General features: G+C 71.3%; 191 protein-coding genes and 10 pseudogenes (1 of these 201 only partly in view). 97 read left to right on the top strand and 104 right to left on the bottom strand.

Going from position 1 to position 228108, the window contains the following annotated elements; genetic code table 11:
- Positions 1–255: the 5' portion of a hypothetical protein gene (locus ACZ7OO_RS05080; protein WP_471501621.1), read on the bottom strand. The gene continues 12 nt to the left of window position 1, outside the view; 255 of the gene's 267 nt are visible here — the first part of the coding sequence; it begins with the start codon at positions 253–255; its stop codon lies off the left edge, out of view.
- A gap of 243 nt (positions 256–498) precedes the next feature.
- Entirely contained in the window at positions 499–1107 is a 609-nt protein-coding gene (locus tag ACZ7OO_RS05075; RefSeq protein WP_471501619.1) for an ATP-binding protein, read from the bottom strand.
- Positions 1108–1435: 328 nt separating this feature from the next.
- On the opposite strand from ACZ7OO_RS05075, the gene ACZ7OO_RS05070 reads away from it, so the two are divergent.
- From ACZ7OO_RS05070 to ACZ7OO_RS05055, 4 genes are all read left to right on the top strand, one after another.
- Positions 1436–2311 carry a helix-turn-helix domain-containing protein gene (locus ACZ7OO_RS05070; RefSeq protein ID WP_471501617.1) on the top strand — a complete coding sequence of 292 codons (876 nt, stop codon included), beginning with the start codon at positions 1436–1438 and terminating at the stop codon, positions 2309–2311.
- A 1-nt stretch (position 2312) separates the two neighbouring features.
- The gene (locus tag ACZ7OO_RS05065) at positions 2313–2549 is read left to right on the top strand and encodes a DUF397 domain-containing protein (RefSeq protein ID WP_406431475.1); all 237 of its coding nucleotides are present in this window, start codon (positions 2313–2315) and stop codon (positions 2547–2549) included.
- A 112-nt stretch (positions 2550–2661) separates the two neighbouring features.
- A complete protein-coding gene (locus tag ACZ7OO_RS05060; protein ID WP_471501615.1) occupies positions 2662–3477 on the top strand; it encodes an SAM-dependent methyltransferase in 816 nt (271 codons plus the stop codon).
- 73 nt (positions 3478–3550) lie between these two features.
- Positions 3551–4012, top strand: a complete 462-nt coding sequence (locus ACZ7OO_RS05055; protein WP_471501613.1) for an SRPBCC family protein — start codon at positions 3551–3553, stop codon at positions 4010–4012.
- A 1-nt stretch (position 4013) separates the two neighbouring features.
- Here the strand turns inward: ACZ7OO_RS05055 and ACZ7OO_RS05050 are convergent, their stop codons facing one another.
- Positions 4014–4799, bottom strand: a complete 786-nt coding sequence (locus ACZ7OO_RS05050; RefSeq protein ID WP_471501612.1) for an NPP1 family protein — start codon at positions 4797–4799, stop codon at positions 4014–4016.
- 228 nt (positions 4800–5027) lie between these two features.
- On the opposite strand from ACZ7OO_RS05050, the gene ACZ7OO_RS05045 reads away from it, so the two are divergent.
- The gene (locus ACZ7OO_RS05045; RefSeq protein WP_471501610.1) at positions 5028–6686 is read left to right on the top strand and encodes a carboxylesterase/lipase family protein; all 1659 of its coding nucleotides are present in this window, start codon (positions 5028–5030) and stop codon (positions 6684–6686) included.
- 50 nt (positions 6687–6736) lie between these two features.
- Here ACZ7OO_RS05045 and ACZ7OO_RS05040 read toward each other — a convergent pair whose 3' ends face one another.
- Both ACZ7OO_RS05040 and ACZ7OO_RS05035 read right to left on the bottom strand, forming a co-directional pair.
- The gene (locus ACZ7OO_RS05040; protein ID WP_471501608.1) at positions 6737–7897 is read right to left on the bottom strand and encodes a PP2C family protein-serine/threonine phosphatase; all 1161 of its coding nucleotides are present in this window, start codon (positions 7895–7897) and stop codon (positions 6737–6739) included.
- 186 nt (positions 7898–8083) lie between these two features.
- On the bottom strand, positions 8084–9073 hold the full coding sequence (locus ACZ7OO_RS05035) for an aldo/keto reductase (RefSeq protein ID WP_471501606.1): 990 nt from the start codon (positions 9071–9073) through the stop codon (positions 8084–8086).
- A gap of 220 nt (positions 9074–9293) precedes the next feature.
- On the opposite strand from ACZ7OO_RS05035, the gene ACZ7OO_RS05030 reads away from it, so the two are divergent.
- Together ACZ7OO_RS05030 and ACZ7OO_RS05025 are read left to right on the top strand one after the other, a co-directional pair.
- Positions 9294–10226 carry a LysR family transcriptional regulator gene (locus ACZ7OO_RS05030; RefSeq protein WP_471501604.1) on the top strand — a complete coding sequence of 311 codons (933 nt, stop codon included), beginning with the start codon at positions 9294–9296 and terminating at the stop codon, positions 10224–10226.
- Between the two features lie 105 nt (positions 10227–10331).
- Positions 10332–11495, top strand: coding sequence for an NAD-dependent formate dehydrogenase (locus ACZ7OO_RS05025; protein WP_471501602.1), 1164 nt, complete (start codon positions 10332–10334; stop codon positions 11493–11495).
- On the opposite strand, the gene ACZ7OO_RS05020 is transcribed toward ACZ7OO_RS05025, so the two are convergent.
- The 7 genes from ACZ7OO_RS05020 to bla all read right to left on the bottom strand — a co-directional run bounded on the left by ACZ7OO_RS05020 (position 11492) and on the right by bla (position 18026).
- Entirely contained in the window at positions 11492–12718 is a 1227-nt protein-coding gene (locus ACZ7OO_RS05020; protein ID WP_471501600.1) for a cytochrome P450 family protein, read from the bottom strand. The genes ACZ7OO_RS05025 and ACZ7OO_RS05020 overlap by 4 nt on opposite strands.
- A gap of 70 nt (positions 12719–12788) precedes the next feature.
- On the bottom strand, positions 12789–13997 hold the full coding sequence (locus ACZ7OO_RS05015; RefSeq protein ID WP_471501598.1) for a cytochrome P450: 1209 nt from the start codon (positions 13995–13997) through the stop codon (positions 12789–12791).
- Positions 13994–14620, bottom strand: a complete 627-nt coding sequence (locus tag ACZ7OO_RS05010) for a GTP-binding protein (protein ID WP_471501596.1) — start codon at positions 14618–14620, stop codon at positions 13994–13996. Before ACZ7OO_RS05010 ends, ACZ7OO_RS05015 begins: the two co-directional genes overlap by 4 nt.
- Positions 14601–14948 (bottom strand): DUF742 domain-containing protein, encoded by a 348-nt coding sequence (locus tag ACZ7OO_RS05005; RefSeq protein ID WP_471501594.1) that lies wholly within the window; start codon positions 14946–14948, stop codon positions 14601–14603. Before ACZ7OO_RS05005 ends, ACZ7OO_RS05010 begins: the two co-directional genes overlap by 20 nt.
- A complete protein-coding gene (locus tag ACZ7OO_RS05000; RefSeq protein ID WP_471501592.1) occupies positions 14945–15352 on the bottom strand; it encodes a roadblock/LC7 domain-containing protein in 408 nt (135 codons plus the stop codon). Before ACZ7OO_RS05000 ends, ACZ7OO_RS05005 begins: the two co-directional genes overlap by 4 nt.
- Positions 15349–16971, bottom strand: a complete 1623-nt coding sequence (locus ACZ7OO_RS04995; protein WP_471501590.1) for a sensor histidine kinase — start codon at positions 16969–16971, stop codon at positions 15349–15351. The genes ACZ7OO_RS05000 and ACZ7OO_RS04995 overlap by 4 nt, the downstream gene beginning before the upstream one ends.
- Before the next feature lie 179 nt (positions 16972–17150).
- The gene (bla, locus tag ACZ7OO_RS04990) at positions 17151–18026 is read right to left on the bottom strand and encodes a class A beta-lactamase (protein WP_471501588.1); all 876 of its coding nucleotides are present in this window, start codon (positions 18024–18026) and stop codon (positions 17151–17153) included.
- A gap of 230 nt (positions 18027–18256) precedes the next feature.
- On the opposite strand from bla, the gene ACZ7OO_RS04985 reads away from it, so the two are divergent.
- Together ACZ7OO_RS04985 and ACZ7OO_RS04980 are read left to right on the top strand one after the other, a co-directional pair.
- Positions 18257–19207 carry a hypothetical protein gene (locus ACZ7OO_RS04985; protein WP_471501586.1) on the top strand — a complete coding sequence of 317 codons (951 nt, stop codon included), beginning with the start codon at positions 18257–18259 and terminating at the stop codon, positions 19205–19207.
- A 109-nt stretch (positions 19208–19316) separates the two neighbouring features.
- Positions 19317–22691 (top strand): pyruvate carboxylase, encoded by a 3375-nt coding sequence (locus ACZ7OO_RS04980; protein ID WP_471501584.1) that lies wholly within the window; start codon positions 19317–19319, stop codon positions 22689–22691.
- Between the two features lie 54 nt (positions 22692–22745).
- Here the strand turns inward: ACZ7OO_RS04980 and ACZ7OO_RS04975 are convergent, their stop codons facing one another.
- The 7 genes from ACZ7OO_RS04975 to ACZ7OO_RS04945 all read right to left on the bottom strand — a co-directional run bounded on the left by ACZ7OO_RS04975 (position 22746) and on the right by ACZ7OO_RS04945 (position 28441).
- Positions 22746–23723 (bottom strand): SMP-30/gluconolactonase/LRE family protein, encoded by a 978-nt coding sequence (locus ACZ7OO_RS04975; protein ID WP_471501582.1) that lies wholly within the window; start codon positions 23721–23723, stop codon positions 22746–22748.
- 154 nt (positions 23724–23877) lie between these two features.
- Complete coding sequence (locus ACZ7OO_RS04970; RefSeq protein ID WP_471501580.1) at positions 23878–24330, bottom strand: hypothetical protein; 453 nt, start codon at positions 24328–24330, stop codon at positions 23878–23880.
- 42 nt (positions 24331–24372) lie between these two features.
- The gene (locus ACZ7OO_RS04965; RefSeq protein ID WP_471501578.1) at positions 24373–25029 is read right to left on the bottom strand and encodes a DUF4389 domain-containing protein; all 657 of its coding nucleotides are present in this window, start codon (positions 25027–25029) and stop codon (positions 24373–24375) included.
- 108 nt (positions 25030–25137) lie between these two features.
- Complete coding sequence (locus ACZ7OO_RS04960; RefSeq protein WP_471501576.1) at positions 25138–25914, bottom strand: polysaccharide lyase family 7 protein; 777 nt, start codon at positions 25912–25914, stop codon at positions 25138–25140.
- Positions 25915–26039: 125 nt separating this feature from the next.
- Positions 26040–27254, bottom strand: coding sequence for a carbohydrate-binding protein (locus ACZ7OO_RS04955; protein WP_471501574.1), 1215 nt, complete (start codon positions 27252–27254; stop codon positions 26040–26042).
- A gap of 112 nt (positions 27255–27366) precedes the next feature.
- Positions 27367–28101 carry a YqjF family protein gene (locus tag ACZ7OO_RS04950; RefSeq protein ID WP_471501572.1) on the bottom strand — a complete coding sequence of 245 codons (735 nt, stop codon included), beginning with the start codon at positions 28099–28101 and terminating at the stop codon, positions 27367–27369.
- Between the two features lie 133 nt (positions 28102–28234).
- Positions 28235–28441, bottom strand: a complete 207-nt coding sequence (locus tag ACZ7OO_RS04945) for a hypothetical protein (RefSeq protein WP_471501570.1) — start codon at positions 28439–28441, stop codon at positions 28235–28237.
- Between the two features lie 351 nt (positions 28442–28792).
- Between ACZ7OO_RS04945 and ACZ7OO_RS04940 the strand changes: the two genes are divergently transcribed.
- From ACZ7OO_RS04940 to ACZ7OO_RS04930, 3 genes are all read left to right on the top strand, one after another.
- Entirely contained in the window at positions 28793–29896 is a 1104-nt protein-coding gene (locus ACZ7OO_RS04940; RefSeq protein ID WP_471501568.1) for a GNAT family N-acetyltransferase, read from the top strand.
- Positions 29897–30026: 130 nt separating this feature from the next.
- Entirely contained in the window at positions 30027–30854 is an 828-nt protein-coding gene (locus ACZ7OO_RS04935; protein WP_471501566.1) for a PP2C family protein-serine/threonine phosphatase, read from the top strand.
- 319 nt (positions 30855–31173) lie between these two features.
- The gene (locus ACZ7OO_RS04930) at positions 31174–32187 is read left to right on the top strand and encodes an MASE1 domain-containing protein (RefSeq protein WP_471501564.1); all 1014 of its coding nucleotides are present in this window, start codon (positions 31174–31176) and stop codon (positions 32185–32187) included.
- 43 nt (positions 32188–32230) lie between these two features.
- Here the strand turns inward: ACZ7OO_RS04930 and ACZ7OO_RS04925 are convergent, their stop codons facing one another.
- From ACZ7OO_RS04925 to ACZ7OO_RS04915, 3 genes are all read right to left on the bottom strand, one after another.
- The gene (locus ACZ7OO_RS04925; protein WP_471501562.1) at positions 32231–32722 is read right to left on the bottom strand and encodes a peptidylprolyl isomerase; all 492 of its coding nucleotides are present in this window, start codon (positions 32720–32722) and stop codon (positions 32231–32233) included.
- An 80-nt stretch (positions 32723–32802) separates the two neighbouring features.
- A complete protein-coding gene (locus tag ACZ7OO_RS04920) occupies positions 32803–33348 on the bottom strand; it encodes an RBBP9/YdeN family alpha/beta hydrolase (RefSeq protein WP_471501560.1) in 546 nt (181 codons plus the stop codon).
- A 170-nt stretch (positions 33349–33518) separates the two neighbouring features.
- On the bottom strand, positions 33519–34439 hold the full coding sequence (locus ACZ7OO_RS04915; protein ID WP_471501558.1) for an SGNH/GDSL hydrolase family protein: 921 nt from the start codon (positions 34437–34439) through the stop codon (positions 33519–33521).
- A gap of 284 nt (positions 34440–34723) precedes the next feature.
- On the opposite strand from ACZ7OO_RS04915, the gene ACZ7OO_RS04910 reads away from it, so the two are divergent.
- Entirely contained in the window at positions 34724–35425 is a 702-nt protein-coding gene (locus tag ACZ7OO_RS04910; RefSeq protein ID WP_471501556.1) for an SDR family oxidoreductase, read from the top strand.
- 252 nt (positions 35426–35677) lie between these two features.
- Positions 35678–37810, top strand: a complete 2133-nt coding sequence (locus ACZ7OO_RS04905) for a discoidin domain-containing protein (RefSeq protein ID WP_471501554.1) — start codon at positions 35678–35680, stop codon at positions 37808–37810.
- A gap of 37 nt (positions 37811–37847) precedes the next feature.
- On the opposite strand, the gene ACZ7OO_RS04900 is transcribed toward ACZ7OO_RS04905, so the two are convergent.
- The 5 genes from ACZ7OO_RS04900 to ACZ7OO_RS04880 all read right to left on the bottom strand — a co-directional run bounded on the left by ACZ7OO_RS04900 (position 37848) and on the right by ACZ7OO_RS04880 (position 41282).
- Entirely contained in the window at positions 37848–38969 is a 1122-nt protein-coding gene (locus tag ACZ7OO_RS04900; RefSeq protein ID WP_471501552.1) for an acyltransferase family protein, read from the bottom strand.
- A gap of 298 nt (positions 38970–39267) precedes the next feature.
- Entirely contained in the window at positions 39268–39726 is a 459-nt protein-coding gene (locus ACZ7OO_RS04895) for a hypothetical protein (RefSeq protein WP_471501550.1), read from the bottom strand.
- On the bottom strand, positions 39710–40201 hold the full coding sequence (locus ACZ7OO_RS04890; protein ID WP_471501548.1) for an RNA polymerase sigma factor: 492 nt from the start codon (positions 40199–40201) through the stop codon (positions 39710–39712). The genes ACZ7OO_RS04895 and ACZ7OO_RS04890 overlap by 17 nt, the downstream gene beginning before the upstream one ends.
- A gap of 95 nt (positions 40202–40296) precedes the next feature.
- Positions 40297–40905, bottom strand: coding sequence for a class F sortase (locus ACZ7OO_RS04885; RefSeq protein ID WP_471501546.1), 609 nt, complete (start codon positions 40903–40905; stop codon positions 40297–40299).
- Positions 40902–41282, bottom strand: a complete 381-nt coding sequence (locus ACZ7OO_RS04880; RefSeq protein WP_471501544.1) for a sortase-dependent protein — start codon at positions 41280–41282, stop codon at positions 40902–40904. The genes ACZ7OO_RS04885 and ACZ7OO_RS04880 overlap by 4 nt, the downstream gene beginning before the upstream one ends.
- Before the next feature lie 211 nt (positions 41283–41493).
- On the opposite strand from ACZ7OO_RS04880, the gene ACZ7OO_RS04875 reads away from it, so the two are divergent.
- The 6 genes from ACZ7OO_RS04875 to ACZ7OO_RS04850 all read left to right on the top strand — a co-directional run bounded on the left by ACZ7OO_RS04875 (position 41494) and on the right by ACZ7OO_RS04850 (position 49677).
- A complete protein-coding gene (locus ACZ7OO_RS04875) occupies positions 41494–41931 on the top strand; it encodes a Fur family transcriptional regulator (RefSeq protein WP_471501542.1) in 438 nt (145 codons plus the stop codon).
- Between the two features lie 36 nt (positions 41932–41967).
- On the top strand, positions 41968–44160 hold the full coding sequence (gene katG, locus ACZ7OO_RS04870; protein WP_471501540.1) for a catalase/peroxidase HPI: 2193 nt from the start codon (positions 41968–41970) through the stop codon (positions 44158–44160).
- A 223-nt stretch (positions 44161–44383) separates the two neighbouring features.
- Complete coding sequence (locus tag ACZ7OO_RS04865) at positions 44384–46084, top strand: PHP domain-containing protein (RefSeq protein ID WP_471501539.1); 1701 nt, start codon at positions 44384–44386, stop codon at positions 46082–46084.
- A complete protein-coding gene (locus ACZ7OO_RS04860) occupies positions 46081–46680 on the top strand; it encodes a hypothetical protein (RefSeq protein WP_471501537.1) in 600 nt (199 codons plus the stop codon). Before ACZ7OO_RS04865 ends, ACZ7OO_RS04860 begins: the two co-directional genes overlap by 4 nt.
- A gap of 341 nt (positions 46681–47021) precedes the next feature.
- Complete coding sequence (locus tag ACZ7OO_RS04855; RefSeq protein ID WP_471501535.1) at positions 47022–48866, top strand: M1 family metallopeptidase; 1845 nt, start codon at positions 47022–47024, stop codon at positions 48864–48866.
- Positions 48867–49011: 145 nt separating this feature from the next.
- Positions 49012–49677 (top strand): TMEM175 family protein, encoded by a 666-nt coding sequence (locus ACZ7OO_RS04850; RefSeq protein ID WP_471501533.1) that lies wholly within the window; start codon positions 49012–49014, stop codon positions 49675–49677.
- Between the two features lie 119 nt (positions 49678–49796).
- On the opposite strand, the gene ACZ7OO_RS04845 is transcribed toward ACZ7OO_RS04850, so the two are convergent.
- Positions 49797–50801 carry a helix-turn-helix domain-containing protein gene (locus tag ACZ7OO_RS04845; protein WP_471501531.1) on the bottom strand — a complete coding sequence of 335 codons (1005 nt, stop codon included), beginning with the start codon at positions 50799–50801 and terminating at the stop codon, positions 49797–49799.
- Positions 50802–51018: 217 nt separating this feature from the next.
- On the opposite strand from ACZ7OO_RS04845, the gene ACZ7OO_RS04840 reads away from it, so the two are divergent.
- From ACZ7OO_RS04840 to ACZ7OO_RS04830, 3 genes are read left to right on the top strand one after another with little or no spacing between them, the layout of a single operon-like run.
- The gene (locus ACZ7OO_RS04840; RefSeq protein WP_471501529.1) at positions 51019–51642 is read left to right on the top strand and encodes a DUF6230 family protein; all 624 of its coding nucleotides are present in this window, start codon (positions 51019–51021) and stop codon (positions 51640–51642) included.
- A gap of 38 nt (positions 51643–51680) precedes the next feature.
- Positions 51681–52166, top strand: coding sequence for a DUF6114 domain-containing protein (locus ACZ7OO_RS04835; RefSeq protein ID WP_471501527.1), 486 nt, complete (start codon positions 51681–51683; stop codon positions 52164–52166).
- Entirely contained in the window at positions 52153–52866 is a 714-nt protein-coding gene (locus ACZ7OO_RS04830; protein ID WP_471501525.1) for a hypothetical protein, read from the top strand. The genes ACZ7OO_RS04835 and ACZ7OO_RS04830 overlap by 14 nt, the downstream gene beginning before the upstream one ends.
- A gap of 318 nt (positions 52867–53184) precedes the next feature.
- On the opposite strand, the gene ACZ7OO_RS04825 is transcribed toward ACZ7OO_RS04830, so the two are convergent.
- The 4 genes from ACZ7OO_RS04825 to ACZ7OO_RS04810 form a co-directional block, all read right to left on the bottom strand.
- On the bottom strand, positions 53185–55017 hold the full coding sequence (locus ACZ7OO_RS04825; protein WP_471501523.1) for a phospholipase C: 1833 nt from the start codon (positions 55015–55017) through the stop codon (positions 53185–53187).
- Between the two features lie 193 nt (positions 55018–55210).
- Complete coding sequence (efeB, locus tag ACZ7OO_RS04820) at positions 55211–56446, bottom strand: iron uptake transporter deferrochelatase/peroxidase subunit (protein WP_471501521.1); 1236 nt, start codon at positions 56444–56446, stop codon at positions 55211–55213.
- Positions 56443–57639: an EfeM/EfeO family lipoprotein gene (locus tag ACZ7OO_RS04815; protein WP_471501519.1), complete on the bottom strand. Its 1197-nt coding sequence runs from the start codon at positions 57637–57639 to the stop codon at positions 56443–56445. Before ACZ7OO_RS04815 ends, efeB begins: the two co-directional genes overlap by 4 nt.
- 627 nt (positions 57640–58266) lie before the next feature.
- The gene (locus ACZ7OO_RS04810; protein ID WP_471501517.1) at positions 58267–58980 is read right to left on the bottom strand and encodes an SDR family NAD(P)-dependent oxidoreductase; all 714 of its coding nucleotides are present in this window, start codon (positions 58978–58980) and stop codon (positions 58267–58269) included.
- Between the two features lie 116 nt (positions 58981–59096).
- Between ACZ7OO_RS04810 and ACZ7OO_RS04805 the strand changes: the two genes are divergently transcribed.
- Entirely contained in the window at positions 59097–59711 is a 615-nt protein-coding gene (locus ACZ7OO_RS04805) for a TetR/AcrR family transcriptional regulator (protein WP_471501515.1), read from the top strand.
- Between the two features lie 34 nt (positions 59712–59745).
- Here ACZ7OO_RS04805 and ACZ7OO_RS04800 read toward each other — a convergent pair.
- Positions 59746–60507, bottom strand: a pseudogene (locus ACZ7OO_RS04800) (IS630 family transposase); the annotation flags it as partial.
- 69 nt (positions 60508–60576) lie between these two features.
- Here ACZ7OO_RS04800 and ACZ7OO_RS04795 point away from each other — a divergent pair.
- The gene (locus ACZ7OO_RS04795; protein ID WP_471501513.1) at positions 60577–60963 is read left to right on the top strand and encodes a barstar family protein; all 387 of its coding nucleotides are present in this window, start codon (positions 60577–60579) and stop codon (positions 60961–60963) included.
- Positions 60964–61083: 120 nt separating this feature from the next.
- Positions 61084–62724 (top strand): phosphoglucomutase (alpha-D-glucose-1,6-bisphosphate-dependent), encoded by a 1641-nt coding sequence (pgm, locus tag ACZ7OO_RS04790; protein WP_471501511.1) that lies wholly within the window; start codon positions 61084–61086, stop codon positions 62722–62724.
- Here the strand turns inward: pgm and ACZ7OO_RS04785 are convergent.
- The 5 genes from ACZ7OO_RS04785 to ACZ7OO_RS04765 form a co-directional block, all read right to left on the bottom strand.
- Positions 62651–63016, bottom strand: coding sequence for an AAA family ATPase (locus ACZ7OO_RS04785; protein ID WP_471502328.1), 366 nt, complete (start codon positions 63014–63016; stop codon positions 62651–62653). The two genes, pgm and ACZ7OO_RS04785, sit on opposite strands and share 74 nt — an antisense overlap.
- A gap of 123 nt (positions 63017–63139) precedes the next feature.
- The gene (locus ACZ7OO_RS04780) at positions 63140–64399 is read right to left on the bottom strand and encodes an RNA polymerase sigma factor (protein ID WP_471501509.1); all 1260 of its coding nucleotides are present in this window, start codon (positions 64397–64399) and stop codon (positions 63140–63142) included.
- Positions 64396–64737: a YciI family protein gene (locus tag ACZ7OO_RS04775; protein ID WP_471501507.1), complete on the bottom strand. Its 342-nt coding sequence runs from the start codon at positions 64735–64737 to the stop codon at positions 64396–64398. The genes ACZ7OO_RS04780 and ACZ7OO_RS04775 overlap by 4 nt, the downstream gene beginning before the upstream one ends.
- Positions 64734–65480, bottom strand: a complete 747-nt coding sequence (locus tag ACZ7OO_RS04770) for a nuclear transport factor 2 family protein (RefSeq protein WP_471501505.1) — start codon at positions 65478–65480, stop codon at positions 64734–64736. Before ACZ7OO_RS04770 ends, ACZ7OO_RS04775 begins: the two co-directional genes overlap by 4 nt.
- A gap of 84 nt (positions 65481–65564) precedes the next feature.
- Positions 65565–66911 carry an FAD-binding protein gene (locus ACZ7OO_RS04765; protein ID WP_471501503.1) on the bottom strand — a complete coding sequence of 449 codons (1347 nt, stop codon included), beginning with the start codon at positions 66909–66911 and terminating at the stop codon, positions 65565–65567.
- 179 nt (positions 66912–67090) lie between these two features.
- Between ACZ7OO_RS04765 and ACZ7OO_RS04760 the strand changes: the two genes are divergently transcribed.
- The 8 genes from ACZ7OO_RS04760 (at position 67091) to hypE (ending at position 76178) form a co-directional block, all read left to right on the top strand.
- On the top strand, positions 67091–68242 hold the full coding sequence (locus ACZ7OO_RS04760) for an acyltransferase family protein (RefSeq protein ID WP_471501501.1): 1152 nt from the start codon (positions 67091–67093) through the stop codon (positions 68240–68242).
- 65 nt (positions 68243–68307) lie between these two features.
- Positions 68308–69978 (top strand): hydrogenase maturation protein, encoded by a 1671-nt coding sequence (locus ACZ7OO_RS04755; protein WP_471501499.1) that lies wholly within the window; start codon positions 68308–68310, stop codon positions 69976–69978.
- A complete protein-coding gene (locus tag ACZ7OO_RS04750; protein WP_471501497.1) occupies positions 69975–70556 on the top strand; it encodes a hydrogenase maturation protease in 582 nt (193 codons plus the stop codon). Before ACZ7OO_RS04755 ends, ACZ7OO_RS04750 begins: the two co-directional genes overlap by 4 nt.
- A 64-nt stretch (positions 70557–70620) precedes the next feature.
- On the top strand, positions 70621–71343 hold the full coding sequence (hypB, locus tag ACZ7OO_RS04745) for a hydrogenase nickel incorporation protein HypB (protein WP_471501495.1): 723 nt from the start codon (positions 70621–70623) through the stop codon (positions 71341–71343).
- Positions 71340–73703: a carbamoyltransferase HypF gene (gene hypF, locus ACZ7OO_RS04740; RefSeq protein ID WP_471501493.1), complete on the top strand. Its 2364-nt coding sequence runs from the start codon at positions 71340–71342 to the stop codon at positions 73701–73703. The genes hypB and hypF overlap by 4 nt, the downstream gene beginning before the upstream one ends.
- A 3-nt stretch (positions 73704–73706) precedes the next feature.
- Positions 73707–73997, top strand: coding sequence for a HypC/HybG/HupF family hydrogenase formation chaperone (locus ACZ7OO_RS04735; protein WP_471501491.1), 291 nt, complete (start codon positions 73707–73709; stop codon positions 73995–73997).
- Complete coding sequence (gene hypD / locus ACZ7OO_RS04730) at positions 73994–75121, top strand: hydrogenase formation protein HypD (RefSeq protein WP_471501489.1); 1128 nt, start codon at positions 73994–73996, stop codon at positions 75119–75121. Before ACZ7OO_RS04735 ends, hypD begins: the two co-directional genes overlap by 4 nt.
- A 67-nt stretch (positions 75122–75188) precedes the next feature.
- On the top strand, positions 75189–76178 hold the full coding sequence (gene hypE, locus ACZ7OO_RS04725; RefSeq protein WP_471502326.1) for a hydrogenase expression/formation protein HypE: 990 nt from the start codon (positions 75189–75191) through the stop codon (positions 76176–76178).
- Positions 76179–76243: 65 nt separating this feature from the next.
- Here hypE and hypA read toward each other — a convergent pair whose 3' ends face one another.
- The 9 genes from hypA to ACZ7OO_RS04680 form a co-directional block, all read right to left on the bottom strand.
- Positions 76244–76582, bottom strand: a complete 339-nt coding sequence (gene hypA, locus ACZ7OO_RS04720; RefSeq protein WP_471501487.1) for a hydrogenase maturation nickel metallochaperone HypA — start codon at positions 76580–76582, stop codon at positions 76244–76246.
- 7 nt (positions 76583–76589) lie between these two features.
- Positions 76590–76760, bottom strand: coding sequence for a hypothetical protein (locus ACZ7OO_RS04715; protein ID WP_471501485.1), 171 nt, complete (start codon positions 76758–76760; stop codon positions 76590–76592).
- 31 nt (positions 76761–76791) lie between these two features.
- Positions 76792–76998, bottom strand: a complete 207-nt coding sequence (locus tag ACZ7OO_RS04710; RefSeq protein WP_352218985.1) for a hypothetical protein — start codon at positions 76996–76998, stop codon at positions 76792–76794.
- 29 nt (positions 76999–77027) lie between these two features.
- A complete protein-coding gene (locus tag ACZ7OO_RS04705) occupies positions 77028–77624 on the bottom strand; it encodes a DUF5947 family protein (RefSeq protein WP_471501483.1) in 597 nt (198 codons plus the stop codon).
- A complete protein-coding gene (locus ACZ7OO_RS04700; protein WP_471501481.1) occupies positions 77621–78169 on the bottom strand; it encodes a NifU family protein in 549 nt (182 codons plus the stop codon). The genes ACZ7OO_RS04705 and ACZ7OO_RS04700 overlap by 4 nt, the downstream gene beginning before the upstream one ends.
- Positions 78162–79955: a nickel-dependent hydrogenase large subunit gene (locus ACZ7OO_RS04695; RefSeq protein WP_471501479.1), complete on the bottom strand. Its 1794-nt coding sequence runs from the start codon at positions 79953–79955 to the stop codon at positions 78162–78164. Before ACZ7OO_RS04695 ends, ACZ7OO_RS04700 begins: the two co-directional genes overlap by 8 nt.
- A 62-nt stretch (positions 79956–80017) precedes the next feature.
- Positions 80018–81109 (bottom strand): NADH-quinone oxidoreductase subunit B family protein, encoded by a 1092-nt coding sequence (locus ACZ7OO_RS04690; RefSeq protein WP_471501477.1) that lies wholly within the window; start codon positions 81107–81109, stop codon positions 80018–80020.
- Positions 81106–82602, bottom strand: coding sequence for a hypothetical protein (locus ACZ7OO_RS04685; RefSeq protein ID WP_471501475.1), 1497 nt, complete (start codon positions 82600–82602; stop codon positions 81106–81108). The genes ACZ7OO_RS04690 and ACZ7OO_RS04685 overlap by 4 nt, the downstream gene beginning before the upstream one ends.
- A 293-nt stretch (positions 82603–82895) precedes the next feature.
- Positions 82896–83720, bottom strand: coding sequence for a maleylpyruvate isomerase family mycothiol-dependent enzyme (locus ACZ7OO_RS04680; RefSeq protein ID WP_471501473.1), 825 nt, complete (start codon positions 83718–83720; stop codon positions 82896–82898).
- Positions 83721–83899: 179 nt separating this feature from the next.
- Here ACZ7OO_RS04680 and ACZ7OO_RS04675 point away from each other — a divergent pair, with 179 nt between their 5' ends.
- Positions 83900–84043 carry a hypothetical protein gene (locus ACZ7OO_RS04675; RefSeq protein ID WP_471501471.1) on the top strand — a complete coding sequence of 48 codons (144 nt, stop codon included), beginning with the start codon at positions 83900–83902 and terminating at the stop codon, positions 84041–84043.
- A gap of 159 nt (positions 84044–84202) precedes the next feature.
- Here ACZ7OO_RS04675 and ACZ7OO_RS04670 read toward each other — a convergent pair whose 3' ends face one another.
- Together ACZ7OO_RS04670 and ACZ7OO_RS04665 are read right to left on the bottom strand one after the other, a co-directional pair.
- A complete protein-coding gene (locus ACZ7OO_RS04670) occupies positions 84203–86500 on the bottom strand; it encodes an FUSC family protein (RefSeq protein WP_471501469.1) in 2298 nt (765 codons plus the stop codon).
- Positions 86501–86609: 109 nt separating this feature from the next.
- Positions 86610–87392, bottom strand: a complete 783-nt coding sequence (locus ACZ7OO_RS04665) for a polysaccharide deacetylase family protein (RefSeq protein WP_471501467.1) — start codon at positions 87390–87392, stop codon at positions 86610–86612.
- A gap of 238 nt (positions 87393–87630) precedes the next feature.
- Between ACZ7OO_RS04665 and ACZ7OO_RS04660 the strand changes: the two genes are divergently transcribed.
- Complete coding sequence (locus ACZ7OO_RS04660; protein WP_471501465.1) at positions 87631–88326, top strand: TetR/AcrR family transcriptional regulator; 696 nt, start codon at positions 87631–87633, stop codon at positions 88324–88326.
- 385 nt (positions 88327–88711) lie between these two features.
- Here ACZ7OO_RS04660 and ACZ7OO_RS04655 read toward each other — a convergent pair whose 3' ends face one another.
- From ACZ7OO_RS04655 to ACZ7OO_RS04645, 3 genes are all read right to left on the bottom strand, one after another.
- Entirely contained in the window at positions 88712–89770 is a 1059-nt protein-coding gene (locus ACZ7OO_RS04655) for an LLM class flavin-dependent oxidoreductase (protein WP_471501463.1), read from the bottom strand.
- A complete protein-coding gene (locus ACZ7OO_RS04650) occupies positions 89770–90276 on the bottom strand; it encodes an SRPBCC family protein (protein WP_471501461.1) in 507 nt (168 codons plus the stop codon). Before ACZ7OO_RS04650 ends, ACZ7OO_RS04655 begins: the two co-directional genes overlap by 1 nt.
- A gap of 76 nt (positions 90277–90352) precedes the next feature.
- Positions 90353–90853, bottom strand: coding sequence for a winged helix-turn-helix transcriptional regulator (locus tag ACZ7OO_RS04645; protein WP_471501459.1), 501 nt, complete (start codon positions 90851–90853; stop codon positions 90353–90355).
- Positions 90854–91074: 221 nt separating this feature from the next.
- Between ACZ7OO_RS04645 and ACZ7OO_RS04640 the strand changes: the two genes are divergently transcribed.
- The gene (locus tag ACZ7OO_RS04640) at positions 91075–91773 is read left to right on the top strand and encodes an SDR family oxidoreductase (RefSeq protein ID WP_471501457.1); all 699 of its coding nucleotides are present in this window, start codon (positions 91075–91077) and stop codon (positions 91771–91773) included.
- Between the two features lie 53 nt (positions 91774–91826).
- Complete coding sequence (gene lpdA, locus ACZ7OO_RS04635) at positions 91827–93224, top strand: dihydrolipoyl dehydrogenase (protein ID WP_471501455.1); 1398 nt, start codon at positions 91827–91829, stop codon at positions 93222–93224.
- A 70-nt stretch (positions 93225–93294) separates the two neighbouring features.
- Here the strand turns inward: lpdA and ACZ7OO_RS04630 are convergent, their stop codons facing one another.
- The 5 genes from ACZ7OO_RS04630 to ACZ7OO_RS04610 all read right to left on the bottom strand — a co-directional run bounded on the left by ACZ7OO_RS04630 (position 93295) and on the right by ACZ7OO_RS04610 (position 101484).
- A complete protein-coding gene (locus tag ACZ7OO_RS04630; protein WP_471502324.1) occupies positions 93295–93669 on the bottom strand; it encodes a VOC family protein in 375 nt (124 codons plus the stop codon).
- Between the two features lie 177 nt (positions 93670–93846).
- On the bottom strand, positions 93847–94974 hold the full coding sequence (locus tag ACZ7OO_RS04625) for an FAD-dependent monooxygenase (RefSeq protein ID WP_471502322.1): 1128 nt from the start codon (positions 94972–94974) through the stop codon (positions 93847–93849).
- A 211-nt stretch (positions 94975–95185) separates the two neighbouring features.
- Complete coding sequence (locus ACZ7OO_RS04620; RefSeq protein ID WP_471501453.1) at positions 95186–99268, bottom strand: discoidin domain-containing protein; 4083 nt, start codon at positions 99266–99268, stop codon at positions 95186–95188.
- A 234-nt stretch (positions 99269–99502) separates the two neighbouring features.
- Positions 99503–100735, bottom strand: a complete 1233-nt coding sequence (locus ACZ7OO_RS04615) for an acyltransferase family protein (RefSeq protein WP_471501451.1) — start codon at positions 100733–100735, stop codon at positions 99503–99505.
- Positions 100736–100896: 161 nt separating this feature from the next.
- Complete coding sequence (locus tag ACZ7OO_RS04610; protein ID WP_471501449.1) at positions 100897–101484, bottom strand: hypothetical protein; 588 nt, start codon at positions 101482–101484, stop codon at positions 100897–100899.
- Positions 101485–101563: 79 nt separating this feature from the next.
- Here ACZ7OO_RS04610 and ACZ7OO_RS04605 point away from each other — a divergent pair.
- Both ACZ7OO_RS04605 and ACZ7OO_RS04600 read left to right on the top strand, forming a co-directional pair.
- Positions 101564–102277, top strand: a pseudogene (locus ACZ7OO_RS04605) (PAS domain-containing protein); the annotation flags it as partial.
- 56 nt (positions 102278–102333) lie between these two features.
- Positions 102334–102741, top strand: a pseudogene (locus ACZ7OO_RS04600) (ATP-binding protein); the annotation flags it as partial.
- A gap of 65 nt (positions 102742–102806) precedes the next feature.
- On the opposite strand, the gene ACZ7OO_RS04595 reads toward ACZ7OO_RS04600, so the two are convergent.
- Positions 102807–103772 carry a GlxA family transcriptional regulator gene (locus tag ACZ7OO_RS04595; RefSeq protein ID WP_471501447.1) on the bottom strand — a complete coding sequence of 322 codons (966 nt, stop codon included), beginning with the start codon at positions 103770–103772 and terminating at the stop codon, positions 102807–102809.
- A 102-nt stretch (positions 103773–103874) separates the two neighbouring features.
- On the opposite strand from ACZ7OO_RS04595, the gene ACZ7OO_RS04590 reads away from it, so the two are divergent.
- Entirely contained in the window at positions 103875–104513 is a 639-nt protein-coding gene (locus ACZ7OO_RS04590) for an HD domain-containing protein (RefSeq protein WP_471501445.1), read from the top strand.
- A gap of 18 nt (positions 104514–104531) precedes the next feature.
- Here ACZ7OO_RS04590 and ACZ7OO_RS04585 read toward each other — a convergent pair whose 3' ends face one another.
- Together ACZ7OO_RS04585 and ACZ7OO_RS04580 are read right to left on the bottom strand one after the other, a co-directional pair.
- A complete protein-coding gene (locus ACZ7OO_RS04585) occupies positions 104532–107054 on the bottom strand; it encodes a right-handed parallel beta-helix repeat-containing protein (RefSeq protein WP_471501443.1) in 2523 nt (840 codons plus the stop codon).
- Between the two features lie 38 nt (positions 107055–107092).
- Positions 107093–120730, bottom strand: coding sequence for a hypothetical protein (locus ACZ7OO_RS04580; protein WP_471501441.1), 13638 nt, complete (start codon positions 120728–120730; stop codon positions 107093–107095).
- Between the two features lie 171 nt (positions 120731–120901).
- On the opposite strand from ACZ7OO_RS04580, the gene ACZ7OO_RS04575 reads away from it, so the two are divergent.
- Entirely contained in the window at positions 120902–121756 is an 855-nt protein-coding gene (locus ACZ7OO_RS04575; protein ID WP_471501439.1) for a hypothetical protein, read from the top strand.
- 46 nt (positions 121757–121802) lie between these two features.
- Positions 121803–122114 carry a hypothetical protein gene (locus tag ACZ7OO_RS04570; protein WP_046730425.1) on the top strand — a complete coding sequence of 104 codons (312 nt, stop codon included), beginning with the start codon at positions 121803–121805 and terminating at the stop codon, positions 122112–122114.
- Positions 122115–122177: 63 nt separating this feature from the next.
- On the opposite strand, the gene ACZ7OO_RS04565 is transcribed toward ACZ7OO_RS04570, so the two are convergent.
- The 3 genes from ACZ7OO_RS04565 to ACZ7OO_RS04555 are packed head-to-tail and all read right to left on the bottom strand — an operon-like array spanning position 122178 to position 128509.
- Complete coding sequence (locus ACZ7OO_RS04565; protein WP_471501437.1) at positions 122178–126716, bottom strand: FtsK/SpoIIIE domain-containing protein; 4539 nt, start codon at positions 126714–126716, stop codon at positions 122178–122180.
- A 51-nt stretch (positions 126717–126767) separates the two neighbouring features.
- Positions 126768–127940, bottom strand: a complete 1173-nt coding sequence (locus ACZ7OO_RS04560; protein ID WP_471501435.1) for a hypothetical protein — start codon at positions 127938–127940, stop codon at positions 126768–126770.
- The gene (locus ACZ7OO_RS04555; RefSeq protein ID WP_471501433.1) at positions 127937–128509 is read right to left on the bottom strand and encodes a sigma-70 family RNA polymerase sigma factor; all 573 of its coding nucleotides are present in this window, start codon (positions 128507–128509) and stop codon (positions 127937–127939) included. The genes ACZ7OO_RS04560 and ACZ7OO_RS04555 overlap by 4 nt, the downstream gene beginning before the upstream one ends.
- Before the next feature lie 388 nt (positions 128510–128897).
- Between ACZ7OO_RS04555 and ACZ7OO_RS04550 the strand changes: the two genes are divergently transcribed.
- From ACZ7OO_RS04550 to ACZ7OO_RS04535, 4 genes and pseudogenes are all read left to right on the top strand, one after another.
- Positions 128898–129740, top strand: coding sequence for a ricin-type beta-trefoil lectin domain protein (locus ACZ7OO_RS04550; protein ID WP_471501431.1), 843 nt, complete (start codon positions 128898–128900; stop codon positions 129738–129740).
- A 278-nt stretch (positions 129741–130018) separates the two neighbouring features.
- Complete coding sequence (locus ACZ7OO_RS04545) at positions 130019–130543, top strand: hypothetical protein (RefSeq protein ID WP_471501429.1); 525 nt, start codon at positions 130019–130021, stop codon at positions 130541–130543.
- A gap of 112 nt (positions 130544–130655) precedes the next feature.
- Positions 130656–132965 (top strand): glycosyl hydrolase family 95 catalytic domain-containing protein, encoded by a 2310-nt coding sequence (locus ACZ7OO_RS04540; RefSeq protein WP_471501427.1) that lies wholly within the window; start codon positions 130656–130658, stop codon positions 132963–132965.
- A gap of 133 nt (positions 132966–133098) precedes the next feature.
- Positions 133099–133530, top strand: a pseudogene (locus ACZ7OO_RS04535) (glycoside hydrolase family 97 C-terminal domain-containing protein); the annotation flags it as partial.
- Here ACZ7OO_RS04535 and ACZ7OO_RS04530 read toward each other — a convergent pair.
- Both ACZ7OO_RS04530 and ACZ7OO_RS04525 read right to left on the bottom strand, forming a co-directional pair.
- On the bottom strand, positions 133521–134435 hold the full coding sequence (locus ACZ7OO_RS04530) for a phytoene/squalene synthase family protein (RefSeq protein ID WP_471501424.1): 915 nt from the start codon (positions 134433–134435) through the stop codon (positions 133521–133523). The pseudogene ACZ7OO_RS04535 and the gene ACZ7OO_RS04530 overlap by 10 nt on opposite strands.
- A gap of 270 nt (positions 134436–134705) precedes the next feature.
- Positions 134706–135662, bottom strand: a complete 957-nt coding sequence (locus ACZ7OO_RS04525) for an alpha/beta fold hydrolase (protein ID WP_471501422.1) — start codon at positions 135660–135662, stop codon at positions 134706–134708.
- Between the two features lie 261 nt (positions 135663–135923).
- Between ACZ7OO_RS04525 and ACZ7OO_RS04520 the strand changes: the two genes are divergently transcribed.
- On the top strand, positions 135924–136859 hold the full coding sequence (locus tag ACZ7OO_RS04520; RefSeq protein ID WP_471501420.1) for a LysR family transcriptional regulator: 936 nt from the start codon (positions 135924–135926) through the stop codon (positions 136857–136859).
- A gap of 112 nt (positions 136860–136971) precedes the next feature.
- A complete protein-coding gene (locus tag ACZ7OO_RS04515; protein ID WP_471501418.1) occupies positions 136972–137724 on the top strand; it encodes a YoaK family protein in 753 nt (250 codons plus the stop codon).
- Positions 137725–137781: 57 nt separating this feature from the next.
- Here ACZ7OO_RS04515 and ACZ7OO_RS04510 read toward each other — a convergent pair whose 3' ends face one another.
- The 5 genes from ACZ7OO_RS04510 to ACZ7OO_RS04490 form a co-directional block, all read right to left on the bottom strand.
- Positions 137782–139308 (bottom strand): APC family permease, encoded by a 1527-nt coding sequence (locus tag ACZ7OO_RS04510; RefSeq protein WP_471501416.1) that lies wholly within the window; start codon positions 139306–139308, stop codon positions 137782–137784.
- A 163-nt stretch (positions 139309–139471) separates the two neighbouring features.
- The gene (locus tag ACZ7OO_RS04505; RefSeq protein ID WP_471501414.1) at positions 139472–140485 is read right to left on the bottom strand and encodes an SDR family oxidoreductase; all 1014 of its coding nucleotides are present in this window, start codon (positions 140483–140485) and stop codon (positions 139472–139474) included.
- A gap of 62 nt (positions 140486–140547) precedes the next feature.
- Complete coding sequence (locus ACZ7OO_RS04500; RefSeq protein ID WP_471501412.1) at positions 140548–142350, bottom strand: thiamine pyrophosphate-requiring protein; 1803 nt, start codon at positions 142348–142350, stop codon at positions 140548–140550.
- Positions 142351–142381: 31 nt separating this feature from the next.
- The gene (locus tag ACZ7OO_RS04495; RefSeq protein WP_471501410.1) at positions 142382–145435 is read right to left on the bottom strand and encodes an FAD-binding and (Fe-S)-binding domain-containing protein; all 3054 of its coding nucleotides are present in this window, start codon (positions 145433–145435) and stop codon (positions 142382–142384) included.
- Positions 145432–145992, bottom strand: coding sequence for a cysteine hydrolase family protein (locus ACZ7OO_RS04490; RefSeq protein ID WP_471502320.1), 561 nt, complete (start codon positions 145990–145992; stop codon positions 145432–145434). Before ACZ7OO_RS04490 ends, ACZ7OO_RS04495 begins: the two co-directional genes overlap by 4 nt.
- Positions 145993–146182: 190 nt before the next feature.
- Here ACZ7OO_RS04490 and ACZ7OO_RS04485 point away from each other — a divergent pair, with 190 nt between their 5' ends.
- The 6 genes from ACZ7OO_RS04485 to qcrB all read left to right on the top strand — a co-directional run bounded on the left by ACZ7OO_RS04485 (position 146183) and on the right by qcrB (position 150586).
- Positions 146183–146827 (top strand): diguanylate cyclase, encoded by a 645-nt coding sequence (locus tag ACZ7OO_RS04485; RefSeq protein ID WP_471501408.1) that lies wholly within the window; start codon positions 146183–146185, stop codon positions 146825–146827.
- Positions 146824–147471: a nucleotidyltransferase family protein gene (locus ACZ7OO_RS04480; RefSeq protein ID WP_471501406.1), complete on the top strand. Its 648-nt coding sequence runs from the start codon at positions 146824–146826 to the stop codon at positions 147469–147471. Before ACZ7OO_RS04485 ends, ACZ7OO_RS04480 begins: the two co-directional genes overlap by 4 nt.
- Positions 147471–147713, top strand: a complete 243-nt coding sequence (locus ACZ7OO_RS04475; RefSeq protein ID WP_471501404.1) for a BON domain-containing protein — start codon at positions 147471–147473, stop codon at positions 147711–147713. The genes ACZ7OO_RS04480 and ACZ7OO_RS04475 overlap by 1 nt, the downstream gene beginning before the upstream one ends.
- Positions 147710–148447 carry a metallophosphoesterase family protein gene (locus tag ACZ7OO_RS04470; protein ID WP_471501402.1) on the top strand — a complete coding sequence of 246 codons (738 nt, stop codon included), beginning with the start codon at positions 147710–147712 and terminating at the stop codon, positions 148445–148447. Before ACZ7OO_RS04475 ends, ACZ7OO_RS04470 begins: the two co-directional genes overlap by 4 nt.
- A gap of 62 nt (positions 148448–148509) precedes the next feature.
- Positions 148510–148929 (top strand): CBS domain-containing protein, encoded by a 420-nt coding sequence (locus ACZ7OO_RS04465; protein WP_471501400.1) that lies wholly within the window; start codon positions 148510–148512, stop codon positions 148927–148929.
- Positions 148930–149068: 139 nt separating this feature from the next.
- Positions 149069–150586: a cytochrome bc1 complex cytochrome b subunit gene (gene qcrB / locus ACZ7OO_RS04460; protein WP_471501398.1), complete on the top strand. Its 1518-nt coding sequence runs from the start codon at positions 149069–149071 to the stop codon at positions 150584–150586.
- On the opposite strand, the gene ACZ7OO_RS04455 is transcribed toward qcrB, so the two are convergent.
- Complete coding sequence (locus tag ACZ7OO_RS04455; RefSeq protein ID WP_471501396.1) at positions 150504–150908, bottom strand: cytochrome c oxidase subunit 4; 405 nt, start codon at positions 150906–150908, stop codon at positions 150504–150506. The two genes, qcrB and ACZ7OO_RS04455, sit on opposite strands and share 83 nt — an antisense overlap.
- Positions 150905–152578 (bottom strand): aa3-type cytochrome oxidase subunit I, encoded by a 1674-nt coding sequence (gene ctaD / locus ACZ7OO_RS04450; protein WP_471501394.1) that lies wholly within the window; start codon positions 152576–152578, stop codon positions 150905–150907. Before ctaD ends, ACZ7OO_RS04455 begins: the two co-directional genes overlap by 4 nt.
- A 203-nt stretch (positions 152579–152781) precedes the next feature.
- Here ctaD and ACZ7OO_RS04445 point away from each other — a divergent pair, with 203 nt between their 5' ends.
- A complete protein-coding gene (locus tag ACZ7OO_RS04445; RefSeq protein ID WP_471501392.1) occupies positions 152782–153045 on the top strand; it encodes a DUF6479 family protein in 264 nt (87 codons plus the stop codon).
- Positions 153046–153153: 108 nt separating this feature from the next.
- Here the strand turns inward: ACZ7OO_RS04445 and ACZ7OO_RS04440 are convergent, their stop codons facing one another.
- On the bottom strand, positions 153154–153618 hold the full coding sequence (locus ACZ7OO_RS04440; RefSeq protein WP_471501390.1) for an SRPBCC family protein: 465 nt from the start codon (positions 153616–153618) through the stop codon (positions 153154–153156).
- A 197-nt stretch (positions 153619–153815) separates the two neighbouring features.
- Between ACZ7OO_RS04440 and ACZ7OO_RS04435 the strand changes: the two genes are divergently transcribed.
- The 3 genes from ACZ7OO_RS04435 to ACZ7OO_RS04425 all read left to right on the top strand — a co-directional run bounded on the left by ACZ7OO_RS04435 (position 153816) and on the right by ACZ7OO_RS04425 (position 156242).
- Positions 153816–154469: a dienelactone hydrolase family protein gene (locus ACZ7OO_RS04435; protein WP_471501388.1), complete on the top strand. Its 654-nt coding sequence runs from the start codon at positions 153816–153818 to the stop codon at positions 154467–154469.
- A gap of 167 nt (positions 154470–154636) precedes the next feature.
- A complete protein-coding gene (locus ACZ7OO_RS04430; RefSeq protein WP_471501386.1) occupies positions 154637–154984 on the top strand; it encodes a CGNR zinc finger domain-containing protein in 348 nt (115 codons plus the stop codon).
- Positions 154985–155240: 256 nt separating this feature from the next.
- Positions 155241–156242, top strand: coding sequence for an acyl-CoA desaturase (locus tag ACZ7OO_RS04425; protein ID WP_471502318.1), 1002 nt, complete (start codon positions 155241–155243; stop codon positions 156240–156242).
- Here the strand turns inward: ACZ7OO_RS04425 and ACZ7OO_RS04420 are convergent.
- A pseudogene (locus ACZ7OO_RS04420) lies at positions 156221–156838 on the bottom strand (MFS transporter); the annotation flags it as partial. The gene ACZ7OO_RS04425 and the pseudogene ACZ7OO_RS04420 overlap by 22 nt on opposite strands.
- A 293-nt stretch (positions 156839–157131) precedes the next feature.
- On the opposite strand from ACZ7OO_RS04420, the gene ACZ7OO_RS04415 reads away from it, so the two are divergent.
- The 3 genes from ACZ7OO_RS04415 (at position 157132) to ACZ7OO_RS04405 (ending at position 161767) form a co-directional block, all read left to right on the top strand.
- On the top strand, positions 157132–157914 hold the full coding sequence (locus ACZ7OO_RS04415; protein WP_471501384.1) for an alpha/beta fold hydrolase: 783 nt from the start codon (positions 157132–157134) through the stop codon (positions 157912–157914).
- Positions 157915–158124: 210 nt separating this feature from the next.
- Entirely contained in the window at positions 158125–160377 is a 2253-nt protein-coding gene (locus tag ACZ7OO_RS04410) for a carbohydrate-binding protein (protein WP_471501382.1), read from the top strand.
- A gap of 157 nt (positions 160378–160534) precedes the next feature.
- A complete protein-coding gene (locus ACZ7OO_RS04405; protein ID WP_471501380.1) occupies positions 160535–161767 on the top strand; it encodes an alpha/beta hydrolase family protein in 1233 nt (410 codons plus the stop codon).
- A 56-nt stretch (positions 161768–161823) separates the two neighbouring features.
- Here ACZ7OO_RS04405 and ACZ7OO_RS04400 read toward each other — a convergent pair whose 3' ends face one another.
- On the bottom strand, positions 161824–163029 hold the full coding sequence (locus tag ACZ7OO_RS04400) for a cytochrome P450 family protein (RefSeq protein WP_471501378.1): 1206 nt from the start codon (positions 163027–163029) through the stop codon (positions 161824–161826).
- A 519-nt stretch (positions 163030–163548) separates the two neighbouring features.
- Here ACZ7OO_RS04400 and ACZ7OO_RS04395 point away from each other — a divergent pair.
- Entirely contained in the window at positions 163549–164700 is a 1152-nt protein-coding gene (locus tag ACZ7OO_RS04395; RefSeq protein ID WP_471501376.1) for a glutathione-independent formaldehyde dehydrogenase, read from the top strand.
- Positions 164701–164763: 63 nt separating this feature from the next.
- Here the strand turns inward: ACZ7OO_RS04395 and ACZ7OO_RS04390 are convergent, their stop codons facing one another.
- Complete coding sequence (locus ACZ7OO_RS04390; protein WP_471501374.1) at positions 164764–164988, bottom strand: hypothetical protein; 225 nt, start codon at positions 164986–164988, stop codon at positions 164764–164766.
- Positions 164989–165377: 389 nt separating this feature from the next.
- On the opposite strand from ACZ7OO_RS04390, the gene ACZ7OO_RS04385 reads away from it, so the two are divergent.
- The gene (locus ACZ7OO_RS04385) at positions 165378–165818 is read left to right on the top strand and encodes a fumarylacetoacetate hydrolase family protein (protein WP_471501372.1); all 441 of its coding nucleotides are present in this window, start codon (positions 165378–165380) and stop codon (positions 165816–165818) included.
- 136 nt (positions 165819–165954) lie between these two features.
- On the opposite strand, the gene ACZ7OO_RS04380 is transcribed toward ACZ7OO_RS04385, so the two are convergent.
- The gene (locus ACZ7OO_RS04380; protein WP_471501370.1) at positions 165955–168114 is read right to left on the bottom strand and encodes an MMPL family transporter; all 2160 of its coding nucleotides are present in this window, start codon (positions 168112–168114) and stop codon (positions 165955–165957) included.
- A gap of 268 nt (positions 168115–168382) precedes the next feature.
- Between ACZ7OO_RS04380 and hglS the strand changes: the two genes are divergently transcribed.
- Together hglS and amaB are read left to right on the top strand one after the other, a co-directional pair.
- Positions 168383–169807 carry a 2-oxoadipate dioxygenase/decarboxylase gene (hglS, locus tag ACZ7OO_RS04375; protein ID WP_471501368.1) on the top strand — a complete coding sequence of 475 codons (1425 nt, stop codon included), beginning with the start codon at positions 168383–168385 and terminating at the stop codon, positions 169805–169807.
- Positions 169804–171333: an L-piperidine-6-carboxylate dehydrogenase gene (gene amaB / locus ACZ7OO_RS04370; protein WP_471501366.1), complete on the top strand. Its 1530-nt coding sequence runs from the start codon at positions 169804–169806 to the stop codon at positions 171331–171333. The genes hglS and amaB overlap by 4 nt, the downstream gene beginning before the upstream one ends.
- On the opposite strand, the gene ACZ7OO_RS04365 is transcribed toward amaB, so the two are convergent.
- Both ACZ7OO_RS04365 and ACZ7OO_RS04360 read right to left on the bottom strand, forming a co-directional pair.
- Complete coding sequence (locus tag ACZ7OO_RS04365; RefSeq protein WP_471501364.1) at positions 171288–171731, bottom strand: hypothetical protein; 444 nt, start codon at positions 171729–171731, stop codon at positions 171288–171290. The genes amaB and ACZ7OO_RS04365 overlap by 46 nt on opposite strands.
- Before the next feature lie 131 nt (positions 171732–171862).
- Complete coding sequence (locus ACZ7OO_RS04360; protein WP_471501362.1) at positions 171863–173047, bottom strand: PP2C family protein-serine/threonine phosphatase; 1185 nt, start codon at positions 173045–173047, stop codon at positions 171863–171865.
- 345 nt (positions 173048–173392) lie between these two features.
- Between ACZ7OO_RS04360 and ACZ7OO_RS04355 the strand changes: the two genes are divergently transcribed.
- From ACZ7OO_RS04355 to ACZ7OO_RS04345, 3 genes and pseudogenes are all read left to right on the top strand, one after another.
- Entirely contained in the window at positions 173393–174061 is a 669-nt protein-coding gene (locus tag ACZ7OO_RS04355) for a glycoside hydrolase family 11 protein (protein WP_352218900.1), read from the top strand.
- A pseudogene (locus tag ACZ7OO_RS04350) lies at positions 174061–174747 on the top strand (polysaccharide deacetylase family protein); the annotation flags it as partial. The gene ACZ7OO_RS04355 and the pseudogene ACZ7OO_RS04350, both read left to right, overlap by 1 nt.
- A gap of 109 nt (positions 174748–174856) precedes the next feature.
- Complete coding sequence (locus ACZ7OO_RS04345) at positions 174857–176518, top strand: hypothetical protein (protein ID WP_471501360.1); 1662 nt, start codon at positions 174857–174859, stop codon at positions 176516–176518.
- On the opposite strand, the gene ACZ7OO_RS04340 is transcribed toward ACZ7OO_RS04345, so the two are convergent.
- Positions 176515–178599 carry a SpoIIE family protein phosphatase gene (locus ACZ7OO_RS04340; protein WP_471501358.1) on the bottom strand — a complete coding sequence of 695 codons (2085 nt, stop codon included), beginning with the start codon at positions 178597–178599 and terminating at the stop codon, positions 176515–176517. The two genes, ACZ7OO_RS04345 and ACZ7OO_RS04340, sit on opposite strands and share 4 nt — an antisense overlap.
- Positions 178600–178792: 193 nt before the next feature.
- On the opposite strand from ACZ7OO_RS04340, the gene ACZ7OO_RS04335 reads away from it, so the two are divergent.
- Positions 178793–181345: a SpoIIE family protein phosphatase gene (locus tag ACZ7OO_RS04335; protein ID WP_471501356.1), complete on the top strand. Its 2553-nt coding sequence runs from the start codon at positions 178793–178795 to the stop codon at positions 181343–181345.
- Here the strand turns inward: ACZ7OO_RS04335 and gap are convergent.
- Positions 181266–182261, bottom strand: coding sequence for a type I glyceraldehyde-3-phosphate dehydrogenase (gap, locus tag ACZ7OO_RS04330; RefSeq protein WP_471501354.1), 996 nt, complete (start codon positions 182259–182261; stop codon positions 181266–181268). The two genes, ACZ7OO_RS04335 and gap, sit on opposite strands and share 80 nt — an antisense overlap.
- Before the next feature lie 348 nt (positions 182262–182609).
- Here gap and ACZ7OO_RS04325 point away from each other — a divergent pair, with 348 nt between their 5' ends.
- Positions 182610–182927, top strand: a complete 318-nt coding sequence (locus ACZ7OO_RS04325; protein WP_471501352.1) for a hypothetical protein — start codon at positions 182610–182612, stop codon at positions 182925–182927.
- A 159-nt stretch (positions 182928–183086) separates the two neighbouring features.
- On the opposite strand, the gene ACZ7OO_RS04320 is transcribed toward ACZ7OO_RS04325, so the two are convergent.
- From ACZ7OO_RS04320 to ACZ7OO_RS04310, 3 genes are all read right to left on the bottom strand, one after another.
- A complete protein-coding gene (locus ACZ7OO_RS04320) occupies positions 183087–184043 on the bottom strand; it encodes a GlxA family transcriptional regulator (RefSeq protein WP_471501350.1) in 957 nt (318 codons plus the stop codon).
- 63 nt (positions 184044–184106) lie between these two features.
- The gene (locus tag ACZ7OO_RS04315; protein ID WP_471501348.1) at positions 184107–184478 is read right to left on the bottom strand and encodes a low affinity iron permease family protein; all 372 of its coding nucleotides are present in this window, start codon (positions 184476–184478) and stop codon (positions 184107–184109) included.
- Between the two features lie 80 nt (positions 184479–184558).
- Positions 184559–184903 (bottom strand): winged helix-turn-helix transcriptional regulator, encoded by a 345-nt coding sequence (locus ACZ7OO_RS04310; protein WP_471501346.1) that lies wholly within the window; start codon positions 184901–184903, stop codon positions 184559–184561.
- A gap of 74 nt (positions 184904–184977) precedes the next feature.
- On the opposite strand from ACZ7OO_RS04310, the gene ACZ7OO_RS04305 reads away from it, so the two are divergent.
- The 3 genes from ACZ7OO_RS04305 (at position 184978) to ACZ7OO_RS04295 (ending at position 186892) form a co-directional block, all read left to right on the top strand.
- Positions 184978–185628 carry an NADPH-dependent F420 reductase gene (locus ACZ7OO_RS04305; RefSeq protein ID WP_471501344.1) on the top strand — a complete coding sequence of 217 codons (651 nt, stop codon included), beginning with the start codon at positions 184978–184980 and terminating at the stop codon, positions 185626–185628.
- A gap of 102 nt (positions 185629–185730) precedes the next feature.
- On the top strand, positions 185731–186057 hold the full coding sequence (locus ACZ7OO_RS04300) for an FAD-dependent monooxygenase (RefSeq protein ID WP_471502316.1): 327 nt from the start codon (positions 185731–185733) through the stop codon (positions 186055–186057).
- Positions 186058–186562: 505 nt separating this feature from the next.
- Positions 186563–186892 (top strand): DUF6417 family protein, encoded by a 330-nt coding sequence (locus ACZ7OO_RS04295; protein ID WP_471501342.1) that lies wholly within the window; start codon positions 186563–186565, stop codon positions 186890–186892.
- Here ACZ7OO_RS04295 and ACZ7OO_RS04290 read toward each other — a convergent pair.
- A complete protein-coding gene (locus ACZ7OO_RS04290; protein ID WP_471501340.1) occupies positions 186875–187981 on the bottom strand; it encodes a LacI family DNA-binding transcriptional regulator in 1107 nt (368 codons plus the stop codon). The genes ACZ7OO_RS04295 and ACZ7OO_RS04290 overlap by 18 nt on opposite strands.
- Positions 187982–188237: 256 nt before the next feature.
- On the opposite strand from ACZ7OO_RS04290, the gene ACZ7OO_RS04285 reads away from it, so the two are divergent.
- Positions 188238–189296: a glycoside hydrolase family 5 protein gene (locus ACZ7OO_RS04285; protein WP_471501338.1), complete on the top strand. Its 1059-nt coding sequence runs from the start codon at positions 188238–188240 to the stop codon at positions 189294–189296.
- A gap of 54 nt (positions 189297–189350) precedes the next feature.
- On the opposite strand, the pseudogene ACZ7OO_RS04280 reads toward ACZ7OO_RS04285, so the two are convergent.
- From ACZ7OO_RS04280 to paaI, 4 genes and pseudogenes are all read right to left on the bottom strand, one after another.
- A pseudogene (locus ACZ7OO_RS04280) lies at positions 189351–190012 on the bottom strand (DUF5701 family protein).
- A 93-nt stretch (positions 190013–190105) separates the two neighbouring features.
- Positions 190106–190585: a GNAT family N-acetyltransferase gene (locus tag ACZ7OO_RS04275; protein WP_471501336.1), complete on the bottom strand. Its 480-nt coding sequence runs from the start codon at positions 190583–190585 to the stop codon at positions 190106–190108.
- A 26-nt stretch (positions 190586–190611) separates the two neighbouring features.
- Positions 190612–191973, bottom strand: a complete 1362-nt coding sequence (gene paaK / locus ACZ7OO_RS04270; RefSeq protein WP_471501334.1) for a phenylacetate--CoA ligase PaaK — start codon at positions 191971–191973, stop codon at positions 190612–190614.
- Entirely contained in the window at positions 191973–192401 is a 429-nt protein-coding gene (gene paaI / locus ACZ7OO_RS04265) for a hydroxyphenylacetyl-CoA thioesterase PaaI (protein WP_471501332.1), read from the bottom strand. The genes paaK and paaI overlap by 1 nt, the downstream gene beginning before the upstream one ends.
- Before the next feature lie 92 nt (positions 192402–192493).
- Here paaI and ACZ7OO_RS04260 point away from each other — a divergent pair, with 92 nt between their 5' ends.
- The 10 genes from ACZ7OO_RS04260 to ACZ7OO_RS04215 all read left to right on the top strand — a co-directional run bounded on the left by ACZ7OO_RS04260 (position 192494) and on the right by ACZ7OO_RS04215 (position 200432).
- Complete coding sequence (locus ACZ7OO_RS04260) at positions 192494–192688, top strand: hypothetical protein (RefSeq protein WP_471502384.1); 195 nt, start codon at positions 192494–192496, stop codon at positions 192686–192688.
- Positions 192688–193908 (top strand): thiolase family protein, encoded by a 1221-nt coding sequence (locus ACZ7OO_RS04255; RefSeq protein WP_471501330.1) that lies wholly within the window; start codon positions 192688–192690, stop codon positions 193906–193908. The genes ACZ7OO_RS04260 and ACZ7OO_RS04255 overlap by 1 nt, the downstream gene beginning before the upstream one ends.
- On the top strand, positions 193905–194657 hold the full coding sequence (locus ACZ7OO_RS04250) for an enoyl-CoA hydratase/isomerase family protein (RefSeq protein ID WP_471501328.1): 753 nt from the start codon (positions 193905–193907) through the stop codon (positions 194655–194657). Before ACZ7OO_RS04255 ends, ACZ7OO_RS04250 begins: the two co-directional genes overlap by 4 nt.
- Complete coding sequence (locus tag ACZ7OO_RS04245) at positions 194654–195505, top strand: 3-hydroxyacyl-CoA dehydrogenase family protein (RefSeq protein WP_471501326.1); 852 nt, start codon at positions 194654–194656, stop codon at positions 195503–195505. The genes ACZ7OO_RS04250 and ACZ7OO_RS04245 overlap by 4 nt, the downstream gene beginning before the upstream one ends.
- A gap of 139 nt (positions 195506–195644) precedes the next feature.
- On the top strand, positions 195645–196616 hold the full coding sequence (gene paaA, locus ACZ7OO_RS04240; RefSeq protein WP_471501324.1) for a 1,2-phenylacetyl-CoA epoxidase subunit PaaA: 972 nt from the start codon (positions 195645–195647) through the stop codon (positions 196614–196616).
- Positions 196613–196903: a 1,2-phenylacetyl-CoA epoxidase subunit PaaB gene (gene paaB / locus ACZ7OO_RS04235; RefSeq protein WP_471501322.1), complete on the top strand. Its 291-nt coding sequence runs from the start codon at positions 196613–196615 to the stop codon at positions 196901–196903. The genes paaA and paaB overlap by 4 nt, the downstream gene beginning before the upstream one ends.
- Positions 196904–197167: 264 nt before the next feature.
- Positions 197168–197998 carry a 1,2-phenylacetyl-CoA epoxidase subunit PaaC gene (gene paaC / locus ACZ7OO_RS04230; RefSeq protein ID WP_471501320.1) on the top strand — a complete coding sequence of 277 codons (831 nt, stop codon included), beginning with the start codon at positions 197168–197170 and terminating at the stop codon, positions 197996–197998.
- Positions 197992–198507, top strand: coding sequence for a 1,2-phenylacetyl-CoA epoxidase subunit PaaD (gene paaD, locus ACZ7OO_RS04225; RefSeq protein WP_471501318.1), 516 nt, complete (start codon positions 197992–197994; stop codon positions 198505–198507). Before paaC ends, paaD begins: the two co-directional genes overlap by 7 nt.
- An 11-nt stretch (positions 198508–198518) precedes the next feature.
- Complete coding sequence (paaE, locus tag ACZ7OO_RS04220) at positions 198519–199619, top strand: 1,2-phenylacetyl-CoA epoxidase subunit PaaE (RefSeq protein WP_471502314.1); 1101 nt, start codon at positions 198519–198521, stop codon at positions 199617–199619.
- A gap of 108 nt (positions 199620–199727) precedes the next feature.
- The gene (locus ACZ7OO_RS04215) at positions 199728–200432 is read left to right on the top strand and encodes a DinB family protein (RefSeq protein WP_471501316.1); all 705 of its coding nucleotides are present in this window, start codon (positions 199728–199730) and stop codon (positions 200430–200432) included.
- Positions 200433–200518: 86 nt separating this feature from the next.
- Here ACZ7OO_RS04215 and ACZ7OO_RS04210 read toward each other — a convergent pair whose 3' ends face one another.
- Positions 200519–200773 (bottom strand): hypothetical protein, encoded by a 255-nt coding sequence (locus tag ACZ7OO_RS04210; protein ID WP_471501314.1) that lies wholly within the window; start codon positions 200771–200773, stop codon positions 200519–200521.
- Positions 200774–200938: 165 nt separating this feature from the next.
- On the opposite strand from ACZ7OO_RS04210, the gene ACZ7OO_RS04205 reads away from it, so the two are divergent.
- Positions 200939–201280, top strand: a complete 342-nt coding sequence (locus ACZ7OO_RS04205; RefSeq protein WP_471501312.1) for a hypothetical protein — start codon at positions 200939–200941, stop codon at positions 201278–201280.
- Positions 201281–201589: 309 nt separating this feature from the next.
- On the opposite strand, the gene ACZ7OO_RS04200 is transcribed toward ACZ7OO_RS04205, so the two are convergent.
- Both ACZ7OO_RS04200 and ACZ7OO_RS04195 read right to left on the bottom strand, forming a co-directional pair.
- On the bottom strand, positions 201590–202336 hold the full coding sequence (locus ACZ7OO_RS04200) for an SDR family oxidoreductase (RefSeq protein WP_471501310.1): 747 nt from the start codon (positions 202334–202336) through the stop codon (positions 201590–201592).
- Between the two features lie 140 nt (positions 202337–202476).
- The gene (locus ACZ7OO_RS04195; protein ID WP_471501308.1) at positions 202477–203379 is read right to left on the bottom strand and encodes an RNA polymerase sigma-70 factor; all 903 of its coding nucleotides are present in this window, start codon (positions 203377–203379) and stop codon (positions 202477–202479) included.
- A gap of 158 nt (positions 203380–203537) precedes the next feature.
- Between ACZ7OO_RS04195 and ACZ7OO_RS04190 the strand changes: the two are divergent.
- Positions 203538–203984: pseudogene (locus ACZ7OO_RS04190) on the top strand (cupin domain-containing protein).
- Positions 203985–204050: 66 nt separating this feature from the next.
- Here the strand turns inward: ACZ7OO_RS04190 and ACZ7OO_RS04185 are convergent.
- The gene (locus tag ACZ7OO_RS04185; RefSeq protein ID WP_471501306.1) at positions 204051–204524 is read right to left on the bottom strand and encodes a carboxymuconolactone decarboxylase family protein; all 474 of its coding nucleotides are present in this window, start codon (positions 204522–204524) and stop codon (positions 204051–204053) included.
- 288 nt (positions 204525–204812) lie between these two features.
- Here ACZ7OO_RS04185 and ACZ7OO_RS04180 point away from each other — a divergent pair, with 288 nt between their 5' ends.
- Entirely contained in the window at positions 204813–206426 is a 1614-nt protein-coding gene (locus ACZ7OO_RS04180; RefSeq protein ID WP_471501304.1) for a purple acid phosphatase family protein, read from the top strand.
- A 281-nt stretch (positions 206427–206707) separates the two neighbouring features.
- Positions 206708–208615 (top strand): FHA domain-containing protein, encoded by a 1908-nt coding sequence (locus ACZ7OO_RS04175; protein ID WP_471501302.1) that lies wholly within the window; start codon positions 206708–206710, stop codon positions 208613–208615.
- 246 nt (positions 208616–208861) lie between these two features.
- Here ACZ7OO_RS04175 and ACZ7OO_RS04170 read toward each other — a convergent pair whose 3' ends face one another.
- Entirely contained in the window at positions 208862–209236 is a 375-nt protein-coding gene (locus ACZ7OO_RS04170) for a PfkB family carbohydrate kinase (RefSeq protein WP_471502312.1), read from the bottom strand.
- A 167-nt stretch (positions 209237–209403) separates the two neighbouring features.
- On the opposite strand from ACZ7OO_RS04170, the pseudogene ACZ7OO_RS04165 reads away from it, so the two are divergent.
- From ACZ7OO_RS04165 to ACZ7OO_RS04155, 3 genes and pseudogenes are all read left to right on the top strand, one after another.
- Positions 209404–210327: pseudogene (locus ACZ7OO_RS04165) on the top strand (UbiD family decarboxylase); the annotation flags it as partial.
- A gap of 78 nt (positions 210328–210405) precedes the next feature.
- Positions 210406–210639 carry a non-oxidative hydroxyarylic acid decarboxylases subunit D gene (locus ACZ7OO_RS04160; RefSeq protein ID WP_471501300.1) on the top strand — a complete coding sequence of 78 codons (234 nt, stop codon included), beginning with the start codon at positions 210406–210408 and terminating at the stop codon, positions 210637–210639.
- Between the two features lie 221 nt (positions 210640–210860).
- A complete protein-coding gene (locus tag ACZ7OO_RS04155) occupies positions 210861–212135 on the top strand; it encodes an MFS transporter (RefSeq protein ID WP_471501298.1) in 1275 nt (424 codons plus the stop codon).
- A 282-nt stretch (positions 212136–212417) separates the two neighbouring features.
- Here the strand turns inward: ACZ7OO_RS04155 and ACZ7OO_RS04150 are convergent, their stop codons facing one another.
- The 4 genes from ACZ7OO_RS04150 to ACZ7OO_RS04135 all read right to left on the bottom strand — a co-directional run bounded on the left by ACZ7OO_RS04150 (position 212418) and on the right by ACZ7OO_RS04135 (position 216487).
- Positions 212418–214139, bottom strand: coding sequence for an MFS transporter (locus tag ACZ7OO_RS04150; protein ID WP_471501296.1), 1722 nt, complete (start codon positions 214137–214139; stop codon positions 212418–212420).
- Between the two features lie 57 nt (positions 214140–214196).
- Complete coding sequence (locus tag ACZ7OO_RS04145; protein WP_471502310.1) at positions 214197–214601, bottom strand: MarR family winged helix-turn-helix transcriptional regulator; 405 nt, start codon at positions 214599–214601, stop codon at positions 214197–214199.
- 171 nt (positions 214602–214772) lie between these two features.
- The gene (locus ACZ7OO_RS04140) at positions 214773–215729 is read right to left on the bottom strand and encodes an ornithine cyclodeaminase family protein (RefSeq protein WP_471501294.1); all 957 of its coding nucleotides are present in this window, start codon (positions 215727–215729) and stop codon (positions 214773–214775) included.
- Positions 215726–216487: an IclR family transcriptional regulator gene (locus ACZ7OO_RS04135; protein WP_471501292.1), complete on the bottom strand. Its 762-nt coding sequence runs from the start codon at positions 216485–216487 to the stop codon at positions 215726–215728. The genes ACZ7OO_RS04140 and ACZ7OO_RS04135 overlap by 4 nt, the downstream gene beginning before the upstream one ends.
- Before the next feature lie 202 nt (positions 216488–216689).
- Between ACZ7OO_RS04135 and ACZ7OO_RS04130 the strand changes: the two genes are divergently transcribed.
- Positions 216690–218003, top strand: a complete 1314-nt coding sequence (locus ACZ7OO_RS04130) for an amidohydrolase family protein (RefSeq protein ID WP_471501290.1) — start codon at positions 216690–216692, stop codon at positions 218001–218003.
- Positions 218000–219088 (top strand): dipeptidase, encoded by a 1089-nt coding sequence (locus ACZ7OO_RS04125; RefSeq protein ID WP_471501288.1) that lies wholly within the window; start codon positions 218000–218002, stop codon positions 219086–219088. The genes ACZ7OO_RS04130 and ACZ7OO_RS04125 overlap by 4 nt, the downstream gene beginning before the upstream one ends.
- A gap of 405 nt (positions 219089–219493) precedes the next feature.
- Here ACZ7OO_RS04125 and ACZ7OO_RS04120 read toward each other — a convergent pair whose 3' ends face one another.
- On the bottom strand, positions 219494–220693 hold the full coding sequence (locus ACZ7OO_RS04120) for an MFS transporter (protein ID WP_471501286.1): 1200 nt from the start codon (positions 220691–220693) through the stop codon (positions 219494–219496).
- A gap of 115 nt (positions 220694–220808) precedes the next feature.
- Here ACZ7OO_RS04120 and ACZ7OO_RS04115 point away from each other — a divergent pair, with 115 nt between their 5' ends.
- Positions 220809–221390, top strand: coding sequence for a TetR/AcrR family transcriptional regulator (locus ACZ7OO_RS04115; protein ID WP_471501284.1), 582 nt, complete (start codon positions 220809–220811; stop codon positions 221388–221390).
- Between the two features lie 10 nt (positions 221391–221400).
- Here ACZ7OO_RS04115 and ACZ7OO_RS04110 read toward each other — a convergent pair whose 3' ends face one another.
- On the bottom strand, positions 221401–222258 hold the full coding sequence (locus ACZ7OO_RS04110) for a DMT family transporter (protein WP_471501282.1): 858 nt from the start codon (positions 222256–222258) through the stop codon (positions 221401–221403).
- A gap of 177 nt (positions 222259–222435) precedes the next feature.
- Positions 222436–224208, bottom strand: a complete 1773-nt coding sequence (locus ACZ7OO_RS04105) for an ABC transporter ATP-binding protein (protein WP_471501280.1) — start codon at positions 224206–224208, stop codon at positions 222436–222438.
- Between the two features lie 244 nt (positions 224209–224452).
- On the opposite strand from ACZ7OO_RS04105, the gene ACZ7OO_RS04100 reads away from it, so the two are divergent.
- Complete coding sequence (locus ACZ7OO_RS04100) at positions 224453–224716, top strand: DUF2630 family protein (protein ID WP_471501278.1); 264 nt, start codon at positions 224453–224455, stop codon at positions 224714–224716.
- A 183-nt stretch (positions 224717–224899) separates the two neighbouring features.
- Positions 224900–225826: an amidohydrolase family protein gene (locus ACZ7OO_RS04095; RefSeq protein ID WP_471501276.1), complete on the top strand. Its 927-nt coding sequence runs from the start codon at positions 224900–224902 to the stop codon at positions 225824–225826.
- Positions 225827–225989: 163 nt separating this feature from the next.
- Here ACZ7OO_RS04095 and ACZ7OO_RS04090 read toward each other — a convergent pair whose 3' ends face one another.
- From ACZ7OO_RS04090 to ACZ7OO_RS04080, 3 genes and pseudogenes are all read right to left on the bottom strand, one after another.
- Entirely contained in the window at positions 225990–226265 is a 276-nt protein-coding gene (locus ACZ7OO_RS04090) for a flavin reductase (RefSeq protein ID WP_471502308.1), read from the bottom strand.
- A 109-nt stretch (positions 226266–226374) separates the two neighbouring features.
- Positions 226375–226814, bottom strand: a pseudogene (locus ACZ7OO_RS04085) (VOC family protein).
- A 560-nt stretch (positions 226815–227374) separates the two neighbouring features.
- Positions 227375–228004 (bottom strand): TetR/AcrR family transcriptional regulator, encoded by a 630-nt coding sequence (locus tag ACZ7OO_RS04080; RefSeq protein ID WP_471501274.1) that lies wholly within the window; start codon positions 228002–228004, stop codon positions 227375–227377.
- Positions 228005–228108 lie beyond the last annotated feature (104 nt).

The raw sequence follows: 228108 nt of genomic DNA, 5'->3' as shown, positions 1-228108 counted from the left end.
CGCGGCCTCCAGGGCCGGCAGGCACAGTCCAGGGCCCTGACGGTGGCCGCGCGCCCGGTGCGGGAGAGGGCGGTGACCGCCGCAGTCCTGGACGTCGACGTGACGGCTCGGCACGGGGGCCGGGCCGACGGGTTCGCCGTCCGTTGACAGCACCAGGACGCGACGGCCGCCCCAGGCCGCGGCGTGCAGCAGACCGTTCTCGGGGTCACGGGCGATGAGGTGCCGCCTTCCGTCGCGGGCCCTTTCCCCGATCATGCGGCGCCACCCCGGCGACCGCATCCCGTGCCGGGCGCCCCGCCCTGGGCACGCCGCGGCCCGGACCTCGCAAGAGGCCCGGGCCGCGGGGCGGGACAGGGAGCGGGGTCAGCCGGCCGGGGTGGTGTGGGGTTGTTCCGGACCGGGCTTGGGACGGGTGCGGGTCCAGGACGGGTCGGCCGCGAGTTCAGGCGTGGGGGGATGGTTCATGAGACGACGGGCTTTCTGAGTGTGTGGCGGAAGTCAGTCCGGTGCCGTCGACAGCTCGGCCCAGACGACGCGTGCGGAGGATCCCTCCGGTGCGACCATGACGCCCCAGTCGAGGCTGAGCGCGTCGACCAGGAACAGCCCGCGCCCGTTCTGCTCGTCGGGTCTGGCCTGCCGGGGCACCGGGACTGTGAAGCTCCCGCTCTGGTCCTCGACCTCGATACGGATCCGGTCAGGGGCGGCGTGCACCCGGCATATGATCCGCCGGCCGGCCGAGTGGACGATCGAGTTGGTGACCAGTTCGGAGGTCACCAGGACCGCGTTGTCGCAGGCCTCCTCGCACACGCCCCACGAGGCCAGCAGCTCGCCCACGCTGCGGCGGGCGTTGCCCACCGCCCGCGGTGTCGGCGCCAGGTCGAACGCCAGGCTGTGCGGGAGGGGCCGGTCCCCGGAGGCGAACCGGTCGAGGCCTTGCGGCCCAGGGAGTCGACCGAGGCGTTCGCCTCCGGGTGGTCGGGGAATGCCCGTCGCGTCAGACGGGCGGTGCGGTCCCTCGGCACCGGCCGCGAGAGCCGGTCGGGGCAGACCGGGTATCCGGTCGTCGGGCAGCCGGTCGAGCGGCTGGGGGAGAGAGGGCGGGGCCATCGCCGTACGCCTTTCGTCCGGCTTCGCAGCGTGGGGGGCTGGGCGGTCGCATCCGCCCCGGGCCGCCCGGGGGCAGACGACGACCCGCGCCTGGACGGCACCGGATCGCAGCTCAGTCTCCCCCAACTGGACCGCTTCGCCTGCTCCTTGGTCGGTCGGAGCAGTAGGTCCACTCTGGCATCTGCCAACATCGCCTCGCAACCGGCAAGTTGAAAATTGCAAGAAGTGAAGTGCATGCTGCTCCCGACAAGAAGTGATCGAATGAGTCCGTGACCGATCACGAGCGCGTGAGACGGTGTCCCTGAAACCCGCTGTGAGGGGGTAGGGCGTGACCTCGGAGACCGACTGGGGCGGTGCCCCTTCCGTCCTGCGCATGATCCTCGGCCGGCAGCTGGAGGAGATGCGGACCCGGGCGGGCCTGACCTACGAGCAGGCGGGCGCCGCGATCGGGGTCAGCCACTCCACGATCCGCCGGATGGAGGCCGCCAAGGTGGCCCGCCTCCGGCTGGCCGACGCCGAGAAACTCCTGCAGATCTACGGCGTGACGGACCGCCAGGAGCTCGACACCTTCCTGCAGTCGGTGCGCGAGGCCAACAAGCGCGGCTGGTGGCACTCCTACCGCGATGTGATGCCGGACTGGTTCGCCGCGTATCTGAGCCTGGAGCAGGCCGCGTTGCAGATCCGCGCCTACGAGAACCAGTTCGTGCACGGCCTGTTGCAGACCCGGGAGTACGCGGCCGCCCTGCTCGGCGCGGGCAACCCGCACGCCCCGGCCGAGGCCACCGAGCGCCGGGTGGCCCTGCGTATGCGCCGGCAGGAACTGCTCACCCGCGAGGCGCCGCCCAGGCTCTGGGTCGTGATGGACGAGACGGTGCTGCGCTGGCCGGTCGGCGGCGCCGGGGTCATGCGCGCCCAGATCGACCATCTCATCGAGATCAACGGGCTGCCCAACGTCACCTTGCAGATCATGCCGTTCGCCAACGGCCCGCACCCGGCCATGCGCGCGGGTGCGTACCACCTCTTCCGGTTCCGGGCCCGCGAACTGCCCGACATCGTCTATCTCAACGGCCTGGTGGGCGCCGTCTACCTGGACAAGAGCGAGGATGTCGTGGTCTATCGCGAGGCCCTGGACCGGTTGGGCGCCCAGGCGGCGCCCGCCAGGAAGACCGAGGTCATCCTCGGTGCGATTCGCGAGGAGCTCTGACGTGCACCACCCCGTACACAACGGCATCCCGTCCCGGCAGCTCGGCGCGCGCGGCTGGTCCAAGCCGTGGAGCGACGACGCCGGCGGAGCCTGCGTGGAAGTGAAGAAGCTCGCCGACGGCCGGGTCGCGGTACGCCAGTCGACCGACCCCGACGGCCCGGCGCTGGTCTTCACGCCCCGCGAGATGACCAGTTTCCTGTCCGGTGTGAAGGCGGGTGACGCCGACTTCCTGATGTGAACCGTGTTCCTGGAACTTCCTTGCTATAGCTGATCGTTCAACAACGGCCCACACCTGTACCCCCCGAAGTCCCCCCGCACCCCCTCACCTCACCCGAATGGGAGACACGGCGTTGCCCGACAACGGATGGCCGGCCGACCGCATCGACACCGAGAACGCGCACTCCGCCCGGATCTACGACTACATCCTGGGCGGCAAGGACTACTACCCCGCCGACCAGGAGGCGGGCGACGCCATGTCCCGGGAGTGGCCCGCACTCCCGATCCACATGCGCGCCAACCGCGACTGGATGAACCGCGCCGTGCGCTGGCTCGCCGAGGAGGCGGGGATGCGCCAGTTCCTGGACGTGGGGACCGGCATCCCCACCTCCCCGAACCTCCACGAGATAGCCCAGGCGGTCTCCCCCGACTCCCGGGTCGTCTACGTGGACAACGACCCCATCGTCCTCACCCTGTCCCAGGGCCTGCTCTCCAGCACGCCCGAGGGCAGGACGGCCTACATCGAGGCGGACTTCCGCGACCCGGCGGCCATCCTGGACGCCCCCGAGCTGCGTGACACCCTCGACCTCGGCCGGCCGGTGGCGCTCACGGTGATCGCCATCGTGCACTTCATGCTCGACGCGGACGACGCGGTCGGTGTCGTACGACGGCTGCTGGAACCGCTGCCCTCCGGCAGCTATCTGGCGATGTCCATCGGCACCGCCGAGTTCGCGCCCGAGGAGGTGGGCCGGGTCGCCCGCGAGTACGCGGCCCGCAACATGCCGATGCGGCTGCGGACCATCGACGAGGCCCACGAGTTCTTCGAGGGCCTCGAGCTGGTCGAGCCCGGCATCGTCCAGGTGCACAAGTGGCACCCGGACGGCACCGGCGAGGAAGGCATCCGCGACGAGGACATCGCGATGTACGGGGCGGTCGCCCGCAAGCCGTGACCCCGGGTTCCGTGCCGGGGCCCGGCTCACCTTCCAGGCCCCGGCACGGTCGTCCGACGGGTACCGTGAGGGCATGAACAGCACGCGCGTCACCCGGCGGATGCAGGCGCCCCCGGCCGCCGTCTACCGGGCGCTGCTCGACCCGGAGGCGGTCGCCGCCTGGCGGGCACCGGACGGCATGACCGCCCGGGTCCACGCCTTCGACGCCCGGGAGGGCGGCGAGTTCCGGGTGTCCCTCGACTACGACGACCCCGGCCGCGCCGGGAAGTCCGGCGGCCACACCGACACCTACCGGGGGCACTTCGCCCGGCTGGTCCCGGACCGCCTCGTCGTCGAGGTCATCGACTTCGAGACCGACGACGACGCCGTGCACGGCACCATGACGATGACGACAGCCCTCACCGAGGCCGGTGGCGGCACGGACGTCGAGGTCCTGCACGAGGGCATCCCCGAAGGCGTCCGCCCCGAGGACAACGAACTGGGCACCCGGATGGCCCTCGACAACCTGGCCCGGCTCGTCGAGGGCCGGGAGTGACTCAGGCGTACGGGTCGAAGGCGATCCCGGACGGCATCGAGTAGGACAGGTTCGACTCGAAGGAGCCGTCCTTGATCTTGATCGTGGCGTCGCCGAAGTCGGCGTTCATCAGCTTGTCGCGGTAGCCCGCCGGATAGCCGTTCCAGCCCACCAGACGCGGGAAGAACCAGCCGCCGGTCACGTTCTCCGGCGGGTCGTCGTTGGAGTTGGCGAAGCGGAAGTCGTGGGTGGACAGGCCGTCCTTGTGGTACACGATCTTCGGGTGGGTGCCGTCGAACCGGATCGCCGAGGCTGCCGCCACTTGGTAGCTGCTGTGCTGCGACACCGAGACGTACTGCACCTGGTTGTTCTGGATCCACACGATGACGTGTTCCCAGTCGTGCCGGTGCCCGATGGCCGCGGGCCCGTAGGTCGCCTGGTCCTTCTCGAAGTAGCTGGCGTACATCACCGCGCACCAGCCGTTGTTGCACTTCTCGCGGGAGTAGGTGTTGGCGTTGGCCAGCTGCGCGTAGTCGTGGCAGTGGCCGTTGACGTCACCACCGAGCGCCAGACCGGGGTTGAGGGTGCCGTCGGCGCCGATCGCGGCGGTGGTGTAGCAGCCGTCGCCGTCGTAGTCGTAGGCCGGGGAGAAGGTCTGTTCCAGTCCGTCGGCGTTCTGCGGCAGCAGCGTCAGGACATCGGCGTGCGCGGTGGCGGGCACGGCGACGACCAGCGCGAGCGCGCCGAGAGCGGCGGCGATGGCCTTGCGTAGCGTCCGTCTGCGGGTGGGGGACTGCAGGTCGGGCATGTCGACTCCCTGTCTCTGAAAGGCGATGCGGAGTCTGGCATTCGAGCAATGGTCGAGACCACCCTCACGACTTAACTTTGACCCAAAGATAATTGAACAGCAGACTCAACTCCCTTGCTGTCAAACACTGTTGACCCGCTGTGAGTCGTCCGGGCGCGCTTGCCGTGCGGGTCGGCCCGACGCCAGGCTTCTCGTCGGCTCGCCCCCCACGACCCGAAAGGGAGCCCGGTGAACGACAGAGACATGCCTTCGCCCGCGCTGAACCGGCGCGGCTTCCTCGGCGCCGCCGCCGCGGCCGGGCTGCTCGGCACGCTGCCCACGACGGCCGAGGCGGCACGGAACACGGCCGACGACGGCCCGGTCACCACGGAGTCCGGCCGGGTCACCGGAGTCCAGGGCGGCCTGCGGGGCGTCACCGTCTACAAGGGCATCCCGTACGCCGCCTCCACCGCTGGAGCCAACCGCTGGCGCCCGCCGCAGCCGGCCCCGTCCTGGGACGGGGTACGCACCGCCGACTCCTGGGGGCCGGCCTGCCCGCAGCCGGTCACGGGCATCCCGGACGACCAGGTGCCCGAACTCGGCGAAGACTGCCTGAACCTCAACATCTGGACGGCGGCGACCGGTTCGGGGGACGGCCGCCCCGTCCTCGTCTGGCTCTACGGCGGCGAGCGGGCCCTGTGGTCCGGCCAGGAGATGTACGACGGCTCCCTGCTCGCGGCCAAGGGCGTGGTCGTCGTGACGATCGACTACCGTGTCGGCCCGCTCGGCGGTCTTGCCCACCCCGAGCTGACCGCCGAGTCCGCGTACGGCGGCTCGGGCAACTGGGGGATCCTGGACGCCGTGGCCGCGCTGGAGTGGGTCCGGCGGAACATCGCCGCGTTCGGCGGCGACCCGGACCGGGTGACCCTGGCCGGCTGGGCGCAGGGCGCGTCCTTCGTCAACATCCTGCTCGCGTCCCGGCTCGCCGAGGGGCGCTACCACCGCGCCCTGCTCTCCTCCGGCGTCCGGTACACCAAGGACCCGGCGCTGGCCAGGGGGGCCGGCCGCTACCGGACGCTCGCCGACGCCGAGGCCAACGGCACCGACTTCGCAGCCCTGCTGGGGGCCGACAGCCTCGCCGAACTGCGCGCGCTGGACGCCGGCGACCTCGTCGCCCGGGCCGCCGCCGACGCCTCCGCCGACTTCGGCCATGTGCTCGACGGACACGTCCTGCCGGACACCTACACGGCTGTGCTCGAGGCCCGAGCCGAGACCGACGTGCCCGTCCTCACCGGCGTCTGCAGGGACGCGAACGGCGCCTCGCCCGGCCTGAAGACGTCCCTCGACGCGTTCCAGGCGTACGCCCGCTCCGAGTTCGGCACGCTGGGGCTGGCCGACACCTTCCTGGAGCTGTACCCGGCGGACGGCGACGCGGCGGCGGCGGCCCAGCAGTACAGCGCCTACGCCCGTGACGAGGAACGCGTCTCCGCCTTCCTGTGGGCGACCCAGTTCAAGGACACCGCGGGCAACTCCGGCCCCGTCCACACCTACTTCTGGACCCGTGTCCCGCCCGGCCACGACGCCACCAACCCGGTCATCGGCCCCGAGGTGACCGGAGCCTTCCAGGGCTCCGACGTCTACTACCTGCTCGGCTACCTCTACGGCACCGACCGCCCCTGGACCTCCCAGGACTACGACATCGCCGACACCACCGCCTCCTACGTCGCCCGCTTCGCCGCCACCGGCGACCCGAACGGCAGCTCCCTGACCGACTGGCCCGCCCTCGCCACCGACACCCCGCGGACGATGGAACTCGGCGCCGACTTCGGCACGGTCGCGGCGGCGGACAGCGACGCCAAGTTCACCTTCCTGAAGTCAAACCTGGAGTCACAGAGCAAGGAGTTCTGAGGACCGGGGTTCTGAGGCCGGGGTTCCGAGGGCCGGGGTGCCGGGGCCGCTCACGGCCGGGCGGCGCCGTGGCCGAGGATGCCGTGGTGGCGGCGGTGCTCGGTCGTCGGAGTGAGGTGCAGGGCGATCAGGGCCGCGTCGTCGCCCAGGCGTCCGCCCACATGCGCCAGCAGATCGCGCCGCACGTGGTGCATCAGTGCCTCGGGAGCGGCGTCCGTCCACTGCGCGACCCGCTCCACCAGCGGGTAGAAACGGCCCTGCGCGTCCCGCGCCTCGACGACACCGTCGGTGTAGAGCAGCAGGGTGTCGCCCGGCTCGAAGGAGAACACGTCCAGGGTGTGCTCGGTGCCGCCCGTGCCGTGCACCCCCAGCGGCGGCGACGGATGCAGGCTCGGGACGGTGACCGCGTGCCCCGGGCTCAGCAGCAGGGGCGGCGGATGGCCGCAACTGGTCATCCTGGTGACCGGGTCCTCGTCGGGGATCTCGACCAGCAGCGCGGTCACGAACCGCTCGCCCGCCTCCTCCACGGGCTCCAGGTCCGCCGCGTAGCGCTGCACGCTCTGCTCCAGGGCGGCCGCCAGCTCCGGCAGGGTGACATCCCGGTGGGCGGACTCCCGGAAGGCGCCGAGCAGCAGCGCCGCCTCCCCGATCGCCGACAGCCCCTTGCCCCGGACGTCACCGATCAGGACCCGGACCCCGCCGTCGCGACGGGTGGCCGCGTACAGATCGCCGCCGATCTGCGCCTCGTCCTCGGCGGCCAGATACAGCGAGGCGATCCGCAGCGGGCCGATGTGCTCGGGCAGCGGCCACATCAGCACGTGCTGCGCGGCCTCGGCGACCGTGCGGACCTGGGCCAGCTGGACGCGGCGCCGCTCGCGGACCGCGCTGTAGATCACCACGATCACCGAGAGCAGGACGAGGGTGATGATCTGCACGATGTGGTTGGCGGTGGTCAGCCCGCCGTGGAACACGGCGATCACCACCTGGGCGGCCACCGCGAGCGCCCCGACCAGCGCGGTCGTGCGAGGACCGGCGAAGGACGGGGTGAGCGCGGGGGCGATGACCAGGGTGGGGCCCAGATGGATGTCCTCGGGCGAGCGCAGGTCCACCACCATGATCACCAGGATGAGCAGCACCGGGAGCACCAGCAGCGCGTGGGACGACTGCCATGACTGCCGAAGCCCCGCCGCACTGCTCTGCCGGCTCCCCATGCCCCCAGCGTGCGCCACGCCGGATCGAGCGGCCACCCCGAGCGGTCCTCGGCCCTGTCGTCACGTTCCCGTCCGCCCCGCGACGCCATGCACGCTCCCCCAGCCTCCGGCCGGGGGACCCCCAGAGCACGCACCTGACGCCGCGAGGCCGCCTCCGGGCCACGACGGGAATGTGACGACAGGACCCTAGAGGTTCACGCTCCGCATCCCGGACTCGTCGTAGCGCTCGCCCGCCGCCTTCGGTATCTCGGCGTCGATGCGGGCCAGGTCCTCCTTGGTCAGTTCGACGTCGACGGCGCCGGCGTTCTGCTCCAGGTAGGTACGGCGCTTCGTGCCCGGGATCGGGACGATGTCGTCGCCCTGGGCCAGCACCCAGGCGAGGGCCAGCTGGGCCGGGGTCACGTCCTTCTCAGCGGCGATCTCCTTCACCTTGTCGGCGAGCCGCAGGTTCGCCTCCAGGTTGTCGCCGGTGAAGCGGGGACCGGTGCGGCGCCAGTCGTTCGCGTCGAGGTCGTCGGGGGAGGAGAACCGGCCGGCCAGGAAGCCACGGCCCAGCGGGGAGTACGGCACGAACCCGATGCCCAGCTCACGGCAGGTCGGGATCACCTCGTCCTCCGGGTCACGCGTCCACAGCGAGTACTCGGTCTGCACGGCCGCGATCGGGTGGACCGCGTGGGCCCGCCGGATCGTCTCGGGGCTCGCCTCGCTCAGCCCGATGTGCCGCACCTTGCCCTCGGCGACCAGCTCGGCCATGGCGCCGACGGTCTCCTCGATCGGCACGTTCGGGTCGACGCGGTGCTGGTAGTAGAGGTCTATGTGGTCGGTGCCGAGACGCTGGAGCGAGCCGTGCACCGAACTGCGGACATGTTCGGCCGAGCCGTCCTGGCGGCCGACGGTGCTCATGTCACCGGGGACGGCGTTGTCCATCCGGAGGTTGAACTTCGTGGCGATCACGTACTCGTCCCGGTGCCCCCGGATCGCCTCGCCGACCAGCGTCTCGTTGGTCAGCGGCCCGTAGAGCTGCGCGGTGTCGAGGAAGGTGATCCCGAGGTCCAGCGCGCGGCGGATGGTCCGCGCGCCCTCTTCCTGGTCCGTGGTGCCGTAGAAGGCGGACATTCCCATGCAGCCGAGGCCGATGGCGGAAACCCGTAGATCTCCCAGATGGCGCTGTCGCATGTGACTCCCAGCCCTTCCTGCTCATTCGTTCCTGGTTCCGGTCGGCTCGGGCCCCCACTCCATGGAGCGGCGGTTTCCGGCCGTCGGCATCCCGGGGCGACGCCCGGCGCAGTGGACGCTACGACTTCAAGAGCACTCGAAGTCAAACGGGCGGCGCCGCCGATCCGGTACATGTAGACCCCAGGACCGTGATCGCCGCCCAGCCTTCCGGGGAGCCCGCATGTTGCTGCGCCAGCTCGAATACCTCGTCGCGCTCGCCCGGGAGCGCCACTTCGCCCGGGCGGCGGCCGCCTGCCATGTCTCCCAGCCCTCGCTGTCCGCCGCGATCCGGCGGCTGGAGCACGAACTCGGTGTGCCGATCGTGCGCCGGGGCCGCCGCTACGAGGGCCTGACCCCCGAGGGCGAGCTGGTGCTGGCGTGGGCGCACCGCATCCTCGCCGAGCGGGACGCGCTGCGCCAGGAGCTGTCGGCGCTGCGGGACGGCCTGACGGGCACCCTGCGTCTCGGGATCATCCCCACCGTGGTCCCCGTCGCCTCGCTGCTCACCGGCCCCTTCTGCGACCGGCATCCGCACGCCCGGGTGGCGATGGAGTCCCTGTCGTCCGCCGACATCCGGCGTGGCCTCACGGACTTCGAGCTGGACGCGGCCATGACCTACCTGGACGACGACGAGCTGCGACAGGTCCGCCGTTTCCCGCTCTACGAGGAGCGCTACGTCCTGCTCACCCCGGTCGGCGGCCCCTTTGGCGACATGGTCACCGCCACCTGGTCCCAGGCCGCCGCCCTCCCGCTGTGCCTGCTCGGACCGCGGATGCGCAACCGACGGATCATCGACGAGTGCTTCGCCGCCGAGGGCGCCGCACCGGTCCCGGCGATCGAGTCCGACAGTGTGGCAGGGCTCTACGCCCACCTCCCCGGCGGCCGTTGGTCCAGTGTGATCTCCCACGCCTGGCTGCACATGTTCGGTGTGCCGGCGGGCATGCGCGTGGTCCCCCTGGCGGGCCCGGCCCACGGTCCGCGGGTGGGCCTCGTGGTCGCCCGCAGCGAACCCCAGTCCATGCTCGCCGAGGCCCTGGTGAAGGTCGCCCGTCAGGCGCGGCTGCGGGACGCGCTCGATAGCCTGCTGACCGCCCACCTGGACGGCCGCGACTGATAGGCGCGGGCTATGACCACATAACAAAGTTCGCTTTGACCTGCGCAGTTGCCCCCGAGGATCGTGAAGGCAAGCCATCCGCAACGGAGTTGAGGAGCCGCCACCATGGCCAAGGTGCTCTGCGTCCTGTACGACGACCCGACCGACGGATACCCGAAGACCTACGCCCGCGACGACATCCCCGTCATCGACCAATACCCGGGCGGCCAGACCACCCCCACCCCCGAGGCGATCGACTTCACCCCGGGCCACCTGCTCGGCAGCGTATCCGGCGAACTCGGCCTGCGCTCCTTCCTGGAGAAGGCCGGCCACACCCTCGTCGTCACCTCCGACAAGGACGGGACGGGCTCCGTCTTCGACCGTGAGCTGGCCGACGCCGACGTCGTCATCTCGCAGCCCTTCTGGCCGGCGTACCTCACCCCGGAGCGGATCGCCGCCGCCAGGAACCTCAAGCTGGCGATCACCGCCGGCATCGGCTCCGACCACGTCGACCTCGACGCCGCGATCGCCCACGGAGTGACGGTCACCGAGGTGACGTACTCCAACAGCATCAGCGTCGCCGAACACGTGGTGATGATGATCCTGGGGCTCGTCCGCAACTACCTGCCCTCGCACCAGGTGGTGCTCGACGGCGGCTGGAACATCGCCGATTGCGTGAGCCGTTCGTACGACCTGGAGGGTATGCACGTCGGCACGGTCGCCGCCGGCCGGATCGGTCTCGCGGTGCTGCGCCGCCTCGCGCCCTTCGACGTGCAGCTGCACTACACCGACCGCGCCCGGCTGCCCGAGTCCGTCGAGCGCGAGCTGAACCTGACGTTCCACGAGAGCGCGGCCGCCATGGTCCCGCACTGCGACGTCGTCACCGTCAACGCGCCCCTCCACCCGGAGACCGAGGGCCTGTTCGGCGACGAACTGATCGGCACGATGAAGCGCGGCGCGTATCTCATCAACACCGCGCGGGCCCGGATCGCCGACCGGGACGCCGTCGACCGGGCGCTGCGCAACGGGCAGCTGGCCGGGTACGCGGGCGACGTCTGGTTCCCGCAGCCCGCGCCCGCCGACCACCCGTGGCGCACCATGCCGCACCAGGGCATGACCCCGCACATCTCGGGCTCCAGCCTCTCCGCGCAGGCCCGCTACGCGGCCGGCACCCGGGAGATCCTGGAGTCCTGGCTCGCCGGCCGGCCGATCCGCGACGAGTACCTGATCGCCGACGGCGGTGGGCTGGCCGGCACGGGAGCCAAGTCGTACTCCGTCAGGACCAGTTAGGAGTCGAGCCGGACCGGCAGCTCGAAGAGGTCGTTCTGGGTGACCACCGGCTTGTTGCGCAGCTCCGACGCCGGAACCGCGAGGTCCAGGCCGGGGAAGCGGTCGTAGAGGGCGGGCAGCGCGACGCCCGCCTCCAGCCGGGACAGGGCCGCGCCGGGGCAGACATGCGGGCCGTGCCCGAAGGAGATGTGCCGGTTCTTCGACTCCCGGGTGATGTCGAACTCCCCGGCACTCGGCCCGTGCGCCTGTTCGTCGCGGCCGATCGCGGCGTACGACACGATCAGCGCGTCGCCCGCCGGGATCACCCTGTCGCCGACCGGCACGTCCTCGGTGGCGAAGCGGATCAGCACATGCGAGGTGGGGGTTGACCAGCGCAGGGTCTCCTCGACCACCGCCGACCAGTCCACCTCGCCCGAGAGCACCTTGGCGCGCTGGCCGGGGTGGGTGGAGAGGTTGACCACGGCGTTGACGATCAGGGAGATCGTCGTCTCGTGCCCCGCCGCCACCATCAGCTGCAGGGTGGAGACGATCTCCTCGTCCGTGAGGTGGTCGCCGTCCTCGGAGGCCAGGATCAGCGCGCTGGTCAGGTCGTCGCCGGGCTCGGCCCGCTTGGCGGCCACCGTCTCCGCCATGATCTGCGCCAGCTCCGTGAGGGTCGCGACGACCTCCGCGGGCGGGGTCTGGGTGGAGAAGAACTTCTCGAACAGCACCTTCAGACGGGGGAGCCTGGCCTCGTCGATGCCCATCAGGTCGGCGACCACGTACATGGGCAGCGGATAGGCGAAGGCCGCTTTGAGGTCGACGGTCTCCTGGTCCGCCGGGAGCGCGTCCAGGAGATCCTGGGTGAGCTTCTCGATCCGCTCCCGCATCTGCTCCACCCGGCGCGGGGTGAGCGCCTGCGCGACCAGCGCGCGCATCCGGCGGTGGTCGGCGCCGTCCACGGTCAGCATCGAACGGCCCGGGTTGGCGAGCCCGATCAGCGGCCAGTCCGGCGGGATCTCCCCGCGCTGCCAGGCACCCCATACATTGATGTCCTTGACCAGACGCGGGTCGGTGAGCAGTGCCTTGGCCTCGGCATGACGGGTGACCGCCCACACGGGCACCCCGCCGGGCAGTTCCACGGCGGCGAGCGGACCGGCGGCGCGCAGCCGCGCGCTCTCACCGTCCAGGTCGGTGACGAAGGGGTCGAGGGCGATCCGGGCGTGTTCGGTACCGGTCGTCATCGTGACGTGCCTCCCAGGGCAGGGTCGGAGTACTGCGCCAATCGGTGCTGTGCCTGACCGTCGGTGTGGATTACAGGGTGGGTACGGGCGTGAACCGGACGGGAAGCTCGGTCAGCCCCCGCAGCCAGGGCGAGGGCCGGCGGGTGAGGGAGTCGGCGGGCACGGCCAGGTCGATGTCCGGCAGCCGGTCGAGGACGACCTCGATGCCGGTCCGGGCGATCACCTCGGCGACCTCCTGCGCCGGGAACGGGCAACGGTGATCGCCGTGCCCGAAGGAGAAGTGCGCGTTGTTGCCGCCGGTCAGCGCGGAGGCGTCGGTGCGGACCTGCGGATCGGAGTTGGCACCCTGCAGCCCGAGCAGCAGCAGGTCACCGGCGCGGATGCGGCGGCCGCCCAGCTGGGTGTCGCGGGACGCCCAGCGGCCGGCCACGTTCTGGGTGGGGGTGTCCTCCCACAGCACTTCGTTCATCGCCTCGGCGACGCTGTTGCGGCCGCCGAACAGGGAGGCCGCGAACCGGTCGTCGGTGAGCATCAGGCGCAGCGAGTTGCCGATCCAGTCGGCGGTCGGCTGGTGCCCCGCCGCCATCATCACCATCAAATCCTGGGCGATCTCCTCCTCGCTGAACCCGCTCTTGTCCTGGAGCATCCGCGACACCACGTCGTCGGCCGGGTCCGCCTTCCGGTCGGCCAGCAACTGCGCCATGGAAGTGGCCAGATGGGTCTGCCCGGCGATCGCCCGCTCACGCCCGTCGATCATGTCGTTGAGCGCGGTGACCAGGCCGGGGCCCTCCTCGTCGGAGAAGCCGTACAACTGCGCGAGCACCCGTACCGGCAGCAGCATCGCGTACTGGCCGACCAGGTCCGCCTCGCCGCTGGTGCACAGCCCGTCGATCAGCTCGTCCGCGAACCGCTCGGCATGACCCCGCAGTTCGAAGGGGTCGACGGCCTCCAGCGCGTCGCTGATCATCCCGGCGCGCTCGCGGTGCCGCTCGCCGACGGTGTAGAGGATCGACGGCTGCTTGCGGCCGATCATCGGCAGCAGCGGCCAGTCGGCGGGGATGATGTCCCACTGGTTCCACAGGTCGGAGTCCCGGCTGAACAGCACCGGATCACCGGTCACCTGGTGCAGCTCGCGGTAGCCGAGCACCAGCCAGGCCGGCACGTCCCCGTCGAGCATGACGGGGACCACGGCGCCGTGCTCGCGCCGCATCTCCCGGTACAGACGCGCGGGTTCGGTCTGGAACCGGGGGCCGCTGAGCGGCACGGCTTCGGGGGTCACACGAACTCCTGTCGGGGCAGGTCCGCCGGTGCCGAGGGGCCGGCGTACCGGTTCTTGACGTGCTGGACCAGCGTGATCAGCACCTGCTTGCCGGACTCCCGGGACCGGGCGTCGCAGTTGACCAGCGGGATGTGCGGGTCCAGGTCCAGCGCGTGCCGGACGTCCTCGGGTGTGTGCACGGGGCCGCCGAAGTCGTTGCAGGCGACGACGAACGGGGTGCCGTGCTTCTCCAGCCGGTCGATGGCGTACCAGGAGTCGTCGATCCGCCGGGTGTCGACGAGCACGACCGCCCCGAGGGTGCCGGAGAACAGCCGGTCCCACAGGAACCAGAACCGCTCCTGGCCGGGCGCCCCGAACAGGTACAGCACATTGCGGGCGTCCAGCGTGATCCGGCCGAAGTCGAAGGCGACGGTGGTGGCGGACTTGCCGCGCACCTCGCGGATGTCGTCGATCTCCTCGCCGGCCTGGGTCATCGTCTCCTCGGTGTTGAGGGGACGTATCTCGCTGACGGAACGGACCAGGGTGGTCTTGCCGACGCCGAAGCCGCCCACGACCACGATCTTGAAACCGTTGTCGGCGGAGGCACCCAACGGGGTGCGCGCGTCAGAGGTTGCGGAGTCCAACGAGCACCTGCTCCAGGATGTCGGGGTCGGTGATGGCCGGCCGGTGGGGATGGCGGGCGCTGACCCGGCCGGCCGCCTGCAGGTCGCACAGCAGGACCTTGGTGATGCTCACGGGCAGCTTCAGCTCCGCGGCGATCTCCACCACCGAGGTCGGGAACTCGGCAAGCCGTAGGATCGCCGCGTACTCCGACTGCATGCCGGGGGCCGGCTCCGACTCGGCGACGACCAGCGTGACCAGGTCGAAGGGGCTGTCGGGTCCGGTGCTGCTGCGGCCGCCGGTGATGGTGTACAGGCGGTCGGGAGCGTCGTCCCTGCCGGGCCTGCTCATGACGTGCGGGGTGGCGCGGTCAGGTGTTCGCCGAGCTGCTCGACCAGTTCGCTCATGTTGTGCCCGACCAGCCCCGGGTCCGCGTCCTCGCTGGTCACCACGGCCAGATGGGCGCCCTCGCCGGCCTCCACGATGAACAGCACGCCTCCGTAGAACTCGGTCATCGCCGACCGCACGCCGCCGCTGCCGTCGCCGAACTCGACGGACGCCCCGTGCGACAGCGACTGGATGCCGGCGGCGATCGCCGCGAGCTGGTCGGCCTGGTCGACGGAGAGCTCCGGAGTACGGCAGAGTTTCAGCCCGTCGCGGGAGAGCACCAGGGCGTGCCGCGCGCCGGGGGTGCGCTCCAGGAGGCCCTCGATGAGCCAGGTGAGCTTGTCGTCGGCGGTGGTCGGGCCGGTCATGGAGTGGTGTCGCCTTCCGGGTGCGCGTGTGGGTGGGACGTGGGCTCGGGGCCGGACTCCGGGTGGGGCGCGGGGGCCGGGTCGTGCGCCGGAGTGGGGGTGTACGGGGCTGTGGCGGCGTCCGCCGCGCCCGGGACCTCGACGGAGTCCGGTGCGCGGAAGGCCTCGGCGGGGTTGTCGGGTGCTCCGGGGACCTCGGCGGAGCCGGTCGCGGCCGGGCGGACGGCCTGCCGGAAGCTGTTGAAGCGGGAGGCGCGGAGCCGGGCGTCCTCGGCGGCCGGCGCCGGCCGCGGCTCGGCCGGCTGGGGCGCCGACCTGCGCTCGGCCTCGGCGAGGGTCCGGCCGCGGCGCCGCCTGGGCAGTCCGGTGGATCCGTCCTCGTCCTCGTCGGGCTCCGCGGACTCGTGGACGGGTGTCGGGTCCGGCGCGGCAGGCACCGGTTCGGGAGACTCCGGCTGCTTCGGCAGCGCGGGTTCGTCGGCGACCGGGCGGGTCAGCAGGTCCTGCGGGACCAGCATCAGAACCCCGGTGCCACCGCGGGCCGACGGCCGGAACGACACCTTCAGACCGTGCTTGCCGGCCAGCCGGCCGACCACCGCGAGGCCGAGCCGGGTGCCGGTGAGACCGCCCAGCCCGGAGGTGTCACCCGCGACCGCCCGCTCGGCCCGGCGTAGCTGCACATCGCCCATCACCAGCCCGCTGTCCTCCACGGACACGATGACCCCGGCCGGCACCTCCTCCACATAGACGTGGACCTCGGCCGTCGGGGGCGAGAAGTTGGCCGCGTTGTCGAGGAGTTCGGCGAGCGCATGCATGACACCCTCGGCCGCGTGGCCGGTGACGGCCGTCTCGCTCACCGAGTGCACCCGCACCCGGCGGTAGCCGCTGATGCGTCCCATCGCACCGCGCAGGATGGACTCCATGCTGATCGGACGCGCCCAGCGGCGGCCCGAACGCGACCCGGTCAGTACGGCGATGGAGTCGGCGATCCGGCCCGCCTGGGCCGTGCGGTGGTCGAGGTGCAGCAGGTCGGCGAGCACGTCCTCGTCGGTGTGCCGCTCCTCCATGGCCCGCAGGTCGGCGAGGGTGGCGGTGGCCAGGGCCTGCATCCGGCCGGCCGCGTTGCCTGCCGCGGCGATCGCCGCGGCCCGCTCCCGCGAGGCCTGTTCCAGCTCGGCGGTGAGCCGGGCGTTCTCCTGCCGGTACCGGTCCAGCTCCTGGCTGCTGCCCTCCTGGATCCGCGCCCGCTCCTGCTCCAAGGAGTCCGCGAACTCGTTGCGCTGCTGGGCCAGTTCGTCGATCAGCCGCTGGTGCTCCTGGCGCGCCTCCTCGGTCGTGCGGGCCTGCTGCTGGAGCAGCCGGCCGAAGTCCTGGCTCACCGTCTCCAGCCGGCGCCGGGCGCGCCGGGCGGCCCGCGCCGAGTGGACGGCCCAGGTCACCGCCGCGCACAGCACCACGGCGGCCGCACTGGCCCCCAGGGCGAGGGGCGTGCGGACCGAGGCCGGCGCGGCGGTCACCGTGGCGACGACCACGAGGGCCGACACCACCGCGGTCAGCGCGAGGGTGGGAACGAGCGTACGAAGGGCAGGTCGATCGCCGGGGTGCGTGGGCGCGGTCATCGGTCCGGTCTGGTCCTCGGAGAGGGTAGGGATGTTGTTCCGGTGAAGGAGAAGTGACGCTCGGTGCTGAACTGGCCGTCACTATACGAGAGTTCGTGATCGAAACAGAACAGTTCAGGTCTCCTTGCAGGAAAGCGCTGCCACGCAGGCGACTTGCTGTGTCCCGACTGTGAACGAACCTACGAATCGCCTCGCGTGAGCGCGTCCGCCACCACGGCGGCCGCCTCCTTCACCAGCGCCGAGTCGGCCTGGGCGGCGGCGTCGGTGTGGGTGGAGAGGACGGCGACGACGACCGGGGCACGGCCCGGGGGCCAGGCGATCGCGACATCGTTGGCGGTGCCATAGGCGCCCGTTCCGGTTTTGTCGCCGACGGTCCAGTCCGCGGGGAGCCCCGCACGGATCCGCTCCCCTCCGGTGGTGTTGGCGAGCAGCCAGCCGGTGAGCCGCCGCCGGTCCGCGCCGTCCAGGGCACCCCCGACGACCAGCCGCGCATAGCTGGTGCCGATGGCCAGGGGAGAGGTGCTGTCCGTGACCCGGCCGGGCTCCGCGGAGTTGAGCTCCGGCTCCCACCGGTCGAGCCGCGTCACCCGGTCCCCGATCGAACGGCACAGCCGCGTGACCGCCACCGGCCCGCCCAGTTGCTCCAGCAACAGGTTCGCCGCAGTGTTGTCGCTGTAAGAGATCGCCGCTCCGCACAACTCCGCGACGGTCATTCCGGCGGCGAGATTCTCGGGTTTGCCCGTGATGGGCGCGCCGCCCGACTTCTGGACATCGCTCTCGTCGTAGTGGACGACCTCGCTCAGCACGTCCTCGTCCAGGTCCCGCAGCACGGCGGAGACCGCGAGCGTCTTGAACACCGAGCAGATCGGGAAGAGTTCGCCGGGGCGGTGCTGGACCCGGGCCCCCGAGCCGGTGTCCCAGGCGAACACCCCCAGCCGGGCCCGGCCTTCGCGCTCCAGTGCCCGGAATCTGCTCGCGGTGTCCGGAGTCGTGCGGGCGGGCAGCGCGGCTCCCAGGGCCGCGGTCAGCACAATTCGCCGCGATGGCTGCTGCATTACCACTCCTTTACCGAGGTTTCGGAGGGGGGGACGCGGTCACTCCCCTGGAGGTTGCGTCGTGGGCGGGTGATAAACCCGACGCCGGTATCCAACCGGCAGTAGCTCCCGCATCGTCGCAAATGATCCGAACGTCTCTACGATGCGCGTGGAACGGCCGGGAAGAGGAGAGCCTCTTGAGGGGCGCAGGTCCGACGGCAGGGGCCGGTATCGAGGGGGCGATGCCTTTCATGACGGGGAACGGAAGCTGGGGGACGGCGGCCGCGCGTGCGGCCCGGTTCGTGCGGCGCACGCTGCGCGACGAATGGCACAGCATCGTGGTTGAGCCGGTACGGCAGCTCGTACGGCGTGGTCTCTCCGGGGGCGTGCTGGCGTTCGTGGCCGCGTTCGGTGTCATCTTCTTCCACGACATCGCCCAGCACCCCTTCGGCAGAAGGCTGGTATGGCACCTCGGCGGTGTCACCGCCGACCTTCCCCTGTGGCTGTCCCTGCTGCGCACCCCGATCTCGCTCTACGTCCCCGCGCTCGACCTCCCCGTCTGGGCCGGCATCACCCAGCTCTTCCTCGCCTTCGCCCTCGCCGAACTCAGCCTGGGCCGCGCCCGGACCCTCGCCGTCGCGTACCTCACCACCCTGGCCGGCACCATGACCGCCCGTGTGATGGTCGCGCTGGGCCCCGGCTGGTGGGGCTTCGGCCTGCCCCCGGAGGCCGGCCGGATCCTCGACACGGGGCCGTCCGCCGCAGTGGTGGGCCTGTTCACCTATCTGGCCGTGGTCCGCCGTGCTCCCGTCGTCTTCGCGTTGACCGGCGGTTCGATGGTGTGGGAGTCCATCGCCGTACCGAACCTCGCCGGCCGCGAGCACCTGATCGCTGTGGCCTCGGCGATCGTCCTCGGCCTGCTGAACGGCCGCCGGCTCCGGGTCCCCGCCCGGCTCGCCGAGCGCCTCGGCACCCGTCCGGCCCCGCCCCGGCCCGACCCGCCCGTCCACCGGCCCGACCCGCCCGTCCACCGGCCCGACCCGCCCGTCCACCGGCCCGACCCGCCCGTGCCCCATCCGGGTTACCCCACCACCGCGTACCGTCGCTCCGGGTCCCCTGAGACTCCCCAACCCTCCCGTCTTCCCCGAAACCCCGTAAGTCACGCGGCCGACCCGCCGAACTGCTCAACGACGTCAATGTGATGGTTTTCGCACTTCAGCCGGTCCGGGCAACCCCTAATGTTGCGCGGGCTACGGCAGGGCGCGGCTGACACCATGGTGTTTGTCGCCGGCAGGCTGAAGGGATCCAGGGATGTTCCGCAAGGTGCTGGTCGCCAACCGTGGAGAGATCGCCATCCGCGCATTCCGCGCGGGCTATGAACTGGGCGCGCGCACGGTCGCCGTGTTCCCCCATGAGGACCGCAACTCGCTGCACAGGCTGAAGGCCGACGAGGCCTACGAGATCGGGGAACCCGGCCATCCGGTACGGGCCTATCTCTCCGTCGAGGAGATCGTGGGCGCCGCCCGCCGGGCCGGGGCCGACGCCGTCTACCCGGGCTACGGCTTCCTCTCCGAGAACCCGGAACTGGCCCGCGCCTGCGAGGAGGCGGGCATCACGTTCGTCGGGCCGAGCGCCCAGACGCTGGAGCTGACCGGCAACAAGGCCCGCGCGGTCGCCGCCGCCCGCGCCGCCGGAGTACCGGTGCTCGGCTCCTCCCAGCCCTCCAACGACATCGACGAACTGGTCCGCGCCGCCGACGAGATCGGCTTCCCGGTGTTCGTGAAGGCCGTCGCCGGTGGCGGTGGCCGCGGAATGCGCCGGGTCGAGGACCCGGCCGCGCTGCGCGAGTCCATCGAACAGGCCTCCCGGGAGGCGGCCTCCGCGTTCGGCGACCCGACCGTCTTCCTGGAGAAGGCCGTCGTCGACCCGCGCCACATCGAGGTGCAGATCCTCGCCGACGGCGAGGGCAACGTCATTCACCTCTTCGAGCGCGACTGCTCGCTCCAACGCCGCCACCAGAAGGTCATCGAGCTGGCCCCGGCGCCCAACCTCGACCCGGAGCTGCGCGACCGCATCTGCGCCGACGCCGTCCGCTTCGCCCGCGAGATCGGCTACCGCAACGCCGGCACCGTGGAGTTCCTCCTCGACCGCGCGGGCAACCACGTCTTCATCGAGATGAACCCCCGCATCCAGGTCGAGCACACGGTCACCGAGGAGGTCACCGACGTCGACCTGGTCCAGGCCCAGATGCGTATCGCCTCCGGCGAGACCCTGGCCGACCTCGGCCTGTCGCAGGACACGGTGAAGCTGCACGGCGCCGCCCTCCAGTGCCGAATCACCACCGAGGACCCAGCCAACGGCTTCCGCCCCGACACCGGCCGTATCAGCGCCTACCGCTCTCCGGGCGGCTCCGGCATCCGGCTGGACGGCGGTACCACCCACGCGGGTACGGAGATCAGCGCGCACTTCGACTCGATGCTGGTGAAGCTCACCTGCCGGGGCCGGGACTTCAAGGCCGCCATCGGACGTGCCCGGCGTGCCGTCGCCGAGTTCCGCATCCGCGGTGTGGCCACCAACATCCCCTTCCTCCAGGCGGTCCTGGACGACCCGGACTTCCAGGCCGGGCGGATCACCACCTCGTTCATCGAGCAGCGCCCGTACCTGCTCACCGCCCGCTCCTCCGCCGACCGCGGCACCAAGCTGCTCACCTATCTGGCCGACGTCACCGTCAACAAGCCGCACGGCGAGCGCCCCCACCTGGTCGAGTCGACCACCAAGCTGCCCCCGCTGCCGGCCGGAGAGCCGCCCGCGGGCTCCCGCCAGCGCCTGGTCGAGCTCGGCCCGGAGGGCTTCGCCCGCTGGCTGCGCGAGTCGCCGACCATCGGCATCACCGACACCACCTTCCGCGACGCCCACCAGTCCCTGCTCGCCACCCGGGTGCGCACCAGGGACCTCCTCGCCGTCGCCCCGGTCGTCGCCCGCACCCTGCCCGAACTGCTCTCCCTGGAGTGCTGGGGCGGTGCCACCTACGACGTCGCGCTGCGCTTCCTCGCCGAGGACCCCTGGGAGCGCCTGGCCGCTCTGCGCGAGGCCGTCCCCAACATCTGCCTCCAGATGCTGCTGCGCGGCCGCAACACCGTGGGCTACACCCCGTACCCGACCGAGGTGACCGACGCCTTCGTCCAGGAGGCCGCCGCCACCGGCATCGACATCTTCCGCATCTTCGACGCCCTCAACGACGTCGGCCAGATGCGCCCCGCCATCGAGGCCGTGCGGGAGACGGGCACCGCGATCGCCGAGGTCGCCCTCTGCTACACGGCAGACCTGTCCAACCCGGACGAGCGCCTCTACACCCTCGACTACTACCTGCGGCTCGCCGAGCAGATCGTCGAGGCCGGTGCGCACATCCTCGCCGTCAAGGACATGGCGGGTCTGTTGCGCGCCCCGGCTGCCGCGAAGCTCGTCTCGGCACTGCGCCGGGAGTTCGGCCTGCCCGTCCACCTGCACACCCACGACACGGCGGGCGGCCAGCTGGCCACCTACCTGGCCGCGATCCAGGCGGGCGCGGACGCGGTGGACGGCGCGGTGGCCTCCATGGCCGGTACCACCTCGCAGCCCTCCCTGTCGGCGATCGTGGCCGCGACCGACTACTCGGAGCGTCCCACGGGGCTCGACCTGCGGTCGATCGAGGACCTGGAGCCGTACTGGGAGAGCGTCCGCAAGGTCTACGCCCCCTTCGAGGCGGGCCTCGCCTCCCCGACCGGCCGCGTCTACCACCACGAGATCCCCGGTGGCCAGCTCTCCAACCTGCGCACCCAGGCCGTCGCGCTCGGCCTCGGCGACCGCTTCGAGGACATCGAGGCGATGTACGAGGCCGCCGACCGTATCCTCGGCCGGCTGGTGAAGGTCACCCCGTCCTCGAAGGTGGTCGGCGACCTCGCCCTGCACCTGGTCGGCGCCGGGGTGAGCCCGGAGGACTTCGAGGCCACGCCCGACAGGTTCGACATCCCCGACTCGGTCATCGGCTTCCTGCGCGGCGAGCTGGGCACCCCGCCCGGCGGCTGGCCCGAGCCGTTCCGCACCAAGGCCCTCCAGGGCCGCGGCGCCGCCAAGCCGGTACCGGAGCTGAGCACCGAGGACCGCGAGGGCCTCGCCAAGGACCGCCGCGCGACCCTGAACCGGCTGTTGTTCCCGGCCCCGACCCGCGAGTTCGAGACCCACCGCCAGACCTACGGCGACACCAGCGTCCTCGACAGCAAGGACTTCTTCTACGGCCTGCGCCCGGCCAAGGAGTACGCAGTCGACCTGGAGCCCGGCGTCCGGCTGCTCATCGAACTCCAGGCCATCGGCGAGGCCGACGAGCGCGGTATGCGCACGGTGATGTCCACCCTCAACGGCCAGCTGCGGCCCATCCAGATCCGCGACCGGGCGGCCGCGTCCGACATCCCGGCCACCGAGAAGGCCGACCGCGCCAACCCAGGCCATGTCGCGGCCCCCTTCGCGGGAGTCGTCACCCTCGCCGTGAACGAGGGTGCGGAGGTCGAGGCGGGCGCCACGGTGGCCACGATCGAGGCCATGAAGATGGAGGCCACCATCACCGCCCCGAAGGCCGGCCGGATCTCCCGGCTCGCCATCAACCGCATCCAGCAGGTGGAGGGCGGCGACCTGCTGGTCGAGATCGCCTGAGCCGGCGCCGAGGTGAGGGGAGGGCCGGGTCCGTGCCGGCCCTCCCCTCCGCGGCTACGAGCGGGCGAAGTGCGCGCGCAGATGCGCCTTCAGCAGGTTCGGGTCGCGCTGGGTGGAGTAGGCGCCGCCCGCCACGAACACGTCGCGGCCGTTCACGGCCAGCGAGGTCGGGTTGGACAGGCCGTCCTGCACGGTGAGGACAGTGTCGCGGGCGCCGTCCGGGTGGACCAGGACGACCTCGTTGGACGGGTTCAGCGCGGCGAGCACGACGTCCGAGTGCCCGGGGAAGACGAAGTCGTCGACGCCGGTGAGGCCGGTCGCCCGCGTCTCGATCGTCCCTGCCGAGCCGTCGGCGCCGACCGGGATGCGCAGCAGTGTCCCGCGGTCGCTGTTGGTCACCCAGACCGCGTCCTGGTGCACCTTGATCCCGTTGGCGCCGAAGCCGGTAGCCGGGGCCGGCAGCCCCCTGAGCGTCGTGCCGGTGGCCCAGGCCGTCGGCGTGCCGCCGGTCTGCGGGATGCGCCACACCGTGCCCAGTACCGAGTCGGCGGCGTAGAGCACGCCGTGCCGCTCGTCGAGGGCGAGCCCGTTGGGCAGGCCGCCCGGGGGCAGCTGGGCGATCTGCTCGGGTGTGCCGCCGCCCGCCGGGATGCGCCAGACGCCGGTCTTGCCGGTGCCGGTGGCGTAGTTGACATACAGCGTGCCGTCGTGGGCGCGGGCCAGGCCCAGCGTGACGGCGCCGTCCATAAGGGACGTGCGGGCGTTGTTCTCGGCGGGCAGGGTCGCGAGCACCCGGACCCGGCGCTCCCGGGTGACCTTGGCGACCTGCCGGGCGAACGCGAAGGTCACGTCGACCGAGCCGCCCCGCTCGGTGACGACGTTCTCGGGCGTCTGCCCGTTGGCCAGATCGAAGTGCGCGATGACGTGGGCGTTCGAGACGACCGGCTCGTCGCTCGCGGCCGGAGCCGCCGCGAGCAGGCCGATCATGACAGCGGCCGGGACGACGGCGGCCGGGCGGAGAAATCGGGGCATGTGACCTCTTTCGACGGGAGCGCAAGGCTCCGGCGTACCGGTCACACAAACATGACGGTTGGTCGGCCCCGGCCCGTGTCAGCCCCGGCCGGGACGTCGCCCGCCCGGCGCACGGCGTGGCCCCGCTTGCCGCGCAGCCGGGTGACGGTCCCGCTCAGTTCCACAGCGGGTAGTTCATGACCTGCGTGTATCCCTCCGGCTTGGCGCCGGCGTAGCTCAGGCTCATCCGCGTGAACTGCTGGACGTTCGGATGCTTGGTCCAGGCGGTCGGACGGTCGAGCCGTACGGTCACCTTGTACTCGCGGAAGGTGCCGGCGGCGCAGTACGGCTTGCAGTCGTTCACCGCGTTCACGCCCTGGGCCACCGCCGTGTTGTCGTTCCACTGGGTCCAGTGCATGCCGGTGAGGCGGCTGTTGCCGTCGCCGCAGGCCAGGATGAAGTCGGTCGGCCGGAACAGCTGGTGCCAGACGCAGTCGACGAGCACGGGGTGCTGGGTCGCCCGCGGCGCGGCCGGTGTCGGCGGGGTCGCGGAGGCTGTCGTCATGGCCGCCGTGAGCAGCAGGGCCGCCCCGAGTCCGATCGCCGTTCCCACCACTGGTCTGCGCATGGTCGCTCCCACCAGTTCCGCCGTGCATCTTTCTCTTCGACGCTACGACCGTCCCGCGAGATGTACCACTTGCGCCGGGTTCGCGAGCCCGTTGTCGTCGTGGCCGTCGTAGTCGGCGGTGGTGCGGGAGAAGACCTGGGTGAGCAGGCCGATGACCAGGAAGACCCGGATGAGGACCTTCACGCCGGTGGCCAGGAGCAGCGGCCGGGTCGCGGAGCGGGCCTCCTGCGCCTTGGCGGCCGGCTGGTCGCCGAACAGCCCCTTCGGGTAGACGGGCGTCAGCATGCCGGTGTAGGCGCCGAACCGCATCCGGTAGCGGGCGACCGCGGCCGTCGCCCCGAAGACCGGCCCGGGTAGCCGCCCCAGCACGATCGCGATGATCCAGAAGATCCAGCCGATCGCGAACCAGCCGGCCGCCGCGAAGTTCACGATGATCGCCGCCGGGATCATCAGGATCAGCCGGAACAGCACCGCGAACCGGTTCAGGGTGGTGGGCCGCAGCTCGATCTGCACCGGGTGGTCCGGCGCGGCCAGGGCGAACGGCGGGTAGCGGTCCACCAGAAGCATGGAGCTGGCCGCGACCCGTGTCTCGTACGCCAGGTACGTGGCGAGGAACGAGGCGATCGCGTCGGCCAGCCGGCCCAGGACGAGACCGCGGCCGGACGACGGGAGGACCGATGAGTCGGAGCTGGGGACCACGTCCTCCCGTCACGACGGACGGCCGAGTGGCGGCCCGCCCTGGACATGCGGACGGCATGACCATCGTGCGGCGGAACCCCGGCCCCCGCCAGGCCCGTGCGGCCGAACTCAGCCGTGTTTGACGGTCAGACCGTAGAACGCGACCCGGGCGCCGTTGGTCGTGCTGTCGGAGGACGACTGGTTGTACGAGCCCGCCTTGAAGTACTGCTTGTACGGATTGAAGGAGGACGGAATGGCGTAGTGGGTCGTAGTGCCGTTGACGGTCAGGTCGATGGTGTTCCCGCCGGAGACGGCGATGGTGTAGGTCCAGGTCTTGCCGATCGACACATGGCCCACATTGTGCGTCGTCTGGCCGCCGGACGGGGAGTTCTCGGTGCCGAGGACGATGTCGCCGTTGGAGTGGTAGTACAGCTCCAGCAGGGGCTTGGTGGAGGAGCCGCCGGTGCCGAGGTGGATCTGGCCCACGCACACGTTCGTGGTCACCGAGACCACCCGCAGGGTCGCGCTCATCTTGTGGCTGCCGCTCAGCGACCAGTTGGCGGCGCTGCCGTCGCGGTTCATCTCGCGCAGCTCGGAGCGGGCGTAGTTGGAGTTCGGGGTGGTGACGCCCTTCTCGGGCGCCCAGAAGGTCATCGCGCCGTCGCGGGTGTCGGTGTAGAAGTACGCGTCCTGGTAGCCGCCCGCACCCTGCAGCCGGGAGGAGGGGATGGTGGTCGGTGAGCCGGGGGAGCCGACCGGCTCCTGGAGCTGCCATATGGACAGGTCGAAGTTGCCGCCGGGCGCGACGTTCGGGTCCGCAGCCCCCGCGCTGCCACCGGTGAGCACGGTGAGGGCGAGGGCGAGGCCCGCGGCGGCCGGAGCCGCGAGCAGCCGGGAACGGTTCATGTGGGGGGTCCTTCCGGGAGAGGGCTGCGTCCAGAGCTCGCTGTTCATGTTCGTGAACTTTGGACGCATCCATAACCGTCGATGACCCCTGAAGCTAAAGGTCCGAACCAACCCCGTCAAGGGTTTCAGCAGGCGCCCTCGTCCTGCCAGGGGCCCCACTCAGAGGCGCCGGGCACCTCGTTCTGGGTCCACCACTTGGCCTTCCAGTTGTGGCTGTTGTACGAGACCTCGTTGCCGACCGTGTACACCGCCGTCGAGCTCCACGGGGTCTTGCAGGAGGTGGGCGTCGGGGTCGGCGTCGGGGTGGGCGTGGGCGTGCCGGTCGGCGGGGTCACCCCGGCGAACTTCACCGAGTACTTGGCGAAGTCCCAGTCGCCCTGCGCCACGCTGGAGCAGGTCCCGGACGTGGTGCCGTTGTTGTCGACCGGAGTGCACTGACGGTCGCGGTTCAGGGACCAGAACGTGAAGCGGTCCATGTTGTGGCTCGTGGCGTAGTCGAGCACCGTCTGGAAGTCGGCCTGCGCGAAGTACTCACCGGTGTCGCTGCGGCCGTTCATCCCGGAGAAGCCCTCGTGGGCATAGGCGGTCGCCTGGTCCCAGCCGAAGGTGGACTGCAGGATCGCGTTGAAGTTGGTGAGCGCGCTGGTCTGCGAGGCCGCCCCGCTGAAGCCGCCGTCGAACGGCATGATGGAGAAGTTGTTCGGCGTGAACCCCTGGGACTTCGCCTCCAGCAGCATCTGCTTGCCGAACCAGCCGGTCCCGTCCGCCGTACCGGCCGTGGTGACCGAGACGTACAGGCCCGGGTTGTTCTGCTGGAGGATCTTCGCGGCGCCGATCTCGTTCTTGATCGCCGCGGTGTTCTCGTACTCCGGCTCCTCCAGGTCGAAGTCGATCGCGTGCAGCCCGTACTCCGTGATGACCTGCTGGTAGGCCGCCGCGGTGGAGGCGGCGTCCGCGCAGGTCTGCCCCAGCTTGGTGCCGCCGTAGCCGCCTATCGAGACGGAGACGTCGCCGCCCTTGGCGCGGATGGTGTTGATGACCGACTGGACGGCGGTGTCCGAGGAGACCGCCGCCGTACCGCCCCAGGTGGGGGAGCAGCCGCCGCCGTTGGGGGCCAGGACGAACGCCAGCTGGAAGGCCTTGAGGCCGGTGGCGTCCATGATGGCGGACGCGTTCGGCGGGTTGTTGTCCAGCGGCATCAGATAGGGGGCGGCCGCGTACCACCGGTTGCTGAGCGCGGTGGTCGCGCCCGAGGCGTCGCTCGCGACGAGGGCGGTCGTGCCGGCGGCGGCGAGGGTGACGGCGGCCGCCGCGCCCAGGCATGCGCGAAGGGTTCTCACTGGTGCCTCCAGGGGGTGGGGAGTGGGGGTGCCCAGCTTCCGGAGGTGTCGCGATCACGTCAATAGATTGGACTGGACCAAAGTGCACTTTGGACTAGACCATACGAGTTCTTTACCCGGAGCGCCCGAGTAGTGTCGGCCGCCCGAACCGCACCTTCACGCCGGGGGACCAGAGCATGCTGACCGGCGGCCCGGCAGGTGCGGGCAGACCTGCCGCCTCCACCAACTCGTCATCGAGATCCAGGAGTTCGGCCCGGTGGAGCGGCCATGGCGCATGCTCGTTCGGCAGGTGTGCGGTGCGCCCGTGCCAGGTGACGTGCAGCCCCCAGCGCGCGGTCAGGAAGTGCTCCAGCGGCGACGGCGCGGTGATCGGCGGACCGATCCGTACGACCGCCCGGCTGCCGGCGGCCGGGCTGCGCCGCCGGCAGGTGTAGGAGATCACCTCGCCGTCGCGGCGCAGCCGCATCGTGGACCAGAGGTACGGCAGACGGACCCCGAGCCGGCCCGCCAGTACCGGGAGCAGCCGGGCCGCGTCCAACGACCTGAAGACCACCCCGCGCCGGCCCTGCCCGTCCACCGAGTACAGCCGAACGTTCGTCTCGCAGAAGGTCCCCAGATACGGCAGCCCGGGCCCCGGGCCCAGACCGACGCCCCGCATCAGGAACGGGACGAGGCCGACGTAGCTGACCCCGTCCAGCGTGTCCGGCCGGGTGCCGGCGGGCAGCAGCCCCGCCACCCGCTCCGGCTCCACCGGCCAGTGCAGGAAGGTGAGTTCGTGCCAGCCCTGCACCAGCGTAGGCCGCCGCACGGGCCGTGGGGTGGACGGCGTGATCGGCTCCGGTTCCATGGACAAGGTCTTAGCACGCCAGTGCGAGGCGAGGCTGATGAGGGTACGCGGCCCGGATGCCGTCCCCACCATTCAGGTGATCAGGACTCTCGGACCCCTCACCCCGCCCACCTGGGTGAACTGTGGGCGACCTTCAGGCCTTGGGGGCACCCCCGGGCGCGAGGGCGACCTCGGTCCGGAAACCGTCCGCCAACTCGGCACCGCCGCCTGTCCGTTGGGCCGCCGTGGCCTGACCTTCGGCGGGGCCGGGGGCGTTGCGGTAGGTGCAGGCCGCTGTCCCCGCGGCGAGCAAGGCCGCTGTGAGAACCCCGGGCAGGACGGATCTGGTCGGTAAGCGCATCACCCACCCCTGAGGAAATGGCCGAGGTGGCGGCGACCTGACGGAAAGGACCGGGAAAGTCCGAGTCACCCCACCCCCAGCCCGCCCCGACAGTGGCACTCTTGACAGCGTGCGTACTGTTTCGCGACGTTTGAGCGACACCTCCGGACCGGCGACCCGGTCGTCGGCCGCGGACGGCAGGTGTACGGCGGGAAACAGGAGCTGTTCTTAGCAACGGCAGAACGCGGAAATCCGCGTTATGGGGGGAGGGGTCGCCCATGCGATCCAGAGGTCAGTGCAGAGGTCCGTCCGGCAGTCGGTCCCGGAGTCATGCGCCACACACCTCGTCAACCGAAGGGCGGTTGGTCTGAGGTGGACATCACGATCCACAGACCCGGCGAGCTGACCCAGTCGCTCCGCCGGGCCTGGCACCACGCGATGGACGAGTCACCGGAGTACGCCAATCCCTTTCTGGCCCCGGAGTTCACGATCGGCGTCGGCAGACACCGCGGGGGCGTAAGGGTGGCGGTCCTTCGCGACGCCGGCGAACCCGTCGGCTTCTTCCCGTACGAGCGCAACGCCCTCGGCGTGGGCCGGGCCATCGGCCTCGGCCTCTCCGACTGCCAGGCACTGGTGCACCGGCCCGGAGTCACCTGGGACGCCCAGGAGCTGCTGAGCGCGTGCGGGATGTCCATCTTCGAGTTCGACCATCTGGTCGCCGAGCAGAGGCCGTTCGCCGGTCATGTCACCGGTACCTTCGCGTCACCGGTGATCGACGTCAAACCCGGCGACGGCGGCTACCCCGAGTGGCTGCGCGCCACCTATCCCGGCCTGGCGAAGACCACGCTGAAGAAGGAACGGCGCCTCGGCCGCGACGTCGGCGACCTTCGCTTCGAGTTCGACGAGCGCGACCCGGCGGCCCTGCGCACCCTGATGCGCTGGAAGTCCGCCCAGTACCGGCGGACCGGACGCATGGACCGCTTCGCCCGCCCCTGGATCGTCGACCTCGTGGACCATCTCTTCCACGTCCGCGAGGAACACTTCACCGGCGTGCTGTCCGTGCTCTACGCGGGCGACCGCCCGGTGGCCGCGCACTTCGGGCCGCGGTCGGGCACCGTGCTCGCCGCCTGGTTCACCGCCTACGACCCCGAACTGCACTACTACTCGCCCGGGTTGATGATGCATCTGCGCACCGCCGAAGGCGCGGCGCGCGGCGGTGTGACCCTCGTCGACCTCGGGCGCGGCGACAAGGAGTACAAGGACTGGCTCAAGACCCGCGAACTGCGGGTGAGCGAGGGATTCGTCACCCGCACCCACCCGGTGGCCGCGGCGCACCGCCTGTGGCGCCGCCCGGTCCGCGGGTTGCGCAACACCGTCCTCGCCCACCCTCGCCTGCGCGACCCGGCGGACCGGCTGCTCAAGACGGTCGGCACCCTGCGCGCCTCACGCCGCGCCGACGGGCTGCGCAAGGGGTGAAACCCACCGTCCTGACCACGAGCCCGCCCCGCCCGCCGGTCCGTCCCGTGGTCAGGACGCACTATGATCCTGTAAGGGTGGAAATCCAGGGGTTTGCCCTGGGAGGCTGCCGCCACGGCCGGAGTGATCCATGCGCCGTAAGCTCTCCATGGACGACGACGAGCTGCTGGTCAGACTGAGGTCGCTCACGGCCCAGGCACGCGAGCGGGCCGAGTACCAGCGCTCGCAGGTCGAGCTGGCCATCGCCCTCCAGCGCGGCATGCTGCCCCGGGACCTGCCCGACGCCCCCCGCTTCCATCTGGCCGTCCGGTACGCGCCCGCCTGCTACGGACTCAACGTGGGCGGTGACTGGTACGACGCCTTCACGCTGCCCGAGGGCCGTGTAGCCCTGTCCATCGGTGATGTCCAGGGCCACAACATCGAGGCGGCCGCCTTCATGGGCCAGGTCAGGGCGGGGCTGCGGGCGCTGGCCTCGGTGACCAGCGAGCCGGGCGAACTGCTCGCCCGGACCAACGACCTGCTGGTCTCCCTGGGCAGCGACCTCTTCGCCACCTGCACGTTCATGCGGCTCGACCCGGAGACCGGTGTCCTGGAGAGCGCCCGGGCCGGCCATATCCCGTTCGTCTGGGCCACCGCCGACGGAAAGTCCGGGGTCGGCGAGGACGAGGGCGGTCCGCCGCTGGGCATCGATCCGGGCATCGGGTACCCGGTCTCCCGGTTCCGGCTCACCACCGGAGGCATGTTCGTGCTGCTCACGGACGGGGTGGTGGAAGGACCGTCGATGAACATCGAAGAGGGACTCGACCAGGTGGCTCGGCTCGCCGGTATCGCCGCCGTCGCCGGTCTTGAGGCGCAGTCCCTGGCCGCCGCCGTGATCAAGGGCGCGGAACAGGTGGGCCACGAGGACGACGCGGCGGTCCTGGTCGTGGGCCACGACGGCCCCGGCCTCACGCCGTAGCGACACGGCCACCGGCGGGGGACGCAAACCATGGGGTCGTCGGCGGTGGCCCATCATGTTCGTCCCGGGACGACCGGCGACCGCCGTCGGCGGGGCACGCCAGCCGGCCCGGGCCTCGGCGGCGTCCTTCAGGTCGGCCGCAGGTTCACCGGCGGCCGGCACCGCCGGGGTGTACGAATCACGGCACCGGCCGGGTATCCAAACCAGGAGCCGTGGGCAGGGCCATTTCCGTCGCTACGGGCCGCCGGCGGCCGGCGTCGGCCCGGGTCGTCAGCCGGGGGTGTCTCCCGCCTCGCCGACCTGGGTGGCTCGGTGTCTGATGGCTGCTGTGGTGGGTATCCAGGAACTGCGCCGACCGGCCGTCTTCGCCCTCCGGACGCTGGCCGTCGCCGCCTGCTACTACGCGTCCGGGCAGCTCGGCCTGCTGCGCCGGCTCGCCGTCGAGGACGCCGTCGTCACCCCCATCTATCCGCCGACCGGTGTGGCGCTGGCCTGTCTGCTGGTTTTCGGCCTGGGCTGCTGGCCGGGCATCACGCTCGGCTCCTTCTTCCTCGTCCTGTCGCTCACCGTGCCCGGTCCCCAGGTGGTCGTTCTTCTCCTCGCCAACACGGCTGCCCCCGTGTGGGCGTACCTCATGCTGCGCCGGGTCGGCTTCCGCACCGAGCTGAGTCGGCTGCGGGACGGCCTCGCCCTGGTGCTCCTGGGGGCGCTCACCGCCATGCTGCTCAGCGCCACCGTCGACGCGGCCCTGCTGGTGGCCGTCGGCCAGCTCGCCGCGGACAGTTTCTGGCCGGTCTGGCTGGCGTGGTGGGTCGGCGACGCGATGGGCGTCCTGATCGTCACCCCGGTCCTGCTGGTGCTGCTCGGCGCTCGCTGGCCCCCGCCGCTCGCCCGCTGGAAGGAGGCACTGGCCCTCGCGGTCGTCACCGCCGTCCTGGTCCCGGCGGCCACGTACAGCACCGTGAGCGTGCTCTTCCTCGTCTACCCCCTGCTGATCTGGGCCGCCCTGCGGTTCCGGCTCCTGGGGAGCATGCTGTGCGCCCTGTTCACGTCGGTCGTGGCCACGATCGCCGCGACGGATCACGCCGGTGCCTTCGCCGGCCTCACGCGTGTCGAGGTGATGCTGAAACTGCAGTCCTTCAACGGCTCCATGGCGCTGACCGCGCTGCTGCTGTCGGCCTTGATCACCGAGCAGCGCAACACCCGGCTCTCCGTCGAGGAGGCCTGCCAGGAACTGGCCGAGGCCCTGGAACACCTCACCGCACACGATGCCCCGGCCGGGCGCTCCGGGCCGGAGGCGGAGGAACCGCGGCCCGAACGAGACGAACGGTGACCGGGCGGTCGCCCGGTCACCGTTCGCATGCGGGGGTCCGTGGTCAGACGGTGCCGCTGGCCGTGATCTCGATCTTGGCCTTCGGCGCACCGCTGCGGGTGCCGTAGCCCTCGATCCTGTCGACGATGTCCGAGCCCTCGACGACCTCACCGAAGACCACGTGCTTGCCGTCCAGCCACGGCGTCAGCACGGTGGTGACGAAGAACTGCGAGCCGTTGGTGTTCGGGCCGGCGTTGGCCATGCTCAGCAGGTACTTGCGGTCGTGCTTGAGCTGGAAGTTCTCGTCCGCGAACTTCTCGCCGTAGATGCTCTTGCCGCCGGTGCCGTCACCGCGGGTGAAGTCACCGCCCTGGAGCATGAACTCGGGGATGACCCGGTGGAAACCCGAACCGGCGTAGCCGAAGCCGTTCTGTCCGGTGGCGAGCTCACGGAAGTTGCGGGCCGTCTTCGGTACGACGTCGTCGAACAGGTTGAACACGATCCGGCCGGCCGGCTCGTTGTTGATCGAAATGTCGAAGTAAACGTTGTCGCTCATGCAGGTCAACCTATCGCGAACCGTCCCCCGGTCCCTCCCACGGGGCCGGAGAAGCCGGGGTGTCGGGTCACCGGAGCCGCTCAGGCGCCCGTGAGCGTCCGCAGGAGTGCCCGGCCGGCCGGCCAGTCGCCGAGCCCGCTCGCGGAGTTGAGGTGCCCGTGCGCGCCGACGGAATGCCAGGGTGCCCGCCAGCCGGAGGCCAGCGCGGCGGCGGCCGTGGCGTCGCCGTACGGGTCGTCGTCGCTCGCCACCACCAGTGCGGGGCACGGCAGCGGGCGGGCGGACAGCTCAACGAACGTCGGCGCGGCCGAACCCGGGAACATCGGTCCCCGCGGATCGGGCGGCGCGGCCAGGAAGGCCAGGACCCCCTCGGGCCGCGCCGACCCGAGCCACTCGGCGGCCGCCCAGCAGCCGAGGCTGTGCGCCACCAGCGCCACCCGGCCGTCCCGCGCCACCGCACTGTCGTAGGCGGCCCGCACCGCGGCCACCCACTGAGGCAGGTCGGGCCGCGTCCATGAGCCGGGGGCGATCCGAACCGCCGACTCGCCCCACTCCGCCTCCCACCGGCTCTGCCAGTGCTTGTCGTCCGATCCGTCGATCCCGGGGATGATGACGTACGCGACCATCGCCGACCGCCCCTTCCGTCGTGGCCCGGCCCTTCCCGGGCCCACCCTGAGGGCGAGTGCACACACGCCGAACGCCTCGAAGAAGTCGTGGACTCCCTCGCCCGCTGCGGCCCGGTCACCACATCCCTCGTACTACGCGGTTATCCGCCCAAGCCCCTGCCCACCAGTTCTCAGTACCGCTTGCCCAGCCGCTCCAGCACGGCCTGGGCCATGGCCGCCTCCCCCTTGGCGTTGGGGTGGGCCGGGGCCGCCGGTGAGGTCGGCTGGAGGGGCTCGATCCAGCGGTCGGCGGGCGCCTTGCACATGTCGTGGCCGATGGTCGGACCGTAGGTGTCCACGTACCGGGCGCCGTTCCAGGCGGCGACCACGCGCAGCATGAGGTTCAGCCGTTTCCCCACGTCCCGCAGGTAGGGGAAGTCCTTGGCGGCGAACGGCACCGTCGGATAGCAGCCGCTGCCGTCGTCGGGGAGCAGGTCGGGGTAGCCGACGACCAGGATCTGGGCGTGCGGGGCCCGGGCGTGGACGGCCCGCAGCACCTTGTCGACCTTGGGCGCGGTCTGCGCGATGTTGAGCGTCAACTGGTCGCTGCCGGAGGCGTTGTAGTACCGCTGGCAGGGGTTGCCCGTCAGATCCGTGGCACCGAGGGTCGCGCAGGTGCCGATGATGGGGCCGAACCCGATGTCGTTGCCGCCGATCTGGACCGTCACCAGATCGGTGTCCCGCCGAAGGGCGTCGAGCTGAGGCCCGTTGGTGCCCTGCGCCTTCCACATCTCCGCGGTCGTCGCACCGCCACAGCTCACGTCCTTGAACGCGCTGACGTGCCGCGCCGCCGCCACCAGCGAGGGGTAGTTGTGGTCCGAGCGGGCGCAGTTCGCGTCGGCCTGCGTCGGGATGACGGGGCCCGAGGTGTAGGAGTCGCCGAGCGCCACATAGCTCGTGCCACGGTCGTGGCCGCCGTGGTGCCCGCCGCCGTGGGCCGCGGCCGGTGTCGTGGACGCGGCCACCAGGGCGCAGCCGCCCAGCGCCGCCGCCACGGTGGCCTTCCGCCGGTGCCGTCTCGCCGAACCGTCGGACGGGGTGCCGTACGCCATGGAGATCCCCCTGGAACCAGGACGCGCACGGAACCGGTCCCGACGGGCGGCCCGCACGCGTGTGTCGGGGGTCTGTATACCGCCCGGTAGGAGTCCGTAGCCAGAGGCTGGACGCAATGAACTGGATCGAGTAACTCGCCTGGCCCACACGGGGATCGGGTCCGGACGGCGGCCGGGTGTCACCCTCCGCGATTGAAGTGGGAAACCGATCGGTTTACGATGGTCGCAGTCGTCGGAAACCGATCGGTTTCCGGGCTCTGTCCCATGTCTGGAGTGTGGATGTCATGACCGCGATCAAGGACTCCGTCGTCCTCGTCACCGGCGGTAGCCGCGGTATCGGAAAGGCGCTGGTGGAAGAGCTGTACGCACGCGGCGCCGGCAAGGTCTACGCCACCGCTCGCGACCCGCGCACCGTCACCCACCCCGACGCGGTGGCGCTGGCGCTGGAGGTGACCGACCCCGACTCCGTGGCCGCGGTCGCCGAACGGGCCCAGGACGTCACCCTCCTGGTCAACAACGCGGGGGTGGCCACCGGAACCCGCTTCCTGACTTCCTCGCTCGACGACATCCGCCGCGAGTTCGAGATCAACTTCTACGGACCGCTACTGCTCACCCGCGCCTTCGTCCCGGTCATCGAGCGCAACGGCGGCGGCCACATCCTGAACGTCCACTCGGTGCTCTCCTGGGTCGCCGAAGGCGGTGCCTACAGCGCCTCCAAGTCGGCCCTCTGGTCGCAGACCAACAGCCTGCGCCTGGCGCTCCAGTCGCGTGGCATCGGCGTCACGGGCCTGCACATGGGCTATGTCGACACCGACATGGCGGCCCAGGCCGACGGCCCGAAGGCGAAGCCGCAGGACATCGCCGCGGCCGCTCTCGACGGTGTCGAGTCGGACGCCTACGAGGTACTCGCCGACGACATCACCCGCTGGGCCAAGGGTGCCCTGTCCGGCGACCTCGCCGCCATGTACCAGCAACTCGCCCAGTGACCTGGGTTCCCTGTTGGGGCCTGCCTGCCCGGCGGATCGTGCCAGGCATCGTTCATTTCCCGCGACCTGGTCCGCCGGGCAGCACGCCTGGGCCGCCGACCTCCCTCCGTCCGGTCGCGGAGGGGTGACCGTTGAAATTTCCGGTGCCGAAGGGTTGCCGGGAAGTTGCCTCATCACTTAAATCAAAACCTGAACTAAGCCGCGGGGTGCGCCGTTTGCGCGTGCCCCGAGCATCACTTCAGGGAGCCGCTGATGAGACTGAGATCCCTGGGCGTAGCGCTCGCCGCCATGGCGGCGCTGCTCGCCCTGCCCACCGTGCACGCGCCGGCGGCCCAGGCCGCCGACACCCTGTTGTCCCAGGGGAAGACGGCCACCGCCTCCTCCGAGGAAAACGGCGGGACCGCCGCGGGGAACGCGGTCGACGGCAACACCGGCACCCGCTGGTCGTCCGCCTTCACCGACGACCAGTGGCTCCAGGTCGACCTCGGCGCCACCGCCACGGTCAACCAGGTGGTCCTCAACTGGGAGACCGCCTACGGCAAGGACTACAAGCTCCAGATCTCCGCGAACGGCAGCAACTGGACCGACCTCACGTCGGTCACCGGCGGGGACGGCGGCACCGACACCCTCGCCGTCTCGGGCCAGGGCCGTTACGTCCGGATGCAGGGCGTGCACCGTGCCACCCAGTACGGCTACTCGCTCTGGGAGTTCCAGGTCTTCGGCACCACCACCGGCACGCCCCCGGTCCAGGGCGGCGGCGACCTCGGCCCGAACGTGATCGTCGTGGACCCGTCCACGCCGAACCTCCAGCAGAAGTTCGACTCCGTCTTCGCCCAGCAGGAGTCCGCCCAGTTCGGCACCGGCCGCTACCAGTTCCTGCTCAAGCCGGGCACCTACAACGGCATCAACGCCCAGATCGGCTTCTACACCTCGATCTCCGGCCTCGGCCTCAACCCCGACGACACGCAGATCAACGGCGATGTCACGGTCGACGCCGGCTGGTTCAACGGCAACGCCACGCAGAACTTCTGGCGTTCGGCGGAGAACCTCGCCATCACGCCGTCGAACGGGACGGACCGATGGGCCGTGGCTCAGGCGGCCCCCTTCCGTCGTATCCACGTCAAGGGCGGTCTCAACCTCGCCCCGAACGGCTACGGCTGGGCCTCCGGCGGTTACATCGCCGACTCGAAGATCGACGGCACGGTCGGCCCGTACTCCCAGCAGCAGTGGTACACCAGGGACAGCTCGGTCGGCGGCTGGACCAACGGCGTCTGGAACATGACCTTCTCCGGCGTCCAGGGCGCGCCCGCGACCAACTTCGACTCCGGCCCGTACACCACGCTCGACACCACCCCCGTCTCGCGTGAGAAGCCGTTCCTGTACCTGGACGGCAGCGCCTACAAGGTCTTCGTCCCGGCCAAGCGCACCAACGCCCGGGGCGTCTCCTGGCCGGCGAACGCGGGTACCTCGCTCCCGCTGGACCAGTTCTACGTCGTCAAGCCCGGCGCCACCGCGGCCACCATCAACGCGGCCCTCGCCCAGGGCCTCAACCTCCTCTTCACGCCGGGCATCTACCACCTCGACCAGACCATCAACGTCAACCGCGCCAACACCGTGGTCCTCGGCCTCGGTCTGGCCACCCTGGTCCCGGACAACGGCGTAGACGCCATGCACGTCGCCGACGTCGACGGGGTGAAGCTCGCCGGGTTCCTCATCGACGCGGGCTCGGTCAACTCCGACACACTGCTGCGGATCGGCGACCCCGGTTCCAGCGCCGACCACTCCGCCAACCCGACCAGCATGCAGGACGTGTTCGTCCGCATCGGCGGTGCCGGACCCGGCCTCGCCACCAACTCCGTGGTCGTCAACAGCAACAACGTCATCATCGACCACACCTGGCTCTGGCGCGCCGACCACGGCAGCGGAGTCGGCTGGGACACCAACCGCGCCGACTACGGCCTCCGGGTCAACGGCAACGACGTCCTGGCCACCGGCCTGTTCGTCGAGCACTTCAACAAGTACGACGTCTACTGGAACGGAGAGAGAGGGCGCACGATCTTCTTCCAGAACGAGAAGGCCTATGACGCCCCGAACGCCGCCGCCATCACCCACGACGGCGTCGTCGGCTACGCGGCCTACAAGGTCGCCGACACCGTGACCACCCATGAGGCATGGGGGCTGGGCAGCTACTGCAACTACACGGCCGATCCCACGATCGTGCAGTCCAACGGCTTCCAGGTGCCGACCGGCTCGGGCATCAAGATGCACGACCTGCTGGTGATCTCCCTCGGCGGCATGGGTCAGTACGCCCACGTCGTCAACACCACGGGAGCACCGACCTCGGGGACCAGCACCGTGCCCTCCAAGGTGACGCAGTTCCCCTAGGCCCTGTCGTCTCCGGGCGACGACAGGACCAAGCCGGCTAGGCCGTCGGCCGCCGGGCCGGGCGCCGCAGCAGCAGCCGTCGCGCGGGCCGCTCCACGCCCTCGTAGAGGAGCCAGGACAGGCCCAGCGACACGGCGAACGCGACGGTGGCGACGGTCGCCCCGGTGAGCAGGCCGAAGCGCGGGCGGGTGCCGAGCAGTTGGGTGCCCGCCCGCAGCACCAGCAGATGGACCATGTAGAACGCGAACGACAGCTCGCCGAGGCGCACCAGCCAACGGCGGCGCCACAGCGAGGGCAGTCCGCGCAGGTCGGCGACGGCCGCCGCCGGGATGAGCAGCGCGAAGCCCATGATGGTGCAGGCGGTGGCCGCGTACTCGTCGGTGACCTGGGGGACCAGGAAGTATCCGATGATCGCCAGTGCGAGCGAGGCCTCCAGGCCGGGGCCGCGCCAGCGGCCGAGCAGCACCAGCCGTGCGGCGGCCGCGCCGAGCACGAACTCGGGCAGCCGGGCCGCCGGGAAGGAGCTGATCGGCTGGTCCCACCAGTGGTGGGCGTCCGTCCAGGCCAGCACCAGCACCGCGAGGACGGCCAGCGCGGCCAGCAGTGCGGCGCCCCGCGCGCCCAGCCGGCGCAGCAGCAGGGCCAGCAGCGGGAACGCGGCGTAGAAGAAGGCCTCGCAGGCCAGCGACCAGCTGACCGGGTCCAGCGTCTGCCACCACGGCCGCCACCAGGAGTGCACCAGGAGGACGTCGGCCAGGCCCTGCGGCAGGGTCGGCTTCGACTGGCGGGGCAGCGTGACCGCCATGACCAGGGCGATGACGACGGTCACCAGGTGCACCGGATAGACCCGGGCGACGCGCCGCCACCAGAAACGCCGAGCCCGGTCACCCGGCCGCGCGGACCACATCAGGACGAACCCGGACAGCACGAAGAAGAACGACACCCCTGAGGCGCCTGCCTCGAACCCCCAGGACATGAAGCGGGCGGCGGTGCCGCCGAAATAGCGGAAGTTGTGCACGTGCAGTCCGAAGACCAGCAGCGCGGCCATCCATCTCAGCCCGGTGAGGGACGGCAGCGAGGGGGCGGGGGCGGACGACTGGCTACGGGACGGTGGCGCGGCGGCCGGAGCGGTAGGAAGGGCCTTGGTCGCCGTCGTCATCAAGTCACCTGCCGGTGGGTTCGCGCGTGGAGCATGAAACGGAGCGTTGCCCGTTCCACACCTTTCATTCCGGCCTCGTGCGAACATCACACCAACGCCGAGCAGTGGCCTCGGCCAAACGGGCCGCAGCGGCCGGAAGGGTGGGTGCGACCCTACCCGGACGGCCGACACGGACGGCGGCCCTCGCCGTGCGCAGTACCGCCTGGCCTGACGCCCTGGCCCGGGCTTTCGCACCCAGGCGGCGTGTCGGGACATGCGACACGAACGGGGGCGGTCATCCTTCGCCGTGTTGACGCCGCTATGACGGGGGCCGCGTGGCGGCGGAGCTCGGCCGGCTCTCGGACGGCGTGACCCGCACCGCCGACGGAGTCGTCGACGCTACGCGGGTGGGGGTCTGCGTGGTGGGGCTCCTCCTGGGCGGGACGCTGGGGATCGGCGTGGGGCTGGCGGGTGCCGAAGACGCCGGGGGACGGTGCGGGGCCGTAGGGCTGACAGCGGGCGGCGCCAGGGGGACTCGCGGGGACGTCGGTGCCGGGGGCGCCGTCAGATGCATCGGCAGGGCGACGAGGAGGGCGACGGCACAGGTCACCCCGGCCCCGGCCGCCGTACGCACCAGCCGGCGGCGGTTCGCGGTGCGCCGGATCTCCTCGTACCGGCCCGGCGGCGGGCCCAGATACGCGGTCGGCGGCCGCAGGACGACAGCGAGGGGATCGTCGGGGCCGTCGAACTCCGGCTCCGCGTCAAAGCGTGTGGTCAAGGCTTCTCCTCAGATGGACGCGGAGCAGTTCACGGGCCGCGTGCAGATCGGCCTTGACGGTTCCTTCCTTGCGCCCGGTCAGCTCGGACACCTCCCGGATCGGCATGTCAGCGTAGTAGTGCAGCAGGATCGGCACGCGCAGTCGCTCCGGCAGCGACTGCACCAGCAGCCGTACCGAGGGGTCCGTCTGTTCGGGGTGCGGGCGGGTCGCGGCCTCCGAGCCGACGCGGCGCACGGTCCGGCGCTCGCGCTCCATCTTGCGCCAGTGGTCCCGGACGAGATTGGCCGCGGTGACATAGAGGAAGCCGCGGGGCTCCTCCACCGACGTCCACCGGGCCCACAGCCGGGTGAACGCCTCCGAGGCGATCTCGTGCGCCGTCTCGTCGTCGTCGACCAGGCGGCGGCACCAGCCGGCCAGGCGTGGGTACAGGGCGGCGAACAGCTCGGACGCCGCCTTGTCACGGGACCGTTTCAACGTTCTCCAGAGTCGATGGGCTCGTCGAGGGCGATGAGGAGGATGCGGAACCGGGGGCCGTGAGTTCCACCGGTGCCGCATCCGTATCCGCCGGGTCAGGGTGTCGTGCCGGTCAGCGTGGCGAAGACGATCACGTTGTCGAGGTAGCCGTCGCCGCCCCGCGGGCCGCCGCAGGTGATCAGCCGCAGCTCCGGGCGGTCCACGTCCCCGTACACGTCCTCGGTCGGGAACTTTGCCTTGGCGACCGTACGCACCTCGTCGACGGTGAACACCGCCGACCGGCCGTTCTCCAGACGCGCCACCGCCTGCTCGCCCCGGTGCAGCTCCCCGAGCCGGCGGAAGACGCCGTCACCATAGGCGCCGACCGTGACATGGCCGAGGATCACCGACGGGCCGACCTGCCCCGGGGTGGGGGAGTGGCGGTACCAGCCGGCCCGGTCGTGCGCGGTGATCGGCGGTACCTGCACCGTGCCGTCGGCCGCCAGGCCCAGCCGCAGCAGCGGGGTGTCGACGCCGATCGCCGGGATGCGCAGCCGGACCGGCACGGAACGCCCGAGCGCGGTCGGCGTGGCGGACGGCGAGGGCGCCGGCGGCTGCTCGCGGTGGACGGTGGTGGCCGTCCGGTGAGTTGCCTGCCCCGCACAGCCCGCCAGCAGCGAGGCCGTCGCGGCGGTGACGAATGCGCGCCTGGAGAGCGAGGTCATGCCCCGGTCGCCCGGCGGCGGCGCACGGCGAACACCACGGCGCCCGCGACGAGTGCCGCTGCCGTGCCTCCGCCGATCAGCGCCTCCTCGGACCCGGAGCCCGAGGACGGCTCCCCCACCCCGGTGTCGGGCGCGCCCTTGGGCACGGCGGCGACCTGGCCCCGGTCCCGGGCCGGTGCGGGGGTCGACGCCCGGGTGGGCTCGGCGGAGCGCGCCTCGGTCGGGACGGGGGAGGGGTCCGCGGAGCGGGCGGACGGTGCCATGGTGGGGACCGGGCTCGGGGTGGCGCTGTCGGCGAACGCGGGGACGGTGCCCGCCAGGACGGCGGTGCAGGCGAGTGCCGTGGCGCTCAGGACGGTTCGGCCAGTTCGGCGCATGAAGACGCTCTCTTTCGTCGGCCCGCCGTGGTCAGGGCGGGCTGAGTAACGGATCGAGCGGAGAGACGACCCGGCGCCGGGTCAGGTTGTAAAGGGATGGCAAAGTCCCCGGAGGGGTGGTGGCGGAAGGGCAGGGGTTGTCCGCTTCGGCACCAGACTTGAACGGTTTGTTTTCTTGAATCACTCGTGTTTATAGGGATAGGTTGTCGCCATGACCGCATCCCAGCCTCCGACCACCGCCGACGAGCTGCGTGGTGCCGGCCTGCGGGTGACGGCCGCCCGCGTCGCGCTGCTGGAGACCGTTCGGAGCGGCGACCATCTCGACGTCGAAGGGGTCGCCTCGGGCGTCCGCGAGCGCGTGGGCCACATATCGCTCCAGGCCGTGTACGACGCGCTGCACGCGCTCACCACGGCAGGACTCGTCCGCCGAATCGAACCGGCCGGCAGCCCGGCCCGGTTCGAGGGGCGCGTCGGCGACAACCACCACCACGTCCTGTGCCGCTCGTGCGGTGCCGTCGCCGACGTCGACTGCGCGGTCGGCGACGCCCCGTGCCTGACCGCCTCGAACGACCACGGCTTCGTCATCGACGAGGCCGAGGTCATCTACTGGGGCCTGTGCCCCGACTGCTCCACCGTCAGCCATTCCTGAGTACGTTGATCCGCCCCCTCCGGAAGGATTTCCCCCATGTCCGAGACCCAGGAGAACACCGCGGGCAAGTGCCCGGTCGCGCACGACCGTGCCCCGCACCCCACCCAGGGCGGCGGCAATCGCCAGTGGTGGCCCGAGGGGCTCAACCTGAAGATCCTTGCCAAGAATCCCGCCGTCGCGAACCCGCTCGACGAGGGCTTCGACTACGCCGAGGCGTTCCGGGCCCTCGATCTCGCGGCCGTGAAACGTGACATCGCGGAGGTGCTCACCACCTCACAGGACTGGTGGCCGGCCGACTTCGGCAACTACGGCCCGCTGATGATCCGTATGGCCTGGCACAGCGCCGGCACCTACCGCATCTCCGACGGCCGCGGCGGCGCCGGCGCCGGCCAGCAGCGTTTCGCCCCGCTCAACAGCTGGCCGGACAACGGCAACCTCGACAAGGCCCGCCGCCTGCTGTGGCCGGTCAAGAAGAAGTACGGCCAGGCCATCTCCTGGGCCGACCTCATGATCCTCACCGGCAACGTGGCCCTGGAGTCGATGGGCTTCGAGACCTTCGGCTTCGGCGGCGGCCGCGAGGACGTCTGGGAGCCGGAGGAGGACGTCTACTGGGGTCCCGAGAAGGTCTGGCTCGACGACCAGCGCTACACCGGCGACCGTGACCTGGAGAGCCCGCTCGGCGCCGTCCAGATGGGCCTCATCTACGTCAACCCGGAGGGCCCCAACGGCAACCCGGACCCGATCGCCGCGGCCCGCGACATCCGTGAGACCTTCCGCCGCATGGCGATGAACGACGAGGAGACCGTCGCCCTCATCGCCGGTGGCCACACCTTCGGCAAGACCCACGGCGCCGGCCCCGCGGACAACGTGGGCGCCGACCCCGAGGGCGCGCCGATCGAGCAGCAGGGCCTCGGCTGGAAGAGCACCTACGGCACCGGCAAGGCCGGCGACGCGATCACCAGCGGCCTGGAGGTCACCTGGACCACCAAGCCCACCCAGTGGAGCAACGACTTCTTCGACATCCTCTTCGGCTACGAGTGGGAGCTGACCGAGTCCCCGGCCGGCGCCAAGCAGTGGGTCGCCAAGGACGCCGAGGCGATCATCCCCGACGCGCACGACCCGTCGAAGAAGCGTCTGCCCACGATGCTCACCACCGACCTGTCGCTGCGCTTCGACCCGATCTACGAGCCCATCTCCCGCCGGTTCCACGAGAACCCGCAGGAGTTCGCGGACGCGTTCGCCCGCGCCTGGTACAAGCTGACCCACCGTGACATGGGCCCGAAGGCGCTGTACCTCGGCCCGGAGGTCCCGGCGGAGACCCTGCTGTGGCAGGACCCCCTGCCGGCGGCCGAGGGCGAGCCCATCGACGCCGCCGACGTCACGGCCCTCAAGGCCAGGCTCCTCGAATCGGGCCTGACGGTCTCCCAGCTGGTCTCCACCGCCTGGGCGTCGGCCTCGACGTACCGCGGCAGCGACAAGCGAGGCGGTGCCAACGGCGCCCGGATCCGCCTGGAGCCGCAGCGCGGCTGGGAGGCCAATGACCCCGACCAGCTCGCCCAGGTCCTGCGGGTCCTGGAGGGGGTCCAGTCGGAGTTCAACTCCGGTGCCAAGAAGGTCTCCCTGGCCGACCTGATCGTCCTCGGCGGTGCCGCAGCCGTGGAGAAGGCCGCCAAGGACGCCGGCGTGGACATCGAGGTGCCCTTCACCCCGGGCCGCGTCGACGCGACCGAGGAGCACACGGACGCCGAGTCCTTCGCGGCCCTGGAGCCGACGGCGGACGGCTTCCGCAACTACCTCGGCAAGGGCAACCGCCTGCCGGCCGAGTACCTGCTCCTCGACCGCGCCAACCTGCTCGGCCTCAGCGCCCCCGAGCTGACCGTCCTGGTCGGCGGTCTGCGCGTGCTCGGTGCCAACCAGGGCGGGTCCAAGCACGGTGTCCTCACCGAGACCCCGGGCGTGCTGACCAACGACTTCTTCGTCAACCTGCTCGACATGGGCACGGAGTGGAAGTCGATCTCCGAGGACCAGACCACGTTCGAGGGCCGCGACCTGGTCACCGGCGCGGTCAAGTGGACCGGCACCCGTGCCGACCTGGTCTTCGGCGCCAACTCCGAGCTGCGCGCGGTGGCCGAGGTCTACGCGAGCGACGACGCCAAGGAGAAGTTCGTGAAGGACTTCGTCGCCGCCTGGACGAAGGTCGCCAACGCGGACCGGTTCGACCTGGTCTGATCCCGGCGAAGCCCGGTGCGTGACGCCCGGGCCGGCCTCACCGGCCGGCCCGGGCGTCTTTGCGTCCGCATGGTCTGCTTTACGTGCCAACTCCCCGTAGTTTGCTGCACATCAGCGGTTCTTTACCTCAGCATGGCCTCGACTCCTGCCGTTCACGCGACCTTCGCAGACTCTGCACGTCCTGGAGTCACCCCCCGTCCCGACCGCCCGCGGGAGTTCGCGCATGAGTCACGGTCACAGCCACGACCACGGTCACCATCACCACCATCACACGGACGCCGACGCCTCGTCGCTGCCGCCCGCCCTCGATCTGTCGGTCCCCGACGAGGAGCTGACGCCCGGTCAGCTCTCCCGCCGCTCGATGCTGCGCCGCACCGGTCTGCTCGGCGCGGGCCTCGCGGCGGGCAGTGTCCTCGCCGGCGCGGGCCAGGCCGCCGCCTCGGTCTCCTCCGCCCGCTTTCGGGACGGCCGCTCCGGCGACTACCTGTGGCTGGCCGGTGACCACCACATTCACACCCAGTACAGCTCGGACGCCAAGTACCGGGTCGTCGACCACGTCCGCCAGGCCAACGCGCACGGCCTGGACTGGATGGTCATCACCGACCACGGCAGTGAGACCCACGCCAAGATCGGTGTGGAGAAGGTCAACCCGGACATCGTCGCGGCCCGTGACGAGATCGAGGACACCCTGGTCTTCCAGGGCCTTGAGTGGAACATCCCGGCCGCCGAGCACGGCACCGTCTTCGTCCACCCCGGCAAGAACGAGGTCGCCGTCCTCAAGGAGTTCGAGAACTCCTTCGACGGTTCGGTCAAGGGCGCCTCCGCCAACACCCCGGCCAACGAGGCGCTGGCCATCTCCGGCCTCAACTTCCTCGCCGAGCAGGTGCAGCGCCGCAAGGTCAAGGACGCCCTGTTCCTCGCCAACCACCCGGCGCGCAAGGGCATCGACTCCCCGCACGAGATCCGCGCCTGGCGCGACGCCCAGCCCTCGATCGCCGTCGGCATGGAGGGCGCCCCCGGCCACCAGGCGGGCGGCCTGCCCAAGCCGAACGGCCCCGGCTCCGCGCGCGGCATCTACGACAACAGCCCGAGCGCCGACTCCTTCGGCGGCTACCCGCTGGAGAGCTACCGCACCTGGGGCGGCTTCGACTGGATGACCGCCACCGTCGGCGGCCTGTGGGACAGCCTGCTCGCCGAGGGCAAGCCCTGGTGGATCACCGCCAACTCCGACTCCCACAACGTCTACGCGGACAGCGCGGTACGCGGCCCGAACGGCGACTTCAACGCCAACGGCCGCTACAACGACCCGGTGTACGGCGGCGGCATCAGCCTCACCGACACCGACTTCTGGCCCGGCCAGTACTCCCGCACCCACGTCGGCTCCGCCTCCTTCTCCTACAAGTCGGTGATGGACGGCATCCGGGCCGGCCGGGTCTGGGTCGACCACGGCGGCCTGATCAGCGGCCTTGACGCCCAGCTGCGCTCCGGCTCCCGCGCGGTGACCCTCGGTGGCGTGCTCCAGGTCCGCAAGGGCAGCCAGGTCGAGCTGGTCATCGAGATCAGCCTCGCCAACGGGCCCAACTGGTCCCAGTTCGTGCCCACCCTGGCCCGCGTCGACGTCATCCAGGGCGATGTCACCGGGACGGTCTCCGACAAGGACACCTTCGCCACGCCCGCCACCAAGGTCGTGAAGTCCTTCGAGGTCAACAAGGCCACGGGGGCGGTCCGGCTGACGTACTCCCTCGGCCGCCTCGACAAGCCGGTCTACGTCCGGCTGCGCGGCACCGACGGCAACCGCTCGGCGGTCGGCATCAACGGCGCCGCCGTGGACCCGGCGGGCCCGGCCATCGACGTCCTCGGCGACGCCGACCCGTGGAAGGACCTGTGGTTCTACTCCAACCCGATGTGGGTCCTGCCCGCATGACCTCCCCGCACCACGCCTCCGGCGTCCACCCCGTCATCGGGGTGGACGCCGGTACGGCGACCCTGCGCGAGGCGGACCACCTGATCCACGGGCTGCTGGGCCGACCGGCGCTCACGGACGGCGTGTTCGCCTGCACCCACCTGTACCGCACCGACGAGCGCCGGGGTACCGCGGTGTCGCTTGCGGTCCCGGACCCGGACGCCGTGTGGCAGGAACTGCTGGAGTGGTTGCCGGAGGGCGGCGGCCTCGCCCTGACCGACCGCACCCACGGTCCGGGCGACGCGGTGGACACCGCCCGCCGGGCGGCCGCCGCACCCCGCACCTCCGGCCGGGCCGTGGTCTACCCGGGCGTGGAGCATCTCACCGGCACGGTCACCGTGGCCGCCGTACTCGACCGCAGCGCCATCGAACGCCTGGTGGTGCTGGGCGCCCCGGCCGCCGAACTCCCGCCCGAAACCAAGATCCTGACGCAGGATCACGTACGCCCGGAGTGGCGGAACGGGGTCCTCACCCTGACCCTGGTCCCGGCGGCGGGCGGCCTGCTGGCCCCCTTCGAGGTCCCCAACCCCACTCCCTGCTGCGCCGACCATCTCTGACGCGAGGTCAGCGCCCGGAGCCGCGGCCGGACAGCTCCCCGCCGACACCGACGCGCACGGCCCCCCGTCCACCGGCAGCGGTCCGGGGACACCGTGCGCGCGCACCAGTCGCACCGCACGGAGACCTCCGCCCCGGCCTCCCAGCGGTCCGGTCACCCGCCGCAGCGCGGCTCCTCCACAACGGTCCCCCCACTGCCTAGTGACATGGCCTGGTCAAATCTGTCAGGCTTCCGACTCGCACCGTTCGTAACGCGTGACCCGAGGCCGCTCCCCGGCGCACCCCAGCCGGACGGACGGTCACCGAGCAGGCCGGGATCCCGGCCGCCGCAAAGGAGTTTCGTGTGAGACCGACCCCCCACAAGGCCTTCGCCACCAGCGCGCTGGCCGTCGCCGCCCTCGCCGCGGCCCTGCTCCCCGGCGCCCCGGCGTCGGCGGCCGAGGCCACCGCCGCCGCCTGCACGGCGAGCCAGCTGATCACCAACGGTGGCTTCGAGAGCGGTACTTCGCCCTGGACCCAGTCGTCCACCAGCGTGATCACCAACCGCTCCGGCCAGTCCGCCCACGGCGGCACCAGCTTCGCCTGGCTGGACGGCACCGGCGGCACCCACACCGACACGCTCTCGCAGAGCGTGACCATACCCTCGGGGTGCTCCGCCACCCTCACCTTCTGGATGCACATCGACACCGCCGAGACGACCGGCTCCACGGCGTACGACAAGCTCACGGCCAAGATCGGCAGCACCACCCTGGCGACCTACTCCAACCTCGACAAGAACACCGGCTACGTCCAGAAGTCCTTCGACGTCTCGGCGTTCGCCGGCCAGACCGTGACCGTGGCCTTCACCGGCACCGAGGACTCCAGCCTCCAGTCCAGCTTCGTCCTGGACGACATCGCCCTGGACACCTCGGGCGCCACCACCCCGGGCGACACCACCCGCACCCCGGCCGCACCGTCGTACACCGTCAGCCTGACCAGCAACGCCACCGGCACCAGCTGGACCGGCCACGAGAGCGCGACCTTCACCAACGCCTCCGCCACCGCGCTGAGCGAGGTGTACCTCCGCCTCTGGGACAACTACCACGGCACCTGCTCGGCCCCGCCGATCACCGTCAGCAACGTCACCGGCGGCACCGCGGGCGACCTCTCCGTCGCCTGCACGGCCCTGAAGGTCACCCTGCCGACGCCGCTGGCGCAGGGCCAGAGCACATCGATCGGCTTCGACCTGGGCATCACTGTCCCCAGCGGCGCCGACCGCTTCGGCTACGACGGCAGCTTCAGCTTCATCGGCAACGCCCTGCCCGTCCTCGCGGTCCGGGACGGATCCGGCTGGCACCTGGACCCGTACACCAACAACGGCGAGTCGTTCTACTCCCTGGCCGCCGACTTCAAGGTCACCCTGGACCACCCGACCAGCCTGCTGGTCCCGGCCACGGGCACCTCGACCGACACCCCCGGCACCAGCGGCCGTACCGTCACCACCGCGACCGCCGCCAAGGTCCGTGACTTCGCCTGGGCGGCCGGGCCCTTCACCAAGATCTCCGGCACCTCCACCGCCGGCGTCCCGGTCAACATCTACTCGGTCTCGGGGATCAGTTCCTCCAGCGCCCAGTCGATGCTCACCACCGCCAAGTCGGCGGTCGACGCGCACGCCGGCCGCTTCGGGGCGTACCCGTACGGCGAGTTGGACGCCGTCATCGACAACAACTTCTGGTTCGGCGGCATGGAGTACCCGGGCTTCGTCCTGGACCTGGTCAGCACCACCGCGCTCACCCACGAGATCGGCCACCAGTGGTGGTACGGCATCGTCGGTGACGACGAGTACAACAGCCCCTGGCTGGACGAGGCGTTCACCGACTACGCCACCGACCTGGCACAGGGACTGAGCGGCACCAACTGCTGGAACAGCGTGTCCTGGGCCTCGTCGGCGGAGAAGATCACCAACTCGATGGCGTACTGGGACGCCCACTCCTCCCGCTACTCCACCGTCGTCTACGGCTACGGCAAGTGCGCCCTGCACGACCTGCGCCGCCTCATCGGCGACACCGCCATGACCACGCTGCTGAGGAACTACGCCACCGCACACTGGTACGGCGTCTCCACCACCGCCGAGTTCAAGGCGGCGGCCCAGGCGGCCACCAGCACCGACCTGACGTCGTTCTGGACCACCCACCGCATCGACGGCTGACGCACGTCGTTCCGTGGACCCGGGCGTGGCACGGCCGTTGGTCAAGGCCGTGCCACGCCCGGGTCGTTCGCGTTCCTGGCGTACGCCGCGGTGTGGTAATCCTTCCGTCGTCCCGTACGCCGAGGATTGCCGTGGTACCGCTTTCATGAACCAGTCCCGCCCCCTTGCCCTCCGTCGCCGCGAGGTCTCCGTGGCACCGGAACGGCTGGCGATGCTCGGCGACGCCGTGTTCGCCATCGCCATCACCCTGCTCGCGCTCGACATCAATGTCCCCGAGGGCCTGCGCGACTCCGAGGTCGCCCACGCCGTACGGGAGCTGTTCCCCGCGATCGGCGCGTACCTGCTGAGCTTCGCCGTCATCGGCGTGCTCTGGCTGACCCAGCACGCCCTGTTCACCGTGATCGCCACCATCGACCGCTCACTGCTCCACCTGTACTTCGCCCTGCTCGCGGTCGTGGCCGCGCTGCCCTTCCCGACCAAGCTGCTCAGCCAGTACGGCGAGACGACCACGGCGACGGCCTGCTACTCGGGCGCGATCGCCCTGTCGCTCGGCCTCCTGTGCGCGATGTACCTGCGGCTGCTCACCGCGCCCGCGCTGGCCGCCCCGGAGGCGGACCCCGGGCAGCTGAGGAAGACGGTCCGCCGCAACCTTCTGCTCGTCCTGGTCTTCGCCACGGCGATCCCGGTGGCCTTCTGGTCGCCGAACCTCGCCAAGTACTGGTGGCTGCTGGCGATCCCGGTTCGCGCCGTGCACCGCAGGCCCGCTCAGAGCGCCGCCGGGGCGCCGGCCGAGGCAGAGCCCGGGTCCTGAGGGCAGCCCGAGGCCCCGGCCCGCGGGAGGCGGGCCGGGGCGGTGAAGGGCCGGCTCAGGTCAGCAGACGGTCTTGAAGGCCGTCTCGACGAAGCGGGCCGTGGTCTTCGGGTGGCTGATCATCGGCACGTGGGACGGCGCTCCTCGTCGGCCAGCCGGTGGGCGAGCTCGTCGGCGCTCCAGGCGGGGCGGCTCACCAGCCGGTTGCCGATGATCCGCAGCGCCAGCGGCAGCCCGCCGCACAGCTGCGCCAGCCGGGTGAGCGCCGACTCCCCGTCCGTGGCGGACCGTTCGCCGAGAATGCCGGTCAGCAGCTCGGTGGCCTCCGGCATCTGCAGGGGACCCAGGACGAGCCTGCGCACGCCCTCCAGGCCGGACAGCAGGCGCCGGCTGGTGACCAGCACCCGGGCCGCGCCCCCGCCCGGCAGCAGCGGGCGCACCTGTTCCTCGGACGCGGCGTTGTCGAGCACGACGAGAACGCGCCGGTCCCGCAGCAGAGAGCGGTACAGGGAGGCACGGCCGTGGGTGTCGGCCGGCAGCTGCTGCTCCACGACCCCGAGTGAACCCAGCAGCAGCGCCAGGGCGTCGTCGACGGCCAGCGGCCGCTGGGACATGCCGAACAGGTCGAGGAAGCACACCCCGTCGGGAAAGCCCGGCCGCACGGCGTGGGCGGCGCGGACGGCGAAGGTGGTCTTCCCCAGCCCGGCCGAGCCGGTGACGAGCCCCACCACGGCGACGCCGGGGCCGAGTTCGCTCTGCACGAGCCCGTCGACCCAGGCCAGTTCGGTGGCGCGGCCGGTGAAGTCGCCGATGGACCGCGGGAGTTCGCACAGCCCGGTCGGGCGGGTCCAGTGATCCCGTAGCCGGGCGTCCCGCGCGAGTTGCAGGAGTTGCTGCCGGGCGTCGTAGGCCAGCGCGAGCGCGTCCGCGACCGCGGTGACGGTCCGCTGCTGGGGGCCCTTGCTCCGGCCGCGCTCGATGTCGGACAGGGTCCGGGCGCTGACCCCCGAAGCGTCGGCCAGCTGCTCCAGGGTCAGACGGGCCGCGCGGCGATGGCCCCGCAGCAACTGGGCGAAGGTCGGACGATCGCTGATCGGGCTGCTCCTTCTCGGCGAAATGGGCACTTGACCCACTTCGAACGTCCGTAAGCCTACTCGGACCCCGCGGAGCGCCCACCCCGTCGCCCGGAGGGACCAGCAGAACTTGCATCACTCGTACGGCGGGCCTGGCGTGCAGCCGGTCGCCGGAACCGGAAGCCTAGGATCCGAAACCGGACATGCAGGACATATCTCGCCTTGCCCGGTAGGGGCGGGGCTTCACCTCACGACTGAAGGAGACGGGATGCCGCACCGCGCCGGGAGAACCCGCTGGCGGCTCTTCGCGGTGGTCCTGGTGCCCGGCGTCGCGGCGTGCGCCACCGTCGGCATCGGCATGGCGCAGGGCGTACTCGCCGCGTCGTTCTTCATCTCCGGCCAGAAGTTCCAGGTCACCGCCGACTCGCTGACCGCCCGTGGGTTCAGCCTCTACGGCATGGTCGACGTGACCAGAAAGCATGAACTCGTCCCCGTCGTGGTCACCGGCTTCCGGCATGCGGCGATCAGCGGGCTGTGCCAGTCCGTCGTGGTCGACGTCCCACTACTGGGCACCCAGACCGTACGGCTCACCGGCGGTGACGATCGGCTGGCCGAGGCGTCGGACCTGTTCCTCGACTCGACGACGTCGACGGCCGAAGGCGCGAATTTCACCGGCCTGGACATCGGTGTCGCTCAGGGCGCCCTCACCAAGGGCCCGGTCAGGTCCGGAGACCGGGACTCCCGGTTCTTCGATCCGGACGGCGTCGCCCAGCAGGCAGTCTCGACCACCCTGACCGACGTGCGGGTGAAGGCGGTCGCGCTGTCCGCCGGCACCTTCAACATCCCGGGTCTGCAGGTGCGGCTCCAGCCGGGCGACCACGCATGTCCCTGACCCGGCGGGCCAGGACATCATTGATCAGGACAGGACGCGTGATCACCAACCCCTTCGCCAGACCAGGCGAACTGCTCGCCACCGCCCCGGAGTTCCGGCGCAGGTTCCGCACCTGGCGCGGCGAACGTCCCTTCTGGGCCGGGCTGTTCACCTTCGGGGCCGGGCTGCCCATCCTCTACTGGCCCTACGCGAACCTGGACCTTGGCGGGATCCCGCTCGCCCTGTCGACCACATCGGGCGCCGGCGCCCTGGTGATCGGCACCCTGCTTCTGGTGCTGGGCGTCGCCCTCTGCTGCCGTCCCCATCTCCGGGTCTTCGCCGGGATCGCCACCCTCCTGCTCTCGGTCGTCTCCTTTCCCGTCGCGAACTTCGGCGGCCTCTTCCTGGGCGTCGCCTGCGGCCTGATCGGCGGCTCCCTGGCCTGCGCCTGGCTGCCGCCCGCGGCCGAGGAACCGCCGGCACCGCCGAGCGACTGCGGGACCACGGCCGTGGTGGCGCCGGAGGGCCGAAGTGGCGACTGCTGACGACCGCACCGGCCGGAGCGCGCGCACTGACGGGCGCGGCCGCCCGCGCCGTACGAGTACGGCCGGTTCGGTGTTCGCCCGTGCGTCCGGGCCACTCGCCTGCGCGGCGGCCGTGGCCTGTCTGTCCCTGTCCCTGTACCGGGGGTCCCTGCAGCCGGGGTCCCTGCACCCGGGCGTGAGCCTCTCCGCGGCGCCCGCCGACGCACCACGCCTCGGCGCGTACCCGCCGCGCGCCGCCAAGGGCTCCTGGACGCTGCGCGCCGACCGGCTCGTCCTGCGAGGCGCGAGGTTCCGTGGCATCGCCACGGTGCGCACCGCGACGGGGACCGTCCGGGCACTGAGGTTGACCGTGCGGTCACTGGACGCCGTCGACCTCGACCTGACCGTCGGCCGGGGCCGCGCGGCGCTGCGCCTGCGGGCCAGACCGGCGACGACCTCCACCCTCAAGGGCCAGGGCACCGGAGGTGCGGTCACCCTTTACGTCCGCAAGCTGTCCGGCAGGGTCACGGGCCTCGGCGGCGGCCAGCTCCCGGCGGACCGCACCGTCACCGTGACCCCCGAGTCCGTACCCCGCTGGCTCTCGCACCCGGTCGTCCGTACCCGCACGATCACCCTCGTTTCGGCGACCGTGGCACAGGTCGTGCAGCTTGGCGGTCAACTGTCCATGAAGGGAGCGCAGTTGCGGGTCGTGGCCAGGTGACCTACGCCCCCGGCAGCGGGCGGACCGTGAGGATCTGCGACGCGTGTCCGACCGGCCCGTCGAGTTCCAACGGAGCCGGCGCCGGCTCCGCTCCCCCGTGCCGTCCTCGGTGATCCTGTCGATGATGGCGGTCGGTCCGAACACCCCCGTGTGTTCTGTGGTCTCTGCCTTCACCCCACAGGACTCCCGAGCTGTGACCGACGTTCCGTGAATGCCCCGTTCCATCCGAAAGGGTGAAGAATTCGAGCCATGTCCGCACGCACCTCGGCACGGTCCAGGGAGGAGGACCGTGCCGAGGTGATCGGGGCCGTGTGGAGGTCAGGCCGTGGCGCGCTGCCTACGGCGCAGCGTCAGGTACGTGCCCGTGGCACCGACGGCCACGAGGGCGCCCACGCCGAGGCTCACCGGGAGGGTCGGGAACTCGCCGGAGCCGGTCGTGGCGGCCGTGTTCACCATCGCCGGGCCCGGCGTGATGTGCGTGCTGACCGGAGCCACCTGGTGGATCGGGCCGACACGCTTGACGGAGCCGTCCGAGTTCAGCAGCACCTGCTTGTTGTTGGGGTGCCGGAAGTCGAACATGTTCGTCAGCGAGCCCGCGGTGGCGTCGAAGGAGTGGTCGCCGACCCGGCCGGTGCGCCAGTTGTCCTCGATGAAGCGGGTGATCGAGGCCTGGTCGGTCTGGGTGTGGTCGACCTTGTTCACCTTGCTGTACGGCGAGATGACCAGCATCGGCTGCCGGGTACCGGGGCCGCAGCGGTCGGCGTAGCCGCCGGACGCGGCCGGGCCCGCCTGGCAGGCGGCGCTGTCGAGGGCCTTGCCGTTGGAGCCGACCGTGGTGTCCTTGGAGCCGTTGCGGGGCTTGGCGTAGGCGTGGTCGTACCAGCCGTCGGAGTCGTCGTAGGCGACGACGATCGCCGTGGACTTCCACTGCGGCGAGCTCTGGATGGTGTTGATCTCGTTGACGAGGAAGTGCTGCTCGTCGGTCGGGTCGGAGTAGCCGGCGTGGCCGTCCTGGTACTCACCGGCCTTGAGGAAGCTGACGGCCGGCAGCTTGCCCGCCTTGGCGACCGCGGTGAAGTCGGTCAGGTCGTAGTTGTGGTTGGCCTGGCCGTTGTGACCGATCTCGTTGACGTTCTTCGGCGCCACGTGGTGCGGGTTGGACGTCGACTTGTAGTACGAGAACGGGTTGTGGTGCGGGCTGTAGTCGACCACGGAGGCGCCGCCGACGTTGGTGTGCGTGGTGTCGCACCTGGCGTAGGAACCGGACGCGCCGGTGTAGGCCGTGGACGGACGGAAGCCGCCCTGGAACCAACCCCACGTCACGCTCTTGGCGTTGAGCAGGTCACCGATGTTCTTGCCCTGCAGCGACGCCAGCGCGCTGGTGCTGGTGTGGTCCTTGTCGGAGCAGTCGTCGTAGGCCGGGTCCGGGTCGTTGATGACCGTGCCCACACCCTTGGCGTTCGGGGAGGCGATGGCGTACGAGTCGGGGGTCGACGTCTGCTTGCCGGTGACCGAGTCGACCGAGATCGCGCCGTGCGTCTGACCCGAGACCAGGTTGAGCGCGCCGGGCGTGGACGGCCCGTAGACCGAGCTGTAGGAGCGGTCGTTGAGGGAGTACTGCTGGGCGTAGTTCCACAGCGCGGTGACGGTGTTGCCGTCGTAGTAGTCCATCACCAGGCCGGGCTCGCCGAACAGGCCGCCGCTGCACTTGTCGACCTCGGTGTTCTGCACGAACTGGTCGGCCTTGCCGCCGTCGTATGCGTACTGCTCGGGCCCGTAGGAGTGGTTCTGGTCGCAGGTCATGGCCTGCGCCGGGGTGAGCCGCTTGGGCGCGTACTGGTTCGGGTTCTTCGTGAGCAGCCCGGCGTGCGCGAGGGTGTCGATGTTCTTCGGGGTCTTCTTGGACGCCGTGAACTTCGTGCCGTCGGTGTTCGCGGCCTTGGGGTAGGTCGCGAAGTAGTGGTCGAAGGAGATGTTCTCGTCGAACAGCACGACCACGTGCTTGATCGGCGTGGCGGTCGACGACCCGCCGTGGTGCCCTGCGGGTACGGCCGCCCAGCTGGGCGCGGTGCCACCGAGGACCGTGAGCGCGGCGGCCCCCACGAGCGCCCCCAGACTCCTGATCGCCGTTCGTCTTCCTGTGCTGGCCATGCGAACTCATCCTCCGGGCATGAACGTCAGTGCGTCGTACAGGCAGGGATGCTTCGCCCGCTTCCGGGCGTTGCGGCGGAGCCATGATGGCGGGTGAGTGAATACCGGGTCAGGGATGCTGGGGAAAATCTTGACTGTGTATTGACCGATCGGGTCAGGGAGTTGTCCGAACAAGCTCAGATTTCGAACAGGTTCAGGTGAGGAGGGTGCGCCCGTACCAGTCGCTGTTGTCCCGGACCCCGGGCAGGGCGAAGAAGTACCCGCCGCCGAACGGCGAGATGTAGTCGACGAGGGGTTCGCCGGCCAGCCGTTTCTGCACGGTCTCGAACTGCCGGGCCAGGTCCCGCTGGTAGCAGCAGAACAGCAGGCCCATGTCGAGGTTGCCGTTGCTGTCCATGCCCCGGTCATAGTTGTAGGCGCGGCGCAGGATCCGCTGCTCGGCGGTGGCCGTGGTGCGTGGGTTGGCCAGCCGGATGTGCGCGTCCAGCGGGATGACATCGCCCTTGGGATCGTCGGCGTAGTCGGGCGTGTCGTGCTCGGCGTCGCCGTCCAGGGGTGCCCCGGACTCACGGGAGCGGCCGAACATCCGCTCCTGCTCGCCGAGCGAGACCCGGTCCCAGAACTCCACCAGCATGCGGATGAGCCGCACCACCTGGTAGCTGCCGCCGACCGCCCAGTCCGGCTCGCCGGCATCGGCGCCGACCCACACCAGCCGATCCATCTCGCGGGCGCTGGTGGTCTCCGGGTTGGCGGTGCCGTCCTTGAAGCCCATCAGGTTGCGCGGGGTGCCGGACGGCCGGGGCGGGCTGGTGAACCCGTCCATCCGCCAGCGGACCTGCATTCCGCCCCGGGTGTGCCGGGTGATGTCGCGCAGGGCGTGCAGCACGGTGTCGGCGTCGTCCGCGTGCAACTGCACACTGAGGTCGCCGTGGCACCACTCCGGCCTGAGGTCGTCGTCGGGGAAGGCCGGCATCATGGTCAGCCGACGGGGTCTCAGTTTCCCGAGCCCGTACCGGTCGTCGAAGAGCGAGGCGCCGACGCCGACGGACACCGCCAGCGCCCTGGACGGCAGTTCCTCGCCGAGGACGCCGGAGTCGGCGGGCGTGGCGGTGACACCCACCGGGTCGGGGGTGCCGCCGGAGGTGAGGAAGCGGGCGCGTTCGGTGAGCGTGCGCAGCAGGTCGGTCAGCTCGGCCCGGTTCCCGGCGGTGACGTCGAGCGAGGTGAACACGGTCGTCCGGCGCGGCGCCGCGATCACGGACTGCTGGCGGGCGCCGTGGAAGGGCGCGATGGCGGGCGTCGCCGCGGTGATGTCCGCGACCGGGGCGGCCGCGCCGCCGGCGGCCAGCCCCGCGCCCGCGAGCGCCGCGCCCCGCAGGAACCCACGGCGGCCGACTCCGCCCTTGCCCGTCGTCTCGTTGGTGCTCACACCGTCCTCCGCGGATCGCACAGGGTGGCCACCGACGCCAGCCGTTCCACCAGGTCCCCGAACGCCGCGTCGACGTTCTCGCGCCGGCGGTGGCTCAGCTGCCCCAGGGGGGTCCAGGTGCCGTCGTGCCCGAAACCGTCGAGTGTCTTCCCGACCCGGTCCAGTTCGCTCTCCAGGCCGGACAGACCTGGGTACCGGGTGGCGAGCAGCGGGTGCAGCCGGGACATGACCTGCACCGTGCCGTCCAGGTTGGCGCGGGCGGTGGCGAGGTTGCTGCCGCTGCCGTAGTCGGTACGGCCGGTCAGTTCGAACTGCACCGTGTTCTCCAGGATCTCGTGCGCCCGCAGCCCCAGCTGGGCGGGGTCCATCCGGGTCTGCGCCCAGTCGTCGCGCAGCGCGGTGACCGCCTTGACCAGGTCGGCCGCCGGCCCGCGCAAGCCGCTCGCGGACTCGCCGTGCCACAGGCCGTACTCGATCCGGTGGAAGCCGGTGAAGTCCTTGTCGTGCACCCCGCCGGGCAGGCCCGCGTCCGTGCCGTTGATCGCGCCGTCCGCGTCCCCGAAGGCGTCGTACGCCGCGCCCAGCCGCTCGTACTCCAGGTGCGCCGGCAGCCAGTCGGTACGGGCGGCGGCGAGGTCGCCGCCGTCGATCGCGTCCCGCAGCGTCGTCGTCAGCCGTACGACGTCGGACAGTCCGCTGCCGATCCACTTCTGGTAGGCGATCGCCGGCGGGATCAGGTCGTGCTCGCTGACCGGGGCCGCGGCGGGCCCGCTCTTCCCCCTGGTGATGCGGACCGTGGGCCCGGTGACGGCGTCGGCGTCGTCGGGGACGCACTTGAACGCGTAGGTGCCCTTGCCGAGGCGGACGGTGAGCTCGCGGGTGGTACCGGGGCCGATGCCCTCCACGTCGCCGTAGACGGCCTGGCTCTTCGGGTCCTCCAGGAGGATCTCGGCGGAGCCGTCGGTCGGGTTGCGCAGGTCGAAGACCTGGACACCGGGGGCCGGCGCGCTCCAGCCCCGGCCGCAGCGGCTGGCGGACACCTCGACCGTGGTGTGCGGCAGGGCTGCCGGGTCGGCGTGTGGGGGGCGTGAGTCGTGCGTGAGCGCCAGGACTCCGGCCACCAGGCATACGACGGCGACCGCGACGACCGCCCAGGGACGCAACGACCTCCAGCTGAGGCCGGACAACACCATCCCGAGCTCCCGGGTTCGTACCGTTCGTGATCGCCTCATGTTAGGCAGGCCTTCGCACTCGAACGGCCGTCCAGGGAAACCCATGACCAAGAGTTCCCTGCCGGTTCACCGGACCTCCCGACGAGCCCCTCGGTGGGTTCCGGGCTGGACCAGCCTGAAGAACGCGCGGGCGCCGGCGCGTTGTACGGACTGCCGCAGCCGCGCCGGGAGCGGACGGGAGACGGGCGCGGGGGCGGGGACGCCGGCCAGGCGCGGGAACTGCTCACCGCGGCCGGCCTCGAAGTCGCCGCCTTCGAGGGGCAGATCAACGTCCTCACGTCCCCACCCGGCATGCGCGGACCCGCCTGGGCCGCCCGCGAGACCCTGGTCAGCGAGGGCCTCGCCACCCCGGACGACCTCGCCCGCTGGGACGCGGCGTTCCGGGAGATCGAAGCGGACACCAGCGCACTCCGCTTCTTCGCCGCCACCTTCGTCGCCGTCGGCCGACGCGGCCAGTGCTGTGACCGGATAGGTTCACCGGTTCCGCTCGGTACTGGAAGCTACGCGGTGTGGAGGGATGGGGCGTATCGGTCCGGCGAGGGAAGGCACGGTGGCGCCATCAGTAGGGGGCGCGGGCGGAACTGCTCATCAGGGGCGGGTGTGGACGCCGATGCCTCCGGAGACGGTGAGGTTGTCGCCGGTGATGTAGCCGGCGGCGTCCGAGGCGAGGAAGGCCACGGCTTCGGCGATGTCGGCGGGAGCGCCGACGCGGCCGAGCGGGACGTCCCGAGCCCAGGAGTCGATCATTTCCTGGGAGACACCCATCTTGCTGTAGGCAGGGGTGTTGATCAGTCCTGGGCTGACGGCGTTGACGCGGATGCGGCGGGGGGCGAGTTCGAGCGCGAGGGACCGCATGAGCGGCAACAGTGCGCCCTTGGCGGCTGTCATGGCGGCTCCGATCCCTTCGCCGGCGCCCACGGTGATCACGACTGAGGCGTCCTCGTTGAGGATCGGGAGCGCCTTCTGCAGGGTGAAGAAGGTGCCTTTGACGTTGATGTCGAACAGCGCATCGAAGGCGGCTTCGTCGGTTGACTCGATCGGGCCGGGGCGGGAGATGCCCGCATTGAGGAAGAGTAGGTCGAGGGAGTCGAATTGCTGGCGTGCCTGGTCGATCGCATGGTCGATGTCCGGCAGGGACCGTGCGTCGGCCTGGACGGCCATGACGTCTTCGGGAAGTCCGGCATTGGCGGCATTGCCCACGCCTATGACCATGACGCGGTAGCCGCGGGAGTGGAGCAGTTCAGCGGTCGCCTTGCCGATGCCGCTGGTTCCACCGGTGATCAGAGCTGCGGGTGCGGACATGGTGCGCTCCTTTTGCGTTCCTGTGAGGTAGGACTCTGGCAGCGTACGACTAATTGGCAGTGACTGCCAAGCAGGATGTGAGTGACGGCCTGGCAGTGCTGGGCTAACCTGGTGGCATGAAGCAGGAAGCCAAGACAGCGACGGGCGCACCGGCCACGCTGTGGGACCGGACACGGCAGCTGGCCTCCCGGGAGATCCTCGAGACGGCTCTGCGCCTGTTCACCGAGCAGGGCTACGACGAGACGACCATCGCCCAGATCGCCCGAGAGGCCGGTGTCTCCCAGCGCACCCTCTTCCGCTACTTCGGCACCAAGGAGGACCTTCTCGGCGGCGACCAGGACCGGTTTGGGCAAGTCCTGACGGACACGATCAGCGAACAGCCCGCCGAAGCCGGTGTCTGGGAGGCCCTGCGCGCAGGGGTTGCCGCCGTATTGGCCTTGCACGACAGCCGAGAGCAGGCCCTGGAGCGGTTCCGTCTCCTGCACAACACCGCCTCGCTGCGTGCCGGTTGGCTCGAAAAGCGACTGCGGTTCCAGGAGGACCTGCTGCCGCTCGTCACGGCGCGTATGGACGCTGCATCTGCTGTCGGCGCTACGGATCCGAGGGCCCGCGCGGTGATCGCGACGGCGTTCGCCTGCCTGGATGCCGCATCGATGACGTGGGTCGACAACGACGGCAAGGGCGACATCATGGACCTGTACGACGAGTGCCTGGCCGCAGTGCGCGGCTGATCACTAGTGCTGTGACGCACGTTCGCCGGGTTGTTCAGGCTGCGCTTTCGAGAGGGCGTCTGCCCCAGCGGATGCCCTTCTCGCTGCGGATGCGGGCGCGCTCCTTGCGTTCGGCGGCCAGGACGTCGCGGTGGCGGGTATTGGCGTTACGCCACCGGACGTAGGCGTGCAAGGCCCGGGTCTGCACGGTGTGGTTGGGGTGGTGCGAGATGGCGATGGTGAACTGCCTCAGCGGTCCGAAGTGGGCCTCGATCGGGTTCGCCCACGAGGCGTAGGTCGGGGTGAACCACAGCTCGACCTTGTGCTTCTTCGCCCAGCGGCGGAGGTCGGCGCCTTTGTGGGTGGACAGGTTGTCCAGGATGACGTAGATCGGTCCACCGTCCGGGCGGGCGGCTCGGATCGACTTCAGCGCGGCCAGCGTGTTCGCGGCACCTTTCCTGCGACGGTTGACGCCCCACAGAGTGTCGTCGCCGACCGAGTAGCAGCCGTGGAAGTACCGGATGCCGTGGGTGCGGTGGTAGGTGGCCGGCAGCCGGTCGGGGCGTTTGCGCTCGGCCCAGCCGGAGCCTGCGGTGGGTCGGATTCCGAGCGGGCCGAACTCGTCGAAGGAGAAGACCCGGTCCGGGAAGCGGTCCAGTACTTCCTCGATCCGGTCCAGTTTGGCGTCCCGCTCGGGGTCCGGGGATTGCTTCCAGGTCTTGGTGCGCTGGAAGGTGATGCCGCGGCGGGCGAGCAGGCAGCCTAATGTCTCGCGGCCGATGCCGATGACCCGGCTGTGGACTTTGCGCAGGTAGGCCGCGGCGGTCAGCCGGAGTTGACTGATGTTCAGTATGTCCAGCCGTGCCACCGCCGTATCCTGCGGGCCGTGACGGCGACCTGTGTACTGGACGGTACCCGTATCGGCACGCTGGAGGACTTCTGGCGGGTGATCGGCGAGGCGGTCAACGGGTCCGGCGGCTACTTCGGCCGCAATCTCGACGCGCTCGTCGACTGCCTCAGCGGCGGCTTCGGAACCCCCGGCGACGATGACTTCGTCTTCGAGTGGCGCGACCACGAGGCCTCCCGGGCCCGTCTGGGTCACCCGGAGACCGCCCGTCGGCTGGAAATCCGGCTCGCCCGCTGCCACCCGTTCAACCGTGCCGCCGTCGCGGCGGAGTGGGCCGAGGCCCGCGCGGGGCGCGGGGCCACCGCCTTCGACTGGCTGCTCGGCGTCTTCGAGCAGCGTGCCACGGGTGCGCTGCGGCTGCGGTGAACCCGCCGTGAACCGCCGGGTCTTCGGCGCCAGGGCCGGTGCCGCACTCGCGTCCACCGCCGCTGACAAGGAAAGATGGGTATCCGATGATCGATCAACGACTGCGGAGGAAGTGGACTCATGCCGCATGAGCGAGCGGGCCGGCCGGCGGCTCCGGAGGACCTCGTCGACGTGGCCCGGCTGGTCACGGCGTACTACGCACTGCACCCCGATCCGGCCGACCCGGCCCAGCGGGTGGCTTTCGGCACCTCGGGGCACCGCGGATCGTCGCTGACGACCGCGTTCAACGAGGACCACATCGCGGCCACCAGCCAGGCCATCTGCGAGTACCGGAGCGGCCAGGGCACCGACGGCCCCCTCTTCCTGGGCGCCGACACCCACGCCCTGTCCGAGCCCGCCAAGGTCACCGCCCTGGAGGTGTTCGCCGCCAACGGCGTCACCGTCCTGATCGACAGCGCCGACGGCTACACGCCGACCCCTGCCGTCTCGCACGCCATCCTCACCCACAACCGCGGCCGTACGACCGGCCTCGCGGACGGCGTCGTGGTCACCCCCTCGCACAACCCGCCCTCCGACGGTGGCTTCAAGTACAACCCGCCCAGCGGCGGGCCCGCCGCCTCCGACGCCACCTCCTGGATCCAGGACCGCGCCAACCGGATCATCGCGGACGGGATGAAGGACGTACAGCGCCTTACCTACGAGCGCGCGCTCGCCGCCCCCACCACCGGCCGGTACGACTTCATGGGCGTGTACGTCGACGACCTGCCCAGCGTCCTCGACCTCGACGCGGTCCGGGCGTCCGGGCTGCGCGTCGGCGCCGACCCGCTCGGCGGGGCCTCCGTCGCCTACTGGGGCCGGATCGCCGAACGGCACAGCCTCGACCTCACGGTGGTCAACCCGTACACCGACCCCACCTGGCGGTTCATGACGCTGGACTGGGACGGCAAGATCCGCATGGACTGCTCCTCGCCGTTCGCGATGGCCTCGCTGATCGAGAAGCGGGACGAGTTCCGCGTAGCCACCGGCAACGACGCGGACGCCGACCGGCACGGCATCGTCACCCGCGACGCCGGCCTGATGAACCCCAACCACTACCTGGCCGTCGCCATCTCCTACCTCTACCGCCACCGCGAGCAGTGGGCGGCGAGCGCCGGCGTCGGCAAGACCCTCGTCTCCTCCTCGATGATCGACCGGGTCGCCGCCGACCTCGGCCGTCAGCTGGTCGAAGTCCCGGTCGGGTTCAAGTGGTTCGTGGACGGACTGGTCAGCGGCGCCATCGGGTTCGGCGGCGAGGAGTCGGCCGGCGCCTCCTTCCTGCGCCGGGACGGCTCGGTGTGGACGACCGACAAGGACGGCATCCTGCTCGCCCTGCTCGCCTCCGAGATCACGGCGGTGACGGACAAGACCCCGTCCGAGCACTACGCCGACCTGACCACCCGCTTCGGCGAGCCCGCCTACGCCCGTATCGACGCCCCGGCGACTCGTGAGGAGAAGGCCCTCCTCGCCAAGCTGTCCCCGGCCCAGGTCACCGCAGAGACCCTCGCGGGCGAACCGGTCACCGGGGTGCTCACGGAGGCGCCGGGCAACGGCGCCCCGATCGGCGGCATCAAGGTGACCACGGAGAACGCCTGGTTCGCGGCCCGCCCGTCCGGCACGGAGGACGTGTACAAGATCTACGCCGAGTCCTTCAAGGGCCCGGATCACCTGGCCCGGGTCCAGGAGGAGGCCAAGGCGGTCGTGATGGCCGCGCTGGGCGGCTGACGCCCCCGGGGCGGAGGCGGTGGTCAGACCGGCCGGACCATCGCCTCCAGCACCCGCTGGATGAGGCCCGCGTGGTCGACGCCCGGGTGAGCGGCCGGGCCCATCTCTTACTCACCGATCGCCACCGACGACCGCTCAGGTCGGCCTGCCGCAGCCGGGCAGCCGTCTGTTCGAGGAACGCGGACTTGCCCGCGCCGGCCTCGCCGGTGACCAGCACCACGGCGCAGCTCCGCCGGGCGGCCCGGGCGGCGGTGTCCAGGGCCCGCAACTCCGCGCTCCGGCCGACGAACAGCTCCCGCCCGGTGCGCTGCGGCGCAGCTGACGTCCGTGACCGGCGGATGTCGTCGTGGGTGTCGCAGCGCCCGGACGGACCTGGAGGACCCTTGAGTCCGACTTGGTGGCGAAACCCCGGTGCCTAACCGGACCGGCACTCCGCGAGCCGCTTCTCCAGGAACCTGCGCTCCGCCGCGTTCTCCACCAGCTCCAGGGCCCGCTCGTACGACCCGGCCGCCTCCCGGGTACGCCCCATACGGCGCAGCAGGTCCGCGCGGGTCGCCGGGAGCAGGTGGTAGCCGGCCAGGGAGTCCTCCGCCTCCAGTTCCGCCACCAGCGCGAGGCCCGCCTCCCCGCCCTCGGCCATGCCCACGGCGACCGCGCGGTTGAGCCGGACCACGGCCGAGGGGACGTACCGCTGGAGTTCGCCGTAGAGGCCTGCGATGTCCGCCCAGTCGGTGTCTGCGGCGGTCGCCGCGGTGGTGTGGCAGGCCGCGACGGCCGCCTGGATCTGGTAGGGGCCGGGGCGGCCGCGGCGCAGGGCGCCCTCCAGGAGAGCCGCGCCCTCGTCGATCTCGGCGCGGTCCCAGGCCGTGCGGTCCTGGTCCTCCAGGGTCACCAGGTCACCGGCCGCGTCCACTCGGGTGCCCCGGCGAGCGTCGTGCAGCAGCAGGAGCGCGAGCAGCCCGACGACCTCCGGTTCGTCGGGCATCAGCCGGGCCAGCAGCCGGGCCAGCCGGACAGCCTCGGCGCACAGGCCGGTCCGCATCAGGTCGGCGCCGGACGTGGCCGCGTACCCCTCGTTGAACAGCAGGTAGAGCACGCCGAGGACGCCCGTCGTACGTTCGGGCAGCAGATGCGCGGGCGGCACCCGGTACGGGATGCCGGCGTTGCGGATCTTCCGCTTGGCGCGCACCAGCCGCTGCGCCATCGTCGCCTCGGGGACGAGGAACGCGCGGGCGATCTCGGGCGTGGCCAGCCCGGCGAGGGTGCGCAGGGTCAGTGCGACCCGGGCCTCGATCGGCAGCGCCGGATGGCAGCAGGTGAAGATCAGCCGCAGCCGGTCGTCCGCCACACCGCTGTCGTCGCCCTCGTGATCCGGGTCGTACGGTCCCTCGTCCCGTGTCAGCACCGCCGCCTCCCGCAGCTTCGCCGCCCCCACCGCCTCCCGGCGCAGCACGTCCAGGGCGCGGTTGCGGGCGGTCGTGGTCAGCCAGGCGCCCGGGCGGCGCGGCACTCCGTCGCGCCGCCACCGTTCCAGCGCCTGGGCGAAGGCGTCCTGCGCGCACTCCTCGGCGAGGTCCCAGTCGCCGGTCACCCGGATCAGGGTGGCGACGACCTGGGCCCACTCCTCGCGGAAGGCGGCGGCGACGGCCTTCTCGACGCCGTCCGTGGCACTCACTCCCAGACCGGCCGCACCTCGACCGAGCCGCCGGCGAGCGCCGCGGGGTGCCGGGAGGCGAGCGCGATCGCCTCGTCCAGGTCGGCGACCTCGATGATGTCGAGGCCCGCGACATACTCCTTGGTCTCGGTGAACGGCCCGTCGGTCAGCAGCACTTCGTCACCCTGGACGCGCACGGTTGTCGCGTCGGCGGCGGGCCGCAGCCGGGCGCCGCCCTTGACGATGCCACGGCTGCGGACCTCCTGGATGTACGAGGTGAAGCGCGGGTCCTCGGCGATCTCGGCGGGGCTGAGCTCCTCGCCGCCGACGGGCGTGCAGATGAACAGGACGTACTTCATGACCGCTCCTTCCCGGCCGTTTCGTCCAGCGGCACCGAGACGTGCTCGTGGGCGATCAGCCAGCTGAAACCGGTGTCCCGGTAGCCGGTGGTGACGCGCACCACCCGGTCCAGGGCCTCCCCGGTCGATCGGGTGCCGCGGATCCGGACGAGGGCGTGGCTGAAGGCGCTGCCCTCCCCGGGCCGTACCCGCAGTTCGAGCACCTCGCGGTGGACCGGCCCGCTGAGCGTCGCGAACCACCCCTCGACCGCCTTGCGGAACGCGGCGATCCCCACCCGCGTCTCGACGCCGGAGGGCTGGAAGGTCTCCACGTCGGGCGCGTAGCAGGCCGTCAGCCGCTCGATGTCCCGCTCACGGGCGGCCTCGGTGAGCTCGGCGTCGATATGGCGGACGGCCGTCTCGGCGTCCTCCGCGAGCCCCTCGTCCCAGAACGGCCGCACCTCCATGGCCCCGATGGTGGCCACGGGATGACCGGCGGCGATCCGTACGGCCTCCTCCAGGCTGTCGCAGTCGACGACGTCGAATCCGGCGACGTACTCCTTCGTCTCCGCGAACGGGCCGTCGGTCCGCAGGACCTCACCGTCACGCACCCGCACGGTGACCGCCGTGTCCGGCAATTGCAGCCGGTGGCCGTACAGCCGGGTACCGCGCCGGACGCCGTGTTCCTCCACCCAGGGGTCGACCGGCGCCATCCCCGAGGCGTCGGCGGTGTCGTCGCCGCAGACCAGCAGCATGTACTTCATGGTTCCTCCCGGTCCTCAAGAGCTATCTACACCCCACCGACGAACGGCGCCGCGCGGAATCGACACCCCGGCGGACGGCACCGCTCACAGTGCCAGTCCGTGCCCCCTGCCCAGGATGCCGTGCGGGTCGTGGACGCCCTTGGCCTCTGCCAGGGTGCCCCACTGGTCGCCGTAGTGCTCCCGCCAGTCGGCCGGGGTCATCGGCAGCGCGTTGACCGGATAGGCGACGGCACCCTTCGCCCGCGCGTACTCGTACGCCATGCGGTTGGCGGCCACCATCGGGGCGGCCGCGCCCGGGGCGGCCGTGCGCAACAGGGCGAGCAGCAGGACGACTTCACCCCGAGGGCGGCGGAACAGCGGGGCCCGCAGGGCGGGGGAGAGCAGGGGATAGAGCAGGACCACGCCGTTCTCGCGCAGGTCCCGGAAGCCGGGGTCGGCGAGGATGCCGGTCACGACGGACGCCGCGGTGTCCTCGGGCAGCAGCAGGTTCAGCCAGGGGTGCGGGTGCAGCCACTCGCCGGTCGCGCGCAGGAGCTCCTCGTCGGCCGCGACCCGGTTCGCGAACTCGGCGTATCCGAGGTCCGTGATCTCTGCCGTGCCGAAGGCGAGGCCGGCGAGGAGGGCCCCGTCGTCGGGTGGGGTCGGGCCGTGGTGCGCGGCCAAGGCCTCGACCATGTAGTGCCAGTCGTCCGCGGTGCCTTCGACCGGGCGGGCCTGGCCTTCGAGGTAGTCGAAGCGCCGGCCGGTCGCGAGCAGGTGCTGGTCGGTCAGGTAGGCGTCGGGATCGGCGTAGTACAGGCAGTAGCGGCGCACCAGGGCGGGCGCGGGGGACAGCCGGAGGGTGGCCCGGACGATCACGGCCACCTGTCCCAGGCCGGCGAGGACCGTGTGGAAGAGGGCGCCATGGTGGTCCGGCGAGCAGACCAGGTGCTCACCGGCCCCGGTCACCACCTCCAGCTCCAGCACCGAGTCCGCGACCAGGCCGTGCCGGTGACTGGCGCCGCCCAGCCCGCCCGCGCTCAGCACACCGCCGACGCCGGCACCGAGGTAGTCGGTGAGGACGGGAGGGGTGAGCCCGTACGGCAGGGTCGCCGTCAGCACGTCCCGCCAGAGCGCCCCGGCCCGCACCGCCACCCGGTCGCCGGTCACCGGCCCGACCGCGCTCAGCTCACCCAGGTCGAGGACGATCCCGTCCGGTGCCTGACCCTGGCCGTGGAGAGAGTGTCCGCCGGCCCGCGCGGCCACCGGGATCCCGCGCGGCCCCGCGTACACCAGCGCGTCCTTGACCTCGGCCGCGGACCGGGGCCGCAGCACACCCAGGGGCGGCAGGTGCACGAGGTGGCCGAAATCGTCCGCCGCTTCCTGAAGGGTTTCCGGGCGGGTGTCCAGCACTTCCACGAATCGTGCGGAGACACGGTCCGACGACGTCACGCGGCACGCTCCAGATGGGCTTCGGTCGACACGGGCTGAACCATTTTCGCGGCGGGGAATGACGGACGGATCTCGTTTCCTGCTTTGACATCTGGGCGTTGCGATGGGTTTACTCCGCGGGGATCCGGAGAACAGCGTGACCGGAGTTGTGCCCTGCCCCCCGTCGCTCCCCGGAGCGCATGTCGTGTGAGAGGTGTTCTGGTCTGACCGGCTCCCGCGAGACCGCAGCCACAGTCGACGGGTCGCCCGCCAGGGCCGCGGACCGGACACCGGTCCCGCCGCCCCTCCCGGGCCCGGCCACCCGGAGCGGCCCGTCCGCCGGCCGGCGCGACGCCTACTTCGACAACGCGAAGTACCTGGCGATCGTGCTCGTGGCCGTGGGACACGCCTGGGAGCCGCTGCGCTCGGACAGCCGTACCGTCACCGCGTTCTACACATTCGTCTACGCCTTCCACATGCCGGCGTTCATCATCATCTCCGGCTACTTCTCCCGCAGCTTCGACGCCAGCCCCGCCCGTATCAAACGGCTGGTCACCGGTGTCGCCGTGCCCTACGTGGTGTTCGAGGTCGCCTACACCCTCTTCACCCGGTGGAGCGACCACGCCCCCGACCGCGAGATCAGCCTGCTGGACCCGCTGTATCTGACCTGGTTCCTGGCGGCCCTGTTCATCTGGCGGCTGACGACGCCGATCTGGCGGCTCGTACGGTGGCCGCTGCCCCTCGCACTCGCCGTCGCCATGCTGGCGAGCCTCTCGTCGTCCATCGGCAGCGACCTCGACCTCCAGCGGGCCCTGCAGTTCCTGCCGTACTTCGTGCTGGGCCTGTGCCTGCGACCGGAGCACTTCAGTCTGCTGCGCCGCTGGAGGGTGCGCCTGTGGGCCGTCCCCGTGGCCCTGTGCGCCCTCGTCGTGGCGTACTGGTCGGTGCCGCACCTGGGCTACCGCTGGTTCTTCCACCGGGACAGCGCCGAGCAGCTCGGCGCGCCCGCCTGGTACGGGCCCGTCATGACGCTCGCCGTCCTCGGCTGCTCCCTGGTGCTGGTCGCCTGCTTCCTCGCCTGGGTGCCCGGCCGCCGCACCTGGTTCACCGGCCTCGGCGCGGGCACGCTCTACGGCTACCTGCTGCACGGCTTCGTCGCGCAGGCCGCCAAGCCCGCCCACTGGTACGACCCGGCCTGGATGCACGGCCCGCTGGGCGCGGTGACGGTCACCCTCGTCGCCGCCGTCGTGGTGACCCTGCTGTGCACACCGCCGGTGTGCCGGGTCTTCCGGTTCGTGATGGAACCCAGGATGGAGTGGGCCTTCCGGGCGCGGGACGGGCAAGCGGTTTAGGACGGCCGACGAAACGCCGCCGGGGTCCTTTCCGGAAACCGCTGAAGCGGCGAATATGCCGCACCATGGACATTCTGCTCGTCGCCAGCGCATTCAACAGCCTGTCCCAACGGGTGTACGCCGAACTGTCCGACCTCGGTCACCACGTGGACGTCGTCCTCGCCACCCGCGGCCCCGACGCCGTCCGGGCCGCGGTGCGGGACCTGCGCCCGGACCTGATCATCGCGCCGATGCTGAAGACCGCACTCGCCGGGGACGTCTGGCGGGAGCACACCTGCCTCATCGTGCACCCGGGGCCGCTCGGCGACCGCGGCCCCTCCTCCCTGGACTGGGCCATCGACGGCAAAGCGGCCCGCTGGGGAGTGACCGTGCTCCAGGCCGAGGCGGCCATGGACGCGGGCGCCGTCTGGGCGAGCGAGCCCTTCCCGGTGGAGCCTGTCGGCAAGAGCGACCTCTACCGCAACGAGGCCGCCGACGCCGCCCTCACCGCCGTCCACCAGGCCGTACGACGGTATGCCGAGGGCTCCTACAAGCCGCGGTCGCAGAGCGATCCCGCGATCCACGGCCAGATCGTCTGGCGGGACGTCTTCCGCCAGGCGCGGCGAAGGATCGACTGGGCGGCCGACGACACCGAGACCGTGCTGCGCAAGCTGCGCGGCGCCGACTCGCAGCCGGGGGTGCTCGACGAACTCCTCGGCCGCGAGCTGTTCCTGCACGGCGGCCACCCCGAGGACCAACTGCGCGGCCGCCCCGGTGAGTTGCTCGCGACTCGCGCGGGCGCCGTCTGCCGGGCCACCCGGGACGGTGCCGTGTGGATCCCCGAACTGCGCCCCCGCAAGAACTCCGGCGACCCCGCCCCCTTCCGCCGCCCCGCGGCCGACGTCCTCGCCACCCCCGGCCTCCCCGACAGCCCCGCCCCGCTGGAACTGTCCCCGGCCCGCCGTACCTGGACCGACATCCGCTATCGGCAGGAAGGTGACGTCGGCTTCGTCACCTTCTCCTTCCCCGGCGGCGCGATGAGCACCGACCACTGCCGGCGCCTGCTCGCCGCCTACGAGTACGCCCTCGCCCGGCCGACCCGGGTTCTCGTGCTCGGCGGCCGCCGGGACTTCTTCTCCAACGGCATCCATCTGAACGTCATCGAGGCCGCCCCGGACCCCGCCGAGGAGTCCTGGACCAACCTGAACGCGATGGACGACCTCGTCGAGGCCGTACTGCGGACCACCGACAGGCTGGTCGTGGCGGCGCTCGGCGGGAACGCGGCGGCCGGTGGCGCCATGCTCGCCCTCGCCGCCGACGAGGTCTGGTGCCGAGCCGGTGCTGTCCTCAACCCGCACTACCGGCGGATGGGCCTGTACGGCTCGGAGTTCTGGACGTACTCGCTGCCCCGCCGCGTCGGAGCCGAGACCGCCCGGCGGCTGACCGAGGAGGCACAGCCGGTGAGCGCCGCGACCGCCGCCCGGATCGGGCTCGTCGACCGGCTGCTGCCGGTCCCCGCACAGCGCTTCGCCGCCGAGGTCGAGGAGCAGGCGGCCGCGCTCGCCGGCACCCCGGATCTCGGCCGGCGCATCGCCGCCAAGGCCGCGGCGCGCCAGGCCGACGAGGCGCGACGACCGCTCGCCGAGTACCGGAGGGACGAACTCGACCGGATGCACGCCCTGTTCTTCGACGCGGCCGCCGCCTACCACTCGCTGCGCTCGGACTTCGTCCGCAAGGTCCCGGGCGGTGCCCGGTGACGCGGCTGCTGGTGGCGGGCGTGGGCAACATCTTCCTGGGCGACGACGCATTCGGCCCCGAGGTGATCCGCGCCCTGGACCGGCGCCCGCTGCCCCCCGAGGTGCGGGTCCGGGACTACGGCATCCGGGGCATGGACCTCGCCTACGAACTGCTCGACGGCTGGACGGTCGCCCTGCTCGTGGACGCCGCCGCCCGCGGCCGGCGCCCCGGCACGCTCTCCCTGATCGAGCCCGAACTCCCCGCCGGCGCCCCGGCGGCCCCGCCCGAGGCACACGGCATGGACCCCGCGAAGGTACTCGCCCTGGCCGCCCACCTCGGCGACGAACCCCTGCCGCGCGTCCTCGTGCTCGCCTGCGAACCCGGACAGCTGCCACGGGGCGACGAGGACATCGCCCCCGGCCTGAGCGAGGCCGTCCGGGATGCGGTCGAACGGGCCGTCGAAGCGCTGCACACCCTGGTCCCCGAGCTGCTCGCCCACCCACAGGTCACGCCGTCGTTGGACCGCCCGGAGGAATCCACGGGCCCCGCAGCGGCCGGGCTCCCGCACCCGGCCGCCACCGGCGCGGAGGATCGCTAGCGGACCAGGACGGGACCCACCCGATCCGACGGCTCGTCCCGAACTCAGCGATCGAGGAGCACCCATGTGTCAGTCCGAGGAGGTCACCCGGGCCGTCCTGGCCAGGAACGACGGCTTGGCCGCGAGCCTTCGCGACGATCTGGCCGCGCGCGGGGTCAGCGTGGTGAACCTGCTCTCCAGCCCCGGCAGCGGCAAGACCGAACTGCTCGGCCGGGTGCTGGCCCGGGCACTGGAGCGGGAGGTGCCCGTCGCCGCCTTCACCGCCGACCTCGCCACCGAGAACGACGCCAGACGGCTGGCCCGTTCGGGAGCGCCGGTGAAACAGCTGCTGACCGACGGCCTGTGCCATCTGGAGGCCCGGCAGGTACGCGGCCACCTGGAGGGCTGGCTGCCGGCGGACACCGCGCTGCTGTTCGTGGAGAACGTCGGCAATCTCGTCTGCCCGGCCTCCTACGACCTCGGCGAACAGCTGCGGATCGTGCTGATGGCGGTGACCGAGGGCGAGGACAAGCCCTCGAAGTACCCCACCGCCTTCGGCTCCGCGCACCTGGTCGTACTCACCAAGACCGACCTCGCGGGGCCGGCCGGCTTCGACGAGACCGCCTTCGCCGACCACGTTCGGCGGGTCAACCCCGGGGTGGAGATCGTCCGCTCCTGCGCCCGCACCGGCGAGGGCGTCGACACGGTCCTGGACCGGGTGCTCGCCGTACGGGACGGTGCGCCCGCGCACCGGCCGCCCCTCGCCCCGCACCCGCACGGTCACGTCCACGCGCCCACCGCCTCGTGACCGCCCCCACCACGGGGGCCGCCGTCCGCCGGCGCATCACCGTGCGCGGCACCGTGCAGGGCGTCGGCTTCCGCCCCTACGTCCACCGCCTCGCCGCCGGTCTCGCGCTCACCGGGTTCGTCAGCAACACGGCGAACGGTGTGCTCATCGAGGTCGAGGGAGCGGCGACCGGCGTCGAGCGGTTCCGCGAGCTGCTCGCCACCGAGCCGCCGCCGCTCGCCGCCGTGACCGCCGTCGGCGTCGAGGAGGTACCCGTCACCGGGGCGGACCCCGGCTTCACCATCCGCGCCACCGAGCAGTCCTCCCCGGGCCGCACCCTGCTCCCGCCCGACACCGCGACCTGCGCCGACTGCCTGCGGGAGCTGGCCGATCCGGCCGACCGCAGACACCGGCACCCCTTCATCACCTGCACCCACTGCGGCCCCCGCTTCACCATCGCCACCGGCATGCCCTACGACCGCGCGGTCACCACCATGTCCGGCTTCCCCATGTGCGCCGGCTGCGCCCGGGAGTACGAGGCCCCGGCCGACCGCCGCTTCCATGCCCAGCCCGTGGCCTGCCCGGACTGTGGGCCCCGGCTGCGGCTGGTGCCCGCCGCGGACAGCGGAGTGAGGGCCGCTCGCGACGGTGATGCCCTCTCACGGGCGCGAGAGCTGCTCGCCGCCGGGCGGATCGTCGCCGTGAAGGGCATCGGCGGCTACCACCTGGCCTGCGACGCCTCCAACGCCCGCGCCGTCGACACCCTGCGCACCCGCAAGGCGCGCGGGGACAAGCCGTTCGCCGTGATGTGCGCGGACCTGGACGAGGTGCAGCGGATCGCCGTGCTCGGGTCCGCCGAGCGGGCCACGCTCGCCGGCCCCCGGCGCCCCATCGTCCTCCTGCGCCCCCGCGACGACGTAAGGCTGGCACCCGGCGTGTGCCCCGGCAGTCCCCACCTCGGTGTGATGCTGCCCTACACCCCCGTCCACACCCTCCTGTTCGGACTCCCCGGCGACCCGCCCGGCCCCCGCGCGCTGGTCATGACCAGCGGCAACCGCTCGGGCGAGCCGATCGTCACGGACGACGACGAGGCGCTCACCCGGCTGTTCGGACTGGCCGACGCCTGGCTCGCCCACGACCGGCCCATCGCCTCGCCCTGCGACGACTCCCTGCTGCGGGTGCGTGCCGACGGCAGCGAACAGGTCCTGCGCCGCTCCCGCGGATATGTGCCACACCCGCTGCGCCTGCCCGTCCCGGTGCGGCCCGCGCTCGCGGTGGGCGGCGACCTCAAGAACGCGCTGTGTGTCGGCGAGGGCGAACTGGCCTGGTTCGGGCCGCACATCGGCGACATGGGCGACCTGGCGACGCTGGAAGCGGCCGTCCGCGCGGAACGGCATCTGCACGGGCTGACCGGAGTCCGCCCCGAGCTCGTCGCCGCCGACCGCCACCCCGGCTACCACGCGTCCGCCTGGGCCCGCCGCCGCGCCGCTCAACTCCCCACGAAGCAGCCGGTGTTCGTCCAGCACCACCACGCCCATGTCGCCGCCGCCATGGCAGAGGCCGGCCTCGACGGCACCACACCGGTCATCGGCGTCGCCTTCGACGGCACCGGCTACGGTGACGACGGCACCGTCTGGGGCGGCGAGGTGCTCATCGCCGACTACACCGGCTACCGGCGCCTCGCCCACCTCGCCCCGGCCCCGCTCCCCGGCGGCGACGCGGGAGTCGCCAACCCGTGCCGGACGGCGCTGGCCCGGCTGTGGGCGGCCGGCGTGCCGTGGGATGCGGACCTGCCCTGCGTCGCCGCCTGCTCCCGCGAGGAACTCAGGCTGCTGGCACGGCAGTTGTCGAGCCAGGTCGGCTGTGTGGCCACCTCCAGCGTGGGCCGGCTCTTCGACGCCGTGTCGTCCCTCGCGGGCGTGTGCCACCGCGCCGGGTACGAAGCCCAGGCGGCCCTGGAACTGGAGGCACAGGCCTGCCTGGCCTGGGACGAGGACACGGCCGCGTACCCCTTCGGCGACCCCTTCGACCCGGCCCCCGCGCTGCGCGCGATCGTCAGCGACCTGCGGCGCGCCACCCCGGTACCGGTGATCGCGGCCCGCTTCCACCGCGGGGTCGCCCGGGCGGTCCTGGACCTGTGCCGCGGCGCGCGCCGGGACACCGGCCTGGCCACCGTCGCCCTCACCGGAGGTGTCTTCGCCAACGCGCTTCTGGAGCAGGCCGGTTCCGAGCTGCTCCAGGACTTCGGGTTCACCGTCGTCCGGCACCGCGAAGTCCCGCCGAACGACGGCGGGCTGGCGCTCGGGCAACTGGTGGTCGCGGCCCACGGACAACGACCCGACGACGGCCGACGTACGGCAGTCACCGACGAGACGGAGTGACCCATGTGTTTGGCAGTGCCCGGCAGAGTCGTGAGCATCGACGACACGTCCGATCCGCTCACCGGCCTGATCGACTTCGGCGGTGTGCAGAAGCAGGCGTGTCTTGAGTACGTGTCCGACGTCCGCGTCGGGGAGTACGTCATCGTCCATGTGGGGTTCGCCCTGCAGCGGCTCGACGAAGAGTCGGCCCTGGCCTCCCTCAAGCTCTTCGAGGAACTCGGGCTGCTCGAAGAGGAGTTCGGCGACGCCTGGCAGCAGGCGGCACAGCAGGCCGAGGGGAGCGAGAGCCGGTGAAGTACCTCGACGAGTTCAACGACCCCAAGCTGGCGCGCCGCCTGCTGGACGACATCCGGTCCACCGTCACCCGGCCCTGGGCCCTGATGGAGGTGTGCGGGGGCCAGACCCACTCGATCATCCGGCACGGCATCGATCAACTCCTCCCCGAGAAAGTGGAGTTGATCCACGGGCCGGGCTGCCCGGTCTGTGTGACCCCGCTGGAGTGCATCGACAAGGCGCTGGAGATCGCCGCCCGCCCCGGGGTGATCTTCTGCTCCTTCGGCGACATGCTGCGGGTGCCCGGCACCGACCGGGACCTGTTCCGGGTCAAGGGCGAGGGCGGTGACGTCCGCGTGGTGTACTCGCCGCTCGACGCGCTGAAGCTCGCCCAACGCCACCCGGACCGCCAGGTGGTCTTCTTCGCCATCGGCTTCGAGACCACCGCCCCCGCCAACGCCATGGCCGTCCACCAGGCCAAGCGCCTCGGGCTGACCAACTTCAGCCTGCTGGTCTCCCATGTGCGGGTCCCCCCGGCCGTCGAGGCCATCATGACCGCGCCCAGCTGCCGGGTGCAGGGCTTCCTGGCCGCCGGGCACGTGTGCAGCGTGATGGGCATGACCGAGTACCCGGAGCTGGCCGCACGCCACCGGGTCCCCATCGTCGTCACCGGCTTCGAACCCCTCGACATCCTGGAGGGCATCCGCCGCACGGTCCGCCAGCTGGAGCGCGGCGAGCACCGGGTGGAGAACGCCTACGCCCGGGCCGTGCGCGAGGACGGCAACCCGGCCGCCGTCCGCATGATCGAGGAGGTCTTCGAGGTCACCGACCGCTCCTGGCGCGGCATCGGCCGAATCCCGGCCAGCGGCTGGCGGCTCAGCGAGGCCTACCGCGCTTACGACGCCGAGCACCGCTTCGACGTCACCGGCATCCGTACCGAGGAACCGGCCGAGTGCCGGGCCGGCGAGGTCCTGCAAGGGCTCATCAAGCCCACCGAGTGCGCGGCCTTCGGCACCACCTGCACCCCGCGCACCCCGCTCGGCGCCACCATGGTCTCCAGCGAGGGCGCCTGCGCCGCCTACTACCTCTACCGCCGGATGTCCGAGCCGGCGCTTCCGCGAGAGGAGATGAACCCCGTTGGCTGAGCAGACCGTCGTCGACCCGGCGAACTGGAGCTGTCCGGCGCCGATCCGTGACCAGCCGGTCGTGGTGATGGGCCACGGCGGAGGGGGCGCCCTCTCCGCCGAACTGATCGAGCAGGTCTTCGCCCCCGCCTACGGCAACGCCCTGCTCGCCGGGATGACCGACTCGGCCGTCCTCCACCTCGGCGGCGCCCGACTGGCGTTCTCCACCGACTCCTACGTCGTACGGCCGCTGTTCTTCCCCGGCGGCTGCCTCGGCGACCTCGCCGTCAACGGCACGGTCAACGACCTGGCGATGAGCGGCGCCCGGCCCGCCTACCTGTCCGCCGCGTTCGTCCTGGAGGAGGGCGTGGAGCTGGCCGTCGTCGAACGCGTCGCACGGGCCATGGGCGCGGCGGCCGAGACGGCCGGCGTCACCATCGCCACCGGTGACACCAAGGTGGTCGAGGCAGGGCACGGCGACGGGGTGTACGTGACCACCGCCGGGGTAGGTCTCGTGCCCGAGCGGGTGGACATCCGTCCGCAGCGGGCCCGTCCCGGTGACGCCGTCATCATCAGCGGGCCGATCGGGCTGCACGGGGTCGCCGTGCTGAGCGTCCGCGAGGGGCTGGAGTTCGGCGTCGAGATCGCCAGCGACACCGCGCCGCTGGCCGACCTGGTCGCCACCATGCTGGACATCACCCCGGACATCCACGTCCTGCGCGACCCGACACGCGGTGGTCTGGCCGCCTCGCTGAACGAGATCGCCCGCGCCTCCGGCACGGGGGTACGGCTGAGCGAGCGGGCCGTCCCGGTACCGGACGCCGTCGCCAACGCCTGCGGGTTCCTCGGGCTCGACCCGCTCTATGTCGCCAACGAGGGCCGGCTCGTCGCCTTCGTCCCGCCGACGGAGGCCGACGCCGTCCTGGCGGCCATGCGCGCCCATCCGCAGGGGGCCGGCGCTGTCCGCATCGGCGAGTGCGTGGCCGACCACCCCGGGATGGTCGTGGTGGCGACCGGACTCGGCGGCACCCGGGTCGTGGACCTGCCGCTCGGGGAGCAGCTCCCGCGGATCTGCTGAACGCGGATCTGCCGAACAAGGCGAAGACCCCGCCGGTGCCCGGAACCGACCGGGCACCGGCGGGGTCATTCGACCGCGGTGATCTCCAGCTCCCGGCCGCTGCGCAGCTCGGTGCAGGGCCGGTCGCAGCGCGGGCACCAGAAGAACGGCGGCATACCCACCGCGAACTCCTCGGCGCACGGGCCGCACCAGGCCTGCGCGGGCACGTGCTCGACCACGAGATGTGCTCCCGCCAGGGCGGTGCCGTCACGGGCCACCTCGAAGGCGAAGGTCAGGGCGTCCGGTACGACCCCCGACAGCTCGCCGACCCGGACGGCCACCGCCGAGACGGTGTCCGCCCCGTCCGCCCGGGCCCATTCGCCGGCCTGTTCCACGATCGCGGTCGCGATGGACAGTTCGTGCACGCCCGGCTCACGGATACCGGCGACGGGCACTCAGCCCGCCGGCGATACGCCAGATCTTCAGCTCGCGGACCAGGCTGGGGATCTCGGTGACGAGCAGCGCCGCGCACACGGCGCCCACCACGGCGATCTCGGCGGTCAGCACGCGCTTGGCCGTCGTACCTCTTCTTCGTTGCCTCATGTGGGGAACTCCCAGTTCTCTCTCGTCGGCTTCAGCCGGGAGGGATGTTCGGCATGACGTCCAGCAGGGCGTCGTGCCGCTTCCAGTGGATGCTGGTGGAGCGCCGCGCGTCGGCGGTGCCGTCCGGGTGGTGCCCAGTCTGGGTGGTGCGCGGCCCGTGGTTGCCCTGATGCATACCGGGCACGTGGGACGGCGTGTCGGGCTTCGCCTGGGCTCGGCCGACTCGGATGCTTCCCATGGGGTTTCTCCTTCCTGTGTTGCCGTTCCTCAAGGGCGCTCGGTGAGCTCCTCGAAGAAACGCTCCACGGCCGGCCACATCCGGCCGCCGCCGGACAGGCCGCGCCACTCCTGGCGGACGACGGCGAGCATGCGGAAGCAGTCGTCCACCGGCACGATCCAGTGGTGGTCCAGGCCGTGGACCGTGTTGACCAGCAGCGCCTCGACATCGGGTGCCATATCGGCCAGGGGCGGGCAGCCTGCGACCGCCCGCTGCCAGGCCGCCGCGTCCACCTCCCAGCGCATGGCACCCGCCGGGCTCGGTCCCTCGGCGGTGACCGAGCCGTCGGCGCGCGGTACGAAGAAGACCAGGCCGACCGGGACCCCCAGGGCCGCGGTGTCGACCTTCGGGAGGCGGACCCGGCGGGTGGGGATCAACCGGAACTGGGCTTCGCCGGTGCCCCGTCCGGGGAACAGCAGCGAGCAGGGGCGGCAGGCGCAGCGGACCTCGGCCTGCCCGGTGTCGTACAGATGTGGATGGTTCGCGGGCACCGGGGCGGCGCACAGGTCGCACACCTCCGCCTCCGCCGCCGGCCGGTGGTCGGCGGCGGAGCGGATGAGGCGGGCCAGGGCTCCGTCGGTGCTCACCGGGCCTCCTGTGGCCGGCGCAGGGAGTCGAGGGGGACGAAGGCGGGCGCCGGGGCCTCGGGCAGCGGCTGTACGTCGGCCAGCTCGGGGGCCGCGGCGAGCACCGCCTCCCGGACGACGTCGGTCACCTCCGTGGTACCTCCGCCGCACCCGGAGCCGCAACCGCCGCCCGTGGTCAGCCGCACCCGGCCCACCTGGCCCTCCACCCCGGCCCACTCGACGTCACCGCCGCGCTCGCGCACGGCGGGGCGCAGCCGCTCGACCGCGCGGGCCGCCCGGCGCTCGGGCGAGTCGGGGTGGATGTCGTGCAGGACCAGGAGGTGGTCAAGGAGCTCGTCGTCGGAAAGCCGCTCAACCAGTGGTGCGTCCGCGCGGTCCACGACGCGGGCGAGCGCCTCGCCGTAGACCTCGGTCAGCAGGCGTACCGCCTCGGCGGCCGCGCCGCCGGTCGGGCCGGGGGCGGACTCCAGCCCCTCCAGCAGTGAGTCGAGGCGGGCCAGCCTGGCCTCGACCGCCGGGCCGTCGAGGCGGCCGGGGTCAGCCATGGTTGGCCCCGTACGTCGGCGAGTGCGTGACGGTCAGCGTCTTGCCCTTGCCCGTGTACATATGGACACCGCACGGCAGACAGGGGTCGAAGCTGCGGACCGTGCGCATGATGTCGACGCCCTTGAAGTCGTCCGGGCCGTTCTCCTCGAAGATCGGCTGGCCCTGGACGGCGTCCTCGTAGGGGCCGGGGGTGCCGAACTTGTCGCGGGGGCTGGCGTTCCACGGGGTCGGCGGGTACGGGTGGTAGTTGGCGATCTTCTTGTCCTTGATCACCAGGTGGTGGGAGAGGACGCCGCGCACGGCCTCGTGGAAGCCGCAGCCGATCGCCTCGTCCGGCACCTCGAAGTCCTGGAAAACCTTGGTGTCGCCGGACCGCACCAGCCCCATCGCCTCGTCCAGGAACTGCAGGGCCATGGCCGCCGCGTAGGCGACGAAGTACGGTCGGGCGCGGTCGCGTTCGAGGGTGTTGGACCACTTCGGGATCTTCCACTCCAGTGTGGTCTCCGGCAGGCTCGCGCCCTTGGGCAGCGAGATCCGCACACTGGTGCCGGTGGCCTTGATGTACGGCGTGTCGACGATGCCGCTCAGCGCGGTCGACCACAGCCGGGCCAGCGGGCCGCCGCCGGTGTCGAGGGCCAGATGGTCGCCGGTGCGCTGATCGAACCAGCGCGGGCTCATCACCCAGCTGTAGTTGGCGTCGAAGTCCCGCTTCTGCGGCACCGGAAGGGTCGTCTGGTTCCACGGGTGTCGCATGTCGACGGGGTTGCCCAGCGGGTCGTGGGTGACGAACGGGTCCTCGTTGACCCAGTCCTCGTAGAACGAGCTGCCCAGCATGATCCTGAGGCCCAGGTTGATGTCGACCAGGCTGTTGGTCACCAGTTCGCCGTCGACGATGACGCCCGGGGTGACGTACATCGCCCTGCCCCAGCGCTCCATGTTCTCGTAGCGGTAGTCCACGACCTTCGGGTCCTGCCAGGCGCCCCAGCAGCCCAGGAGGATGCGGCGCTTGCCGACCTCCTCGTAGCCGGGCAGCGCCTCGTAGAAGAAGTCGAAGACGTCGTCGTTCATGGCGACGGCCTTCTTCACGAAGTCGATGACGTGCATCAGCCGGCTGAGGTAGTCGGTGAACACGGTCGGCTGCGGCATGGTGCCGACGCCGCCCGGATACAGCGTGGAGGGGTGGACGTGCCGGCCCTCCATCAGGCAGAACATCTCGCGGGTGGTCCGGGAGACCTTCAGGGCCTCCTTGTAGACCTCGCCCTCGAAGGGGTTGAAGGCCTTCATGATGTCCGCGATGGTCCGGTAGCCGTGGATGTCACCGCGCGGTGCGGCGGTGCGTTCGGCGCGGGCCAGGACACTCGGGTTGGTGGCCTTGACCATCTGCTCGCAGAAGTCCACGAAGACCAGGTTGTCCTGGAAGATCGTGTGGTCGAACATGTACTCGGCCGCCTCGCCGAGGTTGACGATGTGCTCGGCCAGCGGCGGTGGCTTCACTCCGTACGCCATCTGCTGTGCGTAGTCGGAGCACGTGGTGTGGTTGTCGCCGCAGATACCGCAGATCCGCGAGGTGATGAAGCCCGCGTCGCGCGGGTCCTTGCCCTTCATGAAGACGGAGTAGCCGCGGAAGAGGGAGGAGGTGCTGTGGCACTCCACCACCTCCCGGTTGGCGAAGTCGATCTTCGTGTAGATGCCCAGGTTTCCGATGATCCGGGTGATCGGATCCCAGGACATGTCGACGATCTGCGCGGGCTTGCGCCCCTTCTGCCGGGCCTCGGTTGTGGTCATCGGCGTTGCTGCCCCTTGCTGTGGGTGGTTCTCGGTCGGTTGAGGGTGGGTGCTGGACCGGGTCAGGGCCGCCAGCGCGGGGCGTACCCGCTGGTGAGCTTGCGCTTGTTGTGGCGCCACTTGGGCTCGTGGTTCACCAGCTCGTTGGTGAAGCCGCGCAGCCGGCGGATGACCGCGCCGTACGGCTTGATGGCCAGCGAGGAGAGGGTGCTGCCGGGCGGCTCGTCCATGAACGGCATGAACGCGTCCGGGAAGCCCGGCATGGTGCAGCCGATGCAGATACCGCCGACGTTCGGGCAGCCGCCGATGCCGGCCATCCAGCCCCGCTTGGGCACGTTGCAGTTCACGACCGGACCCCAGCAGCCCGACTTGACCAGGCACTTGGGGGAGTTGTAGTCCATCGCGAAGGTCGCCTGCTCGTAGTAGGCGGCGCGGTCGCAGCCCTCGTGCACCGTCTTGCCGAACAGCCACTGCGGACGCAGCATGTGGTCAAGCGGGGGCGGGGGAGCGGTGCCGGCGGCGTGGTAGAGCACCCAGACGAGGGTCTCCATGAAGTTCTCCGGCTGGACCGGGCAGCCTGGCACGTTCACGATCGGCAGCCCGCCCTGGGACTTGAAGTCCCATCCCAGGTAGTCCGCGAGGCCCATGGAACCGGTCGGGTTGCCGGCCATCGCGTGGATGCCGCCGAAGGTGGCACAGGTGCCGATGGCCACCACCGCCCAGGCCTTGGGCGCCAGTTGGTCGATCCAGTCGTTGAGGGTCTGCGGCTGGCCGGTCTCCGGGTCGTTGCCGAAGGACGTCCAGTAGCCCTCGCCCTCGATGATGTTCTGGTTCGGGATCGACCCCTCGATGACGAGGATGAACGGCTCCAGCTCGCCCCGCGCGGCCTTCCGGTACGGCGCGAGGAAGTCCTCGCCGCCCAGGCTCGGCGAGAGCACCTTGTTGACCAGGTTGACCTTCGGCAGACCCGGAATCAGGCCGAGGACCAGGTCCTCGATGGAGGGCTGGTCGGCCGCCGTCACGGAGACGGTGTCGCCGTCGCAGCTCATGCCCTCGGAGATCCACAGGATGGTGATCTCGTCGAACCCCTGGCGTGCCTCGGCCCGGCTGGGTTCGCCGCCGGTGGCGGTGGCGGTCACGTTCTGGGTGCTCATGTGTTCGGCCTCCGATGAAGTGGGCCCCGGGGCGGCTCGGTCGCCGCCTCTGGATCCGGGACGTCGGTGCCCCCGAGCGGCTCGACTTCGTCGGGCCGGAAGTAGTGGAAACGGCCGTACCAGCCGTGCAGTTCGGCCGCCGGATCGTCGTCGACGGTGACGGCGAGATGGGTGCTGCCGTCCACGTCGTGGAAGACCGCGGCCACGGTCGCGGTCCGGCCGGCCAGGAACATGTCCTGGGCGTCGGCACCCCGGCCGCGCGGGCGCAGCCGCACCGCGCTGCCGCCACCCACCCGCACACCGTCGACCAGGACGGTGTCGGTGGCCGGCGAGAGCCCCTCGTCGGCGCCCTCCTGCCACCAGGCGGGGCGCTCGGCCACCGGCTTCAGCGAACGGATCGCGCCGTGCAGCCGCCCGAAGACCTCCGGCGGCATGGTGTCGACCCGGTCGAGGATCTCGGCGGCCCGCGGGTCGGTGGCGCGGGCCTCCCGCTTCTCCTCGTCCGTCAGCAGCATGGTGCGCAGGGTGAGGATCTCGTCGATCTCACCGGCGTCATGCAGATCTCCGGGGCTCTCCGGTGCCACCTGTGGATGGTCGGGCAGGATGAGCGGCGAGGAGAGCAGCAGGGCGGAGACCGAGCCGTGGGCGGGGGTGTCGGCGGGGGGTGCGCCGCCGAGCACCGGGAACGTGAAGTCGTTACGGCAGCTCCGGGTGGCCTCCTGGAGGGCCGGGCCCGGGTCGATCAGGGAGACGAACTCCCCGCCCTCGACGCCGAGCAGGGTGTGGGTGGCGATGAGCGCGTGGCGCAGCGCCTGGTCGCGGGGGGCGTGCGGATCCGTCGTGTGTCCCTCGTTCGCGGTGCGCACCCGGAGCCGGACGAGACCCTCGCCGAACCGCTCGGCCACGACCGTGGTGCCGGCCCGGACCTCCTCCCGGCGCCTGACCAGACGTCCGGCGCCGGAGGGCAGCGCCTCCGTGTCGGCACCGGCGGGTGAGCCCACGGGGAACGTGTGCCGGCCCTCGTCCAGGGTGACCGTGAAGTCGGCCTCGCGCGGTACCGCCTCCTCGAAGGTCAGCTGCACGGTCCCGTCGTCGCACGTCAGCGACTCGACCGGCCGCCGGTCGCCGTCCTCGACCTGCTTGTGCTGCATCTGCAGATACCGCACCCGCACCCGCACGACCGCGCCCGGCCGGTACACCCGCACCAGGCACTCCGTCTGCTGGTACCAGGAGTCCGCCGAACCCGACACACCCGGGCTGACCGGGCCGTCGGCCTCCACCCAGTTCCTGGGGAAGAGGACCCCGAACTGCCAGCGGGCACGATTCTTCGGTGAGGACCGCCGATAGGGGTAGAGGAGGTAGCCCTCGTAGAGGACGGCATCCGCGACGGCGCTCAGCTGCCCGAAGGCGTCCCCGGACCGCTCAGGCGGCCGCTTCGAGCCGTCCACCAGGCCAGTGCGGGGCGCTCTGCCGTCGACCAGTCCCTCGGCCATGCAGCCTCCTCGGATCCGTGTGCGCGCCCATACCTTCCACCACGGTCACATCGGTCACGCCTGCTCGCCTCTTCTGGCCGAGCGGCGTTGGGCCGGACGGGGTGTGCCTGGGCGTACGCCGGGTCAGCCGGCGGAGGCGGCCTGCGCGGGACGGTCCGGGCGGACCGAGACGACGATGTCGCCGGCCTGGCCCACGATCGTCCTTCACCGGCAGCAGGCTCGGCAGGGTGGTCTTGGCGGAGGTTCCGGGCCCGTCCACCTCGGCCGGGCGTCCCCGGCGATGTGCCGGGTGGTCAGGGGGCGGTGAAGAGGGTGGGGAAGCGTGGAGCGAGCCAGGGTTTGCGGCCCGTGGCGAGTACCTGGCCCCGGGCCATGGCGAGCCATGGATTGCGGCGGCCGAGGGCGATGAGCAGGAAGGCGACCGGATCGATGAGGATCGTGCAGTCCGGGCGCTCCAGCGGTTCCGCGGCCACCCGCACGGCACCGTCGGCGAGTGTGACCCCGAAGGCGCCGGCGCCACCGCGCAGCCGGATCGTGTAGCGGGCGGTCAGGCCGGCGACGGCTGAGCCGTCCGCCACGGCCGGCATCGCCGAGAGCATGAACGGCATGCACAGCGCGACGCGTTCGGCTTCGATCATGTGCGGGCGCCGCAGCGCACGGGCGAGATCGTAGCCGTGCCCCAGCATGTGCGTGAGCAGGTACGAGGCGAGGACGGACCGGTCCATCGGGCCGAGCGGGGTGACCGGGGCCGGACCGTCCGCCGTCGTGGCCAGCGCGTCGACGCAGCGCGCGGCCTGCTCGGTGATCATCGTCGCCAGCGGCTCGGCCCGGCGCTCCCCGAACGCGGCCAGTGACTCCGCGTTGGCCGCCGCGAGGCTCCGCGGTGTGCCGTCCCCGTACGGGCGTTCCCGTCCGAGAGCGAGGTCGGCCATCAGCCCGTTGGCCAGCGCCAGATGGGCGGCCGCCTCACCGACCGTCCATTCCGACCCCGGTACGGCGACACTCGTGTCGGCCACGCCGTACAACACGGCCGCGATGTCGTCGCCGGCCTGCCGTATCGCCTGCCCGAGTCCTTCGGGCAGCGCCCCTCGGACGTCCTGCCGTGCCGCCTGATCCATGTCGGTCGCCCCTGTTCTACCGGCCGGTAGCCAACCAGACGTACGGGCGCACCACAAGCCCTGTGACGGTCACTGCGGGCGGGGGCCGTGCGGGAAGGTGTCCACGACCACGTCCGCGGCCTGGGCGGCGCTTGGTTCGGGCAACTCCTTCGAGGTCAGGTGCATCAGCTGCGGCAGCCGTGAACTCGCCCACGCCGGCGGGAGATCCGCGCGCAGCCGGCCAGATCGTCGCCGGGCCCTGGCGCGAGGATCTGCTGCTCCAGGTGTCCCGGACCCTGGAGCCGGCCCTCCACCGGAGCGACCGTCGCCCGCCGGTCGGCTGACAAGAACGTAGACGCCCACGGGCAGTCCGGTGGCCTCGTCGTGGTGGAGGGGCAGCGAGATCGCCGGCTGGCCGGTCGTGCGGTGTCCGCCGCGCCATGGCTCGCCGTCGACGACGTCGCGTGGGCCGCCCCGCATACCTGTCCGGAACACCGCCGTGCTCAGCCGGCGACCCTCTTCCGCGTCCGGACATGGCGGGCCCGCGCCTGCCCCTCCGCCGCCTCGGCGAGAGCGGGTTGAAGGCGGCGGGCGGCGTCGACATGGTCGTCGGTCCAGATGATCCGCACCGCGACGGGGGTGGCCCGGCCCTGACCGTCGCTGAGTTCGGTGCGGACGGACTCCACCAGCCGCGCGGCACCCTCGGGGCGCAGCGGGACGACGTCGGGGACGGGTGAGTGGTCGCCGAGGCTGGTCGCGAGCCCGTGGTACCAGTCGGTGACGAGGGCCGCCGACCCGAGGACGGCACAGTGGGCGTCGGCCCGCACGGCCTGGACGCGCGCCAGGTCCTCGCCCTGCCACAGGGAGACGACGGCGTCGGCGGCCAGGCGCAGCCCGACGACTCCGGAGACGAGGGTGGTCGTGCAGGCGAGCGACAGCGGCTTGGCGCCGCGTTCGGCCAGGAAGCTGCGGAACGCGTCGTCGAGGCGGCGCGCGGAGGCCGCCGCCTCACGGCTCTGCGGATCCGGGCCGCCGGGGTGGCGGTGGCCCAGGGCGTAGTCGACGGCGCCTGCGAGGTAACGGGCGCTGTCGTCGTACGCCTGGGCGAGTGCCTTGTGGACGGCGGCCCGGGCGCCGCGCGGCCAGAAGAACACGGCGACGAGGACGCTGACCGCGCACCCGAGCGCGATGTCCTGGACCCGCAGCAGGGCGATGTGCCAGTTGGGGTCGTGGCCGATGTTGAACAGCACCACGAGCGTGACGGTGAACGCGGCCTGCCCGGCGGCGAAGGAGATGGCGGCGGGCGCGATGCCGGCGAGCAGGATGGCCACCGGGAGCACGAACCACAGCGCGGTGCCGTGACGGCCGATCAGCTGCAGCAGCCCGGCGCCGACGACCGAGCCGGCCACCGTGCCGAGGACCGCGCGGGCGGCGTTCTGCCCGGTGCTGAGCGCGTTGGAGCGCAGCACGGACAAGGTGCCCAGCAGGACCCAGAAGGAGTGCCCGACGCCGGTCGCCCCGGCCAGGAACACGGCGATGCCGAGACCGACGGCGCCGCGCAGGCTGTTGTGCAGCCACACCGAGTCGGCCCTGAGATGAGCGCCGGCCCGTTCCCGTGCGGCGGCCAGCGGTGCGGCCAGCGCGCCCGGCTCACGGCCGAGCAGCCGCTCGGGCCAGCTGCGCTGCCAGGCGGTGGCCGCCACGTCCACGTTGTCGGCGATCTGCAGCACGGCGAAGCCGAGCTCCTGGGCGCGGAAGGACACGTCGAGCGCGGCGATGAACCCGTAGATCTCCGTCGTGCTGTTCCCACCCGGGGGTTCGGAGGGCACACGGACGGTGGAGCTGTGCTCCATCCCGGCCAGCGCCGCCCGCAGCGCTTTGGCGCGGGCCCGCAGCGGGCCGGTGTCGCCGTTCAGGTCCGTGAGCAGGTCGCGGGCCACCTCCAGGACGTGGGCGGCGGCGCGGCGCACACTGTGCGCGGCCGGATCACAGCCGGGGGGCTCGTCGGTGTAGTCGGACCGGTCGACGAGGATGGCGCACAGCCAGGTGAGTTCGTCGACCAGCCGGACCAGGGCCCGTGAGGTCGCGGACAGGCCGGTGGGGCGATAAGGGGTGGCTTCGAAGGCTCCCCGCAGGTCCGCGCCGGTACGGCGGGTGTGCTCCGCCGCCGCTCTGCACTGGTCGGCGTGGGGCACCGACCCGTCCGCGCCCGGCACGGAGGCGCGGGTGCGCAGATACCCGGCGGCGGCACGGCAGACGGCGGCCGCCGGGGCGCTGAGCGGATCGGCGACGGGACGCGGCCACAACAGGGCGACGGCCGGCAGCGCCACCGCCGCCGCCAGTCCCGCCCCCGCGAGACGGTCGGGCAGCTGGGACAGCGGTACCGGCGCGCTGACCGGCAGCACGAAGGCCAGCAGGAGCGCCGTCGAACTGCCGGCCAGCACCGAGCTGACCACACCGGCGAACAGGACCGCGAACCCGACCACGACGGTGGCCACTACGGCGAGCCAGGTCTCCGTGGCCGCCAGTGTCCCGACGCAGATCAGCACCAGCCACGCCACCGCGAGAGCTGCCTGCGCCCGCAGCCGCTCCACCATCGGACCGGAGTAATCGACCAGCAGCAGCATCGAGAACGACCCGAACGCGGCGAAGCTCGCCATCGTCGGGGAGTGGAGGACCTCGGTGCACAGTGCGAACAGGGCGGGCATCACCAGCGCCGTACGCCCGGCCCGCCGGGTCGCCGCGAGGTCCGGGTCCTTGCCGCGCAACCACGTCACCCAGCGTGGTGCCCGCCCCGACATGCGCACCTCCCGCTGGCCCAGGGCAGCCGGCCCCGCCGCCGCACCGCGTACACCACTTATATGCGGCCACCATCCGGCGGTCCGCAACATTTACCGGGACCCGGCCCGCTCACCGCACCGGGAAGCCGAACGTGTACCCCTGGTCCCTGAGCCAGGGCAGCACCTCGTGCAGTGCGGCCACGGTCTCGGAGCGGTCCCCACCGGCGTCGTGGAAGAGGATGGTCGGGCCGTTGGGCATCTCGTCCTTGACGGTGGCGACGATGGAAGCCGTACCGGGGCGTTCGAAGTCCTTGGAGTCGACGTTCCAGCCGAGCGGCCGCATGCCGTGGGAGGCGGCGAGCTTCCTGCTGTACGGGGTGAAGGCGCCGCCCGGGGCGCGGTAGTAGAGCGGCCGGACGCCCCCCGACGCCTTGGTGATCATGCGTTCCGCGTCGAGGATCTGCTGGGACTGGTAGGCCTCGGACTTGGTGTCCATGGTGACGTCGTGCGACACCGTGTGGTCGCACAGCCGGTGCCCGGCCGCCACCACCGCCTTGACCAGGTCCGGATGCGCCTCGGCCTGCGGGCCGATCATGCAGAACGTGGCCTTGACGCCGTACTCCTTGAGCACCTGGAGCACCTGCGGCGTCCAGACCGGGTCCGGGCCGTCGTCGATGGTGATGTTCACGCCCCGGGCGCCCCGGTCCGAGGCGTGCGCGATCTCCACCGACACCGCGGCCGCCTTCCGGCCGGCGCCGGGCCCTGCGGGGTGCGCCGAACTCCCGGCTCCCGCATGCCCGTTGACGGGGTCGGTCTGCGAGGTCCACAGCGAGGCGGCCACGGCCACCGCGGTGACCCCCATCGCCGCCGCGGCCACCTGGCCGTACCACCCTCGTCCGCCGCGCCGTGCCATGGTCCGCCCCGATCCTTTGTCGTTCCGTTGATCTCGTGCACCCGTCCAGACGGAAGGCGGCGGGCACCGGATCCATCCGTTACCGATCACGGACAATTCCGCGAGCGATCCGCGACAGGCTCCCCGCGTGTCCTTTAACGGCGGGTGGGGCGATCGGTGTTGGCGGCCCGGGAAGATCGCGGATCGGAGGGACCGGTTGCCTGCTTGGCTGCGCGGTACCGATGAACACGCGTTATTAATGAAACCGGGTTGTGCTAAGCTTGCGGTCGTGAATCCGACCGGCCCCCGGCGCGCCCGCAGTGCGGCGGCCAAACAGCAGCGTGAGCGGGAGATCCTCGACGCGGCCCGCTCGCTCGGCACCGAGCGCAGCGTGCGTGAGGTCACGCTGACCGACATCGCCGCCGCCGTCGGCATGCACAAGTCCGCGATGCTGCGGTACTTCGAGACACGGGAGCAGATCTTCCTGACGCTCACCGGCGAGGGCTGGCAGGAATGGTCGGTGGCGCTGCGCGCGAGGCTGGGCGAGCTCGCCGGCGCCGGCCCTGACGAGATCGCGGCGGCCGTCGCCCGCTCGCTCGTGGCGCGGCCGTTCTTCTGCGACCTGCTCGCCCAGGCGCCGCTGAACCTGGAGCGCAATGTGTCGCACGAATCCGCCTACGAGTTCAAGACGATCGCGCTCGCCGAGGTCGCCTCGATCGCGACCGCGCTGCGCGGCCTGCTCGGGGTCGGCGAGGGCGCGGCCATGGACGTGATCGCCACGGCGACGGGCATGGCCGGGGCGCTGTGGCAGATGGCCGCACCCGGCACCGGTCTGCGCGAACTCTACGAAAGCCACCCCGAGTTGGCGCATGCGGTGGTCGACGTCGAACCCCGGCTGACCCGTATCCTGACCGCCCTGCTGAACGGCGTACGCGCGACGTCCGCGGAGTCCTGAGGCCGCACCGCTCCCGGGCGCGACGTCCTGTGTCGTGGGAGCCGTACCGGTCTGGGTGACGGTGGCCTTCGCGGGGACGACGGGGCCGCCGGGGGTCGTGTCGCCGGCCGTCGGGACGCCGGCGCCCGGGCCGCCCGAGCCGCCCGGTGACGGGGACGCCGGCTTCCAGCAGGCGGCGGGCATACGCCTCGCCCTCGTCGCGCAGGACGTCGGCCTCGTCGGGCCAGAACGGTGCCGACGCCGTCGCGGCGCGGCCGTTCGGTTGCTCGCTTCCACAGCTCATCCTGCCCGAGGACCGAGCCGAGGGCGCGTCGGCGGCCCGGCCCGGACGGCGGCCGGCACCCCCTGCGCCCCTGGGCCGACGCCCAACGGCTCCGCCGCCGGCTCAGGCGGCCCCGCCGACCTCGTGGACCAGCTCGATCGCCCTCCCCAGCGTGGTGAGCCGGTCCTCCAGGGTCTCCCCGGCCGGATAGAGACGGACCGTGTCGACGCCGGCGTCGCGCCAGACGGCCAGCCGCTCGCGCACCATGGCCTCCGTGCCGATCAGCGTCGTACCGAGCACCATCTCGTCGGTCACCAGGGCGGCAGCGACGTCCCGGTCGCCGGCCTGCCAGCGCTCGTGGACCTCGGCGGCGACGTCGGCCCAGCCCTGGCGGCTGTAGGCGCCGTTGTAGAAGTTGGTGGACGCCGACCCCATGCCGCCGAGACTGAAGGCGAGTTCCTTCTTGCGTCCGGCGACCATCGCGCCGAGCGCCTCCTCGTCGGCCGCGAAGGCGACCTCGGCGCCCTGGCAGACGTCCAGGTCGGCGCGGGTACGTCCGCTGCGGGCCAGGCCCTCGTCGAGGTGGGTGAAGTAGGCGTCGGCCGCGCCCTCGGGCACGAAGCTGGTGCCCAGCCAGCCGTCGGCGACCTCACCGGTCAGCCGCAGCATCGCCGGGGACAGGGCGGCGAGATAGATCGGGATCTGGTGCTCGGCGCGCATCGACAGCCGCATCGGGACGGCCTCGCCGTCGGGCAGCGGGACGGTGAACTCGGCGCCTGAATAGGCGAGTCGGCCGCCGTCGAGCACCCGCCGTACGATCTCCACCGTCTCGCGCATGCGCCGCAGCGGCCGCGCGAAGGGCACGCCGTGCAGTCCCTCGATCACCTGTGGGCCGGAGGCGCCGAGGCCGAGCAGGAAGCGCCCGCCGGACAGGTTGGAGAGGGTGATGGCCGTCTGGGCCACCGCTGTCGGGGTCCGGGTGCCCAGCTGCATGACGCCGGAGCCGAGCAGCATCCGGTCGGTGAGCGCCGTGTAGTAGCCGAGCGCGGAGGGCGCGTCGGAGCCCCAGGCCTCGGCGACCCAGCAGATGTCCAGGCCCAGTTTCTCCGCCTCGACGACGAAGTCGCCGAGCTGGGACCAGTGTTCGCCGCCCGAGGCCTCGATCGTGGTGGCCGTCCGCATCACGCCTCCGCCCGCTGCTTGATCTGCGCGAGAGTGGCGGTGATGCTCTGCTCGAACTCCCGCAGCCGTACGAACACGATCTTCTGTTCCTTGTCGGGCATCCGGTCGATCGCCACCGACAGCCCCGATCGCCCCGGTCCCAGCTGCATCCACTGCGACAGTTCGGTCCCGCCGTTCTCGGGGCGCAGCCGGAACCGCCAGACCGCGGAGGGTTCCGCGGGGTCTTGCACGGCCCAGGCGAGGACCGACTCCGGTTCGCACTCGATCACATAGGACGTGGTCTCCCACTTGCCGAATGCCTCGTGCTCGCTGCGGCCGACGAACCTGGCGCCCACCGCCGGCCCGGCAGCACCGTCCAGCCAGGCGACGGACCGGAGTTCCTCGCTCATGTCCGGCATCAGCTCGATGTCGCTGACCAGGGCCCACACCTTCTCCGGCGGGGCGTCGATCCAGGTCCGCACCTCGATCGTGGGTGTGTCCGCGTAGCGTGCGCCCGTCCACTCCAAGGTCGTCGGCCTCCTCGCCGTAGGGTCTGACCTCCAAAGTTGCTTTCTGAGACTCGCCCTGTCAAGACGCCGCGACTCAGTCGGTGCCGAACCGTCGTCGTACGTCAGGGCGCTGCCTGAGCCGCTCCGGATAGCCGGGCCCCATCCGCATCGAGGTCTCCTCTGCCCGCATGGGTGTCCGGCACTGGGCGCAGACCACCTCGGCCGTGGTGTCGTGGTCGCAGGCGTCGTGATGGAAGACCACGGGGACCCCCCTCTCCCCGGCCAGCCAGCGGTCGCCCCACGCGGACATCGCGGCGAGCACGGCGAACAGGTCCCGCCCCTTCTCCGTGAGGACGTAGTCGTAGCGCGGCGGCTCGGCCTCGTACAGCCGCTTCTCCAGGATCCGCTCGTCGACCAGGTGGCGCAGCCGGTCGGTCAAGGTGTTGCGGGCGATGCCCAGTTCCTGCTGGAACTCGTCGAAGCGGCGGATCCCGTAGAACGCCTCCCGTACCACCAGCGGCGTCCAGTGGTCACCCAGCAGATCGACGGTCCGTGCGATGGAACACGGCCACTTGGCGAACGACGTCCGTTTCATGGTCCTACGATAGCGAGTCTCGTGACGAAACTCAGCAGAATGGTGAGCCGACGGTCCAGCCGCATCCGGGCCGCGTGGACAGCGCTGCCCCGTGCGCTTTGACTGGTCATGACGGGTTCCTTGGGGCCCCTGTGACGCTCGGGGTGGACCCGGGCCAGATTTCCCGGGCTTCCGAGGTTTCCCGCTCGACGGCAGCGAACCGTGAAACGAGGTGTCCGACGATGGAGATCGAGGGATCGGTCGCGGTGGTGACCGGAGCGAACCGGGGGATCGGGCTGGCTTTCTCGCGTGCTCTGCTGGCCCGGGGCGCCGCCAGGGTGTACGCGGGCGTCCGCCGGCCCGAGGACTTGACCGAGCCGGGTCTGGAACCGCTGCTCCTGGACGTCACCGACCACGACCAGGTCGCGGCCGCCGCGCGGACGGCGTCCGACGCGACCATCGTGGTCAACAACGCGGGCATCCAGGCCGGGCCGCCCCTGCTGGAGGGCTCCATGGACGGCGCACGGCGGGAGCTGGAGGTGAACTATCTGGGCACCTGGGCCGTCTCCCGCGCCTTCGCACCGGTGCTCGCGGCCAACGGGGGCGGCGCCCTGGTGAACATGCTGTCCGTGGCGTCCTGGCGGCCGAACAGCCGGTTCCCCAGCTACGCGGCGTCGAAGTCCGCGCAGTGGTCGCTGACCAACGCGCTGCGTATCGCCCTTCGGGAACAGGGGACCCTGGTCGTCGGCGTGCACGTCGGCTGGGTGGACACCGACGCCACCGCGGAGATCGACGTGCCGAAGACCGACCCGGCCGAGGTGGCGGCGCGGACCATGGACGCCATCGTCCGTGACGAGCCCGAGGTCCTGGTCGACGACACGGCCCGCCAGGTCCGCGCCGCACTCTCCGGGCCGCTCGATCTCATCAGCCCGACCGCCTGACCGTGCGACGGTGGAGTCAGCAGACCGACTCAACCCAATGGTGAGGTGGAGCCATGCAAACCGACTTCGACGTCGTCGTCCTGGGAGCCGGGCCGGGCGGCTATGTGGCCGCGATCCGTGCCGCCCAGCTGGGCCTGCGCACCGCCATCGTGGAGGGCCGGTTCTGGGGCGGTGTCTGTCTCAACATCGGCTGTATCCCGACGAAGGCGCTGCTGCGCAACGCCGAGGTCGCCCAGCTGATCCTGCACGACGCGGAGAAGTTCGGCGTGAAGATCAGCGGCGAGGTGGGCCTTGACTACCGCGCCGCCTACGAACGCAGCCGGGTGGTGGCCGACGGACGTGTCAAGGGCGTCGGCTATCTCATGCGCAAGAACAAGATCGAACAGTTCGAGGGGCAGGGCACCTTCCTCGACCCCCACACGCTGCAGGTGCGTATGCAGGACGGCGAGACGACACTCACCTTCCGCTCCTGCGTCATCGCGACCGGCTCGACCGTGAAACTGCTGCCGGGCACGACGCTGGGCCGGCGCGTTGTCACCTACGAGGAACAGATCCTCTCCGACAGCCTCCCGTCGAGCCTGATCATCGCGGGCGCGGGCGCCATCGGCATCGAGTTCGCCTATCTGCTGCGGTCCTACGGCGTCGAGGTCACCCTGGTGGAGTTCCTCGACCGTATCGCACCGCTGGAGGACGAGGAGGTCTCCGCCGAACTCACCAGGCGCTTCAAACGCCAGGGCATCCGTGTGATGACCTCGACGGCCGTGCGGGCCATCGAGGAGACCGAGGAGAACGTCCGCGTGACCGTCCGCCGGGGCGACACGGAACAGGTCCTCGAAGCGGAGAAGGTCCTCCAGGCCACCGGCTTCCAGCCGCGCACGGCCGGTTACGGACTGAACAGCACCGGGGTACGGCTCACCGAGCGCGGTGCGATCGACGTCGACGGGTACTGCCGTACCAGCCAGCCGCACATCTACGCCATCGGCGATGTCACGGCGAAGCTGATGCTGGCGCACACCGCCGAGGCGATGGGCATCGTCGCCGCCGAGAGCATCGCCGGCGCGGAGACCATGGAGCTCGACTACCGCATGATCCCGCGCGCCACGTTCTGCCAGCCGCAGATCGCCAGCTTCGGCTGGACCGAGGCTGAGGCCCGCGCCGAGGGCTTCGACGTACGCGTGGCGAAGTTCCCCTTCACGGCCAACGCCAAGGCTCACGGCCTCGGTGACACGGTCGGGTTCGTGAAATTGGTGAGCGACGCCCGCTACGGCGAACTCCTCGGCGGCCACCTCATCGGCCCGGACGTGACCGAGTTGCTGCCCGAGCTGACGCTGGCTCAGAAGTGGGATCTCACCGTGACCGAACTCGCCCGCAACGTCCACGCCCACCCCACCCTGAGCGAGGCGGTCCAGGACGCCCTGCACGGGCTCGCCGGACACATGATCAACCTCTGACGGCAGACCTGTGCGGACGCGTGTGCGTGTCCGTGCCGTGTGTGAGACGGCACGGACACTCCGCACGGGTCTACCGAGGGCGGACGTACGGCCGGGTCATGATCTCCATGTTGTGGCCGTCCGGGTCCTCGAAGTAGGCGCCCCGGCCGCCGAACAGGCCGTTGATGCCGCCGGGTTGGGTGTGGTGGGGATCGGCGTAGTAGGTGACGCCGTCCGCCTCCAGCCGGGCGACCATGCCGTCGAACCGGTCCTCGGGCACGAGGAAGGCGTAGTGCTGTGACTGGATCGGCTCGTCCCGCTTCTCGTAGTAGTCGAGCGTCACGCCGTTGCCGAGGTCGACCGGCAGGAACGGCCCCAGCGGGAGGCCGACCCGCAGGCCCAGGACGGTGGCGAGGAACTCGGCGGAGCGGTGCCGGTCACTGGCGTAGACGGCCGTGTGGTTCAGCTGGACGGCGGCCGCCGACGCGTCGGACGGTCCCCGCTGGTCGTGCGGGTGCTTCTGGTCAAAGGACAAGGGAGTCTCCGGTCTTGGGGTCTGCTGGGTTCGGGCGCGCGTACGGGCATACGGGCGCCGGGAGCGAAGACGCGGAGAAGGTGGGCGGGCCCCTGGCCCGCCTCGTGCTCACGCCGAGGCCGGGAGCCTCACTCGTGCATGGCCCCTGGCCGACCCGGCAGTCACCCGGCCGAGCCTAGCGACCGTCACGGGCCGGGGCAACGGAGTTGTGCGGTGCCGGACGGCCGCGGCCGCAAGGCGTGCGGTCGGGCCGTACCCGCGGTGAACACATACGCTTTGCCGGTCACCGAAGCCGTCGCAGTCGCGGCCACCACGTCCGGCACCGGCCGCCACTTCGACGACGGCCTGGACCTGCTGGCGCGGCTCACGCCCCGCCTGACCGGCGAGTTCGCGCTCCGCACCTTCCTCAACGCGGACCTGGACCGCACCCTGGCCACCGCCCTGACCTGGACCGACTCCCGGGACCCGGCCGTACGGCGGCTGGCGAGCGAGGGCAGCCGCCCCAAACTTCCCTGGGCCCGGCAGGTGCCCGCGCTCAACCGCGACCCCGGAGCCACGGTCCCGGTGCTGGACAGGCTGTACGCCGACGCCTCGCAGGACGTGCGCCGCTCGGTGGCGAACCACCTCAACGACATCTCCCGACTCGACGCCGGACTGGCCGCCGGGACCGCCGCACGCTGGATGCGGACCCCGGCGCCCACCACCTCCGCCCTGGTGCGGCACGCGATGCGCACCCTCGTCAGCGGGAACCTCGTCTTCACCGCGCGCGGCGACCACCCCCTCCTCGGTCTGGACGACGGCGTCGACCGCGACACCGCGCTTGATGTCCACACCGAGCTTGGCTGCCTGCTCGGACAACACCGTCTCGACCGTTTCGAGGTAGGTCAGCAAGCCCTCCGGTGCCGGGCTGCGGAGCCGGTACGGCAGGGCGGCGACATCGACCTTCGCGCCGTCGAGCACGATGCCGGCGAAGTGGCCACCTTGCCGAGGGGGCGTCAGCTCGTCCGAGTCGAGGTCCACCCCGGAGTCGTCGGGGACGCCCGCCGCCGTCAGCAGCGGGTGCAGCAACCCGCGCCGGTAGAACGCCTCCAGGGACTCGGCGGACAGGCCCCGCATCCCCAACGGCCGCCCCTTGAACGGGGAGCCGGGCTCCGGCTCCCGTTCGAGCACCAGGACGGAACAGCGCGCGAGGCCGAGCTCACAGGCGAGGAACAGACCGACCGGGCCGGCACCCACGATCACTACGTCATGCACCAGAGATCTCCTTCTCACACCTACCGCCGGATGGGCACCCGGCAGGCTTCTCTGGAAAGGTGCCAACCCCCGCCGACATCCCACCGACAGCCTCCGACATCCGACCGACACAACTCCGCGACTCCGCCGCGTAGGGCGTCCGCGTCCCGCCGAGGGCACGTTCGGGGTGCCCTCGGCGGGAATGCGCGGTCTGTCAGGGGCGGAGCGTCGTGGCGCGGCTGTTGTACGCCTCCACCGTCAGCGCCGGACGGCGGGAGGGGAGCGCCTGCGACGGCCAGGACAGGGTGACGGTCTGCGATTCGCCGGGCAGCAGCCACAGGTAGTTGTGGCTGTAGAGCGTCGGCAGCACCCGGTGGCCATTGGCCTCGTCCACCAGGGACAGCCGGACCATCGCGGCGACGGCCGAGCCGCGGTTGCTGACGGTGGCGGTCAGTTCGTGGCGGTCTCCGGAACGGGACACATGCCCGATGGAGCCGGACACGTTCACCTGCTTCGCCTTGTTGAGGCACTGCATGGCGGCTGGTTCGCGGTGGCGCCAGTAGGTGTTGCGGGAGAGCTCCCTGCCGCGGGCGTCCTCCAGGGTCAGCCGCAGCAGGTGCAGGTCGGGCAGGTCGTCGGTCCAGCCGGCGGTGAACGCCTCTTCCGTGGCGGCCCGTGCCACGTCCACCCGGACGGTCCTGCCGCTGCCGAGCTGCCGACCGGACAGGTCGTACAGACGGGCGGTGACAGTGGCGTTCTTGAGGTCGGCACTGGTGTGGTTGACCGCGAGAACCTGCCACTTCACCGGGTCGGCCTGGACGTGCAGCGGCTCGCAGGCCGAACGGGCCCCGTAGTAGGTGCCGTTGACGTCGAAGTCGTAGTCGTAGGTCTGCCAGACGGTGCTGTGCCAGGCCGGGTGGGACATCCACAGCATCAGGCCGGTCGCGTTGTTCCACAGGTTGGCGTTCCACGCTTCGAACATGGCGCGGGTGTTCTCGTAGTTGACGAACTGCGCCTTGCGGGCGAAGTCGTCCAGACCCGTGGCCTCGCCGAGGCGGGACTCGATGGCGGCCTTGTAGTTCTGCGGCGCCTGGTTCCCGCGCTCGCTCCAGTCGTGGTAGTACCAGGCGCCGCGGATGGGCCACTCCGGCTCGTCGCCCGTCATGTTGCGCAGGCTCGCCGCGGTGGAGACGACCGGCATACCGATCTCGGTGTGGAAGCCGAAGTCCTTGCTGCCGTAGGTGTTGGGATCGAAGTACTTCTCCGGCTCGACCCAGCCGTAGGGGCCGCCGCCCGTGATGATCCCGCCGGCCGAGTTGTTCTGGTAGAGCAGGCCGGGGACCTGCTGCTCCACGGCCTCGCGCATCCCCTTGTCGATGGCGGCCGGCGGGTTGCCCTCGTTCGCCCCGCACCAGATGACCACGCAGGGATGGATGCGGTAGCGCAACACGGTGTCCCGCGCGGTCGAGTTGAACGCGTCGTGGTCCGGCGGGTCCATGCCCCAGGCGTTGGGGAAGTCGTTCCAGACGAGGATGCCGTGCCGGTCGCAGGCGGCGAAGAACTCCTCCCGGTCGCTGGTGCCGACCCAGTTCCGGATCATGGTGAAGTTCATGTCGCGGTGCATCCGCACCGCCGCGTCCATCCGCTCCGGCGGCATCCGGCGCAGCAGTTCGTCCCAGCCCCAGTTGCCGCCGCGGGCCAGCACCCGCACGCCGTTGACGAGGATCTTCAGCGGATCGGGCGCGTTGGAAACGGACTTGACGTCGGTCCACTGCTCGCCGTCGTCGGACGCCTGGATCACATACGTCTTCGGGTAAGCCGTCTCCCAGACGATCGCCACCCGGTCGAACTTCTGCGCGGAGCCCAGGTCCACCTGGATCCACTGGTTGTCCTCGTACTGCGACGACCAGCGGGTGCCCGCGTCGCCGTCGGTGGCGTGCGAGGCGGGGTTGTCGGACTCCTCGGTCGAGGCCTTCGCCGTCCTGTGCAGGGCGAGGTCGGTCCCGGGGGCGGTGCGGTCGACGACACTGAGGGACCACAGGGAGTTGCCCCAACTGGTGTTGCGCAGACCGCAGTTGATCCGGACGTAGCGGGCGGTCCGCTGGTCGAAGTCCTCGACCTGGAGGCTGGCGTTGCCGTTGTTGAAGGGGAGCGGCACCGCCCCGTTGTCCACCGACCTCACATCGGTCCACTCGGCGCCGTCGGCGGAGACCTGCACCACGAAGGTCTGGGCGTACGCCTGCTCCCAGGTGAGGTCGACCTGGTCGAAGGAGTGCGCCGAGCCCAGGTCGACGCGGATCCACTGGTCGTCCTCGTACGCCGAGGACCAGCGGGTGTCCGGATCGCCGTCGGTCACGTTCGCCGCACTGTGGTCGTCGCCGTCCGTGCTGGAGGCGTCGGCGGGGGCGTGCAGGGCGAGGTCGGTGGTCGGCCGGGTGCTGTCCCGCACGGCCACGGCCCACAGGGAGCTGCCCCAGGAGGTGGCCCGCGTACGGCAGTTGATACGAACGTACCGGGCCTGCTGCCGGTCGAAGGTGACGGACTGGGTGTACGAGTCGCCGGACGCCGTGAACGGCAGTGGCACCTCGTACTCGTAGCCGAACTGGCGGATGCCGAAGCGGGTGGTGCGCCGGTCGCTCTCGGTGCCGTCGACCGCTGCGGTGAGCGTGAGGTCGTGCAGGTTCGGCTCGCCCAGGCCGTTCGGCCACCACAACTTGGGGTCGCGCAGCCGCAACTGCCCGAAGGTGTCGGGGGCGAAGACCACGTCGACGCTCTCGCCGGCCGGCACGGTGACGGCCTTGGACACCCGGACGCCGTCGAAGGCAGCGGAGACCGTTGCCTTGTGGTCGGTGGAGTCGGCGTTGCGGACGGGGACGACGACGGTCAGCTCGGCGGCCGACACGTCCGGCAGGTCCGGCAGGACGGTGTCCACGCGCGGGTCGCCGATGACGACCTGCCCGGTGGATCGCAGCCGGACGTGGTTCCAGATGCCCGCCGCACGGTCGCGGACCGCCGGCATCCAGTCCCAACCCGAAGCGGCAAGGTAGGTGGGGGAGTTGAGGTTCATCTGCCCGGCACCGGCATCCACCCAGGACTCGCCCAGCGGGCCCTTGTCGCCGGGGCTGCCGGGCACGGGCATCGGCGTGATCCTGACGGCCAGCGCGTTCGCGCCGTCCGCGGTGAGCAGCCGGGTCACGTCGTACGAGGAGCGGGCGAACGGGTACGTCAGATCACCGACCTGCTCACCGTTGAGCCAGACGTCGGCCTTGTGGTTGACGCCGTCGAACTCCAGCCAGACCCTGCGGCCGGACCCGGTGCGCAGGCCGTGCGGCAGCTCGAAGTCCCGCTTGTACCACCAGGAGTGCCGCGACAGCGCCTCGGGGATGTGCAGGTTGTTCAGCCCGGCGACCGGGTCCGGCAGCTTGCCCTGGTCCACGAGTGAGGCCAGGACCGTGCCGGGGACGGTGGCGGGCAGCCAGCGGCTCGTGTCGACCGAGGTCTTCGACAGACCGGGGCCGTCCGCGCCGGCCCAGTCGTCCAGGGTGAGCCGCCAGCCGGACTCCACCGGCACCGTGCCGTCGTCGGCAACGGTGAGCCTGGGCGCCTCGGCGTGCTGGGTGCCCCAGTCGGACCAGCCCGTCGCCGTGGGACGGTGCGCGTCGGAGGTGCCGTACACCTCGAAGCCGTTGAGCCCGAGGGGCAGCGGGCTGGAGCGCTTGCGGGACGTCATACGCACCCAGCGCGCCGACACCGGGCGGGGAAGCTGGATGTCCACCACTCCGCCGGTGCCGGCGGTGGTGCGACAGACACTCGTCCACGACTTCTGGTCAAGGGACGTCTCGACCACGCAGTCCACCGCGTAGCTCGACAGGATCTCCTTGCCGGTGGTGCCGTCGGCCGGGTTTCCGCTGGTGGGCGGCGTGAACACGGGGTCTCCGGCGTCGGCTTCGAAGGTGAGGCGGATCCAGGTGACCTGGCATGCGGCCTGCAGATCGACAGTGATCCACTGTGGGTCGCCGGGTTCCGCTCGCCACCCGCTGCCCCGCACGCCGGGCGTGGTGAGCCGGTCGACCACGAAGGATCCGGGCGTGGGGGCGTAGGCCGTCGAGGAGACCGAGACGGGCCGGTTGAGCGCGAGCTCAAGAGACGGCGCGGGTTGCGTCGGCCGGCCCGTCGCGGCGGCCGCGGTCGAGGTGGGGAGCAACGAGCTGAGTCCGAATCCGGCCAGCAGGGTGGAGCCCGCGGCGACTATGGACCGTCGCGACGGATTGCGCCACGGATCCGATTGATCGGTCATGAATCTGACGTCCCATCAAAGAGCGGCGAAGCGAGCCGGAGTGGCTCCGCGCACCCCGCACCGAGCAGAATGACAACGTTGCCAAAGGCTGTGGCGTGAAGAGCTTCCTGTCAACCCCTGGTGCGGACATCCGTGCTGAGCCGCAGGTGGGGAGCCCGAGTAGTGATTCCCTGTGCGGTTCGGCCGCCTGCTCGACGGCAGCCCGAGAGGGAGGCTCGCGGGACCGGCAAAGCCTCAGCCCTCGCCAGGTTCCTGGCAGAGCAGTTGTCGGGTTTCTGTGTTCCCGCTGCTCTGGTGAGAACGGCCCAGGGCGGTCAGGGTCTTCCAGGATCTGTTCCGTTTGAAGGGCATCTCGAAGATCCGGGAGAACAGCCATGCCCCGAGCACCGAAACCGGCAGGGCCAGGGCAAGCGTGAACCAGAACGTGGGCAGGCCGGGAGACACGAGATGCGGGGCCACTCTGCGGATCACGGCCATGACGATCGGCAGATGAATCAGGTAGAGGCTGTAGGAGAAGTCGCCGAGACTCCGGATCGGTCGTGTGGTCAGGAGCCGTAGAAGCAGGGCGGGTCGGCCGGTGGCCACCGCGGCGATCAGCATCGTCATGGCGGGAGCGACGGCGAGGTCGATCCAGAAGTAGTGGTTCACCGTCCATACGGAACCCTTGACGACGCCGAGAGCCAGGACGGGCAGGGCGGCCAGGGCGGCGAACCATCCCCATGGCAGGCCGCGAACCCGGTCCCGTGCGACGACGACTCCCGCGCCCACCATGCCCGCGACGAACACGGGCGCGAGGTGGGGAGCGAGCCAGTTGTCGCTCTCCACCGGGGTTGCGTCAGGCGCGATCAAGCCGCGGACGATCACCGGAAGTGTCACGCACGCGACCAGGACCGCCGCGCTCGACCGGCGCTGGACAAAAAGGAGAAGAGGAAAGAGGAGATAGAGCTCGGCCTCCACTCCGATCGACCAGAAGGCGCCGTTCGGTGTGGGCGCGGTGATCATGTCCTGGGCGACGAGACCGAACACCAGGACGGACCGGGCAGTAGGTGGCCCGAAGTGCGACGCCGGCACCACGAACCAGGAAACGATCAGGCTCATGGCCAGCGCCGCCCAGTACGGCGGCAGGATGCGCCAGGCGCGGCGGCGCAGGAACTGGGCGACGCCGCCCGACCGCCAGCCGTGACGTGCCGGGGAGATGGCCAGGGAGAAGCCGGACAGCACCAGGAAGAAGACGACGGCGAGACGCCCGAACATCAGCCCCTTCAACCACGGAGGCGCCGAACTGTCGGGGTAGCCGGGGAAGGTGTACAGCCAGCAGTGAAACAGCACCACATACAGCGCCGCCAGGCCGCGGAGACCGTCCAGGCCCACCACTTGCGACTGGACGCGCGCCGTGCTCGCCGCCTCTTCCTGCCCTGCTGGGGCCGGCGCTGCCAAGTCGAGGGCGCCGGCGGCCGGACGGCTCAAGTCCGCGGAAATTGTTCAACCCCTTCTCTAGCAGCGCATTCGACCGCCGGCCCGTGTCCCTGGCGGTGCGCCGGGCGGCACAGTGCCACCACGGAGACTTGGTACGTGGCGCCCGCCTCAGAGGTTCAACACGAGTGCGGCCAGTGATCAGGCCGTAGGCCTCAGCCCGTCGCAGCGGCTTTCTGTCCGGACGGGGTGACGGCGTACCACTCGTTGTCCTTGCCCTGGCCGTTTGCCTGTTCGGCCTTTGTGTCGCCGCTGTACCGGTAGAGCGGCCAGCCGGCGAGGGTGAGCTGCTTCATGCCGTTGCGGTGAACCGTGCCGAGAAGACTCTTCTCCACCCCTGAGGTCTGTACCGAGTCCTGGACGATGACCGGCAGCCACGTCTTTGTGCAGGCGCCCGAGCACGTCCATTTGGACGGCGTCGACTCGTCCTTGTCGTAGCGGTAGAGGGTCATCCCCTTGCCGTCGGTGACCACGCTGCCCATGCCTGTCATCGCCTCGGCCATCACGATGGTGGCCGTGGCCGTCTGCCCGGCCCCGGAGCTGCCGCTGTCGCCCGTTGCCGAGGTAGCCGGTGCGGCGGCTGCCGGATCCGAGGCGGCAGGGGCCACGGAGGCGGCGGTGCCGGGGCTCGTGCCGTTCGAGGAGCCGCACGCCCCCAGCAGGAGCGGGGCGGCGAGCCCTACGGTGAGGCTCAGGACGATGCGTCGGAGGATCAACGAGCTGCCCTTCTTCAGGAGGCGCATCCACTTGCCCCCTTAGTACGTCGGCCGACTCCCGCCCTCTCAGCCGCTGGAACCACATGACGCAGTCTTGACCATCACCGTGCTCTGCCACAGAGCCAGGAGTGCGGGGAGCAGCTGCGACGCGGCCATAGCGATGATCGATACGGAGGGGACCGTGGTGGGGTGGACGCACGCCGCTCAGCAGCTGGTCGGGTACTCGGCCCAGGAGGTGGTGGGCCGCTCCATCGCACGCGTGCTGCCGCCTCCCGAGGACGCCGGGAGGGTTTCGGCTTTGGCCGAGCAGTGCCGTGCCCAGGGGGGCTGGGCCGGCACCCTGGCGGTCCGCCACCGCGACGGCCGCACGCTCACCATGACGCTGCAGGTCTCATTGCTCTGGGGCCAGGACGCCGGCACCCGGTGGCTGGTGTCCGTGACCGACATAGGCTCCCTGTCCTCGGGGACGGCCCACGGACCGGTGCGCGAGTCGCTCCTCGCCCGCGCGCCGATCGGCATCATCGTCCGTGACCCGCAGCTGCGCTGTGTCTGGGCGAACGACGCCATGGAGCGTCACGACGGCGTGCCTCGTCACCGACGGTTCGGACGCCGCCTCAAGGACTCGCTGCCCGCCTTCGAGGCCGAAGCGCTCGAGGCGGTGTTGCAGCAGGTGCTGGAGAGCGGTGCGACCACGGTCCACGAGTTCCGGGCGTGGCCGCCGGCGGACCCTCGCCGTGAGCACGCGTTCTCGGTGTCGTTCTTCTGTCTCCAGGGCGCGGACGGCACGCCACTGGGCGTGTGCTCCATGATCGTGGATGTCACCGGCAACCGGCGGGCGCGCGAGCGACTGGCCATCCTCAGCGAGGCCAGCACCCCCGCACGCGCGCCGTCCCGGCCAAGGACACCGCACACTGGAAGATCCCGGCGGATCCGTGCGCCGTGTCCGAGGCGCGAGCCTGGACCACGCGCCAAATCACCGCCTGGGGGCTGGATGACCTGGTCTTCGCCACCGAACTCATCGTCAGCGAACTGGTCACCAACGCGATTCGCTACGGCCGCCCGCCGATGGAGCTGCGGCTGATCCGCCACGACGTGCTGGTCTGCGAGGTCACCGACGCCTCCAGCACCCAGCCCCGCCTACGACGTGCCCGCACCACCGACGAGGGAGGACGCGGCCTGTTCCTCGTCGCCCGACTCGGGGCCCGCTGGGGCTGCCGCCACGGCCAGAAACGCAAGACGATCTGGTCCGAACAGCTCATCGAGTGCCCCGACCCGGCCCTGTGAGCCGGTCCGGCTCGGCCGCGGCCCGAGGAAGCTGCCGAGGCGACTGCGTCTACTCCTGGCTGCGTCTACTCCTGGCTGCGGCTGCTGGTGGTGGCGAAGCGCCGGCGGTAGTGGGTCGGGGTCGTGCCGAGGTGGCGGGCGAAGGCGCGGCGGAGGGTCTCGTCGGTGCCGAGCCCGCTGTGCTGTGCGGCCGAGGTGACGCTGTGGCCCTCCAGGAGCAGTTGCTGGGCGCGGTCGAGGCGGACCCGTTCGACCCAGCGCGCCGGTGTGGTGCCCAGTTCGGCGCGGAACAGCCGGGCCAGATGCCGGGGGCTGACGGCGGCGGACGCGGCCAGGGCGGGCAGGCTGTGGTCGGCGGTCGGGTCGGTGAGCACGGAGGCGATCAGCGTGCGGAGGAGGTCGCTGCGGGCCGGTGGGGTGGTGATGGCCGTGGAGAACTGGGACTGCCCGCCCGGGCGTTGCATGAAGACAACCAGTTCGCGGGCGATGTCCCGGGCCACGCCGGCGCCGTGGTCGTCCTCCACCAGGGCGAGGGTGAGGTCGATGCCCGCGCTGATGCCCGCCGAGGTGACATACCGTCCGTCGCGGACGTGGATGGCGTCCGGCTCGACCCGGACCCGGGGGTAGCGGCGGGCGAACCTGGCCGCGTGCCGCCAGTGGGTCGTGGCACGGCGGCCGTCGAGCAGGCCCAGCTCGCCCAGGACGAACGCGCCGGTGCACACCGAGGCGACCCTGCGTGCCCGCTCGGTCAGTTCGCGGGCCGTGGCCAGCAGCTCGTCCTCGATGGGCCGCTCGGCCAGCCGGTCGCCGCCCGCGACCAGGACCGTGTCGACGGGTCCGGCGTCGGCCGCCCGGACGGTGCCGGTCAGCGCCAGTCCGGCGGAGGTGGTGACCGTTCCGCCCTCCGGCGAGACCAGCACCAGTTCATAGGGGTCGGTGAGCCGGCCTGCCTGGTGCAGCACCTCCGAGGGGCCGCTGACGTCGAGCATGGTCACGCCCTCGAAGACCACGAAGCCCACCCGATGTGCCATGTCCGAATCCGTGGGTTTCCTGGCAGCAGAGACATGGCCCAGCCTACGTCCCCGGAGAACCCTGGAGGTACATCACCCATCCGGTATGGAGGCTGAGGAACGATGAGCGAAGAGATCGCAGGCGTACGGATCCCGGACACCACCCTGGTGCGGGAGGCCACCGAGATGGTGCGCGACGTCGCCGTGCCGCTGGTGTTCGACCACTCCCGGCGGGTCTACCTGTGGGGCTCGCTGCGCGGCCGGGCCCTGGGGCTGACCTTCGACCCCGAGCTGCTGTACGTGGGGGCGATGTTCCACGACCTCGGGCTGACCAAGAGCCTGCGCCGCACCGACCAGCGCTTCGAGATCGACGGCGCCGACGAGGCCCGCCACTTCCTGCACGCCCACGGCATCACCGGCGAACCCGCCGACCGGGTCTGGACGAGCATCGCCCTGCACACCACGCCGGAGATCCCGCTGCACATGGCACCCGAGATCGCCCTGGTCACCCGCGGCGTCGAGCTGGACGTCCTGGGGATCGGCTACCACGAGGTCACCGACGAGCAGCGCGCGGCGGTCGTCGCGGCGCACCCGCGCCCGGACTTCAAGAACCAGATCCTCGCCGCGTTCACCGAGGGCATCCAGGACCGCCCCGACACCACCTTCGGCAACGTCAAGGCCGACGTACTGGCCCACTACGTCCCCGGCTTCCGCCGCGGCGACTTCGTCGAGGTCATCAAGGGCTCCGCCTGGCCCGAGTGACCGAGCCGCGACCAAAGGTCAGCGGGTGGCCGGGTGCGGCAGGTCGTGGACCTCCAGACTGATCAGCTGTTCCGAGGTCGGGGCGGTGAGTTCGGCCACCCGCTGGGCCTGGCGTTCGGTCATCTCCTGGAATATCTGGCGGGCCGAGCGGCCGTTGCCGAAGCCCTCGCCCCGGGGCATGGCCTGGAAGAGGGCGAAGAGTTCGGTGCGCGCCGTGGGCGTCAGCTCGTAGCGGTGCTGACCGGCCTGGTACTCCACGATCGAGACCAGCTCGGCCGACTCGTAGTCCTCGAAGAGGAGGGTGCGGCCGAAACGGGAGGCGAGACCCGGGTTGGAGCCGATGAAGCGGTGCATGTCACCGGGGTAGCCGGCGGCGATGACCACGACGTCGTCGCGGTGGTCCTCCATCAGCTTCACCAGGGTCGCCACGGCCTCGGTGCCGAAGTCGTTGCCCGCCAGCGCCGGAGCCAGCGAGTAGGCCTCGTCGATGAAGAGCACACCGCCCAGCGCCCGGGTGAAGGCGGCGGTGGTCTTCGGGCCGGTGTGGCCGACGTACTCGCCCACCAGCGCCGTCCGGTCGACCTCGACCAGATGGCCCCGGCGCAGCAGTCCGAGGGCCTTGAGGAGACGGCCGTAGAGGCGGGCCACGGTGGTCTTGCCGGTGCCGGGGTTGCCGGCGAACACCAGGTGGCGGCTGAGCGGTGGGGCCGGCAGCCCGGCCTCCTCGCGGCGGCGGACCGTCTGCATGAGCTTGACCAGCGAGCCGACGTCCTGCTTGACGCGGTCCAGTCCGACCAGCTCGTGGAGTTCGCCGAGCAGGTCCTCCAGGTTCTCCTCCTCCGGCTCCTCCGCGTCGTCGGCGGCGGACTTCGCGGTCCTGGGGGAGGGCGCCGTCCCGGGGGTGCCGTTCGCCGGGGCCGCGGCCGGGCTGCCGAAGGTCAGCGGGGTGCCGTCGGCCGTACAGTCCTCCAGGACCGGCTTGGCGCCCTCGTCGGTGCCGAGCGCCTCCGCGCAGTCACTGATCCGGCAGTGCCGGAACACGGGGTCGGCCCCCGCGGCCACATGCAGGGCGGGGAAGCCGGCCCGGGTGACGTCGAGCCCGGTGAACGTGCCGCCCGCGCCCTCTGCCAGGAACACCCCGTTCTTGCCCGGCCGGTCGATGTGCAGCCCGGTCATCTCCGGCCTTGCGCCGGTCCAGACGACGGCACCGGAGCCCGCGCAGTTCTCGACCCAGCCGCCGTTCACCGTCGCCTCGGCGCCCTCGTCGACCACCAGCCCGGCCGCCCCGGCGCCGCTGATCCGGATCCCGGCGAGGGAGGCGGCGGCGCCCTTGGCGACCTGGACGCCGATCTCCTTCGCCCCGGTCACCGTGGAGTCGGCGACCGTGGTGCCGGTGGGCGAGCCGATGCCGATCCCGGCGGCGGTCCCGGCGACCCGGCAGCCGGTGAGTGTGGCCGCCGCCCGCTCCAGGACGCTGACCCCGGTCATCGCGACGTCGACGATCCCGCAGTCGGTCAGCTCGATCCGCGCCTCGCCCGTGGCATGCACACCGTGCTCGGAGCCGCCGCGTACCCGGCAGTCGGCGAGCCGTCCCACGGCCGTACCGGCCAGATGGACCGCGCTGAAGGTACTGCGGTCGATCCGGCAGTCGGCCAGATCGGCCTCGCCCGCACCCGTCACCAGCAGCCCGTTGGCCCCCGCGTCGGCCACCGAACAGCCGGACGCGCTGAGTCGCGCGGTCTCCTGCACCACCAGTCCGCTGGCGGCCGCACCACGGATCCGGCAGTCGGTCAGCTCCGCACGCGCCGACCCGGTCAGATGCACCCCCGCCGCCCCGGGCGTCTCGATGCGCGACTCCCCGGCCGTGGCCTCGGTGGCGTCCTCGAGGAGCAGCCCCGCCCGGCCGCTCCCGGCCAGCACCGAGTCGGTCAGCCGCAGCCGGGACCGGCCGCGCAGCCGTACCCCGGACCCGGTCGTGCGCTCCAGGCGCAGCCGTACGGCGTCCAGGCTCGCGGTGCCCGACAGCACCACACCGGTGCCGTCGACGCCGGTGACCGCCGTGTCCTCCAGACGCGCCCGGACACTCCCCGATAGATGCAGACCGGCCAGCCGGGCGCCCTCCAGACGGCAGCGCCGCAGCACGACCGCCGTCGTACCGCCCTCCTCGTCGTCCGGGCCCTTCACCTGCACCCGGCCGCCCTCCACCGAGCACTCCTCCAGGACCAGACCGGCCCCGGGCGACACGCTCACGGCGGGCAGGCCCGCGTCGGAGCCCCACACGGTGATGTTGTGCAGGGCGCAGTCCGGGCCGCCCACGGTCACCGCGGGCACCTCCCCGGGCGGCGCCGCGATCACGACGCTGCCCCGGCCGTGCTCCGCGGTGAGCACCACGGGCCGGTCGAGCACCAGGTTCTCCGTCCAGGTGCCGGGGGCGATCACCACCAGATCGCCGGGCGAGGCGGCGCGTACCGCCTCGCCGATGGTCCGGTACGCGCCCCGGCCGCCCTGACCCTTGGGCGCCACGGTGTGACGGGTGGTCATCTACGTTCCTCAGTCCTCGGTGATCGCCGCTGTCTGGATCACGGTGCCTGGTAATAGGTGGGATTGATGCTCGCACGATAGGCACTGGTCAGGTAAAGCGACTGGATCGACTTCTCGAAGATCTTGAAGGGTAGCTGGATCCAGAAGTCGGCGAAGCCCTGCCGGTGGAAGAGCCGGCTGCCCGCGCTCATCACGAAGACGTTCTTGACGAGTCCGGTGGTGGCTGCCGTGGTGACGGAGGCGGCGGCGTTGATCCCGCCCTCCCAGACCGCGTCGCCGCCGTGCAGCTTCACGGTCTGGCCGTCGGCGTTGGTCACGCCCCACACGGCCGCGTTCATGCTGCCGTTGACCCAGCCGGAGAGCGCGCTGCTGACGGCGCCGAAGGAGAAGTCGTAGATGCCTCCGCGCCAGCGGGTCGGCGTCTCGTTGCCCGCCCACTCGTTGACCCAGGTCTTGTCGTGGTTCATCGGGCGCCGGGTCCACGGCTTGCCGCCGTCGACGTTGGCGAGACCCGCCTTGAACTGGCCGAGCTTCTCGAACCCGAGGCCCCGGTTCTCGTGCACCGCGGTGCTCAGACCGGTCTTGACGGTGGCGCCGACCGCCGCGTTGGCAAACGACTTGAGCGCGTCCTTGCCGGTGAACGGCTTGTTCTGGACGGCGGCCACGATCCCGTTGACGGCGAGGTTCGCACCGAACTCCAGGATGAACTCCTGACCGAACTCCAGCGCCGCCTTCTTGGCCACGCTCTGCCAGTACGGCTCGTAACGTGCCTCGCGCAGTGCCGCGTCGCCGCCCGCCGGCACCTGGGTGCCGGACCAAGGCATGCGCTGGGCCTCACGCGTGGTACGGCCCCAGCCGCGGATCTCGGTGAGCGGGCCCCGGAAGTCGTACTCGTTGCCGACCAGCCGCCAGCGGTTGAAGGTGTCCCGCTCGAACACCAGGCCGTTGTCGGTGCGCTGGCCGACCAGTTCGCCGTTCCTGTTGTAGCGGTTCCACTGGCCGCGCCAGGCGTCGGTCTCCAGGAACCCGCTGCCTTCGGCCTTGCGTTCCCGGACCACGCTGCCGTGGTCGTACTCCTTCCAGACCGAATGGGCCGGGGTGTTCGGGGTGACGGTGGTGGTGTACGTCCGCACGCGCAGCGGACCGCCGTTGTGCAGCGGGGTCTCGCGCAGAAGGGTGGGCTGGGCCTGGCCGGGGACCACCAGTTCGTCACGGAAATGGTGGGCGCCCCTCGTCCACTGGTCCTGCCAGGCGCGGCCGTTCCACCAGCGGCGGACCTGGTTGCCGTTGCCCACGTCGACGGGCGTGCCGTTGCGTTCGTGGGCACCGGCGTGCCAGCGGCCCTGGTTGTCCCGCCAGGCGTCGACATAGCGGCCCGAGTCGAGCATCCGGCGCTCGCGGATCAGCTCCCCGCCCGTGTCGTAGTCGCGGTAGGAGTCGTCCCAGGGCAGCCGGGAGTCGCCGGAGCCGCGGAAGAACTCCCGTCGGCCGGACCCGACTTCGGCGCCCTGGGCGTCCAGCTCACGCCAGGTCCAGCGGCCGGAGTCGGCGCGGCCGGAACCCTGGACCACATGACCGGCGGTGCCGTCCGGGTTGGCGTGACTCAGCCCGACGAGGTTGCCGTGCGGGTCCCGGTCCACCCAGGTGCGGTGACCGGTGAACTCCCGGACGACCCCGCCGGGGCGGCCCTCACGAGCCACCTGGGGGGCGCCGTGGGCGTCCTGGTAGGTGTCCCGCCAGAGCACGCCGTCCGGGTCGTTCTGCACCTGGACGCGGTAGCCCCGGCGGCCGCCGGACTCCGACCAGGCGTGGGCGGTGACACCGGGGGGCGGCTGGTGGGCCGGGGCCTGGGCGTGGTCGCCGACCTTCAGGGTGCTGCCGTCGTGCAGTTTGCCGCTGAAGCGGGCGAAACTTCCATCGGCCGCCAGGTCGAGGGCGCTGCCGTCCATGCCGACGTACCGCACACCGGAGGTGGTGGTCCCGTCGCCCGCCTCCTTGGTCCAGGTGAACAGCTGGTAGGTGTTGTCGCCCTGGACGTGGGCGTACGGGGGCCGGGTGTGCTCGGCGCCGGCCAGCCAGCGGGTGCGGACCCAGGTGGGCGGGCGCTGCTCGCGCCAGCGGTCGGTGGTCAGGAAGCCGTCGCCGAAGGTTTCGTGCTTGCCGACCTCCTTGCCGTGCGGGGAGTGCCGCTCCCACGTGCCGCGCAGTGTGCCGTCGGCGCCCATCGCGTGCTCCTGGTACTGGCCGGCCCGCTCGGGCCACTCGGCCATGCCCCACTGCCGCTGGGCGATGTCACCGCCGGCGGTGCGGTCGGTCCAGCCGCTGCCGATACGTTCACGGGTCCGGGGCCCGGAGGCGATTTCCTTGCCCGCGCCGTCGTAACGGTGCCAGGTCCAGGCGCCGTTGCCGTTGTCGATCCCGAGGGTGTGGCCGGCCCGGCCGTTGAACTTCTGCAGCCCGTCGCGGTACTCGCGCACAGTACGGCCCCAGCCGTCGGTGTCCCGCCAGCCGGTGCCCGCCGTGTCGTAGTGCCGGCTGCCGGTACCGGCCGGCGTGCCGCTCTCGTCCCAGCGCACCCAGTGGGTACGGGGGTTGGTGCGGGCGAAGGCGATCGTGTCGGTACGGCGGAAGGAGTCGACCACATCGCCGGCCGTACCGGGCAGCACCCGCCGCTCGAAGACCGGCACGTGCGTCTTGGTCGAGCTGAGCAGCCGGATGTGGCCGCTCGCGGCGCCGGAGAGGTCGGCGGTGCCGTGGTGGAAGGAACCCGCGGTCGTCGGCGCCCCGGCCCGGGTGGTCCGCTCCCAGGTGCCGGTGGTGTGGTCGACGACGTACCGGAAGTCCGTGCGCCGCCCGTTGTCGAGCACGTTGAAGCCCTGCCGGACCGGGGTGCCGTCGGCGGCCAGGTGCAGGAACTCGCCGTGCCGCGGGCTGTTCGGGTCGTTGAACCCGATCCGCGTGGTGCCGTCGGGCCGCCGCACGGCGTCCCAGTGCGCGAGCCTGCCGCCCGCCGCGTCCTCCAGCCATGCGCCGGGGTGCGCGGCGGTCGGCGGCTCCACGACGAGGAAGCGTCCGCCGTGGCCCGCGGGCAGCGGGGTGCCGGTAGCCGTGAGCGCGCCCTGGCCGTCGTACCGGCTGAACGACGTGTCGGCCAGGGTGGTCTGGTGGCCGCCGCCCGGCAGCGGGACCGTCTCCTGGACGAAGCGGCCGGTGGTCTGGTCGAAGACCTGGCGCCCGCCGCCGGGTCGCGCGACCTCGATGTGGCCGGCCGGGTCGAAGGTGACCGCGCGCGCCGGATCCGGGGCGAAGGCGTCGTCCAGCCAGCGCGGGGCCGCGCCGAGCGGCCGGTCGAGACGCCCGGCAGGCAGGCCGTCGCGTCCGGTCAGCCGCAGGCCGTCGCCCGCGAAGTCGCCGCTGGGCCCGAAGGTGTGGTGGCCGGTGTCGTGGACGGTACGGAAACCGCCGTTGTTCGGGAGTGTGGTGACCGTGTCGGGCAGCCGGTTGCCGTCCGCGTCGGTGAGATGGTGACCGCCGGACCCGTCGGGCTCGGCGAACCGGCCGCCGCGCTGCCCCCCGGCCGGGTCGGCCAGCGCGGTCGAGGTGCTCACCGGGCGGCCCTGGACGTCGTACAGCACGGACTCGCCGGTGATGTCGTCGATCGTGCGCGGTCGGTTGCCGCCGACCGCGACCACACGCTGGGGCAGCGGCTGCCCCGCCGCGTCGGTGAGCAGGTGACCCCCCGCGCCGTCCGGTACGACGATCCGGCCGCCGCGCGCGTTCGCCGCCGGGTCGAACAGGGCGAGGCCAGTGTACTGATAGCTGCCGTCGGCCGTGAACCTGCTGGTCGCGCCGCCCGTCTCGTCGGTCAGCCGGAAGCCGGTGCCGCCGGGCAGTGTGGTGACGGTCCCGGGCTGCCGGGCGCCGGACGTGTCGGTCAGGGTGAGACTGCCCGTGCCGTCGTCGGCCAGGAACCGCTCCCCGCGCGTGCCCTGCGGGTCGGTGAGCGAGACACCGCTCTCCTGGAGGCGGCCCTGGCCGTCGTGGCGTACGGACACCCCGGTCGTGCCGTCGGTGACCCTGATGCCGTTGCCGTCACCCAGGTCCTGCACCCGCAGGTCCAGACGGTTGCCCGCGAGATCGGTGACATGGACGTCCGCGCCGGTGGTGACCCACACCCGGTCGGTGCCGGCGGGGACGCCGTCCCGGCCGGTGAGCTGGACGCCCTCGTCGAGCCGTTGGCCCTGGGCGTCGACGCGGTGGGTGACGCCGGTGTCGAGATGGGTGATCCGCGTCGAGTCGCCGGGCAGGGCGAAGGCGGTCAGACGGTCCGCGCCGGGGCCGTTGACCGTCACGGTCCGCGGGCGGCCGTGACCGTTGAGATCCGTGTGCAGGCGCAGCCCCGTCGGGCGGCCGTCGGCCCCGTACAGCGGCATGTCGTTGGCGATCCGGTCGCCGTTCGCGGTGTATGTGTCGACGGTGTCCGACGTGGTGTGCCGGACGTCGAAACCGCCGTCCGGCCGGGCGACGACCGTGCGCGTCGGGTCCGGGTGCAGCTGGTGGTCGACCACCTGCAGCGTCACCGCGTTGTCCTGGCCCACGCTCCGCTCGATGGTCAGGCCGTTCGGCCCGGACACGCCCGAGCTGTTCAGGGTGATCCGGTCGACCGCGGGCGGGGCGGTGTCGGGCAGCGGGTCGAGCTTGCCCGCGCCGAGCGTCGCGCCGCGGTGGGTGGCCCCCATCTCGATCTCGTGGATCCGGGCCTCGATCTCGGTCGGATGGATACCGAGGTCCTGCAGGTTCTGGTAGGCGGTGCGGAACCGGTCCCGAGCGGAGATCAGTTCGTGGCTGACCTGGACGTCGAAGTCGCTGACAGTCCGTGAGGTGCCGGCTCCGCCCGGCCCGCCGCGCAGATCCTCGACCCGGTTCAGTTCGATCCGGGCGGACGACAGCTCGACCCAGGCCTCGCGGAACGGACGGCCGTCGACGCCCAGGAGCTCGTCGAAGCGCGCGGAATCCTCCGCCCACGGCGTCTCCCCGGCCTGCCGGGAGGGCGCGGCCGGAGCATTGCCGCGGCTCGGCCGGGCGGGTGCGGCGGGGGTGGTGTCGCTGTGGAGGTGGGCGGGTGCCGCCGGGGTCGTGTCGCCGTCCAGCCGGGCCGCTGAGGTCAGGGAGGTGTCACCGGTGTTCCGGAGCGGCGGGGCGCCGTCCAGCAGGCTCAGGGCGTCATTCTGCCGCTGGGCCTGCGCGGACCTGTCCATGCCGTCGAGCATCGCCTGGAGCCTGGTCTGCGTGTACGGGGTCGTGCCGCCGACTGCGAGGGCGGCACGGGTGCGGTAGGCCAGACCGTCCGCGCCGCCGCCCAACCGCCGGAAGTCGTCGAGCAGACGGTATGCGTTCGCCTCGGCCCGTACCTGGGTCAGCAGTTGTTCCACGCCGGCCCGGCGGACGGACTGCGGACGGTCCCGCAGGAAGCGCTCGGCGGCCCCGGCCAGGTTGTCGAGAGCCTCGGCCCGCCGTGCCGGCTGGTCGGCGGGGACGCGGTGGAAGGCGTCGAGTGCACGGTCGACGTGCTGGATCTGAGAGCGGGCGCGGATGCCGTTCGCACGGTACGTGCTACGGCGGAATGCGGCCCGGTCGAGGAGGTCGGATGCGGCCGGGTGAGCGGCGCCGGGCGCCGTCGTTCCGGTGGTGTCGCCGGTCCGCCGGGGCGGCCTGAGCATGTCGTCCAGGACGGAGTCACCGAGCGGCCGCGTGGACCGGCCGCCCCCGAGCCTGGTGTCGTCCCTCGGGGGCGTCGAGGCGAAGTCGCCGTCGTCGCCACGGTGGGGCGCGGCCGAGTGGACGTCGTCGAGGTGTGGTGCGGCCGTGTCGGATTCCGTGAGACGGGGCGGGGTGGTGTCGGTGTCCGCGAGGTGGGGTGTGCGCGTCTCGGTGTCGGCGAGGTGGGGGGTGGTCGTGTCGGTCTCCGCGAGACGGGACGGAGGCGTGCCGGTGTCGAGCTGATGCGGCTGGAAGGTCTCCGTCTCGGTCTCGGTGAGCCGGTGCGGTGTCGTGGTGTCGGAGAGGTGCTGCGGCTCGGTCTCCGCGTCGAGGGGGTGCGTGGCGGCGCCATGGTTCGTGGCGTGCGAGACGGTGGTGTCGCTCTCCTTGACCAGCGGCGGGGCCGTCTCGGAGTCGATGGGGTGCGGTGCCGGCGACTGAGTGTCGGTGCCGTGCGGCGCCGGGGACTTGGTGTCGAGGTCGTGGGGTGCCGGGGACGTGGTGTCCGTGTCGGCGTGGTGCGGTGCCGGTGAGTTGGTCTCCAGGCTGCGGGACGGGATGCCGTCGCCGGTGAGCGCGGGGGCCTTGGTGTCGGGGCCCGACTTGGTGTGGGGGAGCTGGGGTTGGGCGTGGGCCGGTGTCGTGTGGACGTCGGTCGCGCCGGACAGGGGCGGCGCCGCAGTCCTGGTGTCCGCGCCTGGCGGCAGGAACAGCCGGCGGCCCTTGTCCGTGAAGTGGAGGCCGGCGGCGTCACCGTGGATCAGCCCCTCCCCGGCCAGGTTCTTGAACGCCTTGCCGAAGGCGGTCCTGCCCAGGCCGACGGCCGCCGTGGTCTGCGTGCCGATGTTGGAGTCCTGCAGGACCCGGAAGCCGTCCGAGTTGGCGAGTGCCCGGACCATCTTCCTCATGTGGTCGGTGACGCCCGGTACAGCGTTGAGCGCGTCCTCGGCCACCGGCGGAAGCTGGTTCAGGTTGGGACCGTTCTCCCCGGCGGCCGACGAGGAGGTCCCGGCACCCTGGTTCCTGCCCGGCCTGGGCTGCGGCTTCGCGCCCTCGGGCCTGGTCTGTGGCTTCAGGGCGTCGAGGCGGTTGTTGATGTCCTTGAGGAGCTGCTCGCGCTGGTCGAGCAGGGTCTTCGCCAAGTCCTTGCGTTCGCCGACGGCGGCCGCGTGGAACTCCTGGGTCAGCTTGACCGACTGCTCGGCGTGCGGCTGCGCCTTGTTGAGGTTGTAGCGCAGCGCCTTGTTGTTGCCGCTCTTGACGGCGTTGTCCGCCTGCCGCACCCGGTCCGACGCCTCGTCGAAGGCCTTGCCGGCGGCCCGTGCCGCCGGGTCGACCGTGCCGTCGGCGAGATAGCGTCCGTCGCCGTCCGCGTCATGGACCGCCAGCGGAGACGGCCACTCACTCGTGGCATGGCTGCCGAGCGGGTTGATGGGCAGCCCCGAGCCGAACTTCGCCTCGGGACGGTACAGCTTGGAGATGACCGATCCCAGCTCCTCCGGATGGGCGGTGTCGGCGAGCAGCCTGAAGACGTCGTCCTTGAAGGCACCCCCGATGAAATGGACCTCGCGCACCACCGACAGGGCGAGCGCCTCCTGCACGTGCTCGCCGTGGAAGACCTCCTGCTCGAAGGAGACCTGTCGAGGCGGGTGGTCGGGGTACTCGTACGTCCAGCGGCCCCGCTTGCCCACTTCGTCGAAGCCCTCGTCGTACTTCGCGCTGCGGACGACGTCGTCGCCGAACTTCAGCTGGTTCATCGTGTCGCGGTCCAGCGGGTGCAGCTGGTCGTGGAGCGAGACCCAGCCGCCCTTCTCCTCCAGGACCTTGGCGTCGAAGACGAGCGTGGTCGGCCCGTACCGGGTCGCCATCGGCTTGTCGCCGACCTCCATACGGAAGAACACGAAGTCGTCGTTGCCCAGGTTGGAGGTGTTCTTCGCCGAACTCTTGCCGGACGCCAGGAACCTGACGCCCCGGCGGGCCAGGTCGCCCTGGGAGGACATCACACCGCTGTTGGCGATGGCGTGGTAGGCCGGAGTGGCGTGCTTGATCCGGTACGGCAGGTCCTGGAGCCTGTCCCGCAGCTCCTGGAACTTCAGTCGGTCCGCCTCCGGCATGTTCTTCAGCAGGCTGTCGACGTCGGCACGCAGGTCCGCGATGTTCTTCTCGGACAGCCTGCGCACGAAGTCGTGCTGTTGGGACCTGGACAGCTTGTCGAAGCCGTCGAAGTCCTCGAACACCTTCTGCCACTGGGCCTCGGTCCCGGGCAGTACCGCCTTCCACTGCTCTCCGCTGTGCACCTCGCCGAACGCCTGGTTCTCGCGATAGCGCCGCAGGAGATCCGGGATACTGCGCTGGACCCGTTCCACCGAGGCGTCGGTGCCGAGAAAGCCCTTGAGTACGAGGTTGTCGCCCGGCTTCGCCGCCTGGACGGCGTCGTCGACCAGCTTGGCGAGATGGTGGGCCACGGCGGCGACGGGCGTGTGCTGGTTGCGCAGCGTATAGGTGCCCCCGAAGCGGGCGGCGTCCGTGACATGGCCCTGGAGGGCCGCGTCCAGGTCCTTGGCGGCGTTCTCGAGCCCCTTGGCCAGGCCCTTGAGCTCACTGGGGGGAGTCGTGCCCGCCTTCACCAGGTTCTCGAGCTCGTTGGCGAGCCGCTGGACGGTGACCGACTGGGTCTGGATCTCCTCGCCGGTGCGGATGAACTGGTCCGAGCGGACGGGGCCGTCGCCCGCGCCGCGGGAGCTGACGTCCAGATTCCGTGCGTGGGTCTGCAGTTTCCGGGCCCGGTCGATGTCGCCGGCGCCCGCGAACTGGTCCACGAGCTGGTTCAGTTCACGCTGGGAGAGCAGGCGGTTGTCGAGTTCGTGCTGGAGTGCCTCGTCGAGTTCGCGGGTGGCGTCCTTGAACTTCGTGTCCGCCTCGGTCACGTCCGTCCTGGCTGCCGCGATCTTGCCGGCGTCCTTGCCGGTCTGCGTCTGCTTGATCTCCGCCTGCTGGAGTTCCTGGTGGGCCTTGGTCTGGTCGGCCAGAATCTCGTTCAGCCGCCTGGGCGGTGTCACGGAGGCCGCGCCCGTCTCGCCGTGGGTTGCGGGCGCGGCGACCGCGGGCGGGGGAGTCGCGTCGTTCGCCGTGGTGACCGTGCCGCCGAGCAGCCGGGGCCGTTCCGTCAGGCTGAGCCGGCGCAGGGCGCCGAGGTCGGCCTCCATCCGCACCGGGTCGACGCCGAGTTCGGTCAGGCGGTGGTGGGTGGCGTCGTACCGCTGCTGGGCGATGTCGACGTTCTCACGGGCGCGGATCTCGTCGGGCGTCGGGCCGCGGGAGCTGCCCGCGTGCCCGTTGTTCGGCAGCAGATCCTCGGCCCGGCCCAGGTCGTACCGTGCCTGCACATGGTCCCGCCAGGCCTCGCGGCGGGCCCCGCGCAGCGGGTCGTCCAAGTCGCCGAACAGCGCGTCGACACGTTCGCCGTCCCGGAACCACGCCTGCTCGATCTCGGCCGGGGTGAGCCGGGGCCCGCGCCCGGGCAGTTCCTGACCACCGGAGTGCGGGGTGTCCGGGCGCGGCGTCGGCGTCGTGTCGGGGTTGCCCCGGGCCGGGCTCGGGACGGGTGTCTCCGGGTGGGCCGTGGTGGCGGCCGGGCTCGGGGCGGGTGTCTCCGGATGGGAGCCGGTGTGGACCGGGCTCGGCATCTCCTTGCCCCACGACGCGGGTGTGGGCAGGGAGTTGAGCAGCTCGTTGTTGTGGAGCACATGGCCGCGGAGGTCGGCGGCGAGGTCGTTGAAGCCGGTGCCGCTCCACTCCTTTGTGAAGGTGCGGTCGCCGCCGGTGATCGTGACGGAGACGGCGTTGTCGTCCACCTTGTGGGTGACGGTGATGGTCATCTCGTCCGCGAAACCGGGTCGGCTCACGGTGAACGTCTTCACGTTCGGGCCGTCGCCGCTCTCCCGTACGATCGCGTCGCCGAGACCCTCCCAGCGGCGCATCGCGTCCTGCCCGAAGGCACGGCCGAAGTCCTCGAACGCCTCGCCCGAGTGCAGCCCGGACCACTTCTCGTTGATGAGCCCTTCGAGCTGGGCCTCCGGAATCTGCTCGGCGCGCACCGGGACGACCGTGATGCCGTCCTCGACCCGGGCCGGTCCGGTCCGCACCAGCCGGGTCGGGGAGAGGGTGACCTCCCACTGGTCCTGGTTGAGCGCGAGGGCGTCGTCGGCGGCCTTGTGGTATCCGGGCGGGTAGGCCATGGCGAGCTTGCCGTGGTCGGCGGGTACGTCGATCTCGAAGACGACACGGTTGCTGTTGACGCCGTTCTTCGCCCACTCCGCCTGGAAGGCGCGGTTGTTGGAGGTCGAGGCGGGCAGCCGCTCCACGAACACGTCGGCCTGCGCCGCCCGCGGGTCCATGGACACGCCCCGCCACACGGTCATGCGCTGGTTGGGGCCCTCGAACATCAGGTCACCGGCGACCTTGTTGAACTGCTTGACCTTGCCGACAAGGCCCGGATTGGCCTCCAGGGTGCTGGGGTTGACGAAGCCGCCGTACCCCTTCTTCGAGGTGAAGGCGCCGCCGATGACGCCCTGCATGAACAGCTTCACCTCGTTGTCCGCCGCGGCCTTGCCCATGTGGCCGCGGGCCACGTGGGCGGCGGCGTCCCAGCTGTCCGCGGCCGAGCCGGTGAGCCCGGCCGGGCGCGGGGGAAGGGGGACGTCCGGGGTGGCCGAGCGGAGCAGCTCGCCGGTGGACCGGCTGTACACATGGCTGCCGGAGGTGGACGCGACGACGATCTCGTCCTCGCCGTTGAGCTTCGCGGGCCAGGCGCCGGTGCCGTCGCTCACGGAGTCCACGGACTTGCCCGCGACCTTGACGCTCACCCCGCCGAACGGGCCGTCGCCGAACCGCACGGTCTCCTCGGCCAGGCGGATGCCGCCCAGCCGCTTGAACGTCCAGCTGTGCACCACGATGCCGCCGACCGCGTCCAGCTGCCGTACGACGAAGCCCGTGCCCTGCTTCTCCACGGTGTACAGGCCGGACTCGACCGCGCCGCCGTGGAGTTCGGGCGTGCCACCGCGCGGTGCCTTGACCGCGAGTTCGTGGCCGCCGGGAACCTTGACGACGTTGGGGTCCTTGAGGAGTGCGTCGAAGGCGCCGGCGGTGTCGGCGGTGTGGGCGGCCGGCGCGGGGGAGGAGTGGGCCGGCAGCGGGGTGTGGGTCCCGGGCGGGTTCGGGGTGGCGTGGGCCGGCAGGTTCTCGGGGACATGCGCCGCGGTGCCGTTGGCCGAGCCCGCCAGGCCCTTGTCGACGTCCGTGTGTGTGGGCGTACCGGCGAAGGCGGGGCTGTCGGTGGCGCGAGCGCTGCGGCCGGTGTCGACGAGATCGAGGGCGGAACGGCCGTGGTTGTCCGGGTTGGGGTGCCCGGCCGCGCCGGTGCCGTTGGGTGCCGGCTCGTGCGGGGCGGGGTGCGCCGTCGGAAGGTTCGGCCTGCCTGGGCCGACCGGGCCGATGTCGAGCCGGTCCGGGGTACCGGTGGCCAAGGAGTTCACCGTGAGCCGGTCGGGAGCCGTGGTGCCCGCGGGGTGCACGGTCAGGCCCTCCGGTGTGACCGGCGCCGCCGGGTTCGGCGCACCGTGCGGCAGCTGCTCGGGCGTGCCGGGGCGGGGGGAGCCGGGCTGGTGGACCAGTTCGTCGAGGTGGAGTCGGGTCTGGTTGGCCGAGAGGGCACTGGTGGTGTGCTCGGCGAAGGTGGTGCCGGCGCCGGGGGTCACGGGGGTGTTCGGCGTGTTGTGGCGGGTGCCCGCCAGCAGGTCGAAGGCCGAGGCTCCGGCGTCGAAGCTGCCCGGCCCGCCGTGCCCGATCCCGGTCGGGGACGGGTGGTTCACGGTGGTGGGGCCGGTGAGCAGGCTGTTGGGCGCGGTCACGTCGTGCGGGGCCCCGGGAGTCGGGGCCGAGTGGAGCGCGGTGTGCGCCACGTCGGTGCCCGGGGTGCCGGTCAGCGTCGTGTGGACGGTGCCGATGCCGGGCGTGCCGGGGGCGTGGACGGCGCCCACGCCCGGGTTGCCGGTGAGCGCGGAGTGCAGGGTGCCCGCGGCCGGGTTGCCGGTGGAGAGGTCACCGAGCGTGGCGGCGACCGGCGGCGGGGTGGCGTGGGTGCCGGTGAGCACCGTCGTACCCGGCACATGGGTGCCGTTGTGCGCCCCGCCCGGCAGCAGCACGTCGGCGGTGGACGTCAGGTTCGTGGGTGTCGAGTGCAGCCCGGTGAGCGAGGTGTGGGCAGTGCCGGAGACGCCGGCGACCGGCGTGTTGGTGAGCCCGTGCGTGGCGCCGGGGACACCGGCCGACGCGGGAAGGTGGAGGCCGGAGGGGGTGATGACGGTCGGCGTGGCACCGACGCTCACCCCGACCTCGGAACGCCCGCCCAGCGTGCCGAAGTTCTCCACGTGGACGTTGCCGAGCTGCACATGCGGCATGTCGACCAGCGCGTCCACCGTGCGCGCCGCGTGCACGCCGAAGTTGCCGCGGTGGGCGATGGCCCCCACGTCCCCCAGGTTCAGGGACGGCGGACGCAGGGTCGAGGTGACGTCCAGATGCGTGCTGGGCAGGTTGAGGTCGAGGTTGCGGAGGCTGTTCTGCCCGGCGGCCGCCCCGAAACGCACCTCGTTCAGCTGGATGCGCGGCATGTCGACCAGGGCGTCGACGGTACGCGGGTCGATGGGGACCGAGCTGATCGTGCGGCCGACGGCGCCGGTGATCGGGGCGCCGAAGACATGCTGGCCGAGTACACCGCGGTCGAAGATGCCGATGCGCAGAGCGTTCCGGAAGCCGTACTGGCCGATCTCCGCCGCGTCCACCGGCAGGATGATCCGCAGCCACTTGGTGCCACCGAACTCCTGGCCCACCCAGGTCTTGGTCGCCTGCCAGCCCCGGGAGAACGTCTCGGGCAGTCCGCGCACGAACCCGGGGATCGCCTTGAAGCCCTGCACGATGGTCAGGCTCACGGAGTTGACGCCGTGGCTGATGATGTTGGGCAGGTTGTGGATGCCGTCCAGCACCCACAGGCCGCCCTTGTAGACCCAGGTGCTGCCGAGCCGGACCAGATCCTTGAGACCGAGCAGCAGGGTGGTGGGGCGGAAGCCGTTGGTGAACAGGTTGCGCAGGGCCTGGAAGGTGCCCCGGGCGATGTTGGCGAAGCCCTTGGCGAAGGCCGTCGTACCGACGCTCTTGATGATCTGGAAGATCGGCAGCGCCTTGGTGGTGGGCGCCAGGATGCCCAGTCCGGCGAGGAAGAGGTCGAGGAAGCTCGCGTTGCCGTTGGCGAAGTCGACGATCGTCTTGATGAAGAGGGTCAGGTTGACGCCCAGGGCGAGCAGCGCGATCGGTCCGCCGAAGATCAGCGCCGGCACGATCAGGATGATCGCCAGCCACTGGAACGCCTCCCAGAAGACCTGGCACTCGGAGATCGGCAGCTGGATGTTGGAGACCCCCGAGATGCTGCTCGCCGCGGCGGAGGCGCCCTCGCCGTGCTCGGTGCCGGCCTGCCGGGCCGTGGAGGCGTAGGTCTCGCGGTCCGGGTCGTCCTCGGACAGCCCGCGGCCCGAGTTGAGCGCGCCGTCGGCACGGGACTGGAGGTCGACCAGCTTGTCCGCCCAGGTGCTCAGCGCGGTCGCCGCACTCTCGAAGGACTGCGCCACGTCCTCGATGTGCCCGCGCAGCCGGTCGTTGACCTTGCCGCGCAGGGCGTCGGCGGCCTCGCCGACGAAGACGCTGTCACCGGCGGTGTTCATCACCGCGTCGATCGCCGTGCTGATGCGGCGCGCCTCGGAACCCAGGTGGTTGAGCTCGGTGGACAGCGTCCGGATCTGGTCGGGGTCGCCCGGTGTGGGGTCGCCGTCGAGCCCGATCGCGTTCCAGTCGGTCGGGCGTGGCATACGGGTTCCTCCCGGAAGCTGCGGGGCTCGGGGCGGTTCCTCCCCAACTGACCACGCCACAGCGTCCGCTGCGGTTCACGTGATCTGGGTTACAGCCGCCGTCCCAGGTGAACCGGCGGGGCGTGTGCGGCGTGGTCCAACTGACCGGAGTCTCGACTGGGAGGCCCACACATGGCCGATAGCCTGAAAATCGAATACAACGTCCTCAACGACGCCAAACGGGACCTGGAGAACCTGGCCGGCGACATCGGTCCGCTCCTCGACAACAGCACGTTCTCCCGGCTGGGTCAGCGGGACTACGACGGATACACCTCCAGCGACGCCTTCACGGTCCTCGGCGACTCGACCCTGGCCGACGCGCTCGCGAGCTTCTACGACAACGCCAGCAGCACGATGTCCCACGCGGACAAGGGGCTCAAGGAACTGGCGGGCGCCTTCGGTTCGGTGGGTGAGGCGTTCCTGTCCTTCGACTCGGAACTGTCCCAGGGCATGGGCATCACGGGCAGCAACCTGGGCCTGCAGAACTACTTCCGGGACAAGGACCTGTGGGACTACAAGCAGTCCCACCTCGACCAGTGCGTGCCCGGCCCGGACGGCACGATGCCGGACTTCTGCTCCGCCACCGACCCGGGCGACCCGCCGCTGGACCAGACGATCACCACCGACCGCGGCAGCGTCCACACGCATCTCACGCTCGACGACCAGCGCCATGTGATCAAGGAGGAGTCCACCGTCACCTACGACGGCAAGACGTACACCTCGGTCACCAACTACTCCAGCGACGGCAACCACTACACCACGGACACCTCGTACCCGGACGGCAGCACCGTCCACTCGGAGACCAACCTCAACTCCGACGGCAGCGGCACGATGGTCACCACCGGCAGTGGGGGCGACCGCACCGAGTACACCCGCGGCCCCAAGGACGCCAACGGCAACCAGCCGGACTGGCAGCAGGTGGGCGGCAACACCGATGACAACGGCGGCGGGAACGACGGCTTCAACTCCACCCCCGCCGCCTGGTGACCGCCCGACAACCGCATCGAGATCGACAGGAACGGACAGGAATCCCATGGCCAGCTACAACGGCATCAACCTCGACTACCACAAGATCGAGGAGGTCGTCAGCCTGCTGCACGACGCCCACGAGAACCTGCTGCCGGTGCTCAGCAACCTGCGCAACCGGGTCAACACCCTCGTCGACGACGGCATGGTCTTCCAGCAGTCCAGCGAGGTCATCCGGACCACTTACAACAACTTCGACACCAGCCTGCTGGCCGCCGTGAAGGGCATCAACGACTTCTCGGAGATGTTCAACGGCATCAAGGAGAACGCGATCCAGTTCGACCAGGGCATCAGCAGCAGCCTGCAGAACAACTCGTAACCGCCGCACGAGGAGGGCCTCCCCGGAGTTTCCGGGGAGGCCCTCCTCGCGTTGCCGTACCGGTCAGGCGCGCAGTGGCGTGAGCGGCACCTGGACGGCGAGCAGGGTGCCGCCGGGACCGGCCGTCCAGGCCCGGCCCGGATGAGTGGCCGCACGGACCACACTGGGCAGCAGGCGCAGGCCGACCAGATCGCCCTCGGACAGGTTCTTCGGCGCGAGCAGCAGACCGTTCCGGGCCCGCCGGGCGGCCAGCGTCCAACCGCTCATGCCGCTCTGGAAGCCCTCCGCGGAGGCCGCGTAGACCAGGCCGAGACCCTGGTCGCGGCCGGAGACGGCGATCTCCTTGAGGAGCTTGTCCGCAGCCGAGTTGGTGATCAGATCGGCGTCGTCGATCATCACAGCCCGCGGTCCGGGCAGCGCGTCCAGCGCCGCGCGGACGGTGTCGGCCGAAGGGTCGCTCTCGGTGAGCACGGTGGCGGTGGCATGCCGGTCCAGGGCGCGCAGCGGCGACTCGCGCGGGGTGAGCACGACCAGCGAGGTTCCCCCGGCCAGCAGCGACACCGCGATCGAGGCGAGGGTGTTGCTGCGCCCCGACCCGGCCGAGCCGAACACCCCGAACGCCGAGGCGGTGCCGGCCAGGTCCGTGCCGACGGGGCCGCCGTCGTCGCCGCCGACGCCGAGCAGACCCCACATCGGCCGCCGCTGGGCCGCCCGCACCTTCTCGTAGGCCTGGGCGAACTCCACCGACCGCGGCAGCACGGCCACCTGGAACGGCCGCCGGGCGTCCGGTACCTGGGCGTCCCGCTTGCGGGCGGTCTCGCCGATCGAGCGCAGCGCCTCCGCCTGTTCGGTGCCGCCGCCGGCCGCGAGCAGCGCCACCTGGGTCTCGGTGCCGCTGAGCACATGCCAGCCACGGCCGGGCGGGATGTCGGCCGGGATCTTGTTCGGCATCATGCCGACGGCCTGGTAGTCGCTGCGGTCGCCCTGCCGCAGCAGCAGCTTGTGGTCGTTGTGCGCGGCCATCCGCCCGCCCAGCAGCGAGCGTTCGGAGGTGGCGACGACATGGATGCCGGCGGCGGCACCCTCGCGCATCAGCCGGATGACCTCCTGCAGCAGCTGGCCGTGGTCGTGTTCGTCGAGGATGACCTGCAGCGAGTCCCAGCCGTCGATCATCAGGAGGATGTGCGCGGGTCGCTGGGCCTTCGGCAGCAGCTTGCGCAGCTCGGCGATGCCGGTCGCGCTGTGCGTCTGCGCCAGGTCCTGGCGCTCGGTCAGCTCCCGGTTCAGACGGCGCAGCATCCGGCCCAGCCGCTCCAGGTCGTGCCGCGAGACCACACCTCCGCAGTGCGGCAGCGCGCCGAGCGCGGTGAGTCCGCCACCGCCCGCGTCGATGCCGTAGATGTGGACGTCGGCGGTGCCCGCGACCCGGGCCGCCGAACCGGCGATGGTGCGCAGCACCTGGGTACGTCCGGAGCGCGGCGCGCCGATGATGTACAGATGCCCGAAGGTGGTGAGGTCGGCGACGGCGACCCGGCGCTGCTGGAGCTGCGGGACGTCCTCCAGGGCGTAGGGGATGACCAGACGGCCGTCGCGGGTGGCGCCGAGCTCGTCCAGGTCGTCCAGGACCAGCTGGCGCTGGAGCGGCGGAAGCCAGGGGCTCGGCTGCTGGGTGAAGTCGTCGAGCAGGTCGGCGGCGGAGCGGATCTCCTCGACGAGGACCTGGAGGTCGGTCGGCGCGGGGCCCTGCGGGGCCGAGGTGGTCACCGTCCGGGTCTCCGCGGGGAGTCCGGCGGGGTGGCCGAGCGCGGCCCAGCCGATGTCCACCGAGCGCACGGGCTTGCGGGGACCGGCGTCCGGCTCGGCCGCCGCGGCCGGGGTCTGCCGGGGGCGTTCGGCACCCACCCAGGCGGTCTGGAACGGATCCGCCTGCCTCGGTCCGCGCCGCACCAGGGCCCGGCCGGGCGTGGCCGAGGAGATGTCGACGGCGTCCTTGACGTCGATGATGTCCTGGCTCTCGGTCTGGTCGGTGACCCGCAGCGCGATCCGCAGGTTGGTGTTGGCGCGGATGTCACCGGTGACCACACCGGCCGGGCGCTGCGTGGCCAGGATCAGATGGATGCCGAGCGAGCGGCCTCGCTGGGCGATGCTGATCAGCCCGGGGACGAAGTCGGGGACTTCGCGGACCAGGGTCGCGAACTCGTCGATGACCAGCAGCAGCCGGGGCAGCGGCGCCAGCGAGGGATCGGCGGCCCGCTTGGCCCGGTACTCCGGATGGTCCTTGGCGTCGGCGGCGGCCAGCACCTGCTCCCTGCGCCGGAGTTCGGCGGCGAGTGACTCCAGGGCCCGCTCCACGAGGTGGGCGTCGAGGTCGGTGACCATGCCGAGGGTGTGCGGCAGGTTGGCGCACTCCTTGAAGGCGCTGCCGCCCTTGTAGTCGACGAGCACGAAGGTGAGTTCGTCGGGCCGGTTGGCGGCGGCCAGGGAGGCCACGAACGTCTGCAGCAGCTCCGACTTGCCGGAACCGGTCGTACCGGCGACCAGGCCGTGCGGCCCGTCCTGCACCAGGTCCAGGGAGAGCGGCCCGTCGAAGCCGGTGCCGATGAGGAACGAGGTGCTGGCGGGGTCGCGCTGCCAGCGCTGCAACAGGGCCTGGGCGTTCGGCGGTTCCTGTTCCAGCAGGTCCAGGAGGCGGACCCGCTGGGGAAGCCCGGCGTCGTGCTCGGGACTGACGTCACGGATGGGGGCCAGCGCGCGGGCCAGCTGCTCGCACCACTCGGGGGAGACCCGGTCGGCACGGACGGCGGGCAGGTCGGGCGCGCCGGGGCGCTTCACGGTCAGCCGGCCGTCGGCCGCGAGGACCACACCGGTGCTCTCCTCGGGCAGCAGCCGCTCCTGCTCGTCCAGACAGACGCTGAAGATCCGCACCCGCGGGCCCTCGGTGAGCACCTGGACCATGCCGGGCACGTCACGCAGCCGCCGTGCCCCGTCCGCGATCACCAGCACATCGGGGTCGGTGAAGACCACGTCACGGTCGTTGCCGGCCTGCCGGCGGCGCGCCTGCACCTGCGAGACCAGTTCGCTCATCCGGGCGGCGGTGGACTCGGGGTCGTTGCCGACCAGCACCACCGGGCCGCCGGCCGTGCCGGGCTTGAGATGCGGCAGCCAGCGCGTCCACGCCCAGTCCGTCACCCGGTCCGGCTCGGTCAGGATGACGATCCTCAGGTCCCGCGGGCTGTGCAGCACGCCCGCCTGCGCCACCAGCCAGCGCGCCAGGGGCTGCACCTCGGCGGCCGGACCGGCGATGCCCACCACACCGTGTGCGGTGATGTCGACGCCGATCGGCGTGTCGGGGATGTTCCAGCGGATCGAGCGGTGGTTCTCGTCCCGCGCCGGGTCCTCCAGCTCCCGTACCGACGGCTGGTCCACCGTGCCCAGACGCAGCACCAGATGGTCGGGGTCGCGCCGGCGCCGTTCCCACAGCCGGCCGCCGGGGCCGGTCGCGATCAGGGCGACGGCCGCCGGGTCCGGGCCGGTCTTGTCCCGCACCCGCCGCTCGCCGACCACCGCGTCCCGGACCTGCTCCTCAAGGACGTCACGGCGCTGTTCGTATGCCTGCTCCGACTCCAGGAACTGCTTGCGGGCCGCACGCCGGCCGGTCGCCCAGTTCGACAGCATCATCATCGGGCTGAGGAACAGGAACACCAGGAAGTAGTACGACTTGAAGATGCTGACCATGAACAGACCGAGGACGATCGGGGAGATCATCATCACGGTAGGGAACGGCCGCTTCTGCGGCGGCGACGGCGGCTGCGGCAGCCGGATCCGCTCCGCGTCCAGGTGCGGGGCGATCCGCGGCGGCCGGTTGTAGTCCACGCCGTACCCGTCGGCGGACGGGGTGACGGCCGCGTCCGCCTCGACCGGGGCGCTCATCCGCAGCAGCACCGGACCCACGGTCAGGTCCTCACCGACCGGCCAGGGCACCGGGCCCGGCCCGGCCGGGCGTGCCTGCGGCGGCTGGGGGCGGGGCCTGCGCAGCTGCGTGATGGCGTCGTCCGGCGGCGGCGAGGCGAGCCGGGCCCGCACAGTGGCCGCGGGGTCGCTGTCGATGCGGTGCCAGGCCGCGGAGCCGTCCGCGCCGACCGTCACCCACAGCCCCGACTCGGGGACCCCGTGGCCGGCGTCGAGCTGCAGGGCGCACAGCGGGTCGGTGCCGATCTCGTGGCTGCCCGGCCCGAGCCGCCAGGTGCGCCCGGCGCCGGGCCCGGAGACGATGTGCACCTCGGCGAGGACACCGTCCTGGTCGCTGTCGTCATGGACCCGGACCAGGTCGGCCGGGCGGGCCGGGCCGCCGAGCCCCAGCAGCCCGCCGTCGCGGATCCCGCTGCCGGAGACCGGTGTCGCGGGGTCGAGCCGGTGGCCGTCGGCGTAGAGGTTGCGGGCCTGGGGCGCGCCGGCCGTGGCCCAGTCCGCGCCGCCGGCGGCGGCCTCGTCCTCGGTCAGGGCGGCGGCGAGATCGCCGACGGTGGCGTTCGAGGGCAGCCGGACCTGGTGGTCGCGGCGCTGTCCGTCCGTGGCGTCCACGGTGGTGATGGTGAGGTTCACGGCTCCCAGCCGGGCGGTCGTTCGTGCGGAATCGGGGGACGGGTACGGCGGTTACGGCGCCGGCGGCGAGGTCGCGGAGACACCGGCCGCACCGGAGGTGCTCGGTTCCGCGAAGTCGTCGTCGCTCTCGAGCGCCGCACCCGGAGCGGGTACGGGCACTGCGGCGGGCTCGGGGGCCGGCCGGGTGGCCGAGACACCGGTCGGCTCGGCGACGGGTGCCGCGCCGGAGCCGAGGTCCGGCTCGTCCGGCAGCAGGTCGGGATCGGCGGCGGGGGTGACGTCCACCGGACGTGCGATCTCGTCGTCCGGGCGGTCGGCACAAGGCGGCAGGGCGGACAGCGTCCGCGCCACGGCCCGCGACAGCGGCAGCACGTCGACCCGGGCAGCCGCCGGTGCGCCGTGCACGGTGAGCGTCGAGTCCGGCGCGATCTCAAGGAGCCGGGTCCGGCCCCGGGCCACCCCGAGGCTCAGCAGACGCAGACCGGACGGCAGCGGCCGCTCCAGCGGGTCGGCGCACACCGCGACCTCGATTCCGGGCTGTCCGACGGTGGCGGCGGCCGGTGCCCCCGGATGCCTGGGGTGCACCCCGGCGGCGATGGCGACCCGGCCCTCGGGCAGCCGGGCGTCCAGCTGGGCGGCGAGTGCCTGGAGCACGGCGCGGGCCGTACGGGCGGCGCGCGGCGGGCCGTAGACGGACAGCGCGGGCGGCCCGGAGCGCACGTCGAGCAGCACGGCGTGCCCCATGTCGTGCCCCACGCACACCAGCAGCGGTACGGCCAGGTCCTTGGTGTCGTCCGTCAGATCGGCGCGGTCGATCCACCACAGCCGCGGGTCGGTCTCGTCGGCCGCCCAGGGCTCCGGCGGCTCGCGCAGCGCGTCGCCGTCCGCCGCGACCAGTACGGCCATCCAGTCGGGCCCGGCCAGCACGCCGTAGGGACGGACCCCGGGGCGGACGGACGCGGCCATGGACGTGGCCCGCTCGGCGTCGGCCCACACGGCCGGGTCGCGCAGCAGCCGCACCAGCAGGCGCAGTCCGCGCCGGTAGCGCAGTTCGGTGCGCACCGGACCGGTGAACGCCCGCACGGTGAGAGTGATCTCACGCCCCAGCCGGCGCCACAGGGCCTTCCAGCCGCCGCCGCGCCGCACCAGCCAGTGCGTGACGGCGAGGACGAGGACCAGAACGCCGACGAGGCCGAGCAGGGTGGTGATGGTGTCGGAGGTCATCGCGTCTCTCCCCGGAGTCTCTGGGCTCCGGCCGGGTGGTAGCCGTGGGATTCGAGTGTGGCGCGCAGCGCGCGGACGCCGTGATGGGTACGTGACTTGACCGTGCCCGGGGGCAGCCCGAGCTGGCGGGCCACGTCTTCGCCGGCCTGTCCCAGCAGATGGACGCGGGCCACGGCTTCGCGGTGTGGGGGGGTCAGGGTGCGCAGCGCGGAGACCAGCACCCGGCGGTCACCGACCTGTTCGGCGTGGTCCGGCACGGGCGCCGGCATGGCACCGCCGAAGTCCGCCGCGGTGATCCCCACCGGGACGGTCCGGTCCCGGCGCCGTCCGTCGACCACGAGGTTGCGGGCGACACGGAACAGCCACATACGGATGGGCCGGTCCCGCCAGTCCAGTCGGCCGGCCGACTGCCAGGCCCGCAACAGGGTTTCCTGGACGATGTCCTCCGCGCCGTGGGGATCCCGCCCCATCATGCCGGTCACGAAGCGGCGCAGGCTGTCGCGCTCCGCGAGCAGGAGGCCGAGCGTCCGGTCCGCGCCGTCGGCGCGGTCATGGTCGATGAGGCTCAATGCCTCCGCCTTCCGGTGTCGGGTGTTGCTGTTGTGCTGTCTTGCGGTGTTGCTCTGTGTCACTGTGAAACGCTTCAGGCACGAACGCTAGCGCGAAAAACGGAACTTCCCGAAGTCACCATTGCTGCGGACTTCAAACAAATTGGTCACAGGCAACTCCGCATAGGTGGACGGAAGGTGACGTTCGGCGGGATCTTCGTGTGCGGGCCTCCGGACCTGCGCCGTCCCTTGGTTACTGTTCCTGTGTCCCGCTCGTTCCGGGCGTTCCGAGACCTTCACGAGACCTTCAGGAGACGACGTGCCGCCCCTTCGTAAACCCCGGCCCTCAGCGGAACGGCCCGGCAATCCGGCGGGACGCTTCAGTGACACCTTCGCCAGCCGTCCCGCCATGCCCCGCCGAGGGCTCGTGCCGGGTGTACGGGTGTGGGCGACCGTCGGCGCGGCGGCCGGACTGACCGTCGTCACGGCCCTGGCCGTTCCGCTGCTGAGCCATGTCGACCTCTTCCCGGCCCCGGACACCACACCGGCCGCGGCGGTGGCGCCGGGGCAGCCGACCACGCTGTCCACCACCTCGGAGTCCCCGACGCCGTCCTCGTCGCCGACGCCGTCCCACACCCCCTCCCACAAGCCCCCCAAGACCACCTCCGGCGGCTCCGGGTCCGGGGGCGGCACGGGCACCGGCTCGACCGGGCAGCAGTCCGGCGGCGGGTCCGTCAACTCCGGTTCGAACGCGAACTCGGGCTCCACCTCCTCCGGTTCGAAGTCGAGCGGCTCCAAGTCCTCGTCGACCGGCAAGTCCTCCTCCGGGAAGTCCTCGTCGGGCGGTAGCACCACCAATACCCCCACCGTCCCTGGCGTGGCGCTGATCGGCACCGGATCCGGGCGCTGCATCGACGTCACCAACGCGGGCGGGGACGGCACCAGGCTGGAGATCCTGGACTGCTCGGGCGCGGCCAAGCAGAAGTGGGTCTTCCAGTCGGACGGCACCATCCGCTCGCTCGGCCTGTGCATGGACCTGGCCTGGGGCAACACGGCGAACGGCACCGCGATCCAGGTCGCCAGGTGCAGCGGCAACCGAGCCCAGCTGTTCTACCTCAGCTCGGCCGGCGACCTGGTCAGCGCGCTGGCCGACAAGTGCGTCGACGTCACCGACAACGGCACCGGCAACGGCACCAAGCTCCAGCTGTGGACCTGCTCCGGCACCGCCAACCAGAAGTGGCACAAGGGCTGACCGCGGCCCGTCATCCGGTCCGGTAGCGGAGGTTGCGGAAACGGGCCTCCGCACGGCCGGAACCGTGGTTGTAGACGCCGTTCTTGAAGTAGCGGGGCCGGGCCCCGGTCGTCGACGGTCAGGACGAGGGAGTCGTCCAGGTAGACCTTGACGGTCCCGGTCCCGGTGCTCGCCTCATGGGCGATCTTGACTTGAACCAGGTGCCGTACGCGTCCGTCCTGAGCACCGTGCCGTCGTAACGCCGCACGGTGCCGCCGACGGTGTCGTAGACGTCGAGCATGATGTCCGTCGCCGGAGTGCCCGGGGGGATGGATGCTCCGCAGGATCTGCACGAAGGTCGCGCCGTCGGTGCCGGACGGCAGACAGACGTCGGCGTCCCACATGTGGCCGCCCGTGCTGTAGTCGACCTTCCAGCGCATCTCGGTCCGCGGATCGGTGTCGCTGCCCTCCTCGAACGGCTCGTCGGCGGTGTACACCCACATCCGCTCGACGCCATCGCCGGAGCTGTGCCGGTCGCTCAGATCGAGGTTCCAGGGCTTCTGCCAGCTGTAGGTGAACGAGGTCTGCGCCAGCCGTCGGTCGGCGCGGCGGCCGCGACGGCGACATCGGTCAAGCCGGTCAAGGGAAGGGCGAACAACGCTCCCGTACCGGCCCGTAAGAAGGATCTCCGGTTCATCGAGTGTCCCTTCCGGTGGAGGAGTCGAGAGATGGCCGCGATCGCAGGCAACTCCAATACATCGGAGGAGTCAAGGACTTGGGTCAGGGTTATCGATGTGAACGTGGAGCTCAAGCCAGTTCATTGACGCAAGCTGGTGTGATCGTAGCCGCGTTGGGGTTGTTGACAGGTGCAAGCCGGGTCCCTAGGTTCCCGATACACCCGATGTATCGATGATCCGTCAGGTCTGGAGGACGATGATGACCTCGCACCCGGAGCAACGTTCGCCGGTGCCCCGCAGAGCCGTACTCGGCACCGCCCTCGGCGGAGCGGCCGCCGTGTCCCTGCCCGGAACCGCCCACGCGGCGTCGACGGAACCGGCCGCCACGAGGGCCCGACGCCCTTGGAAACTCCGCAACACCATGACCACCGACGGCGCCTGGGACCGGTTCCTGCGCGGCCAGGATCTGCTGTGGAGCAAGCTGCCGACCCTCTGGTACGAGGGGCCGTTCCTCGGCGACGGGCTGCTCGGCAGCATGATCTACCAGGAGCCGGGCGCCAACAGGATCCGCTTCACCGTCCAGCACGGCAGGGTCCAGGACCATCGGCCCGAGTTCGGCAGCGGCTGGGGCACCGCCCGCCTTCCGGTCGGACACCTCACGCTCGAACCGGCCGGCACCGTCACCGCCGTCGACTGGCGCCTCAGCCTGTGGAACGCCGAACTCACCGGCACCGTCACCACCACGGCCGGCACCCTCACCCTCGCCGCCCTCATCCACGACGAGGTCCTCGCCGTCCGTGCCACGGCCCACGGCGGCGAACAGGTCACCTGGACCTTCCACCCCGAAGAGGCCATCAGCCCCCGGAAGATCCAGGAGTCACCGCCCGCCGGCTACACCGCCAACCCGCCCTGGACCGAGCGGACTTCGGCCGACGGCACCGAGCAGGTCCTCCAACCCCTCACCGGCGGCGGCCAGACGGCCACCTCCTACCGCCGCAACGGCGACGAACTCCTGCTGAGCGTCGGCCACAGCTTCCCCTCGGACACCGCCGCCGAGGCCGACTCCCGGCGCAACCTTCGCCGCGCCGGGTCGTACGGCACCCTCAGACGACGGCACACCCGCTGGTGGCACGCCTTCTACCAGAAGAGCTTCGTGTCGTTCCCCGACCAGCGGCTGCAGAGCTTCCACTGGATCCAGCTCTACAAGGTGGCCTGCGCCAGCCGCGCGGACGGCCCGGTCATGGCCACCCCGGGCCCCTGGCTGGAGCCCACCCCCTGGCCGGCGGTCTGGTGGAACCTCAACGTCCAGCTCGAGTACTGGCTGATCCACGCCTTCAACCACCCCGAACTGGACGCCCTCGCCACCACCCTGCGCCAGAACCAGGAACAGCTCACCGCCAACGTGCCCGCCGCCTACCGCTCGGACAGCTCCGGCGTCGGCCGCAGCTCCGACATGTTCGCCGTCCGCGAGGTGGGGCAGCCCGGCACCGGCGCCGAGACCGGCGATCTGACCTGGGCCGTGCACAACGTGTGGCTGTCCTACCGGCACTCCATGGACAAGTCCCTGCTGAGGGACACGATCTACCCGGTACTGCGCCGTGCGATCAACTACTACCTGCACTTCCTCACCCCGGGCAGCGACGGCAAGCTGCACCTCCCCAGCACACTCTCGCCCGAGTACCCGGTCGTCCCGCCGCAGGACACCAACTACGACCTCGCCCTGATCCGCTGGGGCTGCCAGACCCTCCTCGACTCCGCCGAACTGCTCGGCATCGACGACGAGTCGAAGCCCCGCTGGCAGGAGACACTGGCTCGGCTCACCCCGTACCCGGTCGACGACAACGGCTTCATGATCGGTGCCGACACCCCGTACGCCCAGTCCCACCGGCACTACTCGCACCTGCTGATGGTGTACCCGCTGTACCTCGTCAACTGGGACCAGCCCGAGAACCGCGACCTGATCACGAAGTCCGTGGTCCGCTGGCACGCGCTGACCGGCGCCCACCGGGGCTACAGCTACACCGGGGCCGCCTCGATGTACGCGATGACCGGCGACGGCGACACCGCGATCGGTTACCTGCGGAAGTTCTTCGACCTCACGACCCGCTACCCCTGCCGGGCCAACACCCACTACACCGAGGCCGGTCCGGTCATCGAGACCCCGCTGTCCGCCTCGCAGTCCCTGCACGACATGTTCTGCCAGAGCTGGGGCGGGGTCATCCGTGTCTTCCCGGCCGTTCCGACCGCCTGGGCGGACCTCACCCTGCACGACTTCCGCACCCAGGGCGCCTTCCTGGTCAGCGCGGTACGGAAGGCGGGCAGCACCCGGTTCATCCGCATCCGCAGCCTGGCTGGTGAGCCCCTCAAGCTCCGCCACGGCCTGACCGGCCCGCTCACCGTCCTGCTCGACGACGGCACCCCGGCCCGCACCCACGACCTCGGCGACGGCACCCTCGCCATCGACCTGCCCCGCGGTCGCGAGGTCCTCGTGTACGCCGGCCCCCGCCCCGATCTCGTCATCGCCCCCGTCGCCGTCAGCGAACCGGGCGCGGCGTGGGGACTGCCGTAACCACCGACCGTAAGGCAGATTTCACATGGCCGTTCACTCTCGAGAATTATGGTCGCCGCGCTCTGTACCGGGCTGGCGGCCACCCTCCTCACCACCGCCCCGCACGGGCCGAGCAGCAGCGGCAGCCGCCGCACACTCCGACGCGGCCGAGGCCGGGCTCACCGTCGCCTACGAGTCGGGGCTCCAGATGTTCGCGGGCACCACCGAGTCGTACGACCAACGGGCCCTCGCCCGTGCCTTCCTAGACCAGGAGCCCGCCGCCTGGGACGACACCCGGCTGCTGGCAGGCCGCCCCGGTCAGGAGGCCGTGCTCGCCCGTCGCGGCGGGGACCGCTGGTTCCTCGGCGGGGCGTACGCCGGTGCCGCCCACACCGCCACCGTGCCCCTGACCGTCGGCCGGGGAGGCTGGCTGGTGGAGACGATCAAGGACGGCGCCGACGGCCTCGTCCAGGATCGGCAAGTAGTGCGCGGTGGCGACCAGTTGAGCATCGATGTCGTCGCCGGCGGCGGCTTGGCCGGGATAGCCTGCCGCTGGCACGCGGGCGTCACCACCTGCTACCGCTGAGCGCGCACCGCCGCCCGGCGGGCACCGAGCAACAGCTTGAAGGTGCCCGCCGTGGACGGCGACGCCGAACCCCGCAGCACCCCCGTACCGCGGGCCAGTACCGCCTCGGCGGTCATCAGCTCGATCGCGATGAGGGCGCTCACCATCGGCCGGTGGGCGGCCGGCATCAGGTCCAGCACCTCCCGGCCCGACCGCAGATCGGCCCGGGCCGTGTCGACCTCGTACTCCACGAGGGAACGAAGCCCGTCGGAGGCCCGGCCCGCTTCGAGGTCCTCCACGGTGACCGAGAAGCGCTTCAGGGTCTCCGCCGGGATCCCCAGATGTCCCTCCCGCAGGTCCTCGGCGAGGTCGTTGACGAAGTCCAGCCGCTGGCTGCCGTCGATGAGCGTGCGGCAACCCGCCCGGAACCGCCCGTCGGTGTCGCTCTCGGGCCCCAGCAGTCCGGCGATCGGCAGGAAGGCGGGCAGGGAGTAGGCGTCCACATAGGCCTGGTAGTCGGCCTCCGTCGCGAAGCCGTCGAACTCCAACTCGGCTGCGGCGGCGGCCAGATACGACTCCACGACCTCCCGGTGCCGCGGGTACGCGGTGACGGTGCGCAACAGGGTGCGGATCAGCGGATCGTCACTGGTCCCGGTCTCCAGCGCGGTGCGCACCCGTTGCTCCCAGGCGTCCCAGGCCGCTGCCCGTTCCGGCTTCGGACCGGAGTCCAGGAGTTTGTCCCCGTGGTGCATCACGGCCGTGGCGGCCACCACATGGGGCAGCACGGCGGGCGGCAGCAGCACCCGGCAGGCCAGGTAGGCGCTGCGCCGGTACTGCCGCACCAGACGACGCTGGATGCTGTAGTCCCGGCGCAGTTCCGGGTCCGTTATGCCTGCCGCGGTCAGGGTCTTGTTCCACGCGCTCACGCGATGATCGTAGAGGCACGCTGTTCCCCGTCCCCACGTCACGCGGTCGTTGCGGCGATTGAACTGTGTCTTGATCCGGACCGGCCGGCCATGGGCAGCTCGAAGTGGTTGACGGCCGTCGGCTCGGCGGCGTTCCCGACCCGGCAGCCGTGCTGCTCGAACAGGGTCAGCCAGGCGTCGCGGGTCTTGACGGTGTGCAGGGGTCGGCGCCCCCGAACCTCACGTCGTCCACCGTCGCGACGACGAGGGCGGAGTCGAGGCCGACGGGGTTCACCTGTTCAGGAAGTCGAGCAGCGCCGCGTTCACCTCGTCCGGCCGCTCCTGCTGGGTCCAGTGCCCGCAGCCCGCCAGCCTGAGCGGCTCGCGCACCAGGTTCGGCATCAACTCGGGTAGTCGCTCGATGAGTTCGGGTGTGCCGGGGAACGCCGGGACCAGGTCACGGTCGCCGTAGACGTACAGCGCGGGCGGGGTGACGACGGCGCCCTGCCAGGGGGCGGTCAGTTCCCAGTTGCGATCAAGGTTGCGGTACCAGTTGAGGGCGCCGGTGAAACCGTGGGAGAAGCTCTCGGTGAGCGCGTCGAGGTCCGCCTCGGTGAACCACTGCGGCAGGGTCTCCGGATCCGGCATGTCCGCGAGCCAGCCGCGCTCGGGGTCGACCAGCGGCTGCCGGACCTCACCGGTGCCGGAGCCCTCCCCGGATGCGATGGTGAAGAACTTCCGCAGCGTGGTGCGAGGGTCGCGGGAGAACTCGGCGTCGGCGACACCCGGGCGGTTGAAGTAGTTCCAGTAGAAGCGACCGCCGAACCTCCGGTCCATCGTCTCGAGCGGCGGCTGCGCCCCGCGGAACGGCGGCGGCACGCTCAGCCCGGCCACCCCGCGCACCAGGTCGGGGCGGAACAGCGCGGTGTGCCAGGCCACCGGCGCGCCCCAGTCGTGCCCGACGACGAACGCCTGCTCCTCACCCAACTCCCGGATCAGGCCGACGACATCACCCACCAGGTGAAAGATGCTGTACGCCTCGACGTCCGCGGGATGATCGCTGCTGCCGTACCCGCGCTGGTCGGGGGCGACCACGTGAAAGCCGGCCGCGGCCAGCGGGCCGAACTGGTGCTGCCAGGAATGCCACGACTCGGGGAAGCCGTGCAGCAGCACGACCAGCGGGCCGGAACCCTCCTCGGCGATGTGCAGCCGGATCCCGTTCACGTCGACCATTCGATGCTGAACCATGTGCACGAGCGTACGCGCAATGATCTTCGGCCACCCGTCCTGGCCGGCTCCGGAGACGGGGAGACGTCCGGAGCCGGCGGCGGTGCGGGCGATCGGTGGCCCTTCCTCGCGGCGACGGCGGCGTCGAAGGCGTGCCTGGCCTCCGCGGCCCTTTGCCCGAACGGGCAGCCCCCGGGGCCCGGCCGGGGCGGCGCGCTCCCGGACACGGATCTGCCAGGCGCATGGATTGACGGCAATGCATCGGCGGGAGAGATTGATGCCATGGAGCTGCGGCATCTGAAGTACTTCCTGGCGGTCGCGGAGACCCGCAACTTCACCCAGGCCGCCGCCCGCTGCTATGTGGCGCAGTCCGCGCTGAGCCAGCAGATCGCCCGGCTGGAGAAGGACGTCGGCGCCCCGCTGTTCCACCGCACGAGCCGGTCGGTACGGCTGACCGCCGCCGGTGAGCTGCTGGAACCGCTGGCCCGGCGCATCCTGGCGGACGTCGACAACGCCCAGGCCGCCCTCGACGCGCTCACCGGGCTGCGCCGGGGCCGGCTCCGGCTGGGCCTGGTGCAGGCGATGGCCGTGTCCCTCGACATGGTCGAGGTCGCGGCCGAGTACCGCGCCCGCCACCCCGGCATCGACCTGCGGGTGTCCAACGCGCCCAGCTCCCGGATGGCCGCCGAGGTCCTCGCCGGCACCCTCGATGTCGCGGTGGTGAGCCTGGCCGCCCGGGAGGTCCCGGAGGGCCTGGACCACCGGGTGCTCGGCAGCACCCCGCTGGTCGCCGTCGTACCCCGGGAGCACGCCCTCGCCGACCGGGAGGCCATCGACCTCGGCGACCTCCCGGACAGTCACCCGCTGATCCAGTTCTCCGCCGGCAGCGGCCTGCGCCGGCAGGTCGAGGCGGCGTTCGCCCGCGCCGGCGTCGAGGCGGGCCAGGACTTCGAGGTCGGCCAGATCCACGACATGATCCGGCTCGCCGTACGCGGGGTGGGCATCACCGTCGTCCCCCGCTCCTCCGTCGTCGGCCCCGGCTCCCTGCTGGGCCTCGGCACCACCGACGAACTGCCCAGCGGCGCCCGGATGCTGCGCCTCGTGGACGACCAGGCCGTGCATCACATCTGCGTGGTCTACGACGGCACCCGCCTCGCGCCGGCCGGCGCGGCCTTCCTCGACGTCCTCGACCGCCACGTGGCCGGCCCATCGGCATGAGCGATCGCTGCATCCGCATCCATATGTTGGACAGCACGACCGGACCGGCCGGACGCTGGCGGTGACGCACCCCCACCAGGCGCGTCCCTGTTCCCGACCCGAAGGGACCACCATGTCGATCATGGACGCGGTCCGGCCCGTAGTGCGTGACCTGCGGGCCACCGTGCTGCCCGACCCGGCCGACCGCCACGGCCCCCTGCCCCCGGTGATGCTCGCCCTCACCGTGGTCACCGGCCTCGTGGACTCCTTCAGCTACCTGGCCCTCGGCCATGTCTTCGTCGCCAACATGACCGGCAACGTCGTCTTCTCCGGCTTCGCGATCGCGGGCGCCGCCGGCTTCTCCCTGACCGCCTCGCTGGCCGCGCTCGCCGCCTTCGCGGCGGGCGCCCTGCTGGGCGGCCGGATCGCCCACGGGTGCCGGGCCCACCGCGGCCGCGTCCTGCATCTGGCGCTCGTCCTGGAGACGGTCCTGGTCCTGGCGGCCTACGCCGTCGCCCGGTACCACGCCCCGTTGGGTGCGGCCGGGACCCGGTACCCGCTGATCGCACTGCTCGGCCTCGCCCTGGGCATCCAGAACGCGATGGCCCGCGCCCTCGCCGTACCGGACCTGACCACGACCGTCCTGACCATGACCGTCACCGGCATCGCCTCCGACAGCAGGGCCGCCGGTGGCCCTGGAGGCAGGACGGGCCGCCGCGCCCCGGCGATCCTGGCGATGTTCGCGGGCGCCCTTGTCGGCACCTTCGCCGTCCGCTTCAGCGACCCGTCCCTGCCGCTGCTGCTCGCGACCCTGCTCCTCGTCGGCTGCACACTGACCGCGTTCACCCTGACCCGCTCGGACGCGAGCTGGACCGATCCACTGTGACCTCGGTTCGCCGGGTACCGCTGAGTCGGACCGCCGTCAGCCCCCTTCATTTGCGCTCTACTTCTCGGCGGCCGTCGCCCGGGTCGGGCGGCCCAGCGCCCAGAACAGGACACCGAGGAGCATGAATCCGGCGAGCGGGATCAGCTCCGTCAGCAGGTACTTCCCGCGCTCGGCGTGGGTCCAGCCGTCCGGCTTGTAGTCGGCGCCGAACCAGTGGTCGCCGGCTCCGGGCGCCACCAGCTGCACGCTGGCGAAGAGGATGAGCAGGGTGAGGACCACGCTGATGACCCAAGGCATGGGAGCCCGGTACGGGCGGGGCGTGTCCGGGTACTTGCGGCGCAGGAACGGCAGCGCCGGGAAGATGCCCAGGTAGCTGACGAGAGTCGTCGACACGGCGAGGCCGAGGACCGCGCCGAAGAGCTTGGCCGCGCTGCCGTTGGTCAGCTGGTGGGCCAGGATCAGCACACCGGTGGAGACCAGGCCACTGAGGATGTTGACCCGGACCGGGGTGCCGAACCGGCTGGAGATCACGCCGAGGAAGCGGGGCGCGGCGCCGTCGTAGCCGGAGACGGCCAGGGCGCGGTCCGACCCCATGATCCAGGTGACGCCGGAGGACAGCACCGTGAGGATGAACATGATCGCGGCCAGGTCGCCGAGCACGGTGCCGAACCCGCTGAGCGTGGGCGTGCCGTCGGCGGCTACATGGCCGCCGTACACCGTGAAGACCTGCCGGATCGCGTCGACGAAGCCGCCGAGGCCGGTGATGGCCTTGACCGGCAGGACGAGCAGGATGCCCAGGATCGGCAGCGCGTAGAGGAGGACGGAGAGAACGGCGCTGCGGAAGATGCCGTAGGGGACGTCCTTCTGCGGGTTCGTCATCTCGTCGCCGGCCGTGTTGGGCAGCTCGAAACCGACGTAGTTGAACATCAGGACCGGCACCAGGCCCACGAATCCCGCGTAGGTCGGCGAGAAATCGCCGATGCCGAAGCCGTGCAGACCGTGCTGGATCCCGTACGCCACGACCGTGACGGTGAACAGGCCGAGCAGCACGAACCGGCTCCAGGCTCCGATGGTCGGGATCCACTTGCCGACGTCGAAGGAGAGGATCGCGGCGAGCACGCCCACCCACACGAAGACGACGGTGAAGACGTAGAAGGCGGGGGTGCTCAGGTCCTTCCCGTCGTTGAAGAAGGTGGTGTACGCCGTGACGGCGGAGACGGCGAGGGTGCCGCCCAGCCACACCGGGTTGGTGATCCAGTACAGGAAGTTGTTGACGGCACCGGCCAGCCGCCCGAAGGCCCGGCTGGTCCAGATGTAGGGGCCGCCCTCGTCGGGGAAGGCCGTCCCGAGCTCGGCGATCAGCAGCGCGGACGGCACGAAGAACACCACGGCGAGCACGATCAGCCAGGTGAACGCCTCGGCGCCGTTCTTGGCCACGGCGCCGATGGTGTCCACGCCGACGATGGTGCACAGCAGGAAGAACAGGATGTCGAAGCGGCCGAAGTGCTTGCGCAGCTTCTGCCGTTCCTCCTGGGCGGCGGCCGGTGCGTCGACCGGCTCGGGTGCGATGGGGGCAGCGGTCACCGGGAGCTCCAGCGTGCTCGGGAGGGGCGCGATCCGGCCATGGTCCACTGCACCGCACAAGCACACAAGCGCTCGCACCCAAGTCGTGACCATCGCTCCCGGCACTCATAGCCGCCGGAAATCCGCCGGAAATCCGCCGGAAACCGGGGTGGGGGGACTCGCGCTATCCGCTCCTGGTGCCCAGCAGCCGCCGTACCCCGCCGACCGCCGCGACGGTCAGGGCGGTCGTGGTCGCGGCCGTCACCGCCGGGTGCCGGGCCAGCGCGGCCTGCACGGAGTGCCCGTGCGACCGGTCGTCGAACTCACCGTGGGCGCCGTGGTCGCTACCGGGGACGGAGTCGGCCGGTGCGTACAGGTTGCCGGGACCGGGCGGCGCGGGCGCGTCCGTCTGCTGGGAGTCGAAGCCGGTGCGGGCCAGGTAGCGGTCGAGGAGGGCCGGGGCGAGCCGGTTGGCCCAGATCGTCGCCGCCGTGGTGGCGCCGATGTAGCGCTGCTTGCGCCCGGGGTGGTCGGCGGCGAACAGAACACCGCGCGCGGCCACCTCCGGCTGGTAGATCGGCGGCACCGGCTGCGGATGCCGGGGGAGCCGGGAGCGCACCCAGGAGAACTGCGGGGTGTTGACCGCCGGCATCTGGGCGATCGTGATGTGCACGTTGCTGCCCTGGTGCAGCAGTTCGAGCCGGACGGACGAGGTGAAGCCGTTGATGGCGTGTTTGGCACCGCAGTAGGCGGACTGGAGCGGGATCGCCCGCTCGCCGAGCGCCGACCCGACCTGCACGACGGTGCCACGGTCGCGCGGCAGCATCCGGGCGAGGGCGGCGCGGGTGCCGTTGACGAACCCGAGATACGTGACCTCGGTGACCCGCCGGTACTCCTCCGGGGTGATCTCGGTGAAGGGCGCGAACACGCTGGTGAAGGCGCAGTTGATCCAGACGTCGATGGGCCCGAGGGTCCGCTCGACGGCATCGGCGGCGGCCTCCACCTGGCCGGGGTCGGCGGTGTCGGCCTGCTGGATCAGCGGGTGGCCGCCGCGTTCGGCGACCTCCTTCGCCGCGGCTTCGAGTCCGGCCTCGCCCCGCGCGATGATTGCGACGCGCGCCCCGCGCTCGGCGTAGAGGCGTGCGACGGCGCGGCCGATGCCGGCGCTGGCTCCGGTGATGACGACGACTTGCGACATGGACGATTCCTTGGGGTCGCGGTGGTCCTGACGGTTCGTCGGCTCGACGATCGGCGGATCGCTCACCGCTGCCCGGCATCGTGACGGTGCGGCAGGAACTCCTGCACCTTGGCCTTGAAGCCCTGCCGGACCATCGCCACCCGGTCGCTGTCGCCCTTGAGCACGGCGGCCGCCGCGGCCTCGATCTGGTCGAGGGTGGCGTGCGGCGGAATCGGCGGTACGGCGGGGTCGGTCACGAAGTCGAGCACGCACGGCCGGTCGGCGGCCAGCGCGGCCTCCCAGGCACCCGCCACCCCGTCCGGCTGCTCGATCCGCATGCCGGCCAGACCGAGGGAGCGGGCGAAGTCGGCGTACCGCACGTCCGGGAGGGACTGCGAGGGCAGGAACTGCGGGGCGCCCTCCATCGCGCGCATCTCCCAGGTCACCTGGTTCAGGTCCCGGTTGTTGAAGACGGCGACGATCAGCCGCGGATCCTCCCATTCCTGCCAGTACTTGGCGATCGTGATGAGCTCGGCCATGCCGTTCATCTGCATCGCCCCGTCACCGACCAGGGCGACCGCCGGCCGGTCGCCGTGCGCGAACTTGGCGCCGATGGCGTACGGCACGCCCGGCCCCATGGTGGCCAGCGTCCCCGACAGCGAGCCCCGCATCGCCCCGCGCAGCTTCAGGTGCCGGGCGTACCAGTTGGCCGCCGAGCCCGAGTCGGCGGAGAGGATGACGTTGTCCGGGAGCAGCCCGTTGAGGACGTGGGCGACGTACTCCGGGTTGATCGGATCGGCCTCGACCTCGGCCCGCCGCTGCATCACCTCCCACCACTCCTCGACATTGTTCTCGATCTTCGTCCGCCAGGAGGGGTCCTCCATCTGGTCCAGCAGCGGCAGCAGCCGGCGCAGCGTCCGGGCGGCGTCTCCGACCAGGTTGACCTCGAAGGGGTAGCGCAGCCCGACCATGTGCGGATCGATGTCCACCTGCACGGCCCGCGCCTTGCCGAACGCCGGCAGGAACTGCGTGTAGGGGAAGGACGAGCCGATGACGAGCAGCGAGTCGCAGTCACGCATCATCTCGTACGACGGCCGGGTGCCGAGCAGTCCGATCGCGCCGGTCACATACGGCAGGTCGTCGTCGAGGGCGTCCTTGCCGAGCAGCGCCTTGGCGACCCCGGCGCCGAGCCGGTCGGCGACCTCCTTGACCTCCGCCCGGGCGCCGCGCGCGCCCTGACCGATCAGGATGGCCGTCTTGCCGCCGGAGTTGAGCACATCGGCGGCCCGCTGCAGATCGCCGTCGTCCGGCACCGGCGCGTAGTGCGGCATGCCGAGGCTGGAGGGCACCATCTTGAAGGCGTGTTCGGGCGGCGAGTAGTCCAGTTCCTGAACGTCGGCCGGGACGATCACGGCGGTCACCGAGCGGCGGGCCATGGCGGTGCGCATCGCCCGGTCGAGTACGTTCGGGAGCTGCTCGGGGACGGTGACCATCTCGCAGAAGTCCGAGGCGACGTCCTTGTACAGGGACAGCAGGTCGACCTCCTGCTGGTAGGAGCCGCCCATGGCGCTGCGGTTGGTCTGCCCGACGATCGCCACCACCGGCACATGGTCGAGCTTGGCGTCGTACAGGCCGTTGAGGAGATGGATGGCGCCGGGCCCGGAGGTGGCGGCGCAGACACCGACCCGCCCGGAGAACTTGGCGTAGCCGACGGCCTCGAAGGCGGACATCTCCTCGTGACGGGACTGGATGAACCGGGGGTTGTTCTCCGCTCGGCCCCAGGCCGCGAGCAGGCCGTTGATACCGTCGCCCGGGTAGGCGAAGACGTGCTCCACTTCCCACTCGCGCAGCCGCTGGAGGATGTAGTCGGAGACCTTCGTCGACATGGTCGGAACCTTTCCTGACGTGATGGGTGGGTTACGGGCGGCGCAGATGCCGTACGGCTCGGAGGGCGGCCGCGGCCGTCACCGTCCCGGCGACGGCGGTGGTCGCCCACCGGGCCGTGCCGGAGGGCTCGGCGGGCCGACGGGCCAGCCGTTCGGGCCGGTCGCTGGGCAGCGGGCCGTCGAGTGCGAGGGCGAGCGCCTCCGCCAGATGCAGGGCCCGGCGCCCGGTGTCGCCCTGCTCGATCTGGGTGCGGCAACTGAAGCCGTCGGCCAGCACCAGGCTGTCGGGGGCCGCCGCGCGGACGGCAGGCAGCACCCCCAACTCGCCGACAGCCATGGAGACTTCGTGGTGTCCGCGCTCGAATCCGAAGTTCCCGGCCAGACCGCAGCAGCCCTCGTCGAGCACGTCCGCGTCGAGACGGGCGCGGTTCATGAGTTCACGGTCGGCGTCGGACTTCATGATCGCGTGCTGGTGGCAGTGGGTCTGTACGGTCGCCTGCCGGGCGAGGAACGGCGGCTGCCAGCCGGCGGGCGCGTGCCGGACGAGCTGTTCGGCGAAGGTGCGTGTCTGTCCCGCCAGCCGCTGCACGTCCTGGTCGTCCGGCAGCAGTTCCGGGGCGTCGGACCGGAACACGGCGGTGCAGGAGGGTTCAAGCCCGATGACCGGGGTGCCCGCCTCCAGATAGGGGCGCATGACCTGGAGAGTGCGGCGCAACACCCTTTTCGCCGTGGGCAGTTGCCCCGTGGAGATCCACGTCAGGCCGCAGCACACCGGTGAGTCGGGCACGGCGACCCTGAACCCCGCGTCCTCCAGCACCCGTACGGCCGACATGGCGACGGCGGGGTGGAAGTGGTTGCTGAAGGTGTCCGGCCACAGGACCACGGTCGCCGGGTCGGCCGGGTCGGGCTCCGCGGTGCCGAGGGCGCGCCACCACCGTACGAAGGACCGCTCGGCGAAGACCGGGGGCCGCCGGGCCGAGTCCACTCCGGCGAGCCGCTTCCCGAACCGGCCGAGGACCGGCGCCTGCAGCGCGCTGTTCGCCAGCCCCGGTGCGTGCTCGGCAAGTTGGGCCCACAGTGGCAGCCAGCCCATCGAGTAGTGGGCGGCGGGACGCAGTCGCCGCTCGTAGTGATGGGCGAGGAACTCCGCCTTGTGTGTGGCCATGTCCACGCCCGTCGGACAGTCCGACTTGCAGCCCTTGCAGGCCAGACAAAGGTCCAGTGCGTCCCGGACCTCCGTCGAGCGCCAGCCGTCGGTCACCGCCGAGTCGGGGTGTCCGTCGAGCATCTCGAACAGCAGCCGGGCGCGGCCCCGGGTCGAATGCTCCTCCTCCTTGGTGGCCCGGTACGAGGGACACATCACGCCACCTTGATGAGTGCGGCAGTTGCCGATGCCGACGCAGCGCAGCACCGCCTGGGTGAAGGAGTGGTCGTCATCCGGGTAGCCGAAGTGGGTGTCGTGGTCCGCCGGCCGCCAGGCTGCGCCCAGCCGCAGTTGACCGTCCACCGGATTCGGGTCGACGATCTTGCCCGGGTTCATCCGGTTGCCCGGATCGAACAGCGCCTTCAGTTCACCGAAGGCACCGACCAGCCGCTCCCCGAACATCCGTGTCAGCAGCTCACCTCGGGCCTGCCCGTCACCGTGCTCGCCCGACAGCGAGCCGCCGTAGGAGGCAACCAGGTCGGCGGCCCGCTCCAGGAAGCGCCGGAAGTCCGCCACGCCCTCCGCCGTCTTCAACCCGAACGGGATCCGGGTGTGCACACACCCCTGCCCGAAGTGCCCGTACAGCGACGGATGGTCGTAGCCGAACTCCTCGAACAGCCCTTTGAGATCTCGCAGATAGTCGCCCACTCGCTCGGGTGGCACCGCGGAGTCCTCCCAGCCCTCCCAGGTCTCCCGGTCGTCCGGCGGGCGCGCGGTCACCCCGAGCCCTGCCTCCCTGGCCTTGAGCATCTTCTGCTCACGCTCCGGGTCGTCGGAGAAGGCGACCGTGGCGTCCTTCTCGGACCGGCCGATCGCCGCCAACAGGGCCTGAGCCTGCTCGTCGACGCCCTCCTGGCTGTCCCCGGTGAACTGCACCAGCAGCCAGCTGTCCCCCTCGGGGAGAGCGCGCAGCGAGTCGAGATAGGCGTGCTCCTCGCGCATCAGCTGCGCCATCCGCCCGTCCAGGGCCTCCAGCTGGCCGGGGGAGCAGTGCTCGAGGAGCTGGGGCACGTCGTCGGCGGCCCGGCAGATGTCGTCGTACCCCAGCACCAGCAGCGACTGGTAGGCGGGCACCGGGACCAGGTCGAGTTCGGCGTGCAGGACCGTGACCAGCGTGCCCTCGCTGCCGACCAGGGCACGGGCCACGTCGAAGCGGTTCTCCGGCAGCAGCGAGTCGAGGTTGTAGCCGGAGACCCGCCGCGGGATCTTCGGATAGCCGCGCCGGATGTCTCCCAGATACTCGGCGACGAGGCGGTCGAGCCCGTCGTACAGCTCGGCCCGCCGCCCGCCCTCGGCGGCGATTTGTGTCCGCTCGGCCGACGAGGTCGGCCCCACCCACATCCGCAGACCGTCGTACGTCAGGACCTCCAGCCGGCGCACGTTGTCGACGGTCTTCCCGTACGCCTGCGCGGACGCCCCGCACGAGTTGTTGCCGATCATGCCGCCCAGCGCACAGTGACTGTGCGTGGACGGCTTCGGGCCGAACTGGAGGTGGTGATCGGCGAGGCGCTGGTTGAGCTCGTCCAGGACGATCCCCGGTTCGACCACACAGGTGCGGGCTTCGGCGTCCACGGAGACCAGCGCGTCGCAGTGCTTGCTCCAGTCGATCACCACGGCCGCGTTCGTGGTCTGCCCGGCGAGGCTCGTGCCGCCGCCGCGCGACAGCACCGGGACGTCGAAGCGCGCGCACAGCTCCACCGCGCGCGCACCGGCCTCGACCGTGCGGGGGACGACCACGCCCAGCGGGACCTGCCGGTAGTTGGAACCGTCCGTGGAGTAGGCGCCCCGGCTGCCGGGATCGAAGCGGACCTCGGCGTCGGTCCCGGCGCGCAGGGCCGTGACCAGGCCGTCGAGGGGCTCTCCGGGGACGCGTGGGCTCATGACCGACCTCCGGGCTGGTGTGCGGTTCCCGGTACGGGCGACCGGGTACCCCGGAAGTCGAGTTCCTTCGCCCCGACAATGCGGGCGCCCATGTTGAGCTCCATCATTTCCAGCGCCGCCGCCTCCAGATGCGGGTGGATCGAGGCGACCGCGTCCTTCGGCACCGTGACGTCCAGATGGCGGATGTGCGCGTCCAGCGCGGAGTACAGGACGCACTGCTCGGTGACCTGACCGGTCAACACCACCGTTTTGACGCCCAGTTGCCACAGCAGATACGACATGGGCGTGTCGTAGAAGATCGAGTGCCGGGCCTTCACCACGAAAAGGGAGTCCTCGTCCGGCCGGACCGGTTCGACCAGGTCGGCGTGCTCGCGGGCCAGCGCTGCCTCGACCAGTTCGCCGTGGTGGGAGCGCCAGAGCCCGAAGTTGTCGTTGGCGTAGATCACCGGCACGCCCGCGTCCCGGGCCCGGCCGATCAGCTCCGCCAGAACAGGCACGACCCGCTGGGCGGCGGGCAGCAGCAGCTCGGCGTCCTCGTGGTCGTAGGTGTTGATCATGTCGATCACGACGAGCGCGCTGCCGTCGCTCTGTCGAGGTCCGGACACGGCGTCCACCACCTTGCGCGGGTCAGGCTGGGTCCGTTGCCGAGTACCCGGTGGCCACCGAGTTGTGCACGGCGTGTCGCCCGGATGAGGAGGGGTACCGGAGAGGCGGGTCCCCGACAGACCGACCTCAGGGAGGTTGCCCATGGCACTGCGTGTGCTGCCCCGGAAGGCCTGGCGTAACTGGCGGCGCTCCGACGACCTGCGGATCCCGCTCCACTCGACCGCGGTGGAGGACGCCAGTCGGCGGTTCCTGCTGTACGGTGCCCTGCCGCTGTGGGTGGTGCCCGGCCTGGCGGACTGGTGGATGCACCGGCGGACCCGGATCGAGCACACCAGCGGCACCAAGGAGTCCGTGGTCCACGCGCTGATGATGACCGAGGCCGGAGTGCCGGTGCTCATGGGTCTGCTCGCCCGGGTCAATCCGCTGGTGCTCACCGTGATGGGCGGCGCCGCCCTCGCCCACGGCGCCACGGCCCTGTACGACGTGTCGCTCGCCGTCGGTGAACGCGAGGTTCGGCCCATCGAGCAGCACGTCCACAGCTTCCTGGAGGTGCTGCCGCTGACCGCCCTGTCCTTCACCGCCTGCCTGCACGCCGACCAGGTCCGCCGCACCCTGCGGGGCGGCACCGACCCGCAGGACTGGCGTCTGCTCCCCAAGGAGCATCCGCTGCCGGCCAGGTACCTGGCCGCGCTCGCCGGGGCGATCGTGGCCGGGGTCGTCGTGCCGTACGCCGAAGAGCTGCGTCGCTGCCTGCTGACCGCGGCGCGCGAAGGGAGCCGTCGATGACACACGGGCAGGGCGCGGCCCAGGCCCCCGGCCTCCAGGTCGGCCAGGATCCGGAGCCGGCCGGGCGGGAACAACTGCCGCCCGATCGCAGCCAGGCCATCCTGGAGGCCGCCAAGCAGGTGGGCGCCATCCTGAAGCGGGCCGGACACAAGTTCGCGCTGGCCGGGAGCGTGGCGGTCTACGCCCACGGCGGCAGCGGCACCCTGCAGCACGACGCCGACTTCTGCGTGCTGCCCGAGGACGCCGAGGCGGTGGCCGGGTCGCTGCGCTCCGCCGGTCTGACCGTGCGCGTCCCGCCGGAGGACTGGCTGGTGAAGACCACGTGCTTCGACCAGGACGTCGACATCATCTTCGAACTGGCCCACCAGCCGGTCACCGTGGACCTGCTGGCCCGAGCCGAGGAGCTCTCCGTCGACTCGGTGCGCATGCCCGTCCTGTCGGCGACCGACCTGCTGGTGAGCCTGAGCACCGCCTTCTCGGAGCACCACTGCGACTTCGGAGCCGTACTGCCGGTGGCCCGCGCGCTGCGCGAGAAGGTCGACTGGGCGGATGTGCGCCGCCGCTGCGGTGACGAGCCGATGCCCGCCGCCTTTCTCTACCTACTGGAGCGGCTGGACGTCATCGACCCTGTACAGGAGCAGTGATGAACCTGGAATACCGGGTGGCCCACGTCGCCGAACGGCTCGCGGAGGGCCGGTGCGGCGAGCTGGGGGTACGGGCCGAGATCCGGGGGGAAACGGTCCTGCTGACGGGGACGGTCCCGTCGGCCGGCTGCCGCGAGGACATCCTCCGTATCGCCCGCGAAGAGCTGGCGGGCGTCCCGGTGCACTGTGACCTCGTGGTCGCGGAGACCACGCCGCCCGACCACTCGGAGGAGCTGACATGACCCGGGTCGCGGCCGTCGGCGACATCCACATGGGCCCCGACAGCCAGGGCACACTCCGCCCCGCCTTCGAGACCCTGCCCGACCACGCCGACGTGCTCCTGCTGGCCGGCGACCTCACCCGGCACGGCACACCCGAGGAGGCGCGGGTGGTCGCCCGGGAGATCAAGGACCTGGGCATCCCGGTCGTCGCCGTCCTTGGCAACCACGACCACCACGACGACCACCCCGACGAGGTCACCGGCATCCTCCGGGACGCCGGAGCGCACGTCCTGGAGGGCGAGGCCACCGTGGTGACCCGTGGTGACCTCCGGATCGGTGTGGCCGGCACCAAGGGGTTCGGCGGCGGGTTCGTGGGCCGGTGCGCCGGCGAGTTCGGCGAACCCTTGATGAAGGAGTTCGTACGGTACTCACGCCGCCGCGCCGACGGCCTGCGCGCGGCCCTCGAGGACCTGCACCGGCGCGACTGCGACGTACGGATCGCCCTCACCCACTTCGCCCCCGTGCCCGACACCCTGGCCGGCGAACCCCTGGAGATCTACCCGTTCCTCGGCAGCTACCTGCTCGCCGAGGCCATCGACACGGCAGGGGCCGACCTCGCCGTTCACGGACACGCGCACGCCGGCACCGAACACGGCATGACCGGTGGGGGAGTGAAGGTGCGCAACGTCGCCCAGCCCGTCATCGGGCGGGCCTTCCACGTGTATTCCCTCCACACGCGGCAGCCCGGGGAATGACCCCGCACCCGGGGTACCCGGTCTCCGACAGACACCGTCGAACAGTGAGAAGGAGGCAGGTCATGGTCCAGCATGTGCGCGACATCATGACCAGCGATCTGGTCACCGTCGAACCCCAGGCATCGGTGGCCTCCGTCGCCCGGGTGATGCGGGACGAGGACGTCGGCGCGGTCCTGGTGACCGAGGAAGGGCACCTGCGGTGCCTGGTGAGCGACCGCGATCTGGTGGTCCGGGCCTTCGCCGAAGGCGCCGACCCCGAGCAGACCACGGTGACGCAGGCGTGCAGCGCGGACCTGGTCACCGTGACCCCGGACGACAGCCTGGACCGGGCGGTCCAACTGATGCGCGAGCACGCCGTGCGACGGCTACCGGTCGTCGACGGCGACCGGCCGGTGGGCATCCTGTCCCTGGGTGACCTCGCGATGGAACGCGACGAGCAGTCCGCCCTGGGAGACATCAGCGCGGCCCGGCCCAACACCTGAGGCCCCGGCGCCCTCGGCCGATCGGGTGCCGCCGCCCGGCCGCGCGGGTGTTTCGCGACGGGGTGGGTAATCACCCCGTCGCCCGCCGGGCAAGGAATGGCGGGAGTACGGCGGCACGCCGCCCGAGGGAGGACGCCGAGTGAACGCTGGGCCAGGTGAGGCGGGAGAGCGGTTCGCGGATGCGGTCGACGCCCGGCTGCCCGTCCACGACGGAGCCGGTCAGCTGCTGCGCAAGGCGTTCCCCGACCACTGGTCGTTCCTGCTCGGTGAGATCGCCCTCTACAGCCTGATCGTCCTGGTGGTGACGGGCGTGTGGCTGACGTTCTTCTTCAAGCCCGAGATGCAGGAGGTCGTCTACCAGGGGTCGTACCTCCCCCTGCGCGGCCGGCTCGTGTCGGGGGCCTTCGACTCCACCCTGCACATCGGTTTCGACATCCGCGGCGGGCTGCTGATGCGGCAGGCCCACCACTGGGCCGCGCTGGTCTTCGTCGCCGCGATCGGCGTGCACCTGCTGCGGATCTTCTTCACCGGGGCCTTCCGCAGGCCCCGGGAGATGAACTGGGTCATCGGCGTCACACTCTTCGCGCTCACCCTGGCCGAGGGCTTCGCCGGCTACTCGCTCCCGGACGACCTGCTCTCCGGCACCGGACTGCGCATCGCCCAGGGCATCATGCTGTCGATCCCCGTGGTCGGCACGTATGTGAGCATGTTCGTGTTCGGCTCGGAATACCCCGGCCACGACATCGTCCCCCGGCTGTACAGCCTGCACATCCTGCTGCTGCCGGGGGCCCTGATCGCCCTGGTCACCGTCCACCTGATCCTGGTCTTCCACCTGAAGCACACCCAGTGGCGCGGCCCGGGACGCAGGAACTCCAACGTCGTCGGAAAGCCCCTCTACCCCCAGTTCACGGCTTCCTCCCTCGGCCTGTCCCTCGCCGTCTCCGGGCTGCTGGTACTGCTCGCAGGCGTCGCCCAGATCAACCCGGTGTGGACGTACGGCCCCTACCGGCCCGACCAGGTGTCGACCGCTTCCCAGCCGGACTGGTACGTCGGCTTCCTGGAAGGCTCCTTGCGCCTGGTCCCGCCCTGGGAGACGAACTTCGCCGGCCACACCCTCATGTGGAACGTCCTGCTGCCGGCCGTCGTCCTGCCCGCACTGCTCTTCGCCGTCCTGTACGCCTACCCCTTCGCCGAGCAGCGGCTGACGGGGGAGTGGCGGCAGGAGCAGCACTTCTGCGACCGCCCGCGCGAACGGCCCGTCCGCACCGGCCTCGGCGTGGCCGGCGTCACCTTCTACGGTGTGCTGCTGCTGGCCGGCGGCAACGACGTCATCGCGCAGACCTTCCGGATCTCCGTGAACGCCCTGACCTGGATCTTCCGGGTCGCTCTGATCGTCGCCCCCGTCGTCGCGTTCTTCGTGACCCGCGCGGTGTGCCACGCCCTGCTGCACGCGGAACAGGAGCGGCTGACCGAGGGCGAGGAGACCGGAGAGGTACGCCAGAACCTTGCCGGCGGCTACGAGAGCGATCACCGGCCGGTGACGTCGTTCCGGCCGGGCGCCCCACGCCGACCGATCAGCCCTCCGGATCAGCCCCTCGGTTCGCGTACTGGAACACCAGCCCGGCAACACCCCGAGCCAGAACACCGAAGCCGATGAGGAACAGCCACAGCCCGAACACCACCCCGGTCGCCGAGAGGGCGAACCCGAGCGCGGTGACGATCGGCCAGGGGCTGTGCGGCGGGAAGAACTCCAGCGGCCCGGCGGCGTCCGCCACCTCCGCGTCCGTGCGGTCCTGCGGGCGCCGGCCCCGGCGGACGTAGTTCGTCGCGCAGAAGAACGACACCAGCGCGGCCATCCCGAACGCCACGATGAGCGCCGCCGTACCCGCCGGGTCGGCGCGCGACCACACCCCGTAGAGCGCGGCGGTGGCGCCGAAGAAGACGGCCACGCCACCGAAGAGCAGTGCCTCGACCTTCACCGCAGCCCCTCCTTCTCCGCCTGCCGGACGATCTCGGGATGGTGCAGGTCGAAGGCCGGCGACTCCGACCGCACCCGGGGCAGCGCCACGAAATTGTGCCGCGGCGGCGGGCAGGAGGTGGCCCACTCCAGGCCACGCCCGAACCCCCAGGGGTCGTCCACCTCGACCCGCCGCCCCTTGTGGGCCGTACGCCAGACGTTGTAGAGGAACGGCAGCGTGGAGACGCCCAGCAGGAACGCACCGGCCGACGAGAGGGTGTTGAGAAGGGTGAACCCGTCGGCCGGCAGGTAGTCGGCGTACCGGCGGGGCATGCCCTCCGCGCCGAGCCAGTGCTGCACCAGGAACGTCAGCTGGAACCCGGGGAAGAGCAGCCAGAAGTGCAGCTTGCCGAGGCGCTCGTCGAGCATCCTCCCGGTGAACTTGGGCCACCAGAAGTAGAAGCCGGCGAACATCGCGAACACCACGGTCCCGAACAGCACATAGTGCAGATGCGCCACGATGAAGTACGAGTCGGTGACATGGAAGTCCAGCGGCGGCGACGCGATCAGCACCCCGCTCAACCCGCCCAGCAGGAACGACACCAGGAAGCCCGTCGCCCACAGCATGGGCGTCTCGAAAGAGAGCGAGCCCCGGTGCATCGTCCCGATCCAGGCGAAGAACTTGATCCCGGTCGGCACGGCGATCAGGAACGACATGATCGAGAAGAACGGCAGCAGCACCGCCCCGGTCGCGAACATGTGGTGCGCCCACACGACCGCCGACAGCATGGTGATGGCGATCGTGGCCCCGATCAGTGGCAGATAGCCGAACAGCGGCTTGCGCGAGAACACCGGGAGGATCTCGGAGACGATTCCGAAGAACGGCAGCGCGACGATGTACACCTCGGGATGCCCGAAGAACCAGAACAGGTGCTGCCACAGCAGCGCGCCGCCGTTGTGCGCGTCGAAGATGTGGGAGCCGAACTTCCGGTCCGACTCAAGGGCGAGCAGCGCCGCCGTGAGCACCGGGAACGCGGGCAGCACGAGGATGGACGTGAACAGCACGTTCCAGGTGAAGATCGGCATCCGGAACATCGTCATGCCCGGGGCGCGCAGACACATGATCGTCGCGATGAAGTTGACCGCGCCCAGGGTCGTCGACACACCGGTGACCACCAGCCCCATGACCCACAGGTCCGCGCCCGCGCCGGGGGTGTAGTACGCGCTGTTGAGGGGCGCGTAGGCGAACCAGCCGAAGGAAGCGGCACCGCCCGGCACCAGGAAACCCGACACCACCATCAGGCCGCCGAACAGGTACATCCAGTACGAGAGGGCGTTGAGCCTCGGGAAGGCCACGTCCGGGGCGCCGATCTGCAACGGCATCACGGCGTTGGCGAACCCGGCGAACATCGGGGTCGCGAACAGCAGCATCATGATGGTGCCGTGGATGGTGACGAACTGGTTGTAGGTCTCCTGGCTCAGGAACTGCAGTCCCGGACGGGCCAGTTCGGCGCGCATACCCAGCGCGAGCAGCCCGGCGAGGAGGAAGAAGCAGAAGGCCGTCACCATGTACAGCCGGCCGATCACCTTGTGGTCGGTCGTGGTCGCCCATCCCAGCAGCCGCCGCCCCAGGGGTGCCGGGGCGGCGGGAGGCGCGGGCTCTTCGGCGACGCGTTGCGAGAGTTCGCTCATGGTCCTCCTCAGCTGTGCCGAGCGCGGGAAGCGCCCTCCGGCACGCCCCGCCACGACGACACCAATATGCCGGACAGATCGGGTTTTATCGGGGTTTGTCGACTCCCGGGTGACGCTACCGGTGACCCGGCGGCTGCCACGTCCGCCACGCCTCGTCTCCAGGGCATTCGCTGCCTCGCGGCGGGTACCCGGAACCGACGTACATGACTCTTGAGCAACTGGCCGCCGCCGAGTCCGCGCCGCCTGGGCGCTCGGAACACCCCAGGCTGCCCCGCACCGGACCGGTGCGCGAGGAACGGGAGATGCGCGAGCCGAAGGAGGTTCCGCGGGCGGGGAGCGAGGGGGACCGTCTCACCCCGTACCAGCTCGGCAACGCCCCGAGCAGGTCGAGCGGGAACCAGAGCCGCCCGCCCTGGCAGCCCGGCTCCAGCGGCTCCTTCGGCGGCGGGGGAGGCGGCGCCAAGTGACAGACGGCGGCGCACCCCCCGGCCCCGGACCCGTGCGGGCCCGGGGCCGGGTCGCGTGACCGCATTGGCGGTCCGCCTCGGCGTCTTCCGTCGCAGTCTTCCGCGGGTTCAAAGGTCGCCGGGGCGGATTCGACCGCGCCAGGCGCCGGTCTCGCCACCGCGCTGCTCGATGTAGTCCTTGAAGCGGTTGAGGTCTCCGTTGACACGACGGTCGATCAGGCCGAGTGCGTCGGCACCCTTCTCGGCGATGCCGCTGGGCTCTACGTCCATCGTGAGCTCCACTCGGGTGTGTGTCTCGTCCAGGGGCTCGAACCGGACGGATCCCCGCTGCTCGGTGTCACCCTCGATCGCCCGCCAGGTGATCCGGTCGTCCGGCAGCTGGTCGACGATCTCGGTGTCGAACTCGCGCCGCACCCCGCCGACCCGCGTGGTCCAGTGGTTGTGCCGGTCGTCGAGCTGCCTGACCTCCTCGACGCCCTCCATGAAGTTCGGGAAGTCCTCGAACTGGGTCCATTGGTTGTAGGCCGTGTGGACCGGGACGGCGACATCCACGGCTTTCTTGACTGTGCTCATCTGTTCCTCCTCGTCGGATACGGCTCATCACCGGGGCGCTGTCGGCGTCCGACTCGCTCTCCCGTGGCGGCCGGGTACCCGATCTCGCGGAGTGCACCCGTCATCGTGCCGTGTCGACCGGCGACCCGGTGACGTGCCGCGCTGGGTACCCGATGAGGGAGACCTGTCCTGATCGCCCCTACGGTGAGGAGGGCGCCGTGAACGCGGTAGTGGAGAGCGTGCGGATATCCGCCGCGGGTGTGCTGCTCGAAGCCGATGTGGCCGTCCCCGAACCGGCGCGGGGCGTCGTGCTCTTCGCGCACGGCAGCGGCAGCAGCAGGCACAGTCCGCGCAACCGCTTCGTCGCCGGGGAACTGCAGACGGCCGGGATCGGCACCGTCCTCGCCGACCTGCTCACCCGCGAGGAGGAGAACGTCGACGCGGTCACGGGGACGCTCCGCTTCGACATCGGCACCCTCGCCGGGCGTCTGATCGACCTCGCCGACTGGCTGCGGGCGTACCGGCCCGCCGCGCACCTCGGACACGGACTCTTCGGTGCGAGCACGGGCGCCGCGGCCGCCCTCGTCGCGGCCGCGGAGCTCCCGGACACGATCCGCGCGGTCGTCAGCCGGGGCGGCCGGCCCGACCTGGCCGAAGGAGCGCTGGCGTCGGTCCGTCAGCCCACCCTGCTCATCGTCGGCGAACGGGATCCGGAGGTCCTGCGCCTGAACCGGACGGCGATGCGGGAGATGCCCGGTGAGACCCGGCTCGAAATCGTCCCCGGTGCGACCCACCTGTTCCAGGAACCCGGCACTCTGGAGCGCGTGGCCCGGCTGGCCGGTGACTGGTTCACGCGGTATCTGGGCGGGTAGGCCCCCACCTGCCGGTCATCATGTGGAGGGGCGCGTCTCCGTCCAGTCGACCATCAGACGGCGCAGGGCGGACGGCCACTCGCCGTTCTGCCTGGTTCCGTCAGCACCGGGTCAGCGAACCGGCCGACACCCGGCTCGCCGCGTTCCTGCCGGGGCTGCGCGACGCCGTGGCGGCCGCCGCCCAGGGCAGCCCGGCGGGCCCCGGCAACGCCCTGCTCGCACAGCACCCACCGCTGATCCGGGTCGCCGACGACGACGGTGAGGTCTCGCCGCATCTGCACTTCGCCCCGAACGGCGAGGACGCCGTGACCTGGCTCGGCCGCAGCTGCGCCGCCGCCCTCGCGCACATCGTCTGCGGCGACCCGGCCGTCACCGTCGGCCACTGCCACGCCGCCGCCTGCGAGCTTCACGTGGACGACTCCCGCAACTGCGCCCGGCGGTTCTGCTCCAACGCCTGCGCCGGCCGCACCACGGTCGCCGCCCACCGCGCCCGCCGCCGGGCGGCGCAGGTATAGGCGGCGCATCGGCAACACCGCATCACGAGCTCTTCATCGGCCCTTTCGCTGGGCGGCGCCGGTCGGCCCGCCAAGTCGCCAAGGAGATTTGGTCCCGTGCCGTTCATACCCTGGACATGAGCGATGACCTGCGGGGATGCCGTCCGGTGCGATCCTGTGCCATGGGCCACCGAGCGCGCTCGAAAGCGCACGCGCGCGCCTGATCCCCGTTGGTCCGGCACCGCGTCCGACAACCTCGAGCAACGGCGAGGAACCGATGAACCCGAGCAAAGCCGACCGTTCTGAGCAGGCCGTCGCCGAAGGTGACGCCGATACCGCGGCCGGGGTCAAGCCACTGCTCGATGCCCCACAGACGGCTGCGGCGGGCGTCGCGATGTGGATTTTCGTCGTCGCACCGATGATCTGCCTGGTCGTCGCGGTGCCGTTGGTGTGGGGACGGGGCTTGTCCGCGCTGGACGTCGGCATGGCCCTGGTTGCCTACCTGGTGTCCGGCTTCGGCCTCACGGTCGGCTATCACCGTCTCTTCACGCACCGCTCGTTCAAGGCAAAGCGGGGCCTGCGCATCGCCCTGGCCGTCGCGGGCTCGCTGGGGGTCGAGGGATCGCCGGTGCAGTGGGTGGCGAACCACCGCCGCCACCACGCTTTCGCCGACCGCGAGGGTGACCCGCACTCGCCCTGGCGCTTCGGAACCGACACGCGTGCGCTGCTCAAGGGGCTTCTCCACGCGCACATCGGGTGGATGCTGAAGCGTGAACTGAGCAACCGGTCCAGGTTCGCGCCCGACATCGCCGCCGATCCCGACCTGCGGCTCATCGGCCGGCTCTTCGGGCCGCTGACGGCCGTCTCGCTCCTGGCCCCCGCGCTGGTCGGCGGGCTCGTCACCGGCACCTGGACCGGTGCGCTGACCGGATTCTTCTGGGCCGGTCTGATGCGGATGGCGCTGCTGCACCATGTCACCTGGTCGGTGAACTCCGTCTGCCACGTCGCGGGCAGGCGTCCGTTCGCCAGTCGGGACAAGGCCACCAACTTCTGGCCGCTCGCACTGCTGTCCTTCGGCGAGAGCTGGCACAACTCCCATCATGCTGACCCCACGGGCGCACGCCACGGTGTGCTGCCGGGCCAGCTCGACCCGTCGGCCCGCCTGATCTGGGTGTTCGAGAAGCTGGGCTGGGCCTACGACGTTCGCTGGCCGAGCGCGGACCGGCTCAGTGCTCGTCTGCTCCCCGAACCGGCCGGTCAGCAGGGGTCCGCAGCCTGACGCCCTCGGGCGGCGCGTCGCGCCTGGTGCACCGCGACGAGCATGACGATCACGGAGGTCAACGCGAGCGCGGCGCCGGTGTGGAGCGGCGCCGTGTAGCCGAGGCCCGCGGTGATGGCCAGGGCGCCGAGCCAGGCGCCGAGGGTGTTGCCGACATCGGACGCGGAGACGTTGGCGCTCGCGGCCGGCGCCGCGCCGTCGGCGGCGTCGGTCACCCGAGTGATCATGCCGGGTACGGCGGCGAACCCGGCCACGCCCAGCAGAAAGGCCAGTAGCACCGACGCCACGGCACTGCCGGCCGGCAGACCGAACACGGCCAGGGTGATGGTCAGTGCGAGCAGTGCGAGCACCAGGGCGCGGTCGCGGTCCCGGTCGGCTGCCCTCCCGCCGATCAGGTTCCCTACGACCAGGCCGGCGCCGTACAGCATCAGCAGCCAGGCGACATCCGCCGCGGAGAACCCGCTGACCTCGGTGAAGGTGTACGCGATACAGCGGAACGCCCCGAACATCCCGCCGTAGCCGAGTGCCGTGGCGGTCAGCGTCAGCCACACCTGCCAGGACCCGAACGCCCGGAACTGGTCCCGCATGCCGGCCGGCGCCACCCCTTGCCTGTCACCGACCTCGATCTACCCATGAACCGACTCTCACCGCCGACGGTGGCCCCGTCCATGGACAGAGATCTCCCGGAGCTTGGGCGAAGCCGTAAATGCGTTGGACGGGGTCGGCAGTCGGTGCGTAACGTCCGTGGGACCGTGACGTCGTGCGAGGAGGTGAGACCCATGAACGCTGTAGCAGAATGGGTGCTCCCTTTCCCCGTCACGGTCGGGCGATTGACGTAGGTGTCGCCGGGAGCGCCTTCACGACAAGGCCTCCCGAAAGGCAACAACCCATGCAATCTGTGTGTTTCACCACGGAGACGACGTCGGACGGTGTCGTCGAACGCGACTTCACCGTGGGTGAGATCCCCGGCGTGCTCTGGTCGCCCGAATCCGGCCCCGCATCCGACCTCGAACGCGCGCCCCTGGTGCTGATGGGCCACGGCGGCGGCACCCACAAGAAGTGGCCGGCGATGACGGGCCGGGCCCGACTCCTCGTGACCGGCTGCGGCTTCCACGTCGCCTGTATCGACGCACCCGGTCACGGCGACCGGCCGCGTACCGCGCACGACGAGCGAGAGATCGCCGCGCTGTACCGGGCGAGGGAGGCGGGTGAGCCGGAAGGCCCCGTCGTCGTCCGCTACAACGCCCACCTGGCAGAACGTGCCGTCCCCGAGTGGCAGGCGACCCTCGACGCCCTCCAGGAACTTCCGGAGATCGGCGGCGCGGGGCCGGTCGGCTACTACGGCCTGAACATGGGCACCGCGATCGGCGTGCCGCTGACCGCGGCCGATCCCAGGATCACCGCCGCGGTCTTCGGCCTCCACTGGCCCGATGCCCTGGCCGAGCCGGCCCGGCGGATCACCGTCCCGGTCGAGTTTGCGCTCCAGTGGGACGACGAGCACATTCCGCGCGAGGCCGGACTCGCGCTGTTCGACGCCTTCGCCTCGAAGGAGAAGACGTTGCACGCCAACACGGGCAGCCACAAGGAACTGCCCAGGTTCGAGGCGGACAGCGCGGCCCGCTTCTTCGCCCGGCATCTGGTCCGGGCCTCCACCTCACCTGCCCTGACCTGACGGGCCGTCGGCGCCCGGCCGCACCCGCCACTGCGGCCGGGCGCCGCCACCGCTCATCGTGAATCCCTTTCTTCACGCCTTGACTTAACATCGGGAATATTGCTTGGATCTCAAGTCGGCGTTCCCTGTGAGCCGTTGGTGACGCAGCGGTCACATGCCTCCGGTTCGGCACGGCAACAACTCCCGACCCACCAGAGCCCAGGAGCAGTTGTGAGACGTACGCTCACCACGATCGCGGCCGTAGCTGTCATGACACTGCCACTCATCGCCGCGGGCCCCACCACGCACGCCGACCGGCCCGCGAGCGACCGCGCAGGGCACGGCCAGGTCGTGACAGGCACCTACTCCACCGGCGGCGCTCGGGCGTGGCGGTCCCTGCCGACCGTCAGGACGGGCACGGACACCGGCGGCCCGGTCGACGCCACCGTGGTCGCCGACCCCAGCGCCCTCCGCCAGAAGTACACGGGCATCGGCTTCTCCCTGGACGAGACCAGCGTGTCCAACCTGTGGAAGCTCACCCCCGCCGAGCGGACGAAGGCCATCCGGCTGCTGGTCGACCCCGTGCACGGCGCCGGCCTCGACCGGTTCCGGCTGACGATCGGCAGCCCCGACCTCATCGAGCACCTCCCGTTCTGGTCGGAGGACGACCTGCCCGACGGAGTCCCCGACGACTTCGGCCTGAAGCACTTCTCCATCCGGCGCGATCTCGACCTGCACATCATCGACACGATCAAACTCATCCAGCGCTACAACCCCCACGCCACGTTCTTCGCTTCGGCGTGGAGCGCGCCGGCCTGGATGAAGACGAACAACCGGTTCCTCGGCGAGGTCGCCCTCAAGCCCGGGAGCAACACGGACTACTACCAGGTCGGCAAGTTGCGGGACGACTGCATCGAGGTGTTCGCCCGGTACTACGTCAAGTTCGTCCAGGCGTACGCCCGCCAGGGCATCCGCGTGGACGCACTGACCCTGCTGAACGAGCCGGGCATGGACGTCGTCTACCCGGCCATGGACATCAGCGTCGCACAGCAGCAGAAGCTGGCCCTGGCGATCAAGCGCGAACTCCATGCCGCCCACCTGGGCACCCAGCTCTACGTGCACGACTTCAACTTCTGGGACTGGCGCGATCCCAACAGCACGGCGACGAAGAACTACTACCGCATCTTCGAGGACGCCCCGGACGGCTCGGTGACCGGCGCCCAGGTCCGCAAGGCGGCGGACGCCATCGCCTTCCACCCCTACTGGGGCGACCCGACCGTCATGCGCGACGCCTACGAGCAGACCGGGAAGCCGGTCCAGCTCACGGAGACGAGCGACCTGTCGCCCTCGACCGTCCTCGACGACTTCCGCCTCGACGCCGGCTCCTACATCCTGTGGGCCCAGACCACGGACCAGGACGGCGGCACCCTGCACTGGACGCCGTCGCGGGACAACGACATCGACTGGGACCAGGTCGCGGCCACCACCAAGTGGCCCGACCGGCTGGTCACGGTGAACACCGCCACGAAGGCCTTCACGGTCCGCGACGAGCTGTACCAGCTGGGACAGTTCGCGAAGTACCTCGCACCCGGTGACGTACGCCTGGAGTCCAGCGCCGCGGAGGACGGTGTCAGCAACGTGGTCTACCGGACCCGCGACGGCGGCTACGTGGCCGTCCTCGGCAACGGAGCCGGTTCCGACCGCAGCGTCCGGGTGGTCGTCGGCGGCCAGACGTTCGTCGTGACCGTACCGGCGGGCTCCTTCGCCACCTACCGGTGGCAGGGCAAGGCGCCCACGAGCTCCCGCAACCACGCCCCGGTCCTCGCACCGGCCGCCGACGTCGTCGCCGACCAGTACGGCACCACTCAGAGGCAGTTGAAGGCCACCGACCCGGACGGCGACCGGCTCTCCTACTACGCCACCGAACTGCCCGACGGCGTCACCCTCGACCCGGCGACCGGTCTGGTCACGATCCGACCGACGGCCACCGGTGAGCAGGACCTGACCTTCTACGCCACCGACGGCAGGGCGCACGACAAGGTGACCCTCCACCTGACGGTCCGCCCGCACGCCGCACCCGTGGGCGAGACGATCGAGGCCGAGGGCTACACGGACCAGCACGGCTGGCCCGCCGACGGCGGCAACTTCATCGAGAGCAACCCGGCCGCCAGCGGCGGCAGGAACGTCGGATGGACCGCCCCCGGCAACTGGCTGACCTACCGCGTCGAGGTGCCGCGGACCGGCTCGTACGATCTCGAACTGCGCGTCGCCAACGGCACGGGCGCCACCGCGGCGAACGCCGTGTCCCTCCGGGACGACAGCGGCACGACCCTGGCGACGGCGTCCGTGCCCTCCACGGGCGGCTGGGCGAGCTACCGGTCGGTGCACGTACCCGTCGCCCTCCGGGCCGGAGAACAGACGGTCACCGTCTACTGCGAGACCGGCGGCTTCAACCTCGACTACCTGCGCCTCACCGCCTCCTGACAGCCGCCGTCCCCCGGCGCCGGACCGGCGTGAGCCCCCGGCTCGGGGTACGGCCAACCCCCCTGTGCGGCGACCGGCATGCCGGATGGTCGCGGCCGGTCCGATCCACAAAGCTGAGAAGGAGTCGCCGAACACCCGCAGCCAAGGAGGCCCTGCCTTGCTCACTCGCCGCGCCGCTGTACTCTCGGCCGTCGCCGCCGTCACCCTGTCCGCCGCCAACACGCGCACGGCGACGGCGGCGGTGCCACGCAAGGCCGTGCCCGTACGGCTGACACTGCCCGCGCCCAGTGGGCCGCACCCGGTGGGGACGGTCTCCCTGCACCTCGTCGACACCTCACGTGCCGATCCCTGGGTCACGACGCGGCCGTACCGGGAGCTGATGATCGACATCCGCTACCCGGCGCGTGCCGCGGGCGGTCACCCGAGGGCGCCGCAGATGCTGCCGGGGGAGGCCGCCGGCTTCGCCGCCGTCAACAACCTCACCCACGTGCCCGGCGACAAGGTCGACTGGGCGGCCACCCGCACCCACGCGTACGAAGCCGCCCCGGCCGACCGGGACCGGGGTCCGTACCCGGTCGTCTGCTACTCGCCCGGCGCCGGCGACCCGCGTTCCCTCGGCACCACCCTCTGCGACGACCTCGCCTCCCGTGGCTATGCCGTGGTGACGCTCGATCACACCTACGACGCCTCGGCCGTACAGTTCCCCGGCGGACGGGTCGAAAGCACGGTCCTGCCCGCCGAGTTCGACAAGGCCTACCCGGACCCCGGGCGCATCAGGGCGCTGCTCAGGAAGACGATGGCCGTACGGGTGGCCGACACCCGTTTCCTCCTCGACGCCCTGCCCGGTGCTCTGCCGGCGGAGCTGCGCGGCCTTGCTGACTGGGAGCGCATCGGCATGTTCGGCCACTCGGCCGGCGGCTTCACCGCGTTGCAGGCGATGCACGACGACCGGCGTATCGCGGCGGCGGCCGACTTCGACGGCGTCCTGGCGTACGTCCAGGAGGACAGCGACTCCGGCTACCTCTCCTCCGTCGCCGCCGACGGCCTCGACCGCCCGTTCCTGCTGGTCGGCAAGGACGGCAACGACCTGAGCACGGTGCCGTCCTGGAACGCCCTGTGGCGGCACAGCCGCGGCCGGGGCGAGGGCCTGACCCTGCGCGGCGCCGAACACGGCACATACACCGACGCGGAGGCGATGATCCCGCAGATCGCCCGTCAGCTCGGCCTGCCCCGCGGGACGGTTGTCGAGAACATCGGCACCATCGCACCGGGGCGCGCGATCGCCGCCGAACGGGCCTGTCTCGCAGCGTTCTTCGACCGGCGGCTGCGCGGCCGCGCCGGCGAGACCCTGCCGGGCCGCTACCCGCAGGTGCGCCCCTTCTTCCGGTGAGAAGCGCTCAACACGGTGAATCGTGGCGGGCCGTTGACCCGCAGCGGCGGGCCCGGTCAGTACCGGACCGGCAAGCTGAGCAGTCCGCGGGTGCGCATAGAGGGGCGCCAGCGCAGTTCGTCGGCAGGGACGTCGAGTTCCAGGCCGGGGAGGCGCTCCATCAGCGCCGCGAGGGCGATCTCGGTCTCCAGGCGGGCGAGCGGTGCGCCGAGGCAGTAGTGGATGCCGTGGCCCAGGGCCAGGTGCCCGGTGGAGTCGCGGCCGATGTCGAGCCGGTCGGGCTCGGGGTAGCGACGCGGGTCGCGGTGGGCCGCCGCCAGGGACAGCAGCACGGTCTCGCCCGCCGGGACGGTGACCCCGCCGATGGTGAGGTCCTCGGTCGGGAAGCGGCGGATGGCGAGCGGGGCGGGGCCGTCGTAGCGGGCCAGTTCCTCGACGGCCGCGCCGAGCCGGGCCGGATCGGCGCGCAGTGCGGCCAGTTGGGAGGGGTTGAGGAGCAGCGCCAGGGTGGCGTTGCCGATGAGGTGGACGGTGTTCTCGTACCCGGCGAACAGGATGAGGAAGGTCAGGGACATCAACTCGTCCTCGCTGAGCCGGTCTTCCTCGTCCCGTACGGCGATCATCGCGGAGAGCAGGTCGTCGGCGGGCTCGGCGCGCTTGCGGGCGAGCAGCCGGGCGAAGAAGGCGAGCAGCGCCCCTACCGCCTCCTTCGCCCGTTCGGGTCGGGTGGGGTCGGGGACGACGAGCGCGTCGGTCCAGGACCGGAAGTCCGGCCGGTCCTCCTCGGCCACGCCCAGCAGCTCGCAGATCACGGCGATCGGCAGCGGCGCGGCGTAGGTGGCGATCAGGTCGGTACGGCCGAGCGGTGCGACGGCGTCGAGCAGGGCGTCGGCGGTCCGCCGGACGGGTTCGCGGAGCAGGGCGACGCGGCGCGGGGTGAAGGCCTGGGACACCAGGCCCCGGACGCGGGTGTGGTCCGGCGGGTCCATGTTCAGCAGGTTGGCGTCGAGCGCGGGCGGCAGCGCGAGCCCGCCGTAGCCGCCGGGTTTCGCGTGGGCCTTGTCGAGCGAGAGCCGCGGGTCGGCGAGGGCCTGCCGCACGTCCTCGTACCGCGTCACCAGCCAGGCCGGAAGCCCGTCGGTGCCGGCGAAGCGATGAACGGGTCCGGCCTCCCGAAGCCGGGCGTACACGGCGTACGGGTCGGCGAGCAGCTCCACGGGGTCAACGGCGTTCGGCGCAGGGGGTGTTGTACTGGCGTCCATGACTCACACCCTAGACACCCGGCGCACTCGCCCGCGGTGAAGGCGCTGCCCGCCGCGAGAGGCCCGGAAGGGGCTTCATGCGGGGAGCCAGGACAAGCCGTCCGCGGTGAGGTCGCCGCCTCGGCCAAGGAAGCCTGAGCACCAGTTGCGCTGTCCTGCCGGCGGCGGCTCGGGCCGGTGGCTCACCGCGCTGCTCCCCTTCCCGGGCGGCGAGGCACCGTGCGCGGTGCGGTGCGGGAAGCGCCCGAAGGACGCAGCGCGACCCCGGTGATCGAGACGGTGGAGCCGCTGGGGGCTACGCGCTGTGCGGCCGCAGTCCGTCGGTTCGGGCTGATGATCCGTCCCACGAGGTTGCAGTGCCTGCGCGACCGGCGTTTTCTGGAAGTATCCGATGGTGAAACATGAGCGCCTAGGGTGCGGCATGGACCGGGGACTCTGTCTCGATGTGTTTCTCCTGAGCAGAGCCTCGGTTGTGCGGTCCGTCGTCGTCGCCCGGCGTTCGACGCGGAGGTGAACCAGGTGAAAGCCGTTGTCTATGAGAAGCCCTTCAGCGTCGCTGTCAGGGATGTCGACGATCCGCATATCCAGCACCCGAACGACGTGCTGGTACGGGTCACCTCGACCGCCATCTGCGGATCCGACCTGCACATGTACGAGGGCCGTACGGCAGCCGAGTCGGGCATCGTCTTCGGACACGAGAACCTCGGCATAGTCGAGGAGGTCGGCTCCGGCGTGACCTCCCTGTCCAAGGGCGACCGCGTGGTCATGCCCTTCAACGTCGCCTGCGGGTTCTGCAAGAACTGTCTGGCCGGCAAGACCGGCTTCTGCCTCACGGTCAATCCGGGCTTCGCCGGCGGAGCCTACGGCTATGTGGCCATGGGCCCCTACAAGGGCGGGCAGGCAGAGCTGCTGCGGGTACCGTTCGCCGACTTCAACTGTCTGAAGCTGCCGCCGGGCGACGAGTTCGAGACCGATTTCGTGCTGCTCGCCGACATCTTCCCGACCGGGTACCACGGCTGCGAGCTCGCCAAGTTGTCCCCCGGCGAGAGTGTGGCCGTCTTCGGGGCCGGCCCGGTCGGGCTGATGGCCGCGTATTCGGCGCTGCTGCGCGGTGCGTCCAAGGTGTTCTCGGTCGACCGGGTGCCCGAGCGGCTCGCCAAGGCCGAGGAGATCGGGGCGATACCGATCGACTTCACCAAGGGCGACCCCGCCGAGCAGATCAAGGAACAGACCGGAGGCGAGGGGACCGACAAGGGCGTCGACGCGGTCGGCTACCAGGCCCAGGCGCACGACGCCAGCCACGAGGAACCCGCCGTCGTCCTGAACGCCCTCGTCGACACGGTACGGCCGACGGGCATGCTCGGCGTACCGGGCCTGTACGTCCCGTCCGACCCGGGCGGACCCGACGAACACGCCAAACACGGCCTGCTGCTGGTCTCCATCGGCCGGATGTTCGAGAAGGGCCAGCAGATGGGCACCGGCCAGTGCAACGTCAAGCAGTACAACCGCCAGCTGCGTGACCTGATCATCGCGGGGCGGGCCAAGCCCAGCTTCGTGGTCTCCCACGAACTGCCGCTGGAGGAGGCACCGGCAGCGTACGAGAAGTTCGACAAGCGGATCGAGGGCTACACCAAGGTCGTCCTGCATCCCGGCCACGCTCTCGCGGCGTAGGACCCGTCTTCACGGCGCGGCGGACCGGCTTCCGTGGCCGGTCCGCCGCGAGTCGCGCCTTCGTCACTCGACGGCACGGCCCGAATGCGGTGGCTCCGGCGGCCGGAACTCGCGCCCGACTGTCTCTGTAGGAGCCGCGGTGAGGGCGGTGATCCACTGGGCGGGCCAGGGTGCGCTCACCCGTTCCTCCCCCTGCGGCACGTGTACGACCGTGTAGCGACCGGACGCCGAGAGCCGACGCGGCCGGCCGTGGGTCTCCTCGCCCCACACCTCGAACCGGAACGTCATGGAGCGTGCCGATGCGTTCCACCCCGAGGACCGTGGTCACCTCCTGCTGGAACCAGAGGGGAGAGGCGAAGCCGACCTCGTAGTGCACGCGGGGCGCGGCACCGAAATAGCCGTCGACACCACGCTCGCGTACCAGAGCCGCCTCGGCCGCCTCCACGAACCGCACCACCGCGGAGTTGTGGTAGTGCCCGGAGGCATCGGTGTCCGGCCACTCCACACGGCACCGGTAGACGGTGCGGGCCATTCCAGGAGCCGTGGGCCGTACTTGCGAGGCAACAGGAAGTGATATCTCGTATTTTTCACGGCCGTCATTTAAAGTCAACACGTCAGCTCGCGGTCTGCGGGTGGTGGTGGGGTTGCCCGAACCCTGACAGAGCGAAAGAGGCGACGTGAAACTTGCATCCCTCGCCGTCGACGGCGTGCGGCGGTCCGGTGTCGTGAACGCGTCCGACCCGGAGGAGAAGGCCATGGACCACGTCTTCGGCCTTCTCGTCGCCAACGACGTCTCCCAGCGCGATCTCCAGCGGGCGCACGGCGGCGAGTGGCTCAAGGGCAAGAGCATCGACGCGACCATGCCGCTCGGGCCCTGGCTGACGACGGCCGACGAGATCGACGACCTCACCGGTCTGCGGGTGCGGTGCGAGGTCAACGGCCGGCTGTTGCAGGACGCGACCAGCGGCCAGATGGCCTTCTCCGTCCCCCGGATCATCGCCGAACTCAGCCGCGGCATGACCCTGCGCGCCGGGGACGTGGTTCTCACCGGCACACCGAGCGGCATCGGCAATGCCCGCGAGCCGCAGATCTTCTCACCGACGGCGATGTGGTCGTGACCTGGGTCGGCGGACTCGGTGAGCTCCGCAACACCGTGCGCCGGACCCGCCTCACCTGAGCGGATTCCGGCCCGGCGGAGTGCGCAGGGGGTCTGCCGGACCACCAGGCCGGCAGACCCCCGCTGTTCCGTCGCCGTCAGCCGTGACGTCCCGCGGCCTGGTACTCGTCGTCCGCGGCGGGAGAGGAGCCGACGTCGGTTCCCGGTTCCGCCCGGTCGGCGTGGCCCGGCCACCAGGCCGCGTGACCGATGAGCGCGGTGAGGCTCGGGGTGAAGAACATCGCCATGACGAACGCGGCGACCGCGATGCCGAAGGAGACCGCGAAGCCCATCTCCGTGAGCAGCGCGTTGCCCGCCAGCATCATCGTGGCGAAGGTCGCCGCCAGGATGAAGCCCGCCGCGGCCACCGTCGGACCGGCGTGCCGCAGCGCCATCCCGGCCGCCTCGCGCGGGTTGCGGCCCTCCCGGGCCTCCTCGCGGAGCCGGGCGATCATGAGGATGTTGTAGTCCGTGCCGATGGCGACCACGAAGAGATACATGATCACCGGGAGCATGAACATCAGCCCGGGCTTGTTCTGCGCATCCTGGAAGATCCAGACCGTGGCACCGAGCGTGGAGCCGAAGCCGAGCCCGACCGAGGCGATCAGGTACCAGGGGGCGACCACACTGCGCAGCAGGAGCCCCAGGATGACCATGATCAGCAGTGCGGCGACGGGGAACACGGTCCGGTAGTCGTGGTTGACCGCGGCGTCGATGTCCTTGTAGATCGAGGACATACCGCCCACGAGAGCCTCGGTGCCCTCGGGAGCGTTGGCGTGCGCGACGTCACGCACCCCGCCCACGGCCTCTATCGCCTTGTCCGTCGACGCCTCGTACTTGAGCGTGACGGTGAAGTCCGCTGTCGTACCAGCCTTGTTCACCTGGGTCATCCGGGCGCTCGCGACGCCGTCCACGGTACTGAGCTTCCGTGCGTACGTGCCGAAGTCCGCCGTGTCCAGCGGCTTGCCGTCCGTGCTGGACAGATAGACGTCGGTGGGTGCGGCGGCGCCCGCCGAGTACGCCTTCTGCATCTGGTCCTGGACGACCATGGACTCCTTGGTCTTGGGCATCGAGCCCGACGCCAGGTCGAACGTGGCCTTGTAGCCGAGCGTGCCGAGCGACAGCACGACCAGGACGAGACCGGAGACCGCCGCGGTCAGCGCCGGGCGGCGCTGCACCCCACGGCCCAGGGCCGCGAAACGCGCGTTGGCCGGCTCCCGTTGCCACGACTTCGAGGGCCAGAACACCTTCGGGCCGATGAGCGAGACGACGGCCGGGATCAGCGTCAGGCCCGCGATCAGGGTGACCGACACCGCGATGGCCAGCGCCGGGCCCATCTGCTTCAGGAAGCCCAGCGTGGACAGCACCAGCGCGAGGAAGGCGATGATCACCGCGCCGGCCGCCGAGGCGATGGCCTCACCGACCCGGCCGACGGCGTTGACCATGGCCTGCTTGGGTTCGTCACCCGCCCGCAGGCGTTCGCGATAACGGAACATCAGGAACAGGAAGTAGTCCGTGCCCACGCCGAAGAGCACGACGATCAGGATCGACGAGACGGAACTGTTCGCCTGAAGGTCGAACAGCTTGGTGGCGTACGCGATCAGCCCGTTGGCGATGGCCGACACCACGCCGATCACCACGAGGGGCAGGAAGGCCAGGATCGGCGCCCGGAAGATGATCAGCAGAGTCACCAGGATGATCACGAAGGTGCCGATGCCGATCAGCGCCTCACCGCGCTTGGACGAGTCCTGCTGGTCCAGGGCCTGCGCGGCCGAGCCGCCGAGCTTGACCTCCAGGTCCGTGCCCTTGGCCAGTTGCTTGACGTCGTCGCGCAACACCTTGGCCGCGTCCGCCTGGACGGGCTGGCCGGCCTTCTTGCTGTCCATCTGCACCAGGGTCAGGGTGTACCTGCCGTCCTTGGACGGCTGGCCGGGGACGACCTTCTGTACCTGGTCGATGTGCTTGTCACCCAGTTCGGTGGTGATCCGGGCGACGTCCTTCAGATCGGCGGCGCTGAGCTTGCCGCCGTCGGTGCGCTGGTACAGCGCGATCGCGGACGGTGTGAAGGCGCTGGGGAACGCCTTCTGCTGAAGATCGGCCGCTTTGATCGACTCGTAACTCTTGGGCAGGAAACTGCTCTCGTCGCTGTTCGAGGGCAGGCTCGGGGCGGTGGCGACGATCGCCACCGCCGCGATCAGCCATGCCACGATCGTCCAGACAGGATGCCGGACGACGGCAGTGCCAATACGTCGGAACATGCGGAAGGTCCTCCTGGGTAGGAAGATCACCGCAGCCCGGGGAGCGGACCCTGGCATCGGCGACCCCGACCGGCACGTGTCCAACGGGCCGGTCGCATAGTTGTCTTGCGGTCATATGGTAGGGATCACGGGTGGAGATCGGTCCAGTGAGTTTCCGGTAGCCCGACGACCGTCTCACGTGCGGCCCTGTCATCTGTACGGCAGGAACCCGGTCGGCGACCATCAAAGACATGATCGCCGTACCGTCGCCCGCCCGAAAGGCCGAACCATGTCAACGATCCGCCAGTGGCAGCTGCGGGCCGCGTTCGCGGTGCGGCTGTCGGAGATGTACGGGCGGGAAGTGCCCGCCTACACGACGCTGGTGGACGTCTCGCGCGAGGTCAACGAGGACGTACTGCGCGCCCGGGGAGCCGACGCCGAACGCCTCGGATCCATCGGCCGGGTGACCGCCGAGCGGCACGGGGCCATCCGCGTCGGCACACCGCGGGAACTGCGCCAGGTCGCCCGTGTCTTCGGCGCCCTCGGTATGCACCCGGTCGGCTTCTACGACCTGCGGGAGGCCGCCGCCAGCGCCGTCCCCGTCGTCTCCACCGCCTTCCGCCCGGTCGAGGGCGAGGAACTCGCCCGCAACCCCTTCCGGGTGTTCACCTCCATGCTCACCTCCGCCGACCCGCGCTTCTTCGACCCCGACCTGCGTGCGCGCCTGGAGACCTTCCTGGCCGGCCGCGAACTCTTTCCCCCCGAACTGCTCACGCTGGCCGACCGAGCCGCGGCCGACGGCGAACTGCCGGCGGACGAAGCCGAGCGCTTCCTCGGGCTGGCCGTGCGGGTCTTCGAGTTGTCGAAGGAACCGGTGGACCGGGCCTGGTACCGCACCCTGGAGAAGGTCTCCGCCGTCGCCGCCGACATCGGCGGCGTCCGTGGCACGCACATCAACCACCTCACCCCGCGCGTCCTGGACATCGACGAGTTCTACCGCCGTATGACGCACCGCGGTGTAGAGATGATCGACACCGTCCAGGGCCCGCCGGCCTGGAAGGGCCCAGACGTCCTGCTGCGCCAGACCTCCTTCCGGGCCCTGGCCGAAACCCGCCTCATGCGCACCGAGGACGGCAGCGTCGTCAGCGGCTCCCTGCGGGTGCGCTTCGGCGAGGTCGAGGCCCGCGGCATCGCCCTCACCCGCACCGGACGGGCCCACTACGACGAACTCCTCGGCCGCGTCGACGAGCAGGCGTCCCAGAACCCCACGGCGGCGCGCGGTGACATCGCGCGCGCCGTCTGGGAGCGGCACATGCCCGCCGGCGAGGAGGAACTCGCGGCCCAGGGGCTGGCGTACTTCACCTACCGGCTCGCCGACGGGCGGCCGCGCGACGGCGGCCGTCCGCCCACCCATGCCGGCGAACTGGTGCGGCAGGGCTGGGTGCTGGCCGAGCCCATCGTCTACGAGGACTTCCTGCCCCGCTCCGCCGCCGGCATCTTCCAGTCCAACCTCACCGGCGAGGGCACCCGCGACAACGACCAGCAGGGCACCGCCTACGACGCCGACTGGCTTTCCGGCGCCATCGGCCGCGAGGTCCTCGACCCCTTCGCCCTCTACGAGCAGCAGCAGGACCGCTCCCTCGCCCATGTCGCCCGCGCCCTGGGCCTCACCGGCCCTCCGCTGACCCCTCACCCTCTGGAGGTCCCACGATGACCAGCACCGCGCTGCCGACCACGGACGATCTGCGCACCCGCGCCCGGGCCTGCCTGCGGACCATCGGTGCGCGGGTCGCGGAGGGCGACGACTTCCCGGCTCGCACCCCCATCACCGGCGAGCACCTCTTCGGGCTGCGCGCGGCCACCGGCGACGACATCGAGGAGGCCCTCGCCGCCGCCCGTGCCGCCTTTCTCACCTGGCGCACCACACCCGCCCCGCGGCGCGGCGAACTCGTACGCCGGCTCGGGGAGTTGCTGCGTGAGCACAAGAGCGACCTGGCCGATCTCGTCACCGTCGAGGCGGGCAAGATCCGCTCCGAGGCGCTCGGCGAGGTCCAGGAGATGATCGACATCTGTGACTTCGCGGTCGGCCTGTCCCGCCAGCTGTACGGCCGTACGATCGCCTCCGAACGCCCCGGCCACCGGCTGGCCGAGACCTGGCACCCGCTCGGCGTGGTCGGCGTCATCTCGGCCTTCAACTTCCCCGTCGCCGTGTGGTCCTGGAACACGGCCGTCGCCCTGGTCTGCGGCGACACGGTGGTCTGGAAACCCTCGGAGCTCACCCCGCTGACCGCCGTGGCCTGCCACCACCTGCTCGCCCGCGCCGCGGAGGAGACCGGCGCACCCCGTGACGTACACCGTCTCCTGCTCGGTGACCGCGCGGTCGGCGAGCGGCTCGTCGACGACCCCCGGGTGGCCCTCGTCAGCGCCACGGGCTCCACCCGGATGGGCCGCGAGGTCGGCCCGCGCGTCGCCGCCCGGTTCGGCCGCAGCCTGCTGGAACTCGGCGGCAACAACGCGGCGATCGTCGCCCCGTCCGCCGACCTGGACCTCGCCGTCCAGGGCATCGTCTTCGCGGCGGCCGGCACGGCGGGCCAGCGGTGCACCACACTGCGCCGCCTCATCGTCCACCGCGACATCGCCGACCCCCTCGTCGAGCGCCTGACCGCGGTCTACGGCAGGCTGCCGGTCGGCAGCCCGTTCGACGACACGACGCTGGTCGGCCCGCTCATCTCCACCGCCGCCCTCGACGCCATGCACCACGCCCTCACCCGCGTCCAGGCGCAGGGCGGCAAGGTCCTGGCCGGCGGAAACCGGCGGCTGGCCGACGCGGCACCGGCGGCCGCCTACACCGAGCCCGTCCTGGTGCGCGTCGACGAACAGACCGACGTCGTACGGGAGGAGACCTTCGCGCCGATCCTGTACGTCCTCGCCTATGACACCCTCGACGAGGCGATCGCACTGCACAACGACGTCCCGCAGGGCTTGTCGTCCAGCATCTTCACCCGGGACCAGCGGGAGGCCGAGATCTTCCTGTCCGCCGCCGGCTCCGACTGTGGTATCGCCAACGTCAACATCGGCACCTCCGGAGCCGAGATCGGCGGTGCCTTCGGCGGCGAGAAGGACACCGGAGGGGGCCGCGAGTCCGGCTCCGACGCCTGGAAGGCGTACATGCGCGCGACCACCAACACGGTCAACTACTCCGGCGAACTGACCCTTGCCCAGGGCGTCAGCTTCCTCTGACGAGGCCCTGGAAGTAGGCGGCGGCCCGGCTCACGTCCCGGAAGCTGTTTCGAGATGTTGCCCACGACCACCGCCGCTAGGTGCTCGGCGTCGCCGCACACTCTCTTCTCCGGCAGCGGTGCGTACACGGTCAGCTGGAACAGCTCCACGGTGTGGTCGCCGGCGGAGTTCGGGTACGTGCGGTGGGGTGTCCGCACGGTGCAGCTGTCGTCCTCGGCCTCCTCCGCGACGAAGTAGCCGCGTGTTCCGGCGACTTCCACAGGATGCCCGTCGTCGGAGTCCAGCGAGCTGTCGCGGCTGAACTGGATCTCCACCTCGCGGTTGCCGTCGTCGCTGGACCAGTCGCAGCCCCACCCGCCGAAGCCGCGGTCCCGGTTGTCCACGTCGACGGCGGGCACACGAGTGAGGGAGGCCGCGTCGACCAGTCTTCAGGGGTCGGCCGTGCGGGCCTCACCATCGTGCCGGCGGCCCGCACTGTGGCCGGGGGCTTCGCATCCGTGGCGGTGTTCTTGTCGTCCTCTCTCACGCGTCACGGCAGAGGCTCGCCGAACGCCTCGGCGCCAGATTCGTCGTGGCCGCCGCCCGGCGTTCCGGCCGCTCCCTCGGGCAGCAGGAAGGCGGTGAGCGCGGCCGTGTCGTCCTGCAACTTGTCGTGGCTGTACGCCAGCAGATCCTGATGGAGCCGTTCCAGCAGCTCCGGGGGCGGCATCGGCCCCCACGAGCGCAGCCGCTGGAGCAGGGGGTAGAAGGAACCGTCCGGGTCGCGGGTCTCGGTGACGCCGTCCGTGTAGAGCAGCAGCTGGTCGCCCGGGCCGAAGGGGTAGGTGTCGACGCGGTAGGGGTCGCCGACGAGCATGCCGAGGTTCAGGGGCAGCCCAGGCCGCCCCCGGTCCAGCTCGCTCACCTCGCCGGGGCGGATGAGCAGCGGCGGCGGATGGCCGCAGTTGAGGACGCGGACGACCCTCTCGTCGTCGGGGATCTCGGCGAAGACGGAGGTGACGAACCGCTCGCCCGTCTCGCTGCCGCCCAGCTGGTCGGCCCGGCGCGTCATGCTGATGTCCACCCGCTCCACCAGGGCACGCAGATCGGGTTCGTCGTGCGCGGCCTCACGGAACGCGCCCAGCATCGCGGCGGCGGTCTCCACCGCGAGCAGGCCCTTGCCCCGCACGTCACCGATGAGCAGCCGTACCCCGTACGCGGTCGGCACGGCCTCGAAGAGGTCGCCACCGATCCGTGCCTCCGCGGCGGCGGACAGGTAGAAGCTCTCCAGCAGCAGGTTCCCGATCCGGTGCGGGACCGGTCTGAGCAGGACGCGCTGCGCGATCTCGGCCACGAACCGGACGTCGGCCAGGGTGCGTTCCCGGCGGATCCGGTGCGCGGCCAGGATCGTGCCCAGGGCGCCCACCAGGGCCGTACACCCGTAGGCGGCCACGTAATGACGTTCCCAGAGCAAGCCGACGGTCCGCCCCGCGCAGCACGGGGTTCCGGCCAGTAAAAGTTCGAGGCCGATGGCGAAGGCGGTGGCACCGGCGACCACGACGGGCGGGTGCGCGAAGGCGGTCACCACGGGCAGGGCGATCAGTGCGAAGCTGACCGGCCAGTCCACGGGGGTGACCGGTTCGATCAGCAGTACACCGACGACGTACAGGACCGGAAGCCAGCGCATCCACGCGGGGGGCGCGGGCAGTGCTGGGTTCTGACCGTCGTGCCTCACCCGGGACTCCTGGCATACGAATCTCGACAAGACGCCCAGCCTCCCGGGCCGCAGCCCGACGCGCCGGTGATTGCTCCACCCAGCGGCATGTTCCGGCGGCCGCGGCAGCGTTCGTCTTCATCTTCGAAACATTCGAGGATGGTGAGGATCTGTAATCGATCTTGAACTGGTCAATTGTCGACAGAGCCGATCGCCTTTCCGTCCGCCATTCGCCTGAGGTGCCGCTGTTGCCGAATCGGTCAAGCGAAGGTTTCGAAACAGTTACCGAAACTGTTGACAGATGGCATGGGCAGACCAACACTCCCACCAAGCCACACCCGCACAGGCCACACGAGGAGGCACTCCATGAACCCGCTCGACCACGCCCTGAGCCGCCGGAGCGCCGGCGCCCTGCTGCTGGGCGCCGCCGCCGGGCTGGCTCTGCCCGGCACTGCCCGCGCCGCCACCGTCGTCACCACGAACCAGACCGGCACCAGCAACGGCTACTACTACTCGTTCTGGACCGACGCGCAGGGCACGGTCTCCATGACCCTGGGCTCCGGCGGCAACTACAGCGCCGGCTGGAGCAACACGGGCAACTTCGTCTGCGGCAAGGGGTGGAGCACCGGCGCCCGCCGGAACGTGACCTACTCGGGCAGCTTCAGCCCGTCCGGCAACGGCTACCTGTCCCTCTACGGCTGGACGTCCAACCCGCTCGTCGAGTACTACATCGTCGACAACTGGGGCACCTACCGGCCCACCGGCACATACAAGGGCAGCGTTACCAGCGACGGCGGCACGTACGACATCTACCTGACGACGCGGTACAACGCCCCGTCCGTCGAAGGCACCAAGACCTTCAACCAGTACTGGAGCGTTCGCCAGTCGAAGCGCACCGGCGGCACCATCACCACCGGCAACCACTTCGACGCCTGGGCCAGGGCCGGCATGTCCCTCGGCAGCTTCAGCTACTACCAGATCCTCGCGACCGAGGGCTACCAGAGCAGCGGCAGCTCCAACATCACGGTGGCGTGATGAGTGCCGTAGCGGAACGCTCATTACGCCCCTTGCTGGCTACCGCCGCCACCCTCGCGCTGGCCGCCGCGGGCACGCTCGCCGTAGGCGCCGCCCCGGCCCACTCCGCCACCTGCGCCGGCTACGTCGGTCTCACCTTCGACGACGGGCCGTCCACCGCCCACACGCCGGGCCTGCTCAGCGCCCTCAAGGCGAACGGGTTGCGGGCCACCCTGTTCAACGAGGGCCAGTACGCGGCCGCCTACCCGGCCCAGGTCCGGGCCGAGGTGAGCGCGGGCATGTGGGTCGGCAACCACAGCTACACCCACCCGCATCTGACCCAGCAGACCCAGGCGCAGATCGACTCCGAGATCTCCCGCACCCAGTCGGCCGTCGCCGGCGCCGGTGGCGGGATCCCGGTGCTCTTCCGGCCGCCTTACGGCGAGACCAACGCGACCGTGCGCACCGTCGAGGCCAAGTACGGGCTGACCGAGATCATCTGGGACGTCGACTCGCAGGACTGGAACGGCGCGAGCACCGACGCGATCGTGCAGGCCGTCTCCCGGCTCACCAGCGGCCAGATCATCCTCATGCACGAGTGGCCGGCCAACACGCTCGCTGCGATCCCGCGCATGGCGCAGACCCTTACGGCCAAGGGACTGTGCTCCGGGCGGATCTCCGCACAGACCGGCCGCGCGGTCGCTCCCTGAGAACAGGTGCACAAGGGGCGCGGCGGTCGGCCAACCGCCGCGCCATCCTCATGGCTTCGGATGAAAAGGGATCTTTCGCACGCTCTCCGACGCTAGGTTCGTCCTCGTGGACTACTACGACCTGGGCGGTCACAGCCGGCGCGTGACCACGTCGTCCCCCGAGGCGCAGACGTGGTTCGACCGGGGGCTGATCTGGACCTACGCCTTCAACCACGAGGAGGCCGTCCGCTGTTTCGAGGCGGCCGGCGCGGCGGACCCGGAGTGTGCCATGGCCGACTGGGGCGTGGCCTACGCCCTCGGCCCCAACTACAACAAACCCTGGGACTTCTTCGACCAGGAGGAGATCGCACGCACGGTGGAGCGCACGCACGCCGCCGTGGAGCGCGCCCACGCCAAGGCCGCCCACGCGACCCCCGTCGAGCGGGCCCTCGTCGAGGCTCTGCGCGCCCGCTACCCGCAGGCCGCGGCCCCGGACGCGGAGGCCTGCTCGGTGTGGAACACGGCCTACGCCGACAGCATGCGCGGAGTGTACGAACTGGTGCCCGACGACCTCGACGTCGCCGCCCTGTACGCCGACGCTCTGATGAACCTCACCCCATGGCAGCTCTGGGACATCCGCAGCGGCCGGCCTGCCGAAGGCGCCCGCACCGTGGAGGCCAAGGCCGTGCTGGAGCGCGCCCTCGGTACCGAGGCGGCCGCTCGCCACCCCGGCCTGCCGCACCTCTACATCCACCTGATGGAGATGTCACCCACCCCCGAGACCGCCCTGCCCGTCGCCGACCTGCTGCGCGACCTGGTCCCCGACGCCGGGCACCTCCAGCACATGCCCTCGCACCTGGAGGTCCTCTGCGGCGACTACCGGCGCGTGCTCTCCGACAACGCCGCGGCCGTCGCCGCCGACGACAAGTACCACGCCCGCGCCGGCGCGATGAACTTCTACACCCTCTACCGCTGCCACAACCTCCACTTCCGGATCTACGGCGCGATGTTCCTGGGCCGCCTCCAGGACGCCCTCACCACTGCCGAACGGCTCGAAGCCGCCGTACCCGAGGAACTGCTGCGCGTGGAGAGCCCGCCGATGGCCGACTGGCTGGAGGGCTTCCTCGCGATGCGGGTGCACGTCCTGATCCGCTTCGGCCGCTGGGACGACATCCTGCGCCTGCCGCTGCCCGCCGACCCCCGGCTGTACTGCGTGACCACCGCGATGCTGCACTACGCGCGCGGCGTCGCCCACTCCGCCACCGGCCGGATCGCCGAGGCCGAGGGGGAACGCGCCCGCTTCCGGGAGGCGGCCACCGCGGTGCCCGGCACCCGCATGCTGTTCAACAACACCTGCGCCGACATCCTGGCCATCGCCTCCGCGATGCTCGACGGCGAACTCGCCTACCGCAAGGGCGACTTCGACACCGCCTTCGCCGAACTGCGCCGGTCCGTCGACCTGGACGACAACCTTCCCTACGACGAGCCATGGGGCTGGATGCAGCCCACCCGGCACGCCTACGGCGCCCTGCTCCTGGAGCGCGGCCGGGTCGAGGAGGCCGAGGCGGTCTACCGGGCCGACCTCGGCCTGGACGACACGCTGCCCCGGCCGTTGCAGCATCCGGGCAACGTCTGGTCCCTGCACGGCTTCCACGAATGCCTCCGGCGGCTCGGCAAGGAGGGCGAGGCACGGATCGTGGCCCACCAGCTGAAGCTCGCGGCGGCGACGGCGGACGTGCCGATCACGGCGTCCTGCTTCTGCCGTACCGACTGCTGCCGTACGGGTTAGAGCGTCCGGGCGACCAGCAGCGCCACGTCATCGTGGTCGTCCGGGTGGCGCAGCCCGTGCAGCAGCAGGTCACAGGTCTCCTCCAGCGGCCGGTGGGGCTCGTCCAGGAAGCCGAGCAGAACTGTGAGGCGGTCCTCGATGGGGTGGCGGCGGGTCTCGACCAGGCCGTCGGTGTACAGGACCAGGAGGTCACCCGCGGCAAGGTCGACGGTGGTGGTCTCGAAGGGGATGCCGCCGACGCCGAGCGGGGCGGCGGGCGGCAGCTCCAGCAGGCCCGGCACACCTCCGGAGTGCACCAGCGCGGGCGGCATATGGCCCGCGTTGGCGATCTCACAGCTCCGGCTGCGCGGGTCGTACACCGCGTAGAGACAGGTGACGATGTAGTGCTCAAGATCGCAGGTGATCCGGTCCAGATGCTGGAGCACGGCGGCCGGGGGCAGCTCAAGGTCCGCGTAGGCACAGGTGGCGGTGCGCAGCCTGCCCATGGTGGCGGCCGCGTCGATGCCGTTGCCCATCACGTCGCCGACGACCAGCGCGGTCCGGTCGTCCGACAGCGGGATCACGTCGTACCAGTCGCCGCCGACCTCGCTGGTCGCCTGGGCGGGCTGGTAGCGGGAGGCCAGTTCGAGGCCCGGGTGGTGCGGCGGGTGGTCGGGGAGGAGGCTGCGCTGGAGGGTGAGGGCGGTGTTGCGGACGCTCTGGAACCAGCGGGCGTTGTCGATGGCCACGGCGGCCCGCCCGGCCAGCTCGGTGGCGAGGACGACGTCGTCCTCGTCGAAGGGCAGCGGATTGCGGGTGCGCTTGAGGTCGAGGGCGCCGAGCACCTCCCCGTGGGCGATCAGCGGCACCGCGAGATACGAGTGGACACCGGCCTGTGTCAGCAGCTCGCCCGCCTCCGCGTTGCGGGCGATACGTGGCAGATCGTGGGGGCCGACATGCGGGACCAGGACCGGCCGCGCGGTGTGCACACACAGCGTGACCAGCCGGTCGCCGTCGTAGGCCGCGAGGTCACCTGGCGGGTCGGCGGCCTGCAGCGCGACCGTGGGATGGGCCGCCGTCAGGGCGAGGGCACGGAACAGCTCCGGGCCGTTCTGCGGTCTACGGGAGCGACGCAGGGCCAGCGCCGCGTCCAGTATGTCGACTGCGACCACGTCCGCGAGGACGGGAGTGGCGATCTCGGCCAGCTCGTGCGCCGTGCGCTCCACCTCCAGCGAGGTGCCCACCCGGGCCGAGGCGTCCGCGATGAGGGCGAGACGGCGCCGGGCCCGGTCGGCCTCCGCGGCGGCACGGTGCCGCTCGGTGACGTCGACGACCGAGGTCGCCGCGCCCAGGACGCGGCCGCCGGGATCCTCCAGCCGGTAGAACGACATCGACCAGGCGTGCTCGTGCTCGGAATCGGTCGGCGGACGGCCCACGTGGTACTGGTCGAGGAGCGGAGTGCCGGTGGTGAGCACCTGGCGCAGCGCCGATTCGACGGTGTCGATGTCGGGCAGCGGCAGGGTCTCCCGCAGATGGCGGCCGATGTGCTCCTCAGCGGGCACACCGTCGATCCGCTCCAGTGCCGGGTTCACCAGGAGGTAACGCAGGTCCGGGTCGAGGAGGGCCAGGCCGATCGGGGACTGGTTGATGAGCCGCTCGCACAGCGCCAGGTCGGTCTCCACCCGCTGGAGCATGGCGTGGTCGGCCACGATGCCCAGCGCGTACACGTCCCCGAGATCGTCAAGGAGCCGCATGGTGCGGAACTCCATCAGCCGGCTGTCGCCGTCCTTGCGCCGGACCGGGAAGGCACCGGCCCAGCTGTGGCCGGTCTCCATCACCTCCATGAACAGGTTCACGGCCGCCTTCAGATGCTCCGGATGAACAAGGAGTCGCGCCGCGCTCTTGCCCAGGGCGTCCTCGGCCGTGTAGCCGAAGAGTTCCTCTGCCTGCGGGGTCCAGAACACGATCCGGCCTTGCGAGTCCAGCGCCACCGCGGCCACGCTCAGCACGTCCAGCAGACCGGTCGGACGCGCTCCGCCGGGGCCGTACTCCTCAGCGTCGGAGCCGCTGGAGCCACCGGACCGCAGGAAACCCACAGCCATGCCTCACCACCTCCACCGGCCGGCGGGACGACACCGCTGCTACGGCATTTCGATGCTGCCCCCGGGGCGTCCGCCCGCGCCGACTCCAGGCCGAGTACCCCGCTGCGCGCGGGGCTCCCGCCCCCGTTGCCCTGAGGGCCGTGCGCATCGGGTGGACAAGCAGGAACATTGGGGTACGTAGAGGATGTAGCCAATGGATTTCCCGCGCGAAGATTTCGAGGTGCCGCCCTCTGTGGGCCCGCACGACCTCGTCGACGCCTCCAGCGACGCGGCGGCGGTGCTGTCGGCCGAGGGCGTCGTGATCGGCTGGACCCGTGGCGCCGAGGCCCTGCTCGGCCGTCCGGCCACCGAGGTGGTCGGCCGTCCCGCGGCCCGGCTGCTCGCCATGCGCGCGGACCCGGCCCGCGCCGCCGGCGTCGCCGCGCGTTGCCGCTCCGGCATGGGGTGGAGCGGGCTCATCCCGGTACGGCACCGCGACGGCCGCGCCCTCGACGTGGACCTGCGGGTCTCCGCCTCCTTTCATATCGACGGAGACGAGTGTTTCCTCCTCTCCGCCCGTGAACGGCGGCCGCAGTGGACGGCGGGGCAGTCCGTCCTCGACGGGTTCCTGACCCGCTCGCCGATCGGCATGGCCGTGATGGACCCGGAGCTGCGCTATGTGTGGCTGAACGACACCCTGGAACGCTTCGGCGGAGTGCCCCGGGAGCAGCGCCTGGGCCGCCGGCTGAGCGAGCTGCTGCCCGGACTGCAGGGGGCCACCATCGAAGGCCTGATGCGCAAGGTGCTCACCACCCGGGAGCCGGTCACCGACTACGAGTACCTCGGCTGGAGCTGGGCCGATCCGCACCGCCAACGCGCCTACTCCACGTCGTTCTTCCCGCTCGTCGACGCCGACGACTCCGTGACCGGCGTCTGCTACATGGTCGCCGACGTGACCGAGCGATGGAACGCCCGCCAGCGGCTGTCGATGGTCAACGAGGCCGGCACCCGCATCGGCACCACCCTCGACATGCTGCGCACCGCCCAGGAACTCGCCGACTTCGCCGTCCCCCGCTTCGCCGACTTCGTCATCGTCGACCTCCTGGAGCCCGTCCTGAGCACCGAGGGCCACGGCACCTGGCTGACCGACGCGGGCCCGGCGTCCACCGGTCCGGTGATGCGGCGCGCCGCACTGAAGACCGTCCGCGACGGCAACCCCGAGGTCGTGGCGTACATCGGCGACGACCCGGTGGACTTCCTGCCCCCGGCGCACGGCATCGACCTGCTCATCAACGGCGAGCCGGTGCTCATCCCCGAGCTCGACCCGGAGGACCCGCTGTGGCTCTCCGAGCAGCCCGAACGGACCGCGCGCATAAGGGAGTTCGGACTGCACTCCCTCATGGCGGTCCCGATGCGGGCGCGCAACACCGCCCTGGGCCTCACCACGTTCGCCCGCTCGCTCAACCCGGTCCCCTACCAGCCCGACGACGTCCTGCTCGCCGGCGAACTGGTCGCGCGCGCCGCCGTCTGCGTCGACAACGCCCGCCGCTACACGAGGGAGCACACGGCGGCCGTCACCCTGCAGCGCAGTCTGCTGCCCCAGGCCCTGACGGGCGGTACGGCCCTGGAGGTGGCGTCCTCCTACCTGCCGGCGGACGCGACGGACGGCGTCGGCGGCGACTGGTTCGACGTGATCCCGCTGTCCGGCGCCCGGGTCGGTCTGGTCGTCGGCGACGTGGTCGGCCACGGCCTCACCGCGGCGGCGAGCATGGGCCGGCTGCGCACCGCCGTCCAGACCCTCGCCGACATGGACATGCCCCCCGACGAACTCCTCGCCCACCTCGACGACCTGGTGCTGCGGCTGGGGGACGAGGAGAGCGGGAGCGCGGTCTCCCAGGGCAGCTCGGCCACGTTCGTCGGAGCGACCTGTCTGTACGCGGTCTACGATCCGGTGACCCGGCGCTGCGCCATGGCCCGGGCCGGACATCCGCCGCCGGTCGTCGTGGCACCCGACGGCCGGGTCTGGTTCGCCGAGCTGCCCGCCGGACCGCCGCTCGGGCTGGGCGGCATGGCCTTCGAGGCCACCGAGATCGAACTCGCCGAGAACAGCCTGTTCGGCCTCTACACCGACGGCCTCATCGAAGGAGCCGACCAGGACGTCGAACGGGGCATGGCCGGCCTCCGCTCCGCACTGGCCAGCCCCCACGCCGACCTTTCCACGCTGTGCGCGGCCACCGTGCAGCAGCTGGTCCCGGTGCCCCAGCCCGACGACATCGCCCTGCTCCTGGCCCGCACCCACGCGCTGGGCGCCGACGACGTCGTCTCCTGGGACGTGCCGGTGGACCCGGCCGCCGTCGTCGACGTCCGGGCCCGGGCGGTACGCCAGGTGGTGGCGTGGGGCTACGACGAGCTGGCGATGACCACCGAACTCATCGTCAGCGAACTGGTCACCAACGCCATCCGCTACGCCGAACCGCCCATCCGGCTGAGGCTGTTGCGCGACTCCCGGCTGACCTGTGAGGTCGCCGACGCCAGCAGCACCGCACCCCGGCTGCGGCACGCCCGCAGCACGGACGAGGGCGGCCGCGGCCTCTTCCTGGTGGCCCAGCTCGCCCACCGCTGGGGCGCCCGCTACACAGGCGAGGGCAAGATCATCTGGGCCGAGCTGGAGATCCCGGACAGAACACCTAGCGCGCGAGGAGTTCGAGGGTGTCGATCACCCGGTTCGAGAAGCCCCACTCGTTGTCGTACCAGGCCACCACCTTGATGTGGCGGCCGTCGACGCGGGTGAGGGCCGAGTCGAAGATCGCCGAGGCCGGGTTGCCCGTGATGTCCGAGGAGACCAGCGGGTCGTCCGAGTACTCGAGGATGCCCGCGAGCGGCCCCTCCGCGGCGGCGCGGTACGCCGCCAGCACGTCGTCCCGGGTCACGTCACGGGAGACCGTCGTGTTGAGCTCGACGATCGAGCCCACCGGCACCGGCACCCGGATCGAGTCGCCGGACAGCCTGCCGTCGAGGTTCGGCAGCACCAGGCCGATCGCCTTGGCGGCGCCGGTCGTGGTCGGCACGATGTTGACGCCGGCGGCACGGGCGCGACGGGCGTCGCGGTGCGGACCGTCCTGCAGGTTCTGCTCCTGCGTGTAGGCGTGCACGGTCGTCATGAACCCGTGCTCGATACCGGCGAGTTCGTCGAGCACGGCGGCCAGCGGCGCGAGCGCGTTGGTCGTGCACGAGGCGTTGGAGACGACCGTGTGCGTGTCCGGGTGGTAGGCGTCGGTGTTCACGCCGAATGCGAGCGTGACGTCGGCACCGTCCGACGGCGCGCTGACCAGGACCTTCCTCGCACCCGCGTCGAGGTGGGCACGAGCGGCCTTGGCCGATGTGAAGCGGCCGGTCGACTCCAGCACGATGTCCACGCCGAGAGCGGCCCACGGCAGCTGCGCCGGTTCCCGCTCGGCGAGCACCTTGATACGGCGGCCGTCGACGACGAGGACGTCACCGTCCACGGTCACCGGGCGCCCGAGGCGCCCTGCTGTCGAGTCGAAGGCGAGCAGCCGCGCGAGAGCGGTGGGCTCCGTGAGGTCGTTGACGGCGACGATCTCGAGGCTGCTGTCCCGCTCCAGCAGGGCGCGCAGCACATTGCGTCCGATGCGGCCGAATCCGTTGATGGCGATACGAGTCATGAGTGGCGTCCCTTCGCTATGCCACCAGGTTCGTGGGCCGTACTCACCCACGACAGCGGCGAGATCGCCACGGTTCAAAAGGATCGCGCCATGCCGGCATTTCGTGGGGGCGTCCTCCGTCAGGCGGCGGCGGACATCTCGGCCCAGTGGATCGTTGCCGCCGTCAAGGCGGTCGCCGCATCATGCCGACCTGGCAGGGTGTAAGCCTGACCACCGCCGCGACGCTCAGCAGGCTCGACCGGGAAGGTCCGGTCCGGCTGAACACGCCGGCCGCAGCGGAGGGGGTGACCCGACCGTCGATGACCGTGCTCGTGCAGCGGCTGGAATCCCAGGGCCTGGCGTCGGCGGATGCAGCGGACGTTCATCTCCATGGACGCCCCGGAGCACGCCCAGCACCGCCGGATGGTGACCGCGACCTTCTCCATCAAGCACGTGGAGGCGCTGCGTCCGGCCATTCAGAAGATCGTCGACGGCCTGATCGACACGATGCTCGCCGGGCCCAAACCGGTGGACATGGTCCAGGAGTTCGCCCTGCCGGTGCCGTCACCGGTGATCTGCGAGCTGCTCGGAGTCCCGTACGCCGACCACGACTTCTTCCAGGCCAACAGCTGGATCCTGATCAAGCGCTCCGCCGGCGTGGAGCAGGCACGGCCACCCAGGAGCTGATGGACTACCTGGACCGGCTGATCGAGCACCGCGACGGCTGCCCCGTGAGAGTGCCGAACGGGACCAGGACCCGCAGGGCGAAGGCAAGGGCGCCGGCTGACGGTATCGACCTCACGGCGACGGACGCCCGCGCGCTCCGACCCAGACCGGCGCCTGCCACTACTCACCCTTGGTGAAGGTGCGCCGGTAGTCGCTCGGTGTCGTACCGAGGATGCGCTGGAAGTGCAGCCGCAGATTCGCCCCGGTGCCGAGACCGACGGCGTCGGCGATCTGTTCGACGCTGCGCTCCGAGCGCTCCAGCAGCTCCCTGGCCAGGTCGATCCGGGCGCGCATCACCCACTGCATCGGGGTGTACCCGGTGTCCTCGACGAAGCGCCGCGAGAACGTACGCGCCGACACCCCCGCATGCCGGGCGAGTGCGTCGAGGGTGAGCGGCTCGGCGAGCCGGTGCAGCGCCCACTCGCGAGTCACGGCGAACCGCTCACCGAGCGGCTCGGGCACACTGCGCGGCACGTACTGCGCCTGGCCGCCGCTGCGGTAGGGGGCGGCGACCAGTCGTCGGGCCGCGTGGTTCGAGGCGGCCACACCGAGGTCGCCGCGCAGGATGTGCAGGCACAGATCGATGCCCGATGCTGCGCCGGCCGACGTCAGCACGCTGCCCTCGTCGACGAAGAGCACGTTCTCGTCGACTTTCACGAGCGGGTGCCTCTCCGCGAGCGACCGTGTGTAGTGCCAGTGCGTCGTGGCGCGCAGGCCGTCGAGCAGCCCGGTCGCGGCGAGCGCGAAGGCCCCCGTCGAGATGGCGGCCAGCCGCGCGCCCCGGCGGTGCGCCGCGAGCAGCGCGTCCACGACCGCCCGCGGCGGGTCCTCCCGGTCCGGGAACCGGTAGCCGGGCACGAACACGATCTCCGCCCACTCCAGTGCGCCGAGGCCATGCGCCACGTGGTACGACAGCCCGTCGCCGCCGGTGACCAGACCAGGCGCCGCACCGCACACCCGCACCTCGTACGGCATGCTCGCCCGGGTCGTGAACACCTGCGCCGGGATACCGACGTCCAGGGGCTTCGCCCCCTCAAGCACAAGGACGGCGACACGATGCAGGCGGGTGGGAGGCACGTCAGACAGGGTACGAGCCGACGACCGGCGCCCGGTGCGGCCCGCCCACCTGAGGGGCCGAGGTCAGAGCTCTTCGTCCATTCCGATCACCTTGCGCAGCTCATCGGCCGCTTCCTGCGGGCTGTCGCCCGCACGCTCGTTGAGCATCGCGGCGGCGATGCTGTCGAGCTTGCGCTGGATGGCGTGCTCAGCGCGGCGCTCTGTGTTCTTCAGGAGGGCGAGCAGCAGCAGGTTCACGGACGTCATGGCATCGCCGACGAGGAGCTGCCAGGTCACGGGGAGGCCCGCGACATGGACGGCGACGAAGGCCGCGACCAGGACCAGGCAGAAGCACATGAACAGCAGGGAACTGGTGACGTTGGAGGCCGCCTCGGCGAGCCGCTCGAACCAGCCCCGGCCGTCGCGGGAACGCTCGGCGGGATGCGTCGTGGACATGGAGCTTCGCCGCCTTGCCTGCCGCGCCCGTGCGGTGCCGTTCACCGCGGTCGGCGACCGGGTACCCCGCACCACGTTCCTCACCCGCCCTCCTGCGCGGCCATGACCTCGTCCCCGTGCTCGAAGGCCCATGCCCCGACGGCGCCGATGGGTCCGAGCAACGAGCGCCCCAGTTCAGTCAGCCCGTACTCGACGCGCGGCGGTGCCCCGGGGAGCGCCCGGCGCGTCACCAGCCCGTTGAACTGAAGGCGCCGCAGTGTCTCGGTGAGCACCTTGGAGCTGATGCCCCCGATCCGTTCCCGCAGTTCGACCGGACGCCTCGGCCCGTCCCGCAGCGCCCAGAGCACCACGGCGTTCCAGGTGTGGGAGAGCAGGTCGAACGCCAGGCGGGCGCGGCAGTCGGCGAGAAAGGTGTCGGTCGTCACGTACCAGATGGTGCCCGACGGGCTCCGTAACGTCGGCACGAACGAGCGAAGCCGTCGCGGAAGAGGAGCGTGTGATGCGGATCGGCGTACTGGGCACGGGCAACATGGCGGACGCACTCGCCGGCCACTGGGTGCGGGCGGGGCATGAAGTGACCATCGGGGGACGGGACATCGGCAGGGCGCGGCGGCTTGCGACACGTATCGGGGGCGGGGCGCGTGCCGCCGGTCTGCGGACGGCGGCCGAGTCCGGTCCGGTGGTCCTGGCCGCACTGCCTTTCGGCGCGGGGGCCCATGTCGCACGGGAGTTGGGGGCGGCCCTCGACGGAAAGGTGCTGATCGACTGTTCCAATCCGGTCGGGGCGGGCTTCCGGCTGCTGACCGAGGGCGGCCCCTCGGCCGCGCGGCAACTGGCCGCGGCGGCACCGGGAGCCCATGTGGTCAAGGCGTTCAACCTCTGTCACGAGGACGTGTGGCGGATGCGGCCACCGGTCTTCGACGGGCGGCCGCTGGCCGTTCCGGTGTGCGGGGACGACGAGATGGCTCTCGCACATGTCCGCCGGCTGGTGCGGGACGCGGGGTGCGAGCCCCTGGCCGCCGGCGGACTCGAACGGGCGGGGCTCCTGGAGGGGACCGCGGCGCTGTTCATCGCCCTGTGGGTGGGGGCGGGAGCGGACGTCCAGGCCATCGCGCCCCCGCTGGCCTATGCGGCCGGTCCCCGGCCGTGAGCGGAGACCCCGTTCGGGTGTACACGCACAGGCGGCGTTGGCGGCCGGCCGGCCGGGCCGGATGATGGAGCCGTACCTGGAGCGGACGTCGAGGCGCCGGTACTGATCGTCGGCGGTGGACCGGTCGGGCTCACCGCCCGTGCGCTGCTGGACCGCTGGGGCGTGCCGACACTGCTGGTGGAGAAGCACCGGGAGCTGTCCCCCTTTCCCCGGTCCCGCCTGGTCAACGTCCGCTCCATGGAGATCTTCCGTCAGCTCGGGATCGCCGCCGGTATCACCGCCGGTGCGTTCGCACCCGAGTACGGCCGCGTCCGCTTCCGCGACACCCTGTATGACAGCGACTTCGCCACCGCCGCGATGGTCGGGGTCCATGCGCCGGTTCCCGAGAGCCCGGTCATCGGAGCGAACACGCCGACCGGTACCGTCTGAGCCCGCACGGCGGCGCACTTCGAGTCCGCCCGGACGGCCATGCCGCAGGCCGCTGGGAGGAACCCCCGTCGGACGACTCCACGCTGGGGCACGCCCTGAGTACCGTTACGTCGCAGTCGCCGGCCAGGTGATCCGCAAACCCTCATCCGGATGGTTGATCTTGATTCAGCCGTGGCGCGGGAGAGGTCCGTTGCCGGAGTGTGGATGAGGGGCAGGGCGGAGGTGCTGGCCGAACCGGGGGCGCTGCACGAGCGCCAGGAGGCCGCCGCACACCGCTGGGTCCTGGAGGAGCACGAACTCCCCGTGGCGCGTGAGGCGCTGGCCCGGATCGAGGAGTGCGGTCCGGTCGAGTGGGCCGACCGGCAGGCCCGGGCGGAGCTGTCGACACGGGAGGGCCGGGGCGTAGGGCGGGCGGTCCGGCCCTCCCCGAGCGGTCACGACCTGCTGACCTGTGCCCGGCACCGGCCGGCCCCGAACGGGACGAGCCGAACCGGACGGCGCCCTCGTGGAGTTGCTGCCGTCGCAGATGGACGCGGTGAAGGTGTTCGTGGCTCTCGCCGAGCGCCTGCGCCTCCCGGCGGAACCGCTGCCGGGCGAACAGGTCCGCCGGGCGGTGCCTGATCGCCCCGCGGGCCGCCGGCGGCTGAATCTGACGCGGCGCCAGATGAAGTCGGTGGCCTACGGGTTGTGGCTGCGGATGATGTCCGGCTCCGCGATGGAGGCCAACCGCTTCGCCCGCGAGTACGGCGTCGCGTACACGCCCGCCTGCCGCGGCGGACCACCGCGCCGCCGCCCGGGGAGCCGGCGCGACGGCGGGCTATCCGCAGCCCGGTGAACTGCGCGGCGGAGCGGTACTGTCCCTGACCACCAGACGGGCCGGGACGAGATCGGTGCCGGGACGGGAGTCGTCCCGGGTGCGGATCTGGCTCAGGACGCCCTGGACACAGCGGCGGCCGACCTCGGCGAAGTCCTGGTGGACGGTGGTGAGGGGCGGGATGAAGAAGGCCGCATCGGGCGTGTCGTCGAACCCGACGACACTCACGTCGGCGGGCACGGACAGTCCCTGTGCGTGGAAGGCGCGCAGTAGCCCCAGGGCCATCTGGTCGTTGGACGCGAACACGGCGGTGCAGTCGGGCTCCTGGGCGAGCGCGAGTCCGGCCGCGTAACCGGACACGGCCGACCAGTCGCCGTGCAGCGGCGCCGGAACCGGGCGTCCGGCCTCCTCCAGTTCGGCCCGCCAGGCCTTGGTGCGGCGCTGGCCCGCGTACGACGTCCCGGGGCCGGTCACATGCCAGACGGTCCGATGGCCCAGCTCCAGCAGATGCCGTACGGCCTTCCGCGCGCCGTCGGCCTGGTCGGTGTCGACCACGCTGTAGCGGTCCCCGGCGTCCGAGTCCACGACCACGACATGGACGCCGGGCGGCAGCTGGACCGTGCTGGTGTCGAGCAGATGGATCTCCATGATGACGATGACGGCGTCCACGGCCAGCTCGCCCATCCGTGTGAAGGCCCCCAGCACGTTGTCCTGGGTGGCCACGTCGATGGGGATGAGGGTGATCGCGTACCCCTCGGCCGCGGCGTGCGTGGCGATCGCCTCCACGGTGCGGCTGCTGCCCGTCGAGGAGAGGCTGAACAGGATCACGCCGATGGTGTTGAACTGGCCGTAACGGAGGGCGCGGGCCGCGCTGTTGGGTCGGTAGCCAAGCTCCCGCATCGCGGCCAGCACCTGCTCCCGGGTGGAACTGATCACCCCGGAATGGCCGTTGGAGACCCGGGAGACCGTCTGGGAGGAGACGCCGGCGAGCTTGGCGACGTCCGCCATGGAGACCCGCTGCTTACGGCGACCGCCCGGCACCCCGGAACCGCCTCGCTGCGCACCGCCCGTGCTCTGCGGCACCCGTCGCCCCGTCCCGTTCAGCTCCATCGCCTCACCCCTCAAGTCTCCTTGACGTACCGGATGTTACGGCGCGGGAAACCTTGACGGCCGCAGGAGCGGATGCCACGATTCCGACGCTTTGGAGTTTACGTAAACATCGCCGTGTGACCAGCCCGGACGCAGATCCCGTCGCCTTGTCGTGCCGGGGATGTTCACGTAAACACGCCCCGTCGATGTTTACGTGAACATGCGACCGGGCCCCAAGCCGCTGCGCCGAGCCGCCGTCTCCTGAAAGGGCACGTTGATGCGCAAGACCCCCGCCGGAACCCGTATCACCCCCCGAACCCGCGCCGCCCTGGCGGCGGTCGCGATCGCCGCGGTCGGCGCCACGACCCTCACCGCCGGCCCCGCCTCCGCCGCCGTACCGGGCCACGGCACCAGCCAGTTCAAGGGCGTCAACTGGGCCGACCCGCGCGACAACTACGCCGACGACCCGGTCGTCCTGTCCGGCCTGTCGCTCTCCGACAGCTACGCCCAGACCTACGCCAAGGCGACCCGGGTGATCGCCGCGTTCCGCGCCAACCTCGGGGCCAACACCGTACGGCTGCCCATCAACCCGTACACGGTGAACGGCTCGTACTGGAAGTCGTACCGCGGGGTCATCGACGCGGCCTCGGCGCAGGGATTCAAGGTGATCGTCTCCTACTGGGAGGGGACCGGCGCCAACAAGGACGGCTTCATCGACGACGAGGCCACCTACTGGCCCATGTGGAACACCGTGGTGAAGGCCTACCGACACGACCCGCACGTCTACTTCGAGCCGATGAACGAGCCGCACGGCTACACCGACGCCGAATGGGCCGACCTCGCCGCGAAGTGGCTGGCGACCTACCCGTCCGTCCCGCACAACCGGGTGTTCGTCAGCGGCGCCGGCTACAACGACCACGTCACCACTGTCTGCGCCGACCCCCGCCTGAAGGGCACCTACCTCTCCCTGCACCACTACGGCTTCTGGAAGAGCTACGCCACCTACGACCAGTGGACGGCCGACCTGAAGGAACGGCTCGGCGACTGCGCGGGCCGTACCGTCGCCGACGAGTTCGGCGCCCCGATGACCACGGGCCTCGACTACAACGTGCCGACGCCCGACGACAACTCCGTCAACTTCATCCAGGCCGACACGGACCTGTTCCGCAAGCTCGGCATGGGCTCGGTGTACTGGCCCGGCCTGCGCACCGACGACACGTACTCGATCCAGAAGCTGATCGGTGACGCGTCCCGCCCCTGGCTGGCCACCACCAACCAGTCCGGCGCCGACCGCCTCGCCTGGGCCTGGGGCCGCGGCAGGCCGGTGAGTGGCTGACCGGCTCCTGGAGGGCCGCGGTGCACCCCGTGCACCGCGGCCCGGCGGCGCGTCCTACCGGCCCCGTCGGCCCGCTGCCGAGGCGAACCCGAGCCAGGTGTGCCGGTTGCCCGCCCAACACCAGCCCACCTTCGGCGCGTTACGGCGCTCACGGCCGTCCCGTCCGGTGCCGTTGCTGATCCAGATCGCCGGAGTGCGGGAGTCAAGGGCTCCGTTGGCCTTGCGTAGCCGCGAACCGACGGTCATGAAGCAGCGGTTGCGCTGCGCTCCAGGACGGCGGGCTGTTGCAGCACCCAGTGGATGCCCTCGCTGAGCAGCAGCGGCGTGCGGTCCTCCGCGGTGAGCGCGGGCAGCGCCTCGTCCGGGCTCCAGTTCGCCATCCGGTCGCCCCGGTCGAGACCGGTGAGGACGTAGAGCGGGGCGTCGGGCAGCGCGATCGTGTCGAGCGGGGCGAAGAGGTCGACGTCGGTCATGTCGGTGACGACGAACCCCGGCCTGCCGTCGTGCCTCAGCAGCGGCGCGAGCGCGGAGGCGGGGGCGTGCAGCGGGTGTACGGCGAGCAGGGCACCTTCGACGGCAGGGGCCGCCGCGACGGCGCGGACCTCGGCCGCGGACAGCCCGGCGATCTCATGCACCCCCCACTCGATGAGCCGCTCGGCCTGCGTGCCGAGGGACGGGAGTGCGGGGAGGGCGGGAAGAGCGGCGGACGTGGACAGGACGGACGCGGATTCGGGCACGATGCTCCCAGGCTCGGGGACGGGATCGGCCCTGGGCCAACGAAGCGGCACACCGGCATGTTCCCGCGATCCCTACAGACGGCGCAGAAACGTCAGACCGGGGCGGCCGGAGAGCCGTGTCTCACCGGTGACGGTGAAGCCGACCCGGGCCAGTACGGCACGAGACGCCGCATTGTCGAGGGTGGCCGCGGCCCGCAGGGTGGTCAGTCCGTACCTGGTGGCGGCGAGGCCGCAGATCTCCCGCACGGCCGAGGTCGCCAGTCCTCGCCCCGCGGCCCGCTGCGCCACCCGGTAGCCGAGATCGGCGCCCCCGTCCGCCACGTCCACCAGGTTGACCCGCCCCAGCACTTCGCCCGCATCACCGACCAGCACATGGAAGTAGCAGATCCCGGCCTCCTGTTCGGCCAACAGCGCGTGGAGCCGCTCCTCGAACCGGGCGAAGTAGTCGTCGCCGCGATCGGGGACGGAGGCCGCGAAATAGGCGCGGTTCTCCTGCTCGAAGGCGAGGAGCGCCGGGGCGTGGTCGGGACGGAGCAGTTGCAACTCGGGCACGAGGAGGACAGTAGGCACCCCGGCGTTCACCCGCCATCGGATTGATTCTCGCGCAGGTCCTTGACCCGGCGGAGCTTGCCGAGCGAGCGCTCCAGGGTCTCCGGATCGACGACGGCGACCTCCACGGTGACCCCGACGCCGTCCTTGATGCCCTGGGCGATCGTCCTCGCGGCGACCTCGCGGTCGGCCGGACCGGCGTCGGGCCGTGCCTCCACGCGGACGGTCATATGGTCCATCCGTCCACGCCGGCTGATCTGGATCTGGAAGTGCGGGGCCACGCCGGACGTCCGCAGCACGATCTCCTCCACCTGGCTGGGGAAGACATTGACCCCGCGCAGGATGATCATGTCGTCGCAACGGCCGGTGATCTTCTCGATCCGGCGCAGTCCGGGACGCGCGGTGCCGGGCAGCAGCCGCGTCAGGTCCCGGGTGCGGTAGCGGATGATCGGCAGGGCTTCCTTCGTGAGCGAGGTGAAGACCAGCTCGCCGCTCTCGCCCTCGGTCAGCACCTCGTCGGTCAGCGGGTCCACGACCTCGGGGAGGAAGTGGTCCTCCCAGACGTGCAGCCCGTCCTTGGTCTCCACGCACTCCTGGGCGACACCCGGGCCGATGACCTCGGAGAGCCCGTAGATGTCGACCGCGTGGACGTCCAGGCGCTCCTCGATCTCACGGCGCATCTCCTCCGTCCAGGGTTCGGCGCCGAAGATGCCGACCTCCAGGGAGGTGGAGCGGGGGTCGATGCCCTGACGTTCGAACTCGTCGAGCAGGGTCAGCATGTACGAGGGCGTGACCATGATGATCTCGGGACGGAAGTCCTGGATGATCTGCACCTGGCGCGCGGTCATACCGCCGGAGGCGGGGATCACCGTGCAGCCGGCGCGTTCCGCGCCGTAGTGGGCCCCCAGGCCGCCGGTGAACAGGCCGTAGCCATAGGAGATGTGCACCTTGTGCCCGGGCCGGCCGCCGGCGGCCCGGATGGAGCGGGCGACGACGTCCGCCCACATGGACAGGTCGTTGTCGGTGTAGCCGACCACGGTGGGGCGGCCCGTGGTGCCGCTGGAGGCGTGCACGCGACGCACCTCGGACATCGGCACGGCGAACATGCCGAAGGGGTAGGTGTCCCGGAGGTCCGCCTTGGTCGTGAAGGGGAAACGGGCGAGGTCCGCGAGGGTGTGGCAGTCGTCGGGCCGCACCCCGGCCGCGTCGAACTTCCTGCGGTACAGCTCCACGTTGTCGTACGCGTGCCGCAGTGTCGTGCGCAGCCGGGTGAGCTGGAGTGCCGCCAGCTCCTCGCGGGACATCCGCTCGGCGTCGTCCAGGAGCGCCTCGGGAAGCGGCTCCCCCCGGCGGGTGGCCCTGGGCTCGGGCGCGATCACTTCACTGCTCATCACGGCTCCTCGATCCGCGCGCGGAGGGTGCGACTGCGGCCGCGGAACTCCGCGATCACTTCGTCTCCGCGCGCAACGCTCACGTCGTAGACACCGCTGCGGCCGAACCGAACGCGCTCCTGCGCCGTGGCCACCAGCACATCGCCTTCGTACGCGGGCGCGATGAAGTCGATGTCGGCGCCGGCGGCGACGGTCACGGGGCCGTGGCTGTTGCAGGCACAGGCGAACGCCGTGTCGGCGAGGAGGAAGAGATAGCCGCCGTGGGCGATCCGGTGCCCGTTGACCTGGGAGGACGTCACGGTCATCCGCAGTACGGCGGTCCCCTCGCCATACTCAAGGAGCTCGATGCCGAGCCCTTGTGACGCCTCGTCCGCGGCGAACATCGTCTCGACGGGGCCAGGCGTCGTATCCGGTACCCGGGTCGCCATTCCACCACCTTGTGTACCGACCGAACATTCGGTTAGCGTGCGGTGTGGTCAAGTAATCCAGCAAGCCCTCCGCATGTCAAGAGGTGCACCGCATGCCGCACAAGGCCCCTGGGGGACCCGACTGCTTCACGCGTCACCGCCCGCTGATCGAGCGTGCGGCGGACGCCGTCACCGCCGCCAACCCGGCCGCCGGCGCCACCCTGTCCGACACCGCCTTCGTCGCCGGCCGCTTCGCCGTCCTGCAGTCGCGGCGCCCCGTCCCCACCGCAGCCGAGGAGGCCGCCTGATGCCGGACGTCTACCTGGTCGACGGGGCCCGCACCCCGCAGGGCCGCTACGGCGGCGCCCTGGCCGCCGTACGCCCCGACGACCTCGCCGCCCTCGTCGTCGCCGAGGCCGTCCGGCGTGCCGGTGTGCCAGGCGAGGCCGTGGACGAGGTCGTCCTCGGGGCCGCCAACCAGGCGGGCGAGGACAACCGGGACGTGGCCCGGATGGCGGTGCTGCTCGCCGGGCTGCCGCACACCGTGCCCGGCTACACCGTCAACCGCCTGTGCGCATCGGGGCTGACGGCCGTGGTCTCGGCGGCGCAGACGATCCGCGCCGGAGAGGCGGACCTGGTGGTCGCCGGGGGAGTGGAGTCCATGACCCGGGCGCCCTGGGTGATGGAGAAGCCCGGCACCCCGTGGGCCAAGCCGGGGCAGACCCACGACACCGCCCTGGGCTGGCGGTTCACCAACCCGCGCTTCACCGCCGCCGACCGTGCCGTCCCCGGGGACGCCGGACCGGAGACGGTCAAGGTCACGCTGTCCATGGGCGAGACCGCGGAGGAGGTGGCCGCTCTGGACGGCATCACCCGCGCCGAGTCCGACGCCTTCGCCCTGCGCAGCCACCAGCGGGCCGTGGCCGCCCAGGAAGCGGGCCGCTTCGACCGCGAGATCGTCGCCGTCCCCGTGCGCGACGGCGAGGTGACCCACGACGAGGGCCCCCGCCCCGCCACCACCCTGGAGAAGCTGGGCTCCCTGCGGACCGCCTTCCGCGAGAACGGCATCGTCACCGCCGGCTCCTCCTCCCCGCTGTCCGACGGCGCCGCCGCCCTGATGGTCGCCAGTGCCGAGGCCGTGGAGCGCCACGGCCTCACTCCACGGGCCCGGATCGTCGCCTCGGCCTCCGCCGGTGTGCAGCCCAACCTCATGGGACTGGGCCCGGTCCCCGCCACCGAGAAGGCGCTGGCCCGGGCCGGCTGGCAGACCGGCGACCTGGACGCCGTGGAACTCAACGAGGCCTTCGCCGTGCAGGCCCTGGCCGTCACCCGCCGACTCAAGCTCGACCAGGACAGGGTCAACGCCGACGGCGGCGCCATCGCCCTCGGGCATCCGCTCGGCTGCTCCGGCGCCCGCATCCTGCTGACCCTCCTCGGCCGCCTCGAACGGGAGAACGGCCGCCGCGGCCTGGCCACGCTCTGCGTGGGCGTGGGCCAGGGGGTCGCACTGCTGGTGGAGCGGGTGTGACCACTTCTCAGTCGTACGAGACGCTGCTGGTGGAGGAGCGAGCCGACCGGGTGGTGGTCACCCTCCACCGCCCCGAGGCCCGCAACGCCATCAGCGGCCGCATGATCGGCGAACTCCACGAGGTGTGCGAGCAACTGGAGCGGGATCCCAGGCTGCTGCTCCTGACCGGCCACGGCGGGGTCTTCGCGGGCGGCGCCGACATCGCCGAACTGCTGCAACGCGGCCGGGACGAGGCCCTGCAGGGCATCAACAGCCGCCTGTTCGAACGCGTCCGGCGGCTGCCGATGCCCACCCTCGCCGCCGTGGAGGGCTGGGCCCTGGGCGGCGGCGCCGAGCTGGCCTACGCCTGCGATCTGCGGATCGCCGGCCCCGGTGCCGTCTTCGGCAACCCCGAGCCTGGCCTCGGCATCCTCGCGGCGGCCGGCGCCTGCTGGCGGCTGCCCGAACTGGTCGGAGAGTCGGTCGCCAAGCAGATCCTGCTCGCCGGCCGCAATCTCGACGCCCGGGCGGCGCTCGCCGCCGGTCTGGTCATGGACGTCGTCCCCGCCGAGGAACTGCTGGAGACGGCCCATGCGCTGCTCGACCGCATGGCACGGTCCTCGGCCACGGCCCTGCGGCTGACCAAGCTCGTCATCGACTCGCCCGGGGCCCACCCGGTCGCCGACGACCTGGCCCAGGCCGTGCTGTTCGAGAGCGAGGAAAAGAAGGACCGCATGACACGATTTCTCGAGAAGAGGAGCCGCGCATGACCTCGGCACCCGACACCGTCGCGGTCATCGGCGGCGGCCGGATGGGCGCGGGAATCGCCCAGTCCTTCGCCACCGCCGGCTCCGCCGTGACCGTGGTGGAGAGCGGAGAAGACGCCGCCGCCGCGGCGCTGGAGAGGATCGGCGGCAGTCTGCGGCGGGCCGAGGAGCGCGGCCACCTGGGCGAGCCCGCGCAGCGGGTGGCCGGCCGGGTGACCGTCGTACCCACGGTGGACGCCCTGTCACCGGGGACCGAGCTGGTCGTGGAGGCCGTACCCGAGGACGCGGCGCTCAAGGGCCGCCTTCTGAAGGCCGCCGAGGAAGCCGTCGGCGACACCGCCGTCCTGGCCACCAACACCAGCTCGCTGTCGGTCACCGACCTCGCCGCCGTCCTCAGGCGACCGGACCGGTTCCTCGGGATGCACTTCTTCAACCCGGTGCCCGCCTCCGCGCTCGTCGAGATCGTCGTCGCCCCCGACACCGCCGAGCAGACCGTCCGGGCCGCTCTGGAGTGGACCAGGGCGCTGGGCAAACAGGACGTCGTCGTCAAGGACTCGCCCGGCTTCGCCAGCAGCCGGCTCGGCCTGGCCCTGGGGCTGGAGGCGATCCGCATGGTCGAGGAGGGCGTCGCCGCGCCCGAGGCCATCGACGACGCGATGCGGCTCGGCTACAAGCACCCCATGGGGCCGCTGCGCCTGACCGACCTGGTCGGGCTCGACGTCCGGCTCGCCATCGCCGAACACCTCCACGCCACCCTCGGCGACCGCTTCGCCCCGCCGCGGCTGCTGCGCGACAAGGTGGCCCGCGGCGAACTCGGACAGAAGACGGGCCAGGGTTTCTACACCTGGTGACCGGAGCGGGCCGCAGAGCCGTCCTCGCCGGCGCGGCGGCCGTCTTCTGCCGGGCACTGATCCGGTGCGGCCCTTGCCAGATCAGGGAGGGAATACCTTATGATGAACCGAACGAATGGTCGGTAGGGAGTGGGTGGAGATGACTGAAGCGGCCGAAAGGGACGCGGAGCACGACCTGGAGTCCCTTTTCGAGACGACGATCTCGCGCGACCAGCGGATCGAACCGCGCGACTGGATGCCGGAGGGCTACCGCAGGACGCTGGTCCGGCAGATCGCCCAGCACGCGCACTCGGAGATCATCGGCATGCAGCCGGAAGGCGAGTGGATCACCAGGGCGCCCTCGCTGCGCCGCAAGGCGATCCTGTTCGCCAAGGTCCAGGACGAGGCCGGCCACGGCCTGTACCTGTACTCGGCCGCCGAGACCCTGGGCGCCGACCGGGCGGACCTCACCCAGCGCCTCCTCGAAGGCCGTCAGAAGTACTCGTCGATCTTCAACTACCCGACGCCCAGCTTCGCGGACGTCGGGGTCATCGGCTGGTTCGTCGACGGCGCGGCCATCTGCAACCAGGTGCCCCTGTGCCGCAGCTCGTACGGGCCGTACGCCCGCGCGATGGTGCGGATCTGCAAGGAGGAGTCCTTCCACCAGCGCCAGGGCTACGAACTGCTGATGACCATGATGCGCGGCACCGACGCCCAGCGGGAGATGGTGCAGGACGCGGTGGACCGCTGGTGGTGGCCGTCCCTGATGATGTTCGGTCCGCCCGACGACGACTCGCCCAACTCCGCCCAGTCGATGGCCTGGAAGATCAAGCGGCACAGCAACGACGAACTGCGCCAGCGCTTCGTGGACATGACCGTGCCGCAGGCGGCCAAGCTCGGCGTGACCCTGCCCGACCCTGAGCTGCGCTGGAACGAGGAGCGCGGCCGCCACGACTTCGGCACCCCCGACTTCTCCGAACTCAAGGAAGTCATCAGCGGCAACGGCCCATGCAACGCGGAACGGATGCGGCGCAGGCGCGACGCCCACGAGGAGGGTGCCTGGGTGCGTGCGGCCGCCGGCGCGCACGCCGCCAAGCAGGCCGCCCGGGCACGTAAGGAGGCAGTCGCATGAGCGACTCGGAGAACTGGCCCCTGTACGAGGTGTTCATCCGCGGCAAGCGCGGCCTCAACCACGTCCACGTCGGCTCCCTGCACGCCGCGGACGACGAGATGGCCCTCACCCACGCCCGCGATCTGTACACCCGGCGCAACGAAGGCGTCAGCATCTGGGCCGTGCGCTCGGACCAGATCGCCGCCTCCAGCCGGGACGAGAAGGACCCCTTCTTCGCCCCCAGCGCCGACAAGGTCTACCGGCACCCGACCTTCTACGACATCCCCGACGATGTCCCGCACATCTAGGGGGTGTCGTATGGATCATGCCGGCGTCGCGGGGTCCGGCACGCACTCCCCCAGAGGGGGACAGCCAGCCGGGTTGTCGTCACTCGCCGACGTCCCCCAGCCTTCGGCCGGGGGTGCCCCCACCGCGTCGCCCACCGCGGCAGCGGCTGATGTCCACGCCTCCTCCGCCTTGCAGCTGCACGCACCAGACCCCGCTCGGCTCGGTCAAGAGGCACTGTTCCTCACTGCCGACCTGACCCAGACGACACCCCCCAGGAGCCGGTGATGAGCGACGACCACGTCTACCTGACCCTGGCCGAGGGCCATGACGACGGCGACGCCCGCTGGGCCTTCGGCACCGGCTTCGAGGACCCGCTGCACGGCGTCGACACCGCCGTACCCGAGGGCGTCGACGCCGCCGCACTGGCCGCCCACTGCCTGACGCTCGGCGACGACGCCCTGGTCCTGGCCCAGCGGCTCGCCGAATGGGTCACCCGGGCCCCCGAGCTGGAGGAGGAGGTGGCGCTGGCCAACATCGGGCTCGACCTGCTGGGCCAGGCACGGCTGCTGTACTCCCGCTGCGGCCAGACGGACGGCACCGGCCGCACGGAGGACGCCTACGCCTACTTCCGCGACGCCGGCGACTTCCGCAACGTACGCCTCGCCGAACTCCCCAACGGTGACTTCGCCTTCTCCGTCCTGCGGCTGCTGGTGTTCGCCAGCTGGCGCCTCGCCCACTTCACCGAACTGGCCTCCACACCGGACCCGGTGCTCGCGGCGATCGCGGCCAAGGGCGTGAAGGAGCTCACCTACCACCGGCAGTACGCCGCCGAATGGGTCGTACGCCTGGGCGACGGCACGGAGGAGTCCCGCGCGCGCATGCTGACGGCCCTGGAGTCGCAGGCTCCCTACTGGGAGGAACTCTTCGCCGCGCAGGATGTACGCGACGCGGTCCTGGCCGATCTCCAGCAGGTCCTCGACGCCGCCGGACTCCCCATGCCGCACACCGCGGCCCTGCCCGGCCACGGCCGGGACGGCGGACACACCGAACACCTCGCCCCGCTCCTGGCCGAGCTGCAGAGCGTGGCCCGCGCCCACCCGGAGGCGACATGGTGACCGTCCTGTCCGACGTCCGGCGGGCCCGGCACATCGCCGAACAGGTCCCCGACCCCGAACTCCCCATGCTCACCCTGGCCGACCTCGGTGTGCTGCGGGCCGTGACGATCGAGGCCGACGGCACCGTGGTCGCCGGCCTCACGCCCACCTACTCGGGCTGCCCCGCCATGGCCGAGATGCGGGCCGCGGTCGCCGCCCGGCTGCGGGACGCCGGCTTCGACAGCGTCGAGATCCGTACGGTGCTCGACCCCCCGTGGACGAGCGACTGGATCACCCCCGAAGGGCGCCGCAAGCTCGCCGAACACGGCATCGCACCGCCCACGCCGGCACCGCGGCACCCCACAGGTCCCGTCCCGCTGGACCTGTCACCGACCCGGCGCACGGTCGCCTGCCCGCGGTGCGGATCGGTGGACACCGAGGAGACCTCCCGTTTCGCGGCCACCTCCTGCAAGGCGCTGTGGCGGTGCCTGGCCTGCCGCGAGCCGTTCGAATACGTCAAGGAGATCTGATGGCAGAGCTGATGGCACCGGCCGCCGGTGTCCCCGCGACGACAGCACGCCGGCGCCGCCCAGCCTTCCATCCCCTGCGCGTCGCCGCGGTCCAGCGCCTGTGCGAGGACGCCGTCGCGGTCACCTTCGACATCCCCGCGGCCCTGGCCGAGGAGTTCGCCTTCGGCCCCGGCCAGTCACTCACCCTGCGCCGCGAGATCGACGGGCGCGACGAGCGGCGCTCCTACTCGATCTGCTCGCCCGCCGGCGCACCGCTCCGCATCGGCGTACGCGAGGTGCCCGGGGGACTCTTCTCCTCCTGGCTGGTCCACGAGGTGCGGCCCGGCGACACCGTCCAGGTGATGGCCCCGACCGGAGCCTTCACCCCCGACCTCACGGTGCCCGGCCACCATGTGCTGATCGCGGCAGGCTCCGGCATCACCCCCATGATGTCCATCGCCGAGTCGGTCCTGGCCGCCGACGACCGCTCCACGATCACGCTGTTCTACGGCAACCGGCGCACCGACACCGTGATGTTCGCCGACGAACTGGCCGACCTGAAGGACGAGTACCGCACCCGCTTCCACCTCGCCCACGTCCTCTCCAGAGAACCCCGCGAAGCCGAGCTCCTCTCCGGCCGCCTCGACGGCGACCGCCTCGCCGCCCTCATCGAGGGACTGATCGACGTTCCCTCCGCCGATCACTGGTGGCTGTGCGGCCCGCACGGCATGGTCCTCGACGCCCAGCAGGTCCTGGCCGGTCTTGGCGTCCCCGGCGGGCGGATCCACCAGGAACTCTTCTTCGCCGACGAGCCGATCGAGCCCGTCCGCCACGAGGAGGCCGCGGCGGCGGGTCCGGCCAGCGAGGTCACCGTCACCCTGGACGGCCGCTCCACCACCGCCCGGCTTCCGCGCGGGACCGCGATCCTCGACTCCGCCGCCCGCATCCGCCCGGACCTTCCCTTCGCGTGCAAGGGAGGAGTCTGCGGGACCTGCCGTGCACGGATCACGGACGGCGAGGCGGACATGCGCCGCAACTACGCCCTCGAACCCGCCGAGGTGGAAGCGGGCTACGTGCTGACCTGCCAGTCGTATCCCGTCTCGGAGAAACTGACGGTCGACTACGACAGCTGACCGCCTGTGCCGCGGCCACGGCCGCGGAAATCCGTCGCGCCCCATGCCGACGGGTCGTTAGTCTCCGCCCGAGCATGGCAGGGCAGGAGACCGCAAAGGGAGCGACGCATGGGGACCGGCCGTTCGGGCTTGCTGCTCGACCAGTTCGACCGCGCCAGGGAGTTGGCCCAGGTACGGCTGACGGGACTTGGCGACGAGGAGTACCTGTGGGAGCCGGTACCCGGTAGCTGGTCGATCCGGCGCCGGGAGGAGGCGACGACACCCGGGGCGTACGGCCCCGGTGACTGGGTGCTCGACAAAGGCGCCCCCGACATCCCGGCCGGCGAGTACGCCGAGGTCGGCCGGCAGGCCGCCGCGGGCATGTCCGTCGCCAAGATCGCCGACGACTGGAGCGTCAGCGTCGAGCGGGTCGAGGAGATCCTCGGCCGCACCGGCCCGCCGGAGCCCGACCGGACACCGGTCACCACCATCGCCTGGCGGCTCGGGCATCTGCACTCGGGTTTCGCCGGCCGCTGGGAGTGGGCTTTCGGCGACCGGCGGCAGCACCCGAAGCTACTGGTCGATTTCACCCCGGACGCCGCGACGGCACTCGACCGGTTCTGGGCGACGCTGGACCGCTGGCGCTCGAGCGTCGCCACCGTCACCGACGAGCAACTCGACACGGTCGGCTTCTCGCAGTACCCGTCCGGCTCCGACCCCGACGATCCGTTCGTCGACGTGCTGTGGGAGACCAACCTCGAACTCGTCCACCACATGGCCGAGATCGCGCTCCTGCGCGACCTGTGGCAGGCCCGGTTCGGCAGGGAATCGTAGGCGGGCGCAGTTCACCGAGACGGTGCGGGGAGAGAGGAAGCGCCGTTCGACGGTCGGCTTGGTGCCCGCCGCCGCGCATGGCAATCTCACGTTGCTGCGGGGTGAGGGACGCCGACCCGTGGTGCCGCGGCGCCGACGGACAGTCCGGTGGCCCGCAGCTCATTGCCGGCGAGGGCCGCCCAGGGGTCGGGCGCCCAGCCCACGATCATGGCGTGCGGTGGCGAGCTCGCGGCGACACCGGCGTCGGCTGCGCGGCTTCGGCTACGCGGGGAGGCGTCCAGGACCGTGCGGTGTCGGTGCCCTTGCGGCTTCACCGGGAAGTTGTCACGCTGGTGGTTCACGTTGCCTGTTCCAGCTCTCTGCGCGGCGTTCGCGAGATCGCCGGCCCGATCAGTCCGGCCCGACCGTTCGTGCGCGCTGCTCTCCTCCCCGCCGCTGACGCGCGTACACCGCGCCACACCACAGTGACCGGCCGGACAGCCGCCGCCTCACCCGGGGAGCACACCATGGACACGAACGAGGAGGCCGCCCGCGGCCTGACCGACATCCAGGACTTCCTCTACCAGCAGGCTCATCTGCGAGCGGCACGCCGGCGGGTCACGGACTTCACCGCGCAGGAGCCGGGGCTGACGCAGGACCAGCGGACGGACATCGAACGCTGGTATCTCGCGGAACAGACGTATGTGGCCCGCATGGTGACGGAACACATCGCCGCGAGCCTCGACGTGGTGGAACAGCGGCATCGCGCCCGCTTCGGACACTGGCTGCGCGGCACGCTTACCGCGATGATCCTGATCACCGTGGCGATGGCGCTGTGCGTCGCTGTGGTGCTGGTCGGCGCGTCGTAAGCTCGCGCCTGCTTCCCCGTCAAGCCCCAACGGTGGCATGGCGATGTCACATTCGCGCCTCCTACTCGGTGATATGAGTGCCCGGTCACATGGGCGCGCGTTGAGGCGATCGACGAATGGGGTCGAGTTCGTCGAGGTGCACGAGCCGCTCAGCCGGCCGGAACTCCACCTGCTGACCCAGCATGAGCAGGGATACCGGGAAACAGCCGGTGAGCACACGCCCCGGAGTTCGTGATTCGTGAGAGGGCGCCCGGCAGTCGCCAAGCGGCCCCCCTGCTCCTCCGACGGGGGGCCACCGCACTTCGACGCCTACTGCTGCCGGGCGAGCCAGTCGGTGAACCTGACCTCGCCCAGGCTCGCGTCCGGACCGGGCAGGAGCGTGTCCTCCCGCAGCTCGGCACCCCAGTACCGCGCCTGCGGGTCCGTGACGATCTTACGGGGGTCGTTCGTCGCGGCCAGCGCCATACGGATGAACTCCTCGAGCTGGAACGCCTCGGGCCCGCCTACCTCCACCACACCGTTGACCGGCGCGCCGACCGAGGCGCGGGCCACGGCCGCGGCCACGTCGTCGGAGACGAGGGGCTGGATCCTGGCGTCCGGCAGACGCACGGTGTCGCCCTCGGTGACCCCGTCGGCCAGCCCCTTCGCGAACTCGAAGAACTGAGTCGCATGGACGATGGAGTACGGCATGCCGGACGCCCTGATCAGATCTTCCTGAGCCTTCTTGGCCCGGAAGTACCCGCTCTGCTGGAGCCGGTCGGTGCCCACCACGGACAGCGCCACATGGTGCTGTACGCCGGCGTCGGCCTCCGCCTGCAGGAGGTTGGCCGTGGAGGTGCGGAAGAAGTCCAGGACGGCACGGTCCTCGAACGAGGGGGAATTGGACACGTCGACCACGACCGAGGAGCCCCGGAGGACCTCGGGCAGCCCCTCCCCGGTGAGGGTGTTGACGCCGGTGCTGGGCGCGGCCGCGACCGCCTCGTGTCCTTGCTCGCCGAGCCTGCTGACCAGCTTCGAGCCGATGAGCCCGGTACCACCGATCACGACGACTTTCATGACGGAATTCCTCTCGGAGTCTTTCTGGTGTCTGCACCAGAAGAGACCGGGCGGGTCTTCCGCTTGTGACAGGCCCTCCGGGAATTCGAGGAAAATCATCCGTTGCCGCCCCGGCGTGCGGCCTATTGGGGGGAGGGGCCTCACCCGTCCAGCGAAGACACGTAGGGGGCCAGCTTGGCCGGGTTCATCACCCACATGATGCGTTCGATTCCACGTTCCGACACATCGACGGACAGCAGCGCCACCGCGTTCCCGCCGGCCGAGACCAGGACGGCGGGCCTGCCGTTGGCCTCGACCCAGCGAATGTCCGCCTGAGGCCAGAAACGCGGTGCGAAGGCGACGAGGTACCGGGAGACGTGCGGGAGCCCGACGACCGGAGTCCTGGACGCGCCGCGCATTCCGCCGCCGTCGGTGTAGCTGACCACGTCCTCGGTGAGGACCTCTTCGAGGATCGACAGATGGCCGTGCTGCGCCGCTGCGAGAAACACCTCGAGCAAACGCCGGTGCTCGGCGGAGTCCACCGGTTCCCGGCGCTCCGCCGCCAGTCGCCTGCGGGCACGGCTCACCAGCTGGCGTGCGTTGGCCTCGCTCGTCTCCACGATGTCCGCGATCCGCCGGTATGTGTAGTCGAACGCTTCCCGCAGCACGTATGCGGCCCGCTCCACGGGGTTCAGCTTCTCCAGGAGGAGGAGCACCGCCAGGTCGAGTGCCTCCGCGCGCTCCGCGCCCAGCTGCGGATCCAGGCTCGTGTTGACGGGCTCGGGAAGCCAGGGGCCGACGTACGACTCCCGGCGCACCCTGGCGGACTGGGTGAAGTTGATCGCCAGCCGGGTGGTGACCGTGGCCAGGAAAGCGGCCGGCTCATGGATGCCGGCACGGTCGGCGTTCTGCCATCGCACCCATGCCTCCTGGACGATGTCCTCCGCTTCCGCCGCGCTGCCGGCCACGCGGTAGGCGATACCGAAGAGCCGGGGACGCGCCGCGATGAACTCCTTCGTCGCCTGGTCGAGGGAGTCCGGGTCCCCGTTGTCACCGCCGCGCATCGATGTCCTCCAGAGTTGGATCATCATGCTACAAGCTGGCGCCGCACAGAACGGCACGGAGAGGTACGTGCCGGCCGCACCGTGTCACAGATCCACCCGCGTACCGGTCAGTGGGAAGGCCGATGCCGAGGGGCGACGAGCCATGGAGGTGCCCGACCATGTCGGACAGGAACACAGCGCGCGGGCCCGGAGGACAGCCCCGTCCGGAGGGGTGGAAGACGGCGGTGACGGTGTTGCAGGACGCCGCACCGATCACCGTCCCCGAGGGCGCCTCGGCGATGACCATCTACGTCGAGTGGTAGCCCGGGGATCCGGGTACCCCGCCGCACCGCCACTCGGGACCCGCGTTCGGGTACGTCATCGAGGGCGCCGTCCGTTTCGAACTGGAGGGCGAGCCCGAGCGGGTGGTCGAGGCCGGCGGGACCTTCTGGGAACCGGGCGGCGATGTGATCCACTACCAGGACGGGAACGCCCTCACGGATGCGCGGACCCGGTTCGTCGTCACCATGATGTGCGCGCCGGGCAGGCCCATGCTGGAACTGGTCGACGAGAGTGAACTGGCCGAGCGGGCCCATCTGCGTGCCCCACGCCCGACCACGGACTGACGAGACGCCAGGCCGGCCGCGTCTTCTCCTCCGCCGGGAGGAGAAGACGCGGCCGGCGGGTGTCGGTCAGCCGAACTGGCCGGGCTGGTAGTCCCCGGCGGGCTGCTGGTTGATGACGTTGATGCGGTTGTAGGCGTTGATGACGGCGACCAGGGAGATCAGGGCGACGAGTTGGTCCTCGTCGAAGTGCTTGGCGGCATTGGCCCACACCTCGTCGGAGACGCCCCCGGCCGCGTCCGCGATCCGGGTGCCCTGTTCCGTCACCTCCAGGGCGGCGCGCTCCGCCTCGGTGAACACCTTCGCCTCACGCCAGGCCGCGACCAGGTTGAGGCGCTGCGCGGTCTCCCCGGCCAGCGCGGCGTCTTTGGTGTGCATGTCGGTGCAGAAACCGCAGCCGTTGATCTGGCTCGCGCGGATCTTCACCAGCTCCTGGATCGCGGCCGGCAGCGTCGAGTCCGAAACGGCCTTGCCGGCCGAGTTGAGGTGCTTCAGCACCTTCCCGGCGAGCGGGTGGCCGAAGTAGTCGAGACGCGATTCCACGATGATCTCCTTGCCGTGTAGCGGATACGCCCCAATGACCGAAGCGGTCGGCAATGTGTGACAGGAAGCCATGTGTGACTTGGGTCTCACCTGTTTGGCCTCGGGGTCGCGGGCGCCGGGTTGGTCAAGACCAGGGCGGCTGCCGGTAAAAGCGAGGGCACGTGTCGGTCTTGGCGGCCTGATGCCTGACGTGTGCTGGCCGTGTGGCCATGTGGTGTTCATGTGGCGGAAGTTGGACTGGGCCAGGGTGCGGTCGTTGTCAGTTCAGCTGTTCGTCGGGAGGGCGTCATGGCCACACAGGCAGATTCAACAGAGGACAGATCGGCGGGGGGTTCGGAGGGCTTCAGCCGTCGTCACGCGCTGGGCCTGCTGGGGACCGCGGGGGCGGGAGCGGCCGCCACCGGGCTGCTCGGCGCGGGTAACGCACAGGCCGCACCGTTCGCCGCCCCGGCCTTCCATCTCACCGCGGACTCCTCCGGCGCGCCCCCCGTCCAGGGCCTGCACCTGACGTTCGGGGCGGACCCGCGCACCCAGATGACGGTTTCGTGGATCACGGACCGGCCGGTGACCGAGCCCGTCGTGCGCTACGGCACCCTGGAGCACGGCTTCGGTTCCAGCGCCGCCGCCCGGACCGTCACCTATGTCGACGGCACCTCGAACCGCACGGTCTACGTCCACCACGCCCTGCTCAACCGGCTCACCCCGGGCACCGACTACATCTACCTGGCCACCCATGAGGGCGCCACCCCGGACAGCGGTACGTTCCGTACCGCCCCGCGCGGCCGGATGCCGCTCACCTTCACCAGCTTCGGCGACCAGTCCGCCCCACAGGTGACGTGGTCGGCCGACGGCACCGTCGCCCTGGACGCCAACTCCACGCCCGCGACGAAGGACATCGTCACCGGCATCGAGCAGGTCGCCCCGCTGTTCCACCTCCTCAACGGCGACCTCTGCTACGCCAACCTGGACGTCGACCGGGTGCGGACGTGGAACAACTTCTTCACCAACAACTCCCGTTCGGCGCGCTTCCGCCCCTGGATGCCGGCGGCCGGCAACCACGAGATCGAGAAGGCCAACGGCCCGCTCGGCCTCGGCGCCTACCAGACCTACTTCTCCCTCCCGTCCACCGAGACCGACGCCGAACTCGCGGGTCTGTGGTACGCGTTCACGGCCGGCTCGGTGCGGGTGATCGTGCTACAGAACGACGACAACTGCCTGCAGGACGGCGGTGACGTCTACATCAGCGGCTACTCCGGCGGCCGCCAGCTCGCCTTCCTGGAGAAGGAACTGAAGGCGGCACGCTCCTCGCGTGACATCGACTGGGTGGTCGTGGCCATGCACCAGGTCATGATCAGCTCCTCGGACGCGAACGGCGCGGACCTGGGCCTGCGCGAGAAGTACGGCCCGCTGTTCGACCGGTACGGCGTCGACCTGGTGCTCTGCGGCCACGAGCACAACTACGAGCGTTCGCTGGCCGTGCGCGGTGTCGTGACCGGCAGCGAGACCCTCACCCCCAACCCGGTCTCGCAGGCCACCGACGACATCGACGCCGGCCTCGGCACCGTGCACATGATCCTCGGCGGCGGAGGCGTCTCGGGAACCACCAACCAGAGTTTCTTCAAGGACGGCACGGCCAAGGTGATCACCGCCGTGTCTGCGACCGCCGGCTCCAACGGCAAGCGCACCTCCGTCTATGTGAAGGAGCAGGCGGTGTGGACCGGTGTCCGGGATGTCGAACACCCGTACGGCTTCGCCGCCTTCACCGTCGACCCCGGCCGGCACCCCGGTGACACCACCCGGATGCACGTGACGTACTACAACGTGAACAAGCCGCACGGCGAACTGACCGTCTTCGAGAACTTCACCCTGCACCGCAAGCGCTCGGACGGCCACGGCCACTGATCCTGAGCCCAGCGATGGAAACGCGGGCCGGGCGGCAGCTGCCCGGCCCGCTTCAGGGCTTCCCTGCAGGCGGGATTGACTGGCCAAAAACGGACGAAGTCCCGTCAGAACAGAGGGAATTGTACCGAAGGGCACACTGGGAATACTTGGCTAAGCAAGTATATGCTCCCCTGTGGGGTGGTTCGCGAAAAGAGCCGCATGCCGCCTTCGGAACTGCCGCCCTGTCGCGCATGATCGGTGTCGCGGTTCAACAACATGTCAAGCGTGTGGAAGGAAGTGCCGTGGCACCGGTGCTGGTCGGACTCGAAGGTCTGCTGGCGGGGGAGCGCATCCCGGTCCTGGACACCCGCGTCACCTTCGGGCGCAACGCGGAGAACACCGTCGTCATCTCGAGTCTGAGTGTCTCCCGCTTCCATGCAGAGATCGTCTTCGACGAGGACAAGGGTTACGTCCTGCGTGACCTGGAGAGCAGCAACGGCACCCTGGTCAACGGCGAGGAGGTGGAGTCCCGGCTGCTGCAGCCCGGTGACGAGATCACCCTGGGCGACCAGGAGTTCCGCTTCGAGGTGGCGGACGCCATGGAGACGCTGATGGCGCTCTCCCTTCCCCGATCCGTGACGCACGGTCCGGAGGAGAGCGAACGCGGCCCCGTGCTGCGGGTGACCGTGGCCGGCGGCGGCCCGGTCGGCCTGTCCTTTGCTCTGCTGCTCGAGCACTTCCTCGGACCTCAGGCGCAGATCACCGTCTACGACGGCAGGTGGCGCAAGCAGGGCCGTACCATCGTCTGGAAGGGCCAGGACGAGGGCAACGTACGGCGCCTGCAGGTGGTGACCGTGCAGAGCCGCCAGTACCTCGCATGGCCGAAGGAGGTCCAAGAGCGCCTCTTCGAGCCGGAGCACTTCACCGAGATGTGGCCCTCCGGCCCGGACTCGGTCGGCGACAACCATCCGCGCAACATGCGGATCGCCTATATCGAGGACCGGCTGCTGGAGCTGGCGAACGAGAAGCGGAACCGGATACGGCTCATACCCGCCCGCTTCGACGCGGAGCAACAGCAGGAAGCGCTCGCCACCCAGCATGTGCTCGCGATCTGCGACGGCGGTCGCTCACGCACCCGGGACCACTTCGCCGCCCGCTTCGGCAAGGCCGACGAGTCGATCTACTCCCTCGACGGGCGCCACCTGCAGGACGTCGTCCTCGGCCTCCGCGTGAAGTCCGGCCTGACCGACCCCATGGCGGTCCTGCTGACGGTCGCCCAGAACCGTTTCCTCCTCAACTCGCTGCGCGGCGAGGGCTTCCTCAACATGCGGCTGACCGACGCCGAGGCCGCGGAGGTCATCGGCCTCGACCCGGTCCGCCGCGTCTTCGAGGAGTGCATCGCCTCCCGGCCGTGCCTGATGGACCGGGACGAGTACGGCGACTTCCAGTGCGCGACACACGGCACGCTGTTCCTGCCCGCGCTGGTCAAGGGCTCGCCGCTGTGGCGACGGGTGCGCGAGGGCCTGCTGCTGTTCGGAGTCGAGTCCGACGACCTGACGGCGGTCACCAGCTTCCGCCTCGACATGGTGCAACGCCCGCGTTTCTCGGCCGAGTTGCTGCCCCCCACCGCCAACTCCCCAGGCACTTACGGCTTCATCCTCGGTGACGCCGCCAACGCCATCCATTTCTGGCCGGGCCGCGGCCTCAACAGCGGTCTCGCCTCCGCGATCTCGCTGGCCCGGTCCCTCAACGGGGCGTGGAACGGGCGGCCGTTCCGGGACGCGGACTTCCTGCGGCACGAGGCGGCCATGTCGATGCTCCAGTACCGGCACAAGAGCCGGGCCTGGAAGGCGATGGTCACCACCGACGACCGGGGTGTCACCTGGGCCATCAAGGACATCATCGGCCACGGCATCGACGGGATTCCCGACGAACCCGACCGTGAGGCGGACACCAGGACGCTGCTGGAGCGGATGCAGGCCATCCGTGCGCGTCTGGCTCTCCGGCTGCAGGGAATGCCGGACGACGAGGCGATCCTGGAACGCCTGCGCACACTGCAACCCGCCACGTTGCGCATGCTGGTCCTCAGCGGTGCGTGGGACACGCTGACGATGGGCGGCGAAGAGGTCGACATCGACATCTTCTACGGTGAGGACTCGTCCGCGGCCGCCGCGGCGGTGGGCGCACTGGAGCCGACGGCCAAGCCGTAGGACCGACACATCCGAACGGGCGGGCCGTCCACCTGACACCCCGCCGCCGGGATCCGCGGACCGGGACGGCGGGCCGGTGTGCCGTTACGGTTGCGGGCATGTCCTCCAGGTGCAGGGCGAGGACGGGGTGTTCGCCCTGCTCGCCTCGCCGGGCAGGGGGAAGCACTGCGGTCGCCTGCCGCGGAACCCCCTGCCGGAGCGGCCGCGGCCGCCGCGTCTCAGCGGTCCGCGGAGCCGCAGATCTTCTCAGCAAGGGGCCGGGCCGCGCCGGTTCACCGCGTAGGCCGCCGCCGCGTTGGCGCCGCGCGCGGCCGTCAGCGGGTCGAGCCCCTGGCCGAGCAGGGCGAGGAACGCCCCGACGTGTGCGTCGCCCGCGCCGTTGCCGTCGACCACGGTGACTGGGAACACCGGTACGTGCGCGGGCGGTCGACCAGGGGCGGGCAGCCGGCAGCCGTCCTTGTCGGCGCGTACGAGCACACCGGCCCCGGGCGCCAGCCGATCCCGCAGAGCCGCCGCCGCGGCGCGGGGGTCCTCGTGTCCGGTCATGATGCGTGCCTCGCGGGCGTTGGCGCTGAGCCAGTCGGCCCGTGCGAGGACGGGGAGAGGACGCTCTCGGGGGATGTCGGCGACTGGTGGGCGACCTGCTCAAGGGCAACGGGCTGGGCAGCACGGCCCGGCGCCGGACGGTGCTGGCCGCGCTGCAAGGCCATCCGCACTCCACCGCGGCAGACCTCGAGACGCGCATCGGCACGGACCAGGCCACGGCGAGCGGACTGATGTACGGCCGCATCGCCCCGAACCGGCTCGCCATCCAGCCGGTCCCCGTGCACGACATCGCCCTCCATCTGGACAGGGCCGAGCAGCGGGACGAGGACCTGCCCATCGCCATCACCCTCGGCGACGACCCCGTGATCACGATCGTCGCCGGCATGCCGATGGCGTACGACCAGAGCGAGTACGAGGTGGCCGGGGCCCTGCGGGGCGCCCCCGCCCCGATCACGACCGCGCCGCTGACCGGCTTCGACGTGCCCTGGGGCTCAGAGGTCGTCATCGAGGGCGTGATCGAGGGGCGCAAGCGCCGGCTGGAAGGCCCCTTCGGCGAGTTCACCGGCCACTACTCCGGCGGCCGCCGGATGCCGGTCATCCGCATCGACCGGACCTCGTACCGCACCGACCCGGTCTTCGAGTCCCTCTACCTCGGCATGCCCTGGACCGAGTGCGACTACCTCGTCGGCCCCAACACCTGTGTCCCCCTCCTCAAGCAGCTGCGCGCGGAGTTCCCCGAGGTCCAGGCCGTCAACGCCATGTACACCCACGGACAGCTGGCCATCGTCTCCACCAAGAAGCGGTACGGCGGCTTCGCCAAGGCTGTCGCGATGCGGGCCATGACCACCCCGCACGGGCTCGGCTACATCACCACGGTCATCGTCGTCGACGAGGACGTCGACCCCTTCGACCTGCCGCAGGTCATGTGGGCGATGTCGTCGAAGGTCAACCCCTCCGGGGACGTCGTGATCCTTCCCAACCTCCATGTCGTCGAGCTGGCGCCCGCCGCCCAGCCCGCCGGCATCACCAGCAAGATGATCATCGACGCCACCACTCCGGTCGCCCCCGACGAGCGCGGCAACTTCTCCACCCCGGTGAGGGACCTGCCCGAGGCCGCCGACTGGGCGGTCAGGATCCGTCGCCTGCTGTCCGAAGCCCGCGGCTGACCGGCACCGACCGCGCGCGTCGGGCCCGCACCACCGTGAACCGGCCCGGTCTCGCACCCCCGAAAAGGAGAACCCGTCATGCACCTCTGCCCCCGCTGCACCTACGAGACCGTCGAGAGCCTGTACACCTCGCCCGACCCCGGAGTCTGGGACGTGCTGCAATGCCGCCGCTGTCTCTACACCTGGCGCACCACCGAGCCCGTTCGCCGCACGCGGGCCGACGCCTACCCCGAGGTCTTCCGTCTGACCCCCGAAGCGATGGCGAACGCCCCGGAGGTCCCCGCGGTCCCGCCCCTGCGTGAACGGACGTAGCGGCACCGGCAGCGAGCACCGGCCGCCGCCGTGGTGACACACGTCACCCCGCAGTTTGAACCGATCGCGGAATGCACACCCGGTCCATCTCGCTGCAACGTTCTTGGGGTGTGCTGGGCAAGGGCGCTCGGCGCGGCGGGCCCCAGAGGCTGAAGACACCTCCCGGTCCCGTCCCGCTCCCCGTCCCCGGACCGCCGTCCCGAAAGGTTCGCTCACCCACCATGCCTTTGGCTCTGCTGGCCCTTGCCGTCGTCACGTTCGGAATCGGCACCACCGAGTTCGCCACCATGGGCCTGCTGCCCCAGATCGCGGACGGGGTGGGTGTGTCGGTGCCGCACGCCGGCAACCTCGTATCGGCCTACGCCCTCGGCGTCGTCGTCGGCGCCCCCGTGCTGACGGGCATCGGCGCGCGAGTGTCCCACAAGCGGCTGCTGCTCCTGCTGACCGGGCTGTTCGTGGTGGGCAACACGGCATCCGCGCTCGCCCCAAGCTTCGGCCTGCTCTTCGCCGCCCGCTTCCTGGCCGGACTGCCGCACGGCGCGCTGTTCGGCGTGGGTGCCGTCGTCGCCTCCCGGCTGGTGGCTCCGGACCGCGCGGCACGCGCTGTCTCCAGCGTGTTCCTGGGGCTCACGGTCGCGAACATCGTCGGCGTCCCCGCCGGTACCGCTCTCGGCCAGCATCTGGGCTGGCGGTACGCCTACTGCGCGGTCGCCGTCATCGGACTGGTGGCGCTCGCCGCGCTCGCCCTCCTCGTGCCCCACCAGCCGCGCGGCCCGCAGGCGGGTATCCGGCGGGAACTACGGGCGATGGGCAACCGGCAGGTCTTCATCGGCCTCGGCACCGCCGTCGTCGGGTTCGGCGGCTTCTTCGCCGTCTACAGCTACCTCGTCCCCATGCTGACGCACCTGACCGGCATCTCCGACTCCTCGACCACCTGGGTCCTCGCCCTGTACGGCGTCGGCATGACCCTCGGCACCCTGGCCGCGGGTCCCCTCACCGACCGGGCCCTGCGCCCGACGCTGTACGCCGGGATCACCCTGCTGGCGGCCGCGCTGGTGACGTTCTACTTCACCGTCCACAGCACGGTGCCGGCTTTGGTGACGGTCACCTTCATCGGCGCGATGGGCGCGCTCATCACCACGCCCGTCCAAATGCTGCTGATGACCAACGCCAAGGACGCCCCGACGATGGCGGCGGCCTCCAACCACTCCGCCTTCAACCTGGCCAACGCGTCCGGCGCTTGGCTCGGCGGGCTGGTCATCTCGGCGGGCTGGGGCTGGGCCGCCCCCAACCTGGTCGGCGCGGCCCTCGCGATGGCCGGCCTGGGTCTGGCCGTCACCGGCGGCATCCTGGACCGCGGCAACCGTCCCTCGAAGGTGGTCACCTCGCAGGGCAACGGCGAGAAGGGCCACGCCTCCGTGGCCGCAGACGCCTCCGCAGCCGCGGGCGAGGGCGTTCGTGACCCCGCGGTCGAGGACCGGCGCCCCGCGACCTGAGGTAGCCGCGCGCCCGGCGCGCACCGGCCGGACCGTGCTGTTGGCCGGTGCGCGCCGAGCGCGGTGCTGCCGGACCGGCGGACGGAGCCCGTAGCCGGGCCCGGACGGTCAGGCGCGCAGGTCGTTGCCGGCCCGGGCGGTCAGGCACAGGCCGTGGGCTGGCCGGGCGAAAGCGACCCGACCCGGGTCGGCCGTGTGGCGCCGGGCCTTCGCGTGGTGGGGCCGGCGGCGAGCAGTGCCTGGCCTGCGGGCCGGCCACGGTGGCCTGGCCGAACGGCCGGATCAGGCCGGGGTGTCCCGTAGTTCCACGAGCGTGGACGCCGTCAGCCGCAGGGGCGCGTCGGTCGGGTCGACGAGGACGACCGTACAGGTCGCGGCGTGGGCGAGCGCGGTGGTGAGACTGCCGTCGGCGAACTGGGCGAGTGGTCCGCGTGGCGAGCGTCCGACGGCGACGGCACGGGCGTGGACCTCGGCGGCGTGCCGGGCCAGCACCCGCCCCGCGGCCGCGTGATCACCGACGCTGTCCAGGATCTGGCCGGTGGCGGCGAACCCCTGGGCGGCGAGCCGGTCCAGATGGGCGGTCACGGCGGCGCGGGCCTGCTCGGCGGTCTCGGTGTCCGCCGCCTGCTCCTCGACGACGGCGGTCCGCTGGACGTGCACCACCTCCAGCGGGCTGCCGGTGTCCCGGGCGAGCCGGGCGGCCGCGTCGACGATGGCGGCGGCCCGCTCGTGGTTCCCGACGGCCACGACGACCGGGCCCGTGCCGGCCGCCACCCGCCGCCCGACGGGAGTGAGGGCCGGAACGACCGGCTCCCCGCCGCCGAGACGGGCCTCCGCCTCGCGCAGCAGCCGGTGCCCACTGGCCAGGACCGGAATCGCGAGCAGGAAGGTGCCGGCGCCCAGGTAGAACGGCACGCTCAGATCGGTGGCGTCGGCGAGCTTCCCGGCGACGTACGGGGCCAGGCCGCCGCCGATGAACCGCAGGAAGCCGTACGCGGAGGAAGCCACGGGACGTTCCACCGGCGAGACCACCATCACCGCCTGCGTGGTCAACGTGTTGTTGATGCCGATGAAGATGCCGCTCACGATGACGGCGACGACCACGACCGTCGGCGTGTCGACCCCGGCGGCGATGACGGCCATCACCGCGCCGAGGCCGACGAGGTTGGCGTACAGCACGGGAGCGGTGCCGAACCGGGCCTGCAGACGCGGCGCGAAGAAGACACTGAACGCGGCCACCAGCAGACCCCAGCCGGTGAAGACGAGCCCCAGCTGATGGGCGTCCAGCTCCATCGGATAGGGCGCGTAGCCGAGCATTGTGAAGAAGCCCCAGTTGTACAGGAGGGCCATGATGCCCATGGTCAGCAGACCGCGGTGGCGCAGCGCCGTGATCGGCGCCAGCGGTGAGGTACGGCGTTCCGGCTTGGGCAGCGACGGCACGAAGGCCAGTGTCGCGACGAGCGCGATCGCCATCAGGACGGCGACGCCGAAGAAGGGGCCCCGCCAGCTGATGGCGCCCAACTCGCCGCCCAACAGGGGGCCGACGGCTATGCCGAGCCCCAGGGCGGTCTCGTAGAGGATGATCGCGCCGCCGAAACCGCCGCTCGCCGAGGCGACGATGACGGCCAGCGAGGTGGCGATGAACAGGGCGTTGCCCAGTCCCCACCCGGCACGGAAGCCGACGATTCCGTTGATCGAGCCGGAGGTGCCGGCGAGTGCGGCGAACACCACGATGATCGCGAGCCCGGTGACGAGGGTGCGCTTGGCGCCGATCCTGCTGGACACCCAGCCGACGATCAGCATCGCGACCGCGGTCACGATGAGATAGCTGCTGAACAGCAGCGAGACCTGACTGGGGGAGGCGTGCAGGCTCGTGGCCAGGGCGGGCAGGATCGGGTCCACGAGGCCGATGCCCATGAACGAGATCACACAGGCGAACGCCACGGCCCACACGGCCTTCGGCTGCCTGAACGGGCTCGCGGTCCTCGGGTGCGGAGCACTCATCAACGGTCCTCTCTCCGGATGCGGACGGAACGGCCCCTGCGGGAAGGGCCTGAGTGGTCAGTCGCGGGCCCGGCGTCCCTCTATCGCACGGGCCAGGGCGGGCAGGGCGAGCCGGACGGCCCGCTGTTCGGGCTCTGTCAGCTCCTGGATCAGTTCCTGGAGGGCGTGGGCGCGTTCGGCGCGCCGCTGCCGGAAGACCTCGAGGCCGGTCCCGGTGATCTCCACGAGGACGCCCCGGCCGTCGGTGCTGTCGGCGTTGCGCGCCACCAGACCCGCGCGCTCCAGCCGGCCGACGAGCTGGGTCATCCCCGGCTGCGAGACGCCCTCGGCACGGGCCAGTTCGGTCAGCCGCAGCGGACCCTCCCGGCCCAGCCGGGCGAGCGCGGAGGAGGCGGCGGTGCTCAGACCGCCGGCGGTGGCGCTGTGCCGCACATGGCGCACCAGCTGCTCCACGGCGATCATCAACTGCTCAGCCGACCCCGCGGGGCGCTCGGCGCCCGCCGTCCCGGCGGGGACCTCCCGATCTTCGACCCGGTTGTCCATAACGGGATTATGCATCTAGCTGTACTGTGAAACAAAGGGGCGCGCCTCCGATCTCCGGGTCGAGGCAGCCCGTTCGAGCGGCCCCGCCCGTCACAGGTCCACGCGTACTCCCAACCCCTGGTCGAGCGCCACGTCATAGGCCACCCGGACCGCCGCCACGTCGAGAGCCGCGTGACCGGTGGACTTGAAGAGGGTGAGGGTTTTGGTGTCACCGCCCCGGCCCGGATGGTCGCCGGCCAGGACGGAGCCGAGGAGGGTCACCGGCCGGCCGGGGGAGAGGTTCTGGAGTTCATGGGCGCCCGCCGGTGGCGGTGCGCCGGCCGCGCCGGTCCACTCGGCGAACAGGATCGCGTCCCGGACGGTACCGGGATCCAGTTCGGGCCCCTGGGAGCCGCCGACCGAGGAGACATGGACGCCGGGAGAAAGCCATGCGCGGCGGATGACGGGAGCGGTGGCGCCGGTGCAGCAGAACACCACATCGGCTTCGCGTACGGCGTCCTCGATCCGGGCGGCGACCCGCGCGCCGGGATACAGCGCGGCCGCCGCACCGGCCCGCTGCGGATCACGGCCGGCCACGGTCACCTCCACCTGTGGCCGTACCGCCGCGAGCAGCGCCAGCTGGGCGCGGGCCTGGGCGCCCGTCCCCACCACCGTCACCCGTCCGAGACCGGGGCGGGCGGCCAGGGCCAGCGCGCTGTGGGTGGCGGACGCCGCCGTACGCACCTCGGTCAGCGACTCGCCGTCCACGAGCGCCAGCGCCCGCCCGTCGTGCTCGTCGAACAGGGCCACCAGCCCACGGTGGAAACCGCGACCGGGGTGCCGGGCATCGGCGGTCACGGTCACCAGCTTCGCGGCCAGCCCGAGCCCCGGCACGTAACCGGGCATCGCGCCGAGCAGACCGGTCGGTGTCAGGGCGGCGATCCGGGGCGGGGCGGAGACCTCGCCGCGGGCGACGGCGACGAGCGCCCGGGCCACCGCGTCGAGCAGGGCGTCCGGTCGCAGTGCGGCGGCCGTCTGCCGACGGTCCAGCACCAGCACGCCACTCACCGGCCGGCCTCGGCAGGGTCGGCCGTGAGGGCCGTCACCAGCTCGTCCGCGGCCGCGTGCAACTCCCGCTCCACGGCCGCCAGTTTCGGCTCGTCGAACTCGGCCTCCGGACCCACGACCGTCAGTGCGCACACCGCCGCACCCGGACCGGGCATCACCGCCCGGCTGACGGAGGCGACCAGCTTGTCGTTACGGCCACGCTCCACGGCCACTCCGCTCCGCTCCACCTCGGCCAACTCCCGCGCCACGTGCCCGGCGTCCTTGGGTAGTCCGTCCAACCACCGCTTCCTCGCCTCCGGTTCGAGCGCGGCGACCAGGGCCAGCGGCCCGGCGAACCGCCATACCGGCAGCAGCTCGCCCCGCAAGTGGCTGATCATGGCGAGCCGTTCGGGCCTGACCACGTCGATCACCCGGGCGCCACCCTCCTCCAGTACCTGGAGGTTGACCATCATCGAGGTCGCGGCGGACAGCCGTTCCAGCACCGGGCGGGCCAGCGCGGTCAGCGAGTTGCCCGCGGCCGAGGCGGACATCCGCAGCACCGCGGCGCCGGGCAGATAGCGGTCACCGGCCCGCAGTACCCAGCCCCGCCGGACCAGGTCCAGCAGGATCCGGTAGGCGGTGGCACGGTGCAGGCCCACCTCGGCGGCCAGATCGCTCAGCCGTACCGGATGCGGCGCGCGCGAGACGGCCTCGACCAGGTCGAGCGCCTTGTCCACGGCAGACCGGGGCGGTGCCGCGGTACGGGGTGCGACGGGCATGACAGCGGCTCTTCCCTCTCGTCCACGGGGGTGGCCACGGACCGAGGTGTCCGGTCCGGTGCCTGGTCGGTGTTGGGTCCGGTCCGGTTCGCGCCCTTGCGTTGATCCGCCGACCGCGGAGTACAGTGCCTGCGTTTTCATCACACGATACAGTTGTTACGTACAGCGTAACAACGCAGCGTCTTCCGGACCGAAGGTGACCATGACCGACCTGCCCCCGGGTGCCCCGACCCCCTGGGCCGCACCGCCCGCCGGAACCGTCACGGTCTACCGCGGCGCCACCCTCTTCGACGGCACCGGCGACCGGTCACGCCCGAACACCACGATCGTCACGGACGGCGCCCGGATCCACAGCGTCACCGGCGACGGCGACCCGCTGCCCCCGCTCGCGGCCGACGCACCCCGCGTCGACCTCGACGGGCGGTTCATCGTCCCCGGCCTGATCGACACCCACCAGCACCTGGCCACCCCGCCCGACCGGCCCGTCGCCGAGGCGGTGCTCCGGCGCCTGGTGTACAGCGGTGTCACCACCATCCGTGACATGGCCGACGACCTCAGGCAGATTGGCGACCTCGCCCGGGCCACCCTGGTCGGCGAGATCCCCGGCCCCGACATCCGCTACGCGGCGCTCATGGCCGGGCCCTCCTTCTTCGACGACCCGCGCACCCACGAGGTCTCGCGGGGCGCCGTACCCGGCGCCGTCCCCTGGATGCAGGCCGTCACCCCGGACACCGACCTGCCGATCGCCGTCGCCCTGGCCCGTGGCACCCACGCCGCCGCGATCAAGGTCTACGCCGACCTGGACGCCGCGACCGTCGCCGCCGTCACCGCGGAGGCGCACCGCCAGGGCATAGCCGTCTGGGCGCACGCCACCGTCTTCCCGGCCGCGCCCGGCGAGGTCGTCGCCGCGGGCGTGGACAGCGTCTCCCATGTCACCCTGCTCGCCTTCGAGAACCCCACCGAGCCGCTGAGCAGCTACAAGACCAAACCCCGCGTGGACCACGACCGTTTCGCCACGGGTGACGACCCGGGGCTGGCCGCTCTCTTCGCCGAGATGCGCCGTCGCGGCACCGTCCTCGACGCAACCGCGTCCATGTGGACCAGCGACGAACTCAAGGGAGACACCGCCGCGTCCGCCGAACGGGCCCGCCGCAACGCCGAGTTGGCCGCCGCCGTCACCGCCCAGGCACACCGTGCCGGAGTCGACGTCTGCACCGGCACGGATTACGAGACCGGCCCCGAGGACCCGTTCCCCGCCCTCTACGGTGAACTCGCCTTCCTCGTCGACCGCTGCGGCATCCCCGCCGCCGCCGTCCTGCGCTCGGCGACCCTCGTCGGCGCCAGGGCCGCCGGCACCGAGGCGGACACGGGCAGCGTCGAAACCGGGAAGCTCGCGAACTTCGCCGTCCTGGACGAGGACCCCCTTGAGGACATCGCCAACCTGCGCACCCTCACCCTCACCGTGAAACGCGGCTGCCGCTTCGACCGTGCCGATTTCGAGAAGGACGCCCAGTGACCGCCACCGCCGCCCACCCGCTGATCGTCAACGCGCTGGGGCAGCTCGACAACCCCAACACCCCCGCCGCCCGGGCCGCCGCCACCTGGCTCAACCCCTCCAGCGGTCAACTTGCCATTGACGCCCGGGCGATCGCCGACGCCCACGCCTCCGGGCTGACCGCCGTCAACATCACCCTCGGCTACACCATGGGCGACCTCCCGCCGTACGAGCACACACTCGACGAGATAGCGGTCTGGGACGGGATCATCGACGCCCACCCGGCCGACCTGCTCAAGGTCCGCACGGCCGCCGACATCGAGCGCGCCCACCGGGAGCGGCGGATCGGCGTCGTCTACGGTTTCCAGAACGCCGTCGCCGTCGGCGAGGACCCCGCCCTCGTCGACACCCGCGTGGCCGGCTTCGCGGAGGCCGGCGTACGGGTCGTCCAGCTCACCTACAACCAGGCCAACCACCTCGGCGACGGCTCCATGGCCACCGACAACCGGGGACTGACACCCTTCGGTCACAGGGTCGTCGAGGCGCTCGGCGACCACCACCTGATGGTCGACCTCTCGCACAGCGGGGAGAAAACCTGCCTGGACGCGGCCCGGTACTCCCGGCTGCCCGTCTCCATCAACCACACCGGCTGCCGCGCCCTGGCCGACCTGCCGCGCAACAAGACGGACGAGGAGCTCCGCCTGGTCGCGGACCGGGACGGCTTCGTCGGCATCTACTTCATGCCCTTCCTCAACCCGACCGGGCACGCCACCGCCGCCGACGTCGTCGACCACATCGTGCACGCGGTCGACGTCTGCGGCGAGGACCACGTCGGCATCGGCACCGACGGCACCGTCACCGCCGTGGACGACCTCGACACCTACCGTGCGGCCCTCGCCGAACACGTCGCCGCCCGCCGGGCGGCCGGCGTCGGCGCGGCCGGCGAACGCGCCGACACCTACCCCTTCGTCGTGGACCTGCGCGGCGTGGACCAGTTCCGCGACCTGATCCGCCTCCTGGAGAAACGCGGCTACCGCTCCGAACGCATCGAAAAGATCCTCGGCCGCAACTTCCTCGACTACGCGGACCGCGTCTGGACGGCCTGAGCGCCAGTGCGTGAGGGGACCCGAAAACCTCACCGTGCACGGACTCGTTCACCTCCAGCACGAAGGCCAGGGCGCGTCATGGCCTTCGCACCATCTGCTGAGGAGGGAGTCGATGACTCGGGGCGGGCGATCCCAGGGCCTGTTGCGGGCAGCGGCCATGGTGGCGTCGCGTCAGCCGCCGCGCGAGACAACCGAACCGCCCTGTGACGACACCGGAGGCGAGGACGACGCCGCGGAGGCGGGGACGACGCAGACCGCCTACGAGGTGGACGTCAAGTGCGGGGCGGCGCTACCGGTTGGTTTCGGCGTCCCGCACCGGTCATCGGCCCGCGTAGCCTGCCGTACGCCGTCGCAGGGCAGGCTGCGGCCTGGACCGCGGTGCTGGTTCCGCGCCGGCGGCAGAGGTCATCCGCGGGCCGGTTCGGTGTCCCTCATCGCCTGCGGCGAACGGGCGGCAGGAGTGGCGAACACTGCGGCCACCACCAGGGCGAGCACCAGGATCAGGGCCTTCCGGAGCCCGAAGTGCTCACCGAGGTAACCGAGGGAGGGCGGGCCCACCAGGAAGGCGACATAGCCGACCGTCGCGGCCAGCGAGACCCGGGCGGCGGAATCGGCGCCGGAATCGCCCGCCGCGGAGAGCGCGACGGGGAACCCGAGCGACGCCCCGAGACCCCACAGGACGGCGGCGGCAGCCGCTACGGCCTGGTTGTCGACGAAGATCACCAGGGCCAGTCCCACGGCCCCGACGAGCGCGCTCCCGCACAGCGCCGCCGCCCGCCCGAACCGGTCGACGAAGCGCCCGCCGACGAAGCGCCCGACGGTCATCGCCGCGGCGAACACCGCGTACACGGCCGAGCCCAGCGCGGCGTCGAAACCGTGACCGTCCACCATGACCAGCGGCAGCCAGTCGTTCGCTGTGCCCTCGGCCATGGCGAGGGCGAGGATGACGCAGCCGATGAGCAGCAGCGTGGGGTCCTTCCACACCGCGGCCCGCTCCGTGCCCGGCTCGCGGCGCTCGACGGCGGCGGTCCGTCGGCCCACCTCCGTGGGGACACGCCGGATCACCAGGGCGAGTGCGGCCAGGACCACCGCGGCGACCGCGGCGAGATGGACGACGACAGGGAAGCCGACCGCCGTCAGGCACATGCCGGCGACCGCGCCGACGACGGTGCCGAGACTGAAGAAGCCGTGCATGGCGGGCATGGTGGAGCGGCCCAGCAGCCGCTCCACCTCCGCGCCCTCGACGTTGAGGGCCACCTCGCCGCCGCCCATGCCGAGACCGAACAGACCGAGGCCCAGGGCGACGCCGAGGGCCGCGCCGGCGGCGGTCCCGATGCCGATCAGCGCGGCACCGGCGGCGATCGCCGACGTTCCGGCCAGGATGACGAGCCGGGCACCCCAGCGAGCCACCAGCGCGCCCGAGCACACGATGCCCGCCATCGAGCCGACCGAGAGCCCGAACAGGACCAGACCCATCTGCGCGGTGGAGGCGCCGAGCATGTCCCGCACGTCCGGCGTGCGGGTGACCCAGGAGGAGATGGTCAGGCCGGGGACGAAGAACAGGACGAAGACGGCGGTACGGCGCCGGGCGAGGACGGCGGTCATGGCTGGTGGCTCCAGATGTGCCAGAGGTGTCCCTGCATGAGTCTGTACGAATGTACACACTCTGCTGTACGCCTGTACACACTCTTCGCCGGTCGACCCATGGCAGATTGAGCGCGTGACCGGCACACGACGCGAGATTCCGAACGACCCCGGACGCAAGGAGCGCATTCTGGAGGCCGCCCTCGACGTGATCGCCGAGGGCGGTGTACACACGACCACCCATCGGAGGATCGCGGCGCGCGCACAGGTCCCGCTAGGCTCACTGACGTACTACTTCGACGGCATGGCGGATCTGCTCGCCCAGGCTTTCGCCCGCCTGTCGGACACCATGTCCCAGCTCTACCGGCGGACTCTGCAGTCCGCCGCCTCCACGGCCGAGGCCGAGGCGGCCGTCGTCGAGCTGATCTGCGGACCGGCCTACGCCACGGAACGCGACATGACCCTCATCTTCGAGATGTACGCCTACGCCAACCACAACGAGGCGGTGTCCTCGACCACCCGCACCTGGCTCGAACGCAGCAGGGACAGCCTCGCCCTGCACTTCACCCCCGGGGTCTCCCGTGCGCTCGACGCGCTCATCGAGGGGTGGCCGATGCACCGCGCCTTCGACGACGCCCCCCTCGACCGGCGCCTCGTCGCGGAGACCGTGCACGCGATCGTCACCGCCGACCCGAAACTCACCACCGACGGTCCCTGAACCGGCCCCCTCAGTGCACGACGTCCACGAGGTTCGGTACGACGCGGGTCAGCCGGACCACGCCCCACAGGATCAGTCCGGCGCCGAGCGCCTCGGGCAGCAGCCACCAGCCGGTGCGCACCGACTCGTCGAACAGGGCGACGCCCAGCAGCAGGCTCACCGCCGCGTCCCCGATCGTCAGCGCGGGCTGGGAGGCGACGAGCGGACCGGCCTGCAGCGCGTTCTCCAGGAGCATCAGCGCCGAGATCCCGGCGAGCGCGAAGCCGTAGGTCTGCCAGGTGGTGAGGAAGGCGGGCAGGCCCGCGTCGGCGAGCCTGCCGGTGGCCGACTTCATCAGCGCGGCGGTCAGCGCGTTGCCGATCGCGGCACCCGATGCCAGGGTCGCCGCGCGGAACAGCGGTGACGAGGAGGACCGTTCGAGCAGCACGGTGCCGGCCATGGCCCCCACGGTGAGGGCCAGGGTCGGGATCCAGCGCTGCATGGACGCCTGCTCCCGTCCGCCGGACGGGGCCGCCGAGGCCAGCAGGAGGGCCAGGCCGGCCACGACCACCCCGATCGCCCGCCATCCCTGCGGGTTCGGCCGCCGGTGCAGCAGCGGTATGGCGATCAGCAGGGCGAACGGCAGCTCCAGCATGAACAGGGGCTGGACCAAGGCCATGGGGCCGTTCACCAGGGCCAGCGCCTGGAACACCGCGGCCCCCGCGACACCGGCGATCCCGATGGCCCAGGGGGGCCGCCGTGCCAGGGTGAGCAGCAGGCGCACCCCGCCTCTGCCGGGCAGGGTGGACGCGGCCTTCCGCTGGAAGGCCGTGCCCGTCGCATTGCTGACGGCACCCAGGACGGCGAAGAGCACGGCGAGCACCATCATGCTTCCAGCATGCCGTGGCCGAGCCCCGCCCTGCTTCCAGCATGCCGTGGCCGAGCCCCGCCCTGCCTCCGGCAGTGCCACGAGTGCGCCCCCAGCCGCTTCCATCTCTCGCATACCGGTATGCCAATTCCGAGATCAGGACGCCTGAGATCATCCAAGGCCCGTTGGCCTCTGCGGTCAGGCCACCTGTCCACCGTGCAGCGCGGTGTAGACACCGCCTCGGCGCAGCAGCTCCTCGTGGGTGCCGATCTCGCGGATGCGGCCGTCGTCCATCACCACGATGCGGTCGGCGCCGCGCACCGTGGACAGCCGGTGGGCCACCACGAAGGTGGTACGGCCGCGCAGCAGGCGGGCCAGGGCCTGCTGTACGAGCGCCTCGGAACGGGTGTCCAGCGCCGAGGTGGCCTCGTCGAGCACCAGGACCCGCGGATCACGGATCAACGCCCGTGCGATGGCGAGGCGTTGACGCTGACCGCCGGAGAGCCGGGCGCCGCGCTCGCCGACCACGGTGTCCAGGCCCTGGGGCAGCGCGTCGACGAACTCCAGGGCGTTGGCGTCACGCAGCGCCGCGCGCACCGCCCCCTCGTCGGCCTCGTCCTCCATGCCGTAGGCGACGTTCTCCCGGATCGTGCCGTCGAAGAGGATCGACTCCTGCGGGACGACCGAGACGAACCGCCGGTAGGTGCGCAGATCGAGGCCGCTCATGTCGGTGCCGTCCAGGAGCAGCCGGCCGGCGGTGGGCCGGATGAACCCGATGACGAGATTGAGCACGGTGGACTTGCCGGCCCCCGAGGCGCCCACCAGGGCGACGGTCTCGCCCGGCACCACGTCGAGGGTGAAGTCCGCAACGGCCGCGCGGTCGGTGTCCTCGTAGGCGAAGCCGACCCGGTCGAACGCGACGGCACCGCGGACGGCGGTGACCTCCGTCCTGCCCTCGTTGTCCTCCAGTTCGGGCGCCTGCAGCACCTCCCCGACCGAACGCACCGACTCCAGCCCCTTGGTGATGACCGGTGCCAGGCTCGTCAGCGTGGTCGTGGAGTTGGTGAGCGTGGTCAGGAAGGCGCTCAGCATGACGACGTCACCGGGGGAGACGCCCCACACGCCGTAGTACGACACCAGCGCGGCGGCGGCGAGAACGGCCACGCCGATCACGTTGAGGATCACCCAGGCCAGCGAACCGAAGCGGCCGTTGACCAGGTCCAGGCGCATCCCGGAGGTGAGCAGCCGGCGCAGGGTGCCGTCCATGCGGTGCAGCGCCTTGCCCTCCAGACCGTGGGCGCGGGTGACCGGGATGAGCCGCGTCATCTCGGTCACCCGGGAGGACAGGGTCTCCACCTCGTGCCGGAAGTCCTCGTTGTGGGTCCGCAGCCGCGACCGCAGCCGGGCCACGAGTACCGTCGCGCCCGGCACGACGACCAGGAACACGGGCAGGAACTCCGGCGTGCGGACGGCGATGATCACCAGTCCGCCGGCCAGCACGGTCAGCGCACCCAGACCCTGCTCGGCGGTCTGCTGGACCATCTGCTCGACGGTCTCGACGTCCCGCACGACCTTGGCCTGGAGGACGCCGGCGCTGACCCGGGAGTGGTAGCCGATGGACAGTTGCTGCATGCGGGTGCACAGCGCGGAGCGCAGGGTGGTGCCCATACGGCGGACGCTGCCGTAGAGGAGTCGTACATACAGCACATGCAGTGGGTAGTTGACCAGCAGGATCACCATGATGATCACCACGGCCGTCCACAGCCGGGAGACCTCCCGGTGCTGCACCACCGTGTCGACGACCGAGGCGGTGATCAGGGGAAGGAGCCAGACGGGACTGTGCTTGACGGTGAAGACGAGGACTGCCGCCGCCAGGCTGCGCCGGTCGGCACGCAACAGGTAGAGGAGGGTGCGGACGGGATGTTCGCCCCGGTAGCGGTGGTCGAGCGGTCGTTCCGACGTCGATGTCATCGACGGTGATCCTCCCTGCGCGCCCGGCTTGCGGCAACCGCTTTCTGCCGGTCACCGTACACCGGCCGCCCTACGACCACATCTGCCGGTCACCGTACACCGGGCGCCCTACGACCACAGTGGTGCGGTCGACTGACCGATGCGGCTGGGGGCCGAGTGGGAGAAGGTGGGGGAGAGGGGCGGACGAAACGGGGAGCGCCCCGTCGTAGTCGTGATCCACTCCGCCGTCCGGAATGAGGCAGCCATGACACGACCAGAGGCCGAGGCCGAGAAGCGGATACTCGGCCGCATCACGGAAATGATCAGCCAGGAGAAGGACCTGCGTGAGCGCCTGGCGCAGGAGGAGACCGACGGGACGACCGAGCAGGCCCTCCTGGCACACCTGGAGACCGAGCTCGACCAGTGCTGGGACCTGCTCCGGCAGCGCCGGGCCAGGATCGCGGCGGGGCAGGATCCCGCGGAGGCGAACGTCCGCCCGGCGTCCGAGGTGGAGGGCTACCTGTCCTGAGGGCGGCACACGCCTTGGCCCGATGACCCCGGAGGGCGGCCGCCCCGCACCGCGAGGTGTCGCCCTCCCGGCCGCGCCGAGGACCGACCGTGGCCGGAGAGCGACTGGACTCATCGTTCACCAGTACCGATCGTCGTGGGAGAGGGACTGGACTCACCGTTCACCAGCACCGATCGTGGCGGCATGAACGATCATCGCACCGCGCACACCGGCCCCGTCGAACCCGCCCCCGTCCACGCGGAGGCCGCCGAGGTTCGCCGTTTCCGGGAGCGGCTCGGTCTGCCCGGACTGGTCGACGTGCACACGCACTTCATGCCCGAACGTGTCCTGCACAAGGTCTGGAACTACTTCGACACGAACGGACCGCTGCTCGGAGGGCTGGAATGGCCGATCACCTACCGGAAGGAGGAGGCGGAACGCACCGTACTGCTCCGGGAGTTCGGCGTTCGGGCCTTCACCTCGATGCTCTACCCGCACAAGCCCGGCATGGCGGCATGGCTGAACGCTTGGGCCGCCGACTTCGCCCGCCGTACCCCGGACTGTCTGCACACCGCGACCCTGTACCCCGAACCGGGCGTGGAGACGTACGTTCGCGAGGCCGTCGAAGCAGGCGCCCGGGTGTTCAAGGCGCATGTCCAGGTGGGGGCGTACGACCCGGCCGACGAACTCCTCCAGGGGACGTGGGGACTGCTGGCCGAGGCCGGGATCCCCGTGGTGATCCACTGCGGCTCCGGCCCCGCGCCCGGCAAGCACACCGGCCCCGAGCCGATCGCGCGGGTGCTGGCACGGCATCCGAGACTGCGCCTGATCATCGCGCACATGGGGATGCCCGAGTACGAGGACTTCCTCGGCCTCGCCGAGCGGTTCGAGGAGGTGCGGCTGGACACGACGATGGCGTTCACCGACTTCACCGAGCAGTTCATGCCGTTCCCCCGCAGCGCCCTGCCTCGGGTCGCCGCCCTCGGCGACCGCATCCTGCTCGGAACCGACTTCCCCAACATCCCTTACCCCTACGTGCACCAGCTCCACGCCCTGGAACGTCTGGACCTCGGACAGGAGTGGCTGCGGGCGGTGTGCCACGACAACGCGGCCCGGCTGTTCCAGCTGTGACCGCTCGCCGGGTTGACGGTTGGAGCGGTTGGATGAGCGGTGACGTTCGTTGCGACCGCTGGAGGTGTGGTGCCCGAGCCTGTGCGGGTGCGCGAACCGACCGACGTTCGCCACCGCTGAACTTCCGCCGGAACACGTGCCTGAACGGTCGTCCTCCCCCCGCTCAGTCGGCGCCCGGCTCCTCATAAGGGATGTTCAAGTGCACGACCTCGCCCAGAGTGCCGCATTCGTCGCCGCCGAGTTTGGTGAGCGGACGCAGCAGTTCGCTGCTGGGGCGGCCGTTGGCGAGGTAGCCCTCGTCCACGGCGGCATGGAGCACCCGACCGAAGACCAGAGTGCAGTTGCCCATGCGCAGGGTGGTGTGCGAACGGCACTCCAAAGCCACAGGGGCGGCCGCCACTCTGGGCGGACGCACACATCTGCTGGCCTCGCGCTCGATGCTTCGCAGTGCACCGGCGGCTGGGCGGGGTACGGCAGCCTGCGCAGCCCATATGGCGGATGCGCCATTACGGTGCTGACCGTCGACATGCTTCGCGCGGCGGCCCGCGTCAGCCGATCTGTTCGGCCAGGGCGACGATGATGCCTGCGGGGCCGCGGAGATAGCAGAGCCGGAAGATGGTCTCGTACTGCGCTACCTCGCCGAGGAGTTCGGCGCCGTGGGCGCGCAGGCGGGCGATGGTGTCGTCGATGTCGTCGACGGCGAACATGACGCGATGCAGGCCCAGCGTGTTGGGCGGAGGGTTCAGCGGCTCGGCGTAGGACGCCGCGGGGGCGTGGTACTTGGTCAGCTCCAGCTTGCTGTGGCCGTCCGGGGTCCGCATCATCGCGATGTCGCTCCGGACGCCGTCGAGTCCGACGGTGCGGTCCGCGAAAAGGCCTTCGATCTACGCCTTTCCTTCCAACTCCATGCCAGCTCGGTGAAGAAGACGACACCCGCGTCCAGATCGTCGACGACGATGGCGACGTTGTCCATCCGCTGAATGGTCATGTCTGCGAGCCTAACGACTCGATACCCGGTAGCGCGGGGTCGGCCGCGACATGACGACGGCGGCTATTGGGATCCGGCCAGAACCGTGTGGCTGAGAACCCGAGCTGCTGACTGGGGATAGCGGTTCGGCTACTGGTGAACGCCGATCTCCGGCAGGAATCGTCCGCATATCCTCCGGACATGGTTGATCAGCGCTCGGTCGACGTCGGTGAGGTCCGGCTGGCTTGTCAGATGTCGGGTCCTCCCGATGCTCCGTCTCTCGTCCTGAATCGACTGGCCAGGGGACTGCTCACTGCCGAGGTGGGCCAGGGCGGAGGCGTCGATGCCTCCGCTCGCGGCCCCTTCGTTCAGACGGGCCCGGGCGGAGTCCTGTGCCGTGCGGTGAACGGTGGCGAAGGAGCGGCTGTTCGGCGATGGTGCCGGCGGTGCCGAACGCCTTTGGGCGAGGGCGGCGGCCAGGGCGTGGGCCGGCGCCGACCACCGCACCCTGGCCATCGACCACGGCGCCCGCCTCGAAAACGGCGCCCTGACCGAACAACCTCACCAGGACAGAACCCTCTTCACGGCAGTTCGACGCTGATGAGGCCGCGCAGCAGCTTGCGCAGGTGGTCCGGCATGTCGATGTCGTCGGGGCTGAGCAGCCACTGGATCTGCAGGCCGTCGATGAACGCGATGAGGTCGGCCGCCAGGCCCGACGCGTCCACGTGCGGGCGGAGCAGATCTCGTCGTACCAGGTCGTCGACGGCCAACTGCATCTGTTGGCGCGTGCGTTCGTAGCGTGCGACGAAGTACGGGCGCGCCGGGTGGTCCGCCGCGGTCGCCTCGCTCGACAGCACGGCGAACAGGCTCACGATCAGCGGGTTGGCCTGGTTGTGCGCGAGGAGCCGGATCATGCTGGCGAAGTACTCCAGGCCGTCGTGGTTGACCGCACCCGACCCGAAGAAGTGCGCGTCGTCCTGGCGTTCCCGTTCCTCCAGAACCGCTTCGAGCAGCGACTCCTTCGTCGGGAAGTGATGCAGCAGGCCCGCACGCGAGACACCGCAGGCCGCGGCGAGCTGGACCATGCTCGCGTTGCGGTAGCCGACCTGCCCGAACGCGGTGAACGCGGCCTCGATGATCTGGGCACGCCGGCGCTCCCCCTTGGGGTAGTTCCGTGGGGCCGTCCCCTGACGCGCCGTCGCCTTTGCCATACGGAGATGCTAGAAGACTGCTGAAAATCTTTTGCGTTCTGGCCCCGGACCGGCTGGTCCGGGGCCAGTCTTGTGAGCATGCAGGGGGAATGGGCCGGGGAGAT

It is taken from the genome of Streptomyces sp. NPDC111744 (genome assembly GCF_055634995.1).
This window is presented reverse-complemented; position numbering and strand designations above follow the sequence as displayed.

What these genes read in the sequence shown, in the direction of transcription:
- ACZ7OO_RS04205 (WP_471501312.1), top strand. Translation starts at nt 200,939, where the DNA reads ATGGACACGAACGAGGAGGCCGCCCGCGGCCTGACCGACATCCAGGAC.
- ACZ7OO_RS04970 (WP_471501580.1), bottom strand. Translation starts at nt 24,330, where the DNA reads ATGCGCAGACCAGTGGTGGGAACGGCGATCGGACTCGGGGCGGCCCTG.
- amaB (WP_471501366.1), top strand. Translation starts at nt 169,804, where the DNA reads ATGACCAGCACCGCGCTGCCGACCACGGACGATCTGCGCACCCGCGCC.
- ACZ7OO_RS04770 (WP_471501505.1), bottom strand. Translation starts at nt 65,480, where the DNA reads ATGAAGTACATGCTGCTGGTCTGCGGCGACGACACCGCCGACGCCTCG.
- ACZ7OO_RS04610 (WP_471501449.1), bottom strand. Translation starts at nt 101,484, where the DNA reads ATGCGCCTCCTGAAGAAGGGCAGCTCGTTGATCCTCCGACGCATCGTC.
- ACZ7OO_RS04590 (WP_471501445.1), top strand. Translation starts at nt 103,875, where the DNA reads ATGAGCGAAGAGATCGCAGGCGTACGGATCCCGGACACCACCCTGGTG.
- ACZ7OO_RS04540 (WP_471501427.1), top strand. Translation starts at nt 130,656, where the DNA reads ATGACCTCGCACCCGGAGCAACGTTCGCCGGTGCCCCGCAGAGCCGTA.
- ACZ7OO_RS04490 (WP_471502320.1), bottom strand. Translation starts at nt 145,992, where the DNA reads ATGATCAACACCTACGACCACGAGGACGCCGAGCTGCTGCTGCCCGCC.
- ACZ7OO_RS04815 (WP_471501519.1), bottom strand. Translation starts at nt 57,639, where the DNA reads ATGGTGTTGTCCGGCCTCAGCTGGAGGTCGTTGCGTCCCTGGGCGGTC.
- ACZ7OO_RS04325 (WP_471501352.1), top strand. Translation starts at nt 182,610, where the DNA reads ATGCAGCGGACGTTCATCTCCATGGACGCCCCGGAGCACGCCCAGCAC.
- paaA (WP_471501324.1), top strand. Translation starts at nt 195,645, where the DNA reads ATGACTGAAGCGGCCGAAAGGGACGCGGAGCACGACCTGGAGTCCCTT.
- ACZ7OO_RS05020 (WP_471501600.1), bottom strand. Translation starts at nt 12,718, where the DNA reads ATGACGACCGGTACCGAACACGCCCGGATCGCCCTCGACCCCTTCGTC.
- ACZ7OO_RS04440 (WP_471501390.1), bottom strand. Translation starts at nt 153,618, where the DNA reads ATGAGCACAGTCAAGAAAGCCGTGGATGTCGCCGTCCCGGTCCACACG.
- ACZ7OO_RS04425 (WP_471502318.1), top strand. Translation starts at nt 155,241, where the DNA reads ATGAACCCGAGCAAAGCCGACCGTTCTGAGCAGGCCGTCGCCGAAGGT.
- ACZ7OO_RS04925 (WP_471501562.1), bottom strand. Translation starts at nt 32,722, where the DNA reads ATGAGCGACAACGTTTACTTCGACATTTCGATCAACAACGAGCCGGCC.
- ACZ7OO_RS04585 (WP_471501443.1), bottom strand. Translation starts at nt 107,054, where the DNA reads ATGACCACCCGTCACACCGTGGCGCCCAAGGGTCAGGGCGGCCGGGGC.
- ACZ7OO_RS04950 (WP_471501572.1), bottom strand. Translation starts at nt 28,101, where the DNA reads ATGGAACCGGAGCCGATCACGCCGTCCACCCCACGGCCCGTGCGGCGG.
- ACZ7OO_RS04335 (WP_471501356.1), top strand. Translation starts at nt 178,793, where the DNA reads ATGGATTTCCCGCGCGAAGATTTCGAGGTGCCGCCCTCTGTGGGCCCG.
- ACZ7OO_RS04905 (WP_471501554.1), top strand. Translation starts at nt 35,678, where the DNA reads ATGAGACTGAGATCCCTGGGCGTAGCGCTCGCCGCCATGGCGGCGCTG.
- ACZ7OO_RS05035 (WP_471501606.1), bottom strand. Translation starts at nt 9,073, where the DNA reads ATGCGACAGCGCCATCTGGGAGATCTACGGGTTTCCGCCATCGGCCTC.
- ACZ7OO_RS04380 (WP_471501370.1), bottom strand. Translation starts at nt 168,114, where the DNA reads ATGTTCCGACGTATTGGCACTGCCGTCGTCCGGCATCCTGTCTGGACG.
- ACZ7OO_RS04690 (WP_471501477.1), bottom strand. Translation starts at nt 81,109, where the DNA reads ATGAGCACCCAGAACGTGACCGCCACCGCCACCGGCGGCGAACCCAGC.
- ACZ7OO_RS04670 (WP_471501469.1), bottom strand. Translation starts at nt 86,500, where the DNA reads ATGTCGGGGCGGGCACCACGCTGGGTGACGTGGTTGCGCGGCAAGGAC.
- ACZ7OO_RS04340 (WP_471501358.1), bottom strand. Translation starts at nt 178,599, where the DNA reads ATGGCTGTGGGTTTCCTGCGGTCCGGTGGCTCCAGCGGCTCCGACGCT.
- ACZ7OO_RS04130 (WP_471501290.1), top strand. Translation starts at nt 216,690, where the DNA reads ATGACCGACCTGCCCCCGGGTGCCCCGACCCCCTGGGCCGCACCGCCC.
- ACZ7OO_RS04415 (WP_471501384.1), top strand. Translation starts at nt 157,132, where the DNA reads ATGCAATCTGTGTGTTTCACCACGGAGACGACGTCGGACGGTGTCGTC.
- ACZ7OO_RS04290 (WP_471501340.1), bottom strand. Translation starts at nt 187,981, where the DNA reads ATGGAGCTGAACGGGACGGGGCGACGGGTGCCGCAGAGCACGGGCGGT.
- ACZ7OO_RS05055 (WP_471501613.1), top strand. Translation starts at nt 3,551, where the DNA reads ATGAACAGCACGCGCGTCACCCGGCGGATGCAGGCGCCCCCGGCCGCC.
- ACZ7OO_RS04810 (WP_471501517.1), bottom strand. Translation starts at nt 58,980, where the DNA reads ATGTCCGCACCCGCAGCTCTGATCACCGGTGGAACCAGCGGCATCGGC.
- ACZ7OO_RS04515 (WP_471501418.1), top strand. Translation starts at nt 136,972, where the DNA reads ATGTCGATCATGGACGCGGTCCGGCCCGTAGTGCGTGACCTGCGGGCC.
- ACZ7OO_RS04880 (WP_471501544.1), bottom strand. Translation starts at nt 41,282, where the DNA reads ATGCGCCGAACTGGCCGAACCGTCCTGAGCGCCACGGCACTCGCCTGC.
- ACZ7OO_RS04145 (WP_471502310.1), bottom strand. Translation starts at nt 214,601, where the DNA reads ATGATCGCCGTGGAGCAGCTGGTGCGCCATGTGCGGCACAGCGCCACC.
- ACZ7OO_RS04480 (WP_471501406.1), top strand. Translation starts at nt 146,824, where the DNA reads ATGACACACGGGCAGGGCGCGGCCCAGGCCCCCGGCCTCCAGGTCGGC.
- ACZ7OO_RS04860 (WP_471501537.1), top strand. Translation starts at nt 46,081, where the DNA reads ATGACCTCCCCGCACCACGCCTCCGGCGTCCACCCCGTCATCGGGGTG.
- ACZ7OO_RS04995 (WP_471501590.1), bottom strand. Translation starts at nt 16,971, where the DNA reads ATGACCGCGCCCACGCACCCCGGCGATCGACCTGCCCTTCGTACGCTC.
- ACZ7OO_RS04850 (WP_471501533.1), top strand. Translation starts at nt 49,012, where the DNA reads ATGAACCAGTCCCGCCCCCTTGCCCTCCGTCGCCGCGAGGTCTCCGTG.
- hglS (WP_471501368.1), top strand. Translation starts at nt 168,383, where the DNA reads ATGTCAACGATCCGCCAGTGGCAGCTGCGGGCCGCGTTCGCGGTGCGG.
- ACZ7OO_RS05030 (WP_471501604.1), top strand. Translation starts at nt 9,294, where the DNA reads ATGTTGCTGCGCCAGCTCGAATACCTCGTCGCGCTCGCCCGGGAGCGC.
- ACZ7OO_RS04105 (WP_471501280.1), bottom strand. Translation starts at nt 224,208, where the DNA reads ATGACATCGACGTCGGAACGACCGCTCGACCACCGCTACCGGGGCGAA.
- ACZ7OO_RS04755 (WP_471501499.1), top strand. Translation starts at nt 68,308, where the DNA reads ATGGACATTCTGCTCGTCGCCAGCGCATTCAACAGCCTGTCCCAACGG.
- ACZ7OO_RS04975 (WP_471501582.1), bottom strand. Translation starts at nt 23,723, where the DNA reads ATGCCCCGATTTCTCCGCCCGGCCGCCGTCGTCCCGGCCGCTGTCATG.
- paaK (WP_471501334.1), bottom strand. Translation starts at nt 191,973, where the DNA reads ATGAGCAGTGAAGTGATCGCGCCCGAGCCCAGGGCCACCCGCCGGGGG.
- ACZ7OO_RS04120 (WP_471501286.1), bottom strand. Translation starts at nt 220,693, where the DNA reads ATGACCGCCGTCCTCGCCCGGCGCCGTACCGCCGTCTTCGTCCTGTTC.
- ACZ7OO_RS04195 (WP_471501308.1), bottom strand. Translation starts at nt 203,379, where the DNA reads ATGCGCGGCGGTGACAACGGGGACCCGGACTCCCTCGACCAGGCGACG.
- ACZ7OO_RS04885 (WP_471501546.1), bottom strand. Translation starts at nt 40,905, where the DNA reads ATGACCTCGCTCTCCAGGCGCGCATTCGTCACCGCCGCGACGGCCTCG.
- ACZ7OO_RS04260 (WP_471502384.1), top strand. Translation starts at nt 192,494, where the DNA reads ATGCCGCACAAGGCCCCTGGGGGACCCGACTGCTTCACGCGTCACCGC.
- ACZ7OO_RS04760 (WP_471501501.1), top strand. Translation starts at nt 67,091, where the DNA reads ATGTCGTGTGAGAGGTGTTCTGGTCTGACCGGCTCCCGCGAGACCGCA.
- paaB (WP_471501322.1), top strand. Translation starts at nt 196,613, where the DNA reads ATGAGCGACTCGGAGAACTGGCCCCTGTACGAGGTGTTCATCCGCGGC.
- ACZ7OO_RS04715 (WP_471501485.1), bottom strand. Translation starts at nt 76,760, where the DNA reads ATGAGGCAACGAAGAAGAGGTACGACGGCCAAGCGCGTGCTGACCGCC.
- ACZ7OO_RS05000 (WP_471501592.1), bottom strand. Translation starts at nt 15,352, where the DNA reads ATGACCGGCCCGACCACCGCCGACGACAAGCTCACCTGGCTCATCGAG.
- ACZ7OO_RS04620 (WP_471501453.1), bottom strand. Translation starts at nt 99,268, where the DNA reads ATGACCGATCAATCGGATCCGTGGCGCAATCCGTCGCGACGGTCCATA.
- ACZ7OO_RS04390 (WP_471501374.1), bottom strand. Translation starts at nt 164,988, where the DNA reads ATGACGTTCCGGTTCGAGGTGTGGGGCGAGGAGACCCACGGCCGGCCG.
- ACZ7OO_RS04545 (WP_471501429.1), top strand. Translation starts at nt 130,019, where the DNA reads ATGATGTCCGTCGCCGGAGTGCCCGGGGGGATGGATGCTCCGCAGGAT.
- ACZ7OO_RS04660 (WP_471501465.1), top strand. Translation starts at nt 87,631, where the DNA reads ATGAAACCGGGTTGTGCTAAGCTTGCGGTCGTGAATCCGACCGGCCCC.
- ACZ7OO_RS04570 (WP_046730425.1), top strand. Translation starts at nt 121,803, where the DNA reads ATGGCCAGCTACAACGGCATCAACCTCGACTACCACAAGATCGAGGAG.
- ACZ7OO_RS04095 (WP_471501276.1), top strand. Translation starts at nt 224,900, where the DNA reads ATGAACGATCATCGCACCGCGCACACCGGCCCCGTCGAACCCGCCCCC.
- ACZ7OO_RS04735 (WP_471501491.1), top strand. Translation starts at nt 73,707, where the DNA reads ATGTGTTTGGCAGTGCCCGGCAGAGTCGTGAGCATCGACGACACGTCC.
- ACZ7OO_RS04580 (WP_471501441.1), bottom strand. Translation starts at nt 120,730, where the DNA reads ATGCCACGCCCGACCGACTGGAACGCGATCGGGCTCGACGGCGACCCC.
- ACZ7OO_RS04825 (WP_471501523.1), bottom strand. Translation starts at nt 55,017, where the DNA reads ATGGCCAGCACAGGAAGACGAACGGCGATCAGGAGTCTGGGGGCGCTC.
- ACZ7OO_RS04355 (WP_352218900.1), top strand. Translation starts at nt 173,393, where the DNA reads ATGAACCCGCTCGACCACGCCCTGAGCCGCCGGAGCGCCGGCGCCCTG.
- ACZ7OO_RS04315 (WP_471501348.1), bottom strand. Translation starts at nt 184,478, where the DNA reads ATGTCCACGACGCATCCCGCCGAGCGTTCCCGCGACGGCCGGGGCTGG.
- paaD (WP_471501318.1), top strand. Translation starts at nt 197,992, where the DNA reads ATGGTGACCGTCCTGTCCGACGTCCGGCGGGCCCGGCACATCGCCGAA.
- ACZ7OO_RS04305 (WP_471501344.1), top strand. Translation starts at nt 184,978, where the DNA reads ATGCGGATCGGCGTACTGGGCACGGGCAACATGGCGGACGCACTCGCC.
- ACZ7OO_RS04110 (WP_471501282.1), bottom strand. Translation starts at nt 222,258, where the DNA reads ATGATGGTGCTCGCCGTGCTCTTCGCCGTCCTGGGTGCCGTCAGCAAT.
- ACZ7OO_RS04685 (WP_471501475.1), bottom strand. Translation starts at nt 82,602, where the DNA reads ATGGCCGAGGGACTGGTCGACGGCAGAGCGCCCCGCACTGGCCTGGTG.
- ACZ7OO_RS04160 (WP_471501300.1), top strand. Translation starts at nt 210,406, where the DNA reads ATGCACCTCTGCCCCCGCTGCACCTACGAGACCGTCGAGAGCCTGTAC.
- paaI (WP_471501332.1), bottom strand. Translation starts at nt 192,401, where the DNA reads ATGGCGACCCGGGTACCGGATACGACGCCTGGCCCCGTCGAGACGATG.
- ACZ7OO_RS04180 (WP_471501304.1), top strand. Translation starts at nt 204,813, where the DNA reads ATGGCCACACAGGCAGATTCAACAGAGGACAGATCGGCGGGGGGTTCG.
- ctaD (WP_471501394.1), bottom strand. Translation starts at nt 152,578, where the DNA reads ATGAGCGAACTCTCGCAACGCGTCGCCGAAGAGCCCGCGCCTCCCGCC.
- ACZ7OO_RS05040 (WP_471501608.1), bottom strand. Translation starts at nt 7,897, where the DNA reads ATGGGGAGCCGGCAGAGCAGTGCGGCGGGGCTTCGGCAGTCATGGCAG.
- paaE (WP_471502314.1), top strand. Translation starts at nt 198,519, where the DNA reads ATGGCACCGGCCGCCGGTGTCCCCGCGACGACAGCACGCCGGCGCCGC.
- ACZ7OO_RS04400 (WP_471501378.1), bottom strand. Translation starts at nt 163,029, where the DNA reads ATGGACGCCAGTACAACACCCCCTGCGCCGAACGCCGTTGACCCCGTG.
- ACZ7OO_RS04680 (WP_471501473.1), bottom strand. Translation starts at nt 83,720, where the DNA reads ATGGATCAGGCGGCACGGCAGGACGTCCGAGGGGCGCTGCCCGAAGGA.
- ACZ7OO_RS04475 (WP_471501404.1), top strand. Translation starts at nt 147,471, where the DNA reads ATGAACCTGGAATACCGGGTGGCCCACGTCGCCGAACGGCTCGCGGAG.
- ACZ7OO_RS05025 (WP_471501602.1), top strand. Translation starts at nt 10,332, where the DNA reads ATGGCCAAGGTGCTCTGCGTCCTGTACGACGACCCGACCGACGGATAC.
- ACZ7OO_RS04915 (WP_471501558.1), bottom strand. Translation starts at nt 34,439, where the DNA reads ATGGCGTACGGCACCCCGTCCGACGGTTCGGCGAGACGGCACCGGCGG.
- ACZ7OO_RS04150 (WP_471501296.1), bottom strand. Translation starts at nt 214,139, where the DNA reads ATGAGTGCTCCGCACCCGAGGACCGCGAGCCCGTTCAGGCAGCCGAAG.
- ACZ7OO_RS05005 (WP_471501594.1), bottom strand. Translation starts at nt 14,948, where the DNA reads ATGAGCAGGCCCGGCAGGGACGACGCTCCCGACCGCCTGTACACCATC.
- ACZ7OO_RS04775 (WP_471501507.1), bottom strand. Translation starts at nt 64,737, where the DNA reads ATGAAGTACGTCCTGTTCATCTGCACGCCCGTCGGCGGCGAGGAGCTC.
- lpdA (WP_471501455.1), top strand. Translation starts at nt 91,827, where the DNA reads ATGCAAACCGACTTCGACGTCGTCGTCCTGGGAGCCGGGCCGGGCGGC.
- ACZ7OO_RS04505 (WP_471501414.1), bottom strand. Translation starts at nt 140,485, where the DNA reads ATGTCGCAAGTCGTCGTCATCACCGGAGCCAGCGCCGGCATCGGCCGC.
- ACZ7OO_RS04945 (WP_471501570.1), bottom strand. Translation starts at nt 28,441, where the DNA reads ATGCGCTTACCGACCAGATCCGTCCTGCCCGGGGTTCTCACAGCGGCC.
- ACZ7OO_RS04495 (WP_471501410.1), bottom strand. Translation starts at nt 145,435, where the DNA reads ATGAGCCCACGCGTCCCCGGAGAGCCCCTCGACGGCCTGGTCACGGCC.
- ACZ7OO_RS04640 (WP_471501457.1), top strand. Translation starts at nt 91,075, where the DNA reads ATGGAGATCGAGGGATCGGTCGCGGTGGTGACCGGAGCGAACCGGGGG.
- ACZ7OO_RS04900 (WP_471501552.1), bottom strand. Translation starts at nt 38,969, where the DNA reads ATGACGACGGCGACCAAGGCCCTTCCTACCGCTCCGGCCGCCGCGCCA.
- ACZ7OO_RS04710 (WP_352218985.1), bottom strand. Translation starts at nt 76,998, where the DNA reads ATGGGAAGCATCCGAGTCGGCCGAGCCCAGGCGAAGCCCGACACGCCG.
- paaC (WP_471501320.1), top strand. Translation starts at nt 197,168, where the DNA reads ATGAGCGACGACCACGTCTACCTGACCCTGGCCGAGGGCCATGACGAC.
- ACZ7OO_RS04930 (WP_471501564.1), top strand. Translation starts at nt 31,174, where the DNA reads ATGGCTGCTGTGGTGGGTATCCAGGAACTGCGCCGACCGGCCGTCTTC.
- ACZ7OO_RS04465 (WP_471501400.1), top strand. Translation starts at nt 148,510, where the DNA reads ATGGTCCAGCATGTGCGCGACATCATGACCAGCGATCTGGTCACCGTC.
- ACZ7OO_RS04910 (WP_471501556.1), top strand. Translation starts at nt 34,724, where the DNA reads ATGACCGCGATCAAGGACTCCGTCGTCCTCGTCACCGGCGGTAGCCGC.
- ACZ7OO_RS04865 (WP_471501539.1), top strand. Translation starts at nt 44,384, where the DNA reads ATGAGTCACGGTCACAGCCACGACCACGGTCACCATCACCACCATCAC.
- pgm (WP_471501511.1), top strand. Translation starts at nt 61,084, where the DNA reads ATGCCGCATGAGCGAGCGGGCCGGCCGGCGGCTCCGGAGGACCTCGTC.
- ACZ7OO_RS04645 (WP_471501459.1), bottom strand. Translation starts at nt 90,853, where the DNA reads ATGAAACGGACGTCGTTCGCCAAGTGGCCGTGTTCCATCGCACGGACC.
- ACZ7OO_RS04470 (WP_471501402.1), top strand. Translation starts at nt 147,710, where the DNA reads ATGACCCGGGTCGCGGCCGTCGGCGACATCCACATGGGCCCCGACAGC.
- ACZ7OO_RS04935 (WP_471501566.1), top strand. Translation starts at nt 30,027, where the DNA reads ATGCGCCGTAAGCTCTCCATGGACGACGACGAGCTGCTGGTCAGACTG.
- hypB (WP_471501495.1), top strand. Translation starts at nt 70,621, where the DNA reads ATGTGTCAGTCCGAGGAGGTCACCCGGGCCGTCCTGGCCAGGAACGAC.
- ACZ7OO_RS04700 (WP_471501481.1), bottom strand. Translation starts at nt 78,169, where the DNA reads ATGGCTGACCCCGGCCGCCTCGACGGCCCGGCGGTCGAGGCCAGGCTG.
- ACZ7OO_RS05050 (WP_471501612.1), bottom strand. Translation starts at nt 4,799, where the DNA reads ATGCCCGACCTGCAGTCCCCCACCCGCAGACGGACGCTACGCAAGGCC.
- ACZ7OO_RS04575 (WP_471501439.1), top strand. Translation starts at nt 120,902, where the DNA reads ATGGCCGATAGCCTGAAAATCGAATACAACGTCCTCAACGACGCCAAA.
- ACZ7OO_RS04215 (WP_471501316.1), top strand. Translation starts at nt 199,728, where the DNA reads ATGGGGACCGGCCGTTCGGGCTTGCTGCTCGACCAGTTCGACCGCGCC.
- ACZ7OO_RS04135 (WP_471501292.1), bottom strand. Translation starts at nt 216,487, where the DNA reads ATGCCCGTCGCACCCCGTACCGCGGCACCGCCCCGGTCTGCCGTGGAC.
- ACZ7OO_RS04245 (WP_471501326.1), top strand. Translation starts at nt 194,654, where the DNA reads ATGACCTCGGCACCCGACACCGTCGCGGTCATCGGCGGCGGCCGGATG.
- hypE (WP_471502326.1), top strand. Translation starts at nt 75,189, where the DNA reads ATGGGCCACGGCGGAGGGGGCGCCCTCTCCGCCGAACTGATCGAGCAG.
- ACZ7OO_RS04285 (WP_471501338.1), top strand. Translation starts at nt 188,238, where the DNA reads ATGCGCAAGACCCCCGCCGGAACCCGTATCACCCCCCGAACCCGCGCC.
- ACZ7OO_RS04595 (WP_471501447.1), bottom strand. Translation starts at nt 103,772, where the DNA reads ATGGCACATCGGGTGGGCTTCGTGGTCTTCGAGGGCGTGACCATGCTC.
- ACZ7OO_RS04155 (WP_471501298.1), top strand. Translation starts at nt 210,861, where the DNA reads ATGCCTTTGGCTCTGCTGGCCCTTGCCGTCGTCACGTTCGGAATCGGC.
- ACZ7OO_RS04980 (WP_471501584.1), top strand. Translation starts at nt 19,317, where the DNA reads ATGTTCCGCAAGGTGCTGGTCGCCAACCGTGGAGAGATCGCCATCCGC.
- ACZ7OO_RS04255 (WP_471501330.1), top strand. Translation starts at nt 192,688, where the DNA reads ATGCCGGACGTCTACCTGGTCGACGGGGCCCGCACCCCGCAGGGCCGC.
- ACZ7OO_RS04485 (WP_471501408.1), top strand. Translation starts at nt 146,183, where the DNA reads ATGGCACTGCGTGTGCTGCCCCGGAAGGCCTGGCGTAACTGGCGGCGC.
- ACZ7OO_RS04560 (WP_471501435.1), bottom strand. Translation starts at nt 127,940, where the DNA reads ATGACCTCCGACACCATCACCACCCTGCTCGGCCTCGTCGGCGTTCTG.
- ACZ7OO_RS04805 (WP_471501515.1), top strand. Translation starts at nt 59,097, where the DNA reads ATGAAGCAGGAAGCCAAGACAGCGACGGGCGCACCGGCCACGCTGTGG.
- ACZ7OO_RS04100 (WP_471501278.1), top strand. Translation starts at nt 224,453, where the DNA reads ATGACACGACCAGAGGCCGAGGCCGAGAAGCGGATACTCGGCCGCATC.
- ACZ7OO_RS04080 (WP_471501274.1), bottom strand. Translation starts at nt 228,004, where the DNA reads ATGGCAAAGGCGACGGCGCGTCAGGGGACGGCCCCACGGAACTACCCC.
- ACZ7OO_RS04920 (WP_471501560.1), bottom strand. Translation starts at nt 33,348, where the DNA reads ATGGTCGCGTACGTCATCATCCCCGGGATCGACGGATCGGACGACAAG.
- ACZ7OO_RS04500 (WP_471501412.1), bottom strand. Translation starts at nt 142,350, where the DNA reads ATGTCGACGAAGGTCTCCGACTACATCCTCCAGCGGCTGCGCGAGTGG.
- ACZ7OO_RS04520 (WP_471501420.1), top strand. Translation starts at nt 135,924, where the DNA reads ATGGAGCTGCGGCATCTGAAGTACTTCCTGGCGGTCGCGGAGACCCGC.
- ACZ7OO_RS04840 (WP_471501529.1), top strand. Translation starts at nt 51,019, where the DNA reads ATGCCGCACCGCGCCGGGAGAACCCGCTGGCGGCTCTTCGCGGTGGTC.
- ACZ7OO_RS04655 (WP_471501463.1), bottom strand. Translation starts at nt 89,770, where the DNA reads ATGCGGACGGCCACCACGATCGAGGCCTCGGGCGGCGAACACTGGTCC.
- gap (WP_471501354.1), bottom strand. Translation starts at nt 182,261, where the DNA reads ATGACTCGTATCGCCATCAACGGATTCGGCCGCATCGGACGCAATGTG.
- ACZ7OO_RS05075 (WP_471501619.1), bottom strand. Translation starts at nt 1,107, where the DNA reads ATGGCCCCGCCCTCTCTCCCCCAGCCGCTCGACCGGCTGCCCGACGAC.
- ACZ7OO_RS04200 (WP_471501310.1), bottom strand. Translation starts at nt 202,336, where the DNA reads ATGAAAGTCGTCGTGATCGGTGGTACCGGGCTCATCGGCTCGAAGCTG.
- ACZ7OO_RS04695 (WP_471501479.1), bottom strand. Translation starts at nt 79,955, where the DNA reads ATGACCACAACCGAGGCCCGGCAGAAGGGGCGCAAGCCCGCGCAGATC.
- ACZ7OO_RS04875 (WP_471501542.1), top strand. Translation starts at nt 41,494, where the DNA reads ATGACCGCATCCCAGCCTCCGACCACCGCCGACGAGCTGCGTGGTGCC.
- ACZ7OO_RS04665 (WP_471501467.1), bottom strand. Translation starts at nt 87,392, where the DNA reads ATGGCACGGCGCGGCGGACGAGGGTGGTACGGCCAGGTGGCCGCGGCG.
- ACZ7OO_RS04985 (WP_471501586.1), top strand. Translation starts at nt 18,257, where the DNA reads ATGACGGGGAACGGAAGCTGGGGGACGGCGGCCGCGCGTGCGGCCCGG.
- ACZ7OO_RS04550 (WP_471501431.1), top strand. Translation starts at nt 128,898, where the DNA reads ATGCCCCGCCGAGGGCTCGTGCCGGGTGTACGGGTGTGGGCGACCGTC.
- bla (WP_471501588.1), bottom strand. Translation starts at nt 18,026, where the DNA reads ATGCAGCAGCCATCGCGGCGAATTGTGCTGACCGCGGCCCTGGGAGCC.
- ACZ7OO_RS04445 (WP_471501392.1), top strand. Translation starts at nt 152,782, where the DNA reads ATGACTCTTGAGCAACTGGCCGCCGCCGAGTCCGCGCCGCCTGGGCGC.
- ACZ7OO_RS04960 (WP_471501576.1), bottom strand. Translation starts at nt 25,914, where the DNA reads ATGAACCGTTCCCGGCTGCTCGCGGCTCCGGCCGCCGCGGGCCTCGCC.
- ACZ7OO_RS04525 (WP_471501422.1), bottom strand. Translation starts at nt 135,662, where the DNA reads ATGGTTCAGCATCGAATGGTCGACGTGAACGGGATCCGGCTGCACATC.
- katG (WP_471501540.1), top strand. Translation starts at nt 41,968, where the DNA reads ATGTCCGAGACCCAGGAGAACACCGCGGGCAAGTGCCCGGTCGCGCAC.